Origin of the sequence: Microbacterium lacticum, assembly GCF_006716815.1 — a bacterium.
In the GTDB taxonomy this organism is placed as follows: Bacteria; Actinomycetota; Actinomycetes; order Actinomycetales; family Microbacteriaceae; genus Microbacterium; species Microbacterium lacticum.
On the sequence record NZ_VFPS01000001.1, the window covers coordinates 170,275 to 397,088 of the forward strand.

220 protein-coding genes, 6 tRNA genes and 2 pseudogenes (2 of these 228 only partly in view) are annotated in these 226,814 nt (G+C 70.8%); 153 read left to right on the forward strand and 75 right to left on the reverse strand.

The window, feature by feature from the left end:
- Positions 1-1,395, reverse strand: the 5' portion of a protein-coding gene (pknB, locus tag FHX68_RS00830) for a Stk1 family PASTA domain-containing Ser/Thr kinase (RefSeq protein WP_141378637.1). 522 nt of this gene lie to the left of the window's left edge; the window shows 1,395 of its 1,917 coding nt (coding positions 1-1,395); it begins with the start codon at positions 1,393-1,395; its stop codon lies off the left edge, out of view.
- 94 nt (positions 1,396-1,489) lie between these two features.
- On the reverse strand, positions 1,490-2,575 hold the full coding sequence (locus tag FHX68_RS00835) for a LysM peptidoglycan-binding domain-containing protein (protein ID WP_229661382.1): 1,086 nt from the start codon (positions 2,573-2,575) through the stop codon (positions 1,490-1,492).
- A 150-nt stretch (positions 2,576-2,725) separates the two neighbouring features.
- On the opposite strand from FHX68_RS00835, the gene FHX68_RS00840 reads away from it, so the two are divergent.
- Positions 2,726-3,076, forward strand: a complete 351-nt coding sequence (locus tag FHX68_RS00840) for an Rv2175c family DNA-binding protein (RefSeq protein WP_141378639.1) — start codon at positions 2,726-2,728, stop codon at positions 3,074-3,076.
- Between the two features lie 14 nt (positions 3,077-3,090).
- Here the strand turns inward: FHX68_RS00840 and FHX68_RS00845 are convergent, their stop codons facing one another.
- A complete protein-coding gene (locus FHX68_RS00845) occupies positions 3,091-4,188 on the reverse strand; it encodes a polyprenyl synthetase family protein (RefSeq protein ID WP_141378641.1) in 1,098 nt (365 codons plus the stop codon).
- Positions 4,189-4,266: 78 nt separating this feature from the next.
- Between FHX68_RS00845 and FHX68_RS00850 the strand changes: the two genes are divergently transcribed.
- From FHX68_RS00850 to murG, 10 genes are all read left to right on the forward strand, one after another.
- Entirely contained in the window at positions 4,267-4,656 is a 390-nt protein-coding gene (locus tag FHX68_RS00850) for a DUF3040 domain-containing protein (protein ID WP_141378643.1), read from the forward strand.
- 180 nt (positions 4,657-4,836) lie between these two features.
- Positions 4,837-5,268 (forward strand): division/cell wall cluster transcriptional repressor MraZ, encoded by a 432-nt coding sequence (mraZ, locus tag FHX68_RS00855; RefSeq protein ID WP_141378645.1) that lies wholly within the window; start codon positions 4,837-4,839, stop codon positions 5,266-5,268.
- Between the two features lie 97 nt (positions 5,269-5,365).
- On the forward strand, positions 5,366-6,325 hold the full coding sequence (gene rsmH / locus FHX68_RS00860) for a 16S rRNA (cytosine(1402)-N(4))-methyltransferase RsmH (protein WP_174799050.1): 960 nt from the start codon (positions 5,366-5,368) through the stop codon (positions 6,323-6,325).
- Entirely contained in the window at positions 6,322-6,936 is a 615-nt protein-coding gene (gene ftsL, locus FHX68_RS00865) for a cell division protein FtsL (RefSeq protein WP_141378649.1), read from the forward strand. Before rsmH ends, ftsL begins: the two co-directional genes overlap by 4 nt.
- A gap of 4 nt (positions 6,937-6,940) precedes the next feature.
- Positions 6,941-8,755 (forward strand): peptidoglycan D,D-transpeptidase FtsI family protein, encoded by a 1,815-nt coding sequence (locus tag FHX68_RS00870; protein WP_141378651.1) that lies wholly within the window; start codon positions 6,941-6,943, stop codon positions 8,753-8,755.
- A gap of 31 nt (positions 8,756-8,786) precedes the next feature.
- On the forward strand, positions 8,787-10,211 hold the full coding sequence (locus FHX68_RS00875) for a UDP-N-acetylmuramoyl-tripeptide--D-alanyl-D-alanine ligase (protein WP_141378653.1): 1,425 nt from the start codon (positions 8,787-8,789) through the stop codon (positions 10,209-10,211).
- Entirely contained in the window at positions 10,208-11,317 is a 1,110-nt protein-coding gene (mraY, locus tag FHX68_RS00880) for a phospho-N-acetylmuramoyl-pentapeptide-transferase (protein WP_141378655.1), read from the forward strand. Before FHX68_RS00875 ends, mraY begins: the two co-directional genes overlap by 4 nt.
- A 14-nt stretch (positions 11,318-11,331) precedes the next feature.
- A complete protein-coding gene (gene murD, locus FHX68_RS00885; protein ID WP_244926826.1) occupies positions 11,332-12,849 on the forward strand; it encodes a UDP-N-acetylmuramoyl-L-alanine--D-glutamate ligase in 1,518 nt (505 codons plus the stop codon).
- Between the two features lie 19 nt (positions 12,850-12,868).
- On the forward strand, positions 12,869-14,167 hold the full coding sequence (ftsW, locus tag FHX68_RS00890; RefSeq protein WP_373288664.1) for a putative lipid II flippase FtsW: 1,299 nt from the start codon (positions 12,869-12,871) through the stop codon (positions 14,165-14,167).
- A 23-nt stretch (positions 14,168-14,190) separates the two neighbouring features.
- Complete coding sequence (gene murG / locus FHX68_RS00895; RefSeq protein ID WP_141378659.1) at positions 14,191-15,279, forward strand: undecaprenyldiphospho-muramoylpentapeptide beta-N-acetylglucosaminyltransferase; 1,089 nt, start codon at positions 14,191-14,193, stop codon at positions 15,277-15,279.
- 26 nt (positions 15,280-15,305) lie between these two features.
- On the opposite strand, the gene FHX68_RS00900 is transcribed toward murG, so the two are convergent.
- The gene (locus FHX68_RS00900) at positions 15,306-15,674 is read right to left on the reverse strand and encodes a GntR family transcriptional regulator (RefSeq protein WP_211345034.1); all 369 of its coding nucleotides are present in this window, start codon (positions 15,672-15,674) and stop codon (positions 15,306-15,308) included.
- Positions 15,671-16,282: a hypothetical protein gene (locus tag FHX68_RS15400; RefSeq protein ID WP_211345035.1), complete on the reverse strand. Its 612-nt coding sequence runs from the start codon at positions 16,280-16,282 to the stop codon at positions 15,671-15,673. Before FHX68_RS15400 ends, FHX68_RS00900 begins: the two co-directional genes overlap by 4 nt.
- Before the next feature lie 319 nt (positions 16,283-16,601).
- Here FHX68_RS15400 and murC point away from each other — a divergent pair, with 319 nt between their 5' ends.
- From murC to FHX68_RS00950, 10 genes are all read left to right on the forward strand, one after another.
- Positions 16,602-18,017: a UDP-N-acetylmuramate--L-alanine ligase gene (murC, locus tag FHX68_RS00905; protein WP_141378663.1), complete on the forward strand. Its 1,416-nt coding sequence runs from the start codon at positions 16,602-16,604 to the stop codon at positions 18,015-18,017.
- Positions 18,018-18,020: 3 nt separating this feature from the next.
- A complete protein-coding gene (locus FHX68_RS00910) occupies positions 18,021-19,127 on the forward strand; it encodes an FtsQ-type POTRA domain-containing protein (RefSeq protein WP_141378665.1) in 1,107 nt (368 codons plus the stop codon).
- A 210-nt stretch (positions 19,128-19,337) separates the two neighbouring features.
- Positions 19,338-20,480: a cell division protein FtsZ gene (gene ftsZ, locus FHX68_RS00915; RefSeq protein WP_141378667.1), complete on the forward strand. Its 1,143-nt coding sequence runs from the start codon at positions 19,338-19,340 to the stop codon at positions 20,478-20,480.
- Positions 20,477-21,166 (forward strand): YggS family pyridoxal phosphate-dependent enzyme, encoded by a 690-nt coding sequence (locus tag FHX68_RS00920; protein WP_141378669.1) that lies wholly within the window; start codon positions 20,477-20,479, stop codon positions 21,164-21,166. Before ftsZ ends, FHX68_RS00920 begins: the two co-directional genes overlap by 4 nt.
- 31 nt (positions 21,167-21,197) lie before the next feature.
- Positions 21,198-21,662, forward strand: coding sequence for a cell division protein SepF (locus FHX68_RS00925; protein WP_141378671.1), 465 nt, complete (start codon positions 21,198-21,200; stop codon positions 21,660-21,662).
- Positions 21,663-21,664: 2 nt separating this feature from the next.
- Positions 21,665-21,967 carry a YggT family protein gene (locus tag FHX68_RS00930; protein ID WP_174799048.1) on the forward strand — a complete coding sequence of 101 codons (303 nt, stop codon included), beginning with the start codon at positions 21,665-21,667 and terminating at the stop codon, positions 21,965-21,967.
- Between the two features lie 110 nt (positions 21,968-22,077).
- Entirely contained in the window at positions 22,078-22,704 is a 627-nt protein-coding gene (locus FHX68_RS00935) for a DivIVA domain-containing protein (protein WP_141378675.1), read from the forward strand.
- 8 nt (positions 22,705-22,712) lie between these two features.
- Positions 22,713-23,327: a signal peptidase II gene (lspA, locus tag FHX68_RS00940; protein WP_229661381.1), complete on the forward strand. Its 615-nt coding sequence runs from the start codon at positions 22,713-22,715 to the stop codon at positions 23,325-23,327.
- 1 nt (position 23,328) lies between these two features.
- Positions 23,329-24,246, forward strand: a complete 918-nt coding sequence (locus FHX68_RS00945) for an RluA family pseudouridine synthase (RefSeq protein ID WP_141378679.1) — start codon at positions 23,329-23,331, stop codon at positions 24,244-24,246.
- A 67-nt stretch (positions 24,247-24,313) separates the two neighbouring features.
- Positions 24,314-26,011, forward strand: coding sequence for a long-chain-fatty-acid--CoA ligase (locus FHX68_RS00950; protein ID WP_141378681.1), 1,698 nt, complete (start codon positions 24,314-24,316; stop codon positions 26,009-26,011).
- Between the two features lie 76 nt (positions 26,012-26,087).
- Here the strand turns inward: FHX68_RS00950 and FHX68_RS00955 are convergent, their stop codons facing one another.
- Positions 26,088-26,561, reverse strand: coding sequence for an NUDIX hydrolase (locus tag FHX68_RS00955; protein ID WP_141378683.1), 474 nt, complete (start codon positions 26,559-26,561; stop codon positions 26,088-26,090).
- A 135-nt stretch (positions 26,562-26,696) separates the two neighbouring features.
- Here FHX68_RS00955 and dnaE point away from each other — a divergent pair, with 135 nt between their 5' ends.
- The 5 genes from dnaE to FHX68_RS00980 all read left to right on the forward strand — a co-directional run bounded on the left by dnaE (position 26,697) and on the right by FHX68_RS00980 (position 34,218).
- Positions 26,697-30,167, forward strand: coding sequence for a DNA polymerase III subunit alpha (gene dnaE / locus FHX68_RS00960; RefSeq protein ID WP_229661385.1), 3,471 nt, complete (start codon positions 26,697-26,699; stop codon positions 30,165-30,167).
- Between the two features lie 41 nt (positions 30,168-30,208).
- Positions 30,209-31,285, forward strand: coding sequence for a hypothetical protein (locus FHX68_RS00965; RefSeq protein WP_229661380.1), 1,077 nt, complete (start codon positions 30,209-30,211; stop codon positions 31,283-31,285).
- A gap of 30 nt (positions 31,286-31,315) precedes the next feature.
- The gene (hisD, locus tag FHX68_RS00970) at positions 31,316-32,638 is read left to right on the forward strand and encodes a histidinol dehydrogenase (protein ID WP_141378687.1); all 1,323 of its coding nucleotides are present in this window, start codon (positions 31,316-31,318) and stop codon (positions 32,636-32,638) included.
- 3 nt (positions 32,639-32,641) lie between these two features.
- A complete protein-coding gene (gene nrdR / locus FHX68_RS00975) occupies positions 32,642-33,106 on the forward strand; it encodes a transcriptional regulator NrdR (protein WP_141378689.1) in 465 nt (154 codons plus the stop codon).
- A gap of 77 nt (positions 33,107-33,183) precedes the next feature.
- The gene (locus tag FHX68_RS00980) at positions 33,184-34,218 is read left to right on the forward strand and encodes a quinone-dependent dihydroorotate dehydrogenase (protein WP_141378691.1); all 1,035 of its coding nucleotides are present in this window, start codon (positions 33,184-33,186) and stop codon (positions 34,216-34,218) included.
- Between the two features lie 160 nt (positions 34,219-34,378).
- On the opposite strand, the gene FHX68_RS00985 is transcribed toward FHX68_RS00980, so the two are convergent.
- Positions 34,379-34,939, reverse strand: a complete 561-nt coding sequence (locus tag FHX68_RS00985) for a DUF3043 domain-containing protein (RefSeq protein WP_141378692.1) — start codon at positions 34,937-34,939, stop codon at positions 34,379-34,381.
- A 63-nt stretch (positions 34,940-35,002) separates the two neighbouring features.
- Between FHX68_RS00985 and FHX68_RS00990 the strand changes: the two genes are divergently transcribed.
- The 6 genes from FHX68_RS00990 to FHX68_RS01015 all read left to right on the forward strand — a co-directional run bounded on the left by FHX68_RS00990 (position 35,003) and on the right by FHX68_RS01015 (position 41,011).
- Positions 35,003-36,442: a dipeptidase gene (locus FHX68_RS00990; protein WP_141378693.1), complete on the forward strand. Its 1,440-nt coding sequence runs from the start codon at positions 35,003-35,005 to the stop codon at positions 36,440-36,442.
- Between the two features lie 51 nt (positions 36,443-36,493).
- Positions 36,494-36,862, forward strand: coding sequence for an iron-sulfur cluster insertion protein ErpA (erpA, locus tag FHX68_RS00995; RefSeq protein WP_141378695.1), 369 nt, complete (start codon positions 36,494-36,496; stop codon positions 36,860-36,862).
- Between the two features lie 239 nt (positions 36,863-37,101).
- Positions 37,102-37,998 carry an aa3-type cytochrome oxidase subunit II gene (gene ctaC / locus FHX68_RS01000; RefSeq protein ID WP_141378800.1) on the forward strand — a complete coding sequence of 299 codons (897 nt, stop codon included), beginning with the start codon at positions 37,102-37,104 and terminating at the stop codon, positions 37,996-37,998.
- A complete protein-coding gene (gene ctaD / locus FHX68_RS01005) occupies positions 37,998-39,764 on the forward strand; it encodes an aa3-type cytochrome oxidase subunit I (RefSeq protein ID WP_141378697.1) in 1,767 nt (588 codons plus the stop codon). Before ctaC ends, ctaD begins: the two co-directional genes overlap by 1 nt.
- A complete protein-coding gene (locus tag FHX68_RS01010) occupies positions 39,765-40,199 on the forward strand; it encodes a cytochrome c oxidase subunit 4 (RefSeq protein WP_141378699.1) in 435 nt (144 codons plus the stop codon). It begins immediately after the preceding gene.
- Positions 40,200-40,219: 20 nt separating this feature from the next.
- Positions 40,220-41,011 carry a PP2C family protein-serine/threonine phosphatase gene (locus tag FHX68_RS01015; RefSeq protein ID WP_141378701.1) on the forward strand — a complete coding sequence of 264 codons (792 nt, stop codon included), beginning with the start codon at positions 40,220-40,222 and terminating at the stop codon, positions 41,009-41,011.
- A 63-nt stretch (positions 41,012-41,074) separates the two neighbouring features.
- Here FHX68_RS01015 and FHX68_RS01020 read toward each other — a convergent pair whose 3' ends face one another.
- The 5 genes from FHX68_RS01020 to ctaE all read right to left on the reverse strand — a co-directional run bounded on the left by FHX68_RS01020 (position 41,075) and on the right by ctaE (position 45,971).
- On the reverse strand, positions 41,075-41,497 hold the full coding sequence (locus FHX68_RS01020) for a rhodanese-like domain-containing protein (protein WP_141378703.1): 423 nt from the start codon (positions 41,495-41,497) through the stop codon (positions 41,075-41,077).
- 81 nt (positions 41,498-41,578) lie between these two features.
- Positions 41,579-43,399 (reverse strand): cytochrome bc1 complex cytochrome b subunit, encoded by a 1,821-nt coding sequence (gene qcrB, locus FHX68_RS01025; protein WP_141378705.1) that lies wholly within the window; start codon positions 43,397-43,399, stop codon positions 41,579-41,581.
- On the reverse strand, positions 43,396-44,475 hold the full coding sequence (gene qcrA / locus FHX68_RS01030; protein WP_141378707.1) for a cytochrome bc1 complex Rieske iron-sulfur subunit: 1,080 nt from the start codon (positions 44,473-44,475) through the stop codon (positions 43,396-43,398). Before qcrA ends, qcrB begins: the two co-directional genes overlap by 4 nt.
- Before the next feature lie 30 nt (positions 44,476-44,505).
- Positions 44,506-45,306, reverse strand: a complete 801-nt coding sequence (gene qcrC, locus FHX68_RS01035) for a cytochrome bc1 complex diheme cytochrome c subunit (RefSeq protein ID WP_141378709.1) — start codon at positions 45,304-45,306, stop codon at positions 44,506-44,508.
- Positions 45,307-45,326: 20 nt separating this feature from the next.
- Positions 45,327-45,971: an aa3-type cytochrome oxidase subunit III gene (gene ctaE, locus FHX68_RS01040; RefSeq protein WP_141378711.1), complete on the reverse strand. Its 645-nt coding sequence runs from the start codon at positions 45,969-45,971 to the stop codon at positions 45,327-45,329.
- A 132-nt stretch (positions 45,972-46,103) separates the two neighbouring features.
- Here ctaE and trpD point away from each other — a divergent pair, with 132 nt between their 5' ends.
- The 3 genes from trpD to FHX68_RS01055 all read left to right on the forward strand — a co-directional run bounded on the left by trpD (position 46,104) and on the right by FHX68_RS01055 (position 48,855).
- Positions 46,104-47,177, forward strand: a complete 1,074-nt coding sequence (trpD, locus tag FHX68_RS01045) for an anthranilate phosphoribosyltransferase (protein ID WP_141378713.1) — start codon at positions 46,104-46,106, stop codon at positions 47,175-47,177.
- A gap of 107 nt (positions 47,178-47,284) precedes the next feature.
- Entirely contained in the window at positions 47,285-47,779 is a 495-nt protein-coding gene (locus tag FHX68_RS01050; RefSeq protein WP_141378715.1) for an aromatic ring-opening dioxygenase LigA, read from the forward strand.
- A 65-nt stretch (positions 47,780-47,844) separates the two neighbouring features.
- A complete protein-coding gene (locus tag FHX68_RS01055) occupies positions 47,845-48,855 on the forward strand; it encodes a PHP domain-containing protein (RefSeq protein WP_141378717.1) in 1,011 nt (336 codons plus the stop codon).
- A 60-nt stretch (positions 48,856-48,915) separates the two neighbouring features.
- On the opposite strand, the gene FHX68_RS01060 is transcribed toward FHX68_RS01055, so the two are convergent.
- From FHX68_RS01060 to FHX68_RS01070, 3 genes are all read right to left on the reverse strand, one after another.
- Positions 48,916-49,833 (reverse strand): 5'-3' exonuclease, encoded by a 918-nt coding sequence (locus FHX68_RS01060; protein ID WP_141378719.1) that lies wholly within the window; start codon positions 49,831-49,833, stop codon positions 48,916-48,918.
- Positions 49,834-49,870: 37 nt separating this feature from the next.
- Complete coding sequence (locus FHX68_RS15630; RefSeq protein WP_229661379.1) at positions 49,871-50,332, reverse strand: hypothetical protein; 462 nt, start codon at positions 50,330-50,332, stop codon at positions 49,871-49,873.
- Positions 50,333-50,676: 344 nt separating this feature from the next.
- Positions 50,677-51,219, reverse strand: coding sequence for a hypothetical protein (locus FHX68_RS01070; RefSeq protein WP_141378723.1), 543 nt, complete (start codon positions 51,217-51,219; stop codon positions 50,677-50,679).
- A 67-nt stretch (positions 51,220-51,286) separates the two neighbouring features.
- Between FHX68_RS01070 and FHX68_RS01075 the strand changes: the two genes are divergently transcribed.
- Positions 51,287-51,706, forward strand: coding sequence for a YchJ family protein (locus FHX68_RS01075; RefSeq protein WP_141378725.1), 420 nt, complete (start codon positions 51,287-51,289; stop codon positions 51,704-51,706).
- Between the two features lie 30 nt (positions 51,707-51,736).
- The gene (locus FHX68_RS01080) at positions 51,737-52,732 is read left to right on the forward strand and encodes a cation diffusion facilitator family transporter (protein WP_229661378.1); all 996 of its coding nucleotides are present in this window, start codon (positions 51,737-51,739) and stop codon (positions 52,730-52,732) included.
- A 5-nt stretch (positions 52,733-52,737) separates the two neighbouring features.
- On the opposite strand, the gene FHX68_RS01085 is transcribed toward FHX68_RS01080, so the two are convergent.
- Complete coding sequence (locus FHX68_RS01085; protein WP_141378726.1) at positions 52,738-53,088, reverse strand: hypothetical protein; 351 nt, start codon at positions 53,086-53,088, stop codon at positions 52,738-52,740.
- 273 nt (positions 53,089-53,361) lie between these two features.
- Between FHX68_RS01085 and rpsA the strand changes: the two genes are divergently transcribed.
- The 6 genes from rpsA to FHX68_RS01115 all read left to right on the forward strand — a co-directional run bounded on the left by rpsA (position 53,362) and on the right by FHX68_RS01115 (position 62,489).
- Complete coding sequence (rpsA, locus tag FHX68_RS01090) at positions 53,362-54,816, forward strand: 30S ribosomal protein S1 (RefSeq protein ID WP_141378728.1); 1,455 nt, start codon at positions 53,362-53,364, stop codon at positions 54,814-54,816.
- 121 nt (positions 54,817-54,937) lie between these two features.
- Positions 54,938-56,611, forward strand: a complete 1,674-nt coding sequence (locus tag FHX68_RS01095; RefSeq protein ID WP_141378730.1) for a sensor histidine kinase — start codon at positions 54,938-54,940, stop codon at positions 56,609-56,611.
- A complete protein-coding gene (locus FHX68_RS01100; protein ID WP_141378732.1) occupies positions 56,608-57,783 on the forward strand; it encodes a diguanylate cyclase in 1,176 nt (391 codons plus the stop codon). The genes FHX68_RS01095 and FHX68_RS01100 overlap by 4 nt, the downstream gene beginning before the upstream one ends.
- Before the next feature lie 13 nt (positions 57,784-57,796).
- Positions 57,797-58,399, forward strand: coding sequence for a dephospho-CoA kinase (gene coaE, locus FHX68_RS01105; RefSeq protein WP_141378734.1), 603 nt, complete (start codon positions 57,797-57,799; stop codon positions 58,397-58,399).
- A 366-nt stretch (positions 58,400-58,765) separates the two neighbouring features.
- Positions 58,766-60,847, forward strand: coding sequence for an excinuclease ABC subunit UvrB (gene uvrB / locus FHX68_RS01110; protein WP_141378736.1), 2,082 nt, complete (start codon positions 58,766-58,768; stop codon positions 60,845-60,847).
- 121 nt (positions 60,848-60,968) lie between these two features.
- On the forward strand, positions 60,969-62,489 hold the full coding sequence (locus FHX68_RS01115) for a UDP-N-acetylmuramoyl-L-alanyl-D-glutamate--2,6-diaminopimelate ligase (RefSeq protein ID WP_229661377.1): 1,521 nt from the start codon (positions 60,969-60,971) through the stop codon (positions 62,487-62,489).
- A gap of 9 nt (positions 62,490-62,498) precedes the next feature.
- On the opposite strand, the gene FHX68_RS01120 is transcribed toward FHX68_RS01115, so the two are convergent.
- On the reverse strand, positions 62,499-62,756 hold the full coding sequence (locus tag FHX68_RS01120; protein WP_141378738.1) for a hypothetical protein: 258 nt from the start codon (positions 62,754-62,756) through the stop codon (positions 62,499-62,501).
- 39 nt (positions 62,757-62,795) lie between these two features.
- Between FHX68_RS01120 and FHX68_RS01125 the strand changes: the two genes are divergently transcribed.
- Positions 62,796-63,233: a MarR family winged helix-turn-helix transcriptional regulator gene (locus tag FHX68_RS01125; protein WP_141378739.1), complete on the forward strand. Its 438-nt coding sequence runs from the start codon at positions 62,796-62,798 to the stop codon at positions 63,231-63,233.
- Between the two features lie 55 nt (positions 63,234-63,288).
- Here the strand turns inward: FHX68_RS01125 and FHX68_RS01130 are convergent.
- A pseudogene (locus FHX68_RS01130) lies at positions 63,289-65,382 on the reverse strand (catalase); the annotation flags it as partial.
- A 73-nt stretch (positions 65,383-65,455) separates the two neighbouring features.
- Here FHX68_RS01130 and uvrA point away from each other — a divergent pair.
- From uvrA to FHX68_RS01180, 10 genes are all read left to right on the forward strand, one after another.
- Positions 65,456-68,383, forward strand: coding sequence for an excinuclease ABC subunit UvrA (gene uvrA, locus FHX68_RS01135; protein ID WP_141378741.1), 2,928 nt, complete (start codon positions 65,456-65,458; stop codon positions 68,381-68,383).
- Positions 68,383-70,377, forward strand: coding sequence for an excinuclease ABC subunit UvrC (gene uvrC, locus FHX68_RS01140; RefSeq protein ID WP_141378742.1), 1,995 nt, complete (start codon positions 68,383-68,385; stop codon positions 70,375-70,377). Before uvrA ends, uvrC begins: the two co-directional genes overlap by 1 nt.
- A gap of 69 nt (positions 70,378-70,446) precedes the next feature.
- On the forward strand, positions 70,447-71,322 hold the full coding sequence (gene rapZ / locus FHX68_RS01145) for an RNase adapter RapZ (protein WP_141378744.1): 876 nt from the start codon (positions 70,447-70,449) through the stop codon (positions 71,320-71,322).
- A 42-nt stretch (positions 71,323-71,364) separates the two neighbouring features.
- Entirely contained in the window at positions 71,365-72,342 is a 978-nt protein-coding gene (gene whiA / locus FHX68_RS01150; protein WP_141378746.1) for a DNA-binding protein WhiA, read from the forward strand.
- Between the two features lie 155 nt (positions 72,343-72,497).
- On the forward strand, positions 72,498-73,127 hold the full coding sequence (locus tag FHX68_RS01155; protein ID WP_141378748.1) for a superoxide dismutase: 630 nt from the start codon (positions 72,498-72,500) through the stop codon (positions 73,125-73,127).
- Positions 73,128-73,260: 133 nt separating this feature from the next.
- A complete protein-coding gene (gene gap / locus FHX68_RS01160) occupies positions 73,261-74,271 on the forward strand; it encodes a type I glyceraldehyde-3-phosphate dehydrogenase (protein WP_141378750.1) in 1,011 nt (336 codons plus the stop codon).
- A 10-nt stretch (positions 74,272-74,281) separates the two neighbouring features.
- Entirely contained in the window at positions 74,282-75,499 is a 1,218-nt protein-coding gene (locus FHX68_RS01165) for a phosphoglycerate kinase (protein ID WP_141378752.1), read from the forward strand.
- Positions 75,499-76,281 (forward strand): triose-phosphate isomerase, encoded by a 783-nt coding sequence (gene tpiA / locus FHX68_RS01170; protein WP_229661376.1) that lies wholly within the window; start codon positions 75,499-75,501, stop codon positions 76,279-76,281. Before FHX68_RS01165 ends, tpiA begins: the two co-directional genes overlap by 1 nt.
- Before the next feature lie 123 nt (positions 76,282-76,404).
- Positions 76,405-76,653: a preprotein translocase subunit SecG gene (gene secG / locus FHX68_RS01175; RefSeq protein ID WP_141378756.1), complete on the forward strand. Its 249-nt coding sequence runs from the start codon at positions 76,405-76,407 to the stop codon at positions 76,651-76,653.
- Complete coding sequence (locus FHX68_RS01180; protein WP_141378758.1) at positions 76,653-77,009, forward strand: RNA polymerase-binding protein RbpA; 357 nt, start codon at positions 76,653-76,655, stop codon at positions 77,007-77,009. Before secG ends, FHX68_RS01180 begins: the two co-directional genes overlap by 1 nt.
- A gap of 55 nt (positions 77,010-77,064) precedes the next feature.
- On the opposite strand, the gene pgl is transcribed toward FHX68_RS01180, so the two are convergent.
- From pgl to tkt, 6 genes are read right to left on the reverse strand one after another with little or no spacing between them, the layout of a single operon-like run.
- On the reverse strand, positions 77,065-77,844 hold the full coding sequence (pgl, locus tag FHX68_RS01185; RefSeq protein ID WP_141378760.1) for a 6-phosphogluconolactonase: 780 nt from the start codon (positions 77,842-77,844) through the stop codon (positions 77,065-77,067).
- Positions 77,845-77,852: 8 nt separating this feature from the next.
- The gene (locus tag FHX68_RS01190) at positions 77,853-78,794 is read right to left on the reverse strand and encodes a glucose-6-phosphate dehydrogenase assembly protein OpcA (protein ID WP_141378761.1); all 942 of its coding nucleotides are present in this window, start codon (positions 78,792-78,794) and stop codon (positions 77,853-77,855) included.
- The gene (zwf, locus tag FHX68_RS01195) at positions 78,791-80,341 is read right to left on the reverse strand and encodes a glucose-6-phosphate dehydrogenase (RefSeq protein WP_141378763.1); all 1,551 of its coding nucleotides are present in this window, start codon (positions 80,339-80,341) and stop codon (positions 78,791-78,793) included. The genes FHX68_RS01190 and zwf overlap by 4 nt, the downstream gene beginning before the upstream one ends.
- Before the next feature lie 13 nt (positions 80,342-80,354).
- On the reverse strand, positions 80,355-81,989 hold the full coding sequence (locus FHX68_RS01200; RefSeq protein WP_141378765.1) for a glucose-6-phosphate isomerase: 1,635 nt from the start codon (positions 81,987-81,989) through the stop codon (positions 80,355-80,357).
- Positions 81,986-83,122: a transaldolase gene (tal, locus tag FHX68_RS01205; protein ID WP_141378767.1), complete on the reverse strand. Its 1,137-nt coding sequence runs from the start codon at positions 83,120-83,122 to the stop codon at positions 81,986-81,988. The genes FHX68_RS01200 and tal overlap by 4 nt, the downstream gene beginning before the upstream one ends.
- On the reverse strand, positions 83,119-85,212 hold the full coding sequence (gene tkt, locus FHX68_RS01210) for a transketolase (protein WP_373288660.1): 2,094 nt from the start codon (positions 85,210-85,212) through the stop codon (positions 83,119-83,121). Before tkt ends, tal begins: the two co-directional genes overlap by 4 nt.
- Before the next feature lie 248 nt (positions 85,213-85,460).
- Between tkt and FHX68_RS01215 the strand changes: the two genes are divergently transcribed.
- The gene (locus tag FHX68_RS01215) at positions 85,461-86,387 is read left to right on the forward strand and encodes a heme o synthase (RefSeq protein WP_141378769.1); all 927 of its coding nucleotides are present in this window, start codon (positions 85,461-85,463) and stop codon (positions 86,385-86,387) included.
- A 256-nt stretch (positions 86,388-86,643) separates the two neighbouring features.
- On the forward strand, positions 86,644-87,492 hold the full coding sequence (locus FHX68_RS01220; protein WP_141378771.1) for an endonuclease domain-containing protein: 849 nt from the start codon (positions 86,644-86,646) through the stop codon (positions 87,490-87,492).
- 102 nt (positions 87,493-87,594) lie between these two features.
- Here the strand turns inward: FHX68_RS01220 and FHX68_RS01225 are convergent, their stop codons facing one another.
- Together FHX68_RS01225 and FHX68_RS01230 are read right to left on the reverse strand one after the other, a co-directional pair.
- The gene (locus tag FHX68_RS01225) at positions 87,595-88,035 is read right to left on the reverse strand and encodes a dinucleotide-utilizing enzyme (RefSeq protein WP_141378772.1); all 441 of its coding nucleotides are present in this window, start codon (positions 88,033-88,035) and stop codon (positions 87,595-87,597) included.
- 83 nt (positions 88,036-88,118) lie between these two features.
- Positions 88,119-89,093: a COX15/CtaA family protein gene (locus FHX68_RS01230; RefSeq protein ID WP_141378774.1), complete on the reverse strand. Its 975-nt coding sequence runs from the start codon at positions 89,091-89,093 to the stop codon at positions 88,119-88,121.
- 265 nt (positions 89,094-89,358) lie between these two features.
- Here FHX68_RS01230 and sufB point away from each other — a divergent pair, with 265 nt between their 5' ends.
- The 5 genes from sufB to FHX68_RS01255 are packed head-to-tail and all read left to right on the forward strand — an operon-like array spanning position 89,359 to position 93,483.
- Positions 89,359-90,777, forward strand: coding sequence for a Fe-S cluster assembly protein SufB (sufB, locus tag FHX68_RS01235; protein ID WP_141378776.1), 1,419 nt, complete (start codon positions 89,359-89,361; stop codon positions 90,775-90,777).
- Positions 90,777-92,033: a Fe-S cluster assembly protein SufD gene (gene sufD, locus FHX68_RS01240; RefSeq protein ID WP_141378778.1), complete on the forward strand. Its 1,257-nt coding sequence runs from the start codon at positions 90,777-90,779 to the stop codon at positions 92,031-92,033. Before sufB ends, sufD begins: the two co-directional genes overlap by 1 nt.
- A complete protein-coding gene (locus FHX68_RS01245; RefSeq protein ID WP_141378780.1) occupies positions 92,030-92,359 on the forward strand; it encodes a non-heme iron oxygenase ferredoxin subunit in 330 nt (109 codons plus the stop codon). The genes sufD and FHX68_RS01245 overlap by 4 nt, the downstream gene beginning before the upstream one ends.
- Before the next feature lie 14 nt (positions 92,360-92,373).
- Positions 92,374-93,144: a Fe-S cluster assembly ATPase SufC gene (gene sufC / locus FHX68_RS01250; RefSeq protein ID WP_141378783.1), complete on the forward strand. Its 771-nt coding sequence runs from the start codon at positions 92,374-92,376 to the stop codon at positions 93,142-93,144.
- A gap of 9 nt (positions 93,145-93,153) precedes the next feature.
- The gene (locus tag FHX68_RS01255) at positions 93,154-93,483 is read left to right on the forward strand and encodes a metal-sulfur cluster assembly factor (RefSeq protein ID WP_141378784.1); all 330 of its coding nucleotides are present in this window, start codon (positions 93,154-93,156) and stop codon (positions 93,481-93,483) included.
- Positions 93,484-93,522: 39 nt separating this feature from the next.
- Here FHX68_RS01255 and FHX68_RS01260 read toward each other — a convergent pair whose 3' ends face one another.
- The gene (locus FHX68_RS01260) at positions 93,523-94,596 is read right to left on the reverse strand and encodes an aminotransferase class V-fold PLP-dependent enzyme (protein WP_141378786.1); all 1,074 of its coding nucleotides are present in this window, start codon (positions 94,594-94,596) and stop codon (positions 93,523-93,525) included.
- Between the two features lie 79 nt (positions 94,597-94,675).
- On the opposite strand from FHX68_RS01260, the gene FHX68_RS01265 reads away from it, so the two are divergent.
- Positions 94,676-95,626: a LysR family transcriptional regulator gene (locus FHX68_RS01265; protein WP_141378788.1), complete on the forward strand. Its 951-nt coding sequence runs from the start codon at positions 94,676-94,678 to the stop codon at positions 95,624-95,626.
- 10 nt (positions 95,627-95,636) lie between these two features.
- Positions 95,637-97,151, forward strand: coding sequence for a glutamate--tRNA ligase (gene gltX / locus FHX68_RS01270; protein WP_141378790.1), 1,515 nt, complete (start codon positions 95,637-95,639; stop codon positions 97,149-97,151).
- 27 nt (positions 97,152-97,178) lie between these two features.
- On the opposite strand, the gene FHX68_RS15635 is transcribed toward gltX, so the two are convergent.
- From FHX68_RS15635 to FHX68_RS01280, 3 genes are all read right to left on the reverse strand, one after another.
- Positions 97,179-97,934: a mannosyltransferase YkcB-related protein gene (locus tag FHX68_RS15635; RefSeq protein ID WP_229661386.1), complete on the reverse strand. Its 756-nt coding sequence runs from the start codon at positions 97,932-97,934 to the stop codon at positions 97,179-97,181.
- 139 nt (positions 97,935-98,073) lie between these two features.
- Positions 98,074-99,384 carry an ArnT family glycosyltransferase gene (locus tag FHX68_RS15640; RefSeq protein ID WP_229661383.1) on the reverse strand — a complete coding sequence of 437 codons (1,311 nt, stop codon included), beginning with the start codon at positions 99,382-99,384 and terminating at the stop codon, positions 98,074-98,076.
- A 19-nt stretch (positions 99,385-99,403) separates the two neighbouring features.
- Positions 99,404-100,378 carry an IS481 family transposase gene (locus FHX68_RS01280; RefSeq protein ID WP_141920002.1) on the reverse strand — a complete coding sequence of 325 codons (975 nt, stop codon included), beginning with the start codon at positions 100,376-100,378 and terminating at the stop codon, positions 99,404-99,406.
- A gap of 241 nt (positions 100,379-100,619) precedes the next feature.
- On the opposite strand from FHX68_RS01280, the gene FHX68_RS01285 reads away from it, so the two are divergent.
- From FHX68_RS01285 to FHX68_RS01300, 4 genes are all read left to right on the forward strand, one after another.
- Positions 100,620-100,691, forward strand: a tRNA-Gln gene (locus FHX68_RS01285).
- 139 nt (positions 100,692-100,830) lie between these two features.
- The gene (locus tag FHX68_RS01290) at positions 100,831-101,610 is read left to right on the forward strand and encodes a hypothetical protein (protein ID WP_141381640.1); all 780 of its coding nucleotides are present in this window, start codon (positions 100,831-100,833) and stop codon (positions 101,608-101,610) included.
- Between the two features lies 1 nt (position 101,611).
- A complete protein-coding gene (locus FHX68_RS01295) occupies positions 101,612-101,860 on the forward strand; it encodes a hypothetical protein (RefSeq protein ID WP_141381639.1) in 249 nt (82 codons plus the stop codon).
- Between the two features lie 127 nt (positions 101,861-101,987).
- Entirely contained in the window at positions 101,988-102,962 is a 975-nt protein-coding gene (locus tag FHX68_RS01300) for an IS481 family transposase (protein ID WP_141920004.1), read from the forward strand.
- Here FHX68_RS01300 and FHX68_RS16285 read toward each other — a convergent pair.
- Positions 102,885-103,196, reverse strand: a complete 312-nt coding sequence (locus tag FHX68_RS16285; protein WP_170219035.1) for a tyrosine-type recombinase/integrase — start codon at positions 103,194-103,196, stop codon at positions 102,885-102,887. The genes FHX68_RS01300 and FHX68_RS16285 overlap by 78 nt on opposite strands.
- A gap of 77 nt (positions 103,197-103,273) precedes the next feature.
- Between FHX68_RS16285 and FHX68_RS15070 the strand changes: the two genes are divergently transcribed.
- The 3 genes from FHX68_RS15070 (at position 103,274) to FHX68_RS01315 (ending at position 105,074) form a co-directional block, all read left to right on the forward strand.
- The gene (locus FHX68_RS15070) at positions 103,274-103,486 is read left to right on the forward strand and encodes a hypothetical protein (RefSeq protein ID WP_141380545.1); all 213 of its coding nucleotides are present in this window, start codon (positions 103,274-103,276) and stop codon (positions 103,484-103,486) included.
- Positions 103,487-103,527: 41 nt separating this feature from the next.
- Entirely contained in the window at positions 103,528-104,118 is a 591-nt protein-coding gene (locus FHX68_RS01310) for a type IV toxin-antitoxin system AbiEi family antitoxin domain-containing protein (RefSeq protein ID WP_141380544.1), read from the forward strand.
- A 95-nt stretch (positions 104,119-104,213) separates the two neighbouring features.
- Positions 104,214-105,074, forward strand: coding sequence for a nucleotidyl transferase AbiEii/AbiGii toxin family protein (locus FHX68_RS01315; protein WP_229661418.1), 861 nt, complete (start codon positions 104,214-104,216; stop codon positions 105,072-105,074).
- A 45-nt stretch (positions 105,075-105,119) separates the two neighbouring features.
- On the opposite strand, the gene FHX68_RS01320 is transcribed toward FHX68_RS01315, so the two are convergent.
- Entirely contained in the window at positions 105,120-106,532 is a 1,413-nt protein-coding gene (locus FHX68_RS01320; RefSeq protein ID WP_141380542.1) for a plasmid pRiA4b ORF-3 family protein, read from the reverse strand.
- 186 nt (positions 106,533-106,718) lie between these two features.
- Here FHX68_RS01320 and FHX68_RS15075 point away from each other — a divergent pair, with 186 nt between their 5' ends.
- From FHX68_RS15075 to FHX68_RS01330, 3 genes are all read left to right on the forward strand, one after another.
- Positions 106,719-106,874, forward strand: coding sequence for a hypothetical protein (locus tag FHX68_RS15075; protein ID WP_170214235.1), 156 nt, complete (start codon positions 106,719-106,721; stop codon positions 106,872-106,874).
- 32 nt (positions 106,875-106,906) lie between these two features.
- Positions 106,907-107,515 (forward strand): Fic family protein, encoded by a 609-nt coding sequence (locus FHX68_RS01325; protein WP_211345036.1) that lies wholly within the window; start codon positions 106,907-106,909, stop codon positions 107,513-107,515.
- Between the two features lie 259 nt (positions 107,516-107,774).
- A complete protein-coding gene (locus FHX68_RS01330) occupies positions 107,775-108,452 on the forward strand; it encodes a phosphatase PAP2 family protein (RefSeq protein ID WP_141380540.1) in 678 nt (225 codons plus the stop codon).
- Here FHX68_RS01330 and FHX68_RS01335 read toward each other — a convergent pair.
- Both FHX68_RS01335 and FHX68_RS01340 read right to left on the reverse strand, forming a co-directional pair.
- Positions 108,424-109,983, reverse strand: coding sequence for a bifunctional phosphatase PAP2/diacylglycerol kinase family protein (locus FHX68_RS01335; RefSeq protein WP_244926822.1), 1,560 nt, complete (start codon positions 109,981-109,983; stop codon positions 108,424-108,426). The two genes, FHX68_RS01330 and FHX68_RS01335, sit on opposite strands and share 29 nt — an antisense overlap.
- 12 nt (positions 109,984-109,995) lie before the next feature.
- Positions 109,996-112,056, reverse strand: a complete 2,061-nt coding sequence (locus tag FHX68_RS01340) for a DUF262 domain-containing protein (RefSeq protein WP_141380538.1) — start codon at positions 112,054-112,056, stop codon at positions 109,996-109,998.
- Between the two features lie 124 nt (positions 112,057-112,180).
- Between FHX68_RS01340 and FHX68_RS01345 the strand changes: the two genes are divergently transcribed.
- Entirely contained in the window at positions 112,181-112,954 is a 774-nt protein-coding gene (locus FHX68_RS01345) for a hypothetical protein (RefSeq protein WP_141380537.1), read from the forward strand.
- Positions 112,955-113,032: 78 nt separating this feature from the next.
- On the opposite strand, the gene FHX68_RS01350 is transcribed toward FHX68_RS01345, so the two are convergent.
- A complete protein-coding gene (locus tag FHX68_RS01350) occupies positions 113,033-115,054 on the reverse strand; it encodes a YhgE/Pip domain-containing protein (protein ID WP_170219036.1) in 2,022 nt (673 codons plus the stop codon).
- A gap of 347 nt (positions 115,055-115,401) precedes the next feature.
- Here FHX68_RS01350 and FHX68_RS01355 point away from each other — a divergent pair, with 347 nt between their 5' ends.
- Genes FHX68_RS01355 through FHX68_RS01370 form a run of 4 tightly spaced genes read left to right on the forward strand, consistent with a single transcriptional unit; the run spans position 115,402 to position 119,562 of the window.
- Positions 115,402-116,184, forward strand: coding sequence for a DeoR/GlpR family DNA-binding transcription regulator (locus FHX68_RS01355; protein WP_141380535.1), 783 nt, complete (start codon positions 115,402-115,404; stop codon positions 116,182-116,184).
- A complete protein-coding gene (locus tag FHX68_RS01360; protein ID WP_141380534.1) occupies positions 116,181-117,131 on the forward strand; it encodes a 1-phosphofructokinase family hexose kinase in 951 nt (316 codons plus the stop codon). Before FHX68_RS01355 ends, FHX68_RS01360 begins: the two co-directional genes overlap by 4 nt.
- Positions 117,132-117,169: 38 nt before the next feature.
- A complete protein-coding gene (locus FHX68_RS01365) occupies positions 117,170-119,254 on the forward strand; it encodes a PTS fructose transporter subunit IIABC (RefSeq protein ID WP_141380533.1) in 2,085 nt (694 codons plus the stop codon).
- A gap of 35 nt (positions 119,255-119,289) precedes the next feature.
- Complete coding sequence (locus tag FHX68_RS01370) at positions 119,290-119,562, forward strand: HPr family phosphocarrier protein (protein ID WP_141380532.1); 273 nt, start codon at positions 119,290-119,292, stop codon at positions 119,560-119,562.
- Between the two features lie 75 nt (positions 119,563-119,637).
- On the opposite strand, the gene FHX68_RS01375 is transcribed toward FHX68_RS01370, so the two are convergent.
- On the reverse strand, positions 119,638-120,270 hold the full coding sequence (locus FHX68_RS01375) for an MBL fold metallo-hydrolase (protein ID WP_141380531.1): 633 nt from the start codon (positions 120,268-120,270) through the stop codon (positions 119,638-119,640).
- A 137-nt stretch (positions 120,271-120,407) separates the two neighbouring features.
- Between FHX68_RS01375 and FHX68_RS01380 the strand changes: the two genes are divergently transcribed.
- Positions 120,408-120,483 (forward strand) — tRNA-Glu (locus FHX68_RS01380).
- A 279-nt stretch (positions 120,484-120,762) separates the two neighbouring features.
- Here the strand turns inward: FHX68_RS01380 and FHX68_RS01385 are convergent.
- Both FHX68_RS01385 and FHX68_RS01390 read right to left on the reverse strand, forming a co-directional pair.
- On the reverse strand, positions 120,763-121,764 hold the full coding sequence (locus tag FHX68_RS01385; protein ID WP_229661419.1) for a DUF4349 domain-containing protein: 1,002 nt from the start codon (positions 121,762-121,764) through the stop codon (positions 120,763-120,765).
- Positions 121,765-121,915: 151 nt separating this feature from the next.
- The gene (locus tag FHX68_RS01390; RefSeq protein WP_141380530.1) at positions 121,916-122,500 is read right to left on the reverse strand and encodes an RNA polymerase sigma factor; all 585 of its coding nucleotides are present in this window, start codon (positions 122,498-122,500) and stop codon (positions 121,916-121,918) included.
- A 250-nt stretch (positions 122,501-122,750) separates the two neighbouring features.
- On the opposite strand from FHX68_RS01390, the gene FHX68_RS01395 reads away from it, so the two are divergent.
- The 7 genes from FHX68_RS01395 to FHX68_RS01425 all read left to right on the forward strand — a co-directional run bounded on the left by FHX68_RS01395 (position 122,751) and on the right by FHX68_RS01425 (position 130,417).
- Entirely contained in the window at positions 122,751-123,821 is a 1,071-nt protein-coding gene (locus tag FHX68_RS01395) for a TerC family protein (protein WP_141380529.1), read from the forward strand.
- 189 nt (positions 123,822-124,010) lie between these two features.
- Positions 124,011-125,477, forward strand: a complete 1,467-nt coding sequence (leuC, locus tag FHX68_RS01400; protein WP_141380528.1) for a 3-isopropylmalate dehydratase large subunit — start codon at positions 124,011-124,013, stop codon at positions 125,475-125,477.
- A 2-nt stretch (positions 125,478-125,479) separates the two neighbouring features.
- Complete coding sequence (gene leuD / locus FHX68_RS01405; protein WP_141380527.1) at positions 125,480-126,076, forward strand: 3-isopropylmalate dehydratase small subunit; 597 nt, start codon at positions 125,480-125,482, stop codon at positions 126,074-126,076.
- Positions 126,077-126,144: 68 nt separating this feature from the next.
- Complete coding sequence (gene murA, locus FHX68_RS01410; RefSeq protein ID WP_141380526.1) at positions 126,145-127,521, forward strand: UDP-N-acetylglucosamine 1-carboxyvinyltransferase; 1,377 nt, start codon at positions 126,145-126,147, stop codon at positions 127,519-127,521.
- Positions 127,522-127,526: 5 nt separating this feature from the next.
- On the forward strand, positions 127,527-128,300 hold the full coding sequence (locus FHX68_RS01415) for a lysophospholipid acyltransferase family protein (protein WP_425325854.1): 774 nt from the start codon (positions 127,527-127,529) through the stop codon (positions 128,298-128,300).
- Positions 128,284-129,429: an NAD(P)H-dependent glycerol-3-phosphate dehydrogenase gene (locus FHX68_RS01420; protein WP_141380524.1), complete on the forward strand. Its 1,146-nt coding sequence runs from the start codon at positions 128,284-128,286 to the stop codon at positions 129,427-129,429. Before FHX68_RS01415 ends, FHX68_RS01420 begins: the two co-directional genes overlap by 17 nt.
- Complete coding sequence (locus tag FHX68_RS01425; protein WP_141380523.1) at positions 129,335-130,417, forward strand: D-alanine--D-alanine ligase family protein; 1,083 nt, start codon at positions 129,335-129,337, stop codon at positions 130,415-130,417. Before FHX68_RS01420 ends, FHX68_RS01425 begins: the two co-directional genes overlap by 95 nt.
- 40 nt (positions 130,418-130,457) lie before the next feature.
- Here FHX68_RS01425 and FHX68_RS01430 read toward each other — a convergent pair whose 3' ends face one another.
- Positions 130,458-130,934 (reverse strand): DUF3515 family protein, encoded by a 477-nt coding sequence (locus FHX68_RS01430; protein ID WP_141380522.1) that lies wholly within the window; start codon positions 130,932-130,934, stop codon positions 130,458-130,460.
- A gap of 22 nt (positions 130,935-130,956) precedes the next feature.
- On the opposite strand from FHX68_RS01430, the gene thiL reads away from it, so the two are divergent.
- Positions 130,957-131,958 (forward strand): thiamine-phosphate kinase, encoded by a 1,002-nt coding sequence (thiL, locus tag FHX68_RS01435; RefSeq protein WP_141380521.1) that lies wholly within the window; start codon positions 130,957-130,959, stop codon positions 131,956-131,958.
- Between the two features lie 6 nt (positions 131,959-131,964).
- Here the strand turns inward: thiL and rsmD are convergent, their stop codons facing one another.
- Entirely contained in the window at positions 131,965-132,522 is a 558-nt protein-coding gene (gene rsmD, locus FHX68_RS01440; RefSeq protein ID WP_174799127.1) for a 16S rRNA (guanine(966)-N(2))-methyltransferase RsmD, read from the reverse strand.
- A gap of 20 nt (positions 132,523-132,542) precedes the next feature.
- On the reverse strand, positions 132,543-133,118 hold the full coding sequence (locus FHX68_RS01445; protein WP_141380519.1) for a 1-acyl-sn-glycerol-3-phosphate acyltransferase: 576 nt from the start codon (positions 133,116-133,118) through the stop codon (positions 132,543-132,545).
- A 141-nt stretch (positions 133,119-133,259) separates the two neighbouring features.
- Between FHX68_RS01445 and FHX68_RS01450 the strand changes: the two genes are divergently transcribed.
- From FHX68_RS01450 to mutM, 6 genes are all read left to right on the forward strand, one after another.
- Positions 133,260-135,428 carry an ATP-dependent DNA helicase RecG gene (locus tag FHX68_RS01450; protein ID WP_141380518.1) on the forward strand — a complete coding sequence of 723 codons (2,169 nt, stop codon included), beginning with the start codon at positions 133,260-133,262 and terminating at the stop codon, positions 135,426-135,428.
- Between the two features lie 81 nt (positions 135,429-135,509).
- Positions 135,510-136,007, forward strand: coding sequence for a pantetheine-phosphate adenylyltransferase (gene coaD / locus FHX68_RS01455; protein ID WP_141380517.1), 498 nt, complete (start codon positions 135,510-135,512; stop codon positions 136,005-136,007).
- Positions 136,008-136,113: 106 nt separating this feature from the next.
- Positions 136,114-136,617 carry a YceD family protein gene (locus FHX68_RS01460; RefSeq protein ID WP_174799125.1) on the forward strand — a complete coding sequence of 168 codons (504 nt, stop codon included), beginning with the start codon at positions 136,114-136,116 and terminating at the stop codon, positions 136,615-136,617.
- A 2-nt stretch (positions 136,618-136,619) separates the two neighbouring features.
- Entirely contained in the window at positions 136,620-136,829 is a 210-nt protein-coding gene (rpmF, locus tag FHX68_RS01465) for a 50S ribosomal protein L32 (RefSeq protein WP_141380516.1), read from the forward strand.
- An 11-nt stretch (positions 136,830-136,840) separates the two neighbouring features.
- Entirely contained in the window at positions 136,841-137,551 is a 711-nt protein-coding gene (gene rnc / locus FHX68_RS01470; protein ID WP_373288675.1) for a ribonuclease III, read from the forward strand.
- A 5-nt stretch (positions 137,552-137,556) separates the two neighbouring features.
- The gene (mutM, locus tag FHX68_RS01475; protein ID WP_141380515.1) at positions 137,557-138,477 is read left to right on the forward strand and encodes a bifunctional DNA-formamidopyrimidine glycosylase/DNA-(apurinic or apyrimidinic site) lyase; all 921 of its coding nucleotides are present in this window, start codon (positions 137,557-137,559) and stop codon (positions 138,475-138,477) included.
- Positions 138,478-138,492: 15 nt separating this feature from the next.
- Here mutM and FHX68_RS15645 read toward each other — a convergent pair whose 3' ends face one another.
- Complete coding sequence (locus FHX68_RS15645) at positions 138,493-138,795, reverse strand: hypothetical protein (RefSeq protein ID WP_229661420.1); 303 nt, start codon at positions 138,793-138,795, stop codon at positions 138,493-138,495.
- Here FHX68_RS15645 and FHX68_RS15650 point away from each other — a divergent pair.
- Positions 138,764-139,033, forward strand: a complete 270-nt coding sequence (locus FHX68_RS15650; protein WP_229661421.1) for a hypothetical protein — start codon at positions 138,764-138,766, stop codon at positions 139,031-139,033. The genes FHX68_RS15645 and FHX68_RS15650 overlap by 32 nt on opposite strands.
- Here the strand turns inward: FHX68_RS15650 and FHX68_RS16230 are convergent.
- The 3 genes and pseudogenes from FHX68_RS16230 to FHX68_RS16080 all read right to left on the reverse strand — a co-directional run.
- Positions 138,986-139,303: pseudogene (locus tag FHX68_RS16230) on the reverse strand (GNAT family N-acetyltransferase); the annotation flags it as partial. The gene FHX68_RS15650 and the pseudogene FHX68_RS16230 overlap by 48 nt on opposite strands.
- Complete coding sequence (locus FHX68_RS01485; RefSeq protein WP_141380514.1) at positions 139,300-140,382, reverse strand: GNAT family N-acetyltransferase; 1,083 nt, start codon at positions 140,380-140,382, stop codon at positions 139,300-139,302. The pseudogene FHX68_RS16230 and the gene FHX68_RS01485, both read right to left, overlap by 4 nt.
- Positions 140,383-140,455: 73 nt before the next feature.
- Positions 140,456-140,584, reverse strand: a complete 129-nt coding sequence (locus FHX68_RS16080) for a hypothetical protein (RefSeq protein ID WP_255314023.1) — start codon at positions 140,582-140,584, stop codon at positions 140,456-140,458.
- Between the two features lie 443 nt (positions 140,585-141,027).
- Here FHX68_RS16080 and smc point away from each other — a divergent pair, with 443 nt between their 5' ends.
- The 4 genes from smc to FHX68_RS01505 all read left to right on the forward strand — a co-directional run bounded on the left by smc (position 141,028) and on the right by FHX68_RS01505 (position 146,871).
- Positions 141,028-144,591: a chromosome segregation protein SMC gene (gene smc / locus FHX68_RS01490; protein WP_141380513.1), complete on the forward strand. Its 3,564-nt coding sequence runs from the start codon at positions 141,028-141,030 to the stop codon at positions 144,589-144,591.
- A 64-nt stretch (positions 144,592-144,655) separates the two neighbouring features.
- Positions 144,656-145,351 carry a hypothetical protein gene (locus tag FHX68_RS01495; protein WP_141380512.1) on the forward strand — a complete coding sequence of 232 codons (696 nt, stop codon included), beginning with the start codon at positions 144,656-144,658 and terminating at the stop codon, positions 145,349-145,351.
- Positions 145,352-145,419: 68 nt separating this feature from the next.
- A complete protein-coding gene (ftsY, locus tag FHX68_RS01500; RefSeq protein ID WP_141380511.1) occupies positions 145,420-146,292 on the forward strand; it encodes a signal recognition particle-docking protein FtsY in 873 nt (290 codons plus the stop codon).
- Between the two features lie 78 nt (positions 146,293-146,370).
- The gene (locus FHX68_RS01505) at positions 146,371-146,871 is read left to right on the forward strand and encodes a DUF2004 domain-containing protein (protein WP_141380510.1); all 501 of its coding nucleotides are present in this window, start codon (positions 146,371-146,373) and stop codon (positions 146,869-146,871) included.
- A 93-nt stretch (positions 146,872-146,964) separates the two neighbouring features.
- Here FHX68_RS01505 and lipA read toward each other — a convergent pair whose 3' ends face one another.
- The gene (lipA, locus tag FHX68_RS01510) at positions 146,965-147,984 is read right to left on the reverse strand and encodes a lipoyl synthase (protein WP_141380685.1); all 1,020 of its coding nucleotides are present in this window, start codon (positions 147,982-147,984) and stop codon (positions 146,965-146,967) included.
- The gene (gene lipB / locus FHX68_RS01515; RefSeq protein WP_141380686.1) at positions 147,981-148,631 is read right to left on the reverse strand and encodes a lipoyl(octanoyl) transferase LipB; all 651 of its coding nucleotides are present in this window, start codon (positions 148,629-148,631) and stop codon (positions 147,981-147,983) included. The genes lipA and lipB overlap by 4 nt, the downstream gene beginning before the upstream one ends.
- A gap of 63 nt (positions 148,632-148,694) precedes the next feature.
- Here lipB and FHX68_RS01520 point away from each other — a divergent pair, with 63 nt between their 5' ends.
- The gene (locus FHX68_RS01520) at positions 148,695-149,708 is read left to right on the forward strand and encodes a TetR family transcriptional regulator (RefSeq protein ID WP_141380687.1); all 1,014 of its coding nucleotides are present in this window, start codon (positions 148,695-148,697) and stop codon (positions 149,706-149,708) included.
- An 81-nt stretch (positions 149,709-149,789) separates the two neighbouring features.
- Positions 149,790-151,355, forward strand: a complete 1,566-nt coding sequence (gene ffh / locus FHX68_RS01525; protein ID WP_141380688.1) for a signal recognition particle protein — start codon at positions 149,790-149,792, stop codon at positions 151,353-151,355.
- Here the strand turns inward: ffh and FHX68_RS01530 are convergent, their stop codons facing one another.
- Positions 151,356-152,081, reverse strand: a complete 726-nt coding sequence (locus FHX68_RS01530; protein WP_141380689.1) for an SGNH/GDSL hydrolase family protein — start codon at positions 152,079-152,081, stop codon at positions 151,356-151,358.
- A 70-nt stretch (positions 152,082-152,151) separates the two neighbouring features.
- Positions 152,152-153,315 carry a glutamate--cysteine ligase gene (locus FHX68_RS01535; RefSeq protein WP_141380690.1) on the reverse strand — a complete coding sequence of 388 codons (1,164 nt, stop codon included), beginning with the start codon at positions 153,313-153,315 and terminating at the stop codon, positions 152,152-152,154.
- Between the two features lie 194 nt (positions 153,316-153,509).
- Between FHX68_RS01535 and rpsP the strand changes: the two genes are divergently transcribed.
- The 4 genes from rpsP to trmD are packed head-to-tail and all read left to right on the forward strand — an operon-like array spanning position 153,510 to position 155,577.
- Entirely contained in the window at positions 153,510-153,935 is a 426-nt protein-coding gene (gene rpsP / locus FHX68_RS01540; protein ID WP_141380691.1) for a 30S ribosomal protein S16, read from the forward strand.
- A 5-nt stretch (positions 153,936-153,940) separates the two neighbouring features.
- On the forward strand, positions 153,941-154,171 hold the full coding sequence (locus FHX68_RS01545; protein WP_141380692.1) for an RNA-binding protein: 231 nt from the start codon (positions 153,941-153,943) through the stop codon (positions 154,169-154,171).
- A 1-nt stretch (position 154,172) separates the two neighbouring features.
- A complete protein-coding gene (gene rimM / locus FHX68_RS01550) occupies positions 154,173-154,862 on the forward strand; it encodes a ribosome maturation factor RimM (RefSeq protein ID WP_141380693.1) in 690 nt (229 codons plus the stop codon).
- 1 nt (position 154,863) lies between these two features.
- On the forward strand, positions 154,864-155,577 hold the full coding sequence (gene trmD / locus FHX68_RS01555) for a tRNA (guanosine(37)-N1)-methyltransferase TrmD (RefSeq protein WP_141380694.1): 714 nt from the start codon (positions 154,864-154,866) through the stop codon (positions 155,575-155,577).
- 122 nt (positions 155,578-155,699) lie between these two features.
- Here the strand turns inward: trmD and map are convergent, their stop codons facing one another.
- Positions 155,700-156,482, reverse strand: coding sequence for a type I methionyl aminopeptidase (gene map / locus FHX68_RS01560; protein WP_141380695.1), 783 nt, complete (start codon positions 156,480-156,482; stop codon positions 155,700-155,702).
- Between the two features lie 52 nt (positions 156,483-156,534).
- On the opposite strand from map, the gene FHX68_RS01565 reads away from it, so the two are divergent.
- From FHX68_RS01565 to FHX68_RS01610, 10 genes are all read left to right on the forward strand, one after another.
- Positions 156,535-157,029 carry an MFS transporter permease gene (locus tag FHX68_RS01565; RefSeq protein WP_141380696.1) on the forward strand — a complete coding sequence of 165 codons (495 nt, stop codon included), beginning with the start codon at positions 156,535-156,537 and terminating at the stop codon, positions 157,027-157,029.
- A 170-nt stretch (positions 157,030-157,199) separates the two neighbouring features.
- Entirely contained in the window at positions 157,200-157,547 is a 348-nt protein-coding gene (gene rplS / locus FHX68_RS01570) for a 50S ribosomal protein L19 (protein WP_141380697.1), read from the forward strand.
- A gap of 185 nt (positions 157,548-157,732) precedes the next feature.
- A complete protein-coding gene (gene lepB / locus FHX68_RS01575; RefSeq protein WP_141380698.1) occupies positions 157,733-158,488 on the forward strand; it encodes a signal peptidase I in 756 nt (251 codons plus the stop codon).
- Positions 158,485-159,144 (forward strand): ribonuclease HII, encoded by a 660-nt coding sequence (locus FHX68_RS01580; RefSeq protein WP_141380699.1) that lies wholly within the window; start codon positions 158,485-158,487, stop codon positions 159,142-159,144. The genes lepB and FHX68_RS01580 overlap by 4 nt, the downstream gene beginning before the upstream one ends.
- 23 nt (positions 159,145-159,167) lie before the next feature.
- A complete protein-coding gene (locus FHX68_RS01585) occupies positions 159,168-159,491 on the forward strand; it encodes a DUF2469 family protein (protein ID WP_141380700.1) in 324 nt (107 codons plus the stop codon).
- A 102-nt stretch (positions 159,492-159,593) separates the two neighbouring features.
- On the forward strand, positions 159,594-159,956 hold the full coding sequence (locus tag FHX68_RS01590; protein ID WP_141380701.1) for a YraN family protein: 363 nt from the start codon (positions 159,594-159,596) through the stop codon (positions 159,954-159,956).
- On the forward strand, positions 159,953-161,485 hold the full coding sequence (locus tag FHX68_RS01595; RefSeq protein WP_141380702.1) for a YifB family Mg chelatase-like AAA ATPase: 1,533 nt from the start codon (positions 159,953-159,955) through the stop codon (positions 161,483-161,485). The genes FHX68_RS01590 and FHX68_RS01595 overlap by 4 nt, the downstream gene beginning before the upstream one ends.
- A complete protein-coding gene (gene dprA / locus FHX68_RS01600) occupies positions 161,482-162,825 on the forward strand; it encodes a DNA-processing protein DprA (RefSeq protein ID WP_141380703.1) in 1,344 nt (447 codons plus the stop codon). The genes FHX68_RS01595 and dprA overlap by 4 nt, the downstream gene beginning before the upstream one ends.
- A 40-nt stretch (positions 162,826-162,865) precedes the next feature.
- Positions 162,866-163,765 (forward strand): tyrosine-type recombinase/integrase, encoded by a 900-nt coding sequence (locus tag FHX68_RS01605; RefSeq protein ID WP_141380704.1) that lies wholly within the window; start codon positions 162,866-162,868, stop codon positions 163,763-163,765.
- Positions 163,766-163,819: 54 nt separating this feature from the next.
- Positions 163,820-164,422, forward strand: coding sequence for a DUF3060 domain-containing protein (locus FHX68_RS01610; RefSeq protein WP_141380705.1), 603 nt, complete (start codon positions 163,820-163,822; stop codon positions 164,420-164,422).
- A gap of 11 nt (positions 164,423-164,433) precedes the next feature.
- Here the strand turns inward: FHX68_RS01610 and FHX68_RS15405 are convergent, their stop codons facing one another.
- Positions 164,434-165,018 (reverse strand): murein hydrolase activator EnvC family protein, encoded by a 585-nt coding sequence (locus FHX68_RS15405; RefSeq protein WP_229661422.1) that lies wholly within the window; start codon positions 165,016-165,018, stop codon positions 164,434-164,436.
- Between the two features lie 340 nt (positions 165,019-165,358).
- On the opposite strand from FHX68_RS15405, the gene rpsB reads away from it, so the two are divergent.
- The 9 genes from rpsB (at position 165,359) to FHX68_RS01660 (ending at position 172,019) form a co-directional block, all read left to right on the forward strand.
- A complete protein-coding gene (rpsB, locus tag FHX68_RS01620) occupies positions 165,359-166,300 on the forward strand; it encodes a 30S ribosomal protein S2 (protein WP_141380706.1) in 942 nt (313 codons plus the stop codon).
- A 91-nt stretch (positions 166,301-166,391) separates the two neighbouring features.
- Positions 166,392-167,219 (forward strand): translation elongation factor Ts, encoded by an 828-nt coding sequence (tsf, locus tag FHX68_RS01625; protein WP_141380707.1) that lies wholly within the window; start codon positions 166,392-166,394, stop codon positions 167,217-167,219.
- A gap of 89 nt (positions 167,220-167,308) precedes the next feature.
- Positions 167,309-168,028 carry a UMP kinase gene (gene pyrH, locus FHX68_RS01630; protein ID WP_141380708.1) on the forward strand — a complete coding sequence of 240 codons (720 nt, stop codon included), beginning with the start codon at positions 167,309-167,311 and terminating at the stop codon, positions 168,026-168,028.
- Positions 168,029-168,084: 56 nt separating this feature from the next.
- Complete coding sequence (gene frr, locus FHX68_RS01635) at positions 168,085-168,639, forward strand: ribosome recycling factor (protein ID WP_141380717.1); 555 nt, start codon at positions 168,085-168,087, stop codon at positions 168,637-168,639.
- Between the two features lie 4 nt (positions 168,640-168,643).
- A complete protein-coding gene (locus tag FHX68_RS01640) occupies positions 168,644-169,675 on the forward strand; it encodes a phosphatidate cytidylyltransferase (protein ID WP_141380709.1) in 1,032 nt (343 codons plus the stop codon).
- Entirely contained in the window at positions 169,672-170,238 is a 567-nt protein-coding gene (locus FHX68_RS01645; protein ID WP_141380710.1) for a DivIVA domain-containing protein, read from the forward strand. Before FHX68_RS01640 ends, FHX68_RS01645 begins: the two co-directional genes overlap by 4 nt.
- A gap of 24 nt (positions 170,239-170,262) precedes the next feature.
- Positions 170,263-171,015 (forward strand): aggregation-promoting factor C-terminal-like domain-containing protein, encoded by a 753-nt coding sequence (locus tag FHX68_RS01650; RefSeq protein WP_307723060.1) that lies wholly within the window; start codon positions 170,263-170,265, stop codon positions 171,013-171,015.
- A 4-nt stretch (positions 171,016-171,019) separates the two neighbouring features.
- On the forward strand, positions 171,020-171,301 hold the full coding sequence (locus FHX68_RS01655) for a hypothetical protein (protein ID WP_141380711.1): 282 nt from the start codon (positions 171,020-171,022) through the stop codon (positions 171,299-171,301).
- A gap of 1 nt (position 171,302) precedes the next feature.
- On the forward strand, positions 171,303-172,019 hold the full coding sequence (locus FHX68_RS01660; protein ID WP_141380712.1) for an alpha/beta hydrolase: 717 nt from the start codon (positions 171,303-171,305) through the stop codon (positions 172,017-172,019).
- Positions 172,020-172,050: 31 nt separating this feature from the next.
- Here the strand turns inward: FHX68_RS01660 and FHX68_RS01665 are convergent, their stop codons facing one another.
- Positions 172,051-173,130 carry an AI-2E family transporter gene (locus FHX68_RS01665; protein ID WP_170214242.1) on the reverse strand — a complete coding sequence of 360 codons (1,080 nt, stop codon included), beginning with the start codon at positions 173,128-173,130 and terminating at the stop codon, positions 172,051-172,053.
- A 218-nt stretch (positions 173,131-173,348) separates the two neighbouring features.
- Here FHX68_RS01665 and FHX68_RS01670 point away from each other — a divergent pair, with 218 nt between their 5' ends.
- Positions 173,349-175,088 (forward strand): DUF8094 domain-containing protein, encoded by a 1,740-nt coding sequence (locus FHX68_RS01670; protein WP_244926823.1) that lies wholly within the window; start codon positions 173,349-173,351, stop codon positions 175,086-175,088.
- A complete protein-coding gene (locus tag FHX68_RS01675; RefSeq protein ID WP_141380714.1) occupies positions 175,088-176,032 on the forward strand; it encodes a tetratricopeptide repeat protein in 945 nt (314 codons plus the stop codon). The genes FHX68_RS01670 and FHX68_RS01675 overlap by 1 nt, the downstream gene beginning before the upstream one ends.
- 69 nt (positions 176,033-176,101) lie before the next feature.
- On the opposite strand, the gene glgB is transcribed toward FHX68_RS01675, so the two are convergent.
- The 3 genes from glgB to glgX form a co-directional block, all read right to left on the reverse strand.
- The gene (gene glgB, locus FHX68_RS01680) at positions 176,102-178,243 is read right to left on the reverse strand and encodes a 1,4-alpha-glucan branching protein GlgB (RefSeq protein WP_141380715.1); all 2,142 of its coding nucleotides are present in this window, start codon (positions 178,241-178,243) and stop codon (positions 176,102-176,104) included.
- Entirely contained in the window at positions 178,240-180,207 is a 1,968-nt protein-coding gene (locus FHX68_RS01685; RefSeq protein ID WP_141380720.1) for an alpha-1,4-glucan--maltose-1-phosphate maltosyltransferase, read from the reverse strand. Before FHX68_RS01685 ends, glgB begins: the two co-directional genes overlap by 4 nt.
- Before the next feature lie 194 nt (positions 180,208-180,401).
- Entirely contained in the window at positions 180,402-182,489 is a 2,088-nt protein-coding gene (gene glgX, locus FHX68_RS01690; protein WP_141920006.1) for a glycogen debranching protein GlgX, read from the reverse strand.
- Between the two features lie 19 nt (positions 182,490-182,508).
- Between glgX and FHX68_RS01695 the strand changes: the two genes are divergently transcribed.
- The 5 genes from FHX68_RS01695 (at position 182,509) to FHX68_RS01715 (ending at position 189,457) form a co-directional block, all read left to right on the forward strand.
- Positions 182,509-183,741 carry a cysteine desulfurase family protein gene (locus tag FHX68_RS01695; protein WP_141381521.1) on the forward strand — a complete coding sequence of 411 codons (1,233 nt, stop codon included), beginning with the start codon at positions 182,509-182,511 and terminating at the stop codon, positions 183,739-183,741.
- A gap of 9 nt (positions 183,742-183,750) precedes the next feature.
- Complete coding sequence (mnmA, locus tag FHX68_RS01700; protein ID WP_141381520.1) at positions 183,751-184,848, forward strand: tRNA 2-thiouridine(34) synthase MnmA; 1,098 nt, start codon at positions 183,751-183,753, stop codon at positions 184,846-184,848.
- 108 nt (positions 184,849-184,956) lie between these two features.
- On the forward strand, positions 184,957-187,281 hold the full coding sequence (gene ligA, locus FHX68_RS01705) for an NAD-dependent DNA ligase LigA (RefSeq protein ID WP_141381519.1): 2,325 nt from the start codon (positions 184,957-184,959) through the stop codon (positions 187,279-187,281).
- A 56-nt stretch (positions 187,282-187,337) separates the two neighbouring features.
- Positions 187,338-187,949, forward strand: coding sequence for a M23 family metallopeptidase (locus tag FHX68_RS01710; protein ID WP_141381518.1), 612 nt, complete (start codon positions 187,338-187,340; stop codon positions 187,947-187,949).
- Positions 187,950-188,080: 131 nt separating this feature from the next.
- Positions 188,081-189,457, forward strand: coding sequence for an HNH endonuclease signature motif containing protein (locus FHX68_RS01715; protein WP_141920008.1), 1,377 nt, complete (start codon positions 188,081-188,083; stop codon positions 189,455-189,457).
- 29 nt (positions 189,458-189,486) lie between these two features.
- On the opposite strand, the gene FHX68_RS01720 is transcribed toward FHX68_RS01715, so the two are convergent.
- Positions 189,487-190,461 (reverse strand): IS481 family transposase, encoded by a 975-nt coding sequence (locus tag FHX68_RS01720; RefSeq protein WP_141920012.1) that lies wholly within the window; start codon positions 190,459-190,461, stop codon positions 189,487-189,489.
- Between the two features lie 280 nt (positions 190,462-190,741).
- Positions 190,742-192,445, reverse strand: coding sequence for a long-chain-fatty-acid--CoA ligase (locus tag FHX68_RS01725; RefSeq protein ID WP_141380038.1), 1,704 nt, complete (start codon positions 192,443-192,445; stop codon positions 190,742-190,744).
- 85 nt (positions 192,446-192,530) lie between these two features.
- Here FHX68_RS01725 and gatC point away from each other — a divergent pair, with 85 nt between their 5' ends.
- From gatC to FHX68_RS01755, 6 genes are all read left to right on the forward strand, one after another.
- The gene (gatC, locus tag FHX68_RS01730) at positions 192,531-192,830 is read left to right on the forward strand and encodes an Asp-tRNA(Asn)/Glu-tRNA(Gln) amidotransferase subunit GatC (RefSeq protein WP_141380036.1); all 300 of its coding nucleotides are present in this window, start codon (positions 192,531-192,533) and stop codon (positions 192,828-192,830) included.
- Positions 192,827-194,353 (forward strand): Asp-tRNA(Asn)/Glu-tRNA(Gln) amidotransferase subunit GatA, encoded by a 1,527-nt coding sequence (gatA, locus tag FHX68_RS01735; RefSeq protein ID WP_141380035.1) that lies wholly within the window; start codon positions 192,827-192,829, stop codon positions 194,351-194,353. The genes gatC and gatA overlap by 4 nt, the downstream gene beginning before the upstream one ends.
- Entirely contained in the window at positions 194,353-195,882 is a 1,530-nt protein-coding gene (gatB, locus tag FHX68_RS01740; RefSeq protein ID WP_141380033.1) for an Asp-tRNA(Asn)/Glu-tRNA(Gln) amidotransferase subunit GatB, read from the forward strand. The genes gatA and gatB overlap by 1 nt, the downstream gene beginning before the upstream one ends.
- Before the next feature lie 99 nt (positions 195,883-195,981).
- Positions 195,982-197,253 (forward strand): DNA polymerase IV, encoded by a 1,272-nt coding sequence (locus tag FHX68_RS01745; protein ID WP_141380032.1) that lies wholly within the window; start codon positions 195,982-195,984, stop codon positions 197,251-197,253.
- A 130-nt stretch (positions 197,254-197,383) separates the two neighbouring features.
- Positions 197,384-197,710, forward strand: a complete 327-nt coding sequence (locus FHX68_RS01750; RefSeq protein ID WP_141380031.1) for a hypothetical protein — start codon at positions 197,384-197,386, stop codon at positions 197,708-197,710.
- The gene (locus FHX68_RS01755; protein ID WP_141380029.1) at positions 197,691-198,290 is read left to right on the forward strand and encodes a nucleoside/nucleotide kinase family protein; all 600 of its coding nucleotides are present in this window, start codon (positions 197,691-197,693) and stop codon (positions 198,288-198,290) included. The genes FHX68_RS01750 and FHX68_RS01755 overlap by 20 nt, the downstream gene beginning before the upstream one ends.
- A 57-nt stretch (positions 198,291-198,347) precedes the next feature.
- On the opposite strand, the gene FHX68_RS01760 is transcribed toward FHX68_RS01755, so the two are convergent.
- The 5 genes from FHX68_RS01760 to orn form a co-directional block, all read right to left on the reverse strand.
- Positions 198,348-198,848, reverse strand: coding sequence for a DUF2017 family protein (locus tag FHX68_RS01760; protein WP_141380028.1), 501 nt, complete (start codon positions 198,846-198,848; stop codon positions 198,348-198,350).
- Positions 198,845-199,129: an ATP-dependent Clp protease adapter ClpS gene (gene clpS, locus FHX68_RS01765; RefSeq protein ID WP_141380027.1), complete on the reverse strand. Its 285-nt coding sequence runs from the start codon at positions 199,127-199,129 to the stop codon at positions 198,845-198,847. The genes FHX68_RS01760 and clpS overlap by 4 nt, the downstream gene beginning before the upstream one ends.
- The gene (locus FHX68_RS01770) at positions 199,126-199,476 is read right to left on the reverse strand and encodes a metallopeptidase family protein (protein ID WP_141380025.1); all 351 of its coding nucleotides are present in this window, start codon (positions 199,474-199,476) and stop codon (positions 199,126-199,128) included. The genes clpS and FHX68_RS01770 overlap by 4 nt, the downstream gene beginning before the upstream one ends.
- A gap of 34 nt (positions 199,477-199,510) precedes the next feature.
- Positions 199,511-199,586, reverse strand: a tRNA-His gene (locus tag FHX68_RS01775).
- A gap of 34 nt (positions 199,587-199,620) precedes the next feature.
- Positions 199,621-200,244 carry an oligoribonuclease gene (gene orn, locus FHX68_RS01780; RefSeq protein ID WP_141380024.1) on the reverse strand — a complete coding sequence of 208 codons (624 nt, stop codon included), beginning with the start codon at positions 200,242-200,244 and terminating at the stop codon, positions 199,621-199,623.
- 60 nt (positions 200,245-200,304) lie between these two features.
- Here orn and FHX68_RS01785 point away from each other — a divergent pair.
- Both FHX68_RS01785 and FHX68_RS01790 read left to right on the forward strand, forming a co-directional pair.
- Positions 200,305-200,376, forward strand: a tRNA-Arg gene (locus FHX68_RS01785).
- A gap of 95 nt (positions 200,377-200,471) precedes the next feature.
- A complete protein-coding gene (locus FHX68_RS01790; RefSeq protein ID WP_141380023.1) occupies positions 200,472-200,681 on the forward strand; it encodes a methyltransferase in 210 nt (69 codons plus the stop codon).
- Here the strand turns inward: FHX68_RS01790 and yczE are convergent.
- On the reverse strand, positions 200,668-201,276 hold the full coding sequence (yczE, locus tag FHX68_RS01795; RefSeq protein WP_141380021.1) for a membrane protein YczE: 609 nt from the start codon (positions 201,274-201,276) through the stop codon (positions 200,668-200,670). The two genes, FHX68_RS01790 and yczE, sit on opposite strands and share 14 nt — an antisense overlap.
- 61 nt (positions 201,277-201,337) lie before the next feature.
- Between yczE and yczR the strand changes: the two genes are divergently transcribed.
- Positions 201,338-202,759: a MocR-like transcription factor YczR gene (gene yczR / locus FHX68_RS01800; RefSeq protein ID WP_141380020.1), complete on the forward strand. Its 1,422-nt coding sequence runs from the start codon at positions 201,338-201,340 to the stop codon at positions 202,757-202,759.
- 131 nt (positions 202,760-202,890) lie between these two features.
- Here yczR and FHX68_RS01805 read toward each other — a convergent pair whose 3' ends face one another.
- Positions 202,891-203,139: a DNA mismatch repair protein gene (locus FHX68_RS01805; RefSeq protein WP_141380019.1), complete on the reverse strand. Its 249-nt coding sequence runs from the start codon at positions 203,137-203,139 to the stop codon at positions 202,891-202,893.
- Positions 203,140-203,365: 226 nt separating this feature from the next.
- On the opposite strand from FHX68_RS01805, the gene FHX68_RS01810 reads away from it, so the two are divergent.
- From FHX68_RS01810 to FHX68_RS01825, 4 genes are read left to right on the forward strand one after another with little or no spacing between them, the layout of a single operon-like run.
- Positions 203,366-203,956 (forward strand): single-stranded DNA-binding protein, encoded by a 591-nt coding sequence (locus FHX68_RS01810; protein WP_170214205.1) that lies wholly within the window; start codon positions 203,366-203,368, stop codon positions 203,954-203,956.
- Between the two features lie 58 nt (positions 203,957-204,014).
- Positions 204,015-204,506: a DUF6993 domain-containing protein gene (locus tag FHX68_RS01815; RefSeq protein WP_141380016.1), complete on the forward strand. Its 492-nt coding sequence runs from the start codon at positions 204,015-204,017 to the stop codon at positions 204,504-204,506.
- A gap of 49 nt (positions 204,507-204,555) precedes the next feature.
- Positions 204,556-206,235, forward strand: coding sequence for an energy-dependent translational throttle protein EttA (gene ettA / locus FHX68_RS01820; RefSeq protein WP_141380015.1), 1,680 nt, complete (start codon positions 204,556-204,558; stop codon positions 206,233-206,235).
- Positions 206,236-206,239: 4 nt separating this feature from the next.
- Complete coding sequence (locus tag FHX68_RS01825) at positions 206,240-206,701, forward strand: acyl-CoA thioesterase (protein ID WP_229661486.1); 462 nt, start codon at positions 206,240-206,242, stop codon at positions 206,699-206,701.
- On the opposite strand, the gene FHX68_RS01830 is transcribed toward FHX68_RS01825, so the two are convergent.
- On the reverse strand, positions 206,688-207,554 hold the full coding sequence (locus tag FHX68_RS01830; protein WP_141380046.1) for an acyl-CoA thioesterase: 867 nt from the start codon (positions 207,552-207,554) through the stop codon (positions 206,688-206,690). The genes FHX68_RS01825 and FHX68_RS01830 overlap by 14 nt on opposite strands.
- Before the next feature lie 168 nt (positions 207,555-207,722).
- Between FHX68_RS01830 and FHX68_RS01835 the strand changes: the two genes are divergently transcribed.
- Positions 207,723-208,391 carry a DUF8185 domain-containing protein gene (locus FHX68_RS01835; RefSeq protein WP_141380013.1) on the forward strand — a complete coding sequence of 223 codons (669 nt, stop codon included), beginning with the start codon at positions 207,723-207,725 and terminating at the stop codon, positions 208,389-208,391.
- Between the two features lie 76 nt (positions 208,392-208,467).
- Here the strand turns inward: FHX68_RS01835 and FHX68_RS01840 are convergent, their stop codons facing one another.
- The 8 genes from FHX68_RS01840 to FHX68_RS01875 all read right to left on the reverse strand — a co-directional run bounded on the left by FHX68_RS01840 (position 208,468) and on the right by FHX68_RS01875 (position 218,852).
- A complete protein-coding gene (locus FHX68_RS01840; protein ID WP_141380011.1) occupies positions 208,468-210,198 on the reverse strand; it encodes an FAD-binding dehydrogenase in 1,731 nt (576 codons plus the stop codon).
- A gap of 75 nt (positions 210,199-210,273) precedes the next feature.
- Positions 210,274-210,729, reverse strand: a complete 456-nt coding sequence (locus FHX68_RS01845) for a globin (RefSeq protein WP_141380009.1) — start codon at positions 210,727-210,729, stop codon at positions 210,274-210,276.
- A complete protein-coding gene (locus FHX68_RS01850; protein ID WP_373288694.1) occupies positions 210,726-211,982 on the reverse strand; it encodes a mechanosensitive ion channel family protein in 1,257 nt (418 codons plus the stop codon). The genes FHX68_RS01845 and FHX68_RS01850 overlap by 4 nt, the downstream gene beginning before the upstream one ends.
- A gap of 84 nt (positions 211,983-212,066) precedes the next feature.
- Complete coding sequence (locus FHX68_RS01855; RefSeq protein ID WP_141380007.1) at positions 212,067-212,888, reverse strand: ABC-2 transporter permease; 822 nt, start codon at positions 212,886-212,888, stop codon at positions 212,067-212,069.
- Positions 212,885-213,835, reverse strand: a complete 951-nt coding sequence (locus FHX68_RS01860; RefSeq protein ID WP_141380006.1) for an ABC transporter ATP-binding protein — start codon at positions 213,833-213,835, stop codon at positions 212,885-212,887. Before FHX68_RS01860 ends, FHX68_RS01855 begins: the two co-directional genes overlap by 4 nt.
- A 119-nt stretch (positions 213,836-213,954) precedes the next feature.
- Entirely contained in the window at positions 213,955-216,507 is a 2,553-nt protein-coding gene (gene pepN / locus FHX68_RS01865; RefSeq protein WP_141380005.1) for an aminopeptidase N, read from the reverse strand.
- A 72-nt stretch (positions 216,508-216,579) separates the two neighbouring features.
- Positions 216,580-218,412, reverse strand: a complete 1,833-nt coding sequence (locus tag FHX68_RS01870; protein WP_229661487.1) for a SulP family inorganic anion transporter — start codon at positions 218,410-218,412, stop codon at positions 216,580-216,582.
- The gene (locus FHX68_RS01875) at positions 218,409-218,852 is read right to left on the reverse strand and encodes an ArsR/SmtB family transcription factor (protein WP_141380004.1); all 444 of its coding nucleotides are present in this window, start codon (positions 218,850-218,852) and stop codon (positions 218,409-218,411) included. The genes FHX68_RS01870 and FHX68_RS01875 overlap by 4 nt, the downstream gene beginning before the upstream one ends.
- 58 nt (positions 218,853-218,910) lie before the next feature.
- On the opposite strand from FHX68_RS01875, the gene FHX68_RS01880 reads away from it, so the two are divergent.
- From FHX68_RS01880 to FHX68_RS01895, 4 genes are all read left to right on the forward strand, one after another.
- Positions 218,911-219,471, forward strand: coding sequence for a ribose-5-phosphate isomerase (locus FHX68_RS01880; RefSeq protein ID WP_141380002.1), 561 nt, complete (start codon positions 218,911-218,913; stop codon positions 219,469-219,471).
- Complete coding sequence (locus tag FHX68_RS01885) at positions 219,471-220,505, forward strand: Fpg/Nei family DNA glycosylase (RefSeq protein ID WP_141380000.1); 1,035 nt, start codon at positions 219,471-219,473, stop codon at positions 220,503-220,505. Before FHX68_RS01880 ends, FHX68_RS01885 begins: the two co-directional genes overlap by 1 nt.
- A 61-nt stretch (positions 220,506-220,566) precedes the next feature.
- On the forward strand, positions 220,567-221,235 hold the full coding sequence (locus tag FHX68_RS01890) for an FMN-binding negative transcriptional regulator (RefSeq protein ID WP_174799099.1): 669 nt from the start codon (positions 220,567-220,569) through the stop codon (positions 221,233-221,235).
- Positions 221,232-222,734 carry an amidohydrolase gene (locus tag FHX68_RS01895; RefSeq protein ID WP_141379998.1) on the forward strand — a complete coding sequence of 501 codons (1,503 nt, stop codon included), beginning with the start codon at positions 221,232-221,234 and terminating at the stop codon, positions 222,732-222,734. The genes FHX68_RS01890 and FHX68_RS01895 overlap by 4 nt, the downstream gene beginning before the upstream one ends.
- A 118-nt stretch (positions 222,735-222,852) precedes the next feature.
- Here FHX68_RS01895 and FHX68_RS01900 read toward each other — a convergent pair whose 3' ends face one another.
- Positions 222,853-223,338 carry a Dps family protein gene (locus tag FHX68_RS01900; RefSeq protein WP_141379996.1) on the reverse strand — a complete coding sequence of 162 codons (486 nt, stop codon included), beginning with the start codon at positions 223,336-223,338 and terminating at the stop codon, positions 222,853-222,855.
- 144 nt (positions 223,339-223,482) lie between these two features.
- Between FHX68_RS01900 and FHX68_RS01905 the strand changes: the two genes are divergently transcribed.
- Positions 223,483-224,022, forward strand: coding sequence for a gamma carbonic anhydrase family protein (locus FHX68_RS01905; protein ID WP_141379995.1), 540 nt, complete (start codon positions 223,483-223,485; stop codon positions 224,020-224,022).
- 45 nt (positions 224,023-224,067) lie between these two features.
- Here FHX68_RS01905 and FHX68_RS01910 read toward each other — a convergent pair.
- A tRNA-Gly gene (locus FHX68_RS01910) sits at positions 224,068-224,141 on the reverse strand.
- Between the two features lie 119 nt (positions 224,142-224,260).
- On the opposite strand from FHX68_RS01910, the gene FHX68_RS01915 reads away from it, so the two are divergent.
- The 4 genes from FHX68_RS01915 to FHX68_RS01930 form a co-directional block, all read left to right on the forward strand.
- Positions 224,261-224,337: transfer RNA gene (locus FHX68_RS01915), tRNA-Pro, on the forward strand.
- Between the two features lie 79 nt (positions 224,338-224,416).
- The gene (gene tig / locus FHX68_RS01920; protein WP_141379993.1) at positions 224,417-225,958 is read left to right on the forward strand and encodes a trigger factor; all 1,542 of its coding nucleotides are present in this window, start codon (positions 224,417-224,419) and stop codon (positions 225,956-225,958) included.
- Between the two features lie 174 nt (positions 225,959-226,132).
- Positions 226,133-226,747: an ATP-dependent Clp protease proteolytic subunit gene (locus FHX68_RS01925; protein ID WP_141379992.1), complete on the forward strand. Its 615-nt coding sequence runs from the start codon at positions 226,133-226,135 to the stop codon at positions 226,745-226,747.
- A 17-nt stretch (positions 226,748-226,764) separates the two neighbouring features.
- Positions 226,765-226,814 carry the 5' portion of an ATP-dependent Clp protease proteolytic subunit gene (locus FHX68_RS01930; protein WP_373288696.1) on the forward strand. 640 nt of this gene lie beyond the right edge of the window, so 50 of the gene's 690 nt are visible here — the first part of the coding sequence; it begins with the start codon at positions 226,765-226,767; the stop codon falls past the right edge of the window.

Below are 226,814 nucleotides of genomic sequence, written 5' to 3' on the forward strand. Positions count from 1 at the left end.
CGGATCGTCGGATGCCGTGATGTAGAGCTCGTCGAGGGTGCGCGTGGCGTCGTCGAGGCTGAGGCCCGCCAGTGCGCCGATGTCGTGCGATGCGGGGCCGAGGGAGATCACGACGGTGACCTGGCTGTCCTTGTCGAGCCGCTCCCCGGTGCCCGGTTCGGTGCGGATGGCGAGGCCCGCCGCGACATCACGGCTGTAGTCCTCGCCCGGGACGGCGACGAGCGACTGTGCGGCGAGCGTCCCGGATGCCTCGTCGAAGCTCTGCCCCGCGACGTCGGGCACGGCGACGAGCGATCCCGGCCCCGTGCCGAACCACCAGCCGGCTCCGCCCGCGAGCCCCGCGAGGACCACCACGAGCAGCAGCAGCCACCAGCCCTTGCCGGCGTTCCGCCGCGCGCGGCGGCGCAGCAGCGTCGTGTTGTCGACGTCGTCGGTGACGGTGGGCGCGGTGAACGTGCCCGGCATGATCTTGGTGACCTCGCCCGAGTCGACGCCGTCGTCGACGGCGACGAGCCCCGGGGCGGGCGTCCGCACGACGTGCGGGAAGACGCCGAGCTCCTTCTCGATCTCACGCAGCCGGTCGAGCATCGCACGCGCGTCGGACGGACGCTCGTCGGGTTCGCGCTCGGTCGCCCACATGACGAGCTCGTCGAGCTGCTCGGGCACGCCCGGGTTCTTCGCCGACGGCCGCGGCACCGAGTCGGTGGCGTGCTGGTAGGCGATCTGCATCGGCTGCTCGCCCTTGTACGGCTGCTCGCCGACGAGCATCTCGTACAGCATGATCCCGAGGGCGTAGATGTCGCTCCGGGCATCCGCGGTGCCCCGGGTGACGAGCTCGGGGGCGAGGTAGGCGATCGTGCCGAGCAGCATCTGCCCGGTGGCGGTGTTCGCGCTCGTCGCGCGGGCGAGGCCGAAGTCGCCGATCTTGATGCGGCCGTCTTCGGCGAGCAGCACGTTCTCGGGCTTCACGTCGCGGTGCACGATCCCGGCGCGGTGTGCGGCGGAGAGGCCCGACAGCACGGCATCCATGATCGTGATCGTCTGCGGGATCGACAGTCGCCGCTGCTCGCGCAGGAGGTCGCGCAGCGTGATGCCGGGCAGGTACTCCATGACGAGATAGGCCATCTCGCCGTCCTGGCCCTGGTCGAAGACGTTGACGACGTGCGGATCGGCCAGGCGCGCGGCGGCGCGGGCCTCCTGGATGAAGCGTCCCTGGAAGACGGTGTCATCGGAGAGGTGGCTGTGCATCACCTTCAGCGCGACGCGGCGCTCGAGGCGCAGATCGGTCGCGACGTAGACGGTGGCCATGCCGCCACGGGCGATGCGGGCACGAACGCGGTACCGGCCGTCGACCAGACGGCCGATCAGCGGGTCCGTCTGCTGGCTCGTGCTCACCTACGTGATTCTAGGGAGTGGATGCCGAATGCCCGGGGAGCGGCTCACCGCACGCGCGACCTCGGTGTGCGGTTCGCTCGATTGGGCCACGCGTTCAGCCGAGCGTCGCGAGCCACTCCTCGGCCTGCTGCTCCCACGGACCGTACCGTTCGGGGTGCGCCGAGATCTGCACGGCCTGCGCGGCGGCGCCGAAGTCCATCGCCTCCCAGCCCGGCACGTCCAGGAGGCCCCGCGTGGCCGTGCCGTTGGGGTCGTCCGGGCCGCCGAAGAAGGCGGCCGCCGCCCGGTACGGGTCGCGCACCTCGTCTTCGGTGCCCCACCCCGTGCTCGGGCGCTGCTGGAACAGCCCGAGCGAGTCGCGGTCGCCCCAGTCGAGGTTCCGCAGCCACGACTCGACCATGCCCGTCGCCAGCGCGATCGCGATGCCGCGTTCGGACACGCCGCGGCTGCGGCCCACCTCGATGATGATGCGGGCGTTCTCGATCTGCTCGGCGTCGAGCACGACGGGAGCGGCCGCGGCGGGTGGTGTCGCGGGCGCGGGCGCGGGGGCAGGAGCGGGGGATGCCTCGGCGGGCGCCGGCGCCGCGGGTGCGGCCGCGGCGGGCTGCGCTCCGCCGGCGCCCGGGATCAGCAGGGTCTGTCCGGGGTAGATGATCGAGCCGCGCTCCAGACCGTTGGCCTCGAGCAGCGCGGCGAGGCCGACGCCGGCGTCCTGCGCGATCGCCCACAGGGTGTCGCCGCCGGTGACCGTGTGGGATGCGACGGCGGTCGCGGGGGCGGCGGGTGCGGCCTCGGCGGCCGGCGCGGGCGTGACGTTCGCGCCGCCCGCGGGTGGCGCGAGCCGGAGGCGCTGGCCGGGGTGGATGATGCTCGACCAGTCGAGCCCGTTCCACGTGAGCACGTCGGCGGTGGCGAGGCCCCAGCGCGCGGCGATGTCGCTGACCGTGTCGCCGGGGACGACGGTCACCTCCGCCGGCGCGGTCTCCAGGGCGCGCAGCGTCGCCGTCGGCGGCGGCACCGTGACAGCCAGGCGGAGGCCCGGGTGTGCCGCGGACGGAGTGTGCGCGGTGGCCAGAGCCTGTGCGGCGGCGGGCGTGGCGGTGAACGCCAGCGACACCGAACCGACCAGGGCGGTCGTGGTGGTGACGCCATGGCGGATGCGTGCGGATGTCGGTCGCAAGAATCTCCCCCTTCTTTCGACCTGGCCACCGTGTCACGGAACGGCATTCATGTCAACGGGTGTATAGAGACGTGATCGAAGTGACTCGTGTGACGAGAGTTCATCTCGGCGCCCGCGCGCGGGGCGAGGAGATGGTGCGATAGTGGAGGGGTGAGCGAAGAATCCGTCCCCGTCGTCGAGACCGCCTGGCTCACCCTGCCCGACCTGGTCGAGGTGCTCGGCGAACCGCTCGGCCGCATCCGTCGCCTGCTTGATGACCGTCACCTCGTCGGCTCGAAGCGCACCGGAGTGTTCGCGGTGCCCGAGGTGTTCGTCGTCGACGGCGAACCGCTCGGTTCGCTGCGCGGCACCGTGATCGTGCTGCAGGATGCCGGGTTCAGCGACGACGAGCTGATCGACTGGCTGATCACCGAGGAAGACTCCATCGGCGCCGCGCCGATCGACGCGCTCCGCCGCGGCCGCAAGGCCGAGGTGCGCCGCGTTGCGCAGTCTCTCGCCTGACCAGGAGGAGACGCTCAGGCGGCGCGGGCGGTGGCGTCGCGCGAGAGCCGCAGCAGCCCCTGCGTGGCCTCGGTCCCGAGGTCCGCGCCGCGGAGCGCGTCGTCGGCCTCGGCGGCGCTGCGCGAGATGAGCTCCTCGACCCGGTCGAGCGCGCCCGAATCGCGGATCGTCTGCTGCAGAGCGGTGATCTGGGCGTCGTCGAGCGACGGGTCACCGAGCAGCGCGTCGAAGGCCGCGCGCGCCCCGGCATCCAGCGATTCGCGGGTGTAGGCGACGAGCACCGTGCGCTTGCCCTCGCGCAGGTCGTCGCCCGACGGCTTTCCGGTCACGGCGCTGTCGCCGAAGACCCCGAGCACGTCGTCGCGCAGCTGGAAGGCGAGCCCCAGCGGGTGGCCGAAGGCCGAGAGCGCGCGCGTCTGCGCGGCATCCGCGCCCGCCAGCGCCGCGCCGAGCAGGAGGGGATGCTGCACGGAGTACCGCGCGGACTTCAGTGACGCGACCCGGAGCGCCCGCTCGGCGTGCGTGTCGTCGGGCGACGTCACGTACGCGGCCTCCTCGGCGATGTCGAGGAACTGCCCGACCGTCACCTCGCGACGCATCAGCGCGTAGACCTCGCGCGCGGCCGCGGCGTGCTCGGCGGTGCGCAGGCCCGCCTCGAGCAGATCGTCGCTCCAGGCGACGAGCAGGTCGCCGAGCAGGATCGCGCCCGAGCGGCCGAACGCCGCGGCATCGCCCGCCCAGCCCGCCGCGCGGTGCGCGGCCTCGAGGGCGCGGTGCGCGGCGGGCCGCCCGCGGCGGGTGTCCGAGTTGTCGATGAGGTCGTCGTGCACGAGCGCCGCCGCGTGGAAGATCTCGAGCGCGGCCGCGGCGGCGATGACGTCGTCGCCGGGCACGGCGGGGGAGTCATCGGTCGAGCGCGTCTCGGCGACGGCCTGCCATCCGGCCAGGCAGAACCGCGCCCGCAGACGCTTCCCGCCGGTCAGCGCATCGGCGCCGGCACGCACGAAACCGGCCGCTTCCGCTCCCTCGGACGCCCACGTCGCGCTCTGGTCTGTCACGAAGCTAGCCAGTCGCTGGGAAACTGCCTCGATCGGGTCGTCGGAAGCCTGCACAGGCCTAGCCTAGTTCTCGGGTGCACGCGTAGAATCGTGGGCAACGGGACCCGCCCGCTACACCCGTCAGGGGGACGCATGCCGCTGTCAGAACAGGAGCAGCGCCTGCTCGACGAGATGGAACGCCATCTCATGAACAAGGACGCCGACGTCGTCAGCGCGCCTCGTGACGGGCAGACGCTCAGCTACCGCAACATCGTGTACGGCACGGTCCTCGTGCTCGTGGGCCTCGGCGGTCTGATCGTCGGCGTCTCGAGCGGGCTCATCGTCGTGGGCGTGCTCGCCTTCGTCGCCATGGTCGGCGGCGTCGTGCTCGCCGCGACCCCCGCCCGTCGCAGCGCGGGAGCGACGGATGCCGCGCACGCCGGGCGCACGCCGTCCGCCGGCGCCAAGAAGCAGACCGGCCCGTCGTCGTCGTTCATGGACCGCATGAACGATCGATGGGACAAGCGGCAGGGCGAGCGCTGATCGAGCGCACCTGACCGCACGCCGTCGGCACGGCGGCTCACACAGAAGCACCGACCTTCGGGTCGGTGTTTTTTTGCGTGCTGGGCGAGGATTCGCGCAGAAACGCATAGTGAAGTGGAGGGAAGTGGAGTAAAGTGGTGCGAACCTGAGGCGGGCCGGAGCGAAGGGGGGTGGTCGTGGATGCTGCTGGGCACCTACACCCCCAAGCTCGACGACAAGGGACGCGTGATCCTGCCGGCCAAGTTCCGCGCCGATCTCGGTGACGGCGTGGTCGTCACCCGCGGTCAGGAGCGCTGCCTCTACGTCTTCAGCACGAAGGAGTTCGAGCGGGTCTACGAGAAGATCCGCGAGGCGCCGCTGACCAACAAGCAGGCGCGCGACTTCCAGCGCATGTTCCTCTCCGGCGCGAGCGACGAGAAGCCCGACAGCCAGAGCCGCATCACCCTGCCGCCGCACCTGCGCGCCTACGCGAACCTCGGGCGCAAGCTCGTGGTGACCGGTGTCGGCGCGCACGCCGAGATCTGGGACGCAGAGGCGTGGAACGCCTACGCCGACAGCAACGAGGACAGCTACTCGGACATGGAGCAGGAGGTGATCCCGGGCCTCTTCTGACCCGTGACCGTGACTCCCAGCCGCACGCCCTGACACACTTCCCCGGTGCCAGGTCAGGCGGATGGGGATCAGGGCCACGGGTCACGGCCCCCGCATCATGAGCCACTCCGACATCCACACCCCGGTGATGCTCGAGCGCTGCGTCGAGCTGCTCGCCCCCGCGCTCGCGCAGCCGGGCGCGGTGCTCGTCGATGCCACCGAAGGCATGGGCGGGCACTCCGAGGCGCTCCTCGAGCGCTTCCCCGACATCCGGCTCATCGGCCTCGATCGCGACACCGACGCGCTCCGCATCGCGGGGGAGCGTCTGGCGCGCTTCGGCGACCGGGTCACGCTCGTGCACACCGTGTACGACGGGATCGCGGACGCCGTGGCATCCGCCGGCGTCTCGCGCATCGACGGCGTGCTGTTCGATCTCGGCGTCTCGTCGCTGCAGCTCGACGAGGCGGCGCGCGGCTTCGCGTACGCGCAGGACGCGCCGCTCGACATGCGGATGGACCAGACCGCGGGCACGACCGCCGCCGACATCGTCGCGACCTACGGCGAGGGGGACCTGCGCCGCATCTTCGAGCGCTACGGCGAGGAGAAGCTCGCCGGCCGCTACGCCCGCGCGATCATCGCCGCCCGCGCGGACGCGCCGATCGAGCGCACCGGACGGCTCGTCGACATCCTGATCGCCGCGACCCCCGCCGCCGTGCAGCGCGAGGGGCGCGGCCACCCCGCGAAGCGGGTGTTCCAGGCGCTGCGCATCGAGGTCAACGCCGAGCTGGCCGTGCTCGACCGGGCGATCCCCGCCTCGATGGACCTGCTCCGGGTCGGCGGACGGATCGTCGTGATGAGCTACCAGTCACTCGAGGACCGTCTCGTCAAGCGGGTGTTCGCGGATGCCTCGTCCTCCACCGCCCCGGCGGGGCTGCCCGTGGAGCTGCCCGAGCACGCGCCGCGCTTCCGCCTGCTCGTCAAAGGCGCCGAGCTCGCCTCCGACGAGGAGAAGGAGCGCAATCCGCGAGCCACCCCGGTGCGCCTGCGCGCCGCCGAACGTGTGAGGGAGGCGGCATGAGCGTGCCCGCAGAGCTCGACCTGCTGACCGATCACCTCGGCGCGTCCGCGCCGCGGCCGCCCGAGCGGGAGCGGCGCCTCCAGGCGCTGAAACGCCCCGAATCGCATCGTCGTCCACGACGCCCGCGGATGCTCTACGGGGTCGTCGCCGTCGCCGGCGCGGTGCTGATCGGCGCCGCGCAGATGGGGCTGTCGATCCTCACGACGCAGGCGTCGTACCAGCTCTCCGAACTGACCTCGCAGCAGCGCACGCTCGACTACCAGAAGCAGATGCTCACCGACTCGCTCGCCGGCCTCAGCTCACCGCAGTACTTGGCGGCCAACGCATCGGCGCTCGGCATGGTCACCGGTCAGGCGCCCACCTTCCTGCGGTTGAGCGACGCGACGATCATCGGCACCGCCGCCGGAGCGAGCGGGGCGAGCTCGGTCAACGCCCTCAGCCAGGCGGCGGTGGCGAACGCGCTCGTCGCCGGCGTGCCCCTCGTGTCCGATCCGGCGGCGAGCATCGGCGCGGGAAAGAGCGTCGCCGACGAGGCGATCGCCGCCTCGGCCGCCGATACATCGACACCCCCCGCCATCGCCGACGGTCTGCCGACCCCCGCCACACACTGAGATCATGACGACCCGCGCCACTCGCAGCCCTCGCCGTCGCTCCGTCGTCGCACTCGCCATCGTGCTGGTGGTCCTCGCCGCCTTCGTCGTGCGTCTCGTCGACATCCAGGTCGTGAACGCCAACGACCACATCAACGACGCGCAGTCGCTCGCGACCGGCGCGAAGCAGACCCTCTACGGCGCCCGCGGCGAGATCGTGGACACGAACGGCACGGTGCTGGCCACGAGCACGCTGCTCTACAACGTGCAGATCGACCCCATGCTCGCCGTGCAGGGGATCGCGAAGACCGATGCCGACGGCAACGTCGTCAAGGGCGCCGACGGCGAACCGGAGATGATCGGCTGGCCCGACCTCGCCGCGCGCATCGCGGCCGTCACCGGCCAGTCGGCCGCCGACGTGCAGAAGGTCGCCGACGACGCCGTCGCGGAGAACCCCGAGTCGCGGTTCGCCTACGTGAAGCAGTACGTGTCGACGGAGGAGTACCGGGCACTGGCGGACCTCAAGCTGCCGTTCCTGTCGTTCCCCCAGCATCCGTCGCGCACCTACCCCGACGGTGCGGTCGCCGGCAACATCCTCGGCTTCGTCGGGTCGGACGGCACCCCCCTCGAGGGCCTTGAAGACCTGCAGAACCAGTGCCTCGCCGCCACCGACGGCACCCGCACCTATCAGAGCGGTGCGGACGGGGTCACCATCCCCGGCACCGAGGTCGAGACCCCCGCCGTCAACGGCGGCACGCTGAAGCTCACGATCGACACCGACCTGCAGTGGTACCTGCAGCAGCTGATCGCCGAGGAGACCGCCCATTACCAGGCCGACTGGGGCGGGATCATGGTGATGGAGGTGAAGACGGGCAAGATCCGCGCGATCGCGGAGACCCCCACCGTCGACCCGAACGACCCCGGCGCCTCGGCCCCCGATGACCGCGGATCGCGCCTGCTGCGCGTCGCGTACGAGCCCGGATCGACGTTCAAGCCGGTGACCGCCGCGACCGCGATCGAGCAGGCCGGCCTCACCCCGACCTCGACGGTCGAGGTGCCCGACCGGATCGAGTTCCCCAGCGGGGCCGTCGTCAACGACTCCGAGAGCCACCCGACCGAGAACCTGACCCTCACCGGGGGTCTCGTCGAATCGTCCAACGTCGCGATGAGCCAGTTCGGCACGCTCGTGCCCGCCGATGTGCGTCAGGACTATCTGCAGCGGTTCGGAGTGGGCGGCGGCGACGCCCTGAACTGGTCGGGATCGCCGACGGCCGGATTCTCGTCCGACTCGAAGGACTGGGACAACCAGACCTACTACACGACCACGTTCGGTCAGGCGTTCACGGTGACCCCGACCCAGGTCGTCAGCGTCTTCCAGACGATCGCGAACGGCGGCGTGCGCCTGCCGGCCAGCCTCGTCGAATCCTGCACCGAGCCCGACGGCACGGTCGTGACTCCCGACGAGCCCGACCCCGTGCAGGTCATCAAGCCCGACACCGCGGCGCAGGTCTCGCAGATGCTCGAGAACGTCTACGCGCAGGGCACGCTGGCGCAGGACATCAACATCCCCGGCTACCGCCTGGCGGTCAAGACCGGAACGGCGCAGGTGCCCGATGGTGCCGGCGGCTACAAGGACGGGCTGTACATGACCTCGCTCGCCGGGTTCGCCCCCGCCGACGATCCGCAGTACGTTGTTCTGACGCTGTTCGATGAGCCCAAGACCAACCGGATGTCGTCCGCGAACCGGTCCGTCTTCAAGAAGGCCATGATGCAGGTGCTCACCCACTACCGCGTCATGCCGTCGAACTCGGCGACGCCGCTGCTGCCCGTGATGTATTGACGCGCCCCGTGCGCGTGAGGAACCCCCAGCCATGATCCGGATGACCCTCTCAGAGATCGCCGACGCCGTCGGCGGAACCCTTCACCTCGCCCGGGGCGATGGGCCCGAGACGGTCGTCAGCGGCGCCGTCGACACCGACTCCCGGGTGATCGGGACGGGCGACATCTTCGTCGCCAAGCCCGGCGAGGCCACCGACGGGCACCGTTTCGTCGGCGCCGCCGCCGAGGCGGGCGCTGCGCTCGCGGTCGTCGAGCACCTCGTCGAGACCTCCGAGGATGCCCCGGTGAGCCAGATCGTCGTCGCAGACGCCGTCGAGGCGCTGGCCGACCTCGCCCGCACCGTCGTCGCGCGCGTGCGCTCCGCCGGGGCGCTCCGGATCGTCGGGATCACCGGCTCGAACGGCAAGACGACGACCAAGAACCTCCTCGCCCGCATCCTGCAGGACGAGGGCGAGACGATCGCCCCGCGCGGCTCCTACAACAACGAGGTCGGCGCCCCGCTGACGATGCTGCGCGTCGAGGAGACCACGCGCTACCTGGTGAGCGAGTTCGGGGCATCCGGCCCGGGGGAGATCGCGCGCCTCGCGGGTCTCGTCACCCCCGACGTCGGCGTCGTGCTCATGGTGGGTCTCGCCCACGCCGGCGGGTTCGGCGGGGTCGAGGCGACGCAGAAGGCGAAGACCGAGCTCGTCGAGGCGATCCGCCCGGGCGGGGTCGCCGTGCTCAACGCCGACGATCCGCGCGTCGCCGCGATGGCGTCGGTCGCCGAGGCGCGAGGCGCCGCCGTGCGCTGGTTCGGCCGCGGACCGAGCGCCGAGATCCGCGCCGAAGACGTCGAGGTCACCGCCTCCGGAACGCGCTGCGTGATCGTCCGCGGGGCGGAACGGATGCCTCTGCACCTGCGCGTGCTCGGCGAGCACCACGTCATGAACGCCCTCGCCGCGATCGCCGCGGCGGGGGAGCTGGGCGTGTCGCTTCCGGACGCCGTGGCGCGCCTGGAGACCGTCGAGATCGCCGAGCGCTGGCGCATGCAGCCGCTCGGGTCGGAGCGCGTGCGGATCATCAACGACGCCTACAACGCGAGCCCCGACTCGATGTCGGCGGCGCTGCGCACCCTCGCGCAGATCACCGAGCCCGGCCAGCGCAAGGTGGCGGTGCTCGGCGCGATGAGCGAACTGGGCGAGTTCGCCGGCGAAGAGCACGACCGCATCGGTCTGCAGGCGGTGCGGCTGCGCATCGAGCGGATCGTCGTGGTCGGCCGCGACGCGCGCAGGCTCTATCTCGCCGCCGTCGGCGAAGGATCGTGGGACGGCGAAGCGGTGTTCTTCGAGACCGCCGACGAGGCGTACGAGTACCTCCTCGGTGAGCTGCGCGACGGCGACCGCGTGCTGGTGAAGTCGTCGAACTCGGCGGGCCTGCGTCATCTGGGCGATCGTCTGGGAGAATCGTTCTCGTGAGATCCCTGCTGACGGCCGCCACGATCTCACTCGCCTTCACCCTCTTCCTCACGCCGCTGTTCATCCGGCTGTTCGAGAAGCTCGGGTGGGGGCAGGTGATCCGCACCCCGGAGAACGCGCACAACCCGAACCATCAGGCCAAGCGCGGCACGCCCACCATGGGCGGCGTGATCTTCATCATCGGGTCGATCGTCGGCTACCTCGTCGGCACGCTCACCGGCGGAGCGCCGCCCTCGATCTCCGGCCTCCTCGTCATCTGGATGATGGTGGGTCTCGGCGCCGTCGGCTTCATCGACGACTACCTGAAGGTGCGCCAGCAGCGGAGCCTCGGTCTCTCCGGATGGCGCAAGGTCGTCGGCCAGGTGCTCGTCGCGGTGCCGTTCGGCATCGTCGCGCTGAACTTCCCCAACCGGGTCGCGCAGACCCCGGCATCCCCGTACATCTCGTTCTTCCGCGACATCCCGATGCTGTCGTTCCTCGCGCTCGGCGCGATCATCGGGTCGATCGCCTACCTCGTGTGGATCTCGTTCCTCTCCGTCGCCTGGTCGAACGCCACGAACCTCACCGACGGTCTCGACGGTCTCGCCACCGGCGCGGGGATCTTCACGATCTCGGCGTACAGCCTGGTGACCTTCTGGCAGTTCCAGCAGCGCTGCACGTCGGAGGCGCTCGTGGCCGCCTACCAGGCGGCCTGTTACGACACCCGCGACCCCATGGACCTCACGATCATCGCGGCGTCGTTCGTCGGCGCGCTCGTCGGCTTCCTGTGGTGGAACGCCCCGAAGGCGAAGATCTTCATGGGCGACGTCGGGTCGATGGCGATCGGTGGCGTCATCGTCGCGATGGCGGTGCTCTCGCGCACCGAGATCCTCTCGGCCATCATCGCCGGCGTCTTCATCATCGGCCCCGGCTCGGTCATCCTGCAGCGCGTGTACTTCAAAGCCACCGGCGGCAAGCGGCTGTTCCTGATGAGTCCGTTCCACCACCACCTCGAGATGCGCGGCTGGCCCGAGATCACTATCGTCGTGCGCATGTGGATCATCGCGGGGATGCTCGCCGTCACCGGAGTCGGGCTCTTCTACGTCGAATGGCTGGCCTCGCTGTGAGCGGCGACGACCGGATGAGCGGCGACGTGCGCGACCTCGACGCCCTGCGCAGCTGGCACGCCGACTGGCGCGGCCTGCGGGTCGCCGTGCTCGGCCTCTCGATGACCGGGTTCTCGGCCGCCGACACGCTCGCCGAGCTCGGCGCCGACGTGCTCGTGGTCACCGAGAAGGCATCCGAAGAATACGCGCGGCTCGTGCCCGTCATCGGCGCGCGGCTGGTCGTCGAGCCGCTGCAGGAGGTGCCCGCCGCCCTCGTCGAGTTCGCCCCCGAGGTGATCGTCGCGTCTCCCGGGTTCGCACCGCACCACCCGCTCATCCGGTGGGCGCAGGCGTCGGGCATCGCCCTGTGGGGCGACGTCGAGCTCGCCTGGCGCGTGCGCGACAAGGTGCTCCGTGCCGACGGCTCGCCCGCCGACTGGGTGCTCGTCACGGGAACCAACGGCAAGACGACCACGACGCGCCTCACCGCCTCGATGCTGGTCGCCGGGGGACTGCGCGCCGCACCGGTCGGCAACATCGGTGTGCCGGTGCTCGACGCTGTGCGCGACCCGGCCGGCTTCGACGTGCTCGTCGTCGAGCTCTCCAGCCATCAGCTCTGGTACCTCTCCCTGCAGACCGGCGAGGGCGCGCTCTCGCCGTACGCGAGCGTGTGCCTCAACCTCGCCGACGACCACCTGCAGTGGCACGGCTCGGCACGGGCCTACCGCGACGCGAAGGCCGTCGTCTACCAGAACACGCGGATCGCCTGCGTCTACAACAAGGCCGACGTCGCCACCCGCGAGATGGTCGAAGAGGCGGATGTGGTCGAGGGATGCCGCGCCATCGGCTTCGACCTCGGAGTGCCGGGCCCGAGCGACGTAGGCCTCGTCGACGGCATCCTCGTCGACCGCGCCTTCCTCGACGACCGGCACACGAGCGCCCTCGAACTGACGACGCTCGACGACCTGGCATCCGTCGGTCTCGCCGCGCCGCACATGGTCGCGAACATCCTCGCCGCCTCCGCGCTGGCCCGCTCGCTCGACGTGTCGCCCGGGGCGATCAGAGACGCCCTCGGGGGCTTCCGTCTCGACCCGCACCGCATCGAGGTCGTCGCCGTCTCATCCGGAGTCACCTGGGTCGACGATTCGAAGGCCACGAACCCGCACGCCGCCGCCTCGTCGCTCGCCGCGTTCCCGGGCGCCGTCTGGGTCGTCGGCGGCGACCTCAAGGGCGTCGACATCTCCGACCTCGTCGCCGCGCGCGGTGCGGGGGTGCGCGCCGCGATCGTGATCGGCGTCGATCGGGCGGGCATCGTCGAGGCGTTCGGGCGACACGCGCCTGCCATTCCGCTGTTCGAGGTCGACCACACACAGACTGAAGACGTCATGGCGCAGGTCGTCGAACTGGCGGCGGGAATCGCCCGTGACGGAGACGTGGTCCTCCTCGCTCCGGCCGCGGCATCCTTCGATCAGTTCACGTCCTACTCCGACCGCGGCACCCGCTTCGCGCGGGCCGTGCACGACAGGATCGGCGAGCAGCCCTCGGCCGAATAGACGGAGGACGGAGGTGCCGGTGGCAACGACCACGACCGGGCGCCGTCCGCTGACGACCGCGCCCACGAACACGCGCGAGGACGCGCCGGCGGTGGATGCCTCGGGCGAGACCGGCACCGGATTCGCCGCCCGCGTCTCACTCGGCCGCGTGTTCGCGCCGGTGCCGAGCGAGTTCCTCCTCATCGCCTCCACGGCGCTGATCCTCACCGGCTTCGGTCTCATGATGGTCCTCTCGGCCACCATGGCGACCTCCGTCGCCGCCGGTGACAGCCCGTTCGAGGTCGTCATGAAGCAGGCGGCGTTCGCGATCATCGGCATCCCGCTGATGTTCCTCTGCAGCCGGATGCCGGTGCGCTTCTGGAAGAAGATCGCCTGGCCGGCGCTCATCCTCGCGACGCTCTTCCAGCTCCTCGTCTTCATCCCCGGTCTGGGTGTGACCAACGACGGAAACCAGAACTGGATCCAGATCGCGGGTTTCCAGGCGCAGCCGTCGGAGTTCCTGAAACTCAGCCTCGCGCTGTGGCTCGGCTACGTGCTCTACCGCAAGCAGTCGCTGCTGCGCTCGTGGAAGCACGTGTTCATCCCGGTCGTGCCGGTCGGCGGCCTCGTCATCGGGCTCGTCGCGGTCGGCAGCCACGACCTCGGCACCGGCCTGATCCTCATGGCCATCCTGCTCGGATGCCTCTTCTTCTCCGGTGTGCGCCTGCGCATGTTCCTCGTGCCGCTCCTCCTCGTCATCTTCGCGGCGGTGTACTTCGCCGTGACGAGCCCGAACCGCATGGCGCGCATCATGAGCAGCCTCGTGAACTTCGACTCGACCGCCTGCTACAACGCCGCCGTCGGCGACTGCTACCAGGCGGTGCACGGGGTGTGGGCGCTCGCGAACGGCGGACTGTTCGGCCTGGGGCTCGGCAACTCGCGCGAGAAGTACGGGTGGCTCCCCGCCAAGTCGAACGACTACATCTTCGCCATCCTCGGCGAGGAGCTGGGGCTCATCGGCTGCGCCGTCGTGCTCGTGCTGTTCACCCTCTTCGCGGTCGGCGCGTTCCACATCATCCGCAAGACCCACGACCCGTTCATCCGCATCGTCTCGGGCGGCATCATCGTGTGGATCGTCGGTCAGGCGATCGTGAACACGGGCGTCGTGCTCCGCCTCTTCCCGGTGCTGGGCGTGCCGCTGCCGTTCCTCTCGCAGGGCGGCACGTCGCTCCTCTCGGTGCTCCTCGCCTGCGGCGTGCTGCTCTCGTTCGCCCGCACCCTGCCCCAGCCCCCCGCCGCGGCGCCCGCCGTCGCCGCGCCCGCACGCCGCGTCCGCTGAGCCCGCACGAGTAGGCTCGGCGGGTGACCCCGCACGCTTCGACGACGTACCTCCTGGCCGGCGGCGGCACCGCCGGGCACGTGAACCCGCTCCTCGCCGTGGCCGACGCGCTACGCGCGCGGGAGCCCGAGGCATCCGTTCTCGTCCTCGGCACGAAGGAGGGGCTCGAGGCGCGCCTCGTCCCCGAGCGCGGCTACGAGCTGCTCATCGTCGACAAGGTGCCCTTCCCGCGACGCCCGAACGCGGCGGCGGTGCGGTTCCCGGTGGCCTGGTCGCGCGCGGTCGCGCAGGTGCGCCGGCACATCCGGGAGCGCGGCGTCGACGTCGTCGTCGGGTTCGGCGGCTACGCCTCGGCGCCCGCCTACGTCGCGGCGCGACGCGAAGGCATCCCGTACGTGGTGCACGAGGCGAACGCGCGGCCGGGCCTCGCGAACGTGCTCGGGGCGCGGCGGGCGGCCGGCACCGGGGTCGTCTTCGAGGGCACGCCGCTGCGCGGTGCGCGCGTGGTCGGCATGCCGCTCCGGCGCGAGATCGTCGACCTCGACCGCGCGGCGCTCCGCGCCGAGGCGGCCGCGGCGTTCGGGCTGGATGCCACGCGGCCGGTGCTCCTCGTCTTCGGCGGGTCGCTCGGGGCGCGGCGTCTCAACGAGACCCTGGCCGAGGCGTGGCCGGAGATCGTCGCCGCGGGGTGGCAGATCCTGCACGCGGCGGGGGAGCGCAACGAGATCGTCGACAGCGCGCACCCCGACTACCGTGTCGTGCCGTACCTCGACCGCATGGACCTGGCGTTCGCCCTCGCCGACGTCGTCGTCGCGCGTTCGGGTGCGGCGACGGTGAGCGAGGTGACCGCGCTCGGCATCCCCGCCGTGTACGTGCCCTACGCGGTCGGCAACGGCGAGCAGGCGCTCAACGCGGCCGCGGCGGTGCGCGCGGGCGCGGCCCGACTCATCCCCGACGGGGAGTTCACCCCCGACCGCGCGCGCCAGGAGGTGGTGACGCTGCTGAGCGACCCCGAGGCCCTCGCCGCGATGCGCGCCGCCACCGCGACCGTCGGCACCCGCGCCGGCACCGAGAACGTCGTCGCGATGATCGACGAGGCCCTCGGCCCCTGACGGCTCCGCCTGGCGGGCCGCGCTCCTCAGGAGGGTGTGGGCTCGCTGCGCAGTGCGGCGGTGACGTACGCGATCGCCTCGTCCGTCGTCAGGCGCAGCGCCCGCACCCGTTCGGCGAACGCCCACGCGGCCTGCTGGGCGAGCCGGGTCGCGTCGTCGGCGGTCGCCGCCACGAAGGTGCCGTTGCGCCCGCGCGTCTCGATCACGCCGTTCGTCTCGAGCTCGCGGTAGGCGCGCGCCACCGTGCCCGGCGCGAGACCGAGATCGTCGGCCAGGCGACGCACCGTCGGCAGGCGCGAACCGGGCGCGAGCTCGCCGGCCGACACGGCGCCGAACAGCTGCTCCCGCAGCTGCTCGTACGGGGGGACGGGTGAGCGCGGATCGATGACGATCACGATGCCTCGAGGGGGAATCGCTGCGGGGTCGCGGGGCGCAGATCCGCGGCGAGGCCGCGCCCGTCGGCGGGGAGAACGCGACCGAGGGCGAGCTGCAGCCAGGACGCGACGATGAACAGAAGGCCCGACCATCCACCGTGAGCGGGAATGTAAGCGCTGATCGTGCAGGCGGCGGCGAACAGGCCGATCGACGAGACGGCGAGGCGGACGGTGTTCATCGATGCCGTCCGCACGACGTCGTCCCACGCGAGATCGACGGGCGTGCTCTCGCGCTGCGGTGAGGCGAGGATGCGCCGGTCGAGGAGGGGCAGGGCGGTGCACGCGCCGAGCGCCACGACGCTCCCGATGACCCCGCCGAGGAGGAAGGCCGGTTGCAGCGGAGTGTTCCGTGCGACCGTGCTCGCCACAACCGCAGCGGCAGTGATGACGGCGGCGCCGAGGGCGAGGATCCACGGCAGCGCGATGCGACCGCGCCCGAGATAGTCGACGGCGCGGAGGGCGCGCACGTGCGCGACGCGCGGGGCGCCCGGCTCGGGGGTGAACACGGGTCGGCGGACGACGATGAATGCGTCGGCGATGACGACGGCGATCATCACCGGCAGAATCACGGCCAAGACGAACGTGGTCCCGGAGCCGAGCGGTGTGAGCAAGAGAGGGGCGCAGGCAGCGAGCGCGATGAGCACCGCGATCAGCTCCGCGATCGACTGACGTCGGAACCTCGCTGCCAGCTGGGTGCCCGTCCGCTCGTCGAGCGGGAGCCCGGACCGCTCCGCGAGGTGAGGCCGGTGTCGCTCATGACTCTTTTGTATGCGCTTTGTATCAATGTGTCAATACAATTCCATCGCCGATGGACGGTGTGTGCCCGACCTTCGACGCCAGCGCGCCGCAGCGCCTGGTCCGCGCGGGCCGACCTAGACTTGTCGGGCCATGATTCGACCCGACCTGACCCTCCCGATCCCCGACGAGATCACCGCCGCGCACTTCATCGGCATCGGCGGCTCCGGCATGTCGGGGCTCGCGGGGATGTTCCTCGACCGTGGCATCCGGGTGTCGGGTTCGGACCGTGCCGACAGCGCGGCCCTCCGCGCGCTCGCCGCGCGCGGCGCCGACGTGCACGTCGGGCACGACGCGGCGAACCTGCCGGACGACGCCGACACCGTCATCCACACCGGCGCGATCTGGCCGGAGAACCCCGAGTTCCTCCTCGCCAAGGAGCGCGGCCTGCACGTCATCCACCGCTCGCAGGCCCTGCACTGGCTGATCGGCGGTCGTCGCCTCGTGAGCGTCGCCGGCGCGCACGGCAAGACGACCTCGACGGGCATGATCGTCACGGCCCTCCGCGCCCTCGCCACCGCCCCCACGTTCGTCAGCGGGGGAGTGATCGCCGACCTCGGCGTCTCAAGCGGCACCGGCTCCGACGACCTGTTCGTCATCGAGGCCGACGAGTCGGACGGCACGTTCCTGCTCTACGACACGTCGATCGCGCTCATCACGAACGTCGACCCCGACCACCTCGACCACTGGGGCACCCGCGACGCGTTCTACGACGCGTTCGTGCGCTTCGGCGACGACGCCCGCGAGGCCGTCGTGATCAGCGCCGACGACCCCGGCGCGGCCCGGGTGCGTGCGGCGCTCAGCCACCCGCACGTGGTGACCTTCGGTGAGGATGCCTCCGCCGACGTGCGCGTCTCGGACATCACCACCGAGGGCCCGGTCTCGTTCACCCTCACGCACCAGGGCGTCTCCGCCCCGGGTCGGCTCGCCGTCCCCGGCGCGCACAACGCGGTCAACGCGGCCGGTGCGGTCGCGGTGCTGCTCACCCTCGGCTACGACCTCGAGCCGGCCCTGCGCGCCGTCGAGGGATTCGCGGGAACGGTGCGCCGGTTCGAGCTGCACGGCGTGCGCCGGGGCGTGAGCGTGTACGACGATTACGCGCATCACCCCACCGAGGTCGCCGCGGCCCTCGCCGCCGCCCGGAGCGTCGTCGGTGCGGGGCGCCTCATCGCGATCCAGCAGCCCCACACCTACTCGCGCACGCAGGAGATGTACCGCGAGTTCGCCGAGGTGCTCGAGGCGGCCGCGGACCACACCGTCATGCTCGACGTGTACGGCGCCCGCGAAGACCCGGTGCCGGGCGTGACCGGAGCGCTCGTCAGCGACGCGTTCGCCGACCCCGAGCACGTGCACTACGTGCCCGACTGGCAGCAGGCCGCCGACTACACGGCATCCATCGCCCGACCGGGCGACTACGTCATCACGCTCGGCTGCGGCAACGTCTACCAGATCATCCCGCAGGTGCTCGAGGCCCTCGCGGCCGAGCCCGCCGTCGAGACCGGGGCGTAGCGGATGCGCCGGCCCGGCCCGATCCCCGCGGAAGAGGCCGCGCGGCACGAGCCCGCCCGCCGCCCCGCGCGCGGTCGATCGGCGGATGCCTCCGCGTCCCGCGTCTCCGCCGCCGAGCCCACGGCGGAGAGCGCCGACGACGCGGCGGTCGACGAGCTGTTCGGCGGGCCCGACCTCCTGCCCGCACCCCGTCCACTCGGCAGCCCGGCCCGTCCTGCGCCGTCGGCCACCGCGACCGCGCCGACGCGTCCGCGCGTGGACACGCCCGCAGGCCGGCCCGCGGCGGACGGTCGACCGGGCGGTATCGGCCCTGCGGCGGACGACGACGACGACTCGGCCGCCGATGGCATCGGCGTGCGCGACGTGTGGGCAGCGGCCCGCGCGCGTCGTCGCGCGCTCCGTGCCGAGGTGCGCCGCTTCACGGTTCGCCAACGCCGTCGCCGCCTGCTGTGGGGCGTCTCGCTCGCCGCGCTGCTGCTGCTCGTGCTCGGCACGATCGGCGCGGCCTACAGTCCGCTCTTCGCCGTCGACAAGGTGAGCGTCGTCGGCACGAGCAGCCTCGATGCCGCCACCGTGGAGACCGCGCTCGCCGGCCAGCTCGGCACCCCGCTGCCGCTCGTCGACTCGTCGGCGGTCAAGGCCGTGCTCGTCGCCTTCCCGCTCGTCGAGTCGTACACGCTCGAGGCGCGGCCGCCGCACGAGCTCGTCGTCCGGATCGTCGAGCGCACCCCGATCGGCTCGATCCGCTCCGCAGCGGGGTACACGCTCGTGGATGCCGCGGGGGTCGCGCTCTCGACGACGCCCGATCCGGCGCCCGGGCATCCGGTGATCGTCGCCTCCGGCGGCGTGGGGTCGGAGGCCTTCCGGGCCATCGGCACCGTCTTCCGCTCCCTCCCCGCCGACATCCGCGCGCAGGTCACCGACATGACGGCGACGACCGCGAACGACGTCACCCTCACGCTCGGCGGCACCGGCACCGAGGTCGTCTGGGGCAACGCCGACGACTCGGCGTACAAGGCCGTCGTGCTCGCCAAGGCGATGACGGCGCGCCCGCCGGACGGCGTCTCGAGCTACGACGTGTCGTCGCCGAACGCCGTCGTCATGCGCTGACCCCGCTCGCGATCTGTCGCCCCGATCGGCGACGGCTGCCGGTTCTCCGACCGGTGCACGGGTTTCTGCGCGACACGCCCACCGCCTCGCCGGACGCGGCATCCGTGCCGCTTACTTTCAATCAAGGAATTGCATACTCGGCAATTCTTTAAACCTCAACTTGAGGTTCAAGGTTTGACAGTCAGGGTTCGGGACACAATGGAGGCCGGCATGAGCCAGAACCAGAACTACCTCGCGGTGATCAAGGTCGTGGGTGTGGGTGGCGGCGGCGTGAACGCCGTCAATCGGATGATCGAGCTCGGGCTGCGGGGCGTCGAGTTCATCGCCGTCAACACCGACGCGCAGGCGCTGCTGATGAGCGACGCCGACGTGAAGCTCGACGTGGGCCGCGAGCTCACGCGCGGACTCGGTGCGGGCGCCGACCCCGAGGTCGGTCGCCGTGCTGCGGAGGACCACGCCGAGGAGATCGAGGAGGCCCTCGCGGGCGCCGACATGGTCTTCGTCACGGCGGGCGAGGGCGGCGGCACCGGCACCGGCGGCGCGCCCGTCGTCGCGCGGATCGCCAAGTCGATCGGCGCCCTGACCATCGGTGTCGTGACGCGTCCGTTCTCGTTCGAGGGTCGACGCCGGCAGAGCCAGGCAGAGGCGGGTGTCAACAAGCTCAAGGAAGAGGTCGACACCCTCATCGTCGTGCCGAACGACCGTCTCCTCGAGATCAGCGACCGCGGCATCTCGATGATCGAGGCGTTCGCCACCGCCGACCAGGTGCTCCTGGCCGGCGTGCAGGGCATCACCGACCTCATCACGACGCCGGGTCTCATCAACCTCGACTTCGCCGACGTCAAGTCGGTGATGCAGGGGGCGGGCTCCGCGCTCATGGGCATCGGCTCCGCCCGCGGCGCCGACCGGGCGATCAAGGCGGCCGAGCTCGCCGTCGAGTCGCCCCTGCTCGAGGCATCCATCGAGGGCGCGCACGGCGTGCTGCTGTCGATCCAGGGCGGCTCGAACCTCGGCATCTTCGAGATCAACGACGCCGCGCAGCTCGTGCGCGAGGCGGCGCACCCCGAGGCGAACATCATCTTCGGAACGGTCATCGACGACACGCTCGGCGACGAGGTGCGGGTCACCGTCATCGCCGCCGGCTTCGACGGCGGCGAGCCGCAGGCGCGCATCGAGCCGATCACGACGCAGCGTCCCGCCGTCGCACCGGTCGTGCCGGCGGTGCCGGCCGACGAGGCGGCCCGGGTCGCCGACGCGGGGGAGCGCGAAGCGGTGACGGTGTCGGCCTCGACCGACTCGCACGAGTCCGTCTACGGCGCCGACGACCTGGACATCCCCGACTTCCTCAAGTGAGCTCCACGCTGGCGCAGCGGCTCGCCGACGTCGACGCGCGCATCGCCGATGCCGCGCGGTCGGCGGGCCGCGACCCGGCGGAGCTCACGCGCATCGTCGTGACGAAGTTCCACCCGGCGCAGCTGGTCGTGGACCTCGCCGCGCTCGGCGTGCGCGACGTCGGCGAGAACCGGCAGCAGGAGATCACCGCCGAGCGCGCCGAGCTCGCCGACCTCGACGGAGTGCGCTGGCACTTCATCGGCCAGGTGCAGACGAAGAAGGCGCGGGCCGTGCGCGCGGCATCCGACGCCGTCCACTCGGTCGACCGCGACCGTCTCGCCGATGCGCTGCACGCCGCCGACCCGGACGGCAACCCGCTGGATGTCTGCGTGCAGGTGAACCTCACCGACGACCCCGGCCGCGGGGGAGTGGCGCCCGCCGGCACGGCCCGGCTCGCCGAGCACATCGCCGCGCGCTGTCCGTCGCTGCGGCTGCGCGGGGTCATGGCCGTCGCGCCGCTCGGCGAGGCCCCGGCGGCGGCGTTCACCCGCCTTGCCGCCTCCGCCGACGCCGTGCGCGCGGTGGTGCCGGATGCCGCGTGGATCTCCGCGGGCATGTCGGGCGACTTCGCCGAGGCGATCGCCGCGGGCGCGACACACCTGCGGATCGGTACGGCAATCACGGGCGCGCGCCCCGCCCACGGTTAACCTCGACACAGACGAGCAAACGGAGGATGCGATGTCGAACCCGCTCAAGAAGACCATGGTGTACCTGGGCCTCGCCGACGAGGAAGAGGTGTACGACGAGCCGGTCGCCGAGGCGCCCGTGCGCCGCGAGCGCACCGAGCGTGTCGTCGAGAAGGCGGCTCCCGTGACGCCGCTGCACCGCCCCGCCGTCGTGCGTCAGCCCACGGCCGGCACGGTGAGCGAGATCCTGACCGTCCACCCCAAGCAGTACCGTGACGCGCAGCTGATCGCCGAGAACTTCCGCGACGGCATCCCCGTCATCATCAACCTGTCGCAGATGAGCGACGCCGACGCGCGCCGTCTCATCGACTTCGCGAGCGGTCTGTCGCTGGGTCTCTACGGGCGCATCGAGCGGGTCACCAGCAAGGTGTTCCTGCTCTCGCCCGAGAACGTCGCGATCTCGGGCGACGGCACCCTGGCGCCGGCCGACCCCGAGGCGGCACCCTTCGCGCAGTAGTCGTGCAGTTCATGAGCCTGGCGGCGGCCGTCCTCAACACGCTGCTGCTGATCTACCTGCTGTTCCTGCTCGCCCGTCTCATCCTCGAGTACATCCCGATCTTCAACCGCGAGTGGCGGCCGAAGGGATTCGGCCTCGTGCTCGCCGAGGTCGTCTACACCGTCACCGATCCGCCGTTGCGCTTCTTCCGGCGGTTGATCCGGCCGCTGCGGATCGGACCGATCGCGCTCGACCTCGGTTTTCCGATCACGATGCTCGTCGTGTTCGTGCTCCTGTCGATCACGGGTGCCATCGCCCGCATGTGACGGGCTTCTCGCACGCCTCAGGTGTGCGGACTATGCTGTTCCAGTACCGGACCGCGGATCGCGGTCCGCCCCGATCGGTTCGCGTCGTGAGCCCCGAAAGAGGAAACACCATGGCTTTGACCCCCGAAGACGTCGTCACCAAGCAGTTCCAGCACGTCCGCTTCAAGGAGGGCTTCGACCCGGACGAGGTCGATGACTTCCTCGACGAGATCGTCGTCGAGTGGCGCAAGACGATCGCCGAGAACGAGGAGCTCAAGGCGCGCGTCGCCGAGCTCGAGTCGGGCGCAGCGGCCGCCGCCGCTCCGGTCGCCGTCGTCGAGACCGCGCCCGAGGCCGTCGTCGAAGAGGTTCCCGCTCCGGTCGCCGCGGCTCCCGCCACCGGTGGTGCCGCCGCCTCGGCCGGCATCATCGAGCTCGCCCAGCGCCTGCACGACGAGCACGTCGCCGAGGGCCAGGCCCAGCGCGACAAGCTGATCTCCGACGCCCAGGCCCAGCGCGACAAGCTGATCTCCGACGCCCAGGCCGAGGCCGCCTCGATCCTCGCCGACGCCGAAGCCAAGGGCCGCGACGAGGTCGCCCGCCTCGACGCCGAGCGCGCGACCCTCGAGACCCGCATCAGCGAACTGCGTCAGTTCGAGCGTGACTATCGCTCGCAGCTGCGCGGCTTCATCGAGGAGAAGCTGCGCGACCTCGACGTCGCCGGCGCGACCTCGGGCTCGTCCGTCTCGGCTTCCTGAGCGGGCCGGTGGAAGGCCGCACACGACGACTGCGTCCCACGACGGCCGGCATCGTCATCGCGATCCTCGCGGTGGTGGTGCTGGCCGTCGACCAGTTCACGAAGCATCTCGCTCTGCAGAACCTGCCGTATCAGCAGATCGTCCCGGTATGGGGCGATGTGCTGCAGTTCTATCTGACGCGCAACTCCGGCGCGGCGTTCTCGCTCGGCGAGGGTGTCACCTGGGTGTTCACGATCGTCCTCGCGACCGCCGCGCTGCTCATCGTCTTCCTCGCCGCCACGCGGGTGCGCGGGCGCTGGTGGGCGATCGTCCTGGGGCTCCTCATCGGAGGCATCCTCGGCAACCTCACCGACCGCCTGCTGCGCGAGCCCGGCTTCGCGATCGGCCATGTCATCGACTTCATCTACACCCCGTGGATGATGCCGGCGATCTACAACGTCGCCGACATGTTCATCGTCACGATGATGATCTGCGTCGCCCTGCTGGTGCTCCTCGGCGTGCGCCTCGACGGCACGCGTGAGCCGCGCGCCGTGAAGGAGACTCCGGCCGCCGACACCGCCGCGACCGACGACGCCGCTGCGGACGACGCGGATGCCTCGACCGCGCGTCGCACGGACCTCTAGCGTGCCCTCCCGCAGCTTTCCCGTCCCCGAAGGACTCGATGGAGTCCGCGTCGACGCGGCCCTCGCGAAGCTGCTCGGCTTCTCGCGCACCTTCGCCGCGGACGTCGCCGAGTCGGGCGGCGTGCGGCTGGACGGCCGCGCCCTCGGCAAGAGCGACAAGCTGCGCGCCGACTCGTGGCTCGACGTCGACTGGCAGGAGCGCCGCGAGCCCGAGATCGTGCCGATCGCCGTGCCCGACCTCGGCATCGTCTACGACGACGACGACATCGTGGTCGTCGACAAGCCCGCCGGGGTCGCCGCGCATCCCTCCGTGGGCTGGGAGGGTCCGACCGTGCTCGGTGCCCTCGCCGCGGGCGGCTACCGCATCGCGACGACCGGTGCCGCCGAGCGCCAGGGTGTCGTGCACCGCCTCGACGTCGGCACGAGCGGGCTCATGGTCGTCGCCAAAAGCGAGCGCGCCTATACCGCGCTCAAGCGCGCGTTCAAGGAGCGCGAGGTCGAGAAGATCTACCACGCCGTCGTGCAGGGTCACCCCGATCCGCTCGCCGGCACGATCGACGCGCCGATCGGGCGGCACCCTTCGCACTCATGGAAGTTCGCCGTGACGCCGGACGGCAAGGACTCGATCACGCATTACGAGACGATCGAGGCCTTTCCCTCGGCATCCCTGCTCGAGATTCATCTCGAGACAGGACGCACCCACCAGATCCGCGTGCACATGGCGGCGCACCGGCATCCGTGCGTCGGCGATCCGCTGTACGGCGCCGACCCGACCCTGTCGGCCCGGCTCGGGCTCACCCGGCAGTGGCTGCACGCGCACGAGCTCTCGTTCGCGCACCCGGTGACGACGGAGTGGGTGACGTTCACGAGCGACGACCCGGCCGACCTCGCCCACGCGCTCGAGGTGCTGCGCGGCTAAGCCCCGGCGGGTCTCGACGCCCGAACGCATGCCCCTGCGCGCACGCTCGGGTGTCTACGCTCGGAGCATGGATCAGCTCAGCGCACGCCCGTGGCTCGCCGCCTACGCCGACGGGGTGCCCGCCGAGATCGAGCCGGTCACGCAGACCCTCGTCGACATGCTCGACGACGCCGTCGCCCGCTACCCTCGCCGCCCGGCGCTGGAGTTCTTCGGCGCGGTGACCACCTATCGCGAGCTCGGGGAGGAGGTCGCCCGCGCCGCGGCGGGGCTCTGGCGCCTCGGCGTGCGGGCGGGTGACCGGGTGGCGCTGATCCTGCCGAACGCCCCGCAGCACGTCGTCGCGTTCTACGCGGCGCAGCGCCTCGGCGCGATCGTCGTCGAGCACAATCCCCGCTACACGCCGCCCGAGCTCCGCCACCTGTTCGAGGTGCACCACGCGAAGGTCGCGATCGTGTGGGACGCGGTCGCCGACGTCGTCGCGGAGTTCCCCTCCGACATCCGTCCGCAGCACATCGTCGCGGTGACGCTGCCGGATGCCATGCCGTGGCGTCTGCGGGCGCTCCTCCGCCTGCCCGTGCGCTCGGCGCGGGAGAAGCGGGCCGCGCTCACCGCGCGCCCGACCGCGAAGGGCATCCTGCCGTGGGCGAAGCTCGGCCGGCGCCGCCTGCCGAAGGCGGCGAGCCGTCCGACCCTCGACGACACCGCGGTGCTGCAGTTCACGAGCGGCACGACGGGGCGCCCGAAGGCGGCAGTGCTGAGCCACCGCAACCTCCGCTCGAACGCGGCGCAGTCGGTCGCCTGGGTGCCGGACCTCGTCCTCGGCCGTGAGGTGTTCTACGGCGTGCTGCCGCTCTTCCACGCCTACGGGCTGACCCTGTGCCTCACGACCGCGCTGTCGATCGGCGCGCGGATCGTGCTCTTCCCGACCTTCGACGTCACGATGACCATCGACGCGATCCGGCGGACGCCCCCCACGTTCCTCCCGGCCGTGCCGCCGATCTACGACGCCCTCGCGCGGGCGACGGTGCGCCAGAAGGTCGACCTGTCGACGCTCCGCAACGCGATCTCGGGCGCCATGGCCCTCCCGGCATCCACCGTGCAGCGCTGGGAGGCGGCGACCGGAGGCATCCTCGTCGAGGGGTACGGCATGACCGAGTCCTCGCCGATCAGTCTCGGCAACCCGATGGGACCGCGCCGGCGCGTCGGCACCGTGGGGGTGCCGTTCCCGAGCACCGAGATCCGGGTGGTCGACCCCGACGATCCCACCGCCGACCGTCCGCTCGGCGAGCCGGGCGAACTGCTCGTGCGGGGGCCGCAGGTCTTCCAGGGGTACTGGAACCAACCCGACGAGACCGCGCGCACCCTGCTCGAAGGGGGCTGGCTGCGCACCGGCGACATCGTGACGGCGGATGCCGACGGCTTCATCACGGTCGTCGACCGGCTGAAGGAGCTCATCATCTCGGGCGGCTTCAACATCAGCCCGAGCGAGGTGGAGCAGGCGCTCATGCTGCATCCCGACGTCGTCGACGCCGCCGTCGTCGGGCTGCCGCGCGCCTCGGGCGACGAGCAGGTCGCCGCCGCGGTGGCGCTGCGCGACGGGGCGGTCTTCGACGACGATGGGATCCGCGAGTGGACCCGCGGTCACCTCACCGGGTACAAGGTTCCGCGCACCATCGTCGAGTTCGACGAACTGCCGCGCTCCCTGGTGGGCAAGGTGCAGCGCCGCGAGGTGCGCGAAGAGCTGCTGCGGCGGCGCGGTCAGTAGGCCTCGCGCGGGCGCGGATGCGGCGCCCGGCGCCGCCTCGCGTCGCCGGGCACCGCGCGCCTCTGGGCGCCGCCGGTCACTGGCCGCCGAAGAACTCCGCGCTCTCGGTGTCGCGCAGGGCTGCCGCGATCTTCCGCCGGTGGAACTCGTCGACGTGGGAGAGATCGTCGAGCGCGAACCAGCCCACCTCGGTCAGCTCGCCGTCGGCGGGGTGCGGGTCGCCCGTCACCCACACGCACCGGAAGACGAGATCGAGGTAGTCCACCTGGTCGCCGTTGGCGTACGTAATGCGGTCGAGCTGCTGCACGAGGGCGAGCCGCGTCGCCCGCACCACGATGCTCGCCTCCTCGAGCGTTTCGCGCACCGCGGCATCCGCCGGCTCCTCACCGGGGTCGACGATGCCCGACACGCACTGCCACGCGCCGTTGTCCGCGCGGCGGCCGAGGAGCACCTCGCCGTCCCGCACGATCACGGCGGTCACCCCGACCAGCGGCAGGGGAGCGTGGCCGATGTGCTCGCGCAGCGACAGGACGAAATCAGGCGTGGCCATGCCCTCAGCCTAGGTCCGGCCGTGCGAGATCCTGCCGCTCCGAGGGCCCTCAGCCCCGGTGTCAGACGGTCGCCGTAGACTCGTCAGGTGGCATCCGACTCCTTCGTTCACCTGCACGTGCACAGCGAATACTCGATGCTCGACGGGGCCGCGAAGATCGGTGCGATGACCCAGGCGGCCGCCGATTACGGCATGCCCGCCATCGCCGTCACCGACCACGGCAACACGTTTGCGGCGTTCGAGTTCTACAACGCGGCCAAGGCCGCCGGGGTCAAGCCGATCATCGGGCTCGAGGCCTACGTCACCCCCGGAACGCACCGCAGCGACAAGTCGCGTGTGCAGTGGGGTTCACCCGACCAGAAGAGCGATGACGTCTCCGGGTCGGGCGCCTACACGCACATGACGCTGTGGAGCCAGAACACCGCGGGCATGCACAACCTGTTCCGGCTCAGCTCGCTGTCGAGCATGGAGGGCTACTACTTCAAGCCCCGCATGGACCGCGAGCTCCTGCAGACCTACGGCTCCGGGCTCATCGCCACGACCGGCTGCCCGTCGGGCGAGGTGCAGACGCGCCTGCGGCTCGGGCAGTACGACGCGGCGCGCGCGGCGGCGGCGGAGTTCCAGGACATCTTCGGCAAGGAGAACTACTTCGCCGAGATCATGGACCACGGGCTCTCGATCGAGCGCCGCGTGATGACCGACCTGCTGCGGCTCGCGAAAGACCTCGACATCCCGCTCGTGGCGACCAACGACTCGCATTACACGCACCAGCACGAGGCCGACGCGCACGAGGCGCTGCTGTGCGTGCAGTCGGGCTCGACCCTCGACGACCCGAACCGGTTCAAGTTCGACGGCGACGGCTACTACGTCAAGACGGCCGCCGAGATGCGCCAGATGTTCCGCGACCACCCCGAGGCGTGCGACAACACGCTGCTCATCGCCGAGCGGTGCGAGGTGGAGTTCAACACCGCCGCCAACTACATGCCCCGCTTCCCGGTGCCGGACGGCGAGACCGAGGACAGCTGGCTCATCAAAGAGGTCGAGGCGGGGCTGCACTACCGCTACCCGGACGGCATCCCCGACAAGGTGCGCAAGCAGGCAGAGTACGAGACCGGCATCATCCTGCAGATGGGGTTCCCGGGGTACTTCCTCGTCGTCGCCGACTTCATCAACTGGGCCAAGGACCACGGCATCCGCGTCGGCCCCGGCCGCGGCTCGGGTGCAGGATCGATGGTCGCCTACGCGATGAAGATCACCGACCTCGACCCGCTCGAGCACGGACTCATCTTCGAGCGGTTCCTGAACCCCGACCGCGTCTCCATGCCCGACTTCGATGTCGACTTCGACGACCGGCGCCGCGGCGAGGTGATCGACTACGTCACCGAGAAGTACGGCTCCGAGCGCGTCGCGCAGATCGTCACGTACGGCACCATCAAGTCGAAGCAGGCGCTGAAGGATGCCGGGCGTGTGCTCGGGTTCCCCTTCAGCATGGGGGAGAAGCTCACCAAGGCCATGCCGCCCGCCGTCATGGGCAAGGACATGGAGCTCGGCGGCATGTTCGACCCCGAGCACAAGCGGTACAAGGAGGCGAGCGAGTTCCGCGCGCTCATCGAGAGCGACCCCGAGGCCAAGACCGTCTTCGACCGGGCGACCGGTCTCGAGGGCCTCAAGCGCCAGTGGGGCGTGCACGCGGCCGGCGTCATCATGTCGTCGGAGCCCCTGCTCGACATCATCCCGATCATGCGGCGCGAGCAGGACGGCCAGATCGTCACGCAGTTCGACTACCCGTCGTGCGAGTCGCTCGGCCTCATCAAGATGGACTTCCTGGGGCTGCGCAACCTCACGATCATCTCCGACGCGCTCGAGAACATTCGCATGAACCGGGGGGAGGAGCTCGACCTCGAGCACCTCGCCCTCGACGACCGCCCCGCCTACGACCTGCTCACCCGCGGCGACACGCTGGGCGTCTTCCAGCTCGACGGCGGCCCGATGCGGTCGCTGCTGCGGCTCATGAAGCCCGACAACTTCGAGGACATCTCGGCCGTCATCGCCCTGTACCGGCCCGGCCCGATGGGCGCGAACTCGCACACCAACTACGCGCTGCGCAAGAACGGCCTGCAGCCGATCACCCCGATCCACCCCGAGCTCGAAGAGCCCCTCCGCGACATCCTCGACACGACTTACGGCCTGATCATCTATCAGGAGCAGGTCATGGCCATCGCGCAGAAGGTCGCCGGGTTCTCGCTCGGCCAGGCCGACATCCTCCGCCGCGCGATGGGCAAGAAGAAGAAGTCCGAGCTCGACAAGCAGTACGAGGGCTTCTCCGGCGGCATGAAAGACCGCGGCTTCGGCGAGGGCGCGGTCCAGGCGCTCTGGGACATCCTGCTGCCGTTCTCCGACTACGCCTTCAACAAGGCGCACTCCGCCGCGTACGGGCTCGTCTCGTACTGGACCGCGTACCTCAAGGCCCACTATCCCGCCGAGTACATGGCGGCGCTCCTCACGAGCGTCGGCGACTCGAAGGACAAGATGGCGGTCTACCTCAACGAGTGCCGCCGCATGGGCATCAAGGTGCTGCCGCCCGACGTCAGCGAGTCGATCCGCTACTTCGCCGCCGTCGGCGAAGACATCCGCTTCGGTCTGGGCGCCGTCCGCAACGTCGGCAGCAACGTCGTCGACGGCATCGTCGCCGCCCGCACCGACGCGCCGTACTCCTCGTTCCACGACTTCCTCAGCCGAGTGCCGATGCACGTTGCCAACAAGCGCACCGTGGAGTCGCTCATCAAGGCCGGCGCCTTCGACTCGATGGGCGACACCCGGCGGGCGCTGCTGGAGATCCACGAGGATGCCACGGAGGCGGCCGTCGGCCGGAAGCGCAACGAGGCGCAGGGCGCCATCGGCTTCGACTTCGACAGCCTGTACGACGCCGCGGAGGAGACCGTGCCGCCGAAGGTGCCGCCGCGCCCGGAGTGGACGAAGAAGGACAAGCTCGCCTTCGAGCGCGAGATGCTCGGTCTGTACGTCTCCGACCACCCCCTCGCGGGCCTCGAGATCCCGCTCGCCAAGCACGCCTCGACCTCGATCCACGACCTGCTCGCCGACGAAGACGTCTCCGACGGCGACATCGTCACGGTCGCCGGTCTCGTCACGAGCGTGCAGCACCGCGTCGCCAAGCAGAGCGGCAACCCCTACGGCATGATCACCGTCGAGGACTTCGACGGCGAGGTGACCGTGATGTTCATGGGGAAGACCTATACCGAGTTCCAGTCGATGCTCGTCGCCGACTCGATCCTCGTCGTGCGCGGGCGCGTCTCGCGCCGCGACGACGGGCTGAACCTGCACGGCCAGTCGGCTTTCACCCCCGATCTCGGCGCGGTCGACGCCTCCGGTCCGCTGATCCTCCTCATGCCCGAACACCGCGCCACCGAGTCGACGGTGGGCGAACTCGCCCGCGTCTTCTCCCGGCATCCGGGGAGCACCGAGGTGACACTGAAGCTGCACAAGTCGGGCACCGCGAAGGTGTTCGAGGTGCCCGCCCGGGTCGGCGTGTCGGTCGATCTGTACGGCGAACTCAAAGGTCTGCTCGGACCGCAGTGTCTGGGGTGAGCGACGAGCGTGTGTGTAGGATCGCAGGCGACGGAACCGTCATGGAAGGACCGATCATCGTGACTGACGAGAACAACACCCCCCAGCCCCCCGAGACCGACTTCGACCGGCGCGTGCCCGAGGCATCCGCCGACCCCGACGTCACGTTCGACTTGGTCGGCGAGGCGTTTGCCGCCCTCACCGACGGCCCCGACGCCGTCGACGAGACCGCCCCGCCGCAGTACGGCGTCGGCCCGTTCTCGGTCCGCGAGGTGGCGCTCGGCGGCATCTGGGTGATCGCCTTCATCGTCTCGTTCTTCCCGATCTACAACGTCGGCGGGTCGTCGGTGTGGACCGCGGGCATCGACTGGGTGCTCACGATCGGCGTGCCGACGGTGGCCGTCCTCCTGCTGCTGCTGCGCCGCCTGTCGCCGCAGGGCATCCGCCGGGTCGGCTCGCTCGGCATCGACCAGTTCGCCTCGGTCGCGTTCACGGTGTCGATGGTCGTCTGGCTCGGCATCCTCTGGGCCTCGTTCGTCTCGCTGGCCGGCCAGCGCCTGTTCTACGCGACGTGGGTCGTCTGGGTCGAGTTCATCCTCATGCTCGCGGGCGTGCTGCTGACCGTGTTCGCGCCCCTGTTCCCGACGATCGGCGAAGACTTCCGCCACCGCCGCGAGGTGCCCGCGCACCGCGTCGCGAGACCCGCGCGCCCGATCGTGGCGCGCCCGCGCACCCCGCGCCCCCAGGCCGCGCCCGCCGCCACACCGCCCGCCGGTGCCCCCGAGAGCGATTTCACCGCCGCGGACACCGCCGCGCCGGTCGGGCTGGCGTCGGAGGACGCGTCGCCCGCCGGCGACACCACGCAGATCACGCCGCTCGACACGGTTGCCGCGGGCGTCGTCGAGGAGCCCGTCGCGGAGGTCGCGGAGACCACGTCCACTCCCGCCGCCTCGCAGGCGTTCTGGGCCCTCGCGCCGGTCGAGCGCGACGTCGTCGACGAGAACGGCACCCCGATCTTCACGATCGGACCCACCGCGTGGGCGCTCGTGATCGAAGACCGCGTCGACCGTTTCGTCGTGCGTCACGAAGACGGCCGCATCGGCTACCTGACCGACGTCTCCGGCGTCACGCGCGGCTGACCGCGCGCGGCGTTCGGTTAGCCTTTACGGATGCTCCGCACGATCGACCTCCGCGGCCGCGACCTGTCCACCGCCGAGCTGCTCGCCGCCGTTCCGCGCGCCCAGGCGGCGCGTGCCCAGGCGTTGAGCGCGGCCGCCGACATCGTCGCGGACGTGCGGGAGCGCGGCGAAGACGCGCTGCGTGAGCAGGCCAAGCGTTTCGACCGGGTCACCGGTCACGACATCCGCGTGCCCGCCGCGCACCTCGACGAGGCGCTGGAGCGGCTCGATCCCACCGTGCGGGCCGCCCTCGAAGAGGCGATCCGCCGGGTGCGCGCCGCCTCGGCGGCCCAGGTGCCGGCGCCGGTGGTCACCGAGCTCGGCCCGGGCGCCGTCGTCGAGCAGCGCTGGCAGCCGGTGCGGCGTACCGGCGTGTACGTTCCGGGCGGAAAGGCCGTGTATCCCTCGAGCGTCGTCATGAACGTCGTACCCGCGCAGGTCGCGGGCGTCGGCGAGGTCGCCCTCGCGTCGCCGCCGCAGGCGGAGTTCGACGGGCGGGTGCACCCCGACATCCTCGCCGCGGCGAAGCTCCTCGGCATCGACGAGGTCTACGCGCTCGGCGGGGCGGGAGCCGTCGCCGCCTACGCCTACGGCGTCGCTTCGATCGGCCTCGAACCGGTCGATGTGGTCACCGGTCCCGGCAACAACTTCGTTGCTGCCGCCAAGCGCGCCGTCGCCGGTGTCGTCGGCACGGACGCCGAGGCCGGCGCGACCGAGATCCTCATCGTCGCGGACGGTGGGGCGGATGCCTCGCTGATCGCCGTCGACCTCATCAGTCAGGCGGAGCACGACGAACAGGCATCTGCGGTTCTGGTCACCTGGTCGGAGGACCTGGCGCGCACCGTGCGTGCCGAAGTGGAGCGACGCGTCGACGCGACCCGCAACGGCGCCCGTGCCCGCGCGGCCCTGGAGGGTCCGCAGTCGGCCGTCGTGCTCGTCGACGACCGCGCCGCTGCCACCGCGTTCAGCAACGCGTACGCGCCCGAGCACCTCGAGCTGCACGTCGTCGACCCTCGCCCGGAGGATTTCGTCAACGCGGGCGCCGTCTTCGTCGGCGCGTGGTCGCCGGTGAGTCTCGGCGACTACCTCGCCGGCAGTAACCACGTTCTCCCCACCGGCGGTCAGGCGCGCTACGCGGCGGGGCTGTCGGCCTCGACGTTCCTCCGTCCCCAGCAGGTCATCGCCTACGACCGTGCGGCACTCGAGGCCGTCGGCGCGGAGATCGTCGCGCTGGCGGATGCCGAGGCGCTACCCGCCCACGGCGAGGCCGTCACCGCACGGTTCGCCGCGAACGCCACCGGATCGGAGGACTGACCCGTGCACTGCCCGTTCTGCCGCCACGCCGACTCGCGCGTGATCGATTCGCGCACGAGCGACGACGGCCTGAGCATCCGCCGCCGTCGCCAGTGCCCCGAGTGCGGCGGCCGCTTCTCGACGATCGAGACGGCGAGCCTCAACGTCATCAAGCGCTCCGGCGTGATCGAGCCGTTCAGCCGCGAGAAGGTCATGTCGGGCGTCCGCAAGGCATGCCAGGGCCGGCCCGTGACCGACTCCGACCTGGCCGTGCTGGCGCAGGCCGTCGAGGAAGCGGTGCGCCAGACCGGGTCGTCGCAGATCGACACGAACGAGATCGGCCTCGCGATCCTCGGGCCGCTCCGCGAACTCGACGAGGTGGCCTACCTGCGGTTCGCGAGCGTGTATCAGGCGTTCGACTCGCTGGAGGACTTCGAGGCATCCATCGCGCAGCTGCGCGCCGACCACGCCGCGCGCGCCGAGGCGTAGGCGCCCGTCCGCGGTTCGCGGAATTCACGGCCCGCACATTTCCGGTGCCGCCGCGCGCGAGCCGTAGGCTGGTGCCGATGTATCCGTTCATCTTCCGCACGTTCTTCTCGCGCATGGACCCCGAGGCGGCGCACCACCTGGTGATCCCCGTCATCCGTGTGCTCGGCGTCTGGCCGTTCGCGCCGATCGTGCGCGCGCTGACCCGCCCCGATCCGCGCCTGCAGACGCGGGCGCTCGGGCTCGTCTTCGACTCGCCGTTCGGCGTGGCGGCGGGCTTCGACAAGAACGCCGTCATGAGCGAGGGTCTCTACGCCCTCGGTTTCGGGCACGTCGAGGTCGGCACCGTCACGGCGATCGCTCAGGACGGCAACCCGAAGCCGCGCCTGTTCCGGCTCATCGAGGACCGCGCGCTGATCAACCGGATGGGTTTCAACAACGCCGGAGCCGCCGCGGCCGCCCGGCGCCTCGAGCGCTCGCGTCGCCGTCCCCGCCGCGCGGTGCTCGGCGCCAACATCGGAAAGAGCCGCGTCGTCGACGTCGACGCGGCGACCGCCGATTACGTGCGGAGCACGCGCGAGGTCGCGCCGGTCGCCGACTATCTCGTGGTGAACGTGTCGTCCCCGAACACACCCGGTCTTCGCGGCCTGCAGGCGGTCGAGACCCTGCGGCCCCTGCTCGAGGCGGTGCGGGATGCCGCGGGCACCACGCCGCTCCTCGTCAAGATCGCCCCCGACCTCCCCGACGACGAGATCGAGGCGATCACCCGGCTCGGGGTCGAGCTGCGGCTGGCCGGTCTCGTCGCGACGAACACGACGATCGCCCGCGAGCCGCTCACGACCGACCCCGAGGTCGTCGCCGCGATGGGCCCGGGCGGCCTGTCCGGTGCCCCGCTGCGGCAGCGCTCGCTCGCCGTGCTGCGGATCGTGCGCGCCGCGGTTCCCGAGGAGGCGGAGGAGTTCTGCATCATCTCGGCCGGGGGAGTGGAGACCGCCGCCGACGTGCGGGGGCGCCTCGCCGCGGGCGCCGACCTCGTGCAGGGCTACACCGCCTTCATCTACCGCGGCCCGTTGTGGGCTCGGCAGATCAACCGGGGTCTCGCCGCCGCACTCTGACCGCGCGCGGCGGCGCGGCATCCTCCCTTGGCTAGCGCGGCGCGGCGCGGTGGATGCCACGGCCCTGCGCAACTGCGGGGATCTGCGCTCCTGCGGACACTCAGCGCGCAGGGGTCCGCAGATGTGCAGAACTCCGCGTGAACGGGGCGCGGCGCGCGCCTCAGACCGGGTAGCCGCCGCGCTTGACCTGCGGCTTGGGGAGACGCATGAAGCGCATCTGGATGGTGCGCATCGCGGCGTACCAGCCGAGGCCCTTCTCGATGCGGTCGCCGAACTTCTCGTGTGCGAGCTTCTTGACCCGGTGGCTCGTGATGATCATGTCGCCGACGACGAACAGGATGAACACCCACAGCGCCACGATCGAGTAGCCGAGGATGGCCTGGTTCTGCACGAGGCTCACCAGGATCACGATCAGCATCAGCGGCATGAGCAGCTCGCCCAGGTGCCAACCCGCGTCGACGAAGTCGCGCGCGAACTTGCGCTGCGGACCCTTGTCGCGCGCCGGGAGGTACCGCTCGTCGCCCTGCGCCATGCCGATGCGGGCCTTCTCGCGCTGCGCGGCGAGGTCGGCCTTCGCGCGCGCGCGCGCCTCCTTCGTGTCGGCCACGAGGGGGCGCTTGCGTGCCGCCTCCTGCTCGGCGCGCGAGGGCGTCGGGCGGTTCTTGCCCGGCCCGGCGGGCACCTCGGGGGCGGTGTCGGGTGAAACGGGGTTCTTGGCCACGGCGGGGGTCCTCAAAGATCTGGACGACTGGTGCGCGAAACGCGCCCCTTTAAGATTACCCGCATGAGTTCCCCCGCGCCCCGGTCCGCCTCCTCCGCCCCCGAAACCTCCCGCCGCGACGCCGTCCGTTCCGCCGCCGAGGCGAGCGTTCCGGCGGCGCTCGGCGATCTCGGCCGGCTCGTGCGCATCCCCTCGATCGCGTTCCCCGGCTTCGACCGCGCCGAGGTCGCACGCAGCGCCGCGGCGGTCAAGGAGCTCGCCGAGGGGCTCGGCATCTTCGACCGCGTCGAGGTGAAGACCGCGGTGATCCCCGAGACGGGAGCCGAGGGGATGCCTGCGGTGCTGGCATCCCGCGCCGCCAAGAACGGCAAGCCCACGATCCTCCTCTACGCGCACCACGACGTGCAGCCCGTCGGCGACGAGGCCCTCTGGGAGAGTGCGCCGTTCGAGCCGACCGTCCGCGACGGACGCCTGTACGGCCGCGGCGCGGCCGACGACAAGGCGGGGGTCATGGCGCACATCGGCGCGCTGCGCGCGCTCGTCGAGGCGCTCGGTGACGACTTCGACCTCGGCGTCAACCTCTTCATCGAGGGGGAGGAGGAGGCGGGATCCGCCTCGTTCGCGGCGTTCCTCCGCGAGAACGCCGACGCCCTCCGCGCCGATGTGATCGTCGTCGCCGACTCCGGCAACTGGGACGCCGACACCCCTGCGCTCACCGTGTCGCTCCGCGGCAACGCGCGCTTCACCCTGACCGTGAAGACGCTCGAGCACGCGTCGCACTCCGGCATGTTCGGGGGAGCGGTGCCCGACGCGATGCTCGCGACCGTCAAGCTGCTCTCGACGCTGTGGGACGAGGACGGCGCCGTCGCGGTGGAGGGGCTCCGCGAGCGGGATGCCGCGACGCCGGACTACTCCGAGGAGACCCTCCGCAGCGAGGCGGGCCTGCCCGCCGGCGTCAGCCCGATCGGGCGCGGCACGATCCTCAGCCGCATCTGGAACAAGCCCACCGTCACCGTGACCGGCATCGACTACCCCTCCGTGCGGAACGCCTCCAACACGCTGACCCCCGAGCTCTCGCTCGTGATCAGCGCGCGCGTCGCACCGGGGCAGGACGCACGCGAGGCCTACGAGGCGATCGAGGCGCACCTGCGCGCGCACGCGCCGTTCGGCGCCGAACTGACCTTCAGCGACGTCGACTGCGGAAACCCCTTCCTCGTCGACACGAGCGGCGCGGCGGTCGCCGAGGCGCGCGCCGCGCTCGAGACCGGCTACGGAACCTCCCCGGTCGACATCGGGGTGGGCGGGTCGATCCCGTTCATCGCCGATCTCGTGAGCGAGTTCCCGGCCGCGCAGATCCTCGTCACGGGCGTCGAAGACCCGCACGCGCGGGCGCACAGCCCGAACGAGTCGCTGCACCTCGACACGTTCCGCCGGGCGCTCGTCTCGGAGGCGCTCCTGCTCGAGAGCCTCGACTCCGGAGCCGACGGCGGCGAGGCCGCGTAGAATCGTGGCATCCCGCCGGCTGAACCCGGCACGAGATCCCAGGAGAGTGCCATGACCGACACCGCCATCACGAACGCGACCACCGCCGAGAAGGCGCACGGAGTCGGCCTCACCGACGCCGCGGCCGCCAAAGTCAAGAGCCTGCTCGACCAGGAGGGTCGCGACGACCTGCGCCTGCGGGTGGCCGTGCAGCCCGGTGGATGCTCGGGCCTGATCTACCAGCTCTACTTCGACGAGCGCTACCTCGACGGCGACCAGGCCGTCGACTTCGATGGCGTCGAGGTCATCGTCGACGACATGTCGGTGCCCTACCTCGACGGCGCGACGATCGACTTCAAGGACACCATCTCCGAGCAGGGCTTCACGATCGACAACCCGAACGCGGCCGGCAGCTGCGCCTGCGGGGACAGCTTCCACTGAGGCGCCCACCCCCACCGATCAGACCCCGATCACCCACCGATCGCACCCCCTGCGGACGAGCCGAGCCGCCCAGTCGGCGACCCGTCCGTCCGTGCGCGCCCGCGCGCCGCGAACAGGCAGGATCAGCCCGCGAAACCCCCTCCGCACGCAGGGGACATCCTGGGCGCATGGCCTGAATCGCGTGGGAGGTTGCCCTAGACTGATCGGTGTTCGACCTTCATGACCCCGAAAGGTGCACCGTGCGCGTCACTCGCCGCCTCCGCCTCGCCGCCATCCCGCTCGGGATCGTCACGGCGGTCGCCCTCGCGGGCTGCACGACGACTCAGCTGAACGGGTTCCTGCCCGGCTTCACCGACGACGGCACCCAGGCCACCAACCACACCGAGATGGTGTCGGGTCTGTGGGTCAACTCGTGGATCGTCCTGCTCGCCGTCGGCATGATCACCTGGGCCCTGATGGGCTGGGCGGCCATCGCCTACCGTCGCCGCAAGGGCCAGACCGGCCTTCCCGTGCAGCTGCGCTACAACATGCCGATCGAGATCTTCTACACGGTCGTGCCCCTCATCCTCGTGCTGGGCTTCTTCGCCTTCACGGCACGCGTCCAGACGACGCTCGAGACCCAGTACGACGAGCCCGACGCCTGCATCACCGCGATCGGCAAGCAGTGGGCGTGGGACTTCCAGTACGCCCAGCAGGACTGCGACGACGCGTCCGACGCCGTCTGGACGATGGGCGTGCAGGCGCAGACGGATGCCAAGGGCGACATCACCAGCGAGCTGCCCACGCTCTACCTGCCGGTCGACAAGAAGGTGAAGATCAAGCTCACCTCGCGTGACGTGATCCACTCCTTCTGGATCATCGACTTCCTGTACAAGAAGGACATGTACATCGGCAAGGACAACTACTGGTCGTTCACGCCGACCCGCGTCGGCGAGTACGACGGCAAGTGCGCCGAGCTGTGCGGCCAGTACCACTCGATGATGCTCTTCAAGGTGAAGGTCGTCGAGCAGGCCGAGTACGACGCGTACCTCGACGGCCTGCGCGACGCCGGCCAGACGGGCGACATCAACGAGGCCTACAACCGCCTGCAGAACCTGCCGGGCACGGGCGCTTCCGAATCCGAGGGAGAACACTGATGGCGACGACGTCGCTCCCGCTCCAGGGCGAGGCTCCGCACCGCCCCACCACCCTGCCGCCGCGCCAGGCAGCTCTGCTGACCTCTTCGCGCGTCGAGCAGAAGGGCAACATCCTCGTCCGCTGGATCACCTCCACCGACCACAAGACGATCGGGTACATGTACCTGATCGCGTCGGTGCTGTTCTTCCTGCTCGGCGGCGTCATGGCGCTCATCATCCGCGCCGAGCTGTTCGAGCCCGGCATGCAGATCGTGCCGACCAAGGAGCAGTACAACCAGCTGTTCACGATGCACGGCACGATCATGCTGCTGATGTTCGCGACGCCGCTGTTCGCGGGCTTCGCCAACGCGATCCTGCCCCTGCAGATCGGCGCGCCCGACGTGGCGTTCCCGCGTCTGAACGCCTTCGCGCTCTGGCTGTTCATCTTCGGCTCGCTGATCGCGGTCGCCGGCTTCCTCACCCCGCAGGGTGCGGCCGCGTTCGGTTGGTTCGCCTATCAGCCGCTCGCCGGCGCCACCTTCTCACCCGGTGCGGGTGGAAACCTGTGGATGCTCGGCCTCGGCATGAGCGGTTTCGGCACCATCCTCGGCGCCGTGAACTTCATCACGACCATCATCACGATGCGCGCGCCCGGCATGACCATGTGGCGCATGCCGATCTTCTCGTGGAACACGCTCGTCACGAGCATCCTGATCCTGATGGCCTTCCCGGTGCTCGCCGCGGCGATCCTCGCCGCCGCCGCCGACCGCGTGCTCGGTGCGCACATCTACGACCCGGCCAACGGCGGTGTGCTCCTGTGGCAGCACCTGTTCTGGTTCTTCGGCCACCCCGAGGTCTACATCATCGCGCTGCCGTTCTTCGGCATCGTCTCGGAGATCTTCCCGGTCTTCAGCCGTAAGCCGATCTTCGGCTACAAGACGCTCGTCTACGCGACGATCGCGATCGCGGCGCTGTCGGCGTCGGTGTGGGCGCACCACATGTACGTCACCGGCGCCGTGCTGCTGCCGTTCTTCGCGCTCATGACGATGCTCATCGCGGTGCCGACGGGTGTGAAGATCTTCAACTGGATCGGCACGATGTGGCGTGGATCGATCACGTTCGAGACCCCGATGGTGTTCAGCCTCGGCTTCCTCGTCTCGTTCGTCTTCGGTGGCCTCACCGGCGTCATCCTCGCCTCGCCGCCGCTCGACTTCCACGTGTCCGACTCGTACTTCGTCGTCGCGCACTTCCACTACGTCGTTTTCGGCACGGTCGTGTTCGCGATGTTCGCCGGCTTCTACTTCTGGTGGCCGAAGTGGACGGGTCGGATGCTCAACGAGCGTCTCGGCATGGTGCACTTCTGGATGCTGTTCATCGGCTTCCACATGACGTTCCTCATCCAGCACTGGCTGGGCGTGGAGGGCATGGTGCGCCGCTACGCGGACTACTCGGCGGCCGACGGCTTCACCTGGCAGAACCAGGTGTCCACGATCGGTGCGATGCTGCTCGGCGCCTCGATGATCCCGTTCTTCCTGAACGTCTGGATCACGGCGCGCAAGGCACCGAAGGTCACCGTCAACGACCCGTGGGGCTACGGCGGATCGCTCGAGTGGGCGACCAGCTGCCCGCCGCCGCGCCACAACTTCACCTCGATCCCGCGCATCCGCAGCGAGCGTCCTGCGTTTGACCTGAACCACCCCGAGGCCGCCGTGCCGGTGGGCGTCGGTCCCGCGAAGGACGCGCCCGATGCGCCCGTGGTCGATGCGGCCGATGGAGAGGTGAAGTAAGTGAAGACCAACGTCAACCTCTGGTGGATCCTTGCCGGGTTCTTCTTCCTCTGCTCCGGCCTGTACACCGGCTGGAACATCATCGAGCACTCGAGCCTGCCGTGGTACCACGCGACCGAGTGGGTCGGCAGTGTCGTGCTGCTGTTCACGGCGTTCATGGCGATCATGATCGGCTTCTACGTCGACCGCGTGCACCGCGCGCAGGGCGGCGAGCTGCCCGAAGACGTGCTGACGAGCGACATCGACGACGGCGACCCCGAGATGGGCGAGTTCAGCCCGTGGTCGTGGTGGCCGCTCGTGCTCGCGTTCTCGGCCGCGCTCGGCATGATCGGCCTGGCCGTCGGCAACTTCCTGCTGCCGATCGCTGGGGCCGTCTTCCTCGTCGCGATCGTCGGCTGGGTGTACGAGTACTACCGCGGATACTTCGCGCGCTGAGCTGAGCTCTCCTCCCTGCGATGGCCCTCTGTCTGTCGGCCGGTGTCCACAGCGACATCGGCGGATACCGTGACGTCAACCAGGACGCGGCGTTCGTCGCGCCCTGGGGCGCCGGAGTGGCCGACGGCGTCGGGGGAGGCCCCGCCGGCGATCTCGCCTCGGCGGCGCTCGTGCACCGCCTCGTGGCGGGCGGTGACCGGGTGATGGATGCCCCGGCGCTGGCCGTGCGCATCCGCGAAGCGAACTGGGATCTCGGCGCGCACGTGCGGCGCGACCCCGCCCTGGCGGGCATGGCGACGACCTTCACCGCCGTGTGGTTCAGCCAGCGGGGCACGCTGCTGCTCGCGCACACGGGCGATTCCCGTGCCTACCTCCTGCACGGCGGTGAGCTGATGCGCCAGACGCGCGACGACTCCTTCGTGCAGACGCTCGTCGAGCAGGGCCTGGTGCGGGCAGAGGATGTCATGACCCACCCGCGTCGCAACATCATCACCGCATCGCTGCGCGGAGACGCGACCGACCTCGTGCGCGTCGCCGAGCGGGTGCCGGTCAGGGGCGACCGGTGGATGATCTGCAGCGACGGCGTGAGCGACTACCTGCCCGACGATGCCATCGCCGACGTGCTGCGCGGTGCCGGCGACCCGCAGGCGGCGGCAGACGAGATCGTGCGCCTCGCCCTCGACGCGGGATCGCGCGACAACGTCACCGCCGCGGTCGCCGACGTGGTCGACGGCGCGGCGGATGCTCGCCCGGTGCGCTTCGCCGGCGCGGCCGCGGCACGGTTCTCCGAAGAGCTCGACGCCGCCGTCTGAGGACGCCGGGCCGGACCGGCGGGCTCGCGCTATCGCGCGCCGGTCGTCGCTCCCGCGAGGCCGCTAGCCCCTCTCGGACCTCTCGGGCCGCACGTACATCACCAGCGGGTCGAACACGCGGGGGAGGGGACCGTCTTCACCCTCGACCGGCAGCCCCTCCCGAGCCCAATACTCGTAGCCGCCGATCATCTCGCGCACCGAGAACCCCCGCTTCGCGAACTCCACGGCGCCCTTGGCGCCGGCGTTGCATCCCGGGCTCCAGCAGTACACGACGACGGGGACGGCCGGGTCGAACTCCGCCGCCCGGGCGGCGATGTCGCGATACGGCACGTGGACGGCGCCCACGGCGTGCCCCTGCGCCCAGGCATCCGCGCTCCGGACATCCACCGGCACGAACGCGTCACCGGCCTGCTGGGCGGCGTACACGTCGGAGGCGTCGGTCTCGTGGGTGAGCTTGGCGGAGAAGTAGGCGAGGGCGTCGGTCATGCCTCTCACGCTAGGGCAACCAGAAAGCGGCGAGGAGGACCGTGACGGTCACTCCTCGCCGCTTGTCTGCCAGATGAGCGGTCAGTCCTTCTTCGGCTCGTCGTCCGGGATGATGATGTTCGACGGACGGTTGGCCGTCTCCGGGTTGTGACCGTCGTCGATCGGGTGGTGCGGGGCATCCGGAACACCGGCGCGCTCGTGCATGCCCTGGAGCTCGAGGTTCTCCTCCTCGTCGATGTGCGCGAGCTCGTGGTGCGAGTGCGCCTCGGCGGCGTCGACGTCGGCCTGCGTGACGGGGACCAGCCGGTCTTCGAAGAACCAGCGCGACAGCGAGGCGCGGAAGTTCTCGTGCCACGGAATGCGGCCCTGGTCGTTCGGGCGCACCACGAGCGGCGCGTTGGTCTCGTAGTCGACCAGCTTGACCCGCTCGTACGCGTCGACGGGCTGGTGCACCTCGATGTACTCGCCACCGGGGAGGCGCACGATGCGGCCCGACTCGTAGCCGTGCAGCGCGATCTCGCGGTCCTTCTTCTGCAGCGCGAGGGCGATGCGCTTGGCGATGAAGTACCCGAGGATCGGGCCGACGATCAGCAGCGCCTGCAGCGTGTGGATGACGCCTTCCATCGTGAGGTGGAAGTGGGTCGCGATGATGTCGGACGAGGCGGCCGCCCACAGCACGGCGTAGAAGATCACGCCGGCGACACCGATCGCGGTGCGCGTCGGGGCGTTGCGGGGACGCTGGGCGATGTGGTGCTCGCGCTTGTCGCCGGTGACCCACGCCTCGATGAACGGGTAGATGAGCACCAGGACGATGAAGATCCCGATGATGCCGAGCGGCAGCAGGATGTTGAACGACCAGGTGCGGTCCCACAGCACGAACTCCAGGTGCGGCGGCACGAGACGAAGGGCACCGTCGGCGAAGCCGATGTACCAGTCGGGCTGCGTGCCGGCAGACACCGGGGAGGGGTCGTAGGGACCGTAATTCCAGATCGGGTTGATCGTGAACAGCGAGGCGATCAGCACGATCAGGCCGAAGGTGAGGAAGAAGAATCCACCCATCTTCGTCATGTACACCGGCATCATCGGGTAGCCGACGACGTTGCTGTTCGTGCGGCCGGGGCCGGCGAACTGCGTGTGCTTGTTGATGACCATCAGCATGAGGTGCGCCACGAGCAGCGCGACGAGGATCGCCGGCAGCAGCAGAATGTGCAGCGCGTACAGGCGACCCACGATCTGCGTGCCGGGGAACTCGCCGCCGAACAGCAGGAACGAGGTCCACGTGCCGATCAGCGGGATGCCCTTGATCATGCCGTCGATGATGCGGAGGCCGTTGCCCGAGAGCAGGTCGTCGGGAAGCGAGTAGCCGGTGAAGCCCTCGGCCATCGCGAGGATGAACAGGATGAAGCCGATCACCCAGTTGAGCTCGCGGGGCTTGCGGAAGGCGCCGGTGAAGAAGACGCGCAGCATGTGCACGCCGATGCCGGCGACGAACATGAGCGCGGCCCAGTGGTGGATCTGACGCACGAGCAGACCACCGCGGATGTCGAACGACAGACGCAGGGTCGAATCCAGCGCTGCCGACATCTCGACGCCGCGGAGGGGCAGGAAGGCGCCCGCGTAGTGCGTTTCGACCATGGATGCCTGAAAGAAGAACGTCAGGAACGTGCCGGACAGCAGCACGGCCACGAAGCTCCACAGGGCGATCTCGCCGAGCATGAACGACCAGTGGTCGGGGAAGATCTTGCGTCCGAGCTCTTTGACGAGGCCGGAGAGGCTCGTCCGCTCGTCGATGTAGTTCGCGGCGCCCGCGAGGAACCGTCCGCCGAGCGGCTTCTCGCTCTGCGGATCGGTGCCGGGCCGTGCGGTGCTCGACGGGGACTCAGTGACGGTCGCGGTGCTCAATGACGCTCCCAGAAGCTCGGGCCGACGGGCTCGGTGAAGTCGCTCTGCGCGACGAGGTAGCCCTCGTCGTCGACGGTGATCGGCAGCTGCGGCAGCGGACGGGCGGCCGGGCCGAAGATGACCGCCGCGGAGCGCGACACGTCGAACTGCGACTGGTGACAGGGGCACAGCAGGTGGTGGGTCTGCTGCTCGTACAGGGCCACGGGGCATCCGACGTGCGTGCACACCTTGGAGTAGGCGACGATGCCGTCGTATGACCACTCCAGCTTGTTGTGCTCGGCGGGCAGCTGCTCGGGGAGCAGACGCATGAGGAGCACGATCGCCTTCGCCTTCTCCTCGAGGTAGCCGTCGTGGTGGCTGAGCGACGCAAGCGACTCGGGGATGACGTGCACGACCGAGCCGAGCGTCAGGTCGGCGGCGCGGATGGGCCTGCCGGACGGGTCGATCGCGAGGCGCTCGCCCTTCTTCCACATCGTGTGGCTGAGCAGCGCTACCGGGTCTCCGGCGATCGGGTTCTCGGGGCTCGACTCGGGGGCGAGGCCGCGGAAGAGGGTGATTCCCGGGAGGATCGAAGCGACCAGCGCCGCGATGAGCGACCCGCGGATGGCGGTGCGGCGTCCGAAGCCGGACTCCTCGTTCGCCTCGCGGAATGCCTCGACGGCGCCTTCGCGGGTCGTATCGCGGCCGCGCGTCGCGTGGCGCGGCTCGACGAACTCCTTGTCGCTCATGACGGCCTTCGACCAGTGGATCGCACCGATGCCGAGGGCCAGCAGCGCGAGCGCGATGCCGAGACCGATGAAGAGGTTGTTGTGGCGGATGTCGACCATCCGGCCGCTCTCGATCGGGAAGAGCATGTAGGCGGCGATCGCCCAGATGCTGCCCGCGAGGGAGAGGTAGAAGAGGGTGTACACCGTGCGGACGGCGCGCTTCATGGCGGCCGGATCCTTGTCGGTGATGCGCTCCCGATGCGGCGGCAGACCGGGGTTCTGCACGGGGTCGGGAACCGCGACGGCGAGCCCGGGGGAGGGCTGCCATGAAGCCCTCTCGTGCTCGAGCGCATCTTCCTCGTGTGCCATGGTGCGTCCGTTCCGTACGTCAGTGATCGATCAGTTCGACTTCGCCGTGATCCACACGGTGATGCCGATGAGTGTTCCGATGCCGAAGATCCAGATGAACAGACCCTCGGAGACCGGGCCGAGCGAGCCGAGCGACCAGCCACCGGGAGACTCGTTCTCCCGCAGGTAGAGCAGTGCGGAGATGATGTCGCGCTTCTCCTCGGGCGTCAGCGTCATGTCGTTGAAGACCGGCATGTTCTGCGGGCCCGTCACCATCGCGGCGTATATGTGCAGGGGGCTCGTCGACGTCAGGGCGGGGGCGTACTTGCCCCCCGTCAGGGCGCCACCGGCTGCGGCGACGTTGTGGCACATCGCGCAGTTGATGCGGAAGAGCTCGGCGCCGTTGGCGACGTCACCCTTACCGTCGATGACCCAGGGATCCGGGTACGTCGGACCGGGGGAAACAGACTGCACCCAGGCGGCGATCGCCTTGATCTGGTCTTCCGTGAACTGCGCAGGCTTCTGCGGAGCCTGGGGCCCCTGCATTTGCAGGGGCATGCGGCCGGTCGACATCTGGAACTCGACCGCGAGCTCGCCCACGCCGTACAGCGGCGGGCCGTCGGCGGTGCCTTCGAGGTTCAGCCCGTGACAGGTCGCACAGTTGGCCTGGAAGAGCTTCTTGCCGTCCTCGAGGGTGAGCGTAGTGGATGCCGAGGTGGGCTCGGTCGCCGCCATCGCCGCGGAGGCGCCGGCGTAGATGCCGCCCGTGACGAGCAGGCCGATGCCGATCAGCGCGGCCGCGGCCCACTTGCTGCGACGGCCGGTCTTCTGGCGTGGGGTCTTCGAAGGCATGGAAGGAGTCAGCTCCGCTCTCACTTGACGACGTAGATGACGAAGAACAGGACGATCCAGACGACGTCGACGAAGTGCCAGTAGTACGACACGACGATCGCGGACGTCATCTCCTTGCGCCCGAAGTTCTTCACGGCGAAGGCGCGGCCGATCACGAGGAGGAAGGCGATGAGACCGCCCGTCACGTGCAGCGCGTGGAAACCGGTGGTGAGGTAGAACGCCGACGCGTAGGAGTTCGCGGTGATCGGCAGGCCCTCGGCGACGAGCGTCGCGTACTCCCACACCTGGCCGGAGACGAAGACGGCGCCCATGACGAAGGAGAGGAAGAACCACTCGACCATGCCCCACTTGCGGAACTGCCAGAACGAACCGGTGCGGTAGGGCTGGAAGCGCTCGGCGGCGAAGACGCCGGCCTGAGCGGTGAACGACGACAGCACCAGGATCAGCGTGTTGACCGCGGCGAACGGCACGTTGAGGTCCTGCGTGCTCTCGGCCCACAGGTCGGGGGAGGCGTTGCGCAGGGTGAAGTAGATCGCAAAGAGGCCGGCGAAGAACATGACCTCGCTGCCCAGCCACACGATGGTGCCCACAGCGACCGGATCCGGTCGCTTGACGGAGCGCAAGGCCTGGGAATAGGTCGCTGGAGTGGTCGTCACGCTCCCCATTATGGCGGATGCGGCGCCCAGTTTTCGCATCCCTGAAGGTCTCCGTGCGGATCACCGGACTTTCGGGGGCATCGGAATGCGCTCGGAGCGCGCCGCGAGTGTGCTGGCAGTCTGCCGATAGGATCGACGGTCATGGCGGAGCTCTTCTCGTGGCCGGAAATCCTCACCACGATCCTCGATCGGCGTGACCTCAGCGTGTCGGAGGCCACCTGGGCGATGCGGCAGGTGATGTCGGGGCGCGCGACCCCCTCGCAGCTCGGCGGATTCCTGCTGGCGCTGCGCGCCAAGGGCGAGACGGTCGACGAGATCGTCGGCTTCCGCGACGCCATCCTCGAGGCGGCGTTGCCGCTCCCCGTGCCGGCCGAGGTGCTCGACATCGTCGGCACCGGGGGAGACCGATTCGGCACCGTCAACGTGTCGACGATGTCGGCGATCGTGGCGGCGGCCACGGGCATCCCTGTTGTCAAGCACGGCAACCGCGCGGCCAGTTCGGCCTCCGGATCGTCCGACGTGCTCGGCGCCCTCGGCATCGATCTGACCCTCTCGCCCGAGCGCGTCTCCGCGGTGCTCGGCGAGGTCGGCATCACCTTCGCCTTCGCCTCGGCCTTCCACCCCGGATTCCGTCACGCCGGACCCACCCGGTCGGAGCTCGGCGTGCCGACGGTGTTCAACTTCCTCGGGCCGCTCTGCAACCCCGCGCGCGCCGAGGCGAACGCGGTCGGCGTGGCGAACCTCGACCGCGTGCCGCTCATCACCGGGGTGTTCCAGACGCGCGGCGCGACCGCGCTCGTCTTCCGCGGCGACGACGGGCTCGACGAGCTCACCACCACGGGGCACAGCCGGCTGTGGGAGATCAGCCGCGGCGACGTGCACGAGCACGACATCGACCCGCGGGACATCGGCATCCCCCTCGCCGACATCGACGACCTCCTCGGCGCCGACGCGCTCCACAATGCGGAGGTCGTGCGCCGGGTGCTCGGCGGGGAGCAGGGGCCGGTGCGCGACATCGTCCTGCTGAACGCGGCGGCAGGCATCGTGTCGTACGAGCTGTTCCGCGACGCGGCGCAGGTGCAGCGGCCGATCCTCGAGCGTCTCGCACAGGCGCGCGACCGCGCGGCGACGGCCATCGACGACGGCGCGGCCGACGGTGTGCTGGCGCGCTGGGTCGCCGCCACGCAGCGTGACGCGGCCGACGGCGAGGACTGACCGCACCGACCTCGGCCGGGTTTGTCCGGTCGCCTCTTTGGTGCCCTCCGCGGTGTGCCGGATACCGTGAACTCAACATCCCGGCATCCCCAGAGAGGAACGCCCCCATGTCCGAAGAAGTGGTCGTCACGGCCGACACCATCGAGCCCCCGCAGAAGAAGGTCGGCATCGTCAAGGTCGCCGGCGTCCTCGGCATCCTGGGCGGCATCGCGCTCATCGTCGTGGGCATCGTCGTCTGGGTGATGGTCTCGACGCAGCTGCGCGCCGAGAACATCACGGTGCCCGACGACGCGATGGCCTTCCAGGGGCAGACCGTCGCCGGTCCCTTCACGGCGTACGTGCAGGCCGACATCATCCAGCGCCACGCCCTCAAGATCTCGGGCGGCAAGACGTACGCCGAGCTCGCGCAGGACGACCCGGTACGCACCACGATGATGAACGCGTCGTTCCTGCGGACCTCGCTGTTCACCTCGGTCGTCTCGTTCGGCGTCGCCGCCTTCGCGATCGGCGTCGGCATCCTGTCGATCCTGTTCGGCTGGGCGCTGAACCGCCTGGCATCCGTCCCGGTCATCGTCCGTCGTTCGACGGTCACCCGGGCCTGAGGCCTCACCCTTCGTTCGATGGGCCTGCGCGCGAGCGCGGGCCCATCGTGCTTTCGGAAGACACCATGGAACCCGTCGACGCGCTCCTCGAGATCGCCGCGTTGCTCGAGCGCGAGCGTGCGTCTCGCTATCGGTCGAAGGCGTTCCGCACCGCCGCGGCGGCGATCGCCGAGCTGAGTCGCGAGCAGCTCGCCGACACCGCGGCGCTGCGGCGGCGCGAGGGGATCGGCGATTCGTCGCTCGCGGTGATCGGCCAGGCGCTCGCGGGCGAGGTGCCGGACTACCTCGCGCGGCTGCGCGAGCGGTATGCGCCGGCCCGCTCGGCGCTCCGCGGGCTCCTGCGCGGTGACCTGCACTGCCACTCCGACTGGTCGGACGGCACCACCTCGATCGCCGAGATGGCCGCGGCGGCGCGGGCGCTCGGTCACGAGTACCTCGCGCTGACGGACCATTCGCCGCGGTTGCGGGTCGCGAACGGGCTCAGTGCCGAGCGCCTGCGCGAGCAGCTGGAGGTCGTGGCCGAGCTGAACGCCGCTGGCGGGGACGGCGCGGCCGGGTTCACGCTGCTGAGTGGCATCGAGGTCGACATCCTCGACGACGGTGCGCTCGACCAGGACGACGCGCTGCTCGGCGAGCTCGACGTGGTGGTCGCGTCGGCGCATTCGAAGCTGCGGATGGATGCCGTGCCGATGACGCGGCGACTGGTGGCTGCGGCATCCCATCCTCGGGTCGACGTGCTCGGTCACGTCACCGGGCGCCTCATCGCGGGCGAGCGGGGGACGAGGCCGCCGTCGACGTTCGACGCCCGGGCGGTGTTCGACGCGTGCGCCGCGCACGGTGTCGCCGTCGAGATCAACGCGCGCCCGGAGCGCGAGGACCCGCCGGACGAGCTGATCGCCGTCGCACTCGAGGCAGGATGCCTCTTCTCGATCGACTCCGACGCGCACGCCCCCGGGCAGCTCGGGCTGCTCGATGAGGGCGCTGCCCGCGCCGAGCGCGCGGGCGTTCCGGCCGAGCGGATCGTGACCACCTGGCCGCTCGACCGGCTGCGCGCGTGGACGGCGCGGGCGCGCTGAGTCGGCGCGGGTTGCGGGGAACGCGGCCGCTCGGCTTGATCCGCGTTCGCGGGTTCGCGGTCAGTGCTGGGCGCTGATGGCCGCCACGGCCCGGTCGAGGGAGGAACCGAGGTTCCATTCGGCGCCGAGGCTTGCGACCGTGGCGGCGTCGGGGGTGCGCAGCTGAGTGTCGACGACGGGCAGGTCGAGTGTGCGGACCACCTCGACCACGGTGGGGGCGACGGCGAGGTAGTCGGCAGCGGCGAGCAGCTTCGCCCGCACGCCGGCGGTCATCCCGGTGCCGGTCTCGGCGGCGGCCAGGATGCCGGTGAGGTCGCCGTGCGCGGCGAGGAGGGTCGCGGCGGTCTTCTCGCCGACGCCGGCGACGCCGGGCAGCCCGTCGGAGGCGTCGCCGCGCAGCACCGCATAGTCGGCGTACTGCGCGGGCAGCACACGATACTTCTCGACGACGGCGGCTTCGTCGAGCACCTCGAGGTTGCTCATGCCGCGGCCGGTGTAGATGACGCGGATGCCGTGGGCGTCGTCGACCAGCTGGAAGAGGTCGCGGTCACCGGTGACGATGTCGACGGGCATCGCCGACTGCGCGGCGAAGCTCGCGATGACGTCGTCGGCCTCGTGCGCCGGAACTCCGGCGACGGGGATGCCGAGGGCATCGAGCGCGGCGCGGATGACGGGGATCTGCGCCTCGAGGGGGTCAGGCACCTCTTCCACATCGGGGGCGGTCTCGACGAGTTCGGCGACGCGGTGCGCCTTGTAGCTGGGGATGAGGTCGACGCGCCACTGCGGGCGCCAGTCGTCGTCCCAGCAGGCGACGAGGTGGGTCGGCTCGTACGTCATCACGAGCTTCGCGATCATGTCGAGCAGTCCGCGCGCGGCGTTGACGGGACGGCCGTCGGCCGCCTTCACGGTGTCGGGCACGCCGTAGAACGCGCGGAAGTAGAGGCTGGCGGTGTCGAGCAGCATGAGGCGGTCGGTCACGCGATCATCCTGACACGCGGCCGCTGCGCGTGGCGGGTCAGCAGCCGATGCCGCTGGGGTTTTCGAGGCAGGTCTTGTCGACGAGGGCGGTGCGCACCTCGAAGATCTGGACGTCGCCGGCGGTGGTGGGGATCTCGAGGGTGCCGGGGACGGTGATCCATCCACCGCCGAAGTTCACGTCGGCGGCGTAGCGGACGGCGGCGGAGGCGGTGTAGGTGCCGCGGGTGGAATACGCGTGGCTGGTCGATGTCGCGCTGAACTGGGCGAGTCCGAGCGTCGCCCAGGATTGGCCGCCGTCGTCGGATTCGCGGCTCGTGCCGTCGCCGTGCACGAAGAGGACGGATGTCGGGGTGAACCGGACGGTCACCGGCAGGTCGAACAGCGTGCCGGTGACTTCGTGCGTGGTGGCGTCGACGACGAAGTTCATCGGCATGCCCACCACGCCGACGCCGTCGGGTTCGTCGATCAGGGGAGCGGATGCCGGGGCGAACCGGGCCACGTCGCTCAGCGTCGGCTGGGGGATCGCCGGCGGCGGGTCGGGCTGCACCCTGCAGGAAGCCGGATCGGTAGGACGGCAATCATCGACGGGCGGCGTGGCTGGTGCCGGGGGAGTCGTCTCGGGCGAGGGAGTGTCGTCGGAGTCGTCACCATATCCGTCGCCTTCTGGCCACGCGTTGCCCGTCTGCGACTCGCCGGGTCGCTCGCCACTTATCACTACCTCCGTACCGGTGTTCTCAAGGACGGGGCATTCGCCCCGGGCGATCTCGACCGCCGAGCAAGTCTTAACGAGCGGTGCTGATGACATATGCTCCGTCGTAGAAAGGGCCAGGGCCGCGAGTAGCGTCAGGGTGAGCACGCCCCACCGTCCGTGGCGGTCGCACTGCTGAGAGCCAACGCTGTAGGTGTCTCGCTTCCCGTGAAGGCCAGGTTGAGGGCAATCACGGGCGGCCGGTCCGGCGCAACCGTCGACTTGCCGGTGGAGTCGAGAACGTCGGTACCGGACACGTCAAGGCAGGTGCTCGCCCGAATCGTCGTGTTCTGCTCGTCATATGAGACCCCAGTGAACGACGCGACCTTGAAGCTGCCTTCGAACGTGACACCCTCTGCGTGCGATGCGGAGAAGTCTTTCCGGTCTGCTGCGTTCGCGTCACCCGTCGTCCACGCGAGTGCAGGTTCGAACGACATCGGCTGAGCGAAGTCGACGTCGTTCAGCGCGTCGACGTACGCGCGGTAGGTGGCCTCCGCGGCGGCGAAGGCGTCTTCTTCGGAGGCGAAGCCGGTGGGTGTGGGGCTGGGTGCCGGGTCGGGTGTGCACGCCGTGGTGAGCGCCAGCGCGAGTGCGGTGGCCGCTCCCGCGAGAATCGTGCGTCGCATGCGGTGTGCCATGGTGCTAACGCTAGCCAATGGCATCCGCCTTCCGTCCGGTTATCCACAGACGCGTACGCTCGAAAGCATGTCTTTCGGAACAGCTGCCGAGCGCCGGTCGCGTCCGGCGCCGGACGACCCCTGCCCGTGCGGCGGAGGGACGTTCGGCACCTGCTGCGGTCGGATCCTCGCGGGGAGGCCGGCGCCGACAGCCGAACAGCTCATGCGCTCGCGCTACACCGCCTTCGCGGTGGGCGACGCGGCGCACCTGCGCGCGACGTGGCATCCGTCCACGGCGCCGGAGAGCCTCACTCTCGACCCCGCGATGCGATGGGACGGCCTCGACATCATCGACGCGACGACCGCCGCCGACGACCGCCGCGCCACGGTCGAGTTCCGCGCGCGGTGGCACGACGCACCCAGCGGTCAGCGCGGGGTGCTGCACGAGGTGAGCAGGTTCCGCCGCGCGGCGGGGCGCTGGTATTACCTCGACGGCGAGGTCTCCTGACGCGTCGCGGCGTGAGAGTAGTGTGTGGTCATGCCCACGCGACCTGACCGCGCGGCGGCAGCAGCCGCCGACGTCGAGCCTGCGTCGATGCTCACGGTGTTGATCGCCCTCGGCGCGAACCTGCTGATCGCGATCGCCAAGACGATCGCCGCGGCCCTCACCGGAGCGGCGTCGATGGTCGCCGAGGCGGCGCACTCGTGGGCCGACACCGGCAACGAGATCTTCCTCTACGTCGCCGCGCGACGGAGCGTCAAGCCGGCCGACGCGAGCCATCCCGTCGGCTACGGCCGCGAGGCCTACGTGTGGTCGCTGTTCGCGGCGTTCGGCCTCTTCGTCGTCGGCGCCGGCGTCTCGATCATGCACGGCGTGCAGGAGCTGTTCGATCCCGAGCCCGCCGACCGGTTCGGCATCTCGTATGCGGTGCTCGCTATCGCCTTCGTGCTCGAGGGCACCTCGTTCCTGCAGGCGTGGCGTCAGTCGCGTCGCGAAGCATCCGCGTCGCACCGCGACGTGCTCGACCACGTCATGAGCACGTCCGACCCGACGCTGCGCGCGGTGTTCTTCGAGGATGCCGCGGCGCTGATCGGTCTCGTCATCGCCTTCGTCGGCATCCTGCTGCACCAGATCACGGGGTCGGCGGTGCCCGACGCGGTCGGGTCGATCCTCGTCGGTCTGCTGCTCGCCGTCGTCGCCTACGTGCTCATCCGGCAGAACCGCCGCTTCCTCATCGGCGTGGCCGTCGAGCCCGACGTGCGCGCCGCCGCGCTGCAGCGGCTGCTCGCCCACCCGGCGATCGCGCAGATCACCTACCTGCACATCGAGTACGTCGGCCCCGGGCGGGTGTTCGTCGTGGCCGCCGTCGACCTCGCCGGCGACACCGCCGAGCACGAAGTCGCGGCGACCCTCAACGAGATCGAGGACGAGGTCGCCACGAGCCCGCGGGTGGCCTGGGTCGTGCTCACTCTTTCGCGGCCCGACGCCCCGGCCCTGGATCCGCAGAACCCGGCCGACTCGCTGCACGGCTGACGCGCTCACATCATCCACTGCAGCACCATCACCACCGCGGCGATCACCGGCAGCTGGCAGACGATCGAGGCGATCGACAGCCACATCGCGATGTTCTCGCCGCGGCGGGCGCACAGGGCGGCGAGCACGACGGCGAAGCCGACGAGCAGCACGAGGGGGAGGATCGCGCCGAGCGCGAGCAGCCCCATCAGCAGTGCGAAGTCGCCCTGCGCGGCGGAGCTGAACCACAGCACGACGAAGAGGAGCCCCATGCCGCCCGAGAGGACGAGCGTCATGACGGACAGCACCATCGGCCACTGCGGGCGGCGCGGTGCGGACGAGGCGGCGGGAGCGGTGCGCGGAGTTGTCGTTGTCATGGGCCGAGCCTGACGCGTCGGCCAGGCCGGGAATGCCCACCGGCACCGATCTGTGGACAGATCCGCAGATCGGCCGGTTGGGGAGGAGGCGACGGCGTCCGGACGGGGCGGAGCCGGTTCTGATAGCATGAAATGTCACGCCTGTGGCCATTCGGCATGCGTGCGTGACACCGCAAGAGAATCCAACCGCTGCAGTCCCTGGCATCCGTTCGCCCCCGTGCGTTCGGACGGGACTCGGCCCGACACCACAACCACCCAAGGACAACCCACTACATGACTACCGCAACGACCGCCCCGGCCACCAAGCAGGTCGCCATCAACGACATCGGATCTGCTGAGGACTTCCTGGCCGCGGTCGAGAAGACGCTCAAGTTCTTCAACGACGGAGACCTCATCGAAGGCACCGTCGTCAAGATCGACCGCGACGAGGTCCTCCTCGACGTCGGTTACAAGACCGAGGGCGTCATCCCCTCGCGCGAGCTTTCGATCAGACACGACGTCGACCCCAACGAGGTCGTCAAGGTCGGCGACGAGGTCGAGGCCCTGGTCCTTCAGAAGGAGGACAAGGAAGGCCGCCTGATCCTCTCCAAGAAGCGTGCGCAGTACGAGCGCGCGTGGGGCGACGTGGAGCGCATCAAGGAGAACGACGGCGTCGTCACCGGTCAGGTCATCGAGGTCGTCAAGGGTGGCCTCATCGTCGACATCGGCCTGCGCGGCTTCCTCCCCGCCTCGCTCATCGAGCTGCGTCGCGTCCGCGACCTCACGCCGTACCTCGGCCAGGAGATCGAGGCCAAGATCCTCGAGCTCGACAAGAACCGCAACAACGTCGTGCTCTCGCGCCGCGCCCTGCTCGAGCAGACGCAGTCCGAGTCGCGCACCACGTTCCTCAACAACCTGCACAAGGGCCAGGTCCGCAAGGGCGTCGTCTCGTCGATCGTCAACTTCGGTGCGTTCGTCGACCTCGGCGGCGTGGACGGCCTCGTGCACGTCTCCGAGCTCAGCTGGAAGCACATCGAGCACGCCTCCGAGGTCGTCGAGGTGGGCCAGGAGGTCACCGTCGAGATCCTCGAGGTCGACCTCGACCGCGAGCGCGTCTCGCTGTCGCTGAAGGCGACGCAGGAGGACCCGTGGCAGGTCTTCGCCCGCACGCACGCGATCGGTCAGGTCGCACCGGGCAAGGTCACCAAGCTCGTCCCGTTCGGCGCGTTCGTGCGCGTCGCGGACGGCATCGAGGGCCTCGTGCACATCTCGGAGCTCTCCGGCAAGCACGTCGAGCTCGCCGAGCAGGTCGTCTCGGTCGGCGAAGAGGTCTTCGTCAAGATCATCGACATCGACCTCGAGCGTCGCCGCATCTCGCTGTCGCTCAAGCAGGCCAACGAGTCGGTCGACCCCAACGGCACCGAGTTCGACCCGGCGCTGTACGGCATGACGACCGAGTACGACGAGAACGGCGAGTACAAGTACCCTGAGGGCTTCGACGCCGAGTCGGGTGCCTGGCTCGAGGGCTTCGACGCTCAGCGCGAGAAGTGGGAGCAGGAGTACGCCGCTGCCCAGGCTCGCTGGGAGGCGCACAAGGTCGCCGTCGCTAAGGCCCTCGAGGCCGAGGCGAACGCGCCGACCGAGACCACCTCGGCGTCGTCGTCGTTCACCTCCGACCTCGGCGGTGGCGGCACCCTCGCCGACGACGAGGCGCTCGCGGCTCTGCGCGAGAAGCTCTCGGGTCGCTGATCCGCAGCATCCTTCTGACAGGGGTCGTGGCCTTCGGGCCGCGGCCCCTGTCGCTTTTTGTGCGGCAGGATGGGACCGGTGTGGAGGGATAACACTGGTGAGGAGCGATAACGTCGGTGTTGTGAAGCGTTTCCAACGGGCGTCCACCCACCGCGCCGCGCTCACCTCGCAGCAGCGCCCGCGGCGCGACGGGCAGCGATTCGACCTGCGCGACCGCACTGCGGCGGCCAACCAGCTGCTGCTGTGCGCGATCGTCGCGGTGCTGTTCGTCGTCGGTCTCGTAGGCGGCTTCATCCATCGCCCCGAGCTGTTCGCGCTCGGCGCTCTCCTCATCGGCCTCGGCGGCATCGCCGCGCTCGCCGTGCCGTGGACGAGCATTCCCGCCGGCTGGGTCGCCGTGCTGCCGCTCGTCGACATCGTCGCGATCGCGCTGATGCGCCAGGCCGATCCCATCGGGGGGCTCGGGCTGCTCTGGGTGTTCCCGGCGATGTGGCTCGCCACGCTCGGGCGTGCCGGGCTCATCACGAGCTGCGTGCTCATCCCGGCGCTGTACTGGTCGCTGATCGCGCTGGGCCCGGAGCCGGTGTTCAGCTTCGCGTCCTTCCTCTTGCCCCTCGTCATCATCGCGATCAGCAGCGCGGTGTACGCCTCGGCGCGTCGCTTCGCGGCGCAGCGAGACCTCCTCGACGCGCAGGCCGCGCGCCTCGCCTTCGCGCGCTCCGCCGCCGTGCAGCAGGAGCAGCTGGTCACCGAGGTGCTCGACACCGTCGACTTCGGCGTGGTGCGCTTCTCGGTCGGCGGCGACGTCGTCTACGAGAACGACGCCGTCGGACGTCTCGGCGGATCCATGCCCCGACTGCACGCCGCGGGCGAGACCCGGGTGCTGCTGCAGGAGGACGGCGAGACGCCGCTCGACGCGCACGACCATCCGCTGGCGCGGGCGCGCCGCGGCGAAAGCTTCGAGGACGAGACCGTGTGGTCGCAGGATGCCGAGGGGCGGCGCGTCGCGCTGACGTTCACCGCCCGTCGGCTGCTCGATCACCGGGGGGCCGACGCCGGCGGCGTGCTCGTCGCGCGCGACGTCACCGCGGAGCAGGAGGCGCTGCGCGCGCGCGACGACCTCGTCGCGTCGGTCTCGCACGAGCTGCGCACCCCGCTCACCTCGGTGCTGGGGTACCTCGAGCTCGCCATCGACGAGGACGATCACTCCGAGCGCGTCCGGCGATACCTCGACACGGCTCTCGGCAGCGGCGAACGCCTGCTCGCGATCATCTCCGACATCCTGCTCACCTCGCGGCGGTCGCGCACCTCGGTGGAGGCCGCCGTGCACCCTCGCGAGATCGACGCGGTCGAGCTCGTGCGCGAGTCGGTGCTCGCGCTCGGCCCGGTCGCTGCCGACCGGGTGATCAAGGTGAGCGTGACGGAGACGGGGCACGCCGTCGTGTACGCCGACCCCGGCCGGCTCCGCCAGGTCATCGACAACCTCCTCGGCAACGCCATCAAGTTCAACCGCGACGGGGGAGCGGTGGATGTCACGGTGTCGACCGACGGCGAAGCCACGACCATCGCGGTGCGCGACACCGGCGTGGGCATCGCCGCCGAAGACCAGGAGCACGTCTTCGAGCGCTTCTTCCGCGCGTCGGAGGACGTCGCCGGCAACGGGCTCGGCCTCGCGATCAGCGCCGACATCATCAAGGCGCACGACGGCACGCTCACGGTCGCCTCAGATCCGGGTGTCGGGTCGACCTTCACCATCGTGCTCCCCGCGCACGCCGAGACGAGGATGAGCCGATGACCCTCGATCTGTTCACCGTGACGGTGATGACCGCGATCGTGGCATCCGTGGCGAGCATCACGTACATCCTGGAGACGATCTTCCGGCGCGACGCCGGGCCGGGGCGGCTCTGGGCGGTGGCGTTCTTCTGCGGGCTGTCCACGACCATCGCCTACATGGCCTGGTCGTCGGGCGTCGGTGGGTTCGTCTCGGTGGCCGTCGGCAACAGCCTCTTCGTGCTGGTGCCCGGGTTCTTCTGGCTCGGGGCGCGCCGCTTCAACGATCGGCCGATCGGCTGGTCGCTCGTGCTCGTGGTCGTCTTCGCGCTGGCGAGCTTCGCCGCCGCGCTGATCCAGGCCGACGATTGGGGCAGCTGGGGCGGGTGGACGACGATGGCGGCGTGTCTGGTCGCGTTGTTCGTCGCCGCCGCCGTCGAGGCGCTCCGGGCGCCGCTCGGGCACATCCGAAGCGGGTGGGCGCTCGCGGCTGTGCTGCTGTTCGCGGCACTCTTCTACGCGGTGCGGCTGGTGCTCTTTCTCGCCGCCGGTCCGGCGAGCCCGCTGTTCAGCCGCTGGTTCGGCTCGATCAGCGCGAACATCGTGACTGTCGTACTCACCGTCGTCGCCGCGATCGTCACGTCGGTGCTGCGCTCGCACCGGAGCGCCGAGCAGCGCTACGAGTGGCTGACCGAGCGGGGCGTCGCATCGGACGGGGTCATGCTCGCGCGCACCTTCGTGGCCGCGAGCGCGGACATCATCGAACGTGCCTCGTGGCGGTCCGAGGGCGTCGCGATCGTCGTCATCCGCGTCGAGGGCCTCGCCGAGATCCGCACCGCGTTCGGGCAGGAGGCCGCCGACGACATCAGCGGCGCCTGCCGCCAGGCGGTGCGCCGCTACGCCCCGGCCTCGGCGATCGTCGGCGAGGACGACGAGCACCGTCTCGCCGTCGCGGCACTCGCCCCGACCGCCGCCGACGCGCGCCGCCTCGGCGCGATGATCTACCGCGGATGCATGGATGAACTGGCCCGCGCCGATTCGGGGCTGTTCCCGTTCGTCGGCGTGGGCGTCGCGTTCACCGGCGACGTCGGCTACGACCCCGGGGCGCTCCTGCGCGGGGCCCGCGCTGCGGCGCGACGGGCGGCGGCCACGCCGGGCGCGTCGGTGCTGGTCGATGCGCCGGCCGCGTCATCGTGACAGGCTGGCATCCGTGCCCCTCATCGCGCTGACCGGTGGAATCGCCTCCGGCAAGTCCACGATCGCCCGCCGCCTCGCCGATCGGGGGGCCGTCGTCGTGGACGCGGACGCGATCGTCCGCGACGTGCAGGCGGTCGGCTCGCCCGTGCTCGACGAGATCACCGCGGCCTTCGGCGAGGACGTGATCACCGCCGACGGGGCGCTCGACCGCGCCGCGCTCGGCGCGCGGGTGTTCGGCGACGACGAGGCGCTCGCGCGGCTCAACGCGATCGTCCACCCGGCCGTCCGCGCCGAATCGGCGCGGCGGTTCGCGGCCGCATTCGACGCGGATCCGGCTGCCGTGGTCGTCTACGACGTGCCCTTGCTCGTCGAGGCGCGCGTGGATGACCCGTGGGACCTCATCGTCGTCGCCGACGCCCCGGCGGCGTTGCGCGCGGGGCGGCTCGTCGACGAGCGTGGACTCAGTGAATCGGATGCCGCGGCGCGCCTCGCCTCGCAGGTGAGCGACGACCGGCGCCGCGCGATCGCCGATGTCGTGATCGACACGGCGGGCTCGCTCGAAGAGACGCTGACCCAGGCCGACGCGCTGTGGGAGCGCCTCACCGCGACGCGCTGACCCCGGACGGCCGAGGAAGTCTGGACGGCCGGTCGGGCGGATGCCCTCGGCATCCTCGCGGCGACCGGTCACCGCCCAGTGACCGGCCCGCAACGCCCCGTTCATATCGCGGGGCTACTCTCGGTGGCATGACCTGAGTTCCACGACGCTCCATCGACGATCGGAGACGACCATGCCCCACCTTTTCAGCGCAGCGCGGCGGTCCGACCCGGAGTTCGAATGGGACGACTTCGCGACCGGCGACTTCGAATCGGGCGACGACCCCGACGCGTGAACGGCCGCTCCGTGGCATCCGCCGTCTGCGGCGTTCTGCCGCCGTCGGCGAACACCGCCCCCGGTGTCGGTGGGTCGGCATAGCCTGGTCTGATGCAGACCACGCGTTCCGTCCGCCCGTTCGAGGTGATCAGCGAGTACGAGCCCAGCGGCGATCAGCCGCAGGCGATCGCGGAGCTCGCGGCACGTGTCAACGCCGGCGAGACCGACGTCGTGCTGCTCGGTGCGACCGGCACCGGCAAGTCGGCGACGACAGCCTGGCTCATCGAGCAGGTGCAGCGCCCGACGCTCGTGCTCGCGCACAACAAGACCCTCGCCGCGCAGCTCGCGAACGAGTTCCGCGAGCTCATGCCCAACAACGCGGTCGAGTACTTCGTCAGCTATTACGACTACTACCAGCCCGAGGCGTACGTGCCGCAGACCGACACCTTCATCGAGAAGGACTCGTCGATCAACGCCGAGGTCGAGCGGCTGCGGCACTCGACGACCAACTCGCTCCTCAGCCGGCGCGATGTGGTCGTGGTCTCGACGGTGTCGTGCATCTACGGCCTCGGCGCGCCGGAGGAGTACCTGCGCGCGATGGTGGCCCTGCAGGTGGGCGAGCGCTACGACCGCGACGCGCTCATCCGCAAGTTCATCGCGATGCAGTACAACCGCAACGACGTCGACTTCTCCCGCGGCAACTTCCGCGTGCGCGGCGACACGATCGAGATCATCCCGGTGTACGAGGAGTACGCCGTGCGCATCGAGCTGTTCGGCGACGAGATCGAGGCGCTGTACATGCTGCACCCGCTCACCGGCGAGATCGTGCAGAAGATGGACAGCGTGCCGATCTTCCCCGCCTCGCACTACGTCGCGGGCACCGACACCGTGCAGCGCGCGATCGGCACGATCGAAGAAGAGCTCGCGGTTCGACTGAAGGAGCTCGAGGGGCAGGGCAAACTCCTCGAGGCGCAGCGGCTGCGCATGCGCACCACGTTCGACCTCGAGATGCTGCAGCAGCTCGGCTTCTGCTCGGGCATCGAGAACTACTCCCGCCACCTCGACGGGCGCGCGCCCGGCGAGCCGCCGCACACGCTGCTCGACTTCTTCCCCGACGACTTCCTGATGGTCATCGACGAGTCGCACGTGACGGTGCCGCAGATAGGCGCGATGTACGAAGGGGATGCCTCGCGCAAGCGCACCCTCGTCGACCACGGCTTCCGGCTGCCGAGCGCGCTCGACAACCGGCCACTGCGCTTCGACGAGTTCAAGCAGCGCATCGGGCAGACCGTCTACCTGTCCGCGACGCCCGGCCGCTACGAAATGGGCATCGCGGACGGCGTGGTCGAGCAGATCATCCGCCCGACGGGGCTCGTCGACCCCGAGATCATCGTGAAGCCGTCGAAGGGCCAGATCGACGACCTGCTCGAAGAGATCCGGGTACGCGTCGAGCGCGACGAGCGCGTGCTCGTGACGACGCTGACGAAGAAGATGGCGGAGGAGCTCACCGACTTCCTCGGCGAGCACGGCGTGCGGGTGCGTTACCTGCACTCCGACGTCGACACCCTCCGCCGGGTCGAGCTGCTCACCGAGCTGCGGCAGGGCGTCTACGACGTGCTCGTCGGCATCAACCTGCTGCGCGAGGGTCTCGACCTGCCCGAGGTGTCACTCGTGGCGATCCTCGACGCCGACAAGGAGGGGTTCCTCCGCAGCGGCACGTCGCTCATCCAGACCATCGGGCGCGCGGCGCGCAACGTGTCGGGTGAGGTGCACATGTACGCCGACAACATGACCGACTCGATGCGCTCCGCGATCGAGGAGACCGACCGCCGCCGCGAGAAGCAGATCGCCTACAACCTCGAGAACGGCATCGACCCGCAGCCGCTGCGCAAGAAGATCGCCGACATCACCGACGCGCTCACCCGCGAGGCATCCGACACCAACGACCTGCTGAGCGGCCGCGCGACCGCGAAGAACAAGTCGGGCAAGGGCAAGTCGCCGACCCCGCAGCTGCGACGCGAAGGCATCGCCGCCGAGGGGGCGATGCAGCTCGAGGCGACGATCCAGGACCTGTCGAATCAGATGCTCGCCGCCGCGTCGGAGCTCAAGTTCGAGCTCGCCGGGCGGCTCCGCGACGAGGTGCAGGACCTCAAGAAGGAGCTGCGCGCGATGGAGAAGGCGGGGCACGCCTGACCCCGGCTGGATGACCGGTGACCAGGGTCGCACGCGGCGGCGCTGAGCCGGCTCCGACCCGGCGTTTGGTATCGTCGTGTGGTTGGCAAGACGTTCGCCCGAGAGGGCGCGAGAGGCATCTGTGACGAACGAATCCCGGCGACAGCAGCACGACGAACGGCCGGACGCGACGTTCACCCACCCCTTGGCGGACATCGCCGCGCAGGTCGACGGCGAACTCGTCACGGACGGTCCGGCGGTGACCGGCATCGCGCTCAGCACGCAGGGCGTCCGCCCCGGCGACCTGTTCGTCGCGGCGGGCGGCGCGAGCACGCACGGCGCGCGGTACGCCTCCGACGCCCTCGCCGCGGGCGCGGTCGCCGTGCTCACCGACCCCGACGGTGCCGCGCTCGTTCCGGGCGGGGTGCCGATCATCGTCGTCGCCGACCCGCGTGCCGTGCTCGGCCGCCTCTCGGTGTGGTTCTACGACCGGCCCGCCGACGCGCTGAAGACCATCGGCGTCACCGGCACGCAGGGCAAGACCTCGACGACGTTCCTCATCGACGCGGCGCTCGGCGAGCACCACAGCGGGCTCATCGGCTCGATGGGCTCGAAGATCGACGGCGTCCCGGTGCCCACGAAGCTCACCACTCCCGAGGCGCCCGCCATGCAGGCGCTCCTCGCCCGCATGCGGGAGCAGGGCGTGCGCTGGGTGTCGTCGGAGGTCTCGAGCCAGGCGATCTCGATGCGCCGCGTGGATGGCCTCGTGTTCGACGTCGCGGTGTTCCTCAACCTCGGTCACGACCACCTCGACTTCCACGGCTCGCAGGAGAACTACCGGGCCGCGAAGCGCGAGCTGCTCACCCCGGCGATGTCGCGACTCGCGCTCGTGAACATCGACGATCAGGCCGGCCGCCGCTTCCACGACGACCCGGAGCTGAACACCGAGTCATTCTCGATCACCGGCCGCGACGCCGACTGGCGCGCCGTCGACATCGAGCTCGGGCCGGACGGCTCGGCCTTCACCGTCGTCGGCCCCGAGGGGCAGTCGGCGCGCTTCACGACCCCGATCATCGGCACCTTCACGGTGAGCAACATCCTCGCCGCCGTCGCCGCACTCGACCGGGTGGGATACCCGCTCGAGCGCTCGGTCGCCGGCCTCGCCGACTTCACCGGGCCCGAGGGGCGCGTGCAGTTCGTGCCCGTCGACGCGGACTTCCGTGTCGTGATCGACGCGGGCCACAAGCCGGAGGCGATCAACGCGCTGCTGTGTGCGCTCCGCCCCGCGACCCCCGGCCGCATCATCACGGTGATCGGCTCGAACGGCAACCGCGACGCCCACAAGCGCCCGCTGATGGGGCGCTTCTCGGCCATGGCATCCGACGTCGTCGTCGTCACCGACGACAACCCGGCCGACGAAGACCCCGCCATGATCCGTCGAGCCGTCGTCGCGGGCACGCGCGGCTCGCGCGCCGAGGTGTTCGACGTGGCGGGCCGGGCCGAGGCGATCCACCACGCGGTCGACCTGGCGCAGCCCGGTGACCTGCTCGTCATCGTCGGCAAGGGCGACGAGCGGCACCAGATCACGGCGCACGGCATCGTGCCGCACAGCGACCCCGACGAGGTCGAGTGGGCTCTGGCGCGTCGACGCGCCGCGAACTGAGCTCGGGGATCAGCTCACGCTCGGGACGCCGTCGGGGCAGTGCATGAGCGGCTTCGGGCCGGATCGGTCGAAGGTGTGCTGCGACATCGGCGCTTTGCACAGGGGACAAGCGCGCTCGGTGCGCGCCGGCTCGGGTGCGGTGTCGTAGGGGCCGACGGATGCCGGGCCGGCGAAACGGATCAGGCGGTTGTTGAGGTAGGCGTACCAGCCGCCGCCGGCTCGCGCGCGTTCGCGCAGCGACGGCCGGTCGCGATCGCTTCGTGTCATGATGATTAGTGTACTAACGAATCGCGTAGAATGCGGCGCATGGACCCGCGCGACGATCTGCTGAAACTCGAGAACCAGCTCTGCTTCGCGCTCGTCACCGCTGCGCGCAACGTCGTCTCGATCTACCGCCCCGTGCTCGAGCCCCTCGGGCTGACGCACCCGCAGTACCTCGTCATGCTCGCGCTGTGGGAGCACGCGCCGCGGGCGCTCGGCGAACTCGCCGACGAGCTCGCGATGGAACCGGCGACCCTCTCGCCGATCGTCAAGCGGCTGGAGGGGCAGGGTCTCGTCACGCGGGCCCGGAGCGCCGCCGACGAGCGCGTGCTCGAGATCGCGCTCACCACCGAGGGCGCCGAGCTGCGCACCGTCGCCCTGGCCGTCCCCGAGCAGATCATGGCGCGGGTGGCGATGGATGCCACAGAGCTCGCCGCCCTCCGCGACGGTCTCGCTCCGTTCTCCGGCCGGCGAAGCGGCTGAGCGGCCGGCCGGCGACCCGCCGGAGCGGCCGCCGACCGAATGCTCGGTGCCGGCGTCAGCCGGCGACCCGCTCCCAGGCACGGTGCGCCGCGAGAGCGTCGAGCACGCCGACCGTGACCTCGGTCGCGGTGCCCACGACGACGCCGGGAGCATCCGTGGCCACTCCGGCGGAGGCGAGGAGGCCCCCCGCATCCTCGACGGCACCGATCGCCTTTCCCTGCCGTGAGATCTCATCGACCAGACGGACCACGCGCGCATCCTCCGACGGCGCGAGGGCGACGAGCGCGTCGAACTCGATGCTCGCCGCGGTGAACGGCGTGCGCTGCACGGGGATCTCGCCGAGCAGTCCGCCGTGCGGCGCGAGCACGAGAGGCAGCGCACCCGCGGTGTCGACGGCGTGCCGGACGGCGGAGAGCTCCGCGGCATCCACCTCGTCGCCCGCCAGGATCGCCACGACACGTCCGTCGATCGGCCAGGTCTCGCCGATCATGCGCAGGGCGCGGCTCGGTTCGACGTCCTCCAGAGGTTCCGCAGGTTCCGGGACGGCCAGGCCCAGCGCGTCGGCGACGAAGGCGCACAGGTCCGCGTCGATGCGCGCGAGCGCGCGCAGCTGTCGCTCCTTGATCGCCTGCTCGTAGCACTTGGCGAGTTCGAACGCATAGGCATCCCGCACGTGCTCCTGCTCGACCTCGGTGAGCGAGCGGTAGAACACGCGCGCCTGCGAGAAGTGGTCGTCGAAGCTCCGCGGCAGCGCCCGCTCGATGACGGATTCGGTCACCGTCACCGGAAGGTCGACGAACGCGCCTTCGTCGGCGCCGGCGTGGAACGGGCAGCCGCCGTCGAGCGTGTTCGGGTGCGACGGGGCGACCCCCGTGTGCACGGCGCTCTGATGCATCCCGTCGCGGAGCATGTCGTTGACGGGCGCGTGCGGCCGGTTCACCGGCAGCTGCGCGAAGTTCGGGCCGCCCAGACGGGAGATCTGCGTATCGAGGTACGAGAAGAGCCGACCCTGCAGGAGCGGGTCGCTCGTGACGTCGATGCCCGGGACGAGGTGCCCCGGATGGAAGGCGACCTGCTCCGTCTCGGCGAAGTAGTTCGTCGGGTTCGCGGTGAGGGTCATCGTGCCGACGATCTGCAGCGGGGCGAGCTCCTCGGGCACGAACTTCGTCGGATCGAGCAGATCGATCCCCTCGAACATCTGGTCGGGGTCGTCGGGCATCACCTGCAGGGCCAGGTCCCACTCCGGGTACGCGCCCGACTCGATGGCGTCGGCGAGGTCGCGGCGGTGGAAGTCGGGATCCTTGCCCGCGGCCAGCTGCGCCTCCTCCCAGGTGAGCGCGTGGGTGCCGAGTCGCGGGCGCCAGTGGAACTTCACGAGCGCCGTCTCGCCGGCCGCGTTCTCCAGGCGGAAGGTGTGCACGCCGAAGCCCTGCATCATCCGGTAAGAGCCTGGGATGCCACGGTCGGACATGTTCCACATGGTGTGCGCCTGCGCCTCGGTGTGGAGCGAGACGAAGTCCCAGAACGTGTCGTGCGCCGACTGCGCCTGCGGGATCTCGCGGTCGGGGTGCGGCTTGCCGGCGTGGATGACGTCGGGGAACTTGATGGCGTCCTGGATGAAGAACACCGGGATGTTGTTGCCGACGAGGTCGTAGACGCCCTCCTGTGTGTAGAACTTCGTCGCGAATCCGCGGGTGTCGCGGACGGTGTCCGCCGACCCGCGTGAGCCGAGCACGGTGGAGAAGCGGGTGAAGACCCGCGTGCGCACGCCCTTCTTGAGGAATGCGGCGCGCGTCACCGACTCGGCGGCGCCGTTCGCGACGAACTCGCCGTGCGCGGCCGCGCCGCGTGCGTGCACGACGCGCTCGGGGATGCGCTCGTGGTCGAAGTGCGTGATCTTCTCCCGCAGGTGGTGGTCCTGCAGCAGCACCGGCCCGCGCGGACCCGCCTTCAGGGAGTGGTCGGTGTCGCCCAGCCGCAGCCCCTGGGCCGTCGTCAGGCGGTCGCCCTGCTGAGCGCTCGCGCGCGCGGCATCCGCCGACGGCGCCCCGGTGGGGGTGCGCGGCTCGGGAGCCTCCTGGTCGGCCTTTTCGGGCAGGGGACCGGCCGGCGTCGTCGGCTCGTCGAGGGAGGGCGGCGCCGAGGCGGGCTACCCCGTGCGCGAGGCTTCGCCCTGAGCGCAAGGCGGGCCCGACGTCGGAGGCCCCGCCTAAGCTTGAGGAGTGCCTATCGTCCCCGTCGCAGCCTCGAAACTCAGCGTCCGTGGAGCCCGCGTCCACAACCTCAAGAATGTCGACCTCGACATTCCGCGCGACTCGCTCGTCGTGTTCACCGGGCTGTCCGGATCCGGCAAGTCGAGCCTCGCGTTCGACACGATCTTCGCCGAGGGGCAGCGCCGCTACGTCGAGTCGCTGAGCGCCTACGCGCGCCAGTTCCTCGGTCAGGTCGACCGGCCCGACGTCGACTTCATCGAGGGGCTCAGCCCCGCCGTGTCGATCGACCAGAAGTCGACCAACCGCAACCCGCGGTCCACCGTCGGCACGATCACCGAGATCCACGACTACATGCGTCTGCTCTGGGCGCGCATCGGCGTGCCGCACTGTCCCGAGTGCGGCGCCGAGATCCAGCGCCAGACGGTGCAGCAGATCGCCGACCAGCTGATGGACCTGCCCGAGCGCACCCGGTATCAGATCGTCGCGCCCGTCGTCACGCAGAAGAAGGGCGAGTTCGTCGACCTCTTCAAAGAGCTCTCGGCCAAGGGGTACGCCCGCGCCGTCGTCGACGGCGACCTCATCCAGCTGTCCGAACCGCCCACGCTGAAGAAGAGCTACAAGCACGACATCGCCGTGGTGGTCGACCGGCTGGTCGCCGCGCCCGACATCCTCGGCCGGGTCACCGATTCGGTGGAGACCGCGCTCGGTCTCGCCGGCGGCATCATGCAGGTGAACTTCGTCGACGAAGAGGGCGACGACGCCTGGCAGAGCTTCAGCGAGAAGCTCGCCTGCCCGAACGGCCACCCGCTGCAGCTCACCGAGATCGAGCCGCGCACGTTCTCGTTCAACGCGCCGTTCGGCGCCTGCCCGGCCTGCTCCGGTCTCGGCACGCGCATGTCGGTCGACGTCGAGCTCATGCTGGGCGACGACGAGCTGTCGATCAACGAGGGCGTCATCATCCCGTGGACGACGCAGGGCAAGGGCCTCTACCAGTACTACGAGCGCCTGCTGATGGGTCTCGCCGACGACCTCGGCTTCTCCCTCGACACTCCGTGGCGCGAGCTGCCGACCGACGTGCAGGAGGCGGTGCTGCGCGGCGAGAACTACAAGGTGACGGTCAAGTGGCGCAACCGCTACGGCCGTGAGATGCGCTACTCGTCGGGCTTCGAGGGCGTCGTGCCCTACATCGAGCGCCAGTACACGCAGGCCGAGACCGACACGCAACGCCAGCGCTGGGCCGAGTACCTGCGCGAGGTGCCGTGCCCCGTCTGCCACGGCGACAGGCTCAAGCCCGAGGTGCTCGCGGTGCTCGTGCACGGGCACTCCATCGCGGATGCCTCGCGCATGAGCCTCGGCGACGCCCAGACCTACTTCGCCGAGCTCGAGCTCACCGACCGCGAGGCGAAGATCGCCGCGGCCGTGCTGCGCGAGATCCGGGCCCGGCTCGACTTCCTCATCCAGGTGGGCCTCAACTACCTGAGCCTCAGCCGCGCGGCCGGGTCGCTCTCCGGCGGCGAGGCGCAGCGCATCCGCCTCGCCACCCAGATCGGGTCGGGCCTGACCGGCGTGCTCTACGTGCTCGACGAGCCGTCGATCGGCCTGCACCAGCGCGACAACCGCCGGCTCATCGAGACGCTCGTGCACCTGAAGAGCCTCGGCAACACGCTGATCGTCGTCGAGCACGACGAAGAGACCGTGCACGCCGCCGACTGGGTGGTCGACATCGGACCGCGCGCGGGCGTCGAGGGCGGCGAGGTCGTCCACTCCGGCCCGCTGTCGTCGCTGCTCGACGAGCCCCGCTCGCTCACCGGCGCCTACCTCAGCGGACGTCGCACCATCGAGACGCCCGCCAAGCGGCGCAAGATCGACAAGAAGCGCATGCTGACGGTCGTCGGGGCCCGGGAGAACAACCTCAAGAACGTCACGGCCGAGTTCCCGCTCGGCGTCCTGACGGCCGTCACCGGGGTCAGCGGCTCCGGCAAGTCGTCGCTGGTCAACGGCATCCTCTACGAAGTGCTCGCGACGAAGCTCAACGGGGCGCGCCGCGTGGCCGGCAAGCACACGCGCGTGACGGGTCTCGACAACCTCGACAAGGTCGTGCACGTCGACCAGGCGCCGATCGGCCGCACCCCGCGGTCGAACCCCGCCACCTATACGGGTGTTTTCGACCGCATCCGCACCCTCTTCAGCGAGACGAGCGAGGCGAAGGTGCGCGGCTACCAGCCGGGACGCTTCAGCTTCAACGTCAAGGGCGGGCGCTGCGAGGCGTGCTCGGGCGACGGCACGATCAAGATCGAGATGAACTTCCTGCCCGACGTGTACGTCGACTGCGAGGTGTGCCACGGCAAGCGCTACAACCGCGACACCCTGGCCGTGCACTACAAGGGCAAGAACATCGCCGAGGTGCTGGAGATGCCGATCTCCGAGGCGGCCGACTTCTTCGAGCCGATCCAGGCGATCCACCGCTACCTGAAGACGCTCGTCGACGTCGGCCTCGGCTACGTGCGACTCGGGCAGTCGGCGACGACGCTCTCCGGCGGCGAGGCGCAGCGCGTCAAGCTCGCCACCGAGCTGCAGCGCCGGTCGAACGGGCGCAGCATCTACGTGCTCGACGAGCCGACCACCGGCCTCCACTTCGAAGACGTCGCGCGCCTGCTCGAGGTGCTCGGCGGCCTCGTCGACAAGGGCAACACGGTCATCGTCATCGAGCACAACCTCGACGTCATCAAGTCGGCCGACTGGATCATCGACCTCGGTCCCGAGGGCGGCTCGGGCGGCGGGCAGATCGTCGCCACCGGCACACCGGAGAAGGTCGCGAAGGTCGCCGAGAGCCACACCGGCGCCTTCCTCGCCGAAGTGCTCGCCGACCGCTCGCGGGTCGCGGTCGAGGCCGTCGCCGAGGCGGAGGCCCGAGAAGCGGTGCGCAAGGCGGGCTGATGGCGAACGCCCTGCCTTACAAGCCGAAGCCGGGGGAGATCCCGACCCAGCCCGGGGTGTACCGGTTCCGCGACGCGGAAGGTCGCGTGCTCTACGTCGGCAAGGCGAAGAACCTCCGGGCGCGGCTGTCGAACTACTTCGCGCCCCTGCACACGCTGCACGAGCGCACCCGGCGCATGGTCACGACCGCGACCTCGGTGGAGTGGACCGTCGTCGGCAGCGACGTCGAATCGCTGCAGCTCGAGTACATGTGGATCCAGGAGTTCTCTCCGCCGTTCAACGTGCGCTACAAGGACGACAAGTCCTACCCGTACATGGCGATCACCCTCGCCGACGAGGCTCCGCGCGTGATCGTCACCCGCAACCGGCGCATCCCCGGCGCCCGCTACTTCGGCCCGTACCCGAAGATCTGGGCCGTGCACGACACGATCGACCTCATGATCAAGGTGTTCCCGATCCGCACGTGCTCGGATGCCTCGTACAAGAAGGCGATGGCGACGGGCCGTCCGTGCTTCCCGGGGCAGATCGGCCGCTGCGGCGGGCCGTGCTCCATGAAGGTGACGGTGGAGGAGCACCGCGCGATCGTGGATGACTTCGTCGCGTTCATGTCGGGGGGCGACGCCCGGTTCACGCGAGAGCTCACGGCGCGCATGCGCGAGGCATCCGCCGCCATGGACTACGAGTCGGCCGCCGTCTACCGCGACCGGCTGCAGGCGATCGACGCCGTGCTCAGCCGGAGCGCGCTCGTGCTGCCGAGCGACACCGACGCCGACCTGTTCGGCATCGCCGAAGACGAGCTGTCGGCCGCCGTGCAGCACTTCGTCGTGCGCGGCGGCCGCGTGCGCGGCGTGCGAGCGACGACGATCGACAAGGAGCTCGACATCTCGGGGGCCGACCTCGTCGACCAGGTGCTCCAGCGCACCTACGGCGGCGCCGGCGCGGGCGAGATCCCGCGCCAGGTGCTCGTGCCAGAGCTGCCGGGCGACGCCGCCGACCTCGAGGAGTGGCTGCAGGAGCGACGCGGCAAGCGCGTGAGCATCCAGGTCGCCCAGCGCGGTGCCAAGGCGGATCTCCTGCGCACGGCGACGATCAACGCGCAGCAGGCGCTGATGCTGCACAAGACCCGCCGCACCTCGGACTACACGTCGCGCACGAAGGCGCTCACCGACCTGCAGCTCGCGATCGGACTCGACGAGGCGCCGCTGCGCATCGAGTGCTACGACGTCTCGCACCTGTCGGGCACGAACGTCGTGGCATCCATGGTCGTCTTCGAAGACGGCCTGCCGCGCAAGGACCAGTACCGCTCGTTCGGCGTGCCCGAGACCACCGACGACACCGATTCGCTCTATCAGGTGCTCATGCGCCGGCTCGCGCACGTCGACCGCGACGACCCGGCCGAGGTCGTCGGGGCCGAGGTCGTGGCCGCGGAGGTCGTGGCCGCGGAGGTCGTGGAGGCGGTGGAGGCCGTTGAGGTGGCCGCGGCTGTGGAGGCCGAGGCTGTCGAGGTCGTGGAGGCCGTCGAAGAGCCCGTCGTCACCGAGCGCAAGCGGCCGCGCTTCGCCTACCGCCCGCAGCTGCTCGTCGTCGACGGCGGCGCGCCGCAGGTGGCGGCGGCGGCGCGCGCCCTCGAAGACTCCGGGCACACCGAGATCGCCCTGTGCGGCATCGCGAAGCGGCTGGAGGAGATCTGGCTGCCGGGGGAGGAGTACCCCGTCATCCTGCCCCGCACCTCCGAGGCGCTGTACCTGCTGCAGCGGCTGCGCGACGAGGCGCACCGGTTCGCGATCACGCACCAGCGCAAGCGGCGCAAGCGCGACATCACCACGGTGCTCGGCGAGGTGCCCGGCCTCGGCGATGCGCGCACCAAGGCGCTGCTGAAGCACTTCGGGTCGGTCGCCGCCCTCAGCCGCGCGAGCGCGGAAGAGATCACCGCCCTCCCCGGCATCGGCCCGAAGCTCGCCGCCGCGATCGAGCAGCGTCTCGCCAATCGGTAGGCTGTGCCCGTGCGCTCTCGCGCCGGGCAGAGTCGACTGCCGAACCGAGGGAGAGACGGGAACACTGGGGTGGATGAAGAGCAGGCGGCCGGCGAGATCCTGATCGTCACCGGCATGTCCGGCGCCGGTCGGACGACGGCGGCGAACGCCCTCGAAGACCTCGGCTGGTACGTCGTCGACAACCTGCCGCCGCAGATGCTGCGCCCCCTCCTCGACCTCACAGGCCTCGCGGCCGGCGCGCTGCCGAAGATCGCTGCGGTCGTCGACGTGCGCGGGCGCGACCTGTTCGGCGAGCTGCCGGCGATCGCGAGCTCGCTGCGCACGGGCGGCCAGCTGCGCGTGCTCTTCCTGGATGCCTCCGACGAGGTGCTCGTGCGCCGCTTCGAGTCGGTGCGCCGCCCGCATCCCCTGCAGGGCGACGGCACGATCCTCGACGGCATCCGGCGCGAGCGCGAGCGCGTCGCGGTGATCCGCGAGAGCGCCGACGTCATCGTCGACACCAGCGCCCTCAACATCCACCAGCTCGCGAACCGCATCGTCGACCTGTTCAGCGAGGAGGGGCAGGCGCGGCACACGGTCACGGTGATGAGCTTCGGGTTCAAGTACGGGCTGCCCACCGACGTCGACCTCGTCGCCGACATGCGCTTCCTGCCGAACCCGTTCTGGATCCCCGAGCTGAAGGGACTCACCGGCGAGGAGGGGCCGGTGCGCGATTTCGTGCTCTCGCAGGACGGAGCGCTCGAGTTCATCGACGCGTACGCGCTCGCCCTGCACCCGGTGCTGGAGGGCTATCAGCGCGAGAACAAGCGGCACTCCGTCGTCGCGATCGGCTGCACCGGTGGCAAGCACCGGTCGGTCGTCACCGCGATCGAGCTCGCCCGTCGGCTCGCCGAGGTGCCGGGCGTGGCAGTGCGCGTGAAGCATCGCGACCTCGGTCGCGAGTAGGCTGGACGTTCGTCCCCCCCACCTGAACACCGAAGGATCGCTGTGCCGCCCACCGCCGATGTCAAGTCCGAGCTGGCCGCGGTCCGCGACCCTCGTCCGACGGCACGGGTGGCCGAATTGACCGCGATCCTGCGCTTCTCGGGTGGGCTCCACTCGATCGCCGGCCGCGTCGCCGTCGAGGCCGAGCTCGACTCCGATCAGCTCGCCCGCCGCGTCGCGCGCGACATCATGGAGCTGTACGGGGTGCGCCCCGAGCTCCACCGCGTCCAGGCATCCGGCGGCCGCACGGGCGGCTCGTTCGCCGTGCGCGTGATCGACGGTGGCGAGACCCTTGCCCGCCAGACGGGACTCCTCGACCAGCGCCGCCGCCCCGTGCGCGGCCTGCCGAACAAGCTGACGACGGGCGCCCGCCCCGACCTCGCCGCGGTGTGGCGCGGGGCGTTCCTCGCCGCCGGCACGCTCTCCGAGCCCGGCCGGTCGGCCGCGCTCGAGATCGCCTGCCCGTCGGGCGAGGCCGCGATGGCCCTCGTCGGCGCGGCGCACCGGCTGGGCATCTCCGCGAAGGCGCGCGAGGTGCGCGGCGTGCCGCGCGTCGTCGTGCGCGAGGGCGATGCGATCCGGGTCGCGCTCGCCGAGATGGGCGCCGTCCGCACCGCGCAGGCGTGGGAGGAGATGCGCCAGCGCCGCGAGGTGCGCGCCGGGGTGAACCGGCTGGTCAACTTCGACGACGCGAACCTCCGCCGCTCCGCGCAGGCCGCCGTCGCCGCGTGCGCGCGGGTCGAACGCGCCCTCGAGATCCTCGGCGACGAGGTGCCCGAGCACCTCCGCGAGGCGGGGGAGCTGCGCCTGTCGCACCGCGACGCGAGCCTCGACGAGCTGGGCCACCACGCCGATCCGCCGCTGACGAAGGACGCCGTCGCCGGCCGCATCCGTCGCCTGCTGGCGATGGCCGACAAGAAGGCGACCGCCGAGGGCATCCCCGGCACCGAGTCCGCCGTCCCCGAGGGCTTCGAGGACTGACGCGTCCGCGCGCCTGGCGACCCCTCTCCGAGCGGTCGGGCCGTCGCATACCGTCACCCGGGGAACAACCCCCTGACGAGGGCGTTGCACCTCAATAGGATGGAAATCGTCCCCTCGCCGCGTTCGCAGCGCGGCGCGAACAGGAAGAAGAGAACATGGCGAAGTACACACTGCCCGACCTCCCCTACGATTTCGCAGCGCTCGAGCCGCACATCAGCGGCAAGATCATGCAGCTGCACCACGACAAGCACCACCAGGCCTACGTGACCGGTGCCAACACCGCCCTCGAGCAGCTCGCCGAGGCCCGCGAGACCGGCAACCTGGCGAACGTCAACAAGCTCGAGAAGGACCTCGCGTTCAACCTCGGCGGTCACGTCAACCACTCGATCTTCTGGACGAACCTCGCGCCGGCGAACGACGGCGGCGGCGGAAAGCCCGAGGGCGAGCTCGCGGCGGCGATCGACGAGTTCTTCGGCGGCTTCGACAAGTTCCAGGCGCACTTCACCGCGGCGGCCACCGGCATCCAGGGCTCGGGCTGGGCGGTGCTCAGCTGGGACCCGATCGGCGAGCAGCTGATCATCCAGCAGCTGTTCGACCAGCAGTCCAACACCGCGCAGGGCACGATCCCCGTGTTCCAGCTGGACATGTGGGAGCACGCCTTCTACCTCGACTACCTGAACGTCAAGGCGGACTACGTCAAGGCGGTCTGGAACATCGCCAACTGGGGCAACGTCGCCGAGCGCTTTTCGACGGCTCGCGACAAGACGGCGGGCCTTCTCAAGTAGTAGTGTCATGACCAGGTGAGGATGCCGGGTCTCCGCCCGGTGACGGGGGAGACCCGGCATCCTCTTCTCACATCAGACGATCGCTTCGCGGAGCTCCTGAGGGTGCCCGCGGCGACAAGAACCGGGAGACAACGTGTCTGTCAAGATCGGAATCAACGGCTTCGGCCGCATCGGACGCAACTTCCTCCGCGCGGCTCTCGCGCAGGGGGCAGACCTCGAGATCGTGGCGGTGAACGACCTCACCGACAACAAGACCCTCGCCCACCTGCTCAAGTACGACTCCGTCGGCGGACGTCTCGACGCGGACGTCTCGTACGACGCGGACTCCATCACCGTCAACGGCAAGGCCATCAAGGTCTTCGAAGAGCGCGACCCCGCGAACCTGCCCTGGGGCGACCTGGGCGTCGACATCGTCATCGAGTCGACCGGCCGCTTCACCAAGGCCGTGGACGCCAAGAAGCATCTCGACGGCGGCGCGAAGAAGGTCATCATCTCCGCTCCCGGCACCGACGTCGACGGCACGTTCGTCATGGGCGTCAACGACGGCGAGTACGACCCGGCGACGATGAACATCATCTCGAACGCGTCGTGCACCACGAACTGTCTCGCGCCGCTCGCGCAGGTGTTCAACGACAACTTCGGCATCGAGCGCGGCTTCATGATGACCGCGCACGCCTACACCGCCGACCAGAACCTGCAGGACGGTCCGCACAGCGACCTGCACCGTGCGCGCGCCGCGGCGATCAACATCGTCCCCGCCTCGACCGGTGCCGCCAAGGCGATCGGCCTGGTGCTCCCCGAGCTGAACGGCAAGCTCTCCGGCTCGTCGTACCGCGTGCCGGTCCCCACCGGCTCGATCGTCGACCTCACGATCATCACCCCCACCGAGGGCCTGACCGTCGAGCAGATCAACGAGGCGTACAAGAAGGCCGCCGCCGAGGGTCCCCTGAAGGGCTACCTGAAGTACAACGAGGACGCGATCGTCTCGAGCGACATCCAGCTCGACCCGCACTCGTCGGTTTTCGACGCCGGCCAGACGAACGTCTCGGGCAACCTCGTGAAGGTGTCGTCGTGGTACGACAACGAGTGGGGCTACTCGAACCGTCTCGTCGACCTCACCGAGCTCGTCGCCGAGAAGCTCTGAGCTGATCTCCATGGCTCTGCGCACCCTCGACTCCCTGGGTTCGCTGGCCGGTAAGCGTGTCATCGTCCGTGTTGACTTCAATGTCCCTCTCAAAGAGGGCGTCATCACGGACGATGGCCGTATCCGGGCGGCTCTTCCCACGCTGAACAAGCTCATCGACCAGGGCGCCCGCGTCATCGCGTGCTCGCACCTGGGTCGTCCCGACGGCGCCCCCGACCCCAAGTACAGCCTCGAACCGGTCGCCCAGCGGCTCTCGGAGCTGCTCGGGAAGCCGGTCGCGTTCGCGCGCGACACGGTCGGCACCTCCGCCCAGGAGGCCGCTGCGGCACTCGAAGACGGCGACGTCGCGGTGATCGAGAACCTCCGCTTCAACCCGGGCGAGACGGCGAAGGATGCCGGTGAGCGCCGCGCCTTCGCGGAGCAGCTGGCCGCGCTCGGCGAGGCCCTCGTCTCCGACGGCTTCGGCGTCGTGCACCGCAAGCAGGCCTCGGTCTACGAACTCGCGAAGATCCTGCCGTCGGCGGCGGGTCTGCTGATCGAGAAGGAGGTCGACGTGCTCGACCGCCTCACCGAGAACCCCGAGCGCCCGTACGCGGTCGTCCTCGGCGGGTCGAAGGTCAGCGACAAGCTGGGCGTCATCGAGCACCTGCTCCCGCGCGCCGACAAGATCCTCGTCGGCGGCGGCATGATGTTCACGTTCCTCGCCGCACAGGGCTTCCCCGTCGGCAAGAGCCTGCTCGAGCCCGACCAGATCGACACGGTCAAGGGCTACATCCAGACGGCGGCCGACAAGGGCGTGGAACTGATCCTCCCCGTCGACGCGGTCATGGCCTCCGGCTTCGCCGCCGACGCCGACCACGTCGTCGCCCCCGCCGATGCGCTGGAGGACACCCCCTTCGGCGCGGACGGCATGGGTCTCGACATCGGTCCCGACACGGCGACGACCTTCGCCGAGGCGATCCGCTCGTCGACGACGGTGTTCTGGAACGGCCCGATGGGCGTGTTCGAGTTCCCCGCCTTCTCGGGCGGCACCCGCGCCGTCGCGCAGGCGCTCGCCGAGGTCGACGGCCTCTCGGTCGTCGGCGGCGGCGATACCGCCGCGGCCGTCCGGCAGCTCGGCTTCCACGACGAGCAGTTCGGTCACATCTCCACCGGTGGTGGGGCGAGTCTGGAGTTCCTGGAGGGCAAGAAGCTCCCCGGGCTCGAAGTCCTGGGATGGGAGAGCTGATGGCCCGCACACCGCTCATCGCCGGCAACTGGAAGATGAACCTCGACCATCTGCAGGCGGTCGCCTACGTGCAGAAGCTGCACTGGACGCTGAAGGATGCCGCGCACGACGACGCCTCCGTCGAGGTCGCCGTCTTTCCGCCGTACACAAGCATCCGCTCGGTGCAGACGCTGCTTGACGCCGACAAGATCCCGTTCGCCCACGGCGCGCAGGACCTCTCGATGCACGATGCGGGCGCATACACGGGTGAGGTCTCGGGGGCGTTCCTGGCGAAGCTCGGCTGCGCGTATGTGATCATCGGGCACTCCGAGCGTCGCGAGTACCACCACGAGACCGACGAGATCGTCGCCGCCAAGGTGCAGGCCGCACTGAGGCACGGGCTCGTCCCCGTCATCTGCGTCGGCGAGACGCTGGAGCAGCGTGAGGAGTCCGGCCCCACCGCGGTGTCGGTTGCGCAGCTGCAGGTGGCGCTTGAGGGCGTGCCGGCCGACGCAGACATCGTCGTGGCCTACGAGCCCGTCTGGGCGATCGGCACCGGTCAGGTGGCCTCGCCCGAGCAGGCGCAGGAGGTCTGTGCCGCCGTGCGCCAGGTCGTCGCCGACAAGCTCGGTGCGGATGCGGCGGCGCGCACGCGCATCCTGTACGGCGGGTCCGTGAAGTCGGGCAACATCGCGAGCTTCATGCGCGAGCCCGATGTCGACGGTGCGCTGGTGGGTGGTGCGAGCCTCGTCGCCGAAGAGTTCGCCGCGATCATCCGCTACCAGAAGCACGTCGGCGTCTGACGCCGCTCGATGGGCTCGGGGTCGGTGGGGCGTGAGCCCCGCCGGCCCTGAGCCTGTCGGAGGCACCGGTATACTCGTACCCTGTGCGCCCTGCGGTGGGCGCCGCGAAAGGCTTTCTCGACTGTGGACATCCTCGAGTTCGTGCTGCAGGTGCTGCTGGGCATCACCAGCCTCCTGCTGACCCTCCTGATCCTGCTGCACAAGGGCCGCGGTGGCGGTCTGTCTGACATGTTCGGCGGCGGCATGAGCTCGGCGATGGGATCGTCGGGACTGGCCGAACGCAACCTCAACCGCTTCACGGTCGTGCTCGCGCTCGTGTGGTTCGTCTCGATCGTGGCGCTCGGCCTGATCACGAAGTTCCGGGGGATCTGATGGCTACCGGAGGAAACGCAATCCGCGGCACCCGTGTCGGCGCCGGCCCGATGGGCGAGCAGGATCACGGCCACCACGCCGACCGCGTCGCCATCTCGTACTGGGATGCGCTCGGCAACGAGACCGTCCGCTACTTCGCCGCGGGGATTCCCGAGGAGGAGATCCCCGAGGTCATCGACTCGCCGCACTCCGGCCTTCCCGCCGGTCGCGACAAGGAGAACCCGCCCGCTGTCGCCAAGACCGAGCCCTACAAGACGCACCTCGCGTACGTGAAGGAGCGTCGCACCGAGGAAGAGGCCGACGCCCTCCTCGACGACGCGCTGCAGCAGCTGCGCGAGCGCCGCGGCCAGGCCTGACCCGCCTCGACGACCCACTGTTGATCGAGTGCCGGCGCGACCGGTGGGGCTCGACTCAGAACTCCTGGTCGATGAGCTCGGGCGGGACGTTGGCGGCGGCAGCCTCGTCGACGAAGAAGAGCGTGCGCTTGCGGCCCTTCGCGCCTGCTGCGGGGACGCTCTCATAACTCGCACCCGCGAGAGCGAGCCCCAGGGCCGCGGCCTTGTCGGTGCCCGAGACGACGAGCCACACGCACCGCGCTGAGTTCAGCACGGGACGCGTGAGCGTCAGCCGCTCCGACGGGGGCTTGGGCGCGCCGGAGACCGGCAGCACGACGGCATCCGTCGACTGGATCTCACCGCGGTCGGGGAACAGCGAGGCGATGTGGCCGTCCGGACCGACGCCGAGGAAGCACACGTAGAACGACGGCCACTCCTGGTCGTCGGCCGCGAACATCGCGAGCTCGCCCGCGTACGCTTCGGCCGCGGCCGCCATGTCAACGCCGCTGTCGGCGCCCGCCATCGCGTGCACGTTCCCGGCCGGGATGTCGATGTGGTCGATCAGCGCGCGATGCGCCCGCACGTCGTTGCGCTCGGGGTCGGATGCCGGCAGGAACAACTCGTCGCCCCACCACAGGTGCACGGTCGACCAGTCGACCTTCGTGCGCGCGGGACTCGCACCGGCGGCGCGCAGCACAGCCGTGCCGATGACGCCGCCGGTGAGCAACACGTGGCTCGTCTTCCCCGCCCCTGAGCGGCGCGCGAGCCGCTCGAGGAGACGCCCGGCGACAGCGGAAGCCAGTGTCTGCGCGTCGGGGCTGATCACGACACGTTTCTCGGTCCACAGCTGCGCCATCGCGACTCCTACGACTCGGTGGTGGTCGGGGGCCCGAGGAGCTCCCAGCCCTCCGTGATCACTCGACCATACAGGACGTCCGGATCCAGCCGACGCAACTCCTCGGCGAGGCACTCGCGCAGGGTGCGGCGCGGCAGCACGATGTCGTGCGACGGCTGTCCCGGCTGGGTGAGAGTTGCGTCGATGTCGTTGCTGCGCTGCAGCAGGATGTCGCCACTGGGACGCGTGAGACGGACGAACTGGATGCCGTGCTCCCACTCGTCGGGGTCAGCCGAGCGCCAGCTCACGGGCACGTCCAGCTTGAGCCGCAACCACGCGGCCATCAGTCCCGTGGAGGGGGAGCTGCCGGCGCCCACGACTTCGACGGCCGTGACCGGCTCGTACGGAGGCTGGTCCAGCACGGCGGCGAGCTGCTCACGCCAGCGCGTCAGACGAGTCCAGGCGAGATCGGTGTCGCCGGGTGCGTAGGTCGCACCCAGCTGGCTGAGCCGGGTCTTCGCGAACGGCGGTGTCGACGCATCCGTGATGCGACGCTGCGCGACACGTCCCACTTCGGAGGTCGAGGGGGAGACCGGCGGGTGATCGGGCCACCACGCGACAACCGGAGCGTCAGGCAGCAGCAGGCCGGTGATGAGACCCTCCTGGCTCGCCGCGGCGGGACCATGTGCGCGCAGCACGATGACCTCGCTCGCGCCGGCGTCGCCGCCCACGCGAATCTGCGCGTCGAGCTTCGGCTCGCCCGTGGGATCGGCGATCAGCACGATGACGCGCATCGGGTGCTCGCGGGAGGCGTCGTTGGCGGCCTCGATGGCTTCTTCCTGCAGGCCGTCGGCCGTCACGATGATGAGGGTCAGCACGCGGCCCAGCGCGACCGCACCGCCCTCTTCACGCACGCTCACGAGCGAGCGCGCGATCTTCGAGACGGTGGTATCGGGCAGATCGACGATCATGGACGCCTCCAGACGCGGCCGTCGCGGGCCAGGAGCTCATTGGCGGAAGAGGGGCCCCATGAACCGGGGGCGTACTGCTCGAGCGGACCACCGACGGCGGCCCAGTACTCCTCGACGGGGTCGACGATCTTCCACGACAGTTCGACCTCTTCGTGACGGGGGAACAGCGGTGGGTCGCCGAGCAGGACATCCAGGATGAGGCGCTCGTACGCCTCGGGGCTGGACTCGGTGAAGGCGTGCCCGTAGCCGAAGTCCATCGTGACGTCGCGCACCTCATTCGCCGCGCCGGGAACCTTCGAACCGAACCGGATCGTGACGCCCTCGTCGGGCTGCACGCGGATCACGAGCGCGTTCTGGCCGAGCTCGAGCGTCTGATTGCGCTGGAACAGGTGCTGCGGCGCGCGCTTGAAGACGACCGCGACCTCGGTGACGCGGCGCCCGAGCCGCTTACCGGTGCGGAGGTAGAACGGGACGCCCGCCCAGCGGCGCGTGGCGATCTCGAGCTTGATGGCGGCGTAGGTCTCGGTCGTCGACTCGGGGTTTATGCCGTCCTCGTCGAGGAACGCCGTGACCTCCTCGCCGCCCTGCCAGCCCCCGGCGTATTGTCCGCGGGCAGTCGCGGTGGACAGGTCCTCCGGCAGGCGGACCGCGGCGAGCACCTTCTCCTTCTCGGCGCGCAGGTGCGAGGCATCCATCGAGATGGGCTCCTCCATCGCGGTCAGAGCCAGCAGCTGCAGGAGGTGGTTCTGGATGACGTCGCGCGCGGCGCCGATGCCGTCGTAGTACCCGGCGCGGCCGCCGACGCCGATGTCCTCGGCCATCGTGATCTGCACGTGGTCGACGTAGTTGGCGTTCCAGATCGGCTCGTACAGCTCGTTGGCGAAGCGCAGCGCGAGGATGTTCTGCACCGTCTCCTTGCCGAGGTAGTGGTCGATGCGGAAGATCGAGTCGGCCGGGAAGGCCACCTCGAGCGCGGCGTTCAGCTCTCGCGCGGACTGCAGGTCGGAGCCGAACGGCTTCTCGATGACGACACGGCGCCAGGCATCCGGATTGTTCACCTTGTCGTCGACGAGACCGGAGTCCTTCAGCTGCTTCGTGACGATCGGGAAGTCACGCGGCGGGATCGACAGGTAGAACGCGTGGTTTCCCATCGTGCCGCGTTCGACGTCGAGCTTCTCGACCGTCTCCCGCAGGCGGCGGAACGCGTCGGCGTCGCCGAACTCGCCGGAGACGAAGCGGATCCCCTGCAGCAGCTGCTTCCACGTCTCCTCGCGGAAGGGCGTACGCGCGTACTGACGCACGGAATCGTGTACGACCTCGGCGAAGTCCTGGTCCTCCCAGTCGCGCCGCGCGAACCCGACGAGCGCGAAGCCCGGGGGGAGCAGGCCGCGGTTGGCGAGGTCGTAGACGGCGGGCATGAGCTTCTTGCGTGACAGGTCTCCTGTCACGCCGAAGATGACCAGCGCGCTCGGCCCCGCGATGCGGTTCAGGCGGCGGTCATCGGGGTCGCGCAGAGGGTTCACTCCGCGCGAGATCTCGACAGTCATCGGTGTGGAACTCCTACTGGGCTGCTTCGAACAGCGCGAGCACGTCGGCCTGCGGGTCGGAGAGGGTGAGGGTCACGACGGGGCGCCCGTGCGCGACGAGCACGGCGGCGTCACCGGCGGCCTGCGCGGTGATGAGCTGGCCGAACGTGAAGGGCCGGCCGGGGATCTCGAGGTCGACGTCACTCGGCCCGAGGATCTGCAGGAACACGCCCTCCGCGGGACCGCCCTTGTGGTACTGGCCGGTCGAGTGCAGGAAGCGCGGCCCCCAGCCGAAGGTCGTCGGGCGACGGCTGTCGGCGGCGACCAGTTCGCGCAGGCCCGCGAGCTGCGGCACGGCGACGCGGTCGACGTAGGCCTGGATCGAGACGTACCCGGTCGGCGAGAGGCGGGCCCACAAGGCATCCAGCACCGTTTCGAGGCTCGCTCCCTCGACGAGGGCGATGTCGGAGACGCGCACCTCGATGCCGCCCGCGCGGAACGCCGCGGCGCCCACCTCGGGGCGCGCGTCGAGGAGCCCGCGCGCCGCCTCCTTGGCGGATTCGACGTCGGGCTGGTCGAAGGGGTTGATGCCGAGGATCTGCCCGGCGATCGCCGTCGCGTACTCCCAGACGATGAACTGCGCGCCCAGCGATCCGCTGACGAGCACCTCACTCGGATGCTGCTCGATCAGCTGGAAGTGCACCGCGTCGTCGACGAGACGCACCAGCTGCATGTCGGTCGGTGTGAAGTCGGGGTCGGCCTCGGGGGAGAGCGGCTGCAGCACGACGGGCAGGATGCCTGTGCCGTTCTTGCCCGTCGACTCGGCGACGAGCTGCTCGATCCAGTCGGGGAGGCCCACGATGTGCGTGCCGTCGGTGATGAGACCGAGCTTGTCGCGGCGCGGCTCGCCGTCGGCGGTGCCGGCGATCGCGGCCGCGAGGATGAGCGCGGGGTTGCGCGCGTCGTCGATCGACACCTCGAGCAGGGTCGCGTCGGCCTCGTCGAGGATCTCCGAGACGTCGACGCCCGCGAGCCTGGCCGGCACGAGACCGAACGCGGTCAGGGCCGAGTAGCGGCCGCCGACGTTCGGGTCGGCGTTGAAGACGCGGTAGCCCGCCTCGCGCGCCGAGACGTCGAGCGGCGATCCCGGGTCGGTGACCACGACGATGTGCGCGGCGGGGTCGATGCCGAGGTCGGTCCACGCCGCCTCGAACGCGCGACGGGCCGAATCGGTCTCGATCGTCGAGCCGGACTTCGACGAGACGACGAGTACCGTCTCGGCCAGGCCGCCCTGCTCGGCGTCGCCGTCGATCGCGGCGAGCACCTGACCGGGGGCGGTGGAGTCGAGAATCACGAGCGGCAGGTTCGCGGTCGCCGTGATCACCTCGGGCGCGAGCGACGAGCCCCCCATGCCGGCGAGCACCACGCGGGTGATGCCACGCTCGCTCAGCTCCGCGCGGAGCGCCTCGATCTCGGGGACGAGCGGGCGCGAGACCGAGACGGCCTCGACCCAACCGAGCCGGCGTGCGGCCTCGGGAGCCGCCTCGGGCCCCCACAGGTCGGGGTCGCCGGCGGTGATGCCGCTCGCGATGAGCGAGTCGACGAGCCCCGGCAGCGTCTGGTCGACCACGTCCTTGACGTGGCCGGAGACATGGATCTCGAAGCTCACTGCGCGTTCTCCGCGGCGTTCTCCGGCGCGCTCTCCAGCGCCGTGGCGACGGTCTTCTGCAGGTCGTGCCACGAGGCCATGAACTTCTCGACGCCCTCGTCCTCGAGCACCTGGGTGACGTCGGCGATGTCGACGCCGAGGTGCGCGAGCTGGGCGAACACGAGGCGCGCGTCCTCGTAGTGATCGGTGATCGTGTCGCCGGTGATGACGCCGTGGTCGAACGTGGCCTCGAGGGTCTTCTCGGGCATCGTGTTGACGGTGCCGGGGGCGACGAGCTCGGTCACGTACAGCGTGTCGGGGAGGGCCGGGTCCTTGACGCCGGTGGATGCCCAGAGCGGCCGCTGCACGTTGCCGCCGGCGGCGACGAGCTCCTGTGCGCGCGGGGTGGCGAAGCGCTTCTCGAACAGCTGGTACGCGAGGCGGGCGTTCGCGAGCCCCGCCTTGCCCTTCAGCGCCTCGGCATCTTCGCTGCGGTAGAGCGACAGCCGCTTGTCGACCTCGGTGTCCACGCGCGAGACGAAGAACGAGGCGACGGAGTGGATGCCCGACAGGTCGTGCCCGTTCTTCTTCGCCTGCTCGAGACCGGCGAGGTACGCGTCGATGACCTCGCCGTAGCGCTCCAGCGAGAAGATCAGGGTGACGTTGACCGAGATGCCCTCGGCGAGCGTCGCGGTGATCGCCTGGAGTCCGGCCTTCGTCGCGGGGATCTTGATCAGCGCGTTCGGGCGGTCGACCTTCGCCCAGAGCTTCTTCGCCTCGGCGGAGGTGGCGTCGGTGTCGTGCGCCAGGTCGGGGGAGACCTCGATCGAGACGCGTCCGTCGAGGGTGCCGGTGGCGTCGTAGACGGGGCGGAAGATGTCCGCGGCATCCCGCACATCGGTCGTCGTCAGCTCGAAGATCGCGGTGTCGACGTCGGCGCCGGCGGACGCGAGGGCCGCGAGCGGCGCGTCGTACGAGTCGTCGTTCTGGTTGCCGATCGCCGCCTGGAAGATCGACGGGTTCGTGGTGACACCGGTGACATTCCGGGTCGAGATCAGCTCGGCGAGGTTGCCGGAGTCGATGCGCGAGCGCGACAGGTCGTCGAGCCAGATGCTGACGCCGGCGGCGGACAGATCTTCGGTGGGGGTGCTCATGCGTTGTTCTCCTTGACGGTTGCGCGCGCCGCTTCGACGACCGCATCGGCGGTGATGCCGAACTTCTCGAACAGGGTCTTGTAGTCGGCGGAGGCGCCGAAGTGGTCGATGCCGACCGAGCGGCCGGTGTCGCCGACGATGCCGCGCCACAGCGGGGTGGAGCCGGCCTCGACCGACACGCGCGCCGTGACGGCGGCGGGGAGCACGCTCTCGCGGTACGCCGCATCCTGCTCGGCGAACCACTCCAGCGAGGGCGCCGACACGACGCGCGCGGCGATGCCCTCGGCGGCGAGGGTCTCGCGCGCCTGCACGGCGAGTTGCACCTCGGAGCCGGTCGCGATGAGGATCACGTCGGGGGTGCCGTTCTCGGCATCCACCAGCACGTAGGCGCCCTTCGCGACGCCGTCGGTCGTCGCGAACCCGTCGATGCCGCGGGGGAACACCGGCACGTTCTGCCGTGTGAGGGCGATACCGACCGGGCCGCCAGAGGTACGGCGGACGATCTCGAGCCACGCGGCGGAGGTCTCGTTCGCGTCGGCGGGGCGCACCACGGTGAAGTTCGGGATGAGCCGCAGCGTCGACAGATGCTCGACCGGCTGGTGGGTCGGGCCGTCCTCGCCGAGCGCGACCGAGTCGTGCGTCCAGACGAAGATCGACGGGATGTCCATGAGCGCGGCGAGGCGAACCGGGGGGCGCATGTAGTCGCTGAAGATCAGGAACGTGCCGCCGAACGGACGGGTCGGTCCGTGCAGCTTGATGCCGTTGACGATCGCGCCCATCGCGTGCTCGCGGATGCCGAAGTGCAGCACGCGACCGTACGGGTCGCCCGACCACTCGCGGGTCGACCACTCGGCGGGGATGAAGCTCTTGGCATCCTTGATCGTCGTCAGGTTCGACTCGGCGAGGTCCGCCGACCCGCCCCACAGCTCCGGCAGCTGCGCGGCGAGGGCGTTGATGACCTGGCCCGACGCGGCGCGCGTGGAGACGTCCTTGCCCGCTGCGAACGTGGGCGCTTCGAGGTCCGCGGGGAGCTCGCCGGCCTCGAGCCGGTCGAGGAGGGCCTTCCGCTCCGGGTTCGCCGCGGCCCACGCGTCGAAGTCCTTCTGCCAGGCGGCGCGCGCCTCGGTGGCGCGATCCTGCAGCTCGCGGGTGTGCGCGATCACGTCGTCGGCGACGACGAAGCTCTGCTCCGGATCGAAGCCGAGCACCTTCTTCGTCGCGGCCAGCTCGTCGGCGCCGAGCGCGGACCCGTGGATCTTGCCGGAGTTCTGCTTGCCGGGGCTCGGCCAGCCGATGATCGTCTTCAGGATGATCATCGACGGCTTCGACGTCTCGCCCTTCGCGGCCTCGATCGCCGCGTACAGCTCGGCCACGTCTTCGACGTACTCGCCGGTCTTCTTCCAGTCCACGGTCTGCACCTGCCAGCCGTACGCCTCGTAGCGCTTGGCGACGTCTTCGGTGAACGCGACGTTCGTGTCGTCTTCGATCGAGATCTGGTTCGAGTCGTAGATCGCGATGAGGTTGCCGAGCTTCTGGTGGCCGGCGAGGCTGGATGCCTCGGCGGTGACGCCCTCCTGCAGGTCGCCGTCACTGGCGATCACGTAGACGAAGTGGTCGAACGGGCTCGTGCCGGCAGCGGCCTCGGGGTCGAACAGCCCGCGCTCGTAGCGCGCCGCGTACGCGAAGCCGACGGCGGAGGAGAGGCCCTGACCCAGCGGGCCGGTCGTGATCTCGACGCCCTTCGTGTGGCCGTACTCGGGGTGCCCCGGAGTGAGCGAGCCCCACGTGCGGAGGGCCTGGAGGTCGCTGAGCTCGAGACCGAAGCCGCCGAGGTACAGCTGCACGTACTGGGTGAGCGACGAGTGCCCCGCCGAGAGGATGAACCGGTCACGGCCCAGCCAGTGGGTATCGGACGGGTCGTGACGCAGCACGCGCTGATACAGCAGGTACGCCGCCGGCGCCAGGCTCATCGCCGTGCCGGGGTGGCCGTTGCCGACCTTCTCCACGGCATCGGCGGCCAGCACGCGGGCGGTGTCCACCGCGCGCCGATCGATGTCTTCCCAGTCCAGGACGGTGTTCAGCTCGGCCACGCGGTCGCCTTTCTGCAAGAGCGCCCACGCCGGTCGGTTGCCTCGAAGAGAAGGGGGAGGGGATCGGCGAATCGGGCGCGCGTATGTGCCTCCAGCATATCGAAGCGGTATGCCGTCGGGGCGATGCATGACGCCTATCGGCAGCGTCTCGACGCGTGGGGGATGGTGGGCGGATGCCCCCGCCGGCCGTCGGCCGTCCGCGGCCATGACGTAGACTGACGGGGAATTTCCAGACAGCGGCGGGGGAGATGGACATCACGACGACCCAGAGCGGTGAACGCGCCACCACCGGGCGCGATCTGCGTCGCACCGTCGCCGCCTACGTCACCCTCACCAAGCCTCGCGTGCTCGAGCTGCTGCTGGTGACGACCGTGCCGGTGATGATCCTCGCGCAGGGCGGCATGCCCGACCTGTGGCTCGTGATCGCGACGACGATCGGTGGGGCGATGAGCGCCGGCTCCGCCGCCGCGTTCAACATGTACCTCGACCGTGACATCGACGCGCACATGCACCGCACCGAGAACCGCCCGCTCGTGACGGGTGAGATCTCCCCGCGCGCGGGTCTCGTGTTCGCCTGGGTGCTGGCCGTGGCGTCCACCGTCTGGCTGCTCGCGACGACCAACTGGCTCGCGGCGACGCTCAGCGTGGTGGCGATCTTCTTCTACGTCGTGATTTACACGATGATCCTGAAGCGCCGCACCGAGCAGAACATCGTGTGGGGCGGCATCGCGGGATGCTTCCCCGTGCTGATCGGCTGGTCGGCCGTGACCGGGTCGCTCACCTGGACCCCGTTCATCCTGTTCCTGCTCGTGTTCCTCTGGACGCCGCCGCACTACTGGCCGCTGTCGATGAAGTACAAGGGCGATTACGCCGAGGCCGATGTGCCGATGCTCGGCGCGACGCGCGACGGCATCCAGGTCGGTCTGCAGGTCATCCTGTACGCGTGGGCGACGGTCGCCTGCTCGCTGCTGCTCATCCCGGTCGCGGGCATGGGACTCGTCTACACCGTGTCGGCGCTCGTGTTCGGCGGCTGGTTCGTCTACGAGTCGCACGTGCTCTACAACCGTGCCGTGCGCGGCGAGCAGATCAAGCCGATGCGCGTCTTCCACGCCTCGATCACGTACCTGACGCTGCTGTTCCTCGCGATCGCCGTCGACCCGCTGCTCCCGTTCTGACCCGCTGGCGCGCTGCGCCTGCGTAGCTGCGGAGATCTCGCGAGCCGCGCGGCTCGCGCAATTGCGGAGATCTGCCGAATCGCGGATGCCTGGGCGCGAGGCATCCGCTGTTGTGCCGATGTCCGCGGTTGCGCCGGCGGGGCGGGGCACGAGTGGAGGGGGCGTCGCCTCCTCCCCAGGGGCGAAGGTCGCGCGAGTTGTCCACATTCGCGTCGCTCCGGCGTTTTCAGGCGACCCCCCTCGCAACGATGACGGGATGGACGTCGCCACACACCCCCGACTGCGCGCGCTGACCGAGGCCGTGCGGGCCCGCCAGGGCGTCGCGCGCACCGTGACGCTGATCCGCGCGGGCCATTCGCGCTCCCGCATCGCCGGCGCGCTCGATGCGGGGATGCTCGTGCGCGTGCGGCGCGGATGGGTCGCGCTCCCCGCCGCCGACCCCGAACTGGTCGCCGCGGCGCGGGACGCCGTCGTGCTCACCTGCGTGACGGCGGCCCGGCGTCTCGGCCTGTGGGTGCTGGCAGAGGACCGGTGCCACGTCGCCGCCGATCCGCATCGCGGCGGACCGGCGCCGGAGGCGGTCACGGTCCACTGGGCGCGGCCGGTCGTCCCGCGTCACACCGATGCGTTGGTCGATCCGGTGGAGAACGTGCTCGTCGCCGTGGCATCCTGCCAGCCGCACGAGGCGGCACTCACGGTGTGGGATTCGGCCGTGCGCCAGGGCCTCGTGACGAAGGCCGAGCTGGCGCGGCTGCCGCTCGCTCCGGCGGGGCGCGCGGTGCTGGCGGCGGTGGAGGAGTTCACCGATTCCGGGATCGAGACGCTCTTCCGGGTGCGGCTGCGCTGGCTGCGCGTGCGGATCCTGCATCAGATCTGGCTCGCCGGGCACCGGGCCGACTTCCTCATCGGCGAGCGGCTCGTGGTGCAGGCGGACGGAGGGCATCACGTCGGGGCGCAGCGCGCGGAGGACCTCGCCCACGACGCGGAGCTGATGCTCCGCGGATACCACGTGCTGCGCTTCACGTACGCGCAGATCGTCGGCGACTGGCCCGCTGTGCAGAGCGCGATCATGCGCGCGCTCGCGCAGCGCCTGCACCTCGCGTAGGCCGGGCACACGCAGAACCGCGGAGATCGGCACTCCTGCGGATCGGTGCCGGCGAGGCATCCGCAGGTGTGCAGATCTCCGCGGTTGCGGAGGGGTCGGGCGTCAGGCGCGCGGTGCGTCCGTGTTCGGCGTGGCGTCGGTCTCGACGACCGGCTCGGAGGCCACGACGGGCTCGGATGCCACGACAGGCTCCGAAGAGACGACCGGCTCCGAGGCGGTGACGGGAGCGGCGACCTCGACGACGTCCTCTTCCCACGGCTCGACGACGACAGCGTCCACGGCGGGTGCGACGGCCGAGTTGAGCGCGCCGAGCACGAGAGCGAGAGTGAGACCCACGAGGCCGGCGCCGATGAGGATCGCGCCGAGGACGGCCCAGATCTGACCGGCGTAGACCTCGACGCCGGTCGCCGTCCCGTCGGTGAGTGTCGACGCCATCGTGGTCAGCTTCGAGATGAGCAGGTAGGCGCCGCCGGCGATCGCGACGACGGAGCCGCCTACGAGCACCCAGAACGGGATGCTGCGGCTGAGGCGGGTGGTGGACATGCGGGACTCCTTCTGTCGTGCCGACGCACACGCGACGGCTCTTCGACTATCTGCGAACCGCCCGAGTGCGAGCGATGCACCACCTATGATCCCGCTGTGGATCCGTCGGCGAAAGTCAGCACGGCGCGCGGGGCCTTCAGATGCATCAGCACCGCGGTCATCGCGGAGACGAGCGTCACCGCCAGCACCATGTGGATGTTCACCAGGACGATCGGCAGTCCGGTGCGCGCCTGCCACAGTCCCACGATGATCTGCACGACCTCGACCGCCAGCAGCAGTCCGGTCCACAGCGGTAGGCGCAGCGTCTGCGGCATGCGGAACGACACGGCGAACACGACGATCGTCAGGGCGAACAGCAGGTACGCCGGCCAGCTGTGCACGTGCTGCCAGAAGATCGGGTCGAGCCCGTTGCGCGCCGCCGCATCGTCGCCCGCGTGCGGGCCCGATCCGGTGAGCAGGATGCCGATGATGACCGTGATCAGCACGACGACGCTCGTCACGTGCACGAGTGTCGCGTAGCGGCGCGGCACGGCGAGACGGCGCGGCCCGGGTTCGGCGTAGACCCGCACGACGTAGGCGGTGGCGATCGCGACGAGCGCGGCGGAGATCAGGTAGTGCAGCCCGACGATCGCCGGGTGCAGGTGCAGCCACACCGTGACGCCGCCGACGACGGCCTGCAGGATGATGCCGATGCCGACGGCGAGGGTCAGGCGGGGAAGCTCCGGGCGCGTGGACCACAGCCGCACCACCGAGAGGAAGGCGAGGAGCGCCACGACCACCAGCACGCCGGTGAGGGTGCGGTTGCCGAACTCGATCAGGCCGTGCACGCCGAGCTCGGGCGTCGGCACGAGCGACGCGGACGTGCAGTACGGCCAGGTCTCGCATCCCATGCCCGAACCGGTGAGCCGCACGAGGCCGCCGGTGCCGACGATGACGATGTTGCTGATCAGCAGCAGCCACGCCAGCACCCGGGTGTACCGGGTGATGTGGTCGGGCAGCAGCGCCGAGACGAGCGTCGGTCGTGCGGGCGCCGCGGTCGCAGCGGACGGATCGGACATGGCTGTCGCCTCCTGGGATGCGCCTCGGGAAGGCGCCGGCCACGCCCGAGGGGGAGCGTTGCCTGTAGACTCGAATGGTGGGAACGGCGACGCGATGCGTGCCCGACCCACTCCCAGTCTAGGCGCGCGAACTGTGCGTCCGAGAAAGACGCAGACGGCCTGACAGCGGCATCCCACCCCTCGCCGACGACCCTCCACCGTGAGCACGGCGGGTCGTGGGAATGTCGGAGCGGATGACACCGCCGGGCGCGAAGGAGGCAATGCCATGTCGGATGTGCTCATCGACCGACCCGAGCTCGAAGGTCTCGGCGTCTACGAGTTCGGCTGGCACGACGCGGATGCCGCGGGTGCCAGTGCCAAGCGAGGCCTTTCCGAGGCCGTCGTGCGCGACATCTCGGCCCTGAAGGCCGAACCGGAGTGGATGCTCAAGACGCGCCTGAAGGGCCACCAGCTCTTCGGCCGCAAGCCGATGCCCACGTGGGGCGCCGACCTGTCGGAGATCGACTTCGACAACATCAAGTACTTCGTCCGCTCCACCGAGAAGCAGGCGCAGTCGTGGGAGGACCTCCCCGAGGACATCCGCAACACGTACGAGAAGCTCGGCATCCCCGAGGCCGAGCGTGCGCGCCTGGTCGCCGGTGTCGCGGCGCAGTACGAGTCCGAGGTCGTCTACCACCAGATCAACGAAGAGCTCGAGCGCCAGGGCGTCATCTTCATGGACACCGACACCGCGCTGCGCGAGCACCCCGAGTTCTTCGAGGAGTACTTCGGCACGGTCATCCCCGCCGGCGACAACAAGTTCGCGGCCCTCAACACCGCGGTCTGGTCGGGCGGCTCGTTCGTCTACGTGCCGCCGGGCGTGCACGTGGAGATCCCGCTCCAGGCCTACTTCCGCATCAACACGGAGAACATGGGCCAGTTCGAGCGGACGCTGATCATCGCCGACGAGGGCTCGTACGTGCACTACATCGAAGGCTGCACGGCCCCGATCTACAAGTCCGACTCGCTGCACTCGGCGGTCGTCGAGATCATCGTCAAGAAGAACGCGCGCGTGCGCTACACGACGATCCAGAACTGGTCGAACAACGTGTACAACCTCGTCACCAAGCGCGCCGTCGCCCACGAGGGCGCGACGATGGAGTGGATCGACGGCAACATCGGCTCCAAGGTGACGATGAAGTACCCCTCGATCTACCTGATGGGCGAGCACGCCAAGGGCGAGACGCTGTCGGTCGCCTTCGCCGGCCCCGGCCAGCACCAGGATGCCGGCGCGAAGATGATCCACATGGCGCCGTACACGCAGTCCTCGATCGTCTCGAAGTCGATCGCCCGCGGCGGCGGACGCGCGGGCTACCGCGGTGAGGTGCGGGTGGATGCCAATGCGCACCACTCGGCGAACACCGTGCGCTGCGACGCGCTGCTGGTCGACACGAAGTCGCGCTCCGACACGTATCCCGCGATCGACATCCGCGTCGACGACGTGCAGCTCGGCCACGAGGCGACGGTCTCGAAGGTCAGCGAGGAGCAGCTGTTCTACCTCATGAGCCGCGGCATGCCCGAAGACGAGGCGATGGCCATGATCGTGCGCGGCTTCATCGAGCCGATCGCCCGGGAGCTGCCCATGGAGTACGCCCTCGAACTGAACAAGCTCATCGAGATGGGCATGGAAGGATCCGTCGGCTGATGACGACCGCCACACAGACCCCCGCCTCCTCGGGCCAGGAGCGGACGGAGGGTCACCTCGACCCTGCCGCGCGCCTGACCGGCGTCCGCCAGCCCGGCATCCCCGACAGCAACGAGTTCGTGCCGGTGCAGACCCGCTCCGAGCGGCCCACGTCGTTCGACCCGGCCGACTTCGGCACGCCCGTCGGCACCGAGGTCAACTGGAAGCACACGCCGCTGAAGGCGATCGCCGAGCTGCTGCGCGACGAGCCCGCCCCGCACGACGTCATCGGCGTCGAGGTGTCGGCGCCGGACGCCGTTGAGCAGGGCCGTCTCGCCGTCGGCGAGGCGCCGCGCGGCGAGGTGTTCCGCCCCGAAGATCTGCCGAGCGCGATCGCGTGGCACCAGGAGGCCGAGGCGCCGCTCATCCGCATCCCGCAGGGCGTCGAGCTCGACGAGCCGATCGTCGTGCGCCTCACCGGCCGCGGCGGCGTCGCACACGCCCACGTCGTCATCGAGGCGCAGCCGCACTCGCGCGGCACCGTGATCCTCCGCCACGAGGGCACCGCCCAGCAGGCGCAGAACGTCGAGATCATCGTCCGCGACGGCGCCGCCCTCACGCTCGTGTCGGTGCAGCGCTGGGACGACGACGCCGTGCACCTGGCATCCCACCAGGCCCGCGTCGACCGCGACGCCGCGCTCACCCACGTCGTCGTCAGCCTCGGCGGCGGTCTCGTGCGCGTGAACCCGTCGGTCGAGCTCGCCGGCGCGGGCGCCGACGGCAAGCTCTACGGCCTCGCGTTCTCCGACTCCGGCCAGCACCTCGAGAGCCAGGTGTACCTGCACCACAAGGGTCCGCACACGATCGGCGACGTGCTCTACAAGGCGGCCCTGCAGGGCGCCGGAGCGCGCACCGTGTGGATCGGCGACGTGCTGATCGGCCCGGATGCCACGGGCACCGACTCGTACGAGGCCAACCGCAACCTCGTGCTCACCGAAGGGGCGCGCGCCGACTCGATCCCGAACCTCGAGATCGAGACGGGCGACATCATCGGCGCGGGCCACGCGAGTGCCACCGGGCGTTTCGACGACGAGCAGCTGTTCTACCTGCAGGCGCGCGGCATCGCCGAGGACGAGGCGCGTCGCCTCGTCGTCCTCGGCTTCCTCGCCGAGATCGTGCAGAAGATCGGCATCGACGACCTGCAGAGCGAGCTCATCGAAGCCATCGAGGCGGAACTCGCGCTCACGGCATCGGTCTCCGCCGAGGCATCCGCATGACCGCGCAGAAGGTGCTGAACCTCAGCGACCTCGAGCAGGACACCGCGGTGCGCGTCGTCGTCGACGGCGTGCCCATCGCCGTCGTGCTCGACTCGAACGGCGAGGTGCACGCGATCGGCGACACCTGCACGCACGGCGACGTCTCGCTCTCCGACGGCTTCGTCGAGGGGGAGACCCTGGAGTGCTGGGCGCACGGCTCGGCGTTCTCGCTGCGCACCGGCCGCCCCCTGAACCTCCCGGCCTACGAGCCGGTGCCCGTATACGAAGTGACGATCGACGGGGACGACATCCTCATCGACCCCGCCGTCACCAAAGATGTGAACTGACGAAGGAATCTGACATGGCTGTTCTCGAGATCCGCGACCTGCACGTGACGGTCGAGACCGACGAGGGGACCACCCCCATCCTCAACGGCGTCGACCTGACGGTCCGCACCGGCGAGACCCACGCGATCATGGGCCCGAACGGCTCGGGCAAGTCGACCCTCGCCTACACGATCGCCGGGCACCCCAAGTACACGGTGACGCAGGGCACGATCACCCTCGACGGCGAAGACGTCCTCGCGATGTCGGTCGACGAGCGCGCCCGCGCGGGCCTCTTCCTCGCGATGCAGTACCCGGTCGAGATCCCGGGCGTCACCGTCACGAACTTCCTCCGCACCGCCAAGACCGCGATCGACGGCGAGGCGCCCGCGATCCGCGCGTGGACGAAGGACGTCAAGGCGGCCATGAAGGACCTTCGGATGGACCCGAAGTTCGCCTCGCGCAACGTCAACGAAGGCTTCTCGGGCGGCGAGAAGAAGCGCCACGAGATCCTCCAGCTCGAGCTCCTCAAGCCCGCGATCGCGGTGCTCGACGAGACCGACTCGGGCCTCGACGTCGACGCGCTGAAGATCGTCTCCGAGGGTGTCAACCGCGCGAAGGCCGCCACCGACCTCGGTGTGCTGCTCATCACGCACTACACGCGCATCCTCCGCTACATCAAGCCCGACTTCGTGCACGTGCTCGTCAAGGGTCGCGTCGCCGAGGAGGGCGGCCCCGAACTCGCCGAGCGCCTGGAGAACGAGGGCTACGACCGCTACCTCGACCCCAGCGATGTCATCGAAGCCTAGGATCGACGTATGACCGCGACGCTCAGCCCGGAGAAGTACGACGACGTCACCGAGGCGCTCAAAGACGTCATGGACCCGGAACTCGGGATCAACGTCGTCGACCTGGGACTCATCTACGACCTGTCGTGGGACGACGAGAACGACGCGCTGGTCATCCACATGACCCTCACCTCGGCCGGGTGCCCGCTCACCGACGTGCTCGAGGAGCAGACGGCGCAGGCGCTCGACGACGTCGTCGACCGGTTCCGCATCAACTGGGTGTGGATGCCGCCGTGGGGCCCCGAGCGCATCACCGACGACGGGCGCGACATGATGCGCGCCCTCGGCTTCGCGATCTGACGCCGGCCGGTCGGCGAGCCGGCGCGCCCGCGAACGAGGTCAGCGAGCGAGTGCGCGTGCGGCGAGGTCGACGTCGCGCTCGTCGTTGAACACGTGGAACGCGACGCGCGCGCGGCCGTTGCGCCCCGAGGCGATCAGCCCGGCGGCGGTGAGGCGCGCGAGGTCGGCGCCTGACGCATCCGGCCACGTGACGATCGCGCTCGGCCGCGCGGGCTCGGCGAGGCCGATCAGCGCGCGGAACCGCGCCGCGAGACCCGTCGCGTGCGCGTGCAACGCGCCCGGGTCGGCGTCGGCGAAGGCCCGGAGCGCGGGTTCGGCGCCGACGAACGCCTGCCACGCCGGCGACACGTCGAAGCGCCGCGCGCAGGAGGCGAGCTCGGCCGCACCGCCGTAGCACGACGACCACGGATCGTTGCCGGCGTACCACCCGGCGTGCAGCGGAGTGAGGGTGCGGGCGTATTCGGCGCGAAGCGCGAGGAAGGCGACGCCGCGCGGGCAGCACAGCCACTTGTACGCGTGGCAGAGCAGGGCGTCGACGCGCGAGGCATCCACCGGCATCCAGCCGACAGCCTGCGTCGCGTCGCACACCGTGCGTGCGCCGACGCGCGCCGCCGCGGCGCCGATGGCGTCGAGGTCGGCGACCTCGCCCGAGCCCGACTGCACCAGCGAGAAAGCGACGAGGTCGGTGTCCGCCGCGATCTCCTCGGCGAGGGTGCGCAGCGGGACGGCGCGCACCTCGATGCCGCGACCGGCGTGGACGAAGGGCAGCACGAGCGAGGAGAACTCGTCTTCGGGCACGAGCACCCGCGCGCCGCACGGCAGCGCGGCGGCGAGCAGCGAGACCTGCGCCGAGGTCTGCGAGCCGATCGCGACGCGGTCGGGTGCGACGCCGACGAGGCGCGCGAAGTGCGAGCGCGATGCCTCGACGGCTCGGCTGTACCCCGCGACGTCGGGGCGGCCGGCGAGATCGGCCGTGATCGCGCGCCGCGTGCCCGCCGTCGGCAGTCCCGCCGTGCAGGCGGCGAGGTACCCCGTTGCCGCGGCCGCATCCGCTCCCCGGAATTCTGCGCGGAGCGCCGCAAGGCGGTCGGTCGCGGTCGCCGTGAGAGTCATGCCTCCAGCATCAGCTTGGGCATACTCATGCGTCTACGTCAGGTATGGGATGCATCGCATGCCGTGAGATTATGTGTGCATGACGGATGCCTCGGTCGAGCTCGACGTGCTGAGCCTCAAGATCGTGCGGGCGATCGCCGACAGCGGCTCGATCACCGGCGCGGCGGCGGCGCTCGGCTACAGCCAGCCGGCGATCAGCCAGCACCTGCGCCGCCTCGAAGCGCGACTCGAGGTGGCGGTCGTCGAGCGGGTCGGGCGCGGCGTGCGGCTCACCGAGGCGGGGCGCGTGCTCGCCCGGCACGCTCCGGCCGTGACCCTCGCCGTCGACGCCGCCGCCGAGGAGCTCGCGCATCTGCGGGGGCTCCGGACGGGGGTCGTGCGCCTGGTCGCCTTCCCCTCGGCATCCCCGGTGCTCGTGCCGCGCCTCATCGCCGCCCTCGCCGCCGCGCACCCGGGGCTCTCGCTGACGTACCTGGAAGCGGAGCCGCCCGAAGCGGTCGAGGCGATCCGCGACGACCGCGCCGACATCGCGCTCACGTTCAGCTACCCGGGTGACCGCGACGACCCGCACCGGTCGAGCGCGCGCGGCCTCAGCGTCCGCGCCGCGGGGCGCGACGAGCTGATGCTGGTGCTGCCGGCGGGGCACGGGCCGGTCGACGACGTCTCGGACCTCGCCGACGAGACCTGGATCGCCGGATGCCCGCGCTGTCGCGGCCACCTGCTGGAGCTCTGCGAGCGCGCGGGCTTCGCGCCCCGCATCGGCTACGAGACCGACAACTACGTCGCGGTCGAGGGCCTCGTCGCGCAGGGGATCGGGGTGGCGACGCTCCCGCGGATGGCGCTCGAGTCGTTCCCGCTGCTGCCCGGGGTCGCGACGGTGCCGCTCCCGGTCGCCGAGGCGCGGCGGCTGCACCTCGTGACGGCGCAGAGCGCGGAGCGCGTGCCATCCATCGCCGCGGTGCTCGAGGTGCTCGGACCGGTGCTGCAGAGCGTCGGGACGAGCCGGAACGAGCGGGCCGCCGCTGGCTAGACTGGGGGAGATGTCTGCAGCGATCGATCCCCGTACCACCACCGCCAGCGGCACCGACGTGCGCGTGCGGTTCTGCCCCTCGCCGACCGGGCTGCCGCACGTCGGCATGATCCGCACCGCGCTCTACAACTGGGCGTACGCGCGGCACACCGGTGGCAAGCTGATCTTCCGCGTCGAAGACACCGACGCCGCGCGCGACAGCGAGGAGAGCTACCATCAGCTCGTCGACGCGCTCACGTGGCTCGAGATCGACTGGGACGAGGGCGTCGAGAAAGGCGGCCCGCACGCCCCGTACCGGCAGTCGCAGCGGCGCGACATCTATGCGGGCGTCCTGCAGCAGCTCATCGACAGCGGTGCCGTGTACGAGTCGTACTCGACCGCCGAGGAGATCGACGCGCGCAACGAGGCGGCGGGGCGCGCGAAGCAGCTCGGCTACGACAACTACGACCGGACGCTCAGCGATGAGCAGAAGGCCGCCTTCCGCGCCGAGGGGCGCGAGCCCGCGTACCGGCTGCGCGTGCCCGACCACGACCTCACCTACGTCGACCTCATCCGCGGAGAGGTGACCTTCCCCGCCGGCTCGTTCCCCGACTTCGTCGTCGTGCGAGCGGGCGGGCAGGCGCTCTACACGTTCACGAACCCGGTCGACGATGCGCTCATGGGAATCACCCACGTCATCCGCGGCGAAGACCTCATGCCCTCGACGGCGCGTCAGCTCGCCCTCTACGACGCCCTCATCGGCGCGGGGGTGACCGACTTCGTGCCCCGGTTCGGGCACATGCCGCTGGTGCTCGGCGAGACCGGCACCAAGAAGCTCTCCAAGCGCGACCCGCAGGCCGACCTCTTCCTGCAGCGGGAGAAGGGCTTCATCCACGAGGGGCTGCTCAACTACCTCGCCCTCCTCGGCTGGTCGATCGCTCCCGACCGCGACGTGTTCACGCTCGACGAGTTCATCGCCGCGTTCGACATCGCCGACGTCAACCCGAACCCGGCCCGCTTCGACCAGAAGAAGGCCGAGTCGATCAACGGCGACCACATCCGCATGCTCGAGGCATCCGACTTCGCCGCCCGCCTCGTGCCGTACCTGGCGACGGCGGACCTCGTCGAGAACCCGCCCACCGCCGACCAGCAGACGATCCTCGACGCGGCGGCTCCGCTCGTGCAGGAGCGCATGCAGCTGCTCGGCGAGGCGCCGGGCCTGCTGGGCTTCCTCTTCCGCGACGAGGTCGTCTACGACGACGACGCGCTGAAGAGCCTGCCGGAGAACTCCGGGCCGGTGCTCGTCGCGTCGGTCGGCGCGCTCGAACTCGTGCCCGAGCAGGGCTTCACCGCCGCGGCGGTGCAGGCGGAGCTGCAGAAGGCGCTCATCGACGACCTGGGTCTGAAGCCCCGCGTCGCGTACGGCCCGCTGCGGGTCGCGATCAGCGGTCGCCGCGTGTCGCCGCCGCTGTTCGAGTCGATGGAGATCCTGGGCAAGGCGGAGACGATCCGCCGGCTGGATGCCCTCGTGCAGCGCATCGGCTGAGCGGTCGCCCGGTCACGCTCCGCGTCGCTACGATCCGCAGGAGTAGAGGCCGGTCACCGAGCTGTCGGTGACGGCGGTGCAGTTCGCGAGCACCCACGCGCGGATCTGTGCGCTCGTCGTGGTCGATTCGCCGGTGCCGTTCGTCGCGCCTGGTGTTCCGCCGGCGCCGTTCGCTGATGTGCCGCCGGTGATGCCGGCGCCGCCGGTGCCGCTCGGGCCGCCCGCGCTGCCGAAGCCGCCGCCGCGCGTCGTGCCGCCGGCGCTCCCGGAGACCAGCACGTAGCGGAGCGCGCCGTCGTCGACGAGCTTCTCGAAGCCGGCGAGGGTGGGCACGGCGTCCTGCCCGTCGAACCCGCCGACCGGCAGCACCGACTCGCCGCCCGAGGCGACGATCAGCTGCGCCGCCGCCTGCGCGCCGAACGTCGCGACGAGGTAGCGCGTGCCGTCGACTCGGTGCGCCTGCAGCCAGGCGAGGGTGTTCGCGGTGCCCGACGAGGTGCGGGAGGCGGCGCCCATGACGCCCGGCGTGCCCAGCCCGCCGGCGGCGCCCATGACGCCCGGCGTGCCCAGCCCGCCGGCGGCGCCCGTGCCCCCGGTGCCGCCCGTGGCGCTTCCCGCACTGCGTCCCGCTGGCAGGCCGTCGCCGCGCGCCGTGCCCGTGCCGTGGCCCCCGCGCGCCTGCGCACCGGCGCCGCCGCCCGCCCCTCCGGACGAACCCGCCGCGCCGCCGGATCCCGGCGCGCCGCCGAACCCCGCCGCGCCGCCTGCCCCGGGTCCGCCCATCCCCGCCATCCCGCGGGCGCCGCCGACCCCATCGCCGACACCCCGCCGGCCACCGGACTGGTCGAGTTGGGGGTCGCGATCGTGACCGCCGACCACACCGCAGGCGTGAGCAGCAGCGCGACGACGCCGAGAACGGTGGTCACCGGCATCCGTCGCCCGCTGCGTCGCTCCCGCACGACGAGCGCCGTCGCCACGGCGGACGCGACGCACTGCACGATGGCGGCGGGCAGCGAATACGCGGTGCCGCCCGCGCCGAGTGCGAGTCCGATGCTGATGCCGAGCGCGCTGAGGGCGGCGGCGATCGGCAGTGCGAGCTGGGCCCACAGTGCGCGCTGCGCCGTGCGGCGGCGAACGCCGCGCCGATGAGCAGCGCCAGGGGGATCGCGAGTGCCGCCGTGTAGAACTGGTGCATGCCCGCGACGATCGAGAACATCGCCGCGAACGTCGCGAACCACACGGCCCCGAACACCGTGAGCGGCAGGCGGAAGCGCAGCGCGATCAGGATCGCGATCGCGACCAGCGCGACCGGCACGAGCCAGCCGATCTGCGCGGCGAGCGCCTCGTTGAGCAGGCGCACGACGGAAGGGCTGCCGGAGAACGGCGGGGTGAACGAGCGGTACGCGTCGCCGTCGGCGGTCGAGGAGCCGAAGCGTCCGAGCCCGTTGTAGCCGAACACCATCTCCCACGGGCTGTTCGAGAGGGTGCTACCGATGTAGGGGCGCTGGGATGCCGGGATGACGGCCACCACGATGATCCAGCCGAGCGAGAGCACGAGGCTCGTCGCTCCGGCGATCGCGACGCGGGCGAGTCGGCGCGGCCACGACTGCCGCGTGCAGAGGTAGGCGGCCGCGAGCGCCGGCCAGACCGCCCAGGATTCGAGCATGTAGGTCTGGAAGCCCGCGGCGATGAACACGCCGGCGAGCACCAGCCAGCCGAGGCTCCGCCGCTCGAGGGCCTTCGTCGCCGCCCAGGCGGTGAGGGCGAGGGCGAGCACGAAGAAGGTCTCGGGCTGGTTCGAGAGTGCGACCGCGACGAGGATCGGGGTTGTCGCGACCACGAGTCCCGCGACGATGCCGGCCGTGCGCCCGGCCCACCGCCGCGCCGTGATCACCGTCGCCGCGGCGGCGGCGAGCGCGTTGGGCAGGATCACGGCGGCGGGGGAGAAGCCGAAGAGGCGGACCGACAGCGCGGGAATCCAGAACGAGCCGGGGATCTTGTCGAGCGTGACGGTTCCGGCGGGGTCGACGGCGCCGAAGAAGAAGTTCGGCCAGCTCTTGCTCATGGACAGGGCGATCGAGGCGTAGTACTCCGACATCGAGCCGCCCACGCTCCACGCGGTCAGCGCCAGCGTGAACACGGCGAGGGCGAGGAGGGCCCATGCGAACGGGTCGACCCGGCGGTGCGCCGCGACGGTGCGCGCGGCGGGCGGCCGGGCGGCGCAGGCATCCATGATGAGCACGGCACACACGCTAGATGTACTGACCTCGACCGTTGTTGATTCGGTCGATGGGGGTGCGGCCTCCGATGCCGAGGTGGTGCCTGTCTAGGTTGTAGTGGTCGAGCCAGGTCGTCAACCCTGCTTTTCGGTCGTCGTTCGAGCTCCAGGGGCGGGCGTAGGCCCACTCGGTGGCGAGGGTGCGGTTGAGGCGTTCGACTTTCCCGTTGGTCCAGGGGCAGTGCGGTTTGATGAACCGCTGTCGGATGCCGTGCGCGTCGACCACGGCCTTGAACGCGGCCGAGTGGCGGTAAGCGAACGCGTTGTCGCTGATGACGCGTTCGACTGTGACGCCGAGGCGCGCGTAGAACGCGATCGCCCGCTCGAGCACACCCGCGGCGGTGATGCCTTTCTCGTCGTCGTGGATCTCCGCGTAAGCAACTCGGGAATGGTCGTCGATGACGGTGTGCACGTAGTCGTAACCCAGGCCCCGCTTGCGCGCAGGACGTTGCCCGCGGCCATGCAGACGCCATCCGCCGCCGTCGGGGATACGGCCGAGTTTCTTCACATCAACGTGGATCAGGGACCCGGGATGATCATGCTCGTAACGCTGCGCGGATCGGCGGGTCGCGCGGATCACGGACCCCGTGACCGGGTCCAGCTCCCGCAGCAACGGCACGTGGTGGCGGCGCAACACCCTACCGACCGTTGAGGCCTGCAAGCCGAGCTTGTCAGCGATGAACACCGGCCCACGCCGAGTGAGGTGCCGCATGATCCGCACCCTCGCCTCCACGCACGCTTTGGTCTGGCGAGGGTGGGAGCGGGCGACGCTGGAACGATCGATCAGGCCCGCCGGGCCGCACTCCCGGAACCTGCGCCACCACCGCCACGCGGTCGTGCGGGAGATCCCCATTTCCGCGGCAACATGCGCGACCGCACGCCCCGACTGGATGCGCTGAACCATGATCAACCGGCCGGCCGGAGTCAGCCGGGCATTAGCGTGAGACAAGAGAGACCTCCGTGCGTTTGAGCTGAAGAACTTAGACAGCTCCAACTCGACCCCGGAGGTCTCTCCTACGTCAACAACGATCTGGGTCAGTACAGCTAGAACCGCAGGGCACGCGGATGCCGAGGCGTGCGCTATGAACTCGCTGACACCTCGTTCGGAGCCCGGCACGCCCGACGTGGTTTGGACCCGCCTCTCGAGTGGGCTAAGCTAGACCCTCGGTACGACTTCGGTCGGATGCCTTTGGGGTATGGTGTAATTGGCAACACGGCTGATTCTGGTTCAGTTGTTCTTGGTTCGAGTCCAGGTACCCCAGCAAGACAGATAGCCCCGGAAATCCGCGTCAGAACGGATCACCGGGGCTCTTGCTTTGGTGGTCCGGGATCAGGCGATTCCCTCCGAAACCCCTCCGACAAGAACGTGGCTGGCGGGGACTGGCTGGCAGAATTAGGCCTGTGTCAGACGCGATAGACGGCCTCTTCGATCCGAGCCGCAACGAACCGCCGCCAGCCGTGGATCTGGACACCCTGAGGGCACTGCTCCAAGCGCAGGCGAATACCATCGTGGCTGTCGGTACGGGCGGTGAGCGTATCCAGAACGTGGATGCCCGCTGGCAACGAGACACGCGCACCCTCAACGCCAATTTTCGACGCCTCGGCCTCAAGCCTCCCTTTCCCTGGAACGGCTTGTGGGACTGGTATGGCTACTACTCCCAGAATCTCGCGAGCTACCACGAGCGCCGGACATACGTCCGCGAGCTGACGCAGGAAGCTCTCGCCCAACTCGACCAGATCGAAACGCGGGGCGGGATTCACGATCCCGCGGCAGACGATGACACGCCGACATGGGAAAACCTGAACGGCCGCATCTCCGGACTCATTGAGGAGTACTCGACAGCGAGAGATCGCGACGGCTGGCAGGACGTGGGACGGCGCAGCCGAGAGATTCTTATCGACTTCGGCAAGCTCATCGCCGATCCAGCTATCGTGCCCGCGGGACAGGAGGCTCCCAAGGGTGCCGACGCCAAAGCATGGTTCGATCTATTCCTCGCCGCGTATGCGCAGGGTCGTGACAAGGCAGAGCTGCGGTCAACCATGCGGGCTGTGTGGGACCTCTCTCAGAAGGTCACCCACGGCGACATCGCGGACGTGGACGCTTTCGCTGCTGCGCAGGCAACGGTACTGGTGGTCCGGACGGCTCAGAAGATGCTTCGGGATGCTGAGCAGGAGGAATGACGTGGCCGCGAACTTCGACGACGACACGCTGCGCGCGGTAGGCGAGATCATCGCACTCGGTGAGCAAGAAGGGTTCGGCATCACGTTCGAGCCAGACGCTGACGGCTGGACGGTTGGCTTCATGCGTGGCCATGGTGGTGGAGACCTACACAGCGACTACGACCTAGAGAGCGCCGCGCGGGGTGCTGTTCGCCCGCTCCTCGATCTGTCCGCGCGCTACGTTGCCAACCGCCGCGACCGACAGCGGTGATCGAGAAGCGGCCTCGTCGTTCAACCGCCTAGCTGTACTGACCCAGATCGTTGTTGACGTAGGAGAGACCTCCGGGGTCGAGTTGGAGCTGTCAAAGTTCTTCAGCTCAAACGCACGGAGGTCTCTCTTGTCTCACGCTAATGCCCGGCTGACTCCGGCCGGCCGGTTGATCATGGTTCAGCGCATCCAGTCGGGGCGTGCGGTCGCGCATGTTGCCGCGGAAATGGGGATCTCCCGCACGACCGCGTGGCGGTGGTGGCGCAGGTTCCGGGAGTGCGGCCCGGCGGGCCTGATCGATCGTTCCAGCGTCGCCCGCTCCCACCCTCGCCAGACCAAAGCGTGCGTGGAGGCGAGGGTGCGGATCATGCGGCACCTCACTCGGCGTGGGCCGGTGTTCATCGCTGACAAGCTCGGCTTGCAGGCCTCAACGGTCGGTAGGGTGTTGCGCCGCCACCACGTGCCGTTGCTGCGGGAGCTGGACCCGGTCACGGGGTCCGTGATCCGCGCGACCCGCCGATCCGCGCAGCGTTACGAGCATGATCATCCCGGGTCCCTGATCCACGTTGATGTGAAGAAACTCGGCCGTATCCCCGACGGCGGCGGATGGCGTCTGCATGGCCGCGGGCAACGTCCTGCGCGCAAGCGGGGCCTGGGTTACGACTACGTGCACACCGTCATCGACGACCATTCCCGAGTTGCTTACGCGGAGATCCACGACGACGAGAAAGGCATCACCGCCGCGGGTGTGCTCGAGCGGGCGATCGCGTTCTACGCGCGCCTCGGCGTCACAGTCGAACGCGTCATCAGCGACAACGCGTTCGCTTACCGCCACTCGGCCGCGTTCAAGGCCGTGGTCGACGCGCACGGCATCCGACAGCGGTTCATCAAACCGCACTGCCCCTGGACCAACGGGAAAGTCGAACGCCTCAACCGCACCCTCGCCACCGAGTGGGCCTACGCCCGCCCCTGGAGCTCGAACGACGACCGAAAAGCAGGGTTGACGACCTGGCTCGACCACTACAACCTAGACAGGCACCACCTCGGCATCGGAGGCAAAACCCCCATCGACCGAATCAACAACGGTCGAGGTCAGTACACCTAGCTGCGCCATCGGCTGGAGCGCCGGACGGCTCGCTACGGCTGCGAGGCGAGCCATGTCGTCGGTGTGGTCGTCGCTGAATAGGTGCAGGTAGTGCTTGTACATCGTGCCGATGTCGGCGTGGCCCATGTACTTGGCGACGCGCTCAATAGGGATGCCCACTGAGGCGCATGCGCTCGCGTAGAAGTGTCGGAGGTCGTGCCAGCGGACAGCCGGGATGCGCAGCTCCCTCAGCACCCCCAGGAAGTGCTTCCGGTAGAAGTTGTCGAGATTGAACTGGATCGTGTAGTCCTGCTGCCTTCGATGTAAACAGCATGCGTGCTTTCCTTCTGGACGGTGTGGTCCCTTACATCGCCCCGCAAGCTGTCGAGGGGCTGAAGTTCTCCGTTGCCCTGCCGGCGGACCTGGCTCGCGCGACGCTCGCCGAACGATTCGTCGATGAGGAGCATGCGGCTGGTCTTGCGGCTGCGACTATTGTGATGCGTGCAGATGCAGTGCAGGAAGAGCGTGTGGCCCGAGATGGATAAAAAACGCACATAGTTGAGCGGCCTGTGCGAGGATTGTATCCATGAAGGAGTTGGACGAGTCGCTCCCGTCGACGTTCACGACGGAGACCTCGCGGGCGCACGGTGTGCATCCGCGAGATCTGTATGCCTGGCGAGATGGCGGGCAGGTCATCGAACTCTCGCGCGGGGTCTTCCGTCGAGCAGACGCGCCCCCGGCGTCGTACCCCGACATGATCGCAGTGGCGCACCGCGCTCCTCGCGCGATCGTGTGCTGTATCTCGGCGGCAGCGATCCATGACCTGACGGACGAGATGCCGGCGTTGGTGCAGATCGCGGTTCCCAAGCGGTCGCATACGCCGGTAATCACCTATCCTCCGGTGATGGTGTTCCGCTTCGACGAGGCCTCTTTCGAACTGGGGCTGACGTCGTTCGAGGCGGGGCCGGGAGAGCCAGTGCGCATCTACGATGCGGCGAGGACGGTGGTGGATCTCATGAGATTTCGGAAGCGCCTTGGCGAGCCGATCGCGCACGCCGCGCTTTACCGATACCTGGCAGCGCCGAATTCGAAACCGGCATTGCTGCTGGAGTACGCGGAGGCGCTGGGGACGTTTGGGCCGATGCGTGCTGCGCTCGATGTTGCGAGTGCTCGATGAGTCGGCCCACGCGAGAGAGCGCCGGAGGGCGCGCATACCTCGACTTGCAGAATCAGGCTCGCCGTCAGAAGCGTGGCACGGAGGAACTGCTCACGATGTACATCGTCGAGCGGTGGCTGTCGCGGATGTCGCGCTCACCGTACGCCGAGGACTTCATCCTGAAGGGCGGGATGCTGCTGGCTTCCTTCGGCACCCGCCGTCCCACGGTCGACGCCGACGCCCTCGCGCGCAACATGGCCTCCGACGAAGAAACCGCGGCTCGTCGTGTCGCGGAGATTGCCGCGATCGAAGACTCGGACGACGGTGTGGAGTTCCTCCCCGAGACTGTGACCACCGCGGTGATCCGCGACGACGCGCTGTATTCCGGCGTGCGGGTGACGATGACGGCACAGCTCGCGACAGCGCAGGTCAAGCTGCGGCTCGACATCAACTTCGGCGACCCCGTCACGCCGGCCCCGCGAACAGTAGAGCTGCCGTCGCTGCGGCCGGACGCTCCGCCGATCCGCATCCTGGGCTACCCGATCGAGACGGTACTCGCAGAGAAACTCGTCACCGCGATCGAACTGGGACGAGCGAACACGCGCGTGCGTGACTTCGCGGACATCCACCTCTTGACCGGCACACAGGCTCTCCAGTGCGGGGAACTGCGTGACGCGCTCACGGCGACCGCAACTTTCCGCGGGACCACGTTGATTCCGTTAGCGCAGGCCACCGAGGGGCTCGCAGTGCTCCGAGGCTCAACCTATGTCGCCTACCGGAAGGGGCTCGGCGAAGTGGGCGCGAGTCTGCCGGAGAGGTTCTCCGACACCGTTGCCGCCGTTGCTGACTTCGTCGACCCGGTGCTCGATGGGCTCGATGCCAAAGCCGTGTGGAGGCCCGCTGAACGGAACTGGAGCGCGGTGCCCGTCACGTCGTCCGAGCCGACAGAATCCGCTACAGGTAGGACCGACTTGTGACGGTTTCTGTCGGACCTGGTCGCAGCCGATCCGGTGACCAGACGGTCAGGCCCGTATGACGGCCCGGGCGACGGCTGCGACAGCCGTGTTCACACCCTTCGGTCTCCCGTTCGCCCGCATCGCCCCCGCGAGTAGGTGGAGCGCGTCGAGCGTGGGGCTCTCGGGTGAGGGGGCGCGGTAGGGGTCCTCTCGGTCGCGCCAGCCGAGGTCGAACAGGAGTTCGCTGATGCTCTCTTCCCACAGTTCAGCGGGTGTCTCGTTCGCGACGGCGGCGAGTGCCATCCAGCCGGCGTGCCGCTCGGCGGGGGTTGTTCCGAGCGGGAGTCGGCCGGTGATGTGTCGCAGCATCGCCTGCGGGTCGTCTCTGCGTTTGGCGATGGCCTGAGTCGGGGCGATGCGGCCCTTGCGCACCGAGACGAGTCCCAGCGCTCGCGCCGTGGCGCGGAGTTCCCAGACGGGCCAGGCGAGGTCTTCGCGGTTGGCCTTGCCGATCCACCATTCGGTGATGCCCGTGCGATGTGCAATCTGCTCGACAGCGGCGGGCTTCAGGTACCCGGCGCCCGTGAGCGTCACGCCGTCCCCGACGACGTCGAGGAGCACACGGAATGGCTCAGTGAGATCGGCGGCCTCGTCGGTGCTGATATCGGTCACACCGGAGGCAGCCGGATGAGCGAGAGCGTCGCGCAGGCCGCGTGCACCGCGGTTTCGCGCCAGCTCGAGCAGCGACTCGAGTTCCTCGACGACCGGGATCGGCTCCGCGGTGACGGAGGTGATGAGCTCGTTTGTCTCATCGATGTCGAACACATCGGGGTGCCAGCCGTCGGGCAGCCAGGCGCGTCCCTCCGCCGTGTTCTCGAACACCTCGGGGCGGAGTGCGTCGTCGTAGTCGCTGCGCACCCAGTCGGCGAGTTCGGTGTAGCCCCAGACGCCGCCGCAGTCCTCTGGCGGGCAGGCGAGCTTCCCGCCGACGCACACCGGGGCCGGTGGAGGGCTGTCGAGTACCTTCTCGATGCGCAGGAGGTGCTTCCAGTCATCTCCGAAGTCGTAGTCGTACCAGAGTCGGTCGCCCTCGTCGGCGATGACCTGGTCGAGACGCACGTCGTCTTCGAGCATCCCTTCATCGCCCTCGTCGAGGTCGAACTGGGTGAGGAACTCGGGAGCGTTGCGGTCATTGCTCGTGCGGAAGCGGTGCAGGTGGCTCTCGGTCCATCCCATCGCCGCTTGGATCACCTCGTGCAGCCGCGGGAGGAGGATGTCGCCGGGAACCTCGATGCGTCGCCACACCGGCGGCTTCGTGCGCTGCAGGTCGATACGGATACGGAAGCCCCGCACCGTAGCGGGGATGGGGAGGAGCTGCGGCTCGGGACGACGCCAGAGATCGTCCAGATGATCGGCGTCGGGCCTCAGCGAGGCGATGAACTTCTGAAGATCCGGTGCCTCGAACTTCTCGGATGCCATCTTCCTTCTCCCGACCTTCGGGCACATCACTTCGGGATGCGCCATCGCGATCAATTCTCACGGAGAACGTCGGCGTCCGCCCAACTGCTGGTCAGGGAAGTGCCTGGCGGGGAGCGCACCGCACCCCGCCAGAAGGGAGCCGGCACGATAGAATGAAGCAGAGCCCTAGCTGCCGGAGGTGAGCATATGAAGCGCAAGGATGTCACTCGTGAGGCGCTTCATCGTGCCGCTCTGCGTTCCACGCGGGCGTCGGCGGCGTTGGAGAACAGGTCGGTGCCGGTCGGTGTCACTCGTTCTGAGCGGGTCGAGCGCTTCCTCGCCGCGCGCAAGCAGCGCATTTGATGGGTGTCGGGCCCGGATGCGGCGAGACGCCGTTGGACCCGGAAGAAGCAGACGCCCTCACCCCACAGGCTCGTGAGATCTTCGGCGATGAGCCGAAGAAGATCGACCTCTACGAAGCTGAGCAGGCGATCAGCGATGACGTCAGCATCGCGTTGCTCGACGACATCGCCGACGGGCGACTCGTGCTCACCGACATCCTCACGGACGCGTTCCTCCGTGACCTGCATCAGAAGCTCTACGGAGACTTGTGGACGTGGGCAGGTCGGTACCGAACGTGTGATCTCAACCTCGGCGTCGAACCCGAGCGCATCGCCGTCGAGCTCCGCGGATCGCTCGACAATATCCGGTACCGCTGGGAGCGCACCGACGACTGGACAGCACGCGAACTCGGCATCGCCGTACATGCCGAGTCCGTCCGCATCCACGGCTTCGTCGACGGGAACGGGCGAACGACGCGCCTGCTCGCCGACCTGGTGTTCCTCGCCGCGCAAGACGCGGAGGCGATCGCAGAGACGTACGACTGGGACATCGACAAGCGACGATACATCGCCTTACTGCGTCAGTACGACGTCACCAGAGATCCCCAACCGCTCGCCGCGTTCGTGCCCGTCCAGAGGCTCGACGACGGAGAGAACCGGTGATCAGATTGGTGACCAGAAACCCTCCCGAGAGGCGCGAATCAGCACGAACCACTGCGTAGCTGTCGGTAGCCGGCGGTAGGCTCGACCCCATGAGATCCCTGAAATTACGGTGAACTCTACCGATTCGGGGCTTCGCCCGGACGGGCCAGGCGGCTCTCAGTTGTTCTTGGTTTGAGTCCAGGTACCCCAGCAGTTTCGAAACCCCCGGTTCGCCGGGGGTTTTCGCGTTGTGCCGCGCCGCGGCTGGTAGACCTGAGGCATGAGCTCCTCCATGCCCCGCGTCGGCCGCGCCGATGTCGTGGTGGGCGTCGTCGCGGCGGCGCTCTTCTGCCTCGTCGCGGTGGCCGTCGTCACCGGCTGGCCCCCGCTCGCCGAGATCGATCGCGCGGGCGCGGCCTGGGGGGAGCGGAACGGCGGGGCGCAGTCGTGGTGGGTGCCGGTGTGGACCACCGTCTCGGCCGTGTTCGGGCCGCTCGCGTTCCGCATCGCGGCGGTCGTCGCGCTGGTGTGGATGCTCGTGCGCCGGCGTCGCGGAGCGTCGCGCGCCGAGGCGTCCACGCTCTTCTTCGCGTCGGCGACGGTGCTCCTCGGCGGCATCGTGCCGGTCGCTGTGAAGGCGGTCGTCGACCGCCCACGGCCCGAGGCCGCGCTTGTCGACGCCCTGCACTCGTCGTTCCCCTCAGCCCACGCCTTCGGCATCACCACGGCGGCGCTCGTCGTGATGGTGGCGCTCGTCGGCCGCGTGTCCGTCGCCGCGTGGAGGGCGACGGGCGCCGTCGCGGGCGCGCTCGTCGTGCTCGTGTGCGTCGCGCGCGTCGCGCTGGCCGTGCACTACGTCACCGACGTGACGGCGGGGGTGTGCCTCGCGGTCGTCTGGGTGCTCGTCGCCCGGCTGCTGTGGCAGCGGCTCAGCGCTTCTTCCGCCGCGCCGGCGTGATCACGGTGAGCGCACGGGGGAGCACCCGGGCGTCGAGCCGGTCGATCTGCTCGCCGAGCTCGCCGTCGCGCGCGATGCGATACGGCCCGTCAGGCAGCTCGAGGTGGTACTCGGCGTCGGAGAACTGCTGGTAGCGCTTGTTGCGCGCCATGCGCCCGGTGAAGAGGTCGAGCACCACCCGGGCGCGCGAAGCCAGCCGCGTCACCCCGAGCACCCGCAGGTCGAGGCGGCTGTCGTCGAGCGCCGCGCGGTGCACGGGCGCGAAGCCGCGCGGTTCGTAACGGCCGTTGCCGATGAACAGCAGGCTGAACTTCGCGTCGACCGTGTCGCCGTCGAGGTCTTCCACGCGCACGCGCACGGCCTTGCCGCGCCCGAGGGTGCGCGCAGCCGCGACGACCGCGGCGAGCGGCTTGCCGATGCGGTGCTCGTACTTCTCGCGGATCGCGACGAAGTCGGTGTAGGCCCCGATCGAGGCGGTGTTGACGAAGATCGTGCCGTTCACCTCGCCGAGATCGACCTTGGCGTAGGTGCCCGCGTGGATCGCGTCGATCGCGGCCGACAGCGGGAACATGCCGAGATCCTTCGCGAAGTGGTTGAACGTGCCGGCGGGGAAGACGGCGAGCGGGATGCCGTTGTGCATCGCCGCGGCGGCCGCCTGCTGCACCGTGCCGTCGCCGCCGGCCACCGCGAGCACCTCGCACGAGGCCGCCGTGTCGCGGGTCACCTGCCCGTAGTCCTCGCCGTCGTTGCCCAGCTCGACGATCCGCATGCGCGGGAACGCCCGCCGCACCTCGGGGAGGATCTTCCCCGCGCGCCCCGACCCCGACTTGGGATTGATGACGAGCGCGATGCCCTCGCCGTCGGGGTTCGCCTTCCCCGCGTGCACCGTGAGGTCGTCCTGCGTGGGGTCGATGCGCTCGACGGGCACGACCTTCGTCGTGAGCCAGGCGATCGTCTCACCCAGGGCGAAGCCGGCGAGCACATCGGACGGGTAGTGCGCCCCCGTCGCGACGCGCGAGAAGCCGACGAGTCCTGCGAGCATGCGCAGCGGCACGGACAGCGCCGGCCATTCCGCGGCCGCGCCCGCCGCGAACGCCATGGCGCTCGCGGAATGTCCGCTCGGGAAAGACGTCGATTGCGGAATGCGATGCGCGAGCCGCTGTGCAGGCACCTGGGTGATCGAGGGGCGCGGCCTGCGGTGCAGACGCTTGGATACCTGGTTGGCGATGAGGCTCGTCACCGCGATCGAGACGAGACCGCGCGCCGCGCCGCGGCGTGCCCGCGGGCGGCCGGTCAGCGTCATCAGGCCGGCGATCACGATCCAAAGCACCGAGCGGTCGGCGGCGCGGGTGAGGCGCGGCATCGTGGCATCCAGCAGCGGGCTCTTCGTGTTCGCGATCGCGTCGAAGGTCGCGACATCGAGGGCGTCGATCTGGTGACGGACGCTCCGCCAGCGACGCGTGTTGCCGGCCTCTGTCGTGTTCGTGCGCATGCGCGTCTGCTTCCCCTGCGTCTTCCGCTCCCGCGTCATCTCGCCTCCCGCTCAGGCCATCGCGTCACCGATGTAGCTGTACTTCAGAAACACCTCGCTCGCCCATCCGGCCTCTTCGAGCACTCCCTGCACAGCAGAGAGCATGTACTTGGCGTCCCACCCCATGTAGAGGTAGCGCGGATCGTCGCCGCCGGCGATCTGATCCCACTGACCGTTCCATGCCATCGCGGAATACACGGGCCCGCCGCGACGGGCGCTGAAATCGATGACCGCCTGGCGAGACTCGGGGGACTCCGCCCAGAGGCGCTGGAAGATGCGGTTGAAGAGGTACCGGATGTCGGCGACCTCCCAGTGCTCGCCGCGGAACTCGACGTAGTCGAACTCGCGCTGCCAGCCGCGCGGCCACCCGCGTCGGAGGCGCGCGTCGAGGACCGGCGTGAGGTTGTCGTCGTCGATGCTGACCACGGCCGGCCGCGCCCACACCCGCAGAAACGCCTCGGTGAGCCGTGCGGTGCGCGCGGCGATCTCCGCCGTCGACCACGCGGGGCTCTCGGCGATGGCCGCAGTGAGCGAGATGTCGCTCGCGGCATATATGCGGCGTTTGTCGGGGAAGGAGGCGTCGAACGCGCGATCGGCGAGCGGCTCCTCGAGGAGAGTCAGGTTGCCGAGCGTCTGCGACAGCGCGCGGAAGCTGTTCTGCTCGTCGGCCTCGAGGTCGGCCCAGCGGCGGTCGCCGTCGGGCGACCAGTCGTCGGACGGCGCGACCGGAACGACGTGATCGACATCGAACCCCGCCGGGTCTGTGAGGCCGGCGAGGCGGCCGAGCACGTAGCGGGGGTGCGGGAGATCGCCGTACTTGAGGCCCACGCGGGTGCGCTCGTCGGACGGCGTGATGCGCGCGATCGCGTGCACGAGGTCGTCGCGGCCGCGCTCGGCGGCGCGGCAGAGCCGGGCGACCAGGCGATCCGTGGAGATCCCGACGATCACGCGCCGCAGCAGCAGCGACTGCACCTGCTCGAGGGAGAGGATCAGCTCGTCTCGGTCGAGCAGCCCGTGCACGTGGTCGCCGTAGAGGCGGAGGAGCAGAGGCGCGACGCCGCGACCGAAGGTGCCGAGGTACGCGAACTGCTGCCCGATCTCGGGGTCGGGAGTGTGCGCCGGGTCGAGCAGCAGCCCGTAGATCTCCGCGTATTCGCGCCACTGCGCGGCGTGACCGCGCAGCGCCTCGACGCCGAGCCGCGGGAACTCGTGGCGGAACGCGTCGTAGACTGCTCGGCCGCCCGACGCATCGACTTCGCGTCCGGTGAGCATGACCAGATAGTGCCGCCAGAACGCGCCGATCTGCTCGCCGGTCGCCTCTTCGATCGGCAGCCAGTACTCGTTCTCGATCTCGCTCTGCTGCTCATGGGTCAGCCCCATCAGCACGTAGTTGTGGATGAGCTCGTGGTCGCGCAGCGGCTCACCGGTGGAGTTCAGGCTCTCGAACGTCTGCTGCGCGTTGGCCTCGGGGCCGAGCGTGATCGAGACGTGCTCGAGCTTCTGCAGCCCTCGCCAGATGCTCGGCGCCTCGCCGGGGCGGATCTGACTGCGGAAGAACGCGTAGTTGTCGTCGAAGCGCGACTCGCGGGCCTGCTCGCCCGGTGCGCGGCGGTCGTGCACGACGCTGTCGAAGACGTCGGCCCATGCGCGGTGGGGACGGAGCTTGGTGCGCGAGGGGTCGTCGTCGCGCACCAGCACACGGGAGAGCTCGGCGGCGAGCGCGGGGTCTTCGTCCCGCAGCGAATGCTGGAGCGCGGCGACCAGCAGCATGAGCGTCGTCAGGCGCTGCTGGCCGTCGATCAGGACGAGGTGCGCACCCGACTCGGTGTCATCCGACGCCGCGGTGGAGAGGATCGATCCGATGAAGTGGGTGTCCGTGGCATCCGCCGCCGACACCGCGCGCACATCGCTCAGCAGCTGCTCGCAGCCGCCGATGTCCCACCGGTACTGCCGCTGATACACCGGCACGACGATCGTCGTCTCCGGTGCCTGGAGCCACCCGATCGTGTTCACGGCGGTCGCCTGGACGTGGGCGGCGGTCGCATCGGCGGGGGCGGGGGTCACTGTGCTCATCGTCAGAAAAACGCTCCTCGAAAACCTCGGTCGAGTCTAATCGCGTCCATCAGACCGCTCTGTAGGCTTGCCTAAGTCGGCGTGTAAAAACTTCGCTCGTCCGACAGAAAGGGCATGATCCGTCATGGCATACATCAAGAGCGCCGCTCTGGAAGAGACCGGGTACGTCGTCCTCGACCCCTACGGCAAGGAGATCGACCCGAAGGAGTGGCTCGACGTCGAATACGTCGACTGGAAGTCCTCCGGCGACACCCGCTTCGCCCCGCTGGCCTCGGCCAAGGGTGAGATCGAATGCAACGGCTTCTGGAACCACAAGCCGCCGCGCACCGACAAGGACGGTGTGTGGATCGACTCGCAGACCGCGATCGCACCGACCCTCACCGAGCGCGCGCTCGAGCCGGGTGCCAACGTCGGCCGCTGCCGCATCATCGAGCTGCAGCCGAACACCTACGCCGACTGCCTGTACAACCTGCACCAGGATGACAACAACCGCCTGAACCCGGACGGCACCGGCTGGGTCGTGCGCGGCTTCTTCAACCTCACCGACGACAAGACCAGCTACTTCGTGCTGCGCGAGAACCGCACCGACCCGAGCGAGGAGACCCGCATCGCCCTGCCGGCCGGCGCGCAGCTGATCGTCGACACGCAGCGCCTGTGGCACGCCGCGGCGCACTACGGCGACGAGCCGCGCTACTGCCTCATCACCTCGTGGGAGTCGGGCCCCGAGCTCGACGCCTACATCGCCAAGTACAACGGCGTGAACAAGGTCGAGAGCTACCCCGTCGACCAGGAGACGCTCGACGCCGGCCAGATCGAGCAGGAGCGTCGCATCGCGGCCCGCGCCGCCGCGCTCGCCGCCCGCGGTCAGCAGGACGTCAACGTCATGAGCGAGGCCTGAGCCTCGCCGCGACCCGCGACAGCCGAGAAGGCCCCCGCCAGTGGCGGGGGCCTTCTTGCGTACAGCGGGCAGGGCGGGTCAGGCCGCCGTGTACTCGCGGACCCGGTTGCGGTGCGAGATGCGGTGCGCCGCCCACAGGGAGCCGGCGATGAGACCGGCGATCAGCGCGCCGAAGATCCACGGCATGACCGTCGGCGTGAGGCCGGACGTCTTGGTCTTCATCTCGCCCGTGCCTCCCGCGATCAGCGAGTTGCCGTCGGCGATCTGCGTCGCCCCGTCGGCCACCTTGCCCGAACCCTCCGACACCTTGACGGTGCCTGTGGAGAGGTCCCCGGCGCCGGTCTCGAGAGCCTTCACGCCGGTCGCCAGGCGGCCCGCGCCCGCCGAGAGCGTTTGCGTACCGTCGGCGAGTGACGTCGCTCCCGCGGAGAGGTTGTCCGCACCGACGGCGAGATTCTGCGCGCCCGAGCTGAGTCCCAGCGCACCCGTGGCGAGAGACTGCGTCCCGTTCGCGAGGGTTCCTGCGCCGGCCGAGAGGTCGGTGGCTCCGGATGCGAGGGTGGTGGCCCCAGCATCCAGCCGCTGGACACCCGCGGACAGTTCGCCCGACTTCGCGGCGAGCGTCGCCGCACCGTCGGTGAGGCCGCCCGCCTTCGATTTCAGCGTCGAGAGTCCGGCGGCGAGGTCGCCCGCGCCCGTGTCAAGGGTCGCGAGTCCACTCACCAGATCGCCCGACCTGGCCGAGGCCGTCGCGAGTCCGTTCGACAGGGCACCCGACGTGGTCGCGATGGTCCCCGCCCCGGCGGCGAGCTCGCCCGACTTGGCGACGAGGGTATCAAGGCCCGCCGAGAGGGATGCCGATCCATCCTTCAGCGAGCTGGCGCCGCGGGCCACGCTGGCGGCTCCGGTCTCGAGGTCGGCGGCACCCGCAGCCACGCGGCCCGCGCCCTCCTGAAGCTGCGCCGCGCCCCGGCTGAGCGCGCCGGAGCCGTCGCTCACCCCCTGTGCGCCGGTCGCCAGGTCGCTCGCACCTGCGACGAGGCCGTCGGCGCCGAGCTGGAGATCGCTTGCTGCCTGAGCGAGCGCGCGCAGGTGGCCGATGGTGGCCGGATCGGCCGATGCGGCTTGGAGGTTGTCGGCGACCTGGGTGAGGCTCTGCTGCAGGGATGCGGCGCCACCGGCGAGCCGTCCGGCCCCTGCCTGAAGGCTCGTGACGCCGTCGGCGACCTGGGCGGTCCCGGTTGTGAGGTTCGCGGCGGCCGCGGCGAGATTCGTCGCACCCGTCGAGGCGGATCGGGCTCCCGCCGCAAACGTGTGCGTGCCTGCGGCCAGACTCGCGGCTCCGTCGTTCAGCGCAGATGCCCCCGCCGCGACGTTCGTGCCGCCTGCCGCTGCGGCGCCGATGCCGGCAGACAGCGCCGACGCGCCGCCGGAGATCTGACCGAGCCCGGCGTTCAGGGCGCCGGCGCCGGCGAACAGCGCCCCGATGCCTTCAGCCAGCTGCCCCGCACCGGCACGCGCGTTGTCGGAGCCGCCGTCGAGGCGAGCCGCGCCCGCCTCGAGCCGGTCGATTCCCCCCTTGGCCTCGTTCGCACCGGCGGAGAGGCGCTGCGCCCCGTCGGCGAGCTGCGCCGCCCCGGGGGCCGCCTGCGAGGTGCCTGCCTTGAGCTGCTGGGCACCGCTGTCGAGGCGCTGCACCCCCGCGACGAGGCGGGTCGCCCCGGCGGCGGCGGACGCCGCACCATCGCTCACCTTCGCCGCGCCCTCGGACGCCGATGCGGCACCCTCGGCGAGCGTTCCAGCTCCTGTCGAGAGCGCCTGTGCGCCGGCGGCGGCACTCGTCGCCCCGGCGGACAGAGACGTCGCACCCGCCGCGGCGTCGGCGGCTCCGGCGTCGAGCTTCTTCGCCCCGGCGGCGAGCGCGTCGGCGCCGCCGGCGAGGGTGGTGGCGCCGGCGGCGAGCGACTCCGAGCCGGTCGCCGCCTTTCCGGCGCCGTCGTCGAGCCGGGCGGCGCCGGCGGACATCGTCGCGGCGGTGAGGAGGTACAGGCAGGTCATCGCGGCCAGCAGCAGGCTGAGGACGATGACGGTGACACGCATGCCCCAGCGATGGGTATGGGTACTCGACATTGAGGACTCCGTTGTCTCGCGCCTGCGTCATCGCAGGCGTGGTGATGGGTTCGGCGGTGTCGCGTGCACGGTCGTGTCGTGGCCGCGGCACCGGGAGAGCGAGATGACGCTAACAGCCCGAACCCGCCTCCGCGGGAGCAACGGAATCCTCTGCAAGGTGGAACCAAGTCTCACCACTCGTGACGCCCGGTGTCTTGTAGAGATTCCACAAGATTCCCGGCATCCATCGATCGAACCCTCCACATCGCACTCTTCTGCGAATGCTTGTGTATGTCCGTGTTTGTGTTGTACTGTGTGAGCGTCTCAAGGAGGAACTCGTGTACGCGACGGAGCGGCAGCATCTGATCGAACACCTCGTCACCGCAGAAGGCCGAGTGGCGGTGGTCGACCTCGCCCGCCGCTTCGGCGTGACCACCGAGACCGTGCGGCGCGACCTCGACCAGCTCGAATCGACCGGCGTCGTGCGTCGGGTGCACGGGGGAGCGGTGCCGCGCACGCGGGCCAGCACCGCCGAACCCTCGCTCGCCGAGCGCAGCGCGCAGAGCAGCGAGGCCAAGCTCGCGATCGCACGGCGCGCGCTCGATGCGGTGCCCGCGGACTTCGACGGATCGGTCTACCTCGACGCCGGCACGACGACGGCGGCGATCGCGCACCTCCTCGCCCAACGCCCCGCGGGGCTCCGCGCCCTCGAGGTCGTCACCCACTCGATGACCGTCGCGCACCTCCTCGCCGGCGCTCCGGGGCTCAGCCTCACCGCCATCGGCGGGCGCGTGCGCGGACTCACCGCCGCCGCGGTGGGCGCGCAGACGGTCGACACGATCTCGCGGCTGCGGCCCGACATCGCCTTCGTCGGCACGAACGGCCTCTCGGCCGGGTTCGGGCTCAGCACGCCCGATCCCGACGAGGCCGCCGTCAAACGGGCCATCATCGGCGCCGCGCGCCGCACGTTCGTCGTCGCCGACGCCGCGAAGCACGACGCCGAACTGCTCGTCTCGTTCGCCGCGCTCGGCCAGGTCGACGTGCTCGTCAGCGACGTGGCGCCGGAGGGTGCGCTCGCCGACGCGCTCGACGAGGCGGATGCCGAGGTGTGGGTCGCATGATCGTCACCCTGACCGCGAACCCGTCGCTCGATCGCACGGTGTCCCTCTCCGCGCCGCTGCGCGCGGGCGAGGTGCAGAACGCCGACGCCGTGCGCGAGGATGCCGGGGGGAAGGGCATCAACGTCACCCGCGTGCTCCGCGGTTCGGGCGCGGCGAGCACCGCCGTGCTGCCGCTCGACCCGTCAGACCCCTTCGGTGCCGTGCTGCGCGCGGCGGATGTCCCGTTCACCCCCGTCGCGGTCCACGGCGCCACCCGCGCCAACCTCACCCTCGCCGACGCGGACGGCGTGACCACGAAGATCAACCTGCCGGGCGTCACGCGCACATCCGCCGACGGCGACGCGCTCATCGACGCCGTCGTCGCGGCGGCCGCCGGAGCCCGATGGCTGGTGCTCGCCGGCTCGCTGCCGCCGGGGCTCCCCGACACGTTCTACGTCGACGTCATCGACGCGGTGCGCGGCGCCGGGTTCGATGCCGGCGTCGGCCCGCGCATCGCCGTCGACACGTCGGGCCCCGCGCTCCGCGAGGTCGTCCGCCGTGGCGCTCCCGACCTCATCAAACCCAACGACGAAGAGCTCGCCGAGCTCGCCGGGGTGAGCCTCGACAGCGGTCTCGCGCTCCCCGAAGCGGTGGCCGCGGTCGCCGCGGGTCTCGTTCCCGCGCGCGTCGGCGCCGCCTTCGTCACCCTCGGCGGCGACGGCGCGGTGCTCGTCACCGCCGACGGCGCCTGGCACGGCACTCCGCCGCCGACCCGCGTGCGCAGCACCGTCGGCGCGGGCGACAGTTCGCTCGCCGGATTCCTGCTCGCCGAGTCGGCCGGCGCCGGCCCGGAGGAATGCCTGCGCAGTGGCATCCGCTACGGCTCCGCCGCCGCCGCCCTCCCGGGGACGCAGGCCCCCACCCCCGACGATCTTCTCCCCGGCGATGTGCCGGTGAGACGCCTCTGACCATCCCGCCCACCGAGACAAGACCACCGGAGGTCACCGTGTCCGAGATCATCACGCCGGCGCTCGTCAGCCTTGACGAGCCGCTCGGCACCGACAAACGAGCCGTCATCGACGCGCTCGCCGCCCGCGTGGCCGCGACCGGTCGCGCGAGCGACGGTGCGGCGCTCGCGGCGGATGTCTGGAAGCGCGAGCAGACCGACGAGACCGGCCTGCCGGGCGGCATCGCCATCCCGCACGCCAAGAGCCCGGCCGTCCGCGAGGCGACGCTCGCCTTCGCCCGCCTCGCGCCGGGCGTCGACTTCGGCGCGCCGGACGGCCCGGCGGATCTCGTCTTCCTGATCGCCGCGCCCGACACGGCGGCCGAGGAGCACCTCGCCGTGCTCTCGCGCCTGGCCCGTGCCTTCATGCGCGACGAATTCACCGCCGGACTGCGCGCCGCGACCTCACCGGACGACGTGGTCGCCCTCGTGCAGGCCGCCGTCAGCGACGAGCCGACCGCGGCGGCCGCCGCGCCCGGCGCCGCCGCGCCCGGCGCTGCGGCGGCCGACGGGGCTCCGGCCGACGGGGCTCCGGCCGTGGCGACGAACCTCGTCGTCGACGGTCGCCCCGCCCGCATCGTCGCCGTCACCGCGTGCCCCACGGGCATCGCGCACACCTTCATGGCCGCCGATGCGCTCACCGCCGCCGGCCAGAAGGCGGGAATCGACCTCGTCGTCGAGCCGCAGGGCTCGTCGGGCTACAAGGCGCTGCCGCAGTCGGTCATCGACGACGCCGACGCCGTCATCTTCGCGGTCGACGTCGACGTGCGCGATCAGCAGCGGTTCGCCGGCAAGCCGGTCGTGCGCGTGCCTGTCAAGAAGGGCATCGAGCAGCCCGCCGAGCTCATCGACGAGGCCGTCGCCTCGGTCGGCAACCCGCTCGCGCCGCGTGTCCGCGGCAACGCCGACACCGCGGCCGCGGCCCGCGCCGAAGGCGGCAGCGGCGGAGGAGTAGGCAGCGCCGTCAAGCGGTCGCTGCTCACCGGCGTCAGCTACATGATCCCGTTCGTCGCCGGTGGCGGTCTGCTCATCGCGCTCGGGTTCCTCCTGGGCGGCTACAAGATCGCGTTCAACGCCGACGACGTCCTCGGGTCCGCGACGCTCTGGAACCTCGGCGACACCTCGCTGATCGTCTACCTGGGCGCCGTGCTGTTCAAGATCGGCTTCCTCTCGTTCGGCTTCCTCGTGCCCGCGCTCGCCGGATACATCGCGTACGGCCTCGCCGACCGCCCCGGCATCGCGCCCGGCTTCGTCGCGGGCGCCGTGGCATCCTTCATGGGCGCCGGCTTCCTCGGCGGCATCGTCGGCGGTCTGCTCGCCGGTCTCGCCGCCTGGTGGCTGAACAGCCTCGACGTGCCGCGGTGGCTGCGCGGCCTGATGCCCGTCGTGATCATCCCGCTCCTCGGCTCGATCTTCGCCTCCGGACTGCTGCTGATGGTGCTCGGCGGACCGATCGCGTGGCTCACTCAGGCGCTCAACGACTGGCTGTCCGGCCTCACCGGCGCCGGGGTCATCATCCTCGGCATCATCCTCGGCCTCATGATGTGCTTCGACCTCGGCGGTCCCGTCAACAAGGTCGCCTACGCCTTCGCCACCGGCAACCTCGCCGCGGGCATCGCCGGCGACGAGCGCTACCTGCAGATCATGGCCGCCGTCATGGGCGCGGGCATGGTTCCGCCGCTCGCGATGGCCCTGGCATCCACCGTCATCGACCGCAAGCTCTTCACCGAGCCGGAGCGCGAGAACGGCAAGGCCGCCTGGCTGCTCGGTGCCGCGTTCATCACCGAAGGGGCGATCCCGTTCGCGGCCGCCGACGTCTTCCGCGTCATCCCGGCGATGATGGTCGGCGGCGCGGTCACCGGTGCCCTGTCGATGGCGTTCGCCGTCACCAGCAAGGCGCCCCACGGCGGCGTGTTCGTGTTCTTCGCGATCGACAACTTCTGGCTGTGGCTGGTCGCCATCGCCGCCGGCACCGTCGTCGCCGCGTTCGCCGTCGTCGGCCTGAAGCGCTTCGCACACCGGCGGCCCGTGGAGCCGGTTTCGTCCGGCGCAGAAGGTGTTCCCTCGGCGGTCGCCACCGCATAGTCTCGAACACGACACTCTCGACTCAGGAGGATTCCATGGCAGAACGTCAGGCCACCGTCGCCAGCAGCTCGGGGCTGCACGCCCGCCCCGCGAAACTGTTCGTGCAGGCGGTTCAGCAGACCGGCGTGCCGGTCACCATCGCGGTCGAAGGCGGCCCCGACCTCAACGCGGGCAGCATCCTCACCCTGATGGGGCTCGGCGCCACGCAGGGCACCGTCGTGACGCTGAAGGCGGAGGGCGACGGCGCCGATGAGGCGCTCGATAGCCTCGTCACCTTCCTCGAGACCGACCACGACGCCGAAGGCTGAGTCGACATATCCACGGATGCCACGCATTCCCGTCACGGGAGTGCGTGGCATCCGTCGTTCGCGCGAGGCGCGCGGCTACATCTCGACGGAGTCGCCCGGGTCGAGGGCCACGAACTCGCCGCCGTGCTGCTCGGTCGCCCACTTCAGCCGCGCGCGGTGCATGTCGAGGCCGATGCGCGACAGGGTCATGTCGTGCGTGGCGAAGGAGCGGTGGGGCTTCGCGGCGAGCACGAAGTCCATCGCGTCGCCGATCTTCAGCCACGGCGCGCCGACGGGCGCCGCGAGCAGCTGGATGTCGGCGTGCTTCGGGAGCGTGTACGAGTCGCCGGGGTAGTAGAACGAGTCGTTGACGAGCACGCCCACGTTGTCGACGACGGGGATCGACTCGTGGATGACGGCGTGCCGGCCACCGTGGAAGCTCATCGTGAAGGGGCCGGCGGTGACCGTGTCGCCCGGCTCGACGACGATGACGTCGGCTCCGGCGGCGGCGACGCCCGCGGGCGCGTAGACCGGGACATCGGGGGAGTGGCGGCGCAGGTGCGCCAGGTGCTCGGGGGTCCAATGGTCGGGATGCTCGTGGGTGAGCACGACGGCGGTCAGCCCGTGCAGGTCTTCGAGCGGCAACGTGTATCCGCCCGGATCGATGATCAGCAGACGGTCTTCGAGCTCGAGTCGCAGGCAGGCGTGTTCATGCTTCGTGATGCGCATGGCCTCAGTCAACGCCTCGCCGCCCCGACCGGCAAGCCCGCCGTGACGCGCGCCCGCTCGATTTGGCGAGGCCGTCGCCGGCATGGCATAATCGAACGGTTGCCTGATCGGCGGAAGTCATCGAGCAGCGCACGTGCGGCCCCATCGTATAGCGGCCTAGTACGCCGCCCTCTCACGGCGGTAACGCGGGTTCGAATCCCGCTGGGGTCACCACACGGCAAACGCCCGGTCCGAATCGGATCGGGCGTTTCGCGTTTCTCGCCGCGGGAGCGGTGAGCGGGACCGCCCCCGCTCCCAACGCCCGCGGGTGCCGTTCACAACGTCGGAGATCCGGTGCCCGACGACCGTTCTGGGCGTCGGGGAGGCCGCGGACGACGAAATCTCCGACGTTGTGAACCGCGAGGGTGCGGCACGGGCGCGTCCGGGAGCCGGGGATGGGGCTGGCGACGCGGTGAGAGCCGGCGGCAGGCGGCGGGCGCGAGCGGGAGCGGGTCAGAGCTCGTCGGTGGAGACGTCGGCGGGGGAGGCGGCCGCGCGGGCGGCGCGGCGGCGGCGCACGCCGCGGCGGATCGCCCAGCCGGCGACCACGACGACGGCGATCACGGCCACCCAGGGGAGCAGGAACCCCACCCCGACGATCAGGCCGCCGAGGGCGGCGACCAGTCCGTTCCACCCGGCGGCGAGCCCGTCGCCGAAGCCCGCCGGGTCGGCGGTCGCGGCCGGTGCCGGCTCGGTGAGCGTCACCGTCAGGGTCGACATGCCGACCTGCGAATCGAGCCACGTGAGCTGCTGGCGCAGCGACTCGAGCTCCGACTGACGGTCGGCGAGCGCCGACTCGGCGGCGATCAGGTCGGCCGTCGAGGTCGCCTGCGCCATGAGATCGGTGAGACGGGCGACGGATGCCTCGAGAGAGGCGACCCGTGCGCGCAGGTCGACGGCTTCGGTCGTCACGTCGCGACGATCCACCTGCGAGCCCGTCACCTCGCCGATCTCCGAGAGCCCCGCCAGAGCGGCGGGGAGCTTGTCGGCGGGCACCCGCACCGTGATCCAGGCCCCGCCCGGACGCGGATCGGTCATCACGCCGTCCGGAACCGCGCCGCCGCCGGTGCCGCTCGCATCGCTGCCGAGGCTCAACGACTCGACGTATCCGCCGGCGGAGGTCGTCGCCGCAGTGAGGGCGTCGGCCGCGGCGCGCGCGTCGTCGACCCGCACCGTCGCGCTCGCCGTCGCGACGATCTCGCGCGCCGCCGCGTCCGTGCCGCCGGCCACCGCCGCATCCGAACCGAATGCCGCCACCCCGCCGAGCGCCGAGTCGCCGGCCGACTCTCGGGAATCGGCGGCACCGCCGGGCAGCGAGAACGGCTCGGCGGCCGAGCCGCCCTCCACCGTGACCGGCTGCTGCGCGGTCGAGATCGAGCCGCCCGCGCCCATCCCGAGCTGCGGCGCGATGGCGGCGGCGAGCGCCACGAAGGCGGCAGCGGCCGTCGCACCCATCCAGATGCGGCCGCCGCGCACGGCCCGCGCGCGGCCCGGCGCGCCGCGGCGAGGTCGTCGCCGCGTGCCGCGCCGATCCGTGCGAACAGCGCCGCCTCGATCTCGTCGACTCTCTGGTCGGTGAGCTCGGGCAGTGTGATGTCGTCGGCGTTCATGTCCCCTCCGGTTCGATAGTGCTGCGCAGCTGGGTGCGGATGCGGGAGAGGCGGTTGCGGACGGCTCCGTGCGAGACGCCGAGCTGCTCGGCGGCGGCCTGATAGGCGTACCCCTCGGCGGCGCACAGGCGGAAGATCTGCTGATCCAGCGCGCTCAGCGTGCCCACCTCGGCGATGACCCGCTCGACGAGAACCGCATCGACGACCTGCTTCTTGACGTCGACCGTCGCCGGCAGCGTCTCATCGAGGCCCGCCGCGGTGTGCTCGCGGTCACGCTGCTGCCGGCGGATGCGGTTCGCGCACTGGAACCGGCAGATCGTCACGAGCCACGGCAGAAGCGACTGCCCGGCCAGCTCCAGACCGGGCTGCTTCCGCCACGCAGCGAGGAAGGTCTCCTGCGTCACGTCCTCGGCATCCACCTGCGTGCCCACGAGCGAGTGCGCGAGCCAGTACACCGGGCGCACGTGCGCGCGATACAGCGCGCGGAACGCCGCGTCGTCGCCCGCGCCCGCCGCCGCGACCAGCGCGGCGTCGGACCCTGCGGAGTGCCCCGTCGGGGGCCAGGCCGTGGTGTGGGTCATGGTCTCCTCGTTCTGCTCCCACCCTGTCAGTGTCCGGAGGGCCGAAGGCGTCTCGAATCGATATCGATCGCGGCCGGGATCCGGTCTCGGATGCCTCTGTGCACCTGTATCCTTGGGTGAGCGAGAGGGAGTATCCCGCCTCGCGTGTCCGTCAGTACGGGCTCCGTCGTCGGGGCTCCGGGCACGCGCCGCGCCGGTCCGGCACGGGGGAGAGACTTTCGGCGTTTCGTCACCCCTCCGAAAGGTCCGCATGGAGCTTCCCGTCTGGTTCGAAGTCGGCTCGTTGATCGTCCTCGTCCTCATCCTCATCGGCGACCTGCTGCTGATCCTCAAGCGGCCGCACATCCCGTCGACCAAGGAGTCGACCCTGTGGGTCGTCTTCTACGTGACGCTCGCGCTCATCTTCGCCGGGCTCATGTGGTACTTCGCCGGCGGCGAGTACGCGGGCCAGTTCATCGCCGGTTGGCTCACCGAGTACAGCCTGTCGATCGACAACCTGTTCGTGTTCGTGCTGATCATGAACCAGTTCGCGGTGCCCCGTCGCTACCAGCAGGAAGTGCTGATGGTGGGCATCATCATCGCGCTCGTGCTCCGCGGCATCTTCATCCTGCTGGGCGCCACCATCATCGAGAACTTCCTGCCGATCTTCTACGTCTTCGGCGCGTTCCTCTGCTGGACCGCCTGGCGTCAGGCGTTCCCGGGCGCCGACCACGAGGACGAGATCAAGAAGGAGCGCTTCATCGTCCGGATGCTCCGCCGCCGGGTGGACATCAGCGACCACTACGACGGGGCGAAGACCCGCACGACGGTCGCCGGACGGCGCATGTTCACGCCGATGATCATCGTGTTCGTCGCGATCGGCATGACCGATCTGCTGTTCGCGCTCGACTCGATCCCGGCGATCTTCGGCATCACGACGAACCCGTTCATCGTCTTCACCGCCAACATCTTCGCCCTCATGGGTCTGCGTCAGCTCTACTTCCTGCTCGGGGGCCTCCTCGACCGCCTCAAGTACCTGCACTACGGGATCGCGTTCATCCTCGCGTTCATCGGCGTGAAGCTGATCTTCCACGCGATGCACGAGAACGAGCTGCCCTTCATCAACGGCGGTCAGCACATCACCTGGGTGCCCGACATCTCCACCTGGATGTCTCTCGGCGTCATCATCACGTCGATGGTCGTCGCGACCGTCGCGAGCCTCATCGCCTCGTCCCGCGAGCGCCGCGCGGCCCCGGCCGGTGCCGCCGCCGCGTCGCCGGTCGAGGCGGCCGAAGAGGTCGCCGAGCACAAGGGGACGCCCCCGACCGTCGACGGTCCCTGAGTCTCCGGGGCGTCCGGCCGGGGCGGCAGGAGGGGCGTCCGGCCGGGGCACGGCCGGCACGGTGGTATCCTGACGCCGTGCGGATCGCTCGCCTTCTCCTTAGCGGCCGCGACGAGATCTCGTTCTGAGCCCTCACTCGTCGCGGAGTTCGGCGCGGGCACAACCTCACTCCTGGAGAACGAGACAGACATGAGCACACCGATTCCCGATCGCCCGCGGACCCTCGCCGAGAAGGTCTGGGACGACCATCTCGTCGTCAAGGGTGAGAACGGCGAGCCCGACCTCATCTACATCGACCTGCACCTCGTGCACGAGGTGACGAGCCCGCAGGCCTTCGACGGTCTGCGCGCCGAGGGGCGCGGTCTTCGCCGCCTCGACCTGACGATCGCGACCGAGGACCACAACACCCCGACGCTCGAGATCGACAAGCCGATCGCCGACCTGACCAGCCGCACCCAGATCGAGACGCTGCGGCGCAACGCCGAGGAGTTCGGCGTGCGTCTGCACTCCCTCGGCGACGCCGAGCAGGGGATCGTCCACGTCGTCGGCCCGCAGCTCGGCCTCACCATGCCGGGGATCACGGTCGTCTGCGGCGACTCGCACACCTCGACCCACGGCGCGTTCGGCGCGATGGCCTTCGGCATCGGCACCAGCGAGGTCGAGCACGTCATGGCGACGCAGACGCTGCCGCTGAAGCCGTTCAAGACCATGGCCATCACGGTCGAGGGGGAGCTGCGCCCCGGCGTCACCGCGAAGGACATCATCCTCGCGATCATCGCGAAGATCGGCGCGAACGGCGGGCAGGGCTACGTGCTCGAGTTCCGCGGCAGCGCCATCCGCTCCCTCTCGATGGAGGGCCGGATGACGATGTGCAACATGTCGATCGAAGCGGGCGCCCGGGCCGGGATGATCGCGCCCGACGAGACGACCTTCGCCTATGTGAAGGGCCGTCCGCACGCGCCGACCGGGCAGGACTGGGACGACGCGGTCGCGTACTGGCGGACCCTGCCGTCGGACGAGGGCGCCGTCTACGACGCCGAGGTCTACCTCGACGCCGCCGAGCTCGAACCCTTCGTCACCTGGGGCACCAACCCCGGTCAGGGCTTGTCGCTGTCGGACGTCGTGCCCGACCCGGCATCCTTCGACGACCCCAACGAGCGCGCCGCCGCCGAGCGGGCGCTCGAGTACATGGATCTGTCCGCGGGCACGCCCCTGAAGGACGTGACGGTGGATGCCGTGTTCATGGGCTCCTGCACGAACAGCCGCATCGAAGACCTCCGCGCCTTCGCGTCGGTCATCGAGGGCCGCCAGAAGGCCGAGCACGTGCGCGTCATGGTCGTGCCGGGCTCCGCGCGGGTGCGGCTGGAGGCCGAGGCCGAGGGGCTCGACAAGGTGTTCACCGACTTCGGCGCCGAGTGGCGCTTCGCCGGCTGCTCGATGTGTCTCGGCATGAACCCCGACCAGCTCGCCCCGGGCGAGCGCTGCGCGTCGACGAGCAACCGCAACTTCGAGGGACGGCAGGGCAAGGGCGGTCGCACGCACCTCGTCTCGCCGCTCGTGGCGGCCGCGACCGCCGTGCTGGGCCGGCTCGCCAGCCCCTCCGATCTCGTCGCCGAGACCGCGGAGACCGCCGCGGCGGAGAAGGTCGAGGCCTGATCATGGAGAAGTTCACGACGCACACCGGTGTCGCCGCCCCGCTCACCCGCTCCGCGGTCGACACCGACCAGATCATCCCCGCCGTCTACCTCAAGCGCGTCACCAAGACGGGCTTCGACGACGCGCTGTTCGCCAACTGGCGGCAGGACCCCGAGTTCGTGCTCAACCAGCCCGCGTACGCCGGGGCATCCATCCTCGTCGCCGGTCCCGACTTCGGCACCGGGTCGAGCCGGGAACACGCCGTGTGGGCCCTGCGCGACTACGGCTTCCAGGTCGTGCTGAGCCCCAAGTTCGCCGACATCTTCCGCGGCAACGCGGGCAAGCAAGGCCTGGTCACCGGGGTGATCTCGGAGTCCGACGGCGAGGCGATCTGGGCGGCGCTCGCGGCCCAGCCCGGCGCGCAGATGACGGTGGATCTCGAGACCAGGACCGCACAGCTGGGAGAGCTCCGAGTCTCCTTCGATCTCGACGATTACACTAGGTGGCGGCTCCTCGAGGGGCTCGATGACATCGGGCTCACCCTGCGCAACGAAGAGAAGATCGCGCAGTTCGAGGCGCGCCGAGAGGCGTGGCGGCCGCGGACGCTCCCCGTCCGCTAGCCCGAGCCCGGCGCCCCGCACCCGGGGAGAGCAGGCCCGCCCTCGAATCACAAGTGAGGTCCGATCGAATGAACACCCTCCTCAGCGCCTCCGCCGCGTCACAGCCCGGCGGCGACGGAACAGACCGCACGGGCCAGGTGCTCGCGATCCGGGGAGGACGGCCTCTCGTCGGCCGCGTCGAGGTGAAGGGCGCGAAGAACCTCGCCACCAAGGCGATGGTGGCAGCCCTCCTCGGTGAGACCGAGAGCGTGCTGCGCGACGTGCCCGACATCAGCGACGTGAAGGTCGTGCGCTCGCTGCTCGAGGTGCACGGCGTCACGATCGAGGACGACGGCGAGGGAGTGCTCCGGCTCGACCCGAGCGGGGCGGTCTCGGCGCACATGGAGGAGATCGACGCCCACGCCGGTGCGTCCCGCATCCCGATCCTCTTCTGCGGTCCGCTCCTGCACCTGCTCGGCCAGGCGTTCATCCCCGATCTCGGCGGCTGCCGCATCGGCGACCGCCCGATCGACTTCCACCTCGACGCGCTGCGCGCGTTCGGGGCGACCGTCGAGAAGCTGCCCAGCGGCATCCGACTCTCCGCGCCGAAGGAAGGCCTCCACGGCGCCGACATCGAGCTGCCCTACCCGAGCGTCGGGGCGACCGAACAGGTGCTGCTGACCGCCGTGCGGGCGCGCGGCACCACCGAGCTGCGGGGCGCGGCCATCGAGCCGGAGATCATGGACCTGATCGCGGTGCTGCAGAAGATGGGCGCGATCATCTCCTACGAGCCCAACCGGGTGATCTTCATCGAGGGCGTCGACTCGCTGCGCGGCTACGACCACCGGTGCATCTTCGACCGCAACGAGGCCGCCTCGTGGGCGTGCGCCGCCCTTGCCACCGACGGCGACATCTTCGTCGGGGGAGCGAAGCAGCCCGAGATGCTCACGTTCCTGAACGTGTTCCGCAAGGCCGGCGGCGATTTCGACATCGAGGAGGATGGCATCCGCTTCCGCCGCGGTGGCGACGTCAAGCCCGTCGTCGTCGAGACCGACGTGCACCCGGGGTTCATGACCGACTGGCAGCAGCCGCTGATCGTCGCCCTGACCCAGGCCCACGGCACCTCGACGGTGCACGAGACGGTGTACGAGAACCGGCTCGGGTTCACGCAGGCCCTCAACAAGATGGGCGCCGACATCGTCGTGCACCCGGAGGGCATCGCGAGCCCCGACCGCCGCGTCGCCCGTCGCGCCCTCGAGCAGGCCGCCGTCGTCAACGGTCCGACGCCGCTCCACGGTGCGGACGTCGTCGTGCCCGACCTCCGCGGCGGGTACAGCTACGTCATCGCCGCGCTCGCGGCCGAGGGGGAGTCGACCGTCCGCAACGTCGAGATCATCCGCCGCGGCTACGAGAAGTTCCTCGACAAGCTGACGGCCCTCGGCGCCGACTTCGACGTGCTGGAGTGAGCGGAGTGTCGCAGCATCCGCGTCGACGCGCCTCGGCCGAGAAGACGCGCCCGAGCGTGTTCTGGCCCGCCGCGGCGATCGTCGTCCCCCTCACCGGACTGATCGCGAAGATCGAGATCACGGGCGCCGAGAACCTCCCCCTGGAGGGGCCGTACGTCCTCGCCCCGAACCACTACAGCGAGTTCGACCCGGTGATCATCGCCGTCGCGACGTGGCGGATGGGCCGCGCACCGCGGTTCATGGCGAAGGAGAGCCTCTTCCGCGTGCCGGTGCTCGGCTCGCTGCTGCGTGCGACGGGCATGATCCCGGTCGCCCGCTCGTCGTCGGCCTCGGCGGCGAAGCAGACGATCGCCCAGGCCGAAGAGCTCGCCGAGCACGGCCGCGGCGTGATCGTCTACCCCGAGGGGTCGCTCACCCGCGAGCCCGACCTCTGGCCCATGCGCGGCAAGACCGGCGCCGTGCGCCTCGCGATCGAGGGGAACATCCCTGTCATCCCGATGGCGACGTGGGGCGTGCAGAAGATCCTGCCACGGTACGGAAAGCTCAGCCTGTGGCCCCCGCGCAAGCGCGTGCAGGTGAGCGTCGGCCCGGCGGTCGACCTGGATGCCTACCGCTCGCGCGGCGTCGGAAACGCGAACCTGGTCGCGGCCACCGACGTCGTGATGGCCGACATCGCGGGGCTGCTGAGTGCGCTCCGCGGCGAGCCGGCACCCGCCGAGCGTTGGAACCCGGCCGTGCACGGCCAGAACGAGACGGGGCGTCTTGACTCCGAGAAGTGACGGCCGTCGCGGCGAGGCAGGGCTGCCCCGCATCGCGGTGATCGGTTCGGGAAGCTGGGGCACGACCTTCGGCAAGGTGCTCGCCGACGGCGGTGCACACGTCGTGATGTGGGCGCGCCGCGCCGAGGTCGCCCAGGAGATCCAGGAGGGTCATCGCAACAGCGAATACCTCCCCGGCGTCAACCTGCCGCGCACGATGTCGGCGACCGCACACCTCTCCGAGGCGCTCGACGGCGCCTCCCAGGTGTACCTCGCCATCTCGAGCCAGGCCCTCCGACAGAACCTCAAGGCCGTCCGCCCGCTCGTGGCGCGCACGGAGGCGCCGATCGTCTCGCTCATGAAGGGCGTCGAGAAGCGCACGGGCCTGCGGATGAGCCAGGTCATCGAGCAGGAGCTGCACTGCGACCCGGCGCGGATCGCCGTGGCATCCGGCCCCAACCTCGCCCTCGAGATCGCGCGCGAGCAGCCGACCGCCGCCGTCATCTCCTCGACGAGTCGCGAGACGGCCGAGGCGGTCGCCCGCCGCGCGCGCAACACCTACTTCCGCACGTTCGTGAACACCGACGTCATCGGCACCGAGTTCGGCGGGGTGCTGAAGAACCTCATCGCCGTCGCCATCGGCATCGTCGACGGGGTCGGCTACGGCGAGAACACGAAGGCGTCGATCATCACCCGCGGCCTCGTCGAGATGACCGACTTCGCCGTCGCCTACGGCGCGCAGCCCGAGACCCTGCAGGGGCTCGCCGGGCTCGGCGACCTCATCGCGACCTGCCAGTCGCCGCTGTCGCGCAACAACACCGCGGGGCGCCTGCTCGGCCAGGGCTACAGCTTCCAAGACGTCGTGAAGCAGATGAACCAGACGGCCGAAGGCCTGGCATCCGTGGCCCCCGTGCTGGAGCTTGCCCGCGAGGCCGGCGTGCAGATGCCGATCGTCGAGCAGGTGAAGATGGTGCTCGACGGCACCATGAACCCGCGCGACATCGCCCCGCACCTGACGACCGACGACGACAAGCCCACCGGGGAGAGGACCCAGCATGGACAGAACGGTGGTGGCGGTGCTCTTCGGCGGTCGCTCCAGCGAGCATTCGATCAGCTCCGCAACGGCCGGGGGCGTGCTGCGGGCGATTGACCGGAGCCGTTTCGACGTCCTGCCGATCGGGATCACCCGCGACGGCGCGTTCGTGCTCGAAGACGACGACCCCGACAAGTTCGCGCTGCGTCCCGAGCATCTGCCCGAGGTCGTCGACAACGGCACCCGCATCATCTGGCCCGATTCGGTGCTCTCCCGCGAGGTGAAGGTGGCGGATGCCACGGGCATCCGCTCGCTCGGCGACGTCGACGTCGTCTTCCCGATCCTGCACGGCCGGTTCGGCGAGGACGGGACGGTCCAGGGCTTCCTGGAGCTGCTCGATCTGCCCTACGTCGGGGCGGGGCTGCTGATGTCGGCCATCGGCATGGACAAGCACACCACCAAGCAGGTGCTGAAGGCCGCGGGCGTGCCGGTCGTGCCCTGGGCGACCCTCACGCGCGCGGAGCTCGACCGGGACCGCGAGCTGTGGGAGCGGCGCGTCCGCTCGCTCGGGCTGCCGGTGTTCGTCAAGCCCGCTCGGGCCGGGTCGAGCGTCGGGGTGTCGAAGGTCTCGGAGTGGTCGGAGCTGGCTGCGGCGCTCGAGACCGCGTTCGCCGAAGACCGCACCGTGCTCGTCGAGCAGGCGGTGACCGGCCGCGAGATCGAGTGCGGCGTGCTGCAGGGGCGCGACGGCGCCCCGCCGCGGGTGAGCGTGGCCGGTGAGATCGTCATCTCTGGCCGCGAGTTCTACGACTTCGACGCGAAGTATCTCGACGCTCCCGGCATCGACCTCGTCTGCCCGGCGGACCTGCACCCGGGCGAGCTCGCCGAGATGCAGCGGATCGCCGCGCGCGCGTTCGAGGCCGTCGGCGGCGAGGGACTCTCGCGCGTGGACTTCTTCTACACAGGCACCGAGTTCTTCGTGAACGAGGTGAACACGATGCCCGGCTTCACGCCGATCTCGATGTTCCCGACCTGCTGGATCGCGTCGGGAATGACCTACCCCGACCTGATCAGCGAGCTCGTCGACCTCGCCCGCGAGCGCTGAGGTCGCCCCGACCCGCGGCAGCGGGCGTGGCGGGGGCGGTTCAGCCCTCCGGGCGCTCGGTGCAGGCCGCGGCCGTCACGGGCAGCTGCTGCACCGCGGTGCCGAGCGTGTCGAGCACCGTGCGGGCGCTGACCTCGTCGTAGTCGAGGTACACCTCGACGGCCGGCGTGCGGCCGTACGTCGTGAAGCGGTAGTTGGGCGCCTCGGCGTCGTCGATCAGCCAGTCGACGCCGCCCGCCGTCTGGCAGGGGAGCGTCGAGGGCGCCGGCGGCTCGAGGCCGCAGGTGAGCAGCACCGTCGTGCGGCCGTCGTCGCTCTGCCAGGCACCGGTGGCCTGGGCATCCGTCCAGCGGCGCTGCTGCCCGTCGACCGCGTCGGGCAGGCGCACGGTGACCGCGGCGCAGGCCGGGTCGTTCGCCCCCTTGGCCGGGGTCATCGAGACGGTGCCGGAGCAGCCGGTGAGGGTCACCGCGGCCGCGGCCACCAGAAGGACGGCGGACAGGCGCGGGCGGAACACCCCTCCAGGCTACCGTGGAGGCATGACCGATCCGCGCGCCCAGACCGTCGGCGACCTCGGCGAGCGGGCCCTGCTCGCGCGCATCTTCGCCGCGCTCTCGGGGAGCTCCCGCGCCCTCGTCGGGCCCGGTGACGACGCCGCCGTGCTCGCCGCGCCCGACGGGCGGGTGGTCGTCTCGACCGACACGCTCGTGCACGGGCCCGACTTCCGACTGGCGTGGTCGAACGGGCTCGACCTGGGCTGGAAGGCGGCGGCGGTGAATCTCGCTGACATCGCGGCGATGGGCGCGCGGCCGACGGCGCTCGTCGTGGCGCTCGCGCTCCCCGACGAGACGCAGGCCGCGTTCGTCGACGACCTCGCGCGGGGGCTGCGGGCCGCGTGCGACGCGCTCGCCCCCGGCTGCGCCGTCGAGGGCGGCGACCTCACGGCCTCCGACACCCTCACGATCGCGATCACCGTGCTGGGCGTGCTCGACGGCGCCGACCCGGTGCTGCGCTCGGGCGCGCGGGCGGGCGACACCGTCGCCGTCGCGGGCACGCTCGGCGCCGCGGCACGCGGACTCGCGCTGCTGTTCGACCGGTTTCGGAGCGCCGACGGCACCCCGATCCCGGTCGACGAGGCGGCGCTCACCGCCGCCGAGCGCAACGACCTGCGCGCACAGCTGCGACCCGCGCCGCCGATCGCCCAGGGCCCCGCGGCGGCCGGCGGGGGAGCGACGGCGATGATGGATGTCTCGGACGGTCTGCTGCTCGACGCGCGCCGCATGGCCGAGGCATCCGAGGTGCGGATCGACCTCGATCCGGCGCTCGACGAGCATGCCCTCCGCGGCGGCGAGGATCACGCGCTGCTCGCGTGCTTCCCGCCCGGCATCGCGCTGCCCGCGGGGTTCCGCCCGATCGGGCGCGTGCTCGCGCGCGCGGCCGACGCGCCCGACCGCGACGGGTTCGTCACGGTCGGCGGCGCGCCGGTGACCGGCCGCGGCGGCTGGGACCCGCACCGCGACTGGGACGCCGTACGCGGCTGATCCCGCTCAGACGGGGCGCACCCACCACAGCGTCGTGTCGCCGTACTTCTTCGCACGATCGTGCGCGAGCGTCGCCGGCAGCGTCGGCGCGCCGGAGCGCGTCGCGCGTTCGATCACGACGACGGCGTCGGGGCTCAGACGCTCCGCGAGGAGCGTCAGCGTCTCCGTGAGGCCGGCGTCGTCGAGGTCGTACGGCGGGTCGACGAACACGAGGTCGAAGCGCGCCGACGCCGACGTCAGATAGGCATCCACCGCCGCGCGGTGCACGCGGATCGTCGCCTCCGGCACGGCGCGGCCGACGGTGCGGGCGTTGCGTTCGGCGACGGATGCCGCGCGGGGCGCCTTCTCGACGAGGTCGGCGGAGACCGCGCCGCGGCTCACCGCTTCGAGCCCCAGGGCACCCGAACCCGCGTAGAGGTCGAGGGCGCGCGCTCCGTCGATGAGATCGGATGCCTCGAGTGCGCCGAACAGCGACTCGCGCACACGGTCGCTCGTCGGGCGGGTGCCCGCGTCGGGCACCGCGAGGGCGAGAGAGCCGGCGGCGCCGGCGATGATGCGCGTCACCAGCACACCCTACCGAGAGGTCACGACGCGACGAGCTCGTTCTGCAGCCGCGGCTCGGTGCGGCGCTCGGGGCGCAGGCCCGCCTTGTCGGCGTAGAAGGCGCGGATGCGGTCCATGTCGCCGGCGACGTCGCCGGTGAGGTCGATCGTGGGGCCGAGCCCGGTCGTCATCGTCGTGCGGTCAACGTAGCCGAGTGTGACGGGCATGCCGGTCGCGCGCGCGATGCGGTAGAAGCCGCTCTTCCAGTACTCGTTGCCGCCCCGGGTGCCGTCGGGCGTGACGACGAGGCCGAACACCTCGCCCGCGTGCACCCGCTCGACGACCTCGTCGACGACCCGGGCGGCGTCGTCGCGCTGCACCGGGATGCCGCCGAGGGCGCGCATGATCGGTCCGCGCCAGCCCGCGAACAGGCTCGCCTTGCCGAGCCAGCGGACGGGGATGCCGAGGCGCCAGGCGATCGCGAGCATGAGCACGAAGTCCCAGTTGGAGGTGTGCGGGGCGCCGATCAGCACCGACGGCCGCGTCGGTGCGGGCTCGGAGCGGAGCGTCCAGCGACTGAACGTCCAGTACAGGCGGGCGAGGATGCGAGGCAGCATGCGGCCACTGTACGGGGGAGCATATGCCGCGGCGCGCACGAGCGCGGGCGAGCGTCGCGACCGACGGAGCGGGCGGGGCGGCGTCGACGGGCGAGGGTGCGGGTGCCGTCGGCTGTCGGGGCCGCTCTCTAGACTCGGAGCATGCCCTCGCTCACGCTCGACACGAGTCTCGTCGACGCGCTCGGGGCGAAGACGGCGGGCCTTTTCCACCGGGCGTTCGCGATCGAGACGGTCGGCGATCTGCTGTCGCACTACCCCCGTCGCTACGCGCGGCGGGGCGAGCTGACTCCGATCGCGTCGCTGCCGCTCGGCGAGCAGGTGACGATCGTGGCGGAGGTGCGCTCGGTGTCGGTGCGCCAGATGAAGCAGCGTCGCGGCAACATCGTCGAGGTCGTCATCAGCGACGGCGCCGGCGCGCTGACGCTGACGTTCTTCAACCAGAAGTACCGGGCCGAGCAGCTGCAGGTCGGGATGCAGGGGATCTTCTCCGGCAAGGTCGGACAGTTCAAGGGGCATCAGCAGCTCGCCCATCCCGACTACCAGCTGTTCGATGACACGGATGCCGCGCGGCTCACCGCCCAGGAGCGCCAGCACACGCCGATCCCGATCTACCCCGCCTCGAGCACCGTGGCGAGCTGGCAGATCCAGAAGGCGGTGAAGGACGTCCTCGACCGGCTCGCGCCGATCGCCGACCCGCTGCCCGAGGGCTTCCGAAGGGCCCACGCGCTCATGGACGCGGATTCCGCGCTCCGCGGCATCCACACGCCCTACGACCTCGAAGACGTCGAGCCCGCGCGCGAGACGCTGCGCATGCAGGAGGCGTTCGTCCTGCAGACGGCTCTGCTCCAGCAGCGGCAGTTCGTCCGCGCGATGTCGGCGACCGCGCGGCCCGCCGGCGACCTGCTGGCGCGCTTCGACGCCCGGCTGCCGTTCGAGCGCACCGACGACCAGCGCGCGGTCGGCGACGTGATCGCGCACGATCTCGAGGGCGACTGGCCGATGAACCGGCTCGTGCAGGGCGAGGTCGGCTCGGGCAAGACCCTCGTCGCCCTTCGCGCGATGCTGCAGGTCGCGCAGTCGGGCGGGCAGTCGGCGCTCATCGCGCCCACCGAGGTGCTCGCGGCCCAGCACGTGCGCTCCATCGCGCGGATGCTCGGACCCGAGCTCGCCCCCGAGCTCATGCCGACCCTCCTCACCGGGCAGCTGCCGGCTGCGGAGCGCCGGAAGGCGGCCCTCCGCGCGGCGTCGGGGCAGGCCCGCATCGTCGTCGGCACGCATGCGCTGCTGAGCGCGTCGACGACCTTCGCCGACCTCGGGCTCGTCGTCATCGACGAGCAGCACCGGTTCGGCGTCGAGCAGCGCGAGACGCTCCGGGCGAAGGGCACCGCCCCGCACGTGCTCGTCCTCACCGCGACGCCGATCCCGCGCACCGTCGCGATGACCGTGTTCGGCGACCTCGACGTGTCGACGATCCGCACCCTGCCGTCCGGACGTGCCGGCATCTCGACCTTCGTCGCGCCCCTTGCCGAGAAGCCCGGCTGGTTCGGCCGGGTGTGGGAGCGCATCACCGAAGAGGTCGCCGCGGGGCGTCAGGCCTTCGTCGTGTGCGCCGCGATCGACGCCGAGGCGACCGCGAAGGGCGGCGACAAGGATGCCCCGGACGAGGCGCCCGTGCTCGAGGGGGAGCAGCCGCGCACGCGCTGGGGCGTCGTGCAGGTGCGCGAGCTGCTCGCCGCCATGCCCGCCTACGCGGGACTTCGCGTCGAGACCCTGCACGGCAAGATGCCGGGGGAGCAGAAGGATGCCGTCATGCAGGCGTTCGCCCGCGGCGAGATCGACGTGCTCGTCGCGACGACCGTCGTCGAGGTCGGTGTCGACGTGCCCAACGCGTCGACGATGGTGATCCTCGAGGCCGACCGGTTCGGCGTCTCGCAGCTGCACCAGCTCCGCGGTCGCGTCGGCCGCGGCGCGGTGCCCGGGCTCTGCCTGCTCGTCACCGAGGCGCCGGCCGGCACCCCCGCACGCTCGCGCGTCGACGCGGTCGCCGCGACCACCGACGGCTTCGCCCTCGCCGAGGTCGACGTCGAGCTGCGCGGCGAGGGCGACGTGCTCGGCGAGGCGCAGTCGGGGGCCAGGTCATCCCTCCGCCTCCTCCGCGTCGTCGCCGACGCCGATCTCATCGCCGTTGCGCGCGACGGCGCCGAGCGGCTGATCGAGTCCGATCCCGCGCTCCTCGACCACCCGGGCCTCGCCGATGCGCTCACCCGGCGCCTCGGGCAGCAGGAGCGCGCCGCGCTCGCGAAGAACTGACCCGCCGGCGGCTGCCGAGCCCGGGCATACCGGGGCGACGCGGGCGCGGGGCAGCGTGGGCCGACCGATAGGCTGGATGCCATGAACAACCGCATCGCGGTCGTCCCGGGTTCGTTCGACCCGCCGACGCTGGGGCACCTCGACGTCATCCGCCGCGCGGCGGCGCTCTACGACGAGCTGCACGTGCTCGTCGTGCACAACCCCGGCAAAGAGGCGATGCTGCCGATCGCGCAGCGCCTGAGCCTGCTCGAGCAGTCCATCGCCGAGGAGCAGATCGACGGCAACGTCATCGTCGCCTCGTGGAGCATGGGCCTGCTCGTCGACTATGCCGAGGACGTGGATGCCGGGGTGCTCGTCAAAGGCATCCGTTCGCAGGTCGACGTCGCCTACGAGACGCCGATGGCGATCGTCAACCGCCACCTCGCCGCGATCGAGACCGTGTTCCTCCTGCCCGACCCGGCGCACGCGCTCGTGTCGAGCTCGCTCGTGCGGCAGGTCGCGGCGCTCGGCGGCGACGTGTCGCCGTTCGTGCCGGGGGCCGTCGCGCGCTTCCTCGACACCGGGTCGCGCGGGCGCTGACGGCCCGCGCCCAGCCGGCGGCGGCTACCATTGCCGGGTGGCAAGAAAGCATGTGAACGGTCCGTTCTCCTTCCCGGTGCGAGACATCCTGCACCGCTCGGGGGAGATGCGCGAGCTCGAGATCGACACGCCCGCTCCGGAGAAGTGGGGCGAGGGTCTCGTGTCGGTCGCCGAGGGCGAGTCGGTCGAGGCGAGCGTCCGACTCGAAGCGGTGCACGAAGGCATCCTGGTCACCGCCGACGTCGCCACACGCTACACCGGCGTGTGCGGACGGTGCCTCACCGACGTCGCCGAGCCGGTCGAAGTCGAGATTCAGGAGCTCTTCGGGTATTCTGGAGATGAAGCGGCTGACTTCGAAGTTCAAGACGACCACGTGGATCTTGAAACTCTGGTCAGGGATTCGATCGTCCTGTCGCTTCCGTTCCAGCCGGTGTGCCAGCCGGACTGCCCCGGCCTTGATCCGGCCACGGGCGAGAAGCTGGTTCCAGGCGCCGAGCCGGAAGCCCCGATCGATGAGCGTTGGAATGCGCTGGCCGCGCTGAAGGCCGACACCCCAGACCCAGACGACGAGGCCGCGCGCCCCGCCGCCTCACACACAGAGAAGAGCTAGTCATGGCAGGTAACCCCCCGAAGCGGAAGGTCTCCCGCTCGAACACCCGCTCGCGCCGCGCGCAGTGGAAGGCCGAGCCGGTCGCCCTCGTCAAGACCGTCGAGAACGGCAAGGTCGTCTACAGCCGGCCGCACCAGGCGAAGGTCGTCACCGACTCGCAGGGCACCGAGCTGTTCCTCGAGTACAAGGGCCGCAAGGTCGCCGACATCTGATCGACGCGGCCGTGACGGACGCGAAGATCGCACGCGGCGCTCTCCCTGAGACGCTGCGCCTCACCGACAAGCTCGGGGTCGACATCGACCCCGAGCTTCTGTCGCTCGCCCTGACGCACCGCTCGTTCGCGTACGAGAACGGCGGCGCGCCGCACAACGAGCGCCTCGAGTTCCTCGGCGACTCGGTCCTCGGCCAGGCGGTCACGGTGCACCTGTTCACGACGCACCCCGACCTCGACGAGGGCTCGCTCGCCAAGCGCCGCGCGAGCGTCGTCTCCACGGTCGCGCTCGCCGAGGTCGCCCGCACGATCGGGCTCGGCGAGCACATCCGACTCGGTCGCGGCGAAGACCAGACCGGCGGACGCGACAAGGACTCGATCCTCGCCGACACGACCGAGGCCGTGATCGGTGCCGCCTACCTCTCCGCCGGTACCGAGGCGGCGACTGCGCTCGTGCTGCGCCTCGTGGCGCCGCTCCTCGACGACCCCGAGCGCTACGGCGCCGCGATGGACCCGAAGACGAGCCTGCAGGAGCTCGCCGCGCGCCTCGGCCAGCCGGTGCCGGTCTACACGGTCGAGGCCGAGGGCCCCGACCACCATCGTCAGTTCACCGCGACCGTGGCGGTCGGCGACGTCGCGCGCCAGGGCGTCGGGTCGAGCAAGAAGCAGGCCGAGATGGCCGCGGCGCTCACGCTTTGGCACGCGCTCTCCGAGCGCGCCTGACCCCGATGCCGGAGCTTCCCGAGGTCGAGGTCGTCCGCGCGGGTCTCGCACCCGCCGTCGTGGGCGCCCGGATCGCGCAGGTCACCGTCGCCGACGAGCGGGCGCTGACCCGTCACGCCGGCGATGCCGCCTCGTTCGAGGAGGCGCTGCGCGGGCGCGCGATCACCGCGGCCGCGCGGCGCGGCAAGTTTCTCTGGCTGCCGCTCGAAGTCACGTCGAATGACGGACACGGCGACCTCGGTGAAGCCATCGTCGGACACCTGGGCATGAGCGGTCAGCTGCTGCTGCGCGCCCCGGGCGCGGCCACCGAACGTCATGAGCGGGTGCGCATCGACATCGAGCATCCCGTGCACGGCGAGCTCGCACTCGTCTTCGCCGATCAGCGCACGTTCGGGTCGCTCGCGATCGACCACCTGGTGCCGTCCCCCGACTCCGCACCCGGCGGATGGGGCACGGATGCCCCAGCGACGCCCTCCCAGGTCGCGCACATCGCCCGCGACCCGCTCGACGACGCGTTCTCCGATGCGCGGTTCTCCCGCACCGCGCGGGCCAAGGGGTCGGCCGTCAAGCGCGTGCTCCTCGACCAGACCGTCGTGAGCGGCATCGGCAACATCTATGCCGACGAGGCGCTCTGGGCGGCGCGGATCCATCCCGAGACACCGGCATCCGATCTGTCGGCGCGCGCCGTGTCGCGGCTGCTCGCGGAGGTCCGCGCCGTGCTGCTGAAGGCGCTGGCCGAGGGCGGCACGAGCTTCGACGCGCAGTACGTCAACGTCAACGGCCAGGCGGGTTACTTCGCGCACTCCCTGAATGCGTACGGCGGCGGCGGGCAGCCGTGCCCGCGATGCGGCCGTCCGATCGTGCGCGAGCAGTTCATGAACCGCTCGAGTCACTTCTGCCCGCACTGCCAGCGGCTGTCGCGCTGACCGTGCGGACCGTGGTCAGTCGAGCGTCCGCTGCCACGCGCCGCCGATCGCGATCGGCGTGAACCCGAGCGCCTCGTTGACGTCGAGCATCGGCCGGTTCTCCTCGGCGTTGAAGGTCGAGATGAACGGCGACGTCGGCACGGTCTCGCGCCAGTGCAGGATGTTCGCGCACTTGACGATCGTGCCCAGGCGCCGGCCGCGGTGCTCGCGGACGACGAGCGTGCCCCACTGGTGGGTCGGCCTCGTGCGGTCGCTGCCGATCGCCAGCTCGTTGTAGGCGACGACGGTGCCGGTCGGCTCGTGGACGACCGCCGCCACCGACACGAGCATCCCCGCGGCGGCGAGCCGCGCCTCGCGCCGGCGCACCGTCGAGCGGCACACCGCCGAACCCGGTCGGCGACGGCAGCATCGGCAGACCGGTGTCCGTCGCGTGCGTCGCGTACGTCTGGAGCGTGGTGCGGCCGAGCAGGCGGGCGGCCTCCTCGAGCGCGGCGAGCAGCGCCGTCTCGATGCCGGTGCCGCGGGATTCGGGAGCGACGCCGAGCTCGAACTCTAGCTCGGTCGCGGCGGCCGCCTGCGGTCCCTCATAGATGAGTGCCCCGACCACGACCTCATCGCGCCGCGCGACGAGGCCGCCGTGCAACGTGTCGGTCTGATCCTGCCAGCCGGGGAGCGTCTCGGCGGCGTCCCTTCGCAGGTGGTCGCTGCCGATGTCGAACGCGACGCTGCGGTTGAGCACCTCCGCGGCCGCGACGAAGTCACGGGCGTCGGGGCCGTCGATCGTGCGCGGCACGGCGATCGGGGTGAGGGTGAGCGTGTCGATCATTCCAGAACCTTCTTCCAGGCGCCGTTGTAGGCGACGGGCACGAAGCCGATCGCCTCGTTGATGTCGAGCATCGGCCGGTTCTCCTCGGCGTTGTAGGTGATCACCTTGGGGGAGCGCGGCGCGATGCCGCGGCGCCAGACGGTGAGCCCGGCGCACTTGACGAGCTGGCCGAGCTTGTGACCGCGGTGCTCGCGCAGCACGAGCGTGTCTTCCTGGTGGCTCGCCGCCGCCGGGTCGTGGCCGATCACCAGTTCGTTGAAGGCGACGAGCTCGCCGGTGGCGACGTGCTGCGCTGCGGTGACGAGCATCGTGCGCCCGCCGTCGAGGGTCTTGCGGTCGTGCCGGGCGACCCGCTCGGCATCCCACACCTCCTCGTCGAACTCGAGGGCGCCCGCGGGCGTGTCGGTCGACATGCGCGACTTCATCCAGGCGTACGCGGCGACGTGCTCCGCGGGTGTCGGCAGCTGCCACTGCACGACGCGGTAGCCCGTCGCCTTCGCCTCGGCGGCGGCGAGGAGGCGCGCGACGTCTGGGGCGGATGCCTCCAGATCCAGCGCGCTCTCGCGCTCGATCTGCTCGAGGGTGTAGCCGTTTCGCAGGTAGAACCGCGCGGCCCGGTCTTCGGGGATCGAGCCGAACCCCGTCGGGGGTTCGAGGCGCGAGCCCGGGGCATCCGGATGCTGCGTCCACGACTGCAGCACCGTGCGGCCGTGTTCGCGCGCCTTCTCCTCGATCAGGCGGTAACCGGCCGTGCCGATGCCGCGGCCCTGGTGTGCGCGGAGCAGTTCGATCAGCCAGAACGCGGCGCGGGAGCCCTCCTCGAGGGGAAGGTCGACGCTGACGCGACCGACGATCTCGCCGTCCACGACGGCGACCCACACGTACCGGATCTCCTCCGGGCTCGGCTGGTAGTGCGGCAGCAGCTCTTCGGGAGTGAGGGCGTCGTCATCGGTGCCGGCGATCTCGCGGTACACCTCGTTGCGCACCCGCGTGAACTCGCGGAACTCGTCGGCGTCCGAGGCATCCATCGATGCCGGAATGGTCAGGGGGCGGAACTCGACGTCCGTCGGTTCGGTCATGAGTGTTTCCTTTGGGTGTGGTCGAAGGAGATCCCGCAGCGGGATGCCGGAGGCCGGCACCCCGCGTGCGGAATCAGAGGAAGGGACGCAGCTGCAGCAGTCGCTGCCAGGACTGCTCGCGCTGCAGGCGGTCGCGCTGGGCGAGCCGCAGGCGGCGCTGGTCGTAATCGGAGAGGTCGAAACTCGACGTCGAGGTGCGCATGAGGATGCTCTTTCACGGGAAGGTGCGAGACGGGACGCCTCGCGGGCGGTGTGGCTTCGCGACGGAGGTCTCGGACGGAGACCTCGCGATGCGGGGATGCCGGGCTGCGGCGGACGTGCGCGCAGAGCGCACGGAAGGGCGGCTGCGGACGGTGCGCGCCGAAGCGTCATGCCCTGAAAAGGGCAGAGCTCGCGGGCGAACCGTTAGCAGGCGGCCGCGCGGAAAGCGTCGAAGGAGACGGCCCCTGCGAACGCGGAGAGAGGAGCGAACGCTCGTGCTTCGACTGCTTCGGTGACGGTGGTGATCATCATCATGTCAGGGACCTCCTTTCTCTACTTCTGACGCGATCTGTGACACTAGCGCCGAATCGCGGCGCGCGTCAAGGGGAGAGTGCGGCGCGTCCGCTAGCGTGGAGGCGAACCCCGCCCGTGGAGGACACCCGAATGCACTTGAAGAGCCTGACGATGAAGGGCTTCAAGTCGTTCGCGCAGCCGACGACGTTCGCGCTCGAACCCGGCGTCACGTGCATCGTCGGGCCCAACGGCTCGGGCAAGTCGAACGTCGTCGACGCGCTCGCCTGGGTCATGGGGGAGCAGGGGGCGAAGACCCTCCGCGGCGGCAAGATGGAGGATGTCATCTTCGCCGGCACCTCGACGCGCGGACCGCTCGGCCGGGCCGAGGTGCAGCTGACGATCGACAACGCCGACGGCGCGCTGCCGATCGAGTACAGCGAGGTCACGATCAGTCGGACGCTCTTCCGCAACGGCACGAGCGAGTACGCGATCAACGGCGAGAGCTGTCGTCTGCTCGACGTGCAGGAGCTGCTCAGCGACTCGGGTCTCGGCCGTGAGATGCACGTCATCGTCGGTCAGGGGCGCCTGGACAGCGTGCTGCAGGCGAGCCCCGAAGACCGCCGGGGCTTCATCGAAGAGGCCGCGGGAATCCTCAAGCACCGCCGGCGCAAGGAGAAGACCCTTCGCAAGCTCGAAGCGATGCAGGCGAACCTCACCCGGCTGAGCGACCTCGCCGGCGAGCTGCGCCGGCAGCTCAAACCCCTCGGCAAGCAGGCCGAGATCGCCCGCGAGGCCGCCACCATCGCGGCCGTCGTCCGCGACGCGAAGGCGCGCCTCTACGCCGACGAGCTCGTGAGCCTGCGCACCCAGCTCGCCGACCACGCCCGCAGCGAGCAGGAGCGCCACGCCGAGCGGCTCGTGCTGCAGGATGAGGCCGATCAGCTGAAGACCCGGATCGACGCGCTCGAGCACGAGCAGCGCTCCGAGGCCGTTGACGGCGCCCGCGGGGTCGCGTTCGCGCTGGAGCGCGTGCAGGAGCGCCTGCGGAGCCTGTACTCGCTCGCCGGACAGCGCCTCGCCCTGATCGAGGACGACGGCACGCTCGCCCTCGAGGTTGCGACGGTGAGTCAAGCGGTCATCGACGAGGCGCGCGCCGAGATCGACGAGATCGCGGCGGGGCTGGGCGACGCGCAGGATGCCGCGGCCACCGCGGGTCGTGACGTCATCCGCGCCCGAGCGGAGCTCGATGCCCTCGACGCCGACATCGCCGCGCAGAGCGCACTCGTGTCGGAGCACGACATGCGCCTCGCGGGCCTGCGCGGCACCGCCGAGGCCGCGACCTCGCGCCTCGACGCCGTCCACGCCGGCGTCGAGCGTCAGCAGCGCGCCCTCGACGCCGCCCTCGCCCGCCGCGCCGAAGCCGAAGAGGCGCTCGCCGCCGTCGATCCCGATCTCGTGCCCGAGGCATCCTCGGCCGAGCATGCCGCCGCGTACGAGCGCGCGCAGCGCGACGCCGCCGACGCCGAGACCCAGGTGAGCACGATGAGGGAGCGGCTGCACGGCGCCGAGCGCGAGATCGAGTCGCTCACGGCGCAGGCCGCGGCGCTCGGGCGGGCGCTCGATGTCCGCAACGCCGCGGCCACGCTCATCGCCCGCGGCGGCGAAGGCATCCGCGGGCTCGTCGGCGATGCGGTGAAGGTGCGCGCCGGATACGAGGGCGCCGTCGCGGCGGCCCTCGGCGCGCTCGCGGAGGGGGTGCTCGTCGATGATCTCGACGCCGCCCTCGCCCTCGCCCGGGCCGCGCGCGACGACGACCTCGGCGCCGTCGACATCGCGATCGCCGAGCCCGGGGCGCACGCTGCCGGCGCGCGGCTGGACGTGCCCGGCGCGGTCGTCGCGAGCGACCTCGTCACGGCGCCGGAGGGGATCGCTGCCGTCCTCGCCGACGTACTCGTCGTCGACGACCTCGACGCTCTTCCCGCCGTGCGAGCCGCCCTTCTCGCCGCGGGCCGAGACGCGACGATCGTCACCCGCGGAGGCGAGAAGGCGACGGTGTCCACCGTGCGCGCGGGCTCGGGCGGCGGACGTTCGCGTCTGGAGCTGTCCGCGGAGCGCGACGCGGCGACCGAGCGTCTCGCCGAGATCCGCGTGGTCGCCGATTCGCTGCGCGAGGCCCTCGCCGACGCGCAGCGCGGCTGGGAGGAGGGGCGTCGCCTCACCCGGGAGTCGCTGCAGCGGCTGCGCGAGCACGACGCGGCCCTCGCCGCGCACGCCGAGCAGGTCAACCGGGCGACCGTCCGCCACGAGGCGGCCGTCGCCGAGTGCGAGCGACTCGAGGCGGGGCTCCGGCAGGCGCAGGCGGCGGTGACGGATGCCGAGAAGGCGGCCCGGACCGCCGGCGAGGCGTTGCACGCCGCGCAGGAGGCGCCGCGTCCGATCCTCGACGCGTCGGCGCGCGACGGACTGCTCGCAGATCTCGAGACCACCCGCGACGCCGAGATGCGCGCGCGGCTCGACGTCGAGACGCTCAAGGAACGCGTGCGTGCCGGAGAGGCGCGCGTCGATCAGCTCGTGCGCCAGCGCGAACGCGAGCGCGCCGCCGCCGCCGAGGCGGCCCGCCGCGCGGTGATCCGCCGGGCACAGCGCGAGATCGCCGCCGACGTCGCCGCGAGCCTGCCGCCGCTGCTCGACTCGGTCGACCGGTCCGTGACCGAGGCGCGCGTCGCGCTGCAGCTGGCCGAGCAGGCCCGCACCGCGGTGACGGCGGAGCTCGGCGAGCTGCGCACGCGCGAGGCGACGGTGCGCGAGCGGCTCTCGCGCCTCACCGAGAGCGTGCACGGACTCGAGCTGCAGATGCACGAGAAGCGCCTGCACGTCACGAGTCTGCTCGAACGCGTGGCATCCGAACTGAGCCTCGACGAGAATATTCTCGTAGCGGAATACGGCCCGGATCGACCCGTGCCAGCCGATGACGCAGGCGACGAGGGCGCCGAACAGGACGGCACCTCCGACGACTCCGACGTCGGCGACGACGCCCCGCCGCGGCCGTTCGACCGCGCGGCCGCGCAGCGCCGCCTGCACGACGCGGAACGCAAGCTCGCCCAGCTCGGCCGGGTGAACCCGCTCGCGCTCGAGGAGTACGCGGCGCTCGAGCAGCGGCACGCCTTCCTCACCGAGCAGCTCGCCGACCTCGTGCAGACCCGGACCGACCTCGAGACGATCATCGGCGAGCTCGACGAGCGGATGGAGGTGATCTTCCTCGCCGCCTTCGAAGACACCAGGACCGCGTTCGGCGAAGTGTTCCCGGTCCTCTTCCCCGGCGGGTCGGGATCCATCTCGCTCACCGACCCGGAGCACCCGCTCACGACCGGCATCGAGGTCTCGGTGCGCCCGGTCGGCAAGAAGATCGAGCGCCTGTCGCTCCTCTCCGGCGGGGAGCGCTCGCTCGCGGCGGTGGCTCTCCTCACCGCGATCTTCAAGGCGCGGCCCAGCCCGTTCTACATCCTCGACGAGGTCGAGGCCGCCCTCGACGATGCGAACCTCGGCCGCCTCCTCGGCGTGTTCGAGCAGCTGCGGGCATCCAGTCAGCTCATCGTCATCACGCACCAGAAGCGCACCATGGAGATCGCCGACGCGCTCTACGGCGTCTCCATGCGGCAGGACGGCGTGTCCGCCGTCGTCGGGCAGCGCGTGCGCGAGCGCGCCGCCGTCTGACCCGTTCTCCACAGGTCTCGCCGCGCGCGGGCGGTGACGTCGGCGGGGCGGATAGCGTGGAGGGATGCCTCAGCCCTCGCATCCCTCGCGATCGCGCGCGTTCGCGCTTTCCGCGCTCCTTCTCCCCGCGGCGCTCGTGCTCGGCGGGTGCGCGTTCACGGACCCCGGGGAGCGAACCACCGCGCCGCTCACCGCGGATGCCGGGGCGCCGGAGGCGAGCGCGTCCGCCGACCCGGGCGACGGGCTCGAGACGCCCGAAGACCTCACCTTCGAGGCCGGCGCCGTGCTCGGCACACGCCTGCGCGCGCAGTGGGGCGATAGCCTCGTCGCCGACGCGGACTACACGCTGACCACGCCCGACGACGGCAACGGCAACTGGGCGTACACGCAGAACAGCACGCAGTGCGAGGTGCGCTTCTGGCAGGGCGACGTCTCGTCGATCGGCTCCGGCGAGGGCGACCGCGCCCTCTCCGACGCCGTGCTCGCGACCTGGCTGAAGGTCAGCCCCGACGAGGTCACCGCCGCCGCGCAAGACGACATGGTCGGCTACGTGCCCGGAACCTCCGGGTCGACGCAGGTGCGGGTCGTCGCCGGGAGCACCCAGTCCGGCGGCTCGTGGGTCGCCGCCGCGCGGGGGCTGACCTCCTTCCACGGCGGGTTCGTCGTGCACGTGACGTGTCCGGAGGGACAGAGCGCCCAGTCGCTGTACTCGACGCTCCGCGACGACAAGCTCACCCTCGTCGTCGGCCCGGGGCTCTGACCCCCGAGCCGCGGACCAGACGCCCGACGGCAGGTCGGCGGGCGGGGGCCAGCCTCTAGGCTGGGAGCATGGCTGAATCCTCCTGGTCGCTCGGTCGTGCCCTGCGCGGCATGTTCACCAAGCCCACGATCGACGAGAACACGTGGGACGACCTCGAGACCGCTCTGCTGACGGCGGACTTCGGCCCTGAGATCACCGAGCGGATCATCGACGAGCTGCACGAGAAGGTCGACCGCTACCGCACCACCGACCCGCGCGACCTGCAGCGGATGCTCAAGGAGACCCTCGAGGAGCACTTCGCGAAGTTCGACACGACCCTGCGGCTCACCGAGCGCCCGGCGGTCGTGCTCGTCGTGGGCGTCAACGGCGTCGGCAAGACGACGACGATCGGCAAGTTCGCGAAGTTCCTGCAGCGCTACGGGCGATCGGTCGTCGTCGGCGCCGCCGACACGTTCCGCGCCGCCGCCGTCGACCAGCTCGCGACGTGGGCCGAGCGCGGCGGAGCGACGATCGTGCGTCCTCAGCAGGAGGGTCAGGACCCGGCATCCGTCGCCTATCAGACGATCGACTACGCGAAGCAGACCGGCACCGAGATCGTGCTCGTCGACACGGCAGGACGCCTGCACACCAAGGGCGGGCTCATGGACGAGCTCACCAAGATCCGCCGGGTCATCGAGAAGCAGGCGCCGATCAGCGAGGTGCTGCTGGTGCTGGATGCCACGACGGGCCAGAACGGTGTCATGCAGGCCGAGGCCTTCCTCGAGCACGCGGGCGTCACGGGACTCGTGCTCACCAAGCTCGACGGGTCGGCCAAGGGCGGCTTCGTCCTCGCCGTGCAGGAGCGCACCGGCATCCCGGTCAAGCTCCTCGGGCAGGGCGAGGACATCGGCGACCTCACCGGTTTCACCCCGCACGTGTTCGTCTCGGCGCTGGTCGATTGACCGGGTCGGCGCGCCGCGGAGCGCTGGCAGTGCGGCGGCGGGGTCGCGCGCGGGCGACGAGGGTGGTTGCATAGGCTCATGGCGATCGAGCACGACTATTTCGGACTGCTGGAGTCCGGGCCCGACGGATCGATCTTCTGGTCCGAGACGGTCGACTTAGCGGATCAGCGGGTGACCGTCGACCTCACCGCGCCCGATCAGGACGACGTGTCGCAGGCGGCGCTCGACGTCGCGGCGGCGATGATCTCGTCGCTCGAGCAGATCGATCTGACCGCGCGGAACGCCATGGTCGCGGAACTCGACGACCGCACGAGCGAGGTGACCGAATACCTGCTGCAGCAGCAGGAGGCGTTCGGCGACGACCTCGAGGACGTGCTCGTCGACATCTCGGGCGACGCGCACATCGACATCATCCGGTCGCTGCAGCTGGTGAGCATGACGATCCTCGCCGACGAGCACGGCGGCGCCGATCCCTTCGCCGTGCTCGAGTACGCGCTCGACACGGATGCCACCGACGAGGTGCTCCTGGTGAACCTCACCAGCGACGGCGCCGTGCAGTCCGTCACGAGCGCCGACTGACCTCACCGCCGAGCCGCTATCCCGCGGCCGAGCCGCCACGGCGCGGACGGTCCGGGGCGTAGCGGCTCGACCGCGGCGTAGCGGCTCGCGGGGTCAGACGGCCTGGGCGAACTCGGTGTCGCGGGCCAGGTGGGCGAGGTGCGTGGGGAGGGGACGGCCCTTGGACGTCATCGACTGGGCCCACAGGCGCCCCGCGCGGTAGGACGAGCGCACGAGCGGGCCGGCGAGCACGCCGAGGAACCCGATGCGCTCGGCCGCCTCCTTGAACTCGACGAACTCGGCGGGCTTGACCCAGCGCGCGACGGGCAGGTGCCGGGGTGAGGGGCGCAGGTACTGCGTGATCGTGACGATGTCGGTTCCCGCGTCGTGCAGGTCCTGCAGCGCCTGGACGACCTCCTCCGGCTCCTCGCCCATGCCGAGGATGAGGTTCGACTTCGTGATGAGGCCCGCGGCGCGCGCCTGGGTGAGCACGTCGAGCGAGCGCTCGTAGCGGAACGCCGGACGGATGCGCTTGAAGATGCGCGGCACCGTCTCGACGTTGTGCGCGAAGACCTCCGGTCGCGCGTCGAACACCTCGCCGAGCAGCGCCGGGTCGCCGTTGAAGTCGGTGGCGAGCAGTTCGACGCCCGTCTCGGGGTTCACAATGTGGATCTGCCGGATCGTCTCCGCGTTCAGCCACGCCCCGCCGTCGGGGAGGTCGTCGCGCGCGACGCACGTGACCGTCGCGTAGCGCAGCTGCATGCGGCGCACGCTGTCGGCGACGCGGCGCGGCTCGTCGGTGTCGTAGGCGGCGGGCTTGCCGGTGTCGATCTGGCAGAAGTCGCACCGCCGCGTGCACTGCGAGCCGCCGATGAGGAACGTCGCCTCGCGGTCCTCCCAGCACTCGTAGATGTTCGGGCAGCCGGCCTCCTGGCAGACGGTGTGCAGCTCCTCGCCCCTCACGAGCGACTGCAGCGCCTGGTACTCCGGCCCCATCTTCGCCTTCGTCTTGATCCACTCCGGCTTGCGCTCGATGGGGGTCTGGGCGTTGCGCACCTCGAGGCGGAGGAGCTTCCGTCCCTCCGGTGCGCTCGCCGGTCCCGCACCGGGGGCGGGGGTTCCGCAGGCGCTCATGCGGCGACCGCCGGCGACGAGGCGGCGAAGGATGCCTGGAACGCGGCCGACACAGCATCCACCACGTCGGCGGGGCGCACATCGCGCCCGAGCACCTCGCTGACGGTCGTGACCCCGGCATCCGCGATGCCGCACGGGATGATCTGCGAGAACGGCAGCAGCGAGTTGTCGCAGTTGAGGGCGAAGCCGTGCATCGTCACGCCGCGCTGCACGCGTACGCCGATCGCGGCGATCTTGTCCTCGGAGAGGAGGCGGCGCACCCAGACGCCGCTCCGACCCTCGACCCGGTAGCCTTCGACGCCGAGCCCGGCGAGCACGTCGATGAGGATGCCTTCGAGCCGCCGCACGTGCGCGACGACGTCGACGGGCTCGTGCAGTCGCACGATCGGGTACCCGACGAGCTGGCCCGGGCCATGCCACGTGATCTTGCCGCCGCGGTCGACGTCGACCACGGGGGTGCCGTCGGTCGGACGCTCGTGCCGGGCGGTGCGGGCGCCGGCGGTGAAGACCGGTTCGTGCTCGAGGAGCAGCAGCGTGTCGGGGCGGGAGCCGTCCACGACGCCGGCATGGACCTCGCGCTGGAGCGCCCAGCCGTCGGGGTAGGGGATGAGCGTGGGGGAGAGTCCCACCGTGCGCACGTCGAGCATGACGCTCCTTCGGATCGGGTTTCTGAACCGCGTCCAACAATACGCCCTGGATACAGTGTGGGGATGACAACGGGCCGTCCCCGCGCGACGTCGCGCGACACCATCGCCGAAGCCGCCTGCGAGCTGTTCCTCGAGCGGGGCTACGCCGACACGACGGTCGCCGAGATCACCCGGCGCGCGGGCGTCAGCCGGTCGAGCTTCTTCAACTACTTCACGTCGAAGTCCGACGTGCTCTGGGCGGGGCTGGACGAGCGCATCACGTCGCTCGGCGAGCGTCTCGCGCACGGCGGCGGAGGGGATGGCGCCGCCGCCCCCGCCGCCCCGGCTGCCGCTGCCGCCGTCCGTGCGGAGCTGACAGCGCTCGGCGACGGGTTCGCTCCCGATGCCCTCGCGCTCGCGATCGTGCACGCCGAACCGATGGGCCTCGTCGACGAACTGGAGCGCGACACGGGCATCCGTCGTTCGCGCATCGCCCACGCCGTCATCGGGCGGTTCCGCGCGGGCGGGGCCGACGAGATCGAGGCCGCCGTCGCGGGCGCCGCCTACGCCGGCGCGGTGCTCGCCGCCATCGAATCGTGGGCGCACGCCGGTGCCGGGCAGACGCCGCTCGGTCCGGTGCTGGCCCGCGCCGTGGACGCGGCCGCCGTCACCGCGCCCGGCCCCGTGCGTCAGCTGCGTCTGGTCGCCCGCGCCGACGATTTCGCCGAGGCGCTCGTCTTCTACCGCGACGTGCTCGGGATGCCCGAGCAGGAGTCGTACGAAGGCGACGGCGGCGCACGGGTCGCGATCCTCGGCGCCGGGCGCGCGACGCTCGAGCTGTCGAACCCCGCGCAGGTCGATCTCATCGATCGCGTCGAGACGGACGGCGACGCCCCGAGCGAGCGTCTGCGCGTCGCGCTGGAGGTCGGCGACACGGCCGCCGTCGTCGAACGGCTCGCCGAGGCGGGCGCCGTGGTCGAGGCCTCCGCCCGGGAGACGCCCTGGCGGTCGGTCAACGCGCGGCTGCGCGCCCCGGCGGACCTGCAGGTGACTCTCTTCCAGGAGCTCGGCGCGGCGGAGCCGGTGGACGGTCGCTGAGGCCGCCGCCCGAACGGTGGCTGACGTCGCCGCCCGGCCGGTCGCTGAGGCGGCGAGCCGCGACGGTAGAATCGAGCCATCATGGCGACTTTCGGCACCCTCAGCGATCGGCTGACAGAGACCTTCCGCAACCTCCGCACGAAGGGCAAGCTCACGCCCGCCGACGTCGACGGCACGGTCCGCGAGATCCGGCGCGCGCTGCTCGATGCCGACGTCGCGCTCGTGGTCGTCAAGGACTTCACCGCGAAGGTGCGCGAGCGCGCCCTCGGCGACGAGGTCAACAAGGCGCTCAACCCCGCTCAGCAGGTGGTGCAGATCGTCAACGAGGAGCTCGTTGCGATCCTCGGCGGCGAGCAGCGCCGCCTGCGGTTCGCCAAGACCGCGCCGACCGTGATCATGCTCGCGGGCCTCCAGGGCTCGGGCAAGACGACGTTCGCCGGCAAGCTCGCCAAGCAACTCGAAAAGGATGGTCACACGCCGCTTCTGGTCGCCGCCGACCTCCAGCGTCCGAACGCCGTCAACCAGCTCCAGGTCGTCGCGCAGCAGGCCGGTGCCGCCATCTACGCGCCCGAGCCGGGTAACGGCGCGGGCGACCCCGTGCGCGTCGCCCGTGACGGCGTCGAGACCGCGCGGCGCCAGCAGCACGACGTCGTGATCATCGACACCGCCGGCCGGCTCGGCGTGGATGCCGAGCTCATGAAGCAGGCGGCGAACATCCGCAAGGCCACCGATCCCGACGAGGTGCTGTTCGTCATCGACGCGATGATCGGTCAGGACGCCGTGAACACGGCCAAGGCCTTCCAGGACGGAGTCGACTTCACCGGCGTCGTGCTCTCCAAGTTGGACGGCGACGCCCGCGGTGGCGCGGCCCTGTCGGTGGCCTCGGTGACCGGTCGCCCCATCATCTTCGCTTCGACGGGTGAGGGGTTGGATGACCTCGAGGCCTTCCACCCCGACCGCATGGCCAGCCGCATCCTCGACCTCGGTGACATCCTCACTCTGATCGAGCAGGCGCAGCAGGCGTTCGATGAAGAGGAAGCACGCAAGGTCGCCGAGAAGCTCGCGACCGAGCAGTTCACCCTCGAGGACTTCCTCGAGCAGCTGCAGCAGATGAAGAAGATGGGCTCGATGAAGAAGATGCTCGGGATGCTCCCGGGCATGGGCCAGATGAAGCAGCAGCTCGAGAACTTCGACGACAAGGAGATCGACCGCACCGAGGCGATCATCCGGTCGATGACGCCCGGCGAGCGCCGGAACCCGAAGATCCTGAACGGCTCGCGTCGCCTCCGCATCGCTCGCGGCTCGGGGATGACCGTGACCGACGTCAACCAGCTCGTGCAGCGGTTCGACCAGGCCGCGAAGATGATGAAGACCGTCGCGCGCGGCGGCGTGCCCTCGATCCCCGGCATGGGGTCGCTCGGCGGCAAGCCGGGCGCGTCGGCCAAGCGCGGCGCCAAGCAGAAGAAGGCGAGCGGCTCGCGGTCGGGAAACCCGGCCAAGCGCGCCGCGGAGAACGCCGGCATCGCGGCGGCCTCGCAGACCGCGCCGACCGGTTCGGGCTTCGGCCTGGGCGGGGGAGCGGGCGCCGGGGCGCAGCCGAGCGAGGCCGACCTCGCGCAGATCCAGAAGCTCTTCGGCAAGGGCTGATCAGCCGGGCACTCCCGCGTCGCTGAGCTTGCCGAGCCCGGTCTGCGCGATCGCCTCCTGACCGCGCGCGGTCGGATGCACGTCGTCGTCCTGCATCCAGTCGGGGTGTCCGGCGAGGGGCTGACCCACGTCGATGAAGGTGCCGCCGACGAGGGTCACGGCGATGCTCAGGTCGTCGGAGGTCGACCCCACCTCGTCGGGGGTGTCGGTCTCGTCGTTCCAGATCGTGCTGAGGCCGATGATCCGCGCGCCCGGGGCCGCATCGCGCATCTCCTCGACGGTCGTGAGGGTCTGCGCACGGACGTCCTCCGGGTCTTCGCCGAAGTCGTTGCTCGACGACTCGACGATGACGATGTCGGGCTGGAGGGCGGCCAGGGCGGGGACGAGACCGGAGTACGGTGTGCCGCAGTCGCCCGAGACGACGAAGCCCATGCCGCCGCAGGCGAGGCTCGTCATCGATACGTGCGCCTTGTTCGAGACGAGTGTCGGCCACGCCTGGCCGAGATCGAGACCGTAGCCCGACATCAGCGAGTCGCCGATCGTCACGACGCGGAGCCGGTGCGCGCCGTGCGAGGAGGCGGCGGGAGTGGGGCTCGGCGCGGAGAAGACCGGCGCAGGGGTGGGGGAGCACGCGGTCACCAAGAGCGCGGTGACGAGGACGGCACCCGCCGAGAGCGAGAACGCGAGGCGCGACGGGAGACGGCGACCTGCGCGCGGACGTGCCATGGTCGGCACCTTACGCGCGGATGTCTAGGTCTGCGCCGTGAATCTCTGCCGCCGCTCTACGCGGACGGGTTCAGACCGCCGGGTCGGACAGGTGCTCGCGCAACGAGGGGCCTTCGCGGAACTCGCGGATGAGGTGGTGCACGACGGCGCGCAGGTCGCCGTCCGAGGCATCCGCCACCGCCAGCTGACGCGCGTAGCTCGCGCCCTGCGCGGCGATGCGCTCGACACCGGCGAATTCGCGGGCGCAGTGCAGCTCCTCGGCGATCGGCCGCAGCCGCTCGACGGTCTCCGCCAGATGATCGAGCACGGGCCGCTGCGTGCCGGCGCGGTCGACGATGACGCGCGCGTCGAGGCCGTATCGGGCGGCACGCCACTTGTTCTCGCGCACGAACCAGGGCTGCAGGTGCTCGAGGGTGCGGCCCTCGTCGAGCTCGCGGGAGAAGTGCTCCACGAGCACCTGTACGAGCGCCGCGACGGCGGCGAGCTCGGGCAGCGTCGACATGCCGTCGCAGGCCCGAACCTCGATCGTGCCCCAGCGCGGGGCGGGACGGATGTCCCAGCGCACCTCGGTGGCGTCGTCCATCACGCCGGTGCGCACCATGTCGTCGAGGTAGCCCTCGTACTGCGCCCAGTCCTCGAGCGGCCACGGCAGACCCGCTGTGGGCAGCTGCTGGAACACCAGCGCCCGGTTCGAGGCGTATCCCGTGCGATCGCCCGCCCAGAACGGGCTCGACGCCGACAGCGCCTGCAGGTGCGGCAGATAGGTCGCCAGGGCGCCGATGATCGGGAGCACCTTGTTGACGTCCTCCACGCCCACGTGCACGTGGATGCCCCAGATCATCATGTTGCGGCCCCACCACTGCGTGCGCTCGATGAGCGTGTGGTATCGGGTCTTGTCGGTGACCTGCTGGTCGTACCACTGCGCGAACGGATGACTGCCCGCGCACAGCAGCTCGATGCCCCGCGGCGAGGTCAGCGAGCGCACCTGCGCGATCGCGTCGCCGATGTCGTCGACGGCGGCGGCGACGGTGTCGCCGATGCCGCTCGTGACCTCGATCGTGTTGGTGAGCAGCTCGCCGGTGACCGTGTAGCGCTCGAGCTCGGTGCGCTCCTCGAGTTCGGAGAGGAACTCGGGCGCTCGGCCGACGAGGTCGCCCGTCTGCGGGTCGGCCAGCATGAGCTCCCACTCGAGCCCCACGGAGGAGCGCGCGGATGTCGCGAAGGGCACCGTCATGGCGTCAGTCTGACACGGCGCGCGCCGTGCGGAGCGCTCGGTTCGCGGCATCCGTCATGTTCTGGCAAAATAGACCGTTGGACCACCCGCTCGACCCTCTATCCAGCGGGGTGGGTCCACCGCAGAGCTCCCGCCGGGTGTGCACCCCACGCTCCAGGCGACGTTCATCACTTTCCACACCAATCAGGAGAATTGTGGCTGTCAAGATCCGTCTCAAGCGCCTCGGCAAGATCCGTGCACCCTACTACCGCATCGTCGTCGCCGACTCGCGCACCAAGCGCGACGGTCGCGTCATCGAGGAGATCGGTCAGTACCACCCCACCGAGGAGCCCTCGATCATCAAGGTCGACTCCGAGCGTGCGCAGTACTGGCTCTCCGTCGGCGCGCAGCCGACCGAGCAGGTCGCCGCGCTGCTGAAGCTCACGGGCGACTGGGGCACCTTCAAGGGCGACAAGAACGCCGTCTCGACGGTGAAGGTCGCCGGCGAGAAGGAAGAGTTCCAGGCCGACTCGGCCAAAAAGTCGGTCATCAAGCCCAAGGCCGAGAAGAAGGTCGAGGCGCCCGCCGCCGACGCCGACGAGGCCCCCGCGGCCGACGACGCCGCGGCCGACGCCGAGTAATCACGGTGCTGTCCGCCGCGCTCGAGCACATCGTCAAGGGGATCGTCGATCACCCGGACGACGTCGTCATCCGTTCCTCCACGTCACCTCGCGGTGACGTCCTCGAGGTGCGCGTGCACCCCGATGACCGAGGTCGGGTGATCGGGCGCGGCGGACGCACCGCGAAGGCGCTGCGCACGCTCGTCTCCGCCCTCGCCGACGGCACGCGTGCGCGCGTCGACGTCGCGGACGACTGAGATGGCAGCCGCCGAAGCCGCGCGCACGCAGTTGCGCGTCGGGCGTCTCGTCAAGGCCCACGGCCTGAAGGGCGCCCTGAAGCTCGAGCTGTACACCGACGACCCCGACGGGCGCTTCATGCCCGGGACCGTCTTCACCCTGCAGGTGCCGGTGGCCTCGCCCTGGCACGGCAAGACGGTGACCGTTCGCGAGTTCCGGTGGATGAACTCGCACCCCGTCGTCTTCTTCGACGACGTCGACGACCGCGACGGCGCCGAGTCGCTCGTGCGCGCGATCCTGTGGATCGATCAGGACGAGAGCGCCCCCGCCGAGGATGACGCCTGGTTCGACCACCAGCTCGTCGGCCTCGACGTGGTGCGCGACGGCGAGGTCGCCGGGCGCGTCATCCGCGTCGACCACCTGCCCGCCCAGGACCTCCTGGCCGTCCGCCCCACGGGCTCCGACGGCGAAGTGCTGGTGCCCTTCGTCGCCGCGATCGTGCCCGAGGTCGACGTCGCCGGCGGGCGCGTCGTCGTGACGCCGCCGCCCGGCCTGTTCGAACCGCTGCCGGACGACGAGCCGGAGCTCGCCGATGAGGCGGATGCCGCGGACGCGGCGGCGGAGGATGCCGCGGACGCGGTGGTGGATGCCGGATCCGAGGAATCGTCCGGATCCGGGGCATCCGAGGCGCCCGGCCGCTCCGAGGGCTGACATGCGCATCGACGTCGTCACGATCTTCCCGGCGTTCTTCGACGTGCTCGAGGTGTCGCTCGTGGGCAAGGCGCGCGGGGCGGGCATCCTCGACATTCGCGTGCACGACCTGCGCGATGCGACTCACGACCGTCACCGCACCGTCGACGACACGCCGTACGGCGGAGGCGCCGGCATGGTGATGAAGCCGGAGCCATGGGGCGAGGTCATCGACGAGATCGCCGGCGCGCCGTCGGCGGACCCGGATGCCGCGGACCCGACCACCGGGCCGCTGTTCGTGTTCCCGTCGCCGGCGGGGGAGCGGTTCACGCAGGCGACCGCGCGAGAGCTTGCCGCCGAGCCGCACCTCGTGTTCGGCTGCGGCCGCTACGAGGGCATCGACGAGCGCGTGTTCTCGTATGCCGCGACCCGCGGCCGGGTGCGCCTGATCAGCCTCGGCGATTACGTGCTCAACGGCGGCGAGGTCGCCGCGATGGCCATGATCGAGGCGATCGGCCGCCTCGTGCCGGGGGTCATCGGCAACCCCGAGAGCCTCGTCGAGGAATCCCACGAGGACGGGCTGCTCGAATATCCGTCGTACACGAAGCCCGCGTCGTGGCGCGGCTACGACGTGCCCGAGGTGCTGCTGAGCGGCCACCACGGCCGGGTGGCGCAGTGGCGCCACGAGCAGCAGCTCGAGCGCACCCGCGAGCGCCGCCCCGACCTCCTCGCCTGACGCCCACGTCACGGACGCAGGAGAAATCACGCACGCAGGACGTGCGGGGCCCGAACCGTCCTGCGTCGGTGATTTCTCCTGCCTCGGTGATGCGAAACGGGCGGGTGGCCGCTCCGCGCGACTCAGTCGACGCCGAGGAACGACCGGTCGGTGAGCACGATCGGCCCGTCGGCGGTGATCGCCACGGTGTGCTCGGCGTGCGCGCCGCGCGAGCCGTCGGTGCTGCGGAGGGTCCAGCCGTCGGGGTCGGTCACGAGCTCGTCGGTCGTCTGCAAGAACCACGGCTCGAGTGCGACGACGAGTCCCGCCCGCAGCGGATACCCGCGGTTCGGCTTGCCGTCGTTGGGCACGTGCGGATCGCCGTGCATCACCCGTCCGACCCCGTGGCCGCCGAAGTCGGTGTTGATCGAGTAGCCGTCGGCGTGGGCGACCTCGGCGATCGCGTGCGAGATGTCGCCGATCCGCCCGCCCGCGACGGCCGCGCCGATCGCGGCATCCAGGGCCCGCTCGGTCGTGTCGATGAGCGCGAGGTCCTCGTCGCGCGGCGTGCCGACGACGAACGACACCGCCGAGTCGGCGACCCAGCCGTCGACCGAGGCGGCGAAGTCGAGCGAGACGAGGTCGCCGTCGCGGAGCGCGTAGTCATGGGGGAGGCCGTGCAGCACGGCGTCGTTGATCGAGGTGCAGATGACCTTGCCGAACGGGCTCGCGCCGAACGAGGGGTGGTAGTCGATGTAGCACGACTCGGCGCCCGCGGCGCGGATCATCTCGTGCGCGCGCTTGTCGATGGCGAGCAGGTTGGTCCCCACGCGGGTGTCGGCGCGCAGCGTCGTCAGCACCTCCGCCACGAAGCGGCCCGCGGGACGCATCGCATCGATCTCGGCAGGGGTACGCAGCTCGATCATCGTGATCCTTTCCTCAGCTTCCATTCTGGTGGATCGGCGTACCATCGGGGACATGGCACTGCGCAGTGGGTTCTTCCGGTGGCTGATACCGGCGGCATTCGTGCTGCCCCTATGGCTGTTCATCGGCTGGATCGTCTTCGGCGCCAACCCGCTGTCGCTCCTCTGGGTTCTGCTCTCCGCGCCGATCGTGCTGATCGGGCAGCTGATCCTGACGCTCCTCGTCCGCGCGCGGCCGACCGCGCGCACCGAGCAGGCGGTCTCGTGGACCGACCTCGCCCTGATCGGCGGCTGGAACGTGCTGATCGTCGCCCTCGGCGTCTTCTCGAACCCGTGGTGGTGGGCGCTGTTCGTCGTCACCGTGATCGTCGGCGTCGCCGCGCTCGTGGCGGCCTTCCGCCGGCTCTGGCGCGAGGCGCGCCCCGCCGGAACGCTCCTGCGCACGCCCGCGGGGGTCGGCTATGTGCCGCCGCCGGTGGCCCGGCCCGATACGGCGACGGATGCCGAGGTCATCGTCGTCCGCGAGAACGGCGCGGCCTCGGCCCTGTGACCCTGCCGCGGTTTTGGCGTGCCGTGGCATCCATGGCAGAATGGCTGTTTGTGCCCTGACCAGGCTCTGCCACAGGGGAGCACGGCGACGGGATCCGGCGCCTCGGGCACACACCACCTTTTCCCTTATCTCTCGCGGTCGACCTGTGGCGGTCGCAGGAAGTGACGATCATGCAGATCCTCGACTCCGTCGACGCGGCCTCGCTCCGCTCCGACGTCCCCGCGTTCGGCCCCGGTGACACCGTCAAGGTGCACGTGAACATCACCGAAGGCAGCCGTTCGCGCGTGCAGGTGTTCCAGGGTGTCGTCATCGGTCGCTCCGGCGACGGTGTGCGCGAGACCTTCACCGTCCGCAAGATCAGCTTCCAGGTGGGCGTCGAGCGCACCTTCCCGGTGCACTCGCCGGTGATCGACCACATCGAGGTCGTCACCCGCGGTGACGTGCGTCGCGCGAAGCTCTACTACCTGCGCGAGCTGCGCGGTAAGAAGGCCAAGATCAAGGAGAAGCGCGACAACTGACGCGCGCGGGCACAGCCCGACTCCCGACAGCCCCGGTCCGGCATCCCGCCGACCGGGGCTTTCGCATTCCCGGAGCGGAATCCGCCGAGCGCCGGAGCCGTGGCGCGGTGCGTTCCGGGCCCCGGGATGTGCGACCCTTGAGGGTGCGCGGACCGAGGAGCGGTGCGCCTGCGAGAAGGACGCGAATGACCTCGGAGAACGCCACGGCCGCCGGCCCGGACGAGCTCATCCCGCGGCGGCGCCGTCGGCGTGGGCGCGGCGTCTGGGCGCTCCTGCGCGACATCCTCGTCATCGTCGTGGTGGCTGTGCTGGTCTCGTTCGTCATCAAGACCTTTCTGGTGCGCTCGTTCTACATCCCCTCGGGGTCGATGGAGCAGACCCTGATGATCAAGGACCGCATCCTCGTCGACGAGCTGACGCCGCGGTTCTCCGGCTACGACCGCGGCGACGTCGTGGTCTTCCGCGATCCGGGCGGCTGGCTGCCGGTCACGACGACGCCCGACCGCGGCCCCCTCGTGGAGTCGTTCGACTGGCTCATGTCGCTCGTGGGCATCTCGGCGCCCGACAGCGAGGACCATCTCATCAAGCGGATCATCGGCGTCGCGGGCGATCACGTCGTGTGCTGCAACCAGCTCGGCCAGGTCGAGGTCAACGGCACCCCCATCGACGAGACGCCCTACCTCGACCTCGCCGAGGGGCAGAACGCCCCGCAGGTGGTGCCCTACGACGTGACGGTGCCCGAGGGGTCGCTGTGGGTGCTCGGCGACAACCGCGACCACTCGCGCGACTCGCGCTACAACATGGACCAGCCCTCGCACGGCTTCGTGCCGCTCGCGAACGTCGTCGGCCGGGCGTTCCTCATCACCTGGCCGCTGTCGCGGTTCGGCCCGATCGACACCCACCACGCCGTGTTCGAGGGTGTGCCCGAGGCGGACGGATGACCGTCGCCGTCCCGAAGCTCACCCTCGAGCGGCGGCTGCTGCGCGAGCACACCCTCGTGATCGCGTGCGACGAGGTCGGCCGGGGCGCGCTGGCAGGTCCCGTGGCGGTCGGCGCGGTGGCGGTGGATGCCCCGCGCGCGCGTCGCCGCGTTCCCGAAGGCCTGCGCGACTCGAAGCTCGTCGCCGCCCATCACCGCCCGGCGGTCGCCGAGCGCGCCGCGGCGTGGGTCCAGGCATCCGCCGTCGGCTGGTCGAGCGCCGCCGAGATCGACGAGGTCGGGATCATCCGCGCGCTCGGGCTCGCCGCGCTCCGCGCGATCGCCGAACTCCGCGCGTTCGGCGTGGTGCCCGAGGACGCGATCGTGCTGCTCGACGGCAACCACGACTACATCACCCCCGCCGGCGGCACGGGGCTGCGCGTACAGCCGGTCATCAAAGCCGACCGCGACTGCGCGTCGGCCGCCGCGGCGTCGGTGCTCGCCAAGGTCGCGCGCGACGACCTGATGGTGGGCCTCCACGACGAGGCGCCGGCATATCAGTGGGCGCGCAACAAGGGATACGCGAGCGCCGAGCACCGCGCCGCGATCCGCTCGCACGGGCTGAGCCCCCACCACCGCGCCTCGTGGGCGATCGCCGACGCGCCGACGCTCTTCTGACGCACGCCTAGACTGGATCCACCATGGATGACGAAGTCTTCGAGGATTACGACCGCGAACTCGAACTGGCCCTGTACAAGGAGTATCGCGACGTCGTGTCGCAGTTCCAGTACGTGATCGAGACCGAGCGACGGTTCTATCTCGCCAACGACGTCAACGTCGTGCGCCGCGACACCGAGCACGACTTCTACTTCGAGATCTCGATGACCGACGTGTGGGTGTGGGACATCTACCGCGCCGACCGGTTCGTCAAGAGCGTGCGGGTGCTGACGTTCAAGGACGTCAACGTCGAGGAGCTGCAGCGGCGCGACTTCCAGCTGCCCGAGGAGCTCTCGCTCGACAACTGAGCGCGGTTCGCCGCCTCCTCCCCAGGTGGCGATCTTCGGGATCTGTCCACGGATCCCGGATCCGGCCCCTTCCCGCGGTGCCGGGGCGGGCACCATGCCTGCATGGCAGACAAAGACGTGCGGGGGCGTGCGGGCGAGGAACGCGCCGCGTCACACCTTCGAGACCTCGGCTACACCGTGCTCGATCGCAACTGGCGCTGCGCCGCGGGGGAGCTCGACATCGTCGCCGCCCGTGGCGCCGATCTCGTCGTGGTCGAGGTGAAGACGCGCCGGAGCGCCGCCTACGGGCATCCGTTCGAGGCGGTCGACCGGCGAAAGCGTGACCGGCTGTGGCGCCTGTCCTGCGCGTGGGCGGCGGCACACCCGGATGCCTCGCGGCACCGCCGCCTGCGCATCGACGTCGTCGGGATCACCGGTGACGATCCCGCCACCGCCGTGCTCGAGCACCTCGAGGGCCTGGCATGACCGTCGGGCGCACGTGGGGCGTCGTGCTGACGGGGCTGCACGGCGACCTCGTGGAGGTCGAGGCCGACCTGTCGAACCAGACCCCCGCGTTCGTGATCATCGGCCTCGCCGACAAGGCCGTGGGCGAGGCGCACCAGCGGGTGCACAACGCGTGCGCGAACAGCGATCTGCCGCTGCCGCGGCGCAAGCTCACCGTCAACCTGTCGCCGGCGAGCCTCCCCAAGCACGGATCGGGTCTCGACCTCGCGATCGCCGTCGCGGCCCTCGCCACCGAGGCGCCGATGGATGCCGCGTCTCTGCTGCAGACGGCGCACATCGGCGAACTGGGGCTCGACGGCCGGTTGCGGCCGGTGCCGGGGGTGCTCCCTGCCGTCGCCGCGGCGGCGCGGGCGGGGGTGCGGCGTGTCGTCGTGCCGCACGCCAACCGCGCCGAGGCGGAGCTCGTGCCGGGGGTCGAGGTGTTCGGTGCGGCCTCGCTGCGCGACGTGATGCGCCGGCACGGTCTCGACGTCGATCCCGTGGAGGTCGAGCCGGTGCCCCTCGCGACGCTCGAGGCGGCGACCGCAGAGGCGACGCCCGACCTCGAGGACGTCATCGGCCAGAGCGACGCGGTCGACGCGCTCATCGTCGCCGCCGCGGGCGGCCATCATCTGCTGATGAGCGGGCCGCCGGGGGCGGGGAAGACGATGCTCGCCCGGCGTCTGCCCGGCATCCTGCCCGATCTCGACGATGCCGCCGCCGTGCAGGCCGCGTCGCTGCGCTCGCTCGCGGGGCTGCCCGTCACCCGTCTCGACCGCATCGCGCCGTTCGAGGCGCCCCATCACTCGGCCAGCGTCGCATCCCTCATCGGCGGCGGCAGCCGCACCGTGCGGCCGGGGGCCATCGCCCGCGCGAGCGGCGGCGTGCTCTTCCTCGACGAAGCCGGCGAGTACGGCGCGCACGCGCTCGACGCGCTCCGCCAACCTCTCGAATCGGGGAGCATCGAGATCCACCGTGCGGGGTTTCGCGCCGTGTTCCCCGCCCGATTCCAGCTGGTGCTCGCGACGAACCCGTGCCCGTGCGGCAACTACGGCGTGCCGCGCGCGGAGTGCCGGTGTCCGTCGCTCGCGATCCGGCGCTATCTCGGCAAGCTGTCCGGGCCGCTCCTCGACCGCATCGACATCGAGCTGTCGCTGCAGCGGGTCGCCGTCGCGCGGCTGCGGAGCGGCGACGGCAGCCGGGTGACGACGGCGGAGGCACGCGAGCGCGTCGTCGCGGCGCGTGCCCGCGCGGCGCGGCGGCTGCACGGCACCCCGTGGCGGACCAACGCCGAGGTCGCCGGATCATGGCTGCGCGACGGGCCGCTCGCCCCCGAACCGGCGGTGCGCCGCCCGCTCGACGATGCCTTGCAGCGCGGGGCGCTGACGCTCCGAGGCTTCGACCGCGTCTTGAGAGTGGCGTGGTCGAATGCCGACCTGGCCGGGCGCGACCGACTCGAGGTCTCCGACATCGGGCGGGCGCTGTACCTGAAACGGGGGGCCCGGGCATGAGCGGAATCGACCTCTCGCCCCGGGCGGCTCGGCGTGAGCTGGGACCGCTCGTCGAGGCATCCGACGACGCGGACATCGTCACCGCCTTCGCCCGCGCGGTGTGGTCGGCGCTCGTCGAGCCGGGAGACCGCGTCGCGGGCGCGCTCGTGGGCGCGCTCGGCGCGGCGCCGGCCCTGGACGGGGTGCTCGCCGCGGCGGCCGGAACGACTCCGGGGAGCGCGCGGGCGAGCGCGACCGCCGCCGCGGCGGAAGCCGGGCTCGACGCGGGAGACCTCGCGCAGGGGTACTCACGGTGGATGCCTCGGCTCGGCGGTGCCCCGGCGGCACTCGCCGTGGCGCGCCGCTCGGGCGCGCTGCTGATCACACCCGAGGACACCGCCTGGCCGGGCCGCGTGGACGACCTCGGGCCGCACGCCCCGCTCTGCCTATGGGTGCGCGGCGCGCCGGAGGCGCTCAGCAGCGCGAGAGCAGCGGTCGCGATCGTCGGGGCGCGGGCGGCGTCGTCCTACGGCGAGCACGTCGCCGCGGAGCTCGCCGCCGAGTGCGCCGCCACCGGCACGGTCGTCTGCTCGGGGGCCGCGTACGGCATCGACGCCGCCGCGCACCGCGCCGCGCTGTCGGTGGGCGGCGCGACGGTCGCCGTGATGGCCGGCGGTGTCGACCGCCCGTACCCGTCCGGCAACCTCGAACTGATCGAGCGGATCGCCGGTGCCGGTGCCGGCGCGGTGATCGCCGAGGTCGCGTGCGGCACCGCGCCGACGAAGCATCGCTTCCTGGCGCGCAACCGGCTGATCGCGGCGCTTAGCGATGCGACCGTCGTGGTCGAGGCCGGGTGGCGGAGCGGGTCGCTCAACACCGCCCACCACGCGCAGCAGATCGGTCGTCCGCTGGGGGTCGTCCCCGGCCCGATCACGAGCGCGACGTCGATGGGATGCCACCGCCTGCTGCGCGAGGGCGACGCGATCTGCGTCACGGGGGCCGACGACGTCCGCGAGCTGATCGGCGACGGGTGCCCCGTGACGGCGGTCGACGACCGGGGCGCGGCGGCGGGCGCGTACACCGGCGAGCGGACGCGGGTGCTCGATGCCCTGAGCACCCGGCGCGCGCGCACGACGGACGACGTCGCTCGGCGCGCCGGGTTCACTGTCGACCAGGCGGCCGCCCTGCTCGGACTGCTCGAACTCGAGGGCCTCGCCGCGCGGAGGGCGACCGGGTGGGTGCAGCGTGCCGCCGACGCGCCGAGCGCTGAACCGAGCGCCGGGGCGCCGAGGTCCGGCCCGAGGTCCGGGCCGTCGCCGCGCACCGGCCACGCGCGGGCGGAGGCGGCGACACTCTGGTGACGGGCGCACCGGGGGTCCTCCCGCGCGGCATGCTGGGGGAGTGCGGGTGACGGAGGCGGCGGAGGCGTATGCGACGCAGCTGTCGAGCGTGCGCCGGCTCTCCCCGGCAACGGTGCGGGCGTATGCCGCCGACCTGCGCGACCTCGCGGCCGTCGCCGGCGACGTCGAGGTGACCGAGGTCGATCTCGAGCTGCTGCGCGATTGGCTGTGGCGGGCGACCGAGCGCGGCGACGCGCGCACGACCATCGCCCGGCGCACGGCCTCGGTGCGCGGGTTCTTCGCCTGGGCGCTCGAGGCGGGGCTCGTCGAGACCGACCCCACCGTGCGGCTCGTCGCCCCCAAGCGCGGACGCGCACTGCCCCACGTCGCTACCGCCGGCACGCTCGACGACGTGCTCGCCGCCGCCTCGGCGCGCGCGGCGGACGGCGACGTGATCGCTTTGCGCGACGCCGCCGTGCTCGAACTGCTCTACGCCGCCGCGCTCCGCGTCGCGGAGCTGTGCGGCGCCGACCTCGACGACCTCGACCGCGGTCGGCACACCATCCGCGTCGTCGGCAAGGGGTCCAAGGAGCGGATCGTGCCCTACGGCGCCGCCGCCGCGCACGCCCTCGACAGCTACCTCACCCGAGCGCGCCCGGCCCTCGCCGCCCGCGGCGCGGGCAGCCCCGCGCTCTTCCTCGGCGCGCGCGGCGGACGGCTCGGCACGCGCGCCGCCTACGACATCGTCTCGCGCGCGCTCGCCCCCGCCGTCGGCGCCGACACCATCGGACCGCACGCGCTGCGCCACTCCGCCGCCACGCATCTGCTCGACGGCGGGGCCGACCTCCGCACCGTGCAGGAGCTCCTCGGCCACGCGAGCCTCGGCACCACTCAGATCTACACGCACGTCTCCTCCGAGAAGCTGACTGCCGCCTACCGGCTCGCCCATCCGCGCGCCTGAGATGCTCGGCCTGCGGCGGGACGACGAGCGCACAGACCGGGTTAGCCTGCTGTGATGAAGAACCGGCACGCCCCGATCACCGTCGCGCTCGCGCTCGCCGCTCTGCTGACCACGGCGTGCACCGACAGTCCCGAGCCGCGCCTCACCGTGCTGCCCACTTCACCGGCCACGTCGTCGGCGACGCCCGGCGTCACGCCCGCCTCGCCCGACGCCTCGGGCGGCACCGGAACCGGCGCCGCCGAGACGGCGGTCGCCTGCGCGGGCGGCACCGCGACGATCGCGGGGGAGGGTAGCGCCTACGTCGTCTCCGGTGACTGCGGGCAGATCGTGGTGCAGGGATCGACGCTGACGGTGCGGCTGGACGGTGCCGGAACCGACGGCACCGCGGGCGGGGCGACCGCCCCGGGCGTCACCGTCCGCGGCGAAGGCAACACGATCACCGCGAGCGAGGTGTCGGCCGTGACGATCGAAGGCCAGGCGAACCGCGTCGACGCGACCCTCGCGGGCAGCGTGACCGTCCGCGGCGACCGCAACACCCTCGCCGTCACGGGCGAGGTAGGGTCGCTCCGCATCACGGGCAACAGCAACACCGTCGACGCGGCGTCCGTCGGCTCCGTCACGGTCGCCGGCGAGAGCAACACCTATCCCGGGTCTTGACGCCGCCGGTCTCAGCAACAGGGCAGCAGCACGGCCCGCGGCACACTTCCGAGCAGCAGCATCGGGTTGATGTACTCGCCGTGCCGGCGCACTCCGAAGTGCACCGCGCCGAACGGGGTGTGGCCCCCGGAATCCGCCACGCCGACGACGTCCCCGGCCGCGACCGCGTCGCCGATCGCGACCCGCGCGGCCGTGCCGAGGGCCACCGGCTCGAGGGTGGTCACGAGACCGTCGCCGTGGTCGATCGTCACGACGCCGCGCCCGGCGACCGCGCCGACGAACGCGATCGTCCCGGCGGCGGGCGCGTGCACCTCGGTGCCGGAGGGTGCGGCGAGATCGATCCCTCGGTGGCCAGGCCCGTACGGGTGCGGCGGGGCGACGAACGCGGCGATGATGCGCGGCGGTTCGACCGGCCACTGCCAGCCCGCGAGCGCCGGCTCCGTCGCCGCGGCGAACGCCTCCGAAGGCGACGACGGCGGAGCGGCGGTGGATGCCGAGGCCGCCGCCGGCGCCGCGACGAGCAGCGCGACCACGACGACCGCGTGCAGCGCCCCGCGCGCGGGGTGGCGAGACCGCCGGGCTCCTCGTGGATTCACCCCCTCACTGTCCCGCCGTCGCCGGAGGGATGCGCGGGCATTCGGCGGATCTGTGGACGGATCCGCGGATCGACGCGCTGGGGAGGAGGCGCCGAGCAGGAAGTGCTGGGGAGGGGCGCCCGCCGATGACCCGCCGCAGAGGGCGCCGGCTGATACACTGGAAGTCGCACCCCGCTCGTCGGGGTGACTACGCGTGCCCAGAGCGCGTGCCGGATCACATCCGGTCGCGTGGCATCCACACCCTGAGGTCTCACCGCTCCGGCGGGGAGCGGGTGTGCGCCGGGCACCAGGAGCATCGGCCGACCGGCCGAGCATGAACCCAGAACAAAGGAGAACGGCCATGGCCGTCGTCACCATTCGCCAGCTGCTCGACAGCGGCGTGCACTTCGGACACCAGACCCGCCGGTGGAACCCGAAAGTCAAGCGCTTCATTCTGACGGAGCGCTCCGGCATCCACATCATCGACCTGCAGCAGTCGCTCGGCTACATCGACAAGGCGTACGAGTACGTCCGCGAGACCGTCGCCCATGGCGGCACGGTCCTGTTCGTCGGCACCAAGAAGCAGGCCCAGGAAGTCATCGCCGAGCAGGCGACGCGCGTCGGCCAGCCCTACGTCAACCAGCGCTGGCTCGGTGGCCTCCTCACCAACTTCCAGACGGTGTCCAAGCGCCTCGCGCGCATGAAGGAGCTCGAGGAGCTCGACTTCGACAACCCCGCCGACTCGGGCTTCACCAAGAAGGAGCTCCTCCTCAAGAAGCGCGAGCTCGACAAGCTGCACAAGTCGCTCGGCGGCATCCGCAACCTGCAGAAGACGCCCTCGGCGATCTGGGTCGTCGACGCCAAGCGCGAGCACCTCGCCATCGACGAGGCCAAGAAGCTCGGCATCCCCGTGATCGGCATCCTCGACACGAACGCCGACCCCGACGAGTTCCAGTTCCCGATCCCGGGCAATGACGACGCGATCCGCTCGGTGGGCCTGCTCACCCGCATCATCGCCGACGCCGCCGCCGAGGGCCTCATCCAGCGCCACAACCCGACCGACGAGGCCACCGAGGCCGAGCCGCTCGCCGACTGGGAGCGCGAGCTGCTCGAGCAGGGCTCGGCCGACCAGTCGTCGGCGAACACCGCCGAGGTCGCTGACGCGACCGAGGCCGCGGCCGAAGAGGCCGAGGTCGTCGAGAACGTCGCCGAGGTCGAGACCATCGCCACCGAGTCGGCCGCCGACGAGGCGGGCGCCGAGGCGAAGGCCGAAGGCGACGCCGCGGCCGTCGCCGCCGAGTAAGGCTCACACCCCTTTCCCGGTGCGGGATCGTCGCCCTGCGCGGCGATCCCGCACCGTCATCCACTCACCACGATTCAAGGAGCCACCACCCATGGCAAACTTCACCATCGCCGACATCAAGACGCTGCGCGAGCAGCTGGGCACGGGCATGGTCGACACCAAGAAGGCGCTCGAGGAGGCCGACGGCGACCTCGAGAAGGCCGTTGAGATCCTGCGCCTGAAGGGCGCGAAGGGCAACGCCAAGCGCGCCGACCGGTCGACCAGCGAAGGCCTCGTGACCGCGGTCGCCCACGGCGACAAGGTCACCATCATCGAGCTGAACACCGAGACCGACTTCGTCGCGAAGAACGAGCGCTTCATCGCGCTCGCCGACAAGGTGCTCGAGGCGGCCGCCGCCGTCGACGCCGACTCGGTCGAGGCGGCCCTCGCCGCCCCCGCCGGCGACCAGACCGTCGCAGAGCTGATCTCCGACGAGGCCGCCATCATCGGCGAGAAGGTCGAACTGCGTCGCGTGCGCACGCTCTCGGGCGACAAGTTCGAGATCTACCTGCACAAGACCAGCAAGGACCTGCCCCCGCAGGTCGGCGTGGTGCTCGTCTACACGGGCGACGACGCCGAGACCGCGCGCTCGATCGCGCAGCACATCTCGTTCGCCAACCCCACCTACCTCTCGCGTGACGACGTTCCCGCGGACGAGGTCGAGAAGGAGCGCGAGATCGTCACCGAGATCTCCCGCAACGAGGGCAAGCCCGAGGCTGCCCTGCCGAAGATCGTCGAGGGCCGCGTGAACGCGTTCTTCAAGCAGGTCGCCCTGCTCGACCAGGACTACGCGAAGGACAACAAGCTGTCCGTCGCGAAGGTCGCTGACGATGCCGGGATCACGATCACCGACTTCGCCCGCTTCAAGGTCGGCGCGTAAGTCGCTTCCGGGGGTCCGCATTCGCGAGGATGCGGACCCCTTTCCCTTGCCGGCTTCGATAGTCTGCATCCCGACGAGAGGAACCCCCCGTGATCGATGAGAACACCGGACGCCGCCGCGTCTTGCTGAAGCTGTCCGGAGAGGCGTTCGGGGGCGGCCAGCTCGGCGTCAACCCCGACGTCGTCGGACAGATCGCGCGAGAGATCGCCGCGGCGGTCGACCGCGTCGAGGTCGCGATCGTCGTCGGCGGGGGCAACTTCTTCCGCGGCGCCGAGCTCAGCCAGCGCGGCATGGACCGCGGGCGCGCCGACTACATGGGCATGCTCGGCACCGTCATGAACGCTCTCGCCCTGCAGGACTTCCTCGAGCAGGCGGGTGCCGCCACGCGCGTGCAGTCCGCGATCTCGATGACCCAGGTCGCCGAGCCGTACATCCCGCGCCGTGCCGAGCGGCACCTCGAGAAGGGCCGCGTCGTGATCTTCGGCGCTGGGGCGGGCCTGCCCTACTTCTCCACCGACACCGTCGCCGCCCAGCGCGCCCTCGAGATCGGCGCCGACGAGGTGCTCGTCGCCAAGAACGGCGTCGACGGCGTGTACACGGCCGATCCGAACAAGGATGCCTCGGCCACCAAGATCGACGAGATCACCTACCAGGACGCCCTGCAGCGCGGTCTCAAGGTCGTCGACTCGACCGCCTTCAGCCTCTGCATGGACAACGGCATCGATATGCGCGTGTTCGGCATGGAGCCGGCCGGCAATGTGACCCGCGCGCTCCTCGGCGAGCGGATCGGCACGCTCGTCACCGTCTGAGCGGCGCCACCTCCCCGCACTAGACTTTCCCCGACGCAACAACGAATGGAGTGACCGTGATCGCCGAGACCCTGGCCGACACGTCCGCACGCATGGACCGCGCCGTCGAGGCCGCGAAGGACGACTTCGCGACCGTGCGCACGGGACGCGCCAACCCCCAGCTGTTCCAGAAGGTGATGGTCGACTACTACGGCTCTCCCACGCCGCTGTCGCAGCTCGCCTCGCTGAACGCCCCCGAGGCGCGCACGCTCGTCGTCACGCCGTACGACAAGTCGGCGCTGAAAGCGATCGAGCAGGCGATCCGCGACATCCCGAACCTCGGCGTGAACCCCACCAACGACGGCAACCTCGTGCGGGTCACGATGCCCGAGCTCACCGCCGAGCGCCGCAAGGAGTACGTCAAGCTCGTCCGCACGAAGGGCGAGGACGCGAAGGTGCACCTCCGGGGCATCCGCCGCAAGGCCAAGGACGAACTGGATGCCTTGAAGAGCGACGTCGGCGAGGACGACCTCGTGCGCGCCGAGAAGGAGCTCGACCAGATCACCCGCGCGCACGTCGACGAGATCGACGAGGCACTCAAGCGCAAAGAGGCTGAACTTCTCGAGGTGTGAGGCGATGACCGATCCCTCCGGCGAACCCGCCGCGGGCGAGGACACCCCCCTCAGCCGGGGGGAGGCCCGTCGGCAGGCCGACAACTCCTCGGCGTTCCACGATCACGTGCGCGCGGCGCGCAGCGAGTTCGAGCAGCAGTTCGATCGCGCCCGCGCGGATTTCGAGCAGGTGCAGGACCGCATCAACGAGCGCACCGGCCGGAACCTCCTCATGGCGATCCTCATCGGCCTCGCCGTGGGCGCGGTGGTGCTCGCCTCGCTGCTGTTCGTGAAGTGGCTGTTTCTCATCTTCGCCCTGCTGGTGTGCCTGCTCGGCGTGTTCGAGTTCGCCCGGGCGCTGGAGGCCGCAGGACGCCGGATCGACGTCGTGCCGCAGCTGGTCGCCGGGGCGATCATCATGCTGTCGGGGTTCTTCCTCGGCCACTGGACGCACTGGGTGATCACCTTCGCGTGCGTCGCCGCCGTGATCGTGTGGCGGATGCTCGCGCAGATGGCCGCCCGTGATGGGCGCCGCTACGGCGATGTGCTCACCGACATCCTCGTCACCGGCTTCGTGCCGCTGTACCTGCCCTTCCTCGCCTCGCTCGCCCTCGTGCTGCTGCGCCAGGACCAGGGTGAGCTGTGGGTGCTCGGCATGCTCATCGTCGTCGTCGCGGCCGACACGGGCGCCTACGCGAGCGGGCTGGCCTTCGGCTCGCACCCGATGGCCCCGCGGATCAGCCCGAAGAAGACCTGGGAGGGCTTCGCCGGGGGAGCCCTCGCCACGACGATCGCGGCCGTGCTCTACACGATGTTCGTGCTGCGGGCGCCGTGGTGGGTCGGCCTCGTCTTCGGCGTCGTGATCCTCGGCTGCGCGACGGTGGGCGATCTCGGCGAGTCGATGATCAAGCGCGACCTGGGCATCAAGGACATGAGCTCGTGGCTGCCCGGACACGGCGGCGTGCTCGACCGTCTCGACTCGATCCTCCCCTCCGCCGGCGCCGCGCTGGCGCTGTATTTCCTGTTCTCTCCCCTGGTGGGCTTGGTGGGTGCATGACCGTTCAGACCGCGACCGAAACCGTCCCCTTCCCGCGCGCCACGGGCCGCCAGAAGGGCTACCGCGCCGAGGACGTCGACGCGTTCCTCGTGCGTGCCCGGGCGGCGTTCGAGTCACCCGATCAGACCGATGTCGACGCGACCACCGTGCGCACGGTGGCGTTCCCGCTCGTCCGGCACGGCTACCAGATCGCCGCCGTCGACGCGGCCCTCGGCCGGATCGAGGATGCCTTCGCGGCGCGCGAGCGTGAGCACGCGCTCGGCCGGGCCGGTGCCCGCGCCTGGGTGGGTCAGTCGCGCAAGCTCGCGCAGGAGGTGCTCGACCGGCTGACACGGCCCAAGCGGCACCGTTTCCGCCGGGTCGGGCTGCTGCGCTACGGCTACCGCATCGACGAGGTGGACCTCGTCGCTGACAAGATCGCCCGGTTCCTCGAGGACGGTGAGCCCGTCACCGTCGACCAGGTGCGGTCCGTCGCGTTCCGCATGCAGCGCCGCGGTTACAGCGAGGCGCAGGTCGACGCGGTGCTCGACGCCGTCGTCGAGGTGATGCTCGCCGTCGTGTGACGGGGCCGATAGACTCGTCGCACTGTGACTTCCGACGCCGAGCTGACACCCGCGGCCGACCCGACGAGTTCGCCGCCCGCCCTGCGCAGCACTGCCCTGCGCAGCACTGCCCTGCGCAGCACGCCCGCGCGTGCGGCTGCGCCCGCGCCGCGCTGGTCGCGGCGCCGCGGCGTCATGAGCGTCTTCGCCCTGTTCGCGGTCGCGGCCTTCGGTGTCGCGTACATCGGTCCGCTGAGCGCGTCGACCACGCAGGCCGAGGCCGCCGAGCTCGACCCGCTCTCGCTCTACGCCGGCACCATCGCCGACGCCCAGTCGTACCTGGCGCGCAGCGACCAGAGCGTGTCGCTCGGCCGAGACGGCATGGTCTACACGGTCTACGTCGCGCCGAAGCCGACGCCCACGCCGACACCGACGGCTGTCGAAGAGTCCTCGACGGCGTCGGCCGCGTGGACCCCGCCCTTCGTCTCGCCCGACCCGGGCACCGCCCAGGCGGTCGCCTACTCGATGGTGCAGGAGCGCGGCTGGGGCGACGAGGAGTTCGCGTGCCTCGTGGCTCTGTGGAGCAAGGAGTCGGGCTGGCGGGTCAACGCCTACAACTCCGGCAGCGGTGCCTACGGCATCCCTCAGGCCCTCCCGGGCAACAAGATGGCCTCCGCCGGCGCCGACTGGGAGACGAACCCGGCGACCCAGGTCGCGTGGGGCCTCGGCTACATCTCCGGCCGCTACGGCACCCCGTGCGGCGCGTGGGGGCATTCGCAGTCAAGTGGCTGGTACTGATCGGATGCCTCGCGCGAACCGTCGTCGTCGCGAGCCCGAAGACGACTCGCTCGGCCGCCTTCTGGCCGGCTGGAAGCGCACCGAGACGCGCCGCGGCGTCACCTGGACGGTGCAGCCTGTGAGCGCCGCGTCGGCGCAGAAGACCTACACCTGCCCCGGATGCGGGCGGGACGTCACACCCGGTGTCGCGCACGTGGTGGTGTGGCGCGCCGATGGCGTGCTGGGCGACGCCGCCGACCTCGCCGCGCGTCGGCACTGGCACACGAACTGCTGGAGGATCGGCTGACATGGAGATCCGCGGACCGGTGCTGCTGCCGGCACGGCGCGAAGAGATCGAGCTGCACACGCTCGACGACCTGACGCTCGTCGGCGAGCTCGCCCTGCCCGAGCGCGGCGACCCCGTCGCGACGCTCGTGACCCTGCATCCGCTGCCCACCGCGGGCGGGTTCATGGACTCGCACATCCTCCGCAAGGCGGCGGCGCGCCTGCCCGCCCTCGCCGATCTCGCTGTGCTCCGCTTCAACACCCGCGGCACCACCTCGCCGCGCGGCACGAGCGAGGGCGCCTTCGACGGGGGTCAGGCGGAGGCTTTCGACGTCGCCGCCGCGATGGACCTGGTGCGCGAGCGTGCGCTGCCCCGGCCCTGGCTCGTGGGCTGGTCGTTCGGCACGGAGCTCGCCCTGAAGTACGGCAGGGACCACGACGTCGATGGCGTCATCCTGCTCTCGCCGCCGCTGCACCGGGCCACGGACGAGGAGGTCGCGGCGTGGGCGGGCGACGGGCGGCGGATGGTCGTCGTCGTGCCCGAGTTCGACGACTATCTGCGCCCCGACGAGGCGCGCGAGCGCTTCGCGGCGGTGCCGCAGGCGACGGTGATCGCCGTCGAGGGCGGCAAGCACCTGTGGGTGGGGGAGAGTCAGACCCGGCGGGTGCTCACCGAGATCGTCGCGGCCGTGAACCCCGACGCTCTGCCGCTGCCGACCGACTGGGACGGCGACGCGTAGGGCTCCTACTCAGCAGCGGCTCAGCCGCCGCTCAGCGCTCGTTCTGCCGCGGGACGATCACCTGTCGGTAGATGATGAGGATGCTCGCCGCCACCGGGATCGCGACGAGCGCGCCGAGCAGACCCAGCAGCGAACCGCCGGCGAGGGCCGCGATGACGACGACGGCGCCCGGCACCGAGACGGCGCGGTTCATGATGCGCGGGGAGAGGATGTACGCCTCGACCTGCATGTAGATCGCGTAGTAGATGAGGGCGACGAGCGCCGTCCGCGGCGACCCGAGCCCGGGGATCAGGCAGACGAGCACGATGATCGTCGAACCCGTGAGCGTTCCGACGAGCGGGATCAGGGAGAAGAAGAACGCGATCACGGCGAGCACCGCGGGGAAGGGCGCCTGGATGATCGTCAGGAAGATCGCGCTCAGCACCCCGTTGATGACGCCGAGGGTCACCTGCCCCATGACGTAGTAGCCGACCGACGCGGTGATCTGGTCGGCGAGATCGACGAAGCGCGCGCGCTTGGAGGCGGGCACGAGCTGCGCGACGGCGACCTTGAGGTTCGGCGTGGAGGCGGCGAAGTAGATCGTCAGGATCAGGACGATCAGGGCGCCCGTGAAACCGGCGATAATGCCCGCGCCGATGCCGAGGATCGTGTTGCCGGCGACCGAGCCGATCTGGCCGAAGTCGAGGCTGTTGTACCAGTCGGAGATGTAGCCGAACACCTTGTCGACGTCGAGCGCCGGGAAGGTGCCGTGCAGCCACGCGCTGAACTCGTCGACTGGGTTCCACGACCCGTTGACGATGCGCTCCACGAGCCCCTGGATCTGCGTGGCCAGCTGCGAGATCTGACCGATGAGCACGGGGATGACGATGAGGATGATCCCGGCGAACACCGCGAGCACCACGGCGAACGTGATCAGCAGCGCCGCCCAGCGGGGGAGCCCCTTGCGCTCGAGCCACGACACGGCCGGGTCGAGACCCAGCGCGAGGAAGAGGGCGGTGCCGACGTAGAGCAGGATCGTGGACAGCGACTGCACGCTCATGATGATCAGCATGCCGACGCCCACGCCGAGCGTGGCGATCACGGCCGTGCGGAACGGTTGTTGCAGCTTCACGCGGACTCCTCGGAATGGCGGTTCGGTGCTCAGATTACGCACGTTAGCGGCGCGGGCGTGTTCCCACGCGGGGCTTGACAGCCTCCCGGTCCACGCTCAGGTCGATTTCGCTAGTCTGGAACGTCGAGTGTGTGCTCCCGGACCCCGCCGTGGAGCGCAGGGAGGTGTGATTCGTGCGTTTCGTGTGGGCTGTGGCCGCTTTCGTGCTGGCTGCTCTCATGATCGGTGCGGGCATCGCCCAGCGCACGATCTTCGAGGGTCCGAAGTCGCAGAGCCAGGCGATCGAGGTCGCCGGCGACGCGCCGTACGTGCTGATCGACGGCTCGGTGCTCACGAGTCACGACGGCTCGCAGAACCTGCGCGTGCAGGGCGACGGCACGATCTTCGCCGCCTACGCCCGCACCGCCGACATGAAGGCGTGGCTCGCGCGCGCCGACTACACCGAGGTCGGTGTCGACGATGGCGCGATCACGTCGTCATCCATCGCCGCCGCCGACCCGCCCGCGGCCGACGCCGCCCCGCTCACCCCGGTCGGCTCCGACCTGTGGCTCGACGAGTTCCAGCAGAAGGACGTGCTCATCACGCCGCTGCAGCTGCCCGCCGACATGAGCCTGCTGGTCGCCACCGACGGCGTTGAGCCCGCTCCGCGTTCGCTGAGCCTGACGTGGCCGGTGCGCTCGTCGACGCCGTGGGCCGGTCCGCTGATCGTCGGCGGATCGATCCTGCTCGTGGTCGGTCTCGTCCTCTACGTGCTCGGCGTGCGGCACGCGCGCCGCTCGCGCGGGCCCCGCCGCAAGGGCGTGCCGCTCCCGGTCACCGAGCCGATCGACCTCTCCGTCGAAGGGTCGGACAAGGGCGTCATCAGCGCCACGACCGCGCGTCGCAGGCTCACCCGGGGGAAGAAGTCGTTCGTGGCCCTCCCGCTCGTCGCGGCCGGTGCGCTGCTGATCACCGGGTGCACTCCGGATGCCTGGCCGCAGCCGGCGGCGAGCCCGACACCTTCGGCGAGCGCGAGCGTCGTCGTGCCCGACGACCAGGGCAGCCCCGTGGTGACCGAGACGCAGGCCGAGCGGATCGTCGGTCGCATCTCGACCGCGGTCGCCGCCGCCGACGAGGCGCGCGACGCCACCGCCGCCTCCGTCCGCCTCGCCGGCACCGCCCTGGCCGTCCGGGAGACCAACTACACGCTCCGCGGCGCGATCGCCGACGAGCCGGCTGTTCCGGCCATTCCGAGCGGCGACCTGCAGGTGATCCTGCCCGAGGCGAACGACGAGTGGCCGCGCACCTTCTTCGCCGTCGCCGCGGGGGGAACCGAGGGCGGCGCCGAGTCGGCCGACCAGATCCTGAGCGTCTCGCAGCAGGACCCGTGGTCGCCGTACCAGCTCACCTCGATCGCGACGCTCACCTCGGACACCGAGCTGAACCTCGCCCCCGCCTACGTCGGCGCGATCCCGATCCCGGCCGATTCACCGTTCCTTGCGATCGCTCCCGATGGACTCGCCGCCGCGTACGCCGACGTGCTGACGAAGGGGACCGGCAGCGAGTATGCGGCGCTGTTCGACTCCGCCGACGACGCGTTCCAGACGCAGCTCGACGCCAACCGCACGCAGCGCCTCAACGACTTCAACCAGACCGGCGCGCAGACCGGGTCTCTGACCTTCGCGGCGACCGCGGGGACGCAGAAGCCGGTCGCCCTCGCAACCCTCGACTCCGGCGCGATCGTCGCCGTGACGGTCGACGACATCGACACGGTCGTGCCGACCAACACCGACGCGGTGATCAAGGTCGACAACAACCCCATCGTGCAGACGCTCACCGGTGTGACGCAGTCGGCGACCGGGTTCACGACGACGTATGCGAACCAGCTGTTCTTCTTCGTCCCGTCTCAGAGCTCCAAGGAGCGCATCAGCCTCCTCGGGTACTCGTCCAACATCCTCCAATCGAAGGTGGTCAGCTGATGAGCGATCCCCGTCCGGGTGCCGTGCTGCGCGGCGCCGTCGACCTGTCGGCCCTGCGCTCGCGCGCCGCGGCTCCCGCCTCCCCGACCGGCCACGCGCCGGCATCCGGCAGCCCCTCGCTCGTCTTCGACGTGACCGACGCGACGTTCGGTCAGGTGCTCGAGCTCTCCCGCACCGTGCCGGTCGTCGTCGACCTCTGGGCGGAGTGGTGCGGGCCGTGCAAGCAGCTGAGCCCCGTGCTCGAGAAGGTCGTCACCGAGCTCGACGGGCGCCTCGTGCTCGCGAAGGTCGACGTCGACGCGAACCCGCAGCTCGCGCAGGGCTTCCGCGCGCAGTCGATCCCGATGGTCGTCGCGCTCGTCGCCGGCCAGCCCGTGCCGCTGTTCACCGGTGCCGTGCCCGAAGAGCAGGTGCGCGAGGTGTTCGGCCAGCTGCTGCAGCTGGCGGCCCAACACGGTGTGACGGGTGTCGTCCCGCGCGGCGAGGGCGGAGAGGCGGATGCCTCGGCATCCGAGCCCGACGAGCCGGCGCTGCCGCCGCTGCATCAGGAGGCGTTCGACGCGATTGAAGCGGGCGACTACGCCCGCGCCGTGACGGCGTACGAGGCGGCGCTGGCCGAGAACCCCCGCGACGACCAGGCCCGTGCGGGTCTCGGCCAGGTGCGACTGCTCGACCGCGTGCAGCACCTCGATCTGCAGGAGGCGCGCGCCGCCGCGGCCGCCGCGCCGCGCGATGTCGACGCGCAGTTCGCCGTCGCCGACCTCGACCTGGCCGGCGGCCACGTCGATGACGCGTTCGAGCGTCTGCTGGATCTGTTCGCCGAGCTTCCCGCCGACGAGCGCGCTCCCGTGCGCGAGCGCCTGCTGGAGCTCTTCGGGCTCGTCGGCGACGCCGATGCGCGGGTCATCCGCGCGCGCGGGCGCCTCGCGAGCCTGCTGTTCTGACGCGTGTGCTGACGCGCCGGCCGCGCTGCTGAGGCGCCGCCGGCGCCTCCGACCCGGCCGGGCGCCGTGTCAGCCGGCCGACTTGCCGAGCCAGAGCACGCCGAGCGGCGGCAGCACCATCGTGGCGCGACCGTTCTCGTCGGCGTGCACGACGCCGAGGTTGCCGACGCCCGACCCGCCGTACTGCTGCGCGTCGGAGTTCAGCAGCTCCGTCCACTCGCCCGCGGCGGGCAGGTCGAGCGCGTAGTCCTCGATCGGCGTACCGGAGAAATTGCAGATGATCGCGACCGTGTTGCCGTGGTGGTCGACCCGTGAGAACGCGATGACGTTCGGGTTCCAGCTCGGCTCACCGAGGCGCCGGAAGGCGGCGCCGTCGCTGTCGCGCGACCAGAGCGGGGCCTGCTCGCGGTAGACGCGGTTCATCGCGCCGACGAAGTCGAGCAGCTGCCGGTGCGGCGGCTGATCCAGCATCCACCAGTCGAGACCCCGGCTCTCCGACCATTCCGAGAGCTGGCCGAAATCCTGCCCCATGAACAGCAGCTGCTTGCCGGGGTGCCCCCACATGTAGGCGAGGAAGGCGCGGACGTTCGCGAGCTTCTGCCAGTGGTCGCCCGGCATGCGGGTGAACAGGGTGCCCTTGCCGTGCACGACCTCGTCGTGGCTGATCGGCAGCACGAAGCGCTCGCTGAAGGCGTAGACGAACGAGAACGACAGCTCGCCCTCGTGGTGTGCGCGGTACATCGGGTCGCGCTGGAAGTAGACGAGCGTGTCGTTCATCCAGCCCATGTTCCACTTGAACCCGAAGCCGAGGCCGCCCTCGCTGGTCGGCGCCGTCACGCCGGGGTAGCTCGTCGACTCCTCGGCGATCATCGCGATGCCGGGGTAGCGCTTGTAGGCGGTGCCGTTGACCTCCTGCAGGAACCGGATCGCCTCGAGGTTCTCCCGGCCGCCGTAGATGTTCGGCTCCCACTCGCCCTCGTTGCGCGAGTAGTCGAGATAGAGCATGGATGCCACGGCGTCGACGCGCAGTCCGTCGACGTGGAACTCCTCGAACCAGTACAGCGCGTTCGCGACGAGGAAGTTCCGCACCTCGTTGCGGCCGTAGTCGAAGATCAGCGTGCCCCAGTCCTTGTGCTCGCCGCGGCGGGGGTCGGGGTGCTCGTAGAGCGGTTCGCCGTCGAAGCGGGCGAGCGCGAAGGCATCCTTCGGGAAATGCCCCGGCACCCAGTCCATGATGACGCCGAAGCCCGCCTGGTGGAGCCGATCGATGAGGTAGCGGAGGTCGTCGGGCGTGCCGAACCGGCTCGTCGGCGCGTAGTAGCCCGAGACCTGGTACCCCCACGAGCCGCCGAACGGGTGCTCGGCGAGCGGCAGGAACTCGACGTGCGTGTAGCCCACCTCGGTCAGGAAGTCGATGAGGGGCTGCGCCGCGTCGCGGTAGCCGAGGCCCGGGCGCCACGAGCCGAGATGCAGTTCGTAGGTCGACATCGGCTGGTCGGTGGGCGAGCGGCGCGCTCGCGCGGCCATCCACTCGTCGTCGCCCCACGTGTACGACGACTCGGTGACGACCGACGCCGTCGCCGGCGGCACCTCCGCCCACTGGGCCATCGGGTCGGCCTTCAGGATCCAGCCGTCGTGCGGGGTGAGGATCTCGTATTTGTACGTCGTTCCCGCGGCGAGCCCCGGGACGAACAGCTCCCACACGCCGGTCGAGCCGAGGCTGCGCATCGCGTGCGAGCGGCCGTCCCAGCCGTTGAAGTCCCCGACGACACGCACGGCTCGCGCGCGCGGCGCCCAGACGGCGAACGAGACGCCGGTCACCCCGGTGTAGTGGTGCACGTGGGCGCCGAGCACGTCCCAGAGCTGCTCGTGCCGGCCCTCGCCGATGAGGTACTGGTCGACCTCGCCGAGGGTCGGCAGATGCCGGTACGGATCGTCGCTGCGGAACTCGGTGCCGTCGTCGTAGGTCGCGACGAGCTCGTAGGCCGTCGGCTGCGTGTCCGTCGCGCCCTCCCAGACCCCGCCGCGAACGTGGGTGAGGGGCACGCTCCGCCCGTCCGAGGTGACGGCGGTGACCGTCTTCGCCAGCGGGCGGCGCGCCCGGATCACCCACGACCCATCCGCCTGCTGGTGCGGCCCGAGCACGTCGTGCGGGGCGTGGTAGGAGCCGTCGGCGACGGTGTCGAGGACCTGGTCCGAAACGGTGCTCATCGGGTCTTCCTCACGTGCAGGATGTGGACGGGTTCGGCGAACGCGTCGAGGCGGACGAAGGCATCCTGGTTCCACGTCCAGACGGCCCCGGTGATGAGGTCTTCGACCTCGTAGTCGGCGCCGCGCGGGACGCCCCACACCGTCGTGTCGAGGTGGACCATCGTCTGGCGCGCCGAGTGCGGGTCGACGTTGGCGACGACGATGATCGTGTCAGACTCGCCCGATTCGGTCAGGGCCCCGTCGATGTGCTTGCTGTAGACGAGGATGGCCTCGTCATCGCTCCAGTGCACGGTGAGCCCGCGCAGCTGGCGGAGCGCCGGATGGGCGCGCCGGATCTCGTTCAGCCGCGTCAGGTAGGGCGCCAGGGTGGTGCCCGCGGCATCCGCCGCCGCCCAGTCGCGCAGCTTGTACTCGTACTTCTCGTTGTCGATGTTCTCTTCGGAGCCGGGCCGGGCGATGTTCTCGATCAGCTCGTAGCCGGCGTAGACCCCGTACGACGCACTGCCGGTCGCGGCGAGCGCGGCGCGCACCTTGTACGCGGGGCGGCCGCCGTACTGCAGGTACTCGGTGAGGATGTCGGGGGTGTTGACGAAGAGGTTCGGCCGCATCACGTCGGCGGTCTCACCCGAGATCCACTGCAGGAACTCCTCGAGCTCGGCCTTGGTGTTGCGCCAGGTGAAGTACGAGTAGCTCTGCTGGAACCCGGCCTGGGCGAGGCCCAGCAGCGGAGCGGGGCGGGTGAACGCCTCGGCGAGGAAGACGACGTCCGGGTCTTCGGCGTTCACCTCCGCGATCAGCCACTCCCAGAACTGCAGGGGCTTGGTGTGCGGGTTGTCGACGCGGAAGATCTTCACGCCCTGCGCGATCCAGTGCCGTACGATCCGCAGCACCTCGGCGCGGATGCCGTCCGGGTCGTTGTCGAAGTTGACCGGATAGATGTCCTGGTACTTCTTCGGCGGGTTCTCGGCGAAGGCGATCGACCCGTCGGGAAGCGTGGTGAACCACTCCGGATGGGCTGTCACCCAGGGGTGGTCGGGCGCCGCCTGCAGGGCGAGGTCGAGGGCGATCTCGAGCCCCTCGACGCGGGCCGCGCGCACGAACGCGCGGAAGTCGGCGAGCGTCCCGAGGTCGGGGTGCACAGTGTCGTGTCCGCCCGCGGCGGAGCCGATCGCCCACGGCGAGCCCGGGTCGCCGGGACCGGCGACGAGCGCGTTGTTCGGGCCCTTGCGGTTCACCTCGCCGATCGGATGGATGGGCGGCAGGTAGAGCACATCGAACCCCATCGCGGCGACGGCCGGGAGGCGCTTGGTGGCGGTGCGGAAGGTGCCGCTCGCGATCGTGCCGTCCTTCCGGCGCTTCGCGCCCTCGGACCGTGGGAAGAACTCGTACCAGGCGCCGACGCCCGCGCGCTCGCGCTCGACGAGCAGCTCACGGTCCTCGCCGAGGGTGAGGAGCGAGCGCAGCGGACGCTCGCGGAAGAACTCGGCCAGCTGCGGGTCACGCACGACCGCGAGGGCGGCCTCGTCCGAGGCATCCTCATCGCGCAGCGTCGCCGCCGCGGCCGTCAGCGCGCGCGTCTGGGCGGCGCCCCGGTCCTTCTCGGTCGCTGCGGCGGTGAACAGCCGCGCGCCGATCTCGCGCATGAGGGCGGTGTCGACGCCGGCGGCGATCTTCAGCTCGGCGGCGTGCTGCCACGTGGCGACGTCGTCGGCGAAGGCCTCGAAGCGGAACGTCCAGACGCCCTGCTCGAGCGGGGCGATGAGGGTGCGCCAGCGGTCGAAGCCGTCGTCGAGCGCCGCGAGCCGGTGCAGCGACTCGGCGCCGGAGGGTGAGGTAAGGCGCACGTGCACGCCGATGAGGTCGTGTCCCTCGCGGAACGCGGTCACCTGGAAGGGCACCGCCTCGCCCGCGTACGCCGACGGGCGGAACCCGGGATCGGGCGCGGCCGGGCGCGGGAGGGTCAGCGGGATGCGGCCGGTGCGCGTGTCGGGGTCGCTCTGCCACGCCTCGGCGGGCCGGAGCGGGATCTGCGAGACGCTGCGCAGTGCGGGTGCGTCGCTGCGCGAACCGGAGGCATCGATGCGCGGGCCGCGTGCCGGTCGGGGGGCGGAGGATCTCGTCGTGGTGGCCACGTCTCGAACCTACCGCCGCGCTCGCGTCATTCGGAACAGGGCTCCATCCGGAACAGGTGCAGCGCCGTGCCGGGCAGGGCGATCACCGAGCCCGGGGCGAGCACCGCGAGGCTCTCGTCGGGCCGTTCGGGAACGCTCGACCACAGCGACGTGTACCCCGCGACCCGGTCGAGGCGGGGGAGCGTGACGTCGATCGGGCGCTCGTTGCCGTGCACGACGAGGAGGATGCGGTTCGGGGCCTCGTTCTCGGGAGTCGATTCGGCGTCGTACTGCAGGGTGCGGTGGGCGGGGTTCGTCCACCGCTCGGGCGACATCGTCTCGCCGTGCTCGTCGTACCAGTCGATCACCGAGGCGCTCGGCACGGTGCGGGCCTCGTGCGCGAACCGGCGGGGGCGGAGCGCGGGGTTCTCGTGCCGCAGCTGCACGAGCCGGCGCGCGTGGGCGAGCAGGTCGTCCTGCCAGGGGGCGTGCTGCCAGTCGATCCAGGTGAGGGGGGAGTCGTGGCAGTACGCGTTGTTGTTGCCGCGCTGCGTGCGTCCGAACTCGTCGCCCGCGGTGAGCATCGGCACGCCGGCCGACAGCAGCAGCGTGCCGAGGAGGTTCCGCATGGCCTTCCGTCGGGTCGCCAGGATGCCCGGGTCATCGGTCGGGCCTTCGGCGCCGTGGTTGAACGAGCGGTTGGTGTCGGCGCCGTCGCGGTTCTGCTCGCCGTTACCCATGTTGTGCTTGACGTCGTAGGAGACGAGGTCGCGGAGCGTGAACCCGTCGTGCGCGGTGATGAAGTTGACGCTCGCGAGCGGACCGCGCTCGGCGCTGAACGTGTTCGACGAGCCGGCGAGGCGGGTCGCGAACCCGCCCGCGCCGACCGGCGGCGTCGACGCACGGCGCGCGTAGTCGACGTCGCTCAGCCAGAAGTTGCGCACCCGATCGCGGTAGCGGTCGTTCCACTCGCTCCAGCCGGCCCCGAACCCGCCGGTCTGCCAGCCGCCGAGCCCCACGTCCCATGGCTCGGCGATCATCTTCCGCCCCGCGAGCCGCGGGTCGTCGACGATCGCGCGCAGGAGTGGATGGTCGGGGTCGAACGCGTGGTCGGCGCCGCGGCCGAGGGTGGGGGCGAGATCGAAGCGGAATCCGTCGACGCCGACCTCGTTTGCCCAGTAGACGAGCGAGTCGAGGACGAGGCGCGCCGCGGCATCCGTCGAGGTGTCCACCGAATTTCCGCAACCGGTCACATCGATGTAGCTGCCGTCGTCGTGCTGCCGGTAGTAGGCGGCGTTGTCGATGCCGCGGAAGCTCGAGCGCGGACCGCCGATGCTGAGCTCGGCGGTGTGGTTGTAGACGACGTCGAGGATGACCTCGATGCCCGCCGCGTGCAGCGACCGCACCATCTGCTGCACTTCGCGCAGCACCGCCTGCGGCCCCGCCTCGCGGGAGGCGGCGGTGGCATAGCCGCTGTGTGGGGCGAAGAAGCCCACGGTGTTGTAGCCCCAGTAGTTCGTGAGCCCCTGGGTGAGCAGGCGCGGCTCGGTCTCGAAGGCGTGGATCGGCAGCAGCTCGACGGCGGTCACCCCGAGTGCGGTGAGATGCTCGATCGTCGCGGGGTGGCCGAGGCCGGCGTAGGTGCCGTGCAGGGCGGGCGGAACGCCCGGATGCCGCTTGGTGAGGCCCGTCACGTGCGCCTCGTAGATGACGGTGCGGTCGAGCGGCGTCTCGGGGCGCGGGCCGAGCGGCTCGTCGGGTGTGCTGTCGACGACGACGGCGCGCCACTGGCCCCGGCGCACCGGCACGAGGCCGCGCGCGTAGGGGTCGATGAGGAGCGCCTCCTTATTGAAGGTGTTGCGCGGGCCGGAGGGACCGTCGACACGCAGGGCGTAGCGGGTTCCGAGCGCCAGCTCATCGGTCGTCGCCTGCCAGACGCCGCCGCCGACGGGTTCGAGCGGCACGACCGCGGTGATCCAGTCGAGATCGGTGTCGTCGAAGATCACGAGCTCGACGCTCGACGCGGCGCCCGACCAGACCCGCAATGTGCCGCCGTCGGGGCCGAGGGTGACACCGAGGTCGTCGTAGACGGACCCCTGGAAGGGCGCGGATTCGGACGGGAGCGAGCTGGCCATGCGCTCTACAGTAGTAAGGATGATCTACCTCGATCACGCGGCCTCCGCGCCGCTGCGTGCGAGCGCGCGGGACGCCTGGATTGCCGCCGCGACGGAGGTCGGCAACGCCTCGTCGGTGCACGGGTCGGGGCAGGCCGCGCGCCGGCTGCTCGAAGACGCCCGCGAAGCGGTCGCCGCGCGTCTGGACTGCGAGCCGATCGAGGTCGTCTTCACGGGCGGCGGCACCGAGTCGATCAACCTCGCGCTCAAGGGTCTGTGGTGGGCGCGGGAGGCCGGTCGGGACGCCGTGGTGCTGCCTGACGGCGAGCACCACGCGACCCTCGACACGGTCACGTGGCTCGCCACGCAGGGCGCGGCGGTGCGTCCGGTGGGTCTCGACGGTGTAGGGCGTATCGATCCGGAGGAGTTCGCGGCGGCGCTTGCGGGGGTGGATGCCTCCGCAGCGGAACCCTCCGCGGCGGATCTCTCGGCGGCGGATCTCTCCGCGGCGGCGCTCGCGACCGCGCTCGTCGTGAACAACGAGGTCGGCACGGTGCAGGACGCCGCGGCGCTCGCCGCCGCGGCGGCGGATGCCGCGGTGCCGCTCCACCTCGACGCGGTCGGTGCGGTGGGACACGTTCCCGTCTCGTTCGCCGGGTGGCGGGGAACGGCCGCGGGCTCCTCCGGACTCGTCGCGCTGAGCCTGTCGGGGCACAAGTTCGGCGCACCGGTCGGCACGGGCGCACTCGTCGTCTCCCGCCACGCGAGCCTCGCTCCGCTCCTGCACGGCGGCGGCCAGCAGCGGGGCCTCCGCTCCGGAACGCCCGACGTCGCAGGGGCGGTCGCCCTCGCCGCCGCGCTCGCCGAGGCGACCGACGAGCTCGGGGCCGAGACCACGCGGCTGCGGGCGCTCGGAGATCGGCTGATCACGGGCATCCGTGCCGCGATCCCGGCGGCGGAGCTGCTCGGCGATCCGGTCGGGCGCGTGCCGGGGAACGTGCACGTGCTCTTTCCGGGCGCGGCGGGGGAGTCGCTGCTGTTCCTGCTCGACCAGGCCGGCATCTCGGTGTCGATCGGTTCCGCGTGCCAGGCGGGTGTCGCGGAGCCGTCGCACGTCGTGCTCGCACTCGGGCGCGACGAGCGCGCCGCCCGGTCGGTGCTGCGTCTGACGCTGGGGCGCTCGTCCACGACGGAGGACGTCGACGCGGTGCTCGCGGTGCTTCCCGAGGCGTACGCCCGGGCATCCGGATCCCGCACAGCCGACCGCTCGTAGACTGGACGCATGCGGATCCTGGCGGCGATGAGTGGTGGTGTCGACTCGGCGGTCGCCGCGGCGCGCGCCGTCGAGGCGGGCCACGAGGTCGTCGGCGTGCACCTCGCGCTCTCGCGTGCGGGCGGTACGCTGCGCACCGGCAGCCGCGGCTGCTGCACGATCGAAGACGCGATGGATGCCCGGCGGGCCGCCGATCTCCTCGGTATCCCGTTCTACGTGTGGGACTTCTCCGAGCGGTTCCGTGACGACGTGATCGACGACTTCGTCGCCGAGTACCGCGCGGGCCGGACGCCGAACCCGTGCATGCGCTGCAACGAGAAGATCAAGTTCGCCGCGCTGCTCGAGCGCGCGATCGAGCTCGGCTTCGACGCCGTGTGCACGGGGCACTACGCGACGCTCGTCGACGGGCCGGACGGGCGCGAGCTGCACCGCGCGAGCGACGACGCGAAGGACCAGTCGTACGTGCTCGGCGTGCTCACCGCCGAGCAGCTCGCGCACACGTACTTCCCGCTCGGGCAGACGCCGTCGAAGGCGATCGTGCGCGCGGAAGCCGCGGCGCGCGGGCTGACCGTTGCGCAGAAGCCCGACAGCCACGACATCTGCTTCATCCCCGACGGCGACACGCGCGGATGGCTGGCCGACAAGGTCGGCGTCGCCCAGGGCGACATCGTCGACCGCACCGGCGCCGTCGTCGGCAGCCACGAGGGCGCGCACGGCTACACCGTGGGTCAGCGCCGCGGGCTCTCGCTCGGGGTGCCCGCCGCCGACGGCAAGCCGCGCTTCGTGCTTGAGGTGCGGCCGGTCTCGAACACCGTCGTCGTCGGCCCGCGGGAGGCGCTCGCGACCGCCGAGATCGCCGGCGGGCGGTTCAGCTGGGCGGGGCGCGCTCCGGCATCCGGTGACTTCCCCTGCCACGTGCAGATCCGCGCGCACGCCGATCCTGTGCCCGCGCGGGCGGTGCTGACGGATGCCGGGGTCACGGTCACCCCGGACGCGCCGTTCGAGGGCGTCGCGCCCGGACAGACCGCCGTGCTCTACGACGGCACCCGCGTGATCGGACAGTTCACGATCGACACGACGGTGTCGGCGGTGCCCGTTCCCGCCTGACCCGTCGGGTGCGTCGCGGTCGCCTCGCGCTGGTGTTCGCTGAGCTGTCTGCGGCGTCGGCGAGCTGGGTGACCCACGGATGTCGGAGCCGGTTCGTAGACTGAGCCGGTGGCACAGACATCCGGTTCCGACCTCACCCTCGCGCAGGCACGAGACGAGGCGGAGCGCCTGACCGAGCAGATCGTCGGCGCGCGCGATGCCTACTACGGGCGTGACGCCGAGATCGTCGACGACGCGACGTACGACGGATGGATGCGGCGGCTCGAAGAGCTCGAGGCGCGCTATCCCGAGCTGCAGGGTCAGGACTCGCCCACGCTCGTCGTCGGGGCCGCCGAGTCGTCGATGTTCGCTCCCGTCGAGCATGCCGAGCGGATGCTGAGCCTCGACAACGTGTTCAGCCCGGAAGAGCTCGCCGAGTGGTGCGCGAAGACCCAGGCATCCGCCGGGCGCGCGGTGCAGTGGCTGCTCGAGCTGAAGATCGACGGGCTCGCGATCAGCCTGCGCTACGAGCACGGGGTGCTCGTCTCCGCCGCCACGCGCGGTGACGGCCGCGTGGGCGAAGACGTGACGGTGAACGCCGTGCAGGTCGCAGGCATCCCGACGAGGCTCGCCGGATCGGGGCATCCTGCGCTCGTCGAGGTGCGCGGAGAGGTCTATATTCCCGTCGCGGCATTCGACGAGCTGAACGCTCTGCAGGCGGCGATGCGCGAGCGTGTGGTGGCCGAGATGCGCGGCCGCGGGGTCGACGAGGAACGCGCCGACCGGAGCGCGGCGCGGCGTTTCCCCGCGTTCGCGAACCCGCGCAACGCCGCGAGCGGCGGGCTGCGGCAGCAGCTCGACAAGAAGACGGGGATGGAGCTCGAGGCCGGGCGCGCGCGACTCGACTCGCTGCGCCTGTACGTGCACGGCATCGGGGCGTGGCCCGATCCGCCGGTCGACTCGCAGAGCGAGGTGTACGGGCTGCTGGCATCGTGGGGGCTGCCGACGAGTCCGTACTTCCGCACCACGCACGACATCGACGGGGTGCTCGACTACGTCGCGCACTACGGCGAGCACCGCCACGACGTCGAGCACGAGATCGACGGTGTCGTGGTGAAGGTCGACGAGCTCGCGCTGCACGATGAGCTGGGTGCGACGAGCCGCGCGCCGCGGTGGGCGATCGCCTACAAGTACCCGCCCGAGCAGGTCAACACGAAGCTGCTCGACATCGTGGTCTCGGTGGGGCGCACGGGTCGTGCGACGCCGTTCGCGGTGATGGAGCCGGCGCTCGTCGCCGGTTCGGTGGTGCGGCAGGCGACGCTGCACAACCAGGAGGTCGTGAAGGCGAAGGGCGTGCTGATCGGCGACACGGTCGTGCTGCGGAAGGCCGGAGATGTGATCCCGGAGGTGCTCGGCCCGGTGGTCGAGCTGCGCGACGGCACCGAGCGGGCGTTCGTCATGCCGACGAACTGCCCGTCGTGCGGCGCCGTGCTCGCGCCCTCGAAGGAGGGCGACATCGATCTGCGGTGCCCGAACACGCGGTCGTGCCCCGCGCAGGTGCGGGGGCGGGTGGAGCACATCGGCTCGCGGGGCGCGCTCGACATCGAGGCGCTCGGCGAGGTGACCGCGGCCGCGCTGACCCAGCCGTCGGTGCCGGAGACGCCGCCGCTCGTGACCGAGGCGGGGCTGTTCGAGCTGACGCTCGACGAGCTCGTGCCGATCGAGGTGATCGTGCGCGACGGCGAGACCGGCGAGGAGAAGATCGACGAGAAGACCGGTGAGCCGGTGCGGCGGGCGCCGTTCCGGCGGAACCCCAGCGCGGCGGAGAAGAAGGAGGGACTCACGGGCCCGCAGCCGTCGGCGCAGGCCGTGACGCTCCTCGCGGAGCTCGAGAAGGCGAAGACGAAGGACCTGTGGCGTTTCCTGGTCGCGCTCAGCATTCGGCACGTCGGACCGGTGGCGGCGCGTGCGCTCGCGCAGTGGTTCGGCTCGCTCGAGGCGATCCGGGCCGCCTCGCGGGATGAGCTGGCCGCCGTCGACGGCGTCGGCGGGATCATCGCAGACTCGCTGCTGGAGTGGTTCGAGGTCGACTGGCATCGGGAGATCGTCGATCGGTGGCAGGCCGCCGGCGCGCGTCTCGAGATCCCCGGCCACCCGGGACCGGGCGCGGCTGTCGCCGCGGGCGGGGTGCTGGACGGTGTGACGGTCGTCGCGACCGGGTCGCTCGAGGGCTACACCCGCGAGGGCGCGCAGGAGGCGATTCTCGCCGCCGGCGGCAAGGCCGCGTCGAGCGTCTCGAAGAAGACCGACTTCGTCGCGGCGGGCCCGGGAGCCGGTTCGAAGCTCGGCAAGGCCGAAGAGCTCGGCATCCGCATCATCGACGCGGCGCAGTTCAAGATCCTCGTCGAGCAGGGCCCCGCCGCGCTCCACGCGCTCGACCCCGACGCGGGCTAGGTCAGTACAGCTAGGGCGGGCTGGCGGCGAGCGGTTTTCGGGTGGGGAGGGGAGTCATGGACGATCCGTTCGACCTCGCCTACCCGTTCACCGGGAGATGGCTCGTGCAGAACAGTCCGGCGGATCGCGTTCCGAGTCATGGCACGGAGCTGTTCGCGTCGGCGTATGCCATCGATTTCGTTCCGGTCGCGGCGAACGGTCGTACGGCGCCCGTCACGCGGAGCGCGCTGATCGGGACAGAGCCGCCGGAGCGGTTCCCGGGGTTCGGTCGGGACATCCTTGCGCCCGTCGACGGAGTCGTCGTGGTGGCGTACGGAAGCGAGAGCGACCATGCGGCCTACCGTGGGCTTTGGTCGCTCGGCTACGCGGCGACGCAGGGGCGCCGGGCGACCGCCGGTTGGCGGGCGCTCGCGGGCAACCAGGTGCTGATCGAGAGTCGCGGGACATTCGTCGCGCTGTGCCACCTGCAGCAGAACAGCGTGCAGGTGCGTGCGGGGCAGACGATGACAGTCGGCGATCCGATAGGCCGGTGCGGGAACTCGGGGAACAGCACCGAGCCCCACGTCCACATCCAAGCGGGAGACAGCGCCGACTTCGATAGAGCCGAGGCCGTGCCGATCACCTTCGCCGGGTCGTTGCCGGCCAACCGGCAGATCGTCGATCTTTAGCTCGGCGGGGGTTGGGAGTGTCGTCGGTCCGGCGCGCTCGGCCCGACGGGCACAGGGTGGTCGGGGGACAGAGACGCTATGCCGCCCGAGGGGTGACTGCAATGTCTGACCCCCTTCATACACTCGAAGATATGGACGAGTATTCGGGGTCGATGGGCAGCGACGCAGACGTCGCCGCTTTGGTGTCGATCGTGGGTGAGGTCGAGGGGGCGGCTGCGGTGGTGCGGGCCGGGCAGGTCGCGGAGGTGCGTGCGCTTGCGGCGGCGGGGCAACTCGCGGCACGGCAGGCGGCGGGTTCGCCGGCGGCTGTGCGGGCGCACGATATGGCGTTGCGGTCGGTGGCGGCGGAGCTCGGCGGGGTGTTGCGGGTGACGGATCGGACCGTGCAGTCCCGGATCGACGAGGCCCGCGACCTGGTCGAGCATTATGCGGCGACGCTCGTCGCGTGGGAGTCGGGTCGGATCACGCGTGGGCATGTTCGGGTGATCACGGATGCCGGGTCGGTGCTGGTCGACGCGTCGCCGGAGCGGCGGGCGGAGTTCGAGGCTGCCGCTATTGCACGGTGTGAGCGGGATACGCCGAATCGGGTGCGTTCGGAGGTGGAGATCCTCGCCGAGAGGTTCGCGGAGCGGTCGTTCACCGACCGGTATCGGGATGCGGCGGCGGAGCGGCGGGTGCGGGTCGTGCCGGGCAGCGCGGGGATGTCGGATCTGATCGCGACGCTGCCCACCGTGATCGCCGATGGGATCCTCGACCGGCTCACCCAGCAGGCGCAGACCGTGATCGACTCCCGCGAACCGGGCGATGCGGCCAGTGCGTTCGGCGCACGAGGTGCGGGTGACGCGTCCGGTGCGGGTGACTCCGAGCCTGATCGGCGTCGGATCGATCAGGTCCGCGCGGACGTGTTCTCCGATCTGCTGCTTGCCGGGGCGCCGGCACTCGATCCCACTGCCCACGGTGACGGGCAGGGGTCGCTGGGTGCGATTCGTGCGCAGGTGCAGGTGATCGTCCCCGCTCTCACTCTTCTGGGTGTCGATGACGGTCCGGCGGATCTGGTCGGTCGTTCCCCGATCGATGCGGAGACGGCGCGTTGCCTCGCGGGGGACACGCATTCGTGGGCTCGGGTGCTGACCGACCCGGTGGAGGGGACGGTGCTCGCGGTGGACCGGTATCGGACGCCGTGGCCGCAACGCCGGTTCCTGCGGGCGCGGGATCAGCATTGCCGGTTCCCCGGGTGTCGGCGTGCGGCGATCCGGTGCGAGATCGACCACACCATCGACGCAGCCAAAGGTGGACCCACCGCGCTGTGGAACCTGGCACACCTGTGTCAGCGGCATCATTCGATGAAACAGTTCACCCGCTGGAAGGTCAGGCAACTCCCCGGCGGGGTCCTCGAATGGACCTCACCCACCGGACGGATCTACCGCGAAGACGCCCCCGCACCACCCGTCGCGTTCACCCCGGCATCCATCAGCACCACCGCTGTCGACGAACCACCACCGTTCTAGCCCGTGGGCTGGCCGGACAAAGCCTGCGGCTAGATGTACTGACCTCGACCGTTGTTGATTCGGTCGATGGGGGTTTTGCCTCCGATGCCGAGGTGGTGCCTGTCTAGGTTGTAGTAGTCGAGCCAGGTCGTCAACCCTGCTTTTCGGTCGTCGTTCGAGCTCCAGGGGCGGGCGTAGGCCCACTCGGTGGCGAGGGTGCGGTTGAGGCGTTCGACTTTCCCGTTGGTCCAGGGGCAGTGCGGTTTGATGAACCGCTGTCGGATGCCGTGCGCGTCGACCACGGCCTTGAACGCGGCCGAGTGGCGGTAAGCGAACGCGTTGTCGCTGATGACGCGTTCGACTGTGACGCCGAGGCGCGCGTAGAACGCGATCGCGCGGTCGAGGACGCCCGCCGCGGTGGTGCCTTTCTCGTCGTCGTGGATCTCCGCGTAAGCAACTCGGGAATGGTCGTCGATGACGGTGTGCACGTAGTCGTAACCCAGGCCCCGCTTGCGCGCAGGACGTTGCCCGCGGCCATGCAGACGCCATCCGCCGCCGTCGGGGATACGGCCGAGTTTCTTCACATCAACGTGGATCAGGGACCCGGGATGATCATGCTCGTAACGCTGCGCGGATCGGCGGGTCGCGCGGATCACGGACCCCGTGACCGGGTCCAGCTCCCGCAGCAACGGCACGTGGTGGCGGCGCAACACCCTACCGACCGTTGAGGCCTGCAAGCCGAGCTTGTCAGCGATGAACACCGGCCCACGCCGAGTGAGGTGCCGCATGATCCGCACCCTCGCCTCCACGCACGCTTTGGTCTGGCGAGGGTGGGAGCGGGCGACGCTGGAACGATCGATCAGGCCCGCCGGGCCGCACTCCCGGAACCTGCGCCACCACCGCCACGCGGTCGTGCGGGAGATCCCCATTTCCGCGGCAACATGCGCGACCGCACGCCCCGACTGGATGCGCTGAACCATGATCAACCGGCCGGCCGGAGTCAGCCGGGCATTAGCGTGAGACAAGAGAGACCTCCGTGCGTTTGAGCTGAAGAACTTAGACAGCTCCAACTCGACCCCGGAGGTCTCTCCTACGTCAACAACGATCTGGGTCAGTACAGCTAGACGGCAGCGGGACCGGGTGCGGGTCGTTTCGCGGCCATCGACGGGCACGTTATTCAGAGTGCCGTGCCAGCGCACGCCGCGCGCCCCGAGCGGAGATTGGCCGCCGCGCGCCGAACAGACCCGGACGATGGGCGAGCGTGCCGTCGAAGTCCCAGAAGACGACCGCCGGCCGCCCGTTCACTCAGCCCTCCGGCTGCGTGAGCTGCAACAGCGAGTCGCGCACCTGGCGACGCATCACCTTGCCGATGAGCGACTTCGGCAGCTCATCGACAATGAAGATGCGGCGCGGCACCTTGTACGGCGTGAGGATGCTGCGGACGAACTCGCGGATCTCCGAGGCATCCCCTTCGCCCGACCCGTCGAGCACCACCGCGGCGACGACCTCTTCACCCGACCGATCGCTCGGCAGCCCCACGACCGCCGCGTCGACCACGTGCGGATGCTGGCGCAGCGCGTTCTCCACCTCGGTCGGCGCCACATTGAAGCCGCCGGTGATGATGAGCTCCTTGATGCGGTCGACGATGCGGACGAAACCGTCGTCGTCGATCTGCACGATGTCACCAGTGCGGAACCACCCATCGGCGAACGCCGCCTCGGTCTCCTCGGGCTTGCCGTAATACCCCTGGAACACCTGCGGCCCCCGCACCACCAGTTCACCGCGCTCGCCCGCAGGCACGTCGCGCGTAGGCTCGTCCGGGTCGACCACGCGGCATTCGGTCCCCGGCAGCGGCAGTCCCACCGTCCCCGGCTTGCGGTTGTCGGCGACCGGGTTCGCCATGAGCACGGGCGAGCACTCCGAGAGGCCGTACCCCTCGACGAGATAGCCGCCCGTCGCCGCCTCGAACGGCACCACCAGCTCGTGCGGCAGCGGCATCGCGCCCGAGATCGCGATCTCGGTGCCCGCGAGCGACACGCCCTCGGCCTGCGCGGCCTTCAGCAGACGGTCCGCGATCGGCGGCACGAGCGGCAGGAATGTCGCCGGATGCTTCTTCGTCACCTCGAGCACCATCGCCGGCTCGAAGCGGGGGAAGAGCACGAGCCGCGCCCCGATCGACATCGCGAACGTGAGACAGAGCGTCAACCCGTACGCGTGGAACATCGGCAGCACGGCGTACACGACGCAGCCGTTGCCGCGCGCGATCGACGGCGTCCAGGCCTGCGCCTGCCGCGCGTTGGCGAGCAGGTTCCGGTGCGTCAGGACGGCGCCCTTGGGCGTCCCGGTCGTGCCGCTCGTGTACTGGATGATGGCGACGTCGTCGGTCTGCGGCCTCGGGTACGACGCCGGCAGCGGCGGCACCTGCAGCAGCTTCTCCCACGCGATCGCGTCGGTCGTGCGCGTCGTCAGATCGGCGCGCGACCGACGCGCCTTCGCGATCGGAAGGTGCAGGGCGAACCGCAGCGACACGGGCATCGCCTTCGTCACATCGACGCTGATGAGGTTCGGCACGGCGAGGTCGGCCGGGAAGTCCTGGACCGTCTGCACGACCTTGCTCCACACGATCGCCGTCTTCGCGCCGTGGTCTTCGAACTGCTTGCGCAGCTCCCGCGGCGTGTAGAGCGGGTTGTGCTCGATGGCGATCGCGCCCAGGCGCAGGATCGCGTAGAACGCGACGATGTGCTGCGGGCAGTTCGGCAGCACGATCGCGACGGTGTCGCCCTTGCTCACCCCGAGTTCCTTCAGCGCCGCCGCGGCGTGCGCGATGGCATCCGACAGCTCGCGGTACGACGTCGTGCGACCGAAGAACTGCAGCGCGGGCGCGTCGGGATAGTCCTTCGCCGACGCCTCGACGATGTCGAGCAGGTTCCCCGTGACGGGGGCGAGGTCGGCGGGCACCCCGTCGGCGTAGCTGCGGATCCAGGGGCGCGGTGGGTCGTACGTGGTCACGTCCGCCAGCCTAACCGCGCGGCCGGTCGCGGTCGGGGAGCCGCACGCGCCGGGGGAGTGGAAGGCGGCCGACTAGAATCGACGGGTGTCTGAAATCACCCCTGATCTCGTGCGCCATCTCGGCGTGCTGGCCCGGATCGCACTGAGCGACGAAGAGGTGGAGCGCCTGACCGGTCAGCTCTCCGCGATCGTCGACAACGTCGCCAAGGTGTCGGAGGTCGCCACCCCCGACGTCCCCGCGACGAGCCACCCGATCCCGCTCGAGAACGTCTTCCGCTCCGACGTCGTCGGTCAGATGCTGACCGTGGAGCAGGTGCTGCAGAACGCGCCGGATGCCACGGAAGACCGTTTCAAGGTCACCGCGATCCTCGGAGAAGAACAGTGAGCGAATCCACCACCGGCGACCTGACCCGTCTGACCGCCGCCGACCTGGCCGCGCGCCTCGCCGCCGGCGAGGTCTCGAGCGTCGAGGCCACCCGGGCGCACCTCGACCGCATCGCCGCCGTCGACGGCGACGTGCACGCCTTCCTGCACGTGAGCGACCACGCGCTCGACGTCGCTGCCGACATCGACCGGCGCCGCGCCGCGGGCGAGCAGCTCGGCGAGCTCGCCGGTGTGCCGCTCGCGATCAAGGACGTGCTCGTCACGACCGACATGCCCTCCACCAGCGGGTCGAAGATCCTCGAAGGCTTCCTCTCGCCCTACGACGCCACCGTCGTCGCGCGCTCGCGCGCCGCGGGGCTCGTGCCCCTCGGCAAGACGAACATGGACGAGTTCGCCATGGGCTCGTCGACCGAGTACTCGGCCTACGGCCCGACCCGCAACCCGTGGGACCTCGACCGCATCCCCGGCGGCTCGGGCGGCGGCTCGGCCGCCGCCGTCGCCGCCTTCGAGGCGCCGATCGCGCTCGGCTCCGACACCGGCGGCTCGATCCGTCAGCCCGCGCACGTCACCGGCACGGTCGGCATGAAGCCGACCTACGGCGGTGTCAGCCGGTACGGCGCCATCGCCCTCGCCTCCTCGCTCGACCAGGTCGGCCCCGTCGCGCGCACCGTGCTCGACGCGGCACTCCTGCACGACGTGATCGGCGGTCACGACCCGCACGACGCCACCTCGCTCGAGGACCGCTGGCCCTCGTTCGCCGCGGCGGCGCGCGAAGGCGCGACCGGAGAGGTGCTCAAGGGCCTCAAGGTCGGCGTCATCCGCGAGCTCCCCGACACCGGCTTCCAGGCCGGCGTGTCGGCGTCGTTCCGCGCCTCGCTCGACGTGCTCGAAGCCCACGGAGCCGAGATCGTCGAGATCAGCGCGCCGCACTTCGAATACGGCGTGGCGGCGTATTACCTGATCCTCCCCGCCGAGGCATCCAGCAACCTCGCCAAGTTCGACTCGGTGCGCTTCGGCCTGCGCGTCGACGTTCCCGGCGGCACCGTCGAAGACGTGATGGCGCGCTCGCGCGAGGTCGGCTTCGGCGACGAGGTGAAGCGCCGCATCATCCTCGGCACCTACGCCCTCTCGGCGGGCTACTACGACGCGTACTACGGCAGCGCGCAGAAGGTGCGCACACTCATCCAGCGCGACTTCGACGCCGCGTTCGCGGAGGTCGACGTGATCGCGACGCCGTCGGCGCCGACCACCGCGTTCCGCCTCGGCGAGAAGGTCGACGACCCGATCCAGATGTACCTCAACGACGTCACGACGATCCCCGTGAACCTCGCCGGCGTGCCGGGCATCTCGATCCCGTCGGGTCTCGCCGATGAAGACGGCCTGCCCGTCGGCATCCAGTTCGTCGCCCCCGCGCGGGAGGATGCCCGCCTGTACCGCGTCGGCGCCGCGCTCGAGACACTGCTCGTCGACTCATGGGGCGGCCCGCTGCTCGACCGCGCGCCCCGGCTGGGAGGGAACCTCTGATGGCGAAGGACGCACTGATGGACTTCGACGAGGCGCTGGAGCGCTACGAGCCCGTGCTCGGCTTCGAGGTGCACGTCGAGCTGAACACCGAGACGAAGATGTTCTCCGCCGCGGCCAACCCCGCCAACGAGCGCAATCACGGCGCCTCGCCCAACACCCTCGTCGCGCCGGTCGACATGGGCCTTCCCGGGTCGCTTCCCGTCGTCAACGAGACGGCCGTGCGCTACTCGATCTCGCTCGGGCTCGCGCTCGGCTGCGAGATCGCGCCGTCGAGCCGGTTCGCGCGCAAGAACTACTTCTACCCCGACCTCGGCAAGAACTACCAGATCAGCCAGTACGACGAGCCGATCGCGTTCGAGGGTCAGGTCGAGGTCGAGCTCGAGGACGGCACCCGGTTCGAGGTGCCCATCGAGCGTGCCCACATGGAGGAGGATGCCGGAAAGCTCACCCACATGGGTGGCGCCACCGGCCGCATCCAGGGCGCCGAGTACTCGCTCGTCGACTACAACCGCGCCGGAGTGCCGCTCGTCGAGATCGTCACGAAGCCGATCTTCGGCGCCGAGCACCGCGCACCCGAGCTCGCGGCCGCGTACGTACGCGCGATCCGCGACATCGTCATCGGCCTCGGCATCTCCGAGGCGCGGATGGAGCGCGGCAACCTCCGCTGCGACGCGAACGTGTCGCTGCGCCCGCGCGCCCTGCCCGGCGAGCCCGCGGCGCCGCTCGGCACCCGCACCGAGACGAAGAACGTCAACTCGATGCGGTCGGTCGAGCGAGCGGTCCGCTACGAGATCCAGCGTCAGGCGGCCATCCTCGCCGCGGGCGGCTCGATCACGCAGGAGACCCGACACTGGCACGAAGACACCGGACGCACCTCGCCCGGCCGTCCGAAGTCGGATGCCGACGACTACCGCTACTTCCCGGAGCCCGACCTGCTGCCCGTCGCGCCGCCCGTCGAGCTCATCGAGAGCCTGCGCGCCGCGCTGCCCGAGCCGCCGGCCGTGCGCCGACGCCGGCTCAAGGAGAGCTGGGGCTTCGCCGACATCGACTTCCAGGGCGTCGTCAACGCGGGGCTGCTGAACGAGGTCGAGGCGACCGTCGCCGCGGGCGCCGCGCCCGCCGCGGCCCGCAAGTGGTGGATGAGCGAGATCTCGCGCATCGCGAACGCAGAGGGCGTCGACGCGGCATCGCTCGTGTCACCGGCATCCGTCGCCGCGCTTCAGCAGCTCGTCGACGCGGGAACGCTCACCGACAAGCTCGCCCGCCAGGTGCTCGAAGGCGTCATCGCCGGTGAGGGCACCCCGCAGGAGGTCGTCGACGCCCGTGGCCTCGCGGTCGTCTCGGATGACGGGGCGCTCATCGCCGCGATTGACGAGGCCCTCGCCGCGCAGCCGGACGTCCTCGCGAAGATCCGCGACGGCAAGGTGCAGGCCGCAGGCGCGGTCATCGGCGCCGTCATGAAGGCGATGCGCGGGCAGGCGGATGCCGCGCGCGTGCGCGAGCTCGTCCTCGAGCGCGCCGCGCAGTAGCCGCTCGCCCCGCGTCGGCGCCGGCCCCGGTCACCCGGATCGCGCCGGCCGGCCGACCCGGGTGACCCCGGTGTCGGAGGCATCCGCGACAATGGATGCGTGGGACGCGGGGACGGATCGGGGCGGCGGGTGTCGCCCGACGACGCCGACGACACGGGCACGCGCATCCTGCACGTCGACATGGACGCGTTCTACGCGTCGGTGGAGGTGCTCGACGACCCCTCGCTGACCGGCAAGGCCGTGATCGTCGGGGGGATGGAGGGCCGCGGCGTCGTCTCGAGCGCGACCTACGAGGCGCGCCGCTTCGGGGTGCGCTCGGCCATGAACGTCGCCCAGGCGCTCCGGCTCTGCCCGCACGCGATCGTCGTGCCGCCGCACTTCGAGCGCTACTCCGCGCTCTCGCGCCAGGTGATGTCGATCTTCCACGACGTCACTCCGCTCGTCGAACCCCTGTCGATCGACGAGGCGTTCCTCGACGTGTCGGGGGCGCGACGCCTCTGGGGTTCGCCGGGGGAGATCGCGCGGATGCTGCGGGCGCGCGTGCGCGCGGAGACGGGTCTCGTCTGCAGCGTCGGCGTCGCCGCCACGAAGCACATCGCGAAGATCGCCTCGACCCTCTCCAAACCCGACGGACTGCTGATCGTCAGCGAGCCCGAGACGCAGGTCTTCCTCGCGGGGCTTCCCGTCCGGACGTTGTGGGGCGTCGGGCCGAAGGCGGCGGAGGCGCTCGAGGCACGGGGCATCCGTCTCGTCGCCGACATCCTCGCGACTCCCGAGCGGGTCATCGAGCGCGCGCTCGGGCCCGCCGGCGGCGCCCGCATCTGGCAGTTGGCGCACGGCCAGGACCCGCGCGAGGTCGAGACCGAGCGCGTCGAGAAGAGCATCGGTCACGAGGAGACGTTCCTTCACGACATCGCCGACCCGGCGGTGCTGCGCAGTGAACTGCGGCGGCTCGCCGACCGCGTCGCCGCGCGCCTGCGCAGTGGCGGCTGGGAGGCGCGCACGATCGCGCTGAAGCTGCGCTACGCCGACTTCACGACCCTCTCGCGCGCGTCGAGCCTCCCCGAACCCACCGACGTCGGGCAGCGGATCGGCGACGTCGCGATCGGGCTGTTCGACGCGCTCGAGCTCACCCAGCCGGTGCGGCTGATCGGCGTGCGCGCCGAGAAGCTGCGCCCGGGTGGTGCCGCGATCGCGGCGCTGTGGGACGACGACGAGGACTGGCGCCGCATCGACGCGGCGCTCGACGACGCACGCACCCGGTTCGGCGGCGGCGTGGTCACCCGGGCGAGCGTGCTGGGCCCGCGCCGCGACACCGGCGCGCTCCCCACGAACCCGCGCCTGCCACCCGACGCGCCGCCGGCAGGCTAGCGCCGCCGGTGCGCGGCCATCGCACCACCGGCGCGCGTCCAGCCCGGCCCGATCGCGCGGAGGTGCCGTCGCATCCGCGTCGCCGTGCCCGGCCGTCGCGGTCGGGCGGTGCAGGGGCTACGGTAGGGACATGCCCAACCTCGCACTCGAACTCGGCAAGCAGACCGCATCGATCGGCGTCACGAGCGTCTACGGCGAACAGCAGGACGTCGACGGCGTGCGGCTCATCCCCGTCGCGCTGACGTGGTCGGGCTTCGGTGCCGGCGAAGAGCCCGGGGGCGGCGGCAGCGGGGGAGGCGGCGGTGGCGTCGCGATCCCCGTCGGCGCCTACATCCGCAAGGGCGACGACCTGCGGTTCGAGCCGAACATCATCTCGCTCGTCGCCGTGGGCATCCCGTTCGTGTGGGTCGCAGGTCGCGCGCTCAGCCGCATCATCCGTGCCCTCAAGAAGCACTGACGGGTTCGACGCCGCGATCGACGAGGCCGCCCGCCGCGTGCGGGAGGCCGCCGACGCGCTCGCGCCCGTCGGTGCCCGCGCGACTTCCGGTGCGCCGAACGCGGTGCTGATCGACGGACAGTCCGGAGCGGGCAAGACCACCCTTGCCGCGCGGCTGCGCGAGCTCTGGGCCGGTCCGGTCGAGGTCGTTGCACTCGACGACGTCTATCCCGGCTGGGATGGCCTGGCTGCCGGCGCCGAGGCGGCGCGCGCGCAGATCCTCGTGCCGTGGAGCGAAGGCGGCGATGCCGCCTGGCGGCGGTGGGACTGGGGGCGGTCGGCGCCCGGCGACGAGCGGCTGACGCGAGCGGATGCCTCGCTGATCATCGAAGGCTCGGGGGTGCTCACCGCGGCATCCGCCGCGTACGCGCCGATCCGGGTGTGGCTGGACTCTCCCGAGGCGGCGCGCCGCGAGCGCGCGCTCACGCGTGATGGGGATGCCTACCGTCCGCACTGGGAGCGCTGGGCGGCGCAGGAGCGGAGCCATCTCGAGCGGGACCATCCGAGGAGCCTCGCCACCCTGATCGTCGACGTGCCCTGATCGTCGACGTGCCCTGATCACCGGTCGCCGGGGCCGAGTGTCGCCCGGCCCGCGGGGTCAGTTCTCGAGGGCCCGCAGCAGACCCTCGAGGCGGAACCCGAGCCAGTCGTAGACGCCGAAGCGGGGGTCATCGGGCCGGTCGCCGTCATCGTCGTAGATGACACCCAGCCGGGTCGCCATCACGAGCCGCACCGAGGTGAGGGTGCGCAGCCACGCCGCCACCGCGAGGTCGTCGAGCTCGACGACGAACGCGGCGTGCGCGTCGGCATCCGTCACCTCGTCGGGCCTCAGCCGCACGCCGTCCCGGCGGAGGGTCTCGAGCACGCGGGCCGCGTCGTCGCGGCGACGGTCGAGGAGGTCGTGCTGCGTGAGCCGGCGGAACTCGCCGGCCGCGGCGTCGTCGTCACGGTACGCGTCGGGGACGAGGCGGGCGACGGCCTCGTCGTCGTCGATCGTGTCGCTGTCGACCGTCTCGGCGATGAGCTCGGCGAACTGGTCGACGAGGTCGGTGAGGTGCGCCGCCTCGAGGATCGACATCTCCATCAGCACCCGGGTCATGCTCCGCCCTCCCGTACCGTGGCCCACAGGCCGTAGTCGTGCATCGCCTGCACGTGCAGCTCCATCTGTTCGCGGGCGCCCTCGGCGACCACCGCGTGACCGACGTGGTGCACGGCGAGCATGAGCTGCTCGGCGCGTTCGCGCGAGTAGCCGAAGTACGTGCGGAAGACGTAGGCGACGTAGCTCATCAAGTTCACCGGGTCGTTCCACACGACGGCCTGCCACGGCCCCGCGGTCGCGGCGCTCTCGTCGAGGCGGATGTCTTCGAGGGGGAGGCTCATGCCCACCCCAGCTCGTGCAGGCGCGCATCGTCGATGCCGTAGAAGTGCGCGATCTCGTGCACGAGCGTCGTGTGCACCTCGTCGCGCAGGTCGTCGACGCTCTCGCAGACCTCCAGGTGCGGCTCGCGGTAGACGATGATGCGATCCGGCAGTTCGCCGACGCCGTAGCGGTCGCGCTCGGTGAGGGCGAGCCCGTCGTAGAGGCCCAGCAGGTCGAGCGAACCGTCCTCGGGGCGGTCCTCGACGACGAACACGACGTTGTCGAGACCGTCGATCATCGCGTCCGGCAGGCGGTCGAGCTCATCGGTGACGAGCGCGTCGAACGCGTCGGCATCCATCTCGATCATGCGAACCTCCCGGCGGAAGAATCCGCGGGTTCCGTGGGGTGGCTAACGGGACTTGAACCCGCGACCCCCGCGACCACAACGCGGTGCTCTACCAACTGAGCTATAGCCACCATGTGCCTATTTCCAGGCAACCAGACGATTGTATTACACCTCGGAGGCGTACGATGACACCGCCTCGGCGGCGGCCTCGCGCGCTTCGTCGCTGGTGGGCCCCGGCTCGGGCACGAAGACCGCCTGACGGTAGTACGCGAGCTCGCGGATCGACTCGCGGATGTCGGCGAGTGCCCGGTGCCCGCCGTCTTTCGCGGGGGCGTTGAAGTAGGCACGCGGATACCAGCGGCGCGACAGTTCTTTCACGCTCGACACGTCGACGTTGCGGTAGTGCAGCCACCGGTCGATGCGCGGCATGTACTTCGCGAGGAACATCCGATCGGTGCCGATCGTGTTGCCGGCAAGCGGCGCCTTGCCCTCGGGAACGAAGCGCTGGATGTATTCGAGTGCCTCGAACTCGGCCTCGGCGACGCTCACCCCGTTCGGGATCTCTTCGAGCAGCCCCGACGTCTCATGCATCTTCGTGACGAATTCGCCCATGTGCGCGAGCGCCGAGTCGTCGGGCCGGATCACGATCTCGAAGCCCGGGTCGAGCACGTTCAGGTCGAAATCGGTCACGACGATCGCGATCTCGACGAGCTCGTCGACCTCGAGATCGAGGCCCGTCATCTCGCAGTCGATCCAGACGAGACGGTCATTCTCTGCGGCACTCACCATGGGAATCATCCTAATGAGGGGTCCCGACGCGGCGGGCGGGGCGCACTACGCTGGAGAGGCGCCTCCGTAGCTCAGTGGAAGAGCGACGGCCTTCTAATCCGTTGGTCGCAGGTTCGAATCCTGCCGGGGGCACCGATCCTGACTCGTTCGTCGCGGGCGCGGTCCGTCGCAGGTCTGGCGCCCGTGACGGGTGCGGCGTAGCGTCGGCGGTGACGAGAGGAGTCACCATGAGCACCGTATCGTCCGCCCTCTGGGTCGCCTACGGGCCGGAGGGCAACGTCGTCGGCACGATCCGACGCGACGACGAGGGCTACACCGCGACCGTCGCCGGAGCCGATGCGAGCGTGGGGACCTACCCGACGATGGACGTCGCCAAGAGCGCGCTGCACGGGCACCTGCCGCCGGGTTCGGACTGGCCGCGCTTCACGCAGCACTGACCGTCCTGCGGGCGTCGCGCCGGCGCCGCAGGTCGAACAGCGGAAGTGTGCGGTGCACGAGCGGGCCGATCCCGAGCGCGAAGATGATCGTGCCGAGGCCGACGGTGCCGCCGCGCAGCCAGCCGGCGAGCAGAACGGATGCCTCGACGACGAGCCGCGCCGCCCAGATCGGCCAGCCGAAGCGTGCGCGCAGCCCCGTCATGAGGCCGTCACGCGGGCCGGGACCGAAGTCGGCGCCGATGTACAGGCCCGAGGCGACGGCGACGAGCATCATGCCGAGGAGGAACACGAGCACCTGCAACGCGAACCCGTCGATCGCGGGAAAGACGGCGAGCGTCGCCTGCATGCTCGTGCCGACGAGCAGGATGTTCGCGAGGGTGCCGACGCCCGGCTTCTGACGCAGGGGGATCCACAGCAGCAGAACGAGGAAGCCGAAGATGTTCGTGACCCACCCGATCCCGATGCCGGTCTGCAGTGACACCCCTTGCGCGAACACCGTCCACGGATCGAGGCCGATGCCGGCGCGCACCATGATCGCGCACCCGGCCCCGTAGAGGGCGAGTCCGACGAGGAGGTGCACGATCCGTTGCGGCATGGAGACATTCCACCGCAGAATTGGACTTCGCGCACCAGTCCAATCGGACTATCGTAGCCGCATGGATTCCCGGATCACCGCTCGCTCCCTCGCGACCGCACTCGGCGGCTGGCGCACGCGCGACCCCGCGTACGAGGCGCTCGCCGACGGCATCCGCCTCCTCTGTCTCGACAACCGCATCGCGGCGCGCACGGCGCTTCCGGCCGAGCGCGAGCTCGCCGCCGCCCTCGGGCTCAGCAGGACGACCGTCGCGACGGCCTACCGCAGCCTCCGCGACAGCGGGCACATCGAGAGCCTCCGCGGGTCGGGGAGCGTCACCCTGCCGCAGCCCGGTCGGGAACCGGGGAAGGTCGCCACGGGGGAGGGGGACATCGACCTGCAGCAGGCGAGCCCCGCCGCCTGGCCGGGACTCGTCGGCGTCATGAGCGAGGTCGCTGCGGATGCGGCGACGCTCGTCGCCCGCGCGGGGTACGAGACGCGGGGCGCGCTCGCGCTGCGCGCCGCGATCGCCGACCGCTACACGGCGGCCGGCGTGCCGACGACCCCCGACGAGGTGACGATCACCACGGGGGCGCAATCGGCGATCCACCTGCTCGCGCAGACGCTCCTGCGCCGCGGCGACCGTGCTCTCATCGAGACACCGACCTACCCACACGCCGCCGAGGCGCTGCGCTCTGCGGGGGCGCGGCTCGTGGGTGTGCCGGTGACGACGGATGCCGGGTGGGACCTCGACCGCGCGGCGCAGGCGTACGCGCGCGCCATGCCGCGCATGGCGTATCTCATGCCGAGGTTTCAGAATCCCACCGGCCGCTCGATGACGCTGAGCGAGGAGGCGGTCTTCGCCGACGCCGCACAGCGCGCCGGGACCATCCTCGTCATCGACGAGACGACCGCCGAGCTCGCGATCGACGATGCGCGCGCGAGCGCCGCCGGACCGTTCGCCTCGACCGCCGTGGTGCGCGTCGGCTCGCTCGGCAAGACCGTCTGGGGCGGGCTGCGGATCGGGTGGATCCGCGCCGACGCCTCGCTCATCGACCGCCTCGTCGCCGCCCGGCCCTCGCGCGACCTCGGAACGCCCGAGTTCGAGCAGGCCGTCGCCGCGCGAGTGCTCGAGCGGATGCCCGACGTGCTCGCCCAGCGCGCCGCCCTGCTGCGCGACGGGCGCGACGCGCTCGCGGACGCGCTCGCCGAGCGTCTGCCCGACTGGCGCGTTCCGCGCGTGGACGGGGGAGTCGCCATGTGGGTCGAGCTCGACGCGCCGCTCAGCTCGGGACTGGTGCTCGCGGCACGGACGCGCGGGGTGTTCCTCTCGGCGGGGTCGCGGTTCGCCGTCGACGGCGCGCACGATCGGCACCTGCGCATCCCGTTCACCGCCTCCGCGGCCGACCTGCGCCGCGCAGTCACGGTGCTCGCGCAGATCTGGCCAGAGGTGCGCGCTGCGGCCCCCGTGACGAGTGTCGAACCGATGGGCGCGCTCGTCTGACACCCGGCCGCGCGGGTACGTGGGTGCGCGGCTGGCGCGGGTGCGGGTGCGGGTGCGGGGACCGGCGCTGGCGCGTGAGGACGGAGCGCCTTCGGCTCGAACGGGCGTCAGCGAGGCGACCGGTGCCGGCCTCACCGCAGGTACCTCAGGCAGTCGATCGCCTCGTCGGCGCTCCAGAACGCGCCGAGGTGGCGCAGTCGCGCCGACGCCAGGTCGAAGCGTTCGGCGTGGAACCGGATGCCGGTGCTCTGCGCCTCGGCGCGCAGGTGGCCGATCACCCGGCCCGTGCGGTCGAGCACGCGCCATCTTTTGTCGGATACCGCGCGCAGTGTCACGCCGCGCACCCCGACGGCAGGACCGTTCTGTGTCGTGAGAATCATCTGCTGCCTCCCGTATCGAACATAGATACGACCTCCGACATCGCGTTGTCATCGCCTCCTCCCCAATCGCGCAATCTCGCGATCCATCCACATTTCGACGTTCCGGCCTCCGCACGCACCCGCGCCGCCGCCAAGCTGAGCGTGCTCCGGCACCCGGATGGGCACGCGGGTGCCGGAGCAGGAGCCGCGGAACGGCCGCGGCCCGGCTCACGAAAGGACGCCCGCCATGTCAGATCTCATCGCCGTCACCGGCAACCTCACCTCATCGCCGCTGCGCCACGCCGTCTCGGGCGGGGTCACGATGGTCACGTTCGGGCTCGCCAGCACCGAGCGTCGCTTCGACAACGGCACGTGGACCGATGTGCACACGAACTTCTACAGCGTCTCGGTCTTCCGCAAGCTCGCCGAGCACGCGTACGCGTCGCTCGAGAAGGGTCAGCGCGTCATCCTGTCGGGCAAGCTCAAGGTGCGCAGCTGGGAGGCGAACGGCAAGTCGGGCACGAGTGTCGACCTCGAAGCGACGAGCATCGGTCCCGACCTGATGTTCGGGGTCGCGACGTTCGTCAAGGACGGACGCGGGGCGCAGTCCGAAGCCCCCGTGGTCGACGATCGGGCGAGCAGCGCGCCCGACGACTGGGCGACGCGTGTGCCCGGCGAGGGCGCGCCCGACGCCGTCGGCGACCACGCCGCCGCGCAGGTCGAGAACCCCCGAGCGCAGAGCGACCACGCCAGCGAAGGCGCCCGGTCGCCCGAGCTCGTCGGCGCGGGCGGGGGCGCGTGGGCGACACCCGGTGCGGAGGAGGAGACCCCGTTCTGAGCGCCGCGCGCGCAGGGGCGCACGGCTCACCCCGGAGCTCTCCCCGTAGACTTCGGAGGTGCGCCGCTCCGCCCCTGTCTCGTCCCGGCTCGCCGCGTTCGGCGCCCTCGCCGTGGCCGGCATGCTCGCGCTCGCCGCCTGCACACCCACCCCGACGCCGTCGCCCACGCAGACCTCGGCCTCGCCGTCGCCGACCGCCGCGCCGACGCCGACCGGGCCCGTGTTCGTTCCCGACGGTTCCGCGCAGGACAATCTGCCGCTGTTCGCGCAGGTCTCGAATCAGGTCGCCGCGACCGACGCGCGGGTGCAGGGGCGGGCCTACATCGACGCGCTCGCGGCGGCGGGGTTCCCGAAGGCGCAGATGCAGGTGACGAACGACCTCACCACCGTGGGAAACCCGGCCGATTCGATCCAGTTCTCCGTCGCCTGGGCGGGGGAGTGCCTCGTCGGCCAAGTCGGCCCGTCCACGCCCGCGCCGACGGCCCTCGTCCTCCCGCTCCTGCCCGCCGGCACGTGCCTCATCGGCCAGACGAGACCCATCGACTGGTGAGACCGGGGTGGCGATCCCGATGCGACCCGCCGCGTAGACTTGGGCCGTTATGGCCGAATACATCTACTCCATGGTCCGTGCCCGCAAAGCGGTCGGCGAGAAGCTGATCCTCGACGATGTCACGATGTCGTTCCTGCCGGGAGCGAAGATCGGCATGGTCGGCCCCAACGGCGCCGGAAAGTCGACGATCCTCAAGATCATGGCGGGTCTCGACACGCCCTCCAACGGCGAGGCGAAGCTGACCCCGGGCTTCACCGTCGGCATCCTCATGCAGGAGCCCGAGCTCGATGAGACGAAGACCGTGCTGGAGAACATCCAGGACGGCGTCGCGATCAAGGGCAAGCTCGACCGGTTCAACGAGATCTCCGCGCTCATGGCCGACCCCGACGCCGACTTCGACGCGCTCCTGGCCGAGATGGGCGTGCTGCAGGAGGAGATCGACGCCGCCGACGGCTGGGACCTCGACTCCCAGCTCGAGCAGGCGATGGATGCCCTGCGCACGCCTGCGGGCGACGAGCCGGTCACCAAGCTCTCCGGTGGTGAGCGCCGCCGCGTGGCGCTCGCGAAGCTCCTGCTGCAGAAGCCCGACCTCCTTCTCCTCGACGAGCCCACCAACCACCTCGACGCCGAGAGCGTGCTCTGGCTCGAGCAGCACCTGCAGTCGTACAAGGGCGCGGTCATCGCGATCACCCACGACCGATACTTCCTCGACAACGTCGCCGAGTGGATCGCCGAGGTCGACCGCGGCCGGCTCATCGGCTACGAGGGCAACTACTCCACCTATCTCGAGAAGAAGGCCGAGCGCCTCGACATCCAGGGCAAGAAGGACGCCAAGCTCGCCAAGCGACTGAAGGACGAGCTCGAGTGGGTCCGCTCCTCCGCGAAGGGCCGCCAGACGAAGTCGAAGGCCCGTCTGCAGCGCTACGAGGAGATGGCCGCCGAGGCCGAGCGCACGCGCAAGCTCGACTTCGAGGAGATCCAGATCCCCGCCGGCCCGCGCCTGGGCAGCGTGGTCATCGAGGCGAAGAAGCTGCAGAAGGGCTTCGGCGACCGCTCCCTCATCGACGGGCTCAGCTTCAGCCTGCCGCCGAACGGCATCGTCGGCGTCATCGGCCCGAACGGCGTCGGAAAGACGACCCTGTTCAAGACGATCGTCGGGCTCGAGCCGCTCGACGGCGGCGACCTCAAGGTCGGCGAGACGGTCAAGATCAGCTACGTCGACCAGAGCCGCGCCAACATCGACCCGCAGAAGACGCTCTGGGAGGTCGTCTCCGACGGGCTCGACATCATCACGGTCGGCAAGACCGAGATCCCCTCGCGCGCCTACGTGTCGAAGTTCGGCTTCAAGGGCCCCGACCAGCAGAAGAAGGCCGGCGTGCTCTCCGGTGGTGAGCGCAACCGCCTGAACCTCGCGCTCACCCTGAAGGAGGGCGGCAACCTGCTCCTCCTCGACGAGCCGACCAACGACCTCGACGTCGAGACGCTCTCCTCGCTCGAGAACGCCCTGCTCGAGTTCCCCGGCTGCGCCGTGGTCATCACCCACGACCGGTGGTTCCTCGACCGCATCGCGACGCACATCCTCGCCTACGAGGGCACCGACGAGGAGCCCGACAAGTGGTACTGGTTCGAGGGCAACTTCGAGGCGTACGAGGCGAACAAGATCGAGCGTCTCGGCCCCGACGCCGCGAACCCGCACCGCTCGACGCACCGGAAGCTCACGCGTGACTGAACGGATGCACGTCCCCATCCACCTCCGCTGGGGCGACCTCGACGCGTTCAACCACGTCAACAACGCGACGATGCTGAAGCTGCTCGAAGAAGCGCGCGTGCGCGTCTTCTGGTCGCCGATCGACGGCGAGGAGGCGCCCGACACCGCGGTGATCGAGGCGGGGCTGGATGCCCGTGAGCTGACCCTCATCGCACGGCAGGAGATCGAGTACCTCGCCCCGGTGCCGTACCGGCGCGACCCGCTCGACGTGCAGATGTGGTTCGGCAAGCTCGGCGGATCGAGCGTCGAGGTCTGCTACGAGGTGTACAGCCCTGCGACCGATGCCGAGCAGAAGCTCTACGCCCGGGCATCCTCTGCCGTCGTGCTCGTCGACGCGGAGACCTTCCGTCCCGTTCGCCTCAGCGAGCAGATGCGCGCGGCGTGGGCGCCCTACGTCGGCGAGCCGATCGCGTTCAGCCGGCGCTGACGCCCGAGCCGTCCGCGTCGGGCACGCGCACCATGATCTCCTGCGCGACCGTGGCGATCAGCTCGCCCTCGCGGGTGAAGATGCGGCCGGTCGCGAGCCCGCGCCCGCCGCGCGCGCTCGGCGACTCCTGCGCATAGAGCAGCCACTCGTCCACGCGCGCACGCCGGTGCCACCACATCGCGTGATCGAGGCTCGCGACCTTGAGACCCGGCTGCGACCAGGCCACGCCGTGTGCGCGCAGCACCGACTCCTGGATCGTGAGGTCGCTCATGTAGGCGAGCACCGCACGGTGCAGCGCCGGATCGTCGCCGATCCCGCGGCGCGTGCGCATCCACACGTCCTGTCGGGGCACGTGCGCCCCGGGCACCCGGTCGTAGATCGCGCCGTCGGCGTGCACGACCTCGATCGGGCTGTCGTCGAGCAGTCGTCGCGAGAGCGGGTGCAGGCGCGAGGCGCCGGAGCGCTCGAGTGCCTCCTCGGGCGAGAGCACGCCCTCCGGCGCGGGAGTCTGGTGCTCGAGGCCGGGGTCTTCGCGCTCGAACGACGAGATCATCGAGAAGATCGGCACCCCGTGCTGGTAGGCCTGCGTGCGGCGCGTCGAGAACGAGCGGCCGTCGTGGATGCGGTCGACGGCGAGCGTGAGCCCCGTGGACGCGTCACCCGGGCGCAGGAAGTAGCCGTGCATCGAGTGCGGCACGCGGTCGTCGTCGGTGGTGCGGTCGGCGGCGATGATCGCCTGCGCGAGCACCTGGCCGCCGAAGATGCGCCCGGTCGGCATGGGCTGCGACACCCCCGTGAAGATGTCTTCGGTGGTGCGCGCCGCGCCCGAGTCGAGGTTCAGCACGTCGAGCATGACGCCGACCGGGTCGGTGATCACGGGGATGGCGGCAGCATCCGAGGCGGTGGGTTCTTCGGGCGAGCCGTGTCGAGCGGCCGGGGCGTGTTCGCGCACGAGGCTCCTGTCATCGCGGGGTGACCGCCGGCCGCCGGGGCGGCGCGGTCGCTTGATAGTTTAGGGCGGATGTCGCAACGCCTGATCTTCCCCGATGCGCCCACCGCGGCGGACGTGCTCACCTTCTCCGCCCGGGCCGCGCGGCTCGGTGACGGCGCAGTCCGGCTGAAGGCGACCGGCGGCACGCTGCTCGCCTCGGCCGCCCCACTCGCGCCGCGGACGCTCCTCGAATCGACGCCCACCGTGCTCGGCATGCGCGCGGTGCGGGTCGACCCCGAACTCGTGTGCGACCTCGTCGTGCCGGCGGAGGGGCTCACGGCCTCGGACGACCCGGCGGCGCTGCAGCTGCCGGATGCCGCGGTCACGGCGACCTGGGCCGGGGTGTCGCCGCCGCGCGCCGGCTGGACCGATGACGGCGCGATCGCCGCGGCGCTCCTCGCCGAGCGCGCCCAGCGGGGCATCGCCGCGGTCGCCGAAGCGGTGCCGAAGGATGCCGGTGACGATGCCGTGCACGCCGTGCGCGCGGCGATCTGGGGCGCCGCCGACGAGCCGCTCGCCGGCCTGCCGCTCGGCGTCGCGTTCGCCGCGTTCGCCCTCGGGTTCATTGCCGGCGAGGAGCAGGCGGTCGTGCGCCGGAACGGCCCCTGGACGCGCGTCAGCCTCGCGCGCGGGCACGTGCTCACCCGCGGCACGGTCCGGTCGGGACTCACCGCCGTCCGCGCCACCGGCGCGAGCTGACTCCGCGGCCCGGTGCGGGCAGCGCCGCCGCCGCCAGCGCACCGCCGTCGTCACCACGCCGCGGCCACCACCGCCGTCAGACAGCGGCCGCCGCCGCGCGCCCGGCGACGCGCCCAGAGAACAGGCATCCGCCGACGAAGGTCCCCTCCAGCGCCCGGTACCCGTGCACGCCGCCACCGCCGAACCCCGCCGCCTCGCCGGCGGCGTATAGACCCGGCACGGGGGAGCCGTCCGCCCCGAGCGCCCGGCCCGACAGATCGGTCTCGATGCCGCCGAGCGACTTGCGGGTGAGCACGTGCAGCTTCACGGCGATGAGCGGCCCCGCGGCCGGATCGAGGATGCGGTGCGGCGCCGCGGTGCGGATGAGCTTGTCGCCGCGATACGCCCGTGCCGAGCGCAGCATGGCGACCTGCGCGTCCTTCGTGAAATCGTTGTCCATCTCGCGGTCGCGCGCCTCCACCTCGCGGCGCACGCGGGCGCCGTCGAGCGCGTCGCCGCCGGGCAGGGCGCGCATCCCGTCGATCAGCTCGTCGAGCGTCCGCCGCACGACGAAGTCCGCGCCGTGATCGAGGAATGCCTGCACGGGCCCCGCCGCCCCCTTGCCGAGCCGTGAGCGCACGAGGAGCGGCAGGTCCTTGCCGGTGAGGTCGGGGTTCTGCTCGCTGCCCGAGAGGGTGAACTCCTTCTCGACGATCTTCTGCGACAGCACGAACCACGAGTGATCGTGCCCGGTCTGCCGGAGGTGCGCGAGCGTGCCGAGCGTGTCGAAGCCGGGGAAGAGCGGCACGGGCAGGCGCGCGCCCGTGGCATCCAGCCAGATCGACGACGGGCCGGGCAGGATGCGGATGCCGTGGCCCGGCCAGATCGGATCCCAGTTCTGGATGCCTTCGACGTAGTGCCACATGCGGTCGCCGTTGATCAGACGCGCCCCCGCCGCCGCGGTGACGGGCTGCATCGACCCGTCGACGTAGGCGGGGACCCCGGTGATCATGTGCTCCGGCGGAGTGCCGAGTCGCGCCGGCCACTGCCAGCGCACGAGGTCGTGGTTGCCGCCGATGCCGCCGGACAAGACGACGGTGGCCGCCGCCGTGATCTCGAACTCGCCGACCACCTCGCGCGAGCTCGGGGCGCCCCGCTCGGCGTCGGAGGCGGCCAGCACGTCGCCGGCGGCGCCCGTGACGGTGCCGTCCGCGGTCGTCAGCGCGGTGACGCGGTGGCGGGGGAGGATCGTCAGACGTCCCTCCGCCTCGGCCTGCTCCACGGCCGCCTGGAACGGGGCGACGAGGCCCGGTCCGGTGCCCCACGTGATGTGGAAGCGCGGCACCGAGTTGCCGGGGCCCGTCGCGGTGTAGCCGCCGCGCTCCGCCCAGCCCACCACGGGGAAGAACCCGACGCCCTTCTCGCGCAGCCAGGCGCGCTTCTCGCCGTGGGCGAAGTCGAGGTAGGCCTCGGCCCAGCGGCGCGGCCACAGGTCGTCGTCGCGGTCGAATCCGGCCGTGTCGAACCAGTCCTGCCGGGCGAGCTCGATCGAGTCGCGGATGCCCATGCGCCGCTGCTCGGGCGAGTCGATGAAGAAGAGCCCGCCGAACGACCAGAACGCCTGCCCGCCGAGGTTCGTCCGCGGCTCCTGGTCGACGATGACGACGGTCTTGCCGGCGGCGGCGGCCTCGGCGGCGGCGACGAGACCGCCGAGGCCCCAGCCGATCACGAGCACGTCGGCGCGGTGCGCGGCGCGGCTCGCGTTCTGTCGCGAGGTCCGGGGGGATGCGCTGTTGGACGGGCTGTTCGAGGCGGAGCGAGCTGCCATGACGACTCCTTTGTCGCGAGGGGTGATCCGGGGTTGATCCGAAGAGGTGGTGCGGGGAGGAGCGCGACGGTGCGCTCAGGTGGTGTCGGGGTGGACGGTCAGCGACGGCGACGCTGCCGGGCGTGCGGGGCCGATGCCGCTCGGCTCGAACGTGTTCACCATCGCGAACGCGGCTCGCTCCAGATAGTCCCACAGCGTCGCTTCGTGGAGCGGCGACAGGCCGAGCTCGTCGACGGCGGCGCGCATGTGCGCGAGCCAGCGGTCGCGCGCGTCGGGGTCGATGTGGAAGGGGTTGTGCCGCAGCCGCAGCCGCGGGTGGCCGCGCTGCTCGCTGTAGGTCGTCGGGCCGCCCCAGTACTGCTCGAGGAACATCGTGAGGCGGACGGCCGCCGGACCGAGATCGTCCTCGGGGTACATCGGCTTCAGCACCTCGTCGGTGGCGACACCGCGGTAGAAGGCGTCGACGAGCCGCACGAAGGTGTCGTGACCGCCGACCTCGTCGTAGAAGCTCCGGGGTGTGGCATCCGTCATGACGATGCTCCTTTCGCGTCGGTGTCGGGCTTCGCGGGAGGCGCGGCGGATGCCTCGGAGGAGGTCGCGGGCGCGTCGTCCTGCGCCGGCGCGTCACCGCTCCCGGGCGAGCCGTCCTTCCGCGGTCGCCAGATCGCGCGGCCGTCGGTGGGCTCGGCCTCGGGCGTGCCGGACGGGGTCTCCGCCTTCCCCTTCGCGCCGCGCGGTGTCTTCGTGGCGCGCGGGGTCGCCGCCGAGGCGTCGTCCACGGTCGTCACGGGCGTCGGGCGCGTGCGCGGCGGGTTGGCGCCCCGCACCCGCTGGGCGCCCTCGAGCCCGGCGAGGACGACGGTGTTGAGCGACGGGAGCTCGATGCCGAGGTCGTCGACGGCGCGCTTCAGGCGCATCCGCAGCTCGCGGGCCACGTCGTCCTTCGCGTTCGCGCGCGTCTTCATCACGAGACGGATCACGAGCGCGTCGCCGGTGATCGACTCGAGGCCCCAGATCTCGGGCTGCTCGATGATGCGCGTGCGCCACTTCGGGTCCTTCGCGAGCGACTTCGCGGCGCCGAGCATCGTCTTCTCGACCTCGTCGATGTCGACGTCGGCGGGCACGGCGAGGTCGAGGATGACTCGCGACCACCCCTGCGACATGTTTCCGATGCGGGTGATCTCGCCGTTGCGCACGTACCAGAGCGTGCCGTTGACGTCGCGCACGTGCGTGACGCGCACGCTCACGTACTCGACGACGCCGGTGGCGAGGCCGAGGTCGACCACATCGCCGATGCCGACCTGATCCTCCGCGACGATGAAGATGCCGTTCAGCACGTCCTTGACGATGTTCTGCGCACCGAAGCCGAGGCCGGCGCCGATCGCCGCCGACAGCAGTGCGAACGAGCCGGCGACGCCGGGGGCGAGCACGCTGATGATCTGGAGCACCGCGATGATCACCAGAGTGACGTTGACGATGTTCTGCAGGATCGACCCGAGGGTGCGCGTCCGCTGCACGAGTCGCATCGCGGCGAGCGGGGAGCGTTCGAGCGCCTGGGTGTCGTCGACGTTCGCCTTGGTCTTCGCGCCCGACACGATGCGGTCGACGACGCGGCGGATCACGAGGCGCAGCACCCACGACGCGAGTATCGCGCCCACGATGATGAGGGCCACGGCGAGCAGCTTCATCCCGGCTTCGCCGAGCCAGGTCAGGATCTTCTGCCACAGATCGGGGTCGGCGATCGCGGGCGTTTCGCCCGGGTGGAGGTCAGTGCGCCAGATCATCGCTCCGATCCTAACGACCGACCCTGTGGCGCGGATGAGCGGGGGCGCACGCGGAGGGAACCCGACGCGCGCCGCCCGACCCGCTCACGCGTCGCGGGTGCGCAGCGCCGCCCACGCGCCGAGGAGCAGCGCCGCCGGCCACGCCGCGAGCGTGAGGATGCCCCGCAGCACGTCGTCGCCCGCCGGTGTCGTCGCCATCTGCGCCGCCGCCATCGGCAGATACTGGCCGAGGTCGACGATCCACTGCCAGCTCTCGCCGGCGAAGACGAACATGTTCGTGACGATCGGCAGCACGAACAGCACGCCGACGGTCGCCGCGATCGCGCCGGCGCCGTTGCGGATCAGGAAGCCGAAGCCCACGCCGATGAGCGCGAACATCGCCATCGCGAAGACGCCCGCCGCGAGCGGAGTCCACGACTGCGCCGGGTCGGACCAGTCGATGCCGGCGCTGCCGAGGATCGGGGCGGTGAGCAGGATCGCGACGAGGTAGGTGAGCGCGGTCGCGAGCGCCATCACGACGCCGACGACGATCGCCTTCGCGGCGAGCACGGCGCCGCGATGCGGCTCGGCGGTGAACGTCGAGCGGATCATGCCGGTGGAGTACTCGCCGGTGACCGCGATCGCGCCGAGGATTCCGGCGACGAGCATCGTGAACTGCATCGGCATGACGATCGTCATGACGGGCGACAGGCCGCCGCCGAAGTCGCGGGCGGCCGAGGCCATCATCAGCGAGATCGCGAGCGAGAGCGCCACGGTGACGGCGAGCGACCACCAGGTCGAGCGGAGCGTCAGCAGCTTGATCCACTCGCTGCGCACCACCCGGCCGAACGAGAGCCGGTAGGGGGAGGCGGGCCGTGCGGGCGCGGGCGCCGCGTCGCGGGTGCCGGCGGGGGCGGCGGTGGTCATGCGATCTCCTTGGTCTTGTACTGCACCGAGCCTTCGGTGAGGGCGAGGTAGGCCTCTTCGAGCGATCCGGTGCGCGGGGTCAGTTCGTGAAGCGGGATGCCTCGTGCGGCGGCGACATCGCCGATGGCGGCGGCGGGGAGGCCCACGACCCGCAGGGTGCCGTCGCCGGCGTCCTCGACGGCGACGTCGCCGCCCGCGCCGCCGGCATCCCCGGCGCGTGCCGGGTCGATCGTCGCGAGCGCGGCGGCCAGGTCGGCGGGTCGGGGCGTACGCACGAGCACCTCGTTCGCCGTCCACGCCGCGACGAGATCGCCGAGCGGTGCATCGGCGAGCACGCGCCCGCAGCCGAGCACGATCACGTGGTCGGCGGTCTGCGCCATCTCGCTCATGAGGTGGCTGGAGAGGAGCACGGTGCGTCCCTCGCGTGCGAGGTGGCGCACGAACTCGCGCACCCACCGCACCCCTTCGGGGTCGAGGCCGTTCACCGGCTCGTCGAGGATGAGGGTCGACGGGTCGCCGAGGAGGGCGGCGGCGATGCCGAGGCGCTGGCCCATGCCGAGCGAGAACTTGCCGGCGCGCTTGCGGGCCACCGCTTCGAGCCCGGTGAGGGCGATCACCTCGTCGACGCGGCTGTTCGGGATGCCGTGGGTCGCCGCCATCGCCCGCAGGTGCGCACGGGCGGAGCGGCCGGTGTGCACGGCCTTGGCATCGAGCAGCACGCCCACCTCGGTCAGCGGCGTGCGGCTCTGCGCGTAGCGCTGGCCGCCGACGGTGACACTGCCGTCGTTCGGGGCATCCAGGCCCACGATCATCCGCATGGTGGTCGACTTCCCGGCGCCGTTCGGTCCGAGGAAGCCGGTGACGAGCCCCGGTCGCACGGTGAACGAGACGCCGTCGACGGCGGTGGTGGATCCGTATCTCTTGGTGAGGTTCTCGGCGACGATCATGTCTTCTACGCTACGCGAGCGATCCGGGGCCGGCGTCCGGCGGAAGGTGGAGATACGGCGGGCGGGTGTCGTCCGAAAGGATGACACCCGCCCGTGATCGCTCCGGCGTTAGGGCCGGGTCACTGCGCGTCGCGCTGCTGCACCGCGAGGGCCCGCTCGACGCCGGCGAGGTTCTCGCGCACGAGGCGGCGAAGCGCCGCGGGGGCGTCGGAGTGCTCGGCGAGCCAGGCCCGGGTCGCGTCGCGCAGCGCGACGTTCGCGAGCGGCGCCGGGTACAGCCCGATGATCAGGTACTCGGCGATGTGGTACGTGCGGCTGTCCCAGATCGGCAGCAGCATGTCGAAGTACGGCGCGACGAACGCCTCGAGCGCGTCGACGCCGGCGGGGTGCACGAACCCGGCCGAGGCGGCGCGCACGACGGTGTTCGGCAGGTCGGCGGTGTCGATGAGCGAGGCCCACGCGGCGCGCTTGGATGCCTCGTCGGGGAGGGCCGCCTTGGCCTGCGCCGCGAACTCGCCGCCCTTCGCCGTGTTGTCGGCGGCGAGGGCAGCGTCGATGTCGGCGGCCGTGACGAGCCCGCCCGCGGCGAGCGAGACCAGCAGCGCCCACGACAGGTCGGCGTCGATCTCGAGTCCGGCGAGGGTCGTGTCGCCGTCCCGGAGCGCGCGCACCTGCTCCCACTGCGCGGGAGTGGCCGCGGCGCTCGCGAAGCCCGTCACGAACTGCAGCTGGCTGTCGCTGCCCGCCTCCGCGGCCTGGGCGAGCGCCCACAGCCCGTCGGCGACCTTCTCGCGCGTTGCGGCGCGCTCGGCCGGGTCGACATAGGAGTTCGCGGCGAGCTGCAGCTGGCCGAGGGTGGTGCGGACGGTCGTCGACTCGGTCTCGGCGCCGATGTTGCGGAGCACCAGGTCGACGTAGTCGGATGCCGAGGCCTCCGCATCGCGGGTCTGATCCCACGCGGCGCCCCAGACGAGCGAGCGGGCGAGCGGGTCGGCGATGCCGCCGAGGTGCGCGATCGCCGTCTCGAGCGAGCGCGCGTCGAGGCGGATCTTCGCGTAGGCGAGGTCCTCGTCGTTCAGCAGCACGAGGTCGGGCTGGGCGAGGCCGGTGAGCTCGGGGACCTCGGTGAGGTCGCCGTCGACGTCGAGCTCCACGTGGTGCGTGCGCACGAGCGCGTCACCGTCGAGCGTGTAGAAGCCGACACCGAGGCGGTGCGGGCGGATCGTCGGGTAGTCGGCGGGCGCCGTCTGCACGATCGCGAAGCGGGTGATGGTGCCCGAGGCATCCGTCTTCAGCTCCGGGGCGAGCGTGTTGACGCCCGCCGTCTCGAGCCACTTCTGCGACCACGACGACAGGTCACGACCGCTCGTGGTCTCGAGCTCGGTGAGGAGGTCAGCGAGCTCGGTGTTGCCGAAGGCGTGCTTCTGGAAGTACGCGCCGACGCCGGCGAAGAACTCGTCGATGCCGACCCAGGAGGTCAGCTGCTTGAGCACCGAACCGCCCTTGGCGTAGGTGATGCCGTCGAAGTTCACCTCGACGTCATGGAGGTCGTTGATCTCCGCGACGACCGGGTGCGTCGAGGGCAGCTGGTCCTGGCGGTACGCCCAGGTCTTCTCCATCGCGTTGAAGGTCGTCCACGCGCCGGTCCACTCCGTGGCCTCGGCGGTCGCGATGGTCGAGGCCCACTCGGCGAACGACTCGTTCAGCCAGAGGTCGTTCCACCACTTCATGGTGACGAGGTCGCCGAACCACATGTGCGCGAGCTCGTGCAGGATCGTGACGACGCGGCGCTCCTTGACGGCGTCGGTCACCTTCGAGCGGAAGACGTAGGTCTCGGTGAACGTCACCGCGCCCGCGTTCTCCATCGCGCCCGCGTTGAACTCGGGGACGAACAGCTGGTCGTACTTCGCGAACGGGTACGGGTAGCCGAACTTCTCCTCGTAGTACGCGAACCCCTCGCGGGTCTTGTCGAAGATGTAGTCGGCGTCGAGGTGGTGCCAGAGGCTCTTGCGGCCGTAGACCCCGAGCGGGATGGTGCGGCCGGAGGCGCTCTGCAGCTCCGAGAGCGTCGACTCATACGGGCCCGCGACGATCGCGGTGATGTACGAGGAGATGCGCGGGGTGGGCTCGAACGTCCACGTCGCCGCGGCCTCGGCGCCTTCGGCCGGCACGGGCTCGGGCGTAGGGGAGTTGGAGATGACCTTCCACGCCGCGGGCGCGGTGATCGTGAACTGGAAGGTCGCCTTCAGGTCGGGCTGCTCGAACACCGCGAACACGCGGCGCGAGTCGGGCACCTCGAACTGCGAGTAGAGGTACACCTCGCCGTCGACGGGGTCGACGAAGCGATGCAGACCCTCGCCGGTGTTCGTGTAGAGGCAGTCGGCGTCGACGACGAGCTCGTTCTCGGCGGCGAGGCCGTCGAGCGCGATGCGCGAGTCGGCGAAGGCGGCGGCCGGGTCGATCGCCACGCCGTTCAGCGTGATCTCGCGGACGTCCCGCGCGATCAGGTCGATGAAGGTCGACGCGCCCTCGGTGGCGGTGAAGCGCACGACGGTGCGCGAGCGGAACACGTCGGGGCCCGTCGTCAGGTCGAGCTCGACGGCGTAGCTGTCGGTCGAGACGAGCGCGCGGCGGTCCTGCGCTTCGAGGCGGGTGAGGTTCTGTCCAGGCACTGCGTTGCTCCCAAGGGTGAAGGTGGGATGCCGCGGACCGGCGCTGCTGGCGCCGACGGCAACTTGTCAAGCCTACGGCGTCGGGCCGCTCCGCTCACGTCTGACGTGATCACGCGCGTGCCCGATCGCCGTGGGCAGGTCGTCGAAGAGGTGCTTGTGGTGGCGGAGGGCGCCGAGCACGCCGACGGTGCGGAAGAGGTCTTCGTGACGCGGTTGGATGCCTTTGATCAAGACCGTGACCCCACGGGCCTCGAGCGCCTGGACGATGTCGCCCAGCATCCGTGCGCCCGTCGCGTCGACGAGCTCGAGCTGACTCATCCGCAGCACCACCACCGACACCCCGCTGATCGCGCGGATCTCGTCGAAGATGCGATCGGCCGCGGTGAAGACGAGCGGGCCGTCGAGGCGCAGGATCGCGATGCGCTCGTCGCCCTCTGCCGCGCCGTCGTGGCGGAGCCCGTCGGGCGCGTCGTCGTCCGCTGCCGGGCTCGGCACGACGTGCGGCGCGTCGACGCTCTCGCGGTGCACCGACGACGAGCGCGACAGGCTCCGCAGGGCGACGACCCCGGCGAGCACGACGCCGATCACGACGGCGACGATGAGGTCGAACGACACCGTGACGACCGCCGTCACGACGAAGGCCAGCGCGTCGGCGCGGGTGGAGCGCAGGATCGCGCGCACCGTGCCGAGGTGCACCATGCGCACCGCGGTGACCATGAGCACCCCGGCGAGGGCGGCGAGCGGGATCGTGCCGACCGGACCCGCGGCGACGAGCACCACGGCGAGCAGCACGACGGAGTGGAAGATCGCGGCGATCCGTGAGCGGCCGCCGGAGCGCACGTTGACCGCCGTGCGCGCGATCGCCCCGGTCGCGGGCATCCCGCCGAACAGCGCGGAGCCGATCGAGGCGACGCCCTGCCCGACGAGCTCGCGGTCGGGATCGAACGTCCCGGTGTCGGCCATCGACGCGGCCACGCGCCCGGAGAGCAGCGACTCGATCGCCGCGAGGGCGGCGACCGTGACGGCGGGGGTGAGCAGGGAACCCAGGAGCGCCGGATCGAGGGCGGGGATGCTCGGCGCCGGCAGTCCGCTCGGGAGGGCGCCGATGCGGGTGAGCGGGTTCGGGATCACGAGGGCGAGCACGCTGACCAGGACGATGCCCACGAGCGAGCCCGGGATCGCGGCGTGCACGCGCGGGGCGAGCAGCATGCACGCCGCCACGACGAGCGCCGCCCCGAGCGACCAGGCGAGGTAGCCGGGATCGGCCGCGACGATCGACTGCATCGCGGCGACGACCGCCTGGGAGCTGTGCCCGGGTGTCGGCGTCGCGGCGGTGAGCTGCGGCACCTGCTGCAGGAAGATGATGACGGCGATGCCGAGGGTGAACCCCTCGATGACCGGCCACGGGATGAACGAGACGGCCCGGCCGAGCTTGAGCACGCCCGCCGCAAGCACGATCACCCCGGCGAGGAGCGTCACGACGACGACGGCGCCCGCACCGTGGCTCGCCACGATCGGCGCGAGCACCACGACCATCGCGCCGGTCGGCCCCGACACCTGCACGTTCGACCCGCCGAAGACGGCGGCGAGCACGCCCGCCACGATCGCGGTGACGAGGCCCGCCTCGGCGGGAAGCCCGGCGCTCACGCCGAAGCCGAGTGCGAGGGGGAGGGCGACGATGCCGACGGTGAGCCCCGCGAGCAGGTCGGCGCGCCACCCGCCCGCGAGCGGCCGTGGCGCCGCAGCGGAGATCGGCACAGCAGCGGATGCCTGGGCACCAGGCATCCGCTGCTGTGCTGATCTCCGCGGACGTGCGCGCGATCCGCGACCGCGGTAGTCGGCGGCGGAGGGGAGGAGCGCGCGCACGGAGCCCGTCACGCGGTCGCCCGCGCTGCGCCCGGTCATGCCCGTACGGCCGGGGATGCGGCGTCAGGCGCCGCGGCGGCAGGTGCGGCTGCGGCGACGGACGGGAGGTCGGTGTCGGCGAGGCCGGGGAGCGCCGGCAGGGCGCGGGCGTCGTCGAGCCGGTCGCCGTCCTCGGCGAGCATGCCGAGCAGCAGTTCGCGGGCGGCGGTGAGCAGCCTCGCGACCCGCGGGTCGGCGAGGCGGTAGTAGACGTGGCTGGCGCGGCGCTCCGACACGACGAGCCGGTGCCGGCGCAGGACGGACAGGTGCTGGGAGAGGTGCGAGGCCTCGAGCCCGGTCTCGCTCTGCAGCTCCGCGACGCTGACCTCGCTCTGGCCGGCAAGGAGCTCGAGGATGCGAATGCGGAACGGGTGCGCGAGCCCCTTGAACAGGTTCGCCTTCACCTCGTAGAGCGGGCGCTCGGCGTGACTTAGTGGCATGATGAAAGCATCATATCGCAACGCATCCGGAGCGCATCGCGCTCCCTAGGATGGGTGCATGCGCATCCACATCGCGACCGATCACGCGGGCCTCGAGTTCTCGACGCAGCTGCAGCATCACCTCGCCGAACGCGGCCACGACATCGTGGACCACGGTCCGCTCGAGTACGACCCGCTCGACGACTACCCGGCGTTCTGCATCCGTGCCGCCCAAGCCGTCATCGCCGATCAGTCCGCCGGTGTTCCCGCCCTCGGGATCGTGTTCGGTGGTTCCGGCAACGGCGAGCAGATCGCCGCGAACAAGGTGCGGGGCATCCGTGCCGCGCTCGTCTGGAGCCTCGCCATCGCCGAGCTCGCGCGTGAGCACAACGACGCGAACGTCATCTCGATCGGCGCCCGCCAGCACACCGTCGACGAGGCGATCGGCTTCATCGACCGCTTCATCGCCACGCCCTTCTCGGGTGAGGAGCGCCACGCGCGCCGCATCGCACAGCTCGCGGCGTTCGAGACCTACGGCACCCTCGAGCCCGACCCGCGTGCCGGTCTCGGGACGGACGGCGTGGCGGATGCCCCGCACGGCGGCGAGTCCGTCGACGCCTTCGATCCCGAAGCCGGCTGATGCCCGAGGGTCACTCCGTCCACCGGATCGCGCGCCAGTTCGACCGCAACTACGTCGGCCGGGTCGTCGCCGCGTCGAGCCCGCAGGGGCGCTTCGCGGAGGGCGCGGCCCTGCTCGACGGCCGCGAGGCGGTGTCGGTGCGCGCCGTCGGCAAGCAGATGTTCCTCGCGTTCGACGGCGATCTGTGGTTGCGGGTGCACCTCGGCATGTACGGCGCGTGGGACTTCGCGGGGGAGATCCTCGTCGACCCGACCATCGCGTCCGCGAACGGCCGGATGGGCCAGACGAACCAGCGCGGCACCGATCTCGTGGATTCGGACCTCGACGGGGACGCTCCCGTGCTCGATGCCGCCGGCGAGAACTCGCTGACCTCCATCGGAGCGCCCCGCCGTGCACGCGTGCACGTGCGGATGAGCGAGCAGACCCGCGGGCTCGACGCACCCGGTGACCACGACGACGCCGACGAGTGGCCGCCGCCCGTCGTCGGACAGGTGCGGCTGCGGCTCATGACCGACATCACCTGCGCCGACCTCCGCGGCCCCACGGCGTGCGAGCTGCAGACCCCCGACGAGGTGCAGGCGACGATCGCGAAGCTCGGGCCCGATCCGCTCGTCGACGACCCGGTCGCGGGCGAGGAGCGCTTCACCGAGGTCGTGCGCCGCAAGCCGACGCCGATCGGGCTGCTGCTGATGGACCAGTCGGTCGTCAGCGGCATCGGCAACGTGTACCGGGCGGAGCTCCTCTACCGCGCGCTCCTCGACCCGCACACCCCCGGCAAGCTGGTTCCCGAAGAGGTCGTCCGCAGCATCTGGCGCGACTGGTCGCGCCTGCTCGTGATCGGCGTCGAGACCGGCCAGATGATGACGATGGACGACCTCGACCCCGAGGCCTACCGCCGTGCCATGGCGCACCGCGACGACCGGCACTGGGTGTACCACCGCGCCGGGCTGCCGTGCCGTGTCTGCGGCACCGAGATCGTGCTCGAAGAGATGGGCGCCCGTAAGCTCTACTGGTGCCCGTCGTGCCAGAAGTAGACGAGTCCGGCGTCGGAACCGCAGGCGCCGTCGGAATCATCGTCAGCTCAGGAGGCGCCGCGTGAGGCAGAATCCCAGTTTCGCCATGACGGATGCCACGGAGATGCGCCGACTCATCCACGCGAACCCCTGGGTCACGATCGTGAGCTCGGGTCCGGACGGCCTCGTCGCCTCCCATTACGCCGTGCTGCTCGATGAGCCCGACGACTCCGCCGGGGGCTCCGGCGACCTCACGATCGTGGGACACGTCGGCAAACCCGACGACGCGATCCACGGGCTGGGGGAGCGTGAGCTGCTGGTCGTCGTGCAGGGGCCGCACGGGTACATCTCGCCCGGCTGGTACGGCGACGTGGCGAGCGTGCCGACGTGGAACTTCGTGTCGGTGCACCTGAGCGGCGTGCCCGAGGTGCTGAGCCCGGAGGAGAACCTGCGCGTGCTCGACCGGCTGGTCGCGCGGTTCGAGCAGAGCCTGCCGCAGCCGCGGCTCATGTGGCAGGCGCCGAACGACGAGGAGTACGTGCGACGCCTCGAACGCGGCACCGTCGGGTTCCGGCTGAGGCCGACCAAGGTCGTCGCCAAGCGCAAGCTCAGCCAGAACAAGTCCGACGAGGTCGTCGACACGATCATCGCCGAACTCGACGCCGGTGCGAGCCCGTACGCCGATCCGCGGCTGCCCGACGAGATGCGCCGCGCCCACGGGGCGCTCCGCGCCGCGCGGGGCGAGCGGTGAGCGGGGCCGGCCGCGGGGAGCGTCCCGCCGTCATCGCGCGGGCGCGCCTGACCGGGGTCGATCGGCTCGACCCGTTCGGCGATGACCTCGTCGACGTGCACCTGTCCGGCGGGCGCATCGTCGACCTCGCCCCCGCCGGCGCGCTGCCCCACCGCGGGATCGTCGTCGACGCCGACGGCGGCTGGGTGATCCCCGGGCTCTGGGACCATCACGTGCACACGGTGCAGTGGGCCCTCGTCGCCCAGCGCCAGCCGCTCCACGAGACGCGGACCGCGCGCGAGGCCGCCGCCCTCATGGGCGCCGCCGCCGTGCTCGAGGGCGACCGCCGCGTGGGCACCGGGTTCCGCGATGCGCTGTGGCCGGATGCCCCGACCCTTGCGCTCCTCGACGAGCACACCGGGTCGGTGCCGACCTACCTCATCAACGCCGACGTGCACAGTGTCTGGATGAACACCGCCGCCTTCCGACGCGAGGGCTACGCGATCGAGGAGAGCGGGCTCGTGCGCGAAGAGCCGGCCTTCGAGATCTCGCGCCGCCTCAACGCCGCCGATCCGCTTCTCGGCGACCGGCTGGTGCGGGGCGCCCTCGACCGCGCCGCGACGCGGGGGATCGTCGGCGTCGTCGACCTCGACATGGCGTGGAACGCGGAGGCGTGGGCGCGCCGCCTCGAGGCCGGGTTCGACACCACCCGCATCCGCTTCGGCATCTATCCCGCGCAGCTCGAGCGCGCGCTCGCCGAGGGGGTCGCGACCGGTGACGCGCTCGATCCTGACGGCCTCGTGCGGGTCGGCTCACTGAAGGTGATCACCGACGGCTCGCTCGGCACCCGTACCGCCGCGTGCTCGCACTCCTACCCCGGCGACCCGCACAACCACGGCGTGCTGACGGTGGCGCCGGACGCGCTCGCCGACCTGATGACCCGCGCCACGGGCGGCGGCCTGTCCTGCGCCGTGCACGCCATCGGCGACCTCGCGAACTCGCACGCGCTCGACGCGTTCGCTCTCACCGGCGCGACGGGCACCATCGAGCACGCGCAGCTGGTCGCCCACGCCGACATCCCGCGGTTCGCGCGCCTCGGCGTGGGGGCGAGCGTGCAGCCCGAACATGCGATCGACGACCGCGACATGACCGACACCATCTGGGCCGAGCAGACCGCGATCGCCTATCCGCTGCGCTCTCTCGCCGACGCCGGCGCGAATCTGCTCTTCGGCTCGGATGCCCCCGTCGCCGCCCTCGACCCCTGGGCGGCGATGGCCGCCGCCGTCCATCGCACGCGCGACGGGCGCGAGCCGTGGCATCCCGATCAGGCCGTCGATGCGGCGACGGCGCTCGCCGCCTCGACGGGCGCGGGTTCGCTCGCCCGTGCGACGCTCGTTCCCGGCGACGTCGCAGACCTCGTCGTGGTCGACCGCGACCCGCTGACGGCGGACGAGTCGTCCCTCCGCGCCACCGAGGTGCAGGCGACACTCCTCGCCGGGCGGCTCACCCACGCTCGCTGACCGCGCCGGGGCCGAGGTGCCGGGCAAGCCCGTGCACGGCGCGCACCCCCCGCCAGACGCACGGATGCCCCGGGCGTCGGCCCGGGGCATCCGTCAGCTTTCGGCGATCAGCGTCCGCTCACGCGGCGAGGTGCGCGGAGAGGAACCAGCGGTCCTTCTCGAGGCCCGCCTTGATCGCGATGGCGACGTCCTGGCTCGTCAGGTCGGTCTCGTCGAGACCGTCGATCGCGGCCTGCGCGTCGGCGATCACGGCATCCATGTCGGCGATGATCGCGGTGATCTCGTCCTGCCACTGCGCGAACCCGGCGGGAACGGTCGTGGCCGGCACCTTCTCGGCGATGGTCGACACGCGCGCGTCGATCGGCAGGCCGAGGGCGACGATGCGCTCCGCGGCGAGGTCGGCGAAGCCCCGCGCGTTGGCGACGACCGAGTCGAGAAGCTCGTGGATCGCGATGAAGTTGCTGCCGCGCACGTTCCAGTGCGCCTGCTTGCCGTTGACCGCGAGGGCCTGCAGGCCGAGCGCCACCGGGGTCAGGAACTGCGCCGTGCTCGCGGATGCCTCGGGGCTCGCGGCGGTCGTCGAGATCGTCTGCGTCTTGCTCATGATCAGGCCTCCATTCGTCGGGGATTCCCCCACATCACCTGTAACACTACTCAGCACCCGGCATTCCGCAAGCAAGAGAAGGCTCGGCTTACGCCGGTGCGACACGCGCCGAAACGCGCGGCCGCTCGGGCTATCGTCGGAGCCATGACGATCGCTGACGACGCCTCGATCCTCTCCGTTCCCGCCGGGACCCCCCGCCTGCACGAGAGCGCGTTCGTCGCCTCCGGTGCGCGCGTGATCGGCGACGTGACCCTCGCCGAGGGGGCGAGCGTCTGGTACAACGCGGTGGTCCGCGGCGACAGCGCCCCGATCGTCCTCGGTGCGGGGAGCAACCTGCAGGACAACGTCTCGGTGCACGTCGACCGGGGCTCGCCCGTCGTGATCGGCGAGAACGTGTCGGTCGGCCACAACGCGGTCGTGCACGGCTGCACGATCGGCGACGGCTCGCTGATCGGCATGGGGAGCGTCGTGCTCTCCGGCGCCGTCATCGGGGCGGGATGCCTGGTCGCCGGCGGTGCCGTGGTGCTCGAGGGCACGGTCGTCCCCGACGGGTCGCTCGTCGCGGGCGTCCCCGCGAAGGTGCGGCGCGAGCTCACCGACGACGAGCGCGCCGGCATTCTGCGCAACGCCGAGATCTACCGCGCGCACTCGGCCGCGCATGCCCAGGCATCCGACGTGCGCTGAAGCCGCGGCACGCGTGCTTCGGACGCGCGTCGGACGAGGGGGAGGTGGAGGGGCTGACGGGAATCGAACCCGCGTCATTAGTTTGGAAGACTAAGGCTTTACCATTAAGCTACAGCCCCGCATCCGGCGGAGAAGCCGGGGGTGGATGCCGGTGTGCGCGGCATCTCGAAGAGTCTACAAGGTCGGTTCGGCTAGACTGACCACCGGCGGTGAATCGGCGCTCGCTCGCGTGCGCGCCCGGGGCGTAGCTCAGCTTGGTAGAGCGCCCGCTTTGGGAGCGGGAGGCCGCAGGTTCAAATCCTGTCGCCCCGACCACCGGCCCCATAGACCCAGACCCAGACCCCAGACCCCGGCCGCGCCCTGGCGTGGCCGAACAAGAGGAGAACGAACAGGCATGGTCACCAGCACCGTCGAGAAGCTCAGCCCTACCCGGGTGAAGCTGCACATCTCGGTCACCCCCGACGAGCTCAAGCCCTCGATCGCCCACGCGTACGAGCACATCGCGCAGGACATCCAGATCCCCGGCTTCCGCAAGGGCAAGGTCCCCGCCCCGATCATCGACCAGCGCGTCGGCCGTGGCGCGGTCATCGAGCACGCGGTCAGCGAGGGCCTCGACGGCTTCTACCGTGAGGCCGTCACCGCCAACGAGGTGCGCACCGTCGGTCGCCCCGCCGCCGAGGTCATCGAGTGGCCGAACGAGAACGACTTCTCCGGCGACCTCAAGGTCGACGTCGAGGTCGACGTCCGCCCCGAGTTCGACCTGCCCGAGTTGAAGGACGTCACCGTCGAGATCGAGCCCGTCGCCACCGACGACGCCGCCATCGACGCCGAGCTCGACCGCCTGCGCGGCCGCTTCGGCACGCTGGTGACCGTCGACCGCCCCGCCAAGACGGGCGACTTCGTCGAGCTGAACCTCGTCGCCACCATCGACGGCACCGAGATCGACCGCGCCGAGGGCGTGTCGTACGAGGTCGGCTCGGGCGAGCTGCTGCAGGGCATTGACGAGGCCGTCGACTCGCTCACCGCCGGTGAGGACACCACGTTCCGCTCGACGCTCGTCGGCGGCGACCACGCCGGCGACGAGGCCGAGGTCTCGGTGAGCGTCACCGCCGTCAAGGAGCGCGAGCTGCCCGACGCCGACGACGACTTCGCCCAGATGGCGAGCGAGTTCGACACGATCGCCGAGCTGCGCGACAGCCTCGCCGAGCGCCTCGCCGAGCAGTCGGTCTACGTGCAGGGCGCCGCCGCGCGCGACAAGCTCGTCGACGCGCTGATCGCCGCCGTCGAGATCCCGGTGCCGGCCCAGCTCGTCGAAGACGAGGTGCACGCGCACCTCGAGGGCGAGGGCCGCCTGGAAGACGACGTGCACCGCGCCGAGGTCACTGAGGCCAGCGAGAAGCAGTTCCGCACCCAGATGATCCTCGACAAGCTCGCCGAGGCGCACGACGTGCAGGTCTCGCAGGACGAGCTGACCCAATACCTCATCCAGTCGGCCGCGCAGTACGGCATGGCCCCGCAGGAGTTCGTCGAGGCGCTGCAGGCCCAGAACCAGCTGCCCGCGCTCGTCGGCGAGGTCGCCCGCAACAAGGCCCTCGCGATCGCGCTCGGCAAGGTCACCGTCGTCGACACCGACGGCAAGCCGGTCGACCTGACGGGCTTCATCGCGCCCGAGGACGAGGCCGCGCTCGAGGAAGAGGTCGTCGAGGAGGCGCAGGAGATCGCCGACGAGGCCGCCGACGCCGAGGCCGCCGCCGAGAAGGCTCCGGCGAAGAAGGCCCCCGCCAAGAAGGCGCCCGCCAAGAAGGATCCGGCCAAGAAGGCCGACGCCGAGAAGGCGGATGTCGACGCCGATGCCGAGAAGCCGGCCGCCAAGAAGCCGGCCGCGCGCAAGCCCGCCGCGAAGAAGGCTCCGGCGAAGAAGGCCGACGCCGAGTGATCTCGAGGAGATAGCCCGAACGGAATCGTTCAGGACGAAGGGTCGGATGCCGAGGCATCCGACCCTTCGTCGTGTCGCCGACACGGCGCTCCGCCGACGGCGAACACGGGCGGAGGGTGCTCTCCGCCTCGGTAGATTCGATGACGTAAGGAAACCCGCACACCAGGAGTATCCATGGCTGAACCACTGCTCGCCACCAGCGTCTTCGACAGGCTGTTGAAGGACCGCATCATCTGGCTCGGGTCGGAGGTGCGCGACGAGAACGCGAACGAGATCTGCGCGAAGATCCTTCTGCTGGCCGCGGAGGATTCCGAGAAGGACATCTACCTCTACGTCAACTCGCCCGGCGGGTCGATCACGGCCGGCATGGCGATCTACGACACGATGCAGTTCGTGCCGAACGACATCGTCACGGTCGGCATCGGCATGGCCGCCTCGATGGGCCAGCTGCTGCTGACCGCCGGCACCAAGGGCAAGCGCTACATCACGCCGAACGCGCGCGTGCTGCTGCACCAGCCGCACGGCGGTTTCGGCGGCACCTCGAGCGACATCCAGACGCAGGCCCAGCTCATCCTCGACATGAAGCGCCGCCTCGCCGAGATCACCGCGGCGCAGACGGGCAAGTCCGTCGAGCAGATCAACGCCGACGGCGACCGGGACCGCTGGTTCACCGCCCAGGAGGCGCTCGACTACGGCTTCGTCGACCACATCCGCGAATCGGCGACCGACGTCGTCGGCGGTGGCGGCACCGAATCCGGCACCCTGCCCGGCACCACCCCCGCGAACTGACCGAAGGAGCACAACGAATGAACACCCCCGCCTTCGGCGCCCCGTCGCATTCCCCGAGCGGCATGCA

Coding starts and splice junctions, on each gene's coding strand:
- FHX68_RS00850 (WP_141378643.1), top strand. CDS start 4,267: ATGCCGCTGTCAGAACAGGAGCAGCGCCTGCTCGACGAGATGGAACGC.
- mraZ (WP_141378645.1), top strand. CDS start 4,837: ATGCTGCTGGGCACCTACACCCCCAAGCTCGACGACAAGGGACGCGTG.
- rsmH (WP_174799050.1), top strand. CDS start 5,366: ATGAGCCACTCCGACATCCACACCCCGGTGATGCTCGAGCGCTGCGTC.
- ftsL (WP_141378649.1), top strand. CDS start 6,322: ATGAGCGTGCCCGCAGAGCTCGACCTGCTGACCGATCACCTCGGCGCG.
- FHX68_RS00870 (WP_141378651.1), top strand. CDS start 6,941: ATGACGACCCGCGCCACTCGCAGCCCTCGCCGTCGCTCCGTCGTCGCA.
- FHX68_RS00875 (WP_141378653.1), top strand. CDS start 8,787: ATGATCCGGATGACCCTCTCAGAGATCGCCGACGCCGTCGGCGGAACC.
- murD (WP_244926826.1), top strand. CDS start 11,332: ATGAGCGGCGACGTGCGCGACCTCGACGCCCTGCGCAGCTGGCACGCC.
- murC (WP_141378663.1), top strand. CDS start 16,602: ATGATTCGACCCGACCTGACCCTCCCGATCCCCGACGAGATCACCGCC.
- FHX68_RS00910 (WP_141378665.1), top strand. CDS start 18,021: ATGCGCCGGCCCGGCCCGATCCCCGCGGAAGAGGCCGCGCGGCACGAG.
- ftsZ (WP_141378667.1), top strand. CDS start 19,338: ATGAGCCAGAACCAGAACTACCTCGCGGTGATCAAGGTCGTGGGTGTG.
- FHX68_RS00925 (WP_141378671.1), top strand. CDS start 21,198: ATGTCGAACCCGCTCAAGAAGACCATGGTGTACCTGGGCCTCGCCGAC.
- FHX68_RS00935 (WP_141378675.1), top strand. CDS start 22,078: ATGGCTTTGACCCCCGAAGACGTCGTCACCAAGCAGTTCCAGCACGTC.
- FHX68_RS00950 (WP_141378681.1), top strand. CDS start 24,314: ATGGATCAGCTCAGCGCACGCCCGTGGCTCGCCGCCTACGCCGACGGG.
- FHX68_RS00955 (WP_141378683.1), bottom strand. CDS start 26,561: ATGGCCACGCCTGATTTCGTCCTGTCGCTGCGCGAGCACATCGGCCAC.
- dnaE (WP_229661385.1), top strand. CDS start 26,697: ATGCTCGACGGGGCCGCGAAGATCGGTGCGATGACCCAGGCGGCCGCC.
- FHX68_RS00965 (WP_229661380.1), top strand. CDS start 30,209: ATGGAAGGACCGATCATCGTGACTGACGAGAACAACACCCCCCAGCCC.
- hisD (WP_141378687.1), top strand. CDS start 31,316: ATGCTCCGCACGATCGACCTCCGCGGCCGCGACCTGTCCACCGCCGAG.
- FHX68_RS00980 (WP_141378691.1), top strand. CDS start 33,184: ATGTATCCGTTCATCTTCCGCACGTTCTTCTCGCGCATGGACCCCGAG.
- FHX68_RS00990 (WP_141378693.1), top strand. CDS start 35,003: ATGAGTTCCCCCGCGCCCCGGTCCGCCTCCTCCGCCCCCGAAACCTCC.
- erpA (WP_141378695.1), top strand. CDS start 36,494: ATGACCGACACCGCCATCACGAACGCGACCACCGCCGAGAAGGCGCAC.
- ctaD (WP_141378697.1), top strand. CDS start 37,998: ATGGCGACGACGTCGCTCCCGCTCCAGGGCGAGGCTCCGCACCGCCCC.
- FHX68_RS01015 (WP_141378701.1), top strand. CDS start 40,220: ATGGCCCTCTGTCTGTCGGCCGGTGTCCACAGCGACATCGGCGGATAC.
- FHX68_RS01020 (WP_141378703.1), bottom strand. CDS start 41,497: ATGACCGACGCCCTCGCCTACTTCTCCGCCAAGCTCACCCACGAGACC.
- qcrA (WP_141378707.1), bottom strand. CDS start 44,475: ATGGCACACGAGGAAGATGCGCTCGAGCACGAGAGGGCTTCATGGCAG.
- qcrC (WP_141378709.1), bottom strand. CDS start 45,306: ATGCCTTCGAAGACCCCACGCCAGAAGACCGGCCGTCGCAGCAAGTGG.
- ctaE (WP_141378711.1), bottom strand. CDS start 45,971: ATGGGGAGCGTGACGACCACTCCAGCGACCTATTCCCAGGCCTTGCGC.
- trpD (WP_141378713.1), top strand. CDS start 46,104: ATGGCGGAGCTCTTCTCGTGGCCGGAAATCCTCACCACGATCCTCGAT.
- FHX68_RS01050 (WP_141378715.1), top strand. CDS start 47,285: ATGTCCGAAGAAGTGGTCGTCACGGCCGACACCATCGAGCCCCCGCAG.
- FHX68_RS01055 (WP_141378717.1), top strand. CDS start 47,845: ATGGAACCCGTCGACGCGCTCCTCGAGATCGCCGCGTTGCTCGAGCGC.
- FHX68_RS01070 (WP_141378723.1), bottom strand. CDS start 51,219: ATGGCACACCGCATGCGACGCACGATTCTCGCGGGAGCGGCCACCGCA.
- FHX68_RS01075 (WP_141378725.1), top strand. CDS start 51,287: ATGTCTTTCGGAACAGCTGCCGAGCGCCGGTCGCGTCCGGCGCCGGAC.
- FHX68_RS01080 (WP_229661378.1), top strand. CDS start 51,737: ATGCCCACGCGACCTGACCGCGCGGCGGCAGCAGCCGCCGACGTCGAG.
- FHX68_RS01085 (WP_141378726.1), bottom strand. CDS start 53,088: ATGACAACGACAACTCCGCGCACCGCTCCCGCCGCCTCGTCCGCACCG.
- rpsA (WP_141378728.1), top strand. CDS start 53,362: ATGACTACCGCAACGACCGCCCCGGCCACCAAGCAGGTCGCCATCAAC.
- FHX68_RS01100 (WP_141378732.1), top strand. CDS start 56,608: ATGACCCTCGATCTGTTCACCGTGACGGTGATGACCGCGATCGTGGCA.
- uvrB (WP_141378736.1), top strand. CDS start 58,766: ATGCAGACCACGCGTTCCGTCCGCCCGTTCGAGGTGATCAGCGAGTAC.
- FHX68_RS01120 (WP_141378738.1), bottom strand. CDS start 62,756: ATGACACGAAGCGATCGCGACCGGCCGTCGCTGCGCGAACGCGCGCGA.
- FHX68_RS01125 (WP_141378739.1), top strand. CDS start 62,796: ATGGACCCGCGCGACGATCTGCTGAAACTCGAGAACCAGCTCTGCTTC.
- uvrC (WP_141378742.1), top strand. CDS start 68,383: ATGGCGAACGCCCTGCCTTACAAGCCGAAGCCGGGGGAGATCCCGACC.
- FHX68_RS01155 (WP_141378748.1), top strand. CDS start 72,498: ATGGCGAAGTACACACTGCCCGACCTCCCCTACGATTTCGCAGCGCTC.
- FHX68_RS01165 (WP_141378752.1), top strand. CDS start 74,282: ATGGCTCTGCGCACCCTCGACTCCCTGGGTTCGCTGGCCGGTAAGCGT.
- tpiA (WP_229661376.1), top strand. CDS start 75,499: ATGGCCCGCACACCGCTCATCGCCGGCAACTGGAAGATGAACCTCGAC.
- FHX68_RS01180 (WP_141378758.1), top strand. CDS start 76,653: ATGGCTACCGGAGGAAACGCAATCCGCGGCACCCGTGTCGGCGCCGGC.
- pgl (WP_141378760.1), bottom strand. CDS start 77,844: ATGGCGCAGCTGTGGACCGAGAAACGTGTCGTGATCAGCCCCGACGCG.
- FHX68_RS01190 (WP_141378761.1), bottom strand. CDS start 78,794: ATGATCGTCGATCTGCCCGATACCACCGTCTCGAAGATCGCGCGCTCG.
- zwf (WP_141378763.1), bottom strand. CDS start 80,341: ATGACTGTCGAGATCTCGCGCGGAGTGAACCCTCTGCGCGACCCCGAT.
- tal (WP_141378767.1), bottom strand. CDS start 83,122: ATGAGCACCCCCACCGAAGATCTGTCCGCCGCCGGCGTCAGCATCTGG.
- FHX68_RS01215 (WP_141378769.1), top strand. CDS start 85,461: ATGGACATCACGACGACCCAGAGCGGTGAACGCGCCACCACCGGGCGC.
- FHX68_RS01220 (WP_141378771.1), top strand. CDS start 86,644: ATGGACGTCGCCACACACCCCCGACTGCGCGCGCTGACCGAGGCCGTG.
- FHX68_RS01225 (WP_141378772.1), bottom strand. CDS start 88,035: ATGTCCACCACCCGCCTCAGCCGCAGCATCCCGTTCTGGGTGCTCGTA.
- FHX68_RS01230 (WP_141378774.1), bottom strand. CDS start 89,093: ATGTCCGATCCGTCCGCTGCGACCGCGGCGCCCGCACGACCGACGCTC.
- sufB (WP_141378776.1), top strand. CDS start 89,359: ATGTCGGATGTGCTCATCGACCGACCCGAGCTCGAAGGTCTCGGCGTC.
- sufD (WP_141378778.1), top strand. CDS start 90,777: ATGACGACCGCCACACAGACCCCCGCCTCCTCGGGCCAGGAGCGGACG.
- FHX68_RS01245 (WP_141378780.1), top strand. CDS start 92,030: ATGACCGCGCAGAAGGTGCTGAACCTCAGCGACCTCGAGCAGGACACC.
- sufC (WP_141378783.1), top strand. CDS start 92,374: ATGGCTGTTCTCGAGATCCGCGACCTGCACGTGACGGTCGAGACCGAC.
- FHX68_RS01255 (WP_141378784.1), top strand. CDS start 93,154: ATGACCGCGACGCTCAGCCCGGAGAAGTACGACGACGTCACCGAGGCG.
- FHX68_RS01260 (WP_141378786.1), bottom strand. CDS start 94,596: ATGACTCTCACGGCGACCGCGACCGACCGCCTTGCGGCGCTCCGCGCA.
- FHX68_RS01265 (WP_141378788.1), top strand. CDS start 94,676: ATGACGGATGCCTCGGTCGAGCTCGACGTGCTGAGCCTCAAGATCGTG.
- gltX (WP_141378790.1), top strand. CDS start 95,637: ATGTCTGCAGCGATCGATCCCCGTACCACCACCGCCAGCGGCACCGAC.
- FHX68_RS15635 (WP_229661386.1), bottom strand. CDS start 97,934: ATGGGCGGACCCGGGGCAGGCGGCGCGGCGGGGTTCGGCGGCGCGCCG.
- FHX68_RS15640 (WP_229661383.1), bottom strand. CDS start 99,384: ATGGATGCCTGCGCCGCCCGGCCGCCCGCCGCGCGCACCGTCGCGGCG.
- FHX68_RS15070 (WP_141380545.1), top strand. CDS start 103,274: ATGCGTGCTTTCCTTCTGGACGGTGTGGTCCCTTACATCGCCCCGCAA.
- FHX68_RS01310 (WP_141380544.1), top strand. CDS start 103,528: ATGAAGGAGTTGGACGAGTCGCTCCCGTCGACGTTCACGACGGAGACC.
- FHX68_RS01315 (WP_229661418.1), top strand. CDS start 104,214: ATGTACATCGTCGAGCGGTGGCTGTCGCGGATGTCGCGCTCACCGTAC.
- FHX68_RS01320 (WP_141380542.1), bottom strand. CDS start 106,532: ATGGCATCCGAGAAGTTCGAGGCACCGGATCTTCAGAAGTTCATCGCC.
- FHX68_RS15075 (WP_170214235.1), top strand. CDS start 106,719: ATGAAGCGCAAGGATGTCACTCGTGAGGCGCTTCATCGTGCCGCTCTG.
- FHX68_RS01330 (WP_141380540.1), top strand. CDS start 107,775: ATGAGCTCCTCCATGCCCCGCGTCGGCCGCGCCGATGTCGTGGTGGGC.
- FHX68_RS01335 (WP_244926822.1), bottom strand. CDS start 109,983: ATGACGCGGGAGCGGAAGACGCAGGGGAAGCAGACGCGCATGCGCACG.
- FHX68_RS01340 (WP_141380538.1), bottom strand. CDS start 112,056: ATGAGCACAGTGACCCCCGCCCCCGCCGATGCGACCGCCGCCCACGTC.
- FHX68_RS01345 (WP_141380537.1), top strand. CDS start 112,181: ATGGCATACATCAAGAGCGCCGCTCTGGAAGAGACCGGGTACGTCGTC.
- FHX68_RS01350 (WP_170219036.1), bottom strand. CDS start 115,054: ATGCGTGTCACCGTCATCGTCCTCAGCCTGCTGCTGGCCGCGATGACC.
- FHX68_RS01360 (WP_141380534.1), top strand. CDS start 116,181: ATGATCGTCACCCTGACCGCGAACCCGTCGCTCGATCGCACGGTGTCC.
- FHX68_RS01370 (WP_141380532.1), top strand. CDS start 119,290: ATGGCAGAACGTCAGGCCACCGTCGCCAGCAGCTCGGGGCTGCACGCC.
- FHX68_RS01375 (WP_141380531.1), bottom strand. CDS start 120,270: ATGCGCATCACGAAGCATGAACACGCCTGCCTGCGACTCGAGCTCGAA.
- FHX68_RS01385 (WP_229661419.1), bottom strand. CDS start 121,764: ATGGGTGCGACGGCCGCTGCCGCCTTCGTGGCGCTCGCCGCCGCCATC.
- FHX68_RS01390 (WP_141380530.1), bottom strand. CDS start 122,500: ATGACCCACACCACGGCCTGGCCCCCGACGGGGCACTCCGCAGGGTCC.
- FHX68_RS01395 (WP_141380529.1), top strand. CDS start 122,751: ATGGAGCTTCCCGTCTGGTTCGAAGTCGGCTCGTTGATCGTCCTCGTC.
- leuC (WP_141380528.1), top strand. CDS start 124,011: ATGAGCACACCGATTCCCGATCGCCCGCGGACCCTCGCCGAGAAGGTC.
- leuD (WP_141380527.1), top strand. CDS start 125,480: ATGGAGAAGTTCACGACGCACACCGGTGTCGCCGCCCCGCTCACCCGC.
- murA (WP_141380526.1), top strand. CDS start 126,145: ATGAACACCCTCCTCAGCGCCTCCGCCGCGTCACAGCCCGGCGGCGAC.
- FHX68_RS01425 (WP_141380523.1), top strand. CDS start 129,335: ATGGACAGAACGGTGGTGGCGGTGCTCTTCGGCGGTCGCTCCAGCGAG.
- thiL (WP_141380521.1), top strand. CDS start 130,957: ATGACCGATCCGCGCGCCCAGACCGTCGGCGACCTCGGCGAGCGGGCC.
- FHX68_RS01445 (WP_141380519.1), bottom strand. CDS start 133,118: ATGCTGCCTCGCATCCTCGCCCGCCTGTACTGGACGTTCAGTCGCTGG.
- FHX68_RS01450 (WP_141380518.1), top strand. CDS start 133,260: ATGCCCTCGCTCACGCTCGACACGAGTCTCGTCGACGCGCTCGGGGCG.
- coaD (WP_141380517.1), top strand. CDS start 135,510: ATGAACAACCGCATCGCGGTCGTCCCGGGTTCGTTCGACCCGCCGACG.
- FHX68_RS01460 (WP_174799125.1), top strand. CDS start 136,114: ATGCGCGAGCTCGAGATCGACACGCCCGCTCCGGAGAAGTGGGGCGAG.
- rpmF (WP_141380516.1), top strand. CDS start 136,620: ATGGCAGGTAACCCCCCGAAGCGGAAGGTCTCCCGCTCGAACACCCGC.
- mutM (WP_141380515.1), top strand. CDS start 137,557: ATGCCGGAGCTTCCCGAGGTCGAGGTCGTCCGCGCGGGTCTCGCACCC.
- FHX68_RS01485 (WP_141380514.1), bottom strand. CDS start 140,382: ATGACCGAACCGACGGACGTCGAGTTCCGCCCCCTGACCATTCCGGCA.
- FHX68_RS16080 (WP_255314023.1), bottom strand. CDS start 140,584: ATGCGCACCTCGACGTCGAGTTTCGACCTCTCCGATTACGACCAGCGC.
- smc (WP_141380513.1), top strand. CDS start 141,028: ATGCACTTGAAGAGCCTGACGATGAAGGGCTTCAAGTCGTTCGCGCAG.
- FHX68_RS01495 (WP_141380512.1), top strand. CDS start 144,656: ATGCCTCAGCCCTCGCATCCCTCGCGATCGCGCGCGTTCGCGCTTTCC.
- ftsY (WP_141380511.1), top strand. CDS start 145,420: ATGGCTGAATCCTCCTGGTCGCTCGGTCGTGCCCTGCGCGGCATGTTC.
- FHX68_RS01505 (WP_141380510.1), top strand. CDS start 146,371: ATGGCGATCGAGCACGACTATTTCGGACTGCTGGAGTCCGGGCCCGAC.
- lipA (WP_141380685.1), bottom strand. CDS start 147,984: ATGAGCGCCTGCGGAACCCCCGCCCCCGGTGCGGGACCGGCGAGCGCA.
- lipB (WP_141380686.1), bottom strand. CDS start 148,631: ATGCTCGACGTGCGCACGGTGGGACTCTCCCCCACGCTCATCCCCTAC.
- FHX68_RS01520 (WP_141380687.1), top strand. CDS start 148,695: ATGACAACGGGCCGTCCCCGCGCGACGTCGCGCGACACCATCGCCGAA.
- ffh (WP_141380688.1), top strand. CDS start 149,790: ATGGCGACTTTCGGCACCCTCAGCGATCGGCTGACAGAGACCTTCCGC.
- FHX68_RS01530 (WP_141380689.1), bottom strand. CDS start 152,081: ATGGCACGTCCGCGCGCAGGTCGCCGTCTCCCGTCGCGCCTCGCGTTC.
- FHX68_RS01535 (WP_141380690.1), bottom strand. CDS start 153,315: ATGACGGTGCCCTTCGCGACATCCGCGCGCTCCTCCGTGGGGCTCGAG.
- rimM (WP_141380693.1), top strand. CDS start 154,173: ATGGCAGCCGCCGAAGCCGCGCGCACGCAGTTGCGCGTCGGGCGTCTC.
- trmD (WP_141380694.1), top strand. CDS start 154,864: ATGCGCATCGACGTCGTCACGATCTTCCCGGCGTTCTTCGACGTGCTC.
- map (WP_141380695.1), bottom strand. CDS start 156,482: ATGATCGAGCTGCGTACCCCTGCCGAGATCGATGCGATGCGTCCCGCG.
- FHX68_RS01565 (WP_141380696.1), top strand. CDS start 156,535: ATGGCACTGCGCAGTGGGTTCTTCCGGTGGCTGATACCGGCGGCATTC.
- rplS (WP_141380697.1), top strand. CDS start 157,200: ATGCAGATCCTCGACTCCGTCGACGCGGCCTCGCTCCGCTCCGACGTC.
- lepB (WP_141380698.1), top strand. CDS start 157,733: ATGACCTCGGAGAACGCCACGGCCGCCGGCCCGGACGAGCTCATCCCG.
- FHX68_RS01580 (WP_141380699.1), top strand. CDS start 158,485: ATGACCGTCGCCGTCCCGAAGCTCACCCTCGAGCGGCGGCTGCTGCGC.
- FHX68_RS01585 (WP_141380700.1), top strand. CDS start 159,168: ATGGATGACGAAGTCTTCGAGGATTACGACCGCGAACTCGAACTGGCC.
- FHX68_RS01590 (WP_141380701.1), top strand. CDS start 159,594: ATGGCAGACAAAGACGTGCGGGGGCGTGCGGGCGAGGAACGCGCCGCG.
- FHX68_RS01595 (WP_141380702.1), top strand. CDS start 159,953: ATGACCGTCGGGCGCACGTGGGGCGTCGTGCTGACGGGGCTGCACGGC.
- dprA (WP_141380703.1), top strand. CDS start 161,482: ATGAGCGGAATCGACCTCTCGCCCCGGGCGGCTCGGCGTGAGCTGGGA.
- FHX68_RS01610 (WP_141380705.1), top strand. CDS start 163,820: ATGAAGAACCGGCACGCCCCGATCACCGTCGCGCTCGCGCTCGCCGCT.
- rpsB (WP_141380706.1), top strand. CDS start 165,359: ATGGCCGTCGTCACCATTCGCCAGCTGCTCGACAGCGGCGTGCACTTC.
- tsf (WP_141380707.1), top strand. CDS start 166,392: ATGGCAAACTTCACCATCGCCGACATCAAGACGCTGCGCGAGCAGCTG.
- FHX68_RS01640 (WP_141380709.1), top strand. CDS start 168,644: ATGACCGATCCCTCCGGCGAACCCGCCGCGGGCGAGGACACCCCCCTC.
- FHX68_RS01645 (WP_141380710.1), top strand. CDS start 169,672: ATGACCGTTCAGACCGCGACCGAAACCGTCCCCTTCCCGCGCGCCACG.
- FHX68_RS01655 (WP_141380711.1), top strand. CDS start 171,020: ATGCCTCGCGCGAACCGTCGTCGTCGCGAGCCCGAAGACGACTCGCTC.
- FHX68_RS01660 (WP_141380712.1), top strand. CDS start 171,303: ATGGAGATCCGCGGACCGGTGCTGCTGCCGGCACGGCGCGAAGAGATC.
- FHX68_RS01670 (WP_244926823.1), top strand. CDS start 173,349: ATGATCGGTGCGGGCATCGCCCAGCGCACGATCTTCGAGGGTCCGAAG.
- FHX68_RS01675 (WP_141380714.1), top strand. CDS start 175,088: ATGAGCGATCCCCGTCCGGGTGCCGTGCTGCGCGGCGCCGTCGACCTG.
- glgB (WP_141380715.1), bottom strand. CDS start 178,243: ATGAGCACCGTTTCGGACCAGGTCCTCGACACCGTCGCCGACGGCTCC.
- glgX (WP_141920006.1), bottom strand. CDS start 182,489: ATGGCCAGCTCGCTCCCGTCCGAATCCGCGCCCTTCCAGGGGTCCGTC.
- FHX68_RS01695 (WP_141381521.1), top strand. CDS start 182,509: ATGATCTACCTCGATCACGCGGCCTCCGCGCCGCTGCGTGCGAGCGCG.
- mnmA (WP_141381520.1), top strand. CDS start 183,751: ATGCGGATCCTGGCGGCGATGAGTGGTGGTGTCGACTCGGCGGTCGCC.
- FHX68_RS01710 (WP_141381518.1), top strand. CDS start 187,338: ATGGACGATCCGTTCGACCTCGCCTACCCGTTCACCGGGAGATGGCTC.
- FHX68_RS01715 (WP_141920008.1), top strand. CDS start 188,081: ATGGACGAGTATTCGGGGTCGATGGGCAGCGACGCAGACGTCGCCGCT.
- gatB (WP_141380033.1), top strand. CDS start 194,353: ATGGCGAAGGACGCACTGATGGACTTCGACGAGGCGCTGGAGCGCTAC.
- FHX68_RS01750 (WP_141380031.1), top strand. CDS start 197,384: ATGCCCAACCTCGCACTCGAACTCGGCAAGCAGACCGCATCGATCGGC.
- FHX68_RS01760 (WP_141380028.1), bottom strand. CDS start 198,848: ATGACCCGGGTGCTGATGGAGATGTCGATCCTCGAGGCGGCGCACCTC.
- clpS (WP_141380027.1), bottom strand. CDS start 199,129: ATGAGCCTCCCCCTCGAAGACATCCGCCTCGACGAGAGCGCCGCGACC.
- FHX68_RS01770 (WP_141380025.1), bottom strand. CDS start 199,476: ATGATCGAGATGGATGCCGACGCGTTCGACGCGCTCGTCACCGATGAG.
- orn (WP_141380024.1), bottom strand. CDS start 200,244: ATGGTGAGTGCCGCAGAGAATGACCGTCTCGTCTGGATCGACTGCGAG.
- FHX68_RS01790 (WP_141380023.1), top strand. CDS start 200,472: ATGAGCACCGTATCGTCCGCCCTCTGGGTCGCCTACGGGCCGGAGGGC.
- yczE (WP_141380021.1), bottom strand. CDS start 201,276: ATGCCGCAACGGATCGTGCACCTCCTCGTCGGACTCGCCCTCTACGGG.
- yczR (WP_141380020.1), top strand. CDS start 201,338: ATGGATTCCCGGATCACCGCTCGCTCCCTCGCGACCGCACTCGGCGGC.
- FHX68_RS01805 (WP_141380019.1), bottom strand. CDS start 203,139: ATGATTCTCACGACACAGAACGGTCCTGCCGTCGGGGTGCGCGGCGTG.
- FHX68_RS01810 (WP_170214205.1), top strand. CDS start 203,366: ATGTCAGATCTCATCGCCGTCACCGGCAACCTCACCTCATCGCCGCTG.
- ettA (WP_141380015.1), top strand. CDS start 204,556: ATGGCCGAATACATCTACTCCATGGTCCGTGCCCGCAAAGCGGTCGGC.
- FHX68_RS01825 (WP_229661486.1), top strand. CDS start 206,240: ATGCACGTCCCCATCCACCTCCGCTGGGGCGACCTCGACGCGTTCAAC.
- FHX68_RS01830 (WP_141380046.1), bottom strand. CDS start 207,554: ATGCTCGACGTGCTGAACCTCGACTCGGGCGCGGCGCGCACCACCGAA.
- FHX68_RS01835 (WP_141380013.1), top strand. CDS start 207,723: ATGTCGCAACGCCTGATCTTCCCCGATGCGCCCACCGCGGCGGACGTG.
- FHX68_RS01840 (WP_141380011.1), bottom strand. CDS start 210,198: ATGGCAGCTCGCTCCGCCTCGAACAGCCCGTCCAACAGCGCATCCCCC.
- FHX68_RS01845 (WP_141380009.1), bottom strand. CDS start 210,729: ATGACGGATGCCACACCCCGGAGCTTCTACGACGAGGTCGGCGGTCAC.
- FHX68_RS01850 (WP_373288694.1), bottom strand. CDS start 211,982: ATGATCTGGCGCACTGACCTCCACCCGGGCGAAACGCCCGCGATCGCC.
- FHX68_RS01855 (WP_141380007.1), bottom strand. CDS start 212,888: ATGACCACCGCCGCCCCCGCCGGCACCCGCGACGCGGCGCCCGCGCCC.
- FHX68_RS01860 (WP_141380006.1), bottom strand. CDS start 213,835: ATGATCGTCGCCGAGAACCTCACCAAGAGATACGGATCCACCACCGCC.
- FHX68_RS01870 (WP_229661487.1), bottom strand. CDS start 218,412: ATGACCGGGCGCAGCGCGGGCGACCGCGTGACGGGCTCCGTGCGCGCG.
- FHX68_RS01875 (WP_141380004.1), bottom strand. CDS start 218,852: ATGCCACTAAGTCACGCCGAGCGCCCGCTCTACGAGGTGAAGGCGAAC.
- FHX68_RS01880 (WP_141380002.1), top strand. CDS start 218,911: ATGCGCATCCACATCGCGACCGATCACGCGGGCCTCGAGTTCTCGACG.
- FHX68_RS01885 (WP_141380000.1), top strand. CDS start 219,471: ATGCCCGAGGGTCACTCCGTCCACCGGATCGCGCGCCAGTTCGACCGC.
- FHX68_RS01900 (WP_141379996.1), bottom strand. CDS start 223,338: ATGAGCAAGACGCAGACGATCTCGACGACCGCCGCGAGCCCCGAGGCA.
- FHX68_RS01905 (WP_141379995.1), top strand. CDS start 223,483: ATGACGATCGCTGACGACGCCTCGATCCTCTCCGTTCCCGCCGGGACC.
- tig (WP_141379993.1), top strand. CDS start 224,417: ATGGTCACCAGCACCGTCGAGAAGCTCAGCCCTACCCGGGTGAAGCTG.
- FHX68_RS01925 (WP_141379992.1), top strand. CDS start 226,133: ATGGCTGAACCACTGCTCGCCACCAGCGTCTTCGACAGGCTGTTGAAG.